192 protein-coding genes, 4 tRNA genes and 1 riboswitch (2 of these 197 only partly in view) are annotated in these 230,686 nt (G+C 70.2%); of the genes, 150 read left to right on the top strand and 46 right to left on the bottom strand.

What is annotated here, in order from left to right; all coding sequences use genetic code 11:
- The 15 genes from CFREN_RS01280 to rfbA all read left to right on the top strand — a co-directional run.
- Positions 1-104, top strand: the 3' portion of a protein-coding gene (locus tag CFREN_RS01280; RefSeq protein ID WP_083291324.1) for a bifunctional uroporphyrinogen-III C-methyltransferase/uroporphyrinogen-III synthase. Its footprint begins 1,648 nt before the window's first position; 104 of the gene's 1,752 nt are visible here — the last part of the coding sequence; the start codon falls outside the window, past its left edge; the stop codon is at positions 102-104.
- A gap of 70 nt (positions 105-174) precedes the next feature.
- Positions 175-1,203, top strand: a complete 1,029-nt coding sequence (gene hemB / locus CFREN_RS01285; protein WP_070520874.1) for a porphobilinogen synthase — start codon at positions 175-177, stop codon at positions 1,201-1,203.
- Positions 1,200-1,796: a hypothetical protein gene (locus tag CFREN_RS01290; protein WP_070520871.1), complete on the top strand. Its 597-nt coding sequence runs from the start codon at positions 1,200-1,202 to the stop codon at positions 1,794-1,796. Before hemB ends, CFREN_RS01290 begins: the two co-directional genes overlap by 4 nt.
- Entirely contained in the window at positions 1,786-2,172 is a 387-nt protein-coding gene (locus CFREN_RS01295) for a hypothetical protein (protein ID WP_070520868.1), read from the top strand. The genes CFREN_RS01290 and CFREN_RS01295 overlap by 11 nt, the downstream gene beginning before the upstream one ends.
- Positions 2,169-4,946 (top strand): heavy metal translocating P-type ATPase, encoded by a 2,778-nt coding sequence (locus CFREN_RS01300; protein WP_083291323.1) that lies wholly within the window; start codon positions 2,169-2,171, stop codon positions 4,944-4,946. The genes CFREN_RS01295 and CFREN_RS01300 overlap by 4 nt, the downstream gene beginning before the upstream one ends.
- A 67-nt stretch (positions 4,947-5,013) precedes the next feature.
- On the top strand, positions 5,014-6,345 hold the full coding sequence (hemL, locus tag CFREN_RS01305; RefSeq protein WP_371327326.1) for a glutamate-1-semialdehyde 2,1-aminomutase: 1,332 nt from the start codon (positions 5,014-5,016) through the stop codon (positions 6,343-6,345).
- A 20-nt stretch (positions 6,346-6,365) separates the two neighbouring features.
- The gene (locus CFREN_RS01310) at positions 6,366-6,986 is read left to right on the top strand and encodes a histidine phosphatase family protein (protein ID WP_070521008.1); all 621 of its coding nucleotides are present in this window, start codon (positions 6,366-6,368) and stop codon (positions 6,984-6,986) included.
- A gap of 91 nt (positions 6,987-7,077) precedes the next feature.
- Positions 7,078-7,692, top strand: coding sequence for a TlpA disulfide reductase family protein (locus CFREN_RS01315; protein WP_070520860.1), 615 nt, complete (start codon positions 7,078-7,080; stop codon positions 7,690-7,692).
- The gene (locus CFREN_RS01320) at positions 7,693-8,460 is read left to right on the top strand and encodes a cytochrome c biogenesis CcdA family protein (protein ID WP_035120029.1); all 768 of its coding nucleotides are present in this window, start codon (positions 7,693-7,695) and stop codon (positions 8,458-8,460) included. It abuts the gene before it with no gap.
- 73 nt (positions 8,461-8,533) lie between these two features.
- Positions 8,534-10,144, top strand: a complete 1,611-nt coding sequence (locus tag CFREN_RS01325; RefSeq protein WP_209654820.1) for a cytochrome c biogenesis protein ResB — start codon at positions 8,534-8,536, stop codon at positions 10,142-10,144.
- 188 nt (positions 10,145-10,332) lie between these two features.
- The gene (ccsB, locus tag CFREN_RS01330; RefSeq protein ID WP_209654266.1) at positions 10,333-11,376 is read left to right on the top strand and encodes a c-type cytochrome biogenesis protein CcsB; all 1,044 of its coding nucleotides are present in this window, start codon (positions 10,333-10,335) and stop codon (positions 11,374-11,376) included.
- Positions 11,376-11,756 carry a hypothetical protein gene (locus CFREN_RS01335; RefSeq protein ID WP_070520851.1) on the top strand — a complete coding sequence of 127 codons (381 nt, stop codon included), beginning with the start codon at positions 11,376-11,378 and terminating at the stop codon, positions 11,754-11,756. Before ccsB ends, CFREN_RS01335 begins: the two co-directional genes overlap by 1 nt.
- 20 nt (positions 11,757-11,776) lie before the next feature.
- Positions 11,777-12,844 (top strand): dTDP-glucose 4,6-dehydratase, encoded by a 1,068-nt coding sequence (locus CFREN_RS01340; protein ID WP_209654264.1) that lies wholly within the window; start codon positions 11,777-11,779, stop codon positions 12,842-12,844.
- 27 nt (positions 12,845-12,871) lie between these two features.
- On the top strand, positions 12,872-13,600 hold the full coding sequence (locus CFREN_RS01345; protein WP_209654262.1) for a dTDP-4-dehydrorhamnose 3,5-epimerase family protein: 729 nt from the start codon (positions 12,872-12,874) through the stop codon (positions 13,598-13,600).
- 7 nt (positions 13,601-13,607) lie between these two features.
- A complete protein-coding gene (gene rfbA / locus CFREN_RS01350; protein WP_070520846.1) occupies positions 13,608-14,483 on the top strand; it encodes a glucose-1-phosphate thymidylyltransferase RfbA in 876 nt (291 codons plus the stop codon).
- 445 nt (positions 14,484-14,928) lie between these two features.
- Here rfbA and CFREN_RS01355 read toward each other — a convergent pair whose 3' ends face one another.
- Positions 14,929-15,372 (bottom strand): hypothetical protein, encoded by a 444-nt coding sequence (locus CFREN_RS01355; RefSeq protein ID WP_224371160.1) that lies wholly within the window; start codon positions 15,370-15,372, stop codon positions 14,929-14,931.
- Between the two features lie 43 nt (positions 15,373-15,415).
- Here CFREN_RS01355 and CFREN_RS01360 point away from each other — a divergent pair, with 43 nt between their 5' ends.
- A complete protein-coding gene (locus CFREN_RS01360) occupies positions 15,416-15,826 on the top strand; it encodes a DUF4229 domain-containing protein (RefSeq protein ID WP_209654260.1) in 411 nt (136 codons plus the stop codon).
- An 80-nt stretch (positions 15,827-15,906) separates the two neighbouring features.
- On the opposite strand, the gene CFREN_RS01365 is transcribed toward CFREN_RS01360, so the two are convergent.
- Positions 15,907-16,812: a 1,4-dihydroxy-2-naphthoate polyprenyltransferase gene (locus tag CFREN_RS01365; protein WP_070520838.1), complete on the bottom strand. Its 906-nt coding sequence runs from the start codon at positions 16,810-16,812 to the stop codon at positions 15,907-15,909.
- Positions 16,809-18,164 (bottom strand): AMP-binding protein, encoded by a 1,356-nt coding sequence (locus CFREN_RS01370; protein ID WP_246580160.1) that lies wholly within the window; start codon positions 18,162-18,164, stop codon positions 16,809-16,811. The genes CFREN_RS01365 and CFREN_RS01370 overlap by 4 nt, the downstream gene beginning before the upstream one ends.
- A gap of 255 nt (positions 18,165-18,419) precedes the next feature.
- On the opposite strand from CFREN_RS01370, the gene CFREN_RS01375 reads away from it, so the two are divergent.
- The gene (locus tag CFREN_RS01375; protein ID WP_070520832.1) at positions 18,420-19,292 is read left to right on the top strand and encodes a S1 family peptidase; all 873 of its coding nucleotides are present in this window, start codon (positions 18,420-18,422) and stop codon (positions 19,290-19,292) included.
- A 177-nt stretch (positions 19,293-19,469) separates the two neighbouring features.
- On the opposite strand, the gene CFREN_RS01380 is transcribed toward CFREN_RS01375, so the two are convergent.
- Positions 19,470-20,432 carry a 1,4-dihydroxy-2-naphthoyl-CoA synthase gene (locus CFREN_RS01380; RefSeq protein ID WP_070520830.1) on the bottom strand — a complete coding sequence of 321 codons (963 nt, stop codon included), beginning with the start codon at positions 20,430-20,432 and terminating at the stop codon, positions 19,470-19,472.
- A gap of 38 nt (positions 20,433-20,470) precedes the next feature.
- On the opposite strand from CFREN_RS01380, the gene CFREN_RS01385 reads away from it, so the two are divergent.
- The 5 genes from CFREN_RS01385 (at position 20,471) to CFREN_RS01405 (ending at position 25,761) form a co-directional block, all read left to right on the top strand.
- On the top strand, positions 20,471-21,592 hold the full coding sequence (locus CFREN_RS01385; RefSeq protein WP_209654257.1) for an o-succinylbenzoate synthase: 1,122 nt from the start codon (positions 20,471-20,473) through the stop codon (positions 21,590-21,592).
- Between the two features lie 108 nt (positions 21,593-21,700).
- Entirely contained in the window at positions 21,701-23,362 is a 1,662-nt protein-coding gene (gene menD / locus CFREN_RS01390) for a 2-succinyl-5-enolpyruvyl-6-hydroxy-3-cyclohexene-1-carboxylic-acid synthase (RefSeq protein ID WP_209654815.1), read from the top strand.
- 24 nt (positions 23,363-23,386) lie between these two features.
- Entirely contained in the window at positions 23,387-23,896 is a 510-nt protein-coding gene (locus CFREN_RS01395) for a DUF3592 domain-containing protein (RefSeq protein WP_246580161.1), read from the top strand.
- Between the two features lie 11 nt (positions 23,897-23,907).
- Positions 23,908-25,062, top strand: a complete 1,155-nt coding sequence (locus CFREN_RS01400) for a glycosyltransferase family 4 protein (RefSeq protein ID WP_070520996.1) — start codon at positions 23,908-23,910, stop codon at positions 25,060-25,062.
- 9 nt (positions 25,063-25,071) lie between these two features.
- Complete coding sequence (locus CFREN_RS01405) at positions 25,072-25,761, top strand: demethylmenaquinone methyltransferase (protein WP_209654256.1); 690 nt, start codon at positions 25,072-25,074, stop codon at positions 25,759-25,761.
- Positions 25,762-25,884: 123 nt separating this feature from the next.
- Here CFREN_RS01405 and CFREN_RS01410 read toward each other — a convergent pair whose 3' ends face one another.
- Positions 25,885-27,165, bottom strand: coding sequence for a geranylgeranyl reductase family protein (locus tag CFREN_RS01410; RefSeq protein ID WP_209654254.1), 1,281 nt, complete (start codon positions 27,163-27,165; stop codon positions 25,885-25,887).
- Positions 27,166-27,387: 222 nt separating this feature from the next.
- Here CFREN_RS01410 and CFREN_RS01415 point away from each other — a divergent pair, with 222 nt between their 5' ends.
- The 15 genes from CFREN_RS01415 to CFREN_RS01485 all read left to right on the top strand — a co-directional run bounded on the left by CFREN_RS01415 (position 27,388) and on the right by CFREN_RS01485 (position 43,582).
- Positions 27,388-28,437, top strand: coding sequence for a polyprenyl synthetase family protein (locus tag CFREN_RS01415; protein ID WP_070520824.1), 1,050 nt, complete (start codon positions 27,388-27,390; stop codon positions 28,435-28,437).
- 220 nt (positions 28,438-28,657) lie between these two features.
- Positions 28,658-28,742, top strand: a tRNA-Tyr gene (locus CFREN_RS01420).
- 328 nt (positions 28,743-29,070) lie between these two features.
- Positions 29,071-29,146 (top strand) — tRNA-Thr (locus CFREN_RS01425).
- A gap of 53 nt (positions 29,147-29,199) precedes the next feature.
- Positions 29,200-29,273, top strand: a tRNA-Met gene (locus tag CFREN_RS01430).
- 76 nt (positions 29,274-29,349) lie between these two features.
- A tRNA-Trp gene (locus CFREN_RS01435) sits at positions 29,350-29,422 on the top strand.
- 39 nt (positions 29,423-29,461) lie between these two features.
- A complete protein-coding gene (secE, locus tag CFREN_RS01440; protein ID WP_070520821.1) occupies positions 29,462-29,773 on the top strand; it encodes a preprotein translocase subunit SecE in 312 nt (103 codons plus the stop codon).
- A 159-nt stretch (positions 29,774-29,932) separates the two neighbouring features.
- Positions 29,933-30,823, top strand: a complete 891-nt coding sequence (gene nusG, locus CFREN_RS01445) for a transcription termination/antitermination protein NusG (RefSeq protein ID WP_070520818.1) — start codon at positions 29,933-29,935, stop codon at positions 30,821-30,823.
- A 236-nt stretch (positions 30,824-31,059) separates the two neighbouring features.
- Complete coding sequence (rplK, locus tag CFREN_RS01450; protein ID WP_070523280.1) at positions 31,060-31,494, top strand: 50S ribosomal protein L11; 435 nt, start codon at positions 31,060-31,062, stop codon at positions 31,492-31,494.
- A gap of 100 nt (positions 31,495-31,594) precedes the next feature.
- Positions 31,595-32,311: a 50S ribosomal protein L1 gene (rplA, locus tag CFREN_RS01455; protein WP_035121382.1), complete on the top strand. Its 717-nt coding sequence runs from the start codon at positions 31,595-31,597 to the stop codon at positions 32,309-32,311.
- A 119-nt stretch (positions 32,312-32,430) separates the two neighbouring features.
- Positions 32,431-33,189: a hypothetical protein gene (locus CFREN_RS01460; protein ID WP_209654253.1), complete on the top strand. Its 759-nt coding sequence runs from the start codon at positions 32,431-32,433 to the stop codon at positions 33,187-33,189.
- Positions 33,190-33,451: 262 nt separating this feature from the next.
- Positions 33,452-33,967, top strand: a complete 516-nt coding sequence (gene rplJ, locus CFREN_RS01465; RefSeq protein ID WP_070523274.1) for a 50S ribosomal protein L10 — start codon at positions 33,452-33,454, stop codon at positions 33,965-33,967.
- A 90-nt stretch (positions 33,968-34,057) separates the two neighbouring features.
- The gene (gene rplL / locus CFREN_RS01470) at positions 34,058-34,444 is read left to right on the top strand and encodes a 50S ribosomal protein L7/L12 (RefSeq protein ID WP_035121373.1); all 387 of its coding nucleotides are present in this window, start codon (positions 34,058-34,060) and stop codon (positions 34,442-34,444) included.
- Positions 34,445-34,583: 139 nt separating this feature from the next.
- Complete coding sequence (pgfA, locus tag CFREN_RS01475) at positions 34,584-35,636, top strand: cell envelope lipid trafficking protein PgfA (protein ID WP_083291652.1); 1,053 nt, start codon at positions 34,584-34,586, stop codon at positions 35,634-35,636.
- 377 nt (positions 35,637-36,013) lie between these two features.
- Entirely contained in the window at positions 36,014-39,502 is a 3,489-nt protein-coding gene (gene rpoB, locus CFREN_RS01480; protein WP_209654251.1) for a DNA-directed RNA polymerase subunit beta, read from the top strand.
- A gap of 114 nt (positions 39,503-39,616) precedes the next feature.
- On the top strand, positions 39,617-43,582 hold the full coding sequence (locus tag CFREN_RS01485; protein ID WP_209654813.1) for a DNA-directed RNA polymerase subunit beta': 3,966 nt from the start codon (positions 39,617-39,619) through the stop codon (positions 43,580-43,582).
- Between the two features lie 115 nt (positions 43,583-43,697).
- On the opposite strand, the gene CFREN_RS01490 is transcribed toward CFREN_RS01485, so the two are convergent.
- From CFREN_RS01490 to thiC, 5 genes are all read right to left on the bottom strand, one after another.
- Entirely contained in the window at positions 43,698-44,525 is an 828-nt protein-coding gene (locus tag CFREN_RS01490; protein ID WP_239252665.1) for a DUF1707 SHOCT-like domain-containing protein, read from the bottom strand.
- Between the two features lie 170 nt (positions 44,526-44,695).
- On the bottom strand, positions 44,696-44,896 hold the full coding sequence (locus tag CFREN_RS01495) for a hypothetical protein (protein ID WP_141743080.1): 201 nt from the start codon (positions 44,894-44,896) through the stop codon (positions 44,696-44,698).
- Positions 44,897-45,130: 234 nt separating this feature from the next.
- A complete protein-coding gene (locus tag CFREN_RS01500) occupies positions 45,131-45,406 on the bottom strand; it encodes a hypothetical protein (RefSeq protein ID WP_070523263.1) in 276 nt (91 codons plus the stop codon).
- 29 nt (positions 45,407-45,435) lie between these two features.
- Positions 45,436-46,704 carry a Na/Pi symporter gene (locus CFREN_RS01505; protein ID WP_209654249.1) on the bottom strand — a complete coding sequence of 423 codons (1,269 nt, stop codon included), beginning with the start codon at positions 46,702-46,704 and terminating at the stop codon, positions 45,436-45,438.
- A gap of 266 nt (positions 46,705-46,970) precedes the next feature.
- Positions 46,971-48,683 (bottom strand): phosphomethylpyrimidine synthase ThiC, encoded by a 1,713-nt coding sequence (gene thiC / locus CFREN_RS01510; protein WP_083291643.1) that lies wholly within the window; start codon positions 48,681-48,683, stop codon positions 46,971-46,973.
- A riboswitch (TPP riboswitch) is annotated at positions 48,676-48,792 on the bottom strand. It overlaps the preceding gene by 8 nt.
- Before the next feature lie 235 nt (positions 48,793-49,027).
- Between thiC and CFREN_RS01515 the strand changes: the two genes are divergently transcribed.
- The 9 genes from CFREN_RS01515 (at position 49,028) to CFREN_RS01555 (ending at position 67,633) form a co-directional block, all read left to right on the top strand.
- Positions 49,028-49,738 (top strand): hypothetical protein, encoded by a 711-nt coding sequence (locus CFREN_RS01515; protein WP_070523261.1) that lies wholly within the window; start codon positions 49,028-49,030, stop codon positions 49,736-49,738.
- Complete coding sequence (locus tag CFREN_RS01520; RefSeq protein WP_209654248.1) at positions 49,738-52,845, top strand: vWA domain-containing protein; 3,108 nt, start codon at positions 49,738-49,740, stop codon at positions 52,843-52,845. The genes CFREN_RS01515 and CFREN_RS01520 overlap by 1 nt, the downstream gene beginning before the upstream one ends.
- 49 nt (positions 52,846-52,894) lie before the next feature.
- A complete protein-coding gene (locus tag CFREN_RS01525; RefSeq protein ID WP_209654247.1) occupies positions 52,895-56,542 on the top strand; it encodes a tubulin-like doman-containing protein in 3,648 nt (1,215 codons plus the stop codon).
- A complete protein-coding gene (locus CFREN_RS01530; protein WP_209654246.1) occupies positions 56,542-59,283 on the top strand; it encodes a hypothetical protein in 2,742 nt (913 codons plus the stop codon). Before CFREN_RS01525 ends, CFREN_RS01530 begins: the two co-directional genes overlap by 1 nt.
- Before the next feature lie 64 nt (positions 59,284-59,347).
- Complete coding sequence (locus tag CFREN_RS01535) at positions 59,348-61,729, top strand: SaeA-related protein (RefSeq protein WP_209654245.1); 2,382 nt, start codon at positions 59,348-59,350, stop codon at positions 61,727-61,729.
- The gene (locus CFREN_RS01540) at positions 61,726-64,278 is read left to right on the top strand and encodes a GAP1-N2 domain-containing protein (RefSeq protein ID WP_209654244.1); all 2,553 of its coding nucleotides are present in this window, start codon (positions 61,726-61,728) and stop codon (positions 64,276-64,278) included. The genes CFREN_RS01535 and CFREN_RS01540 overlap by 4 nt, the downstream gene beginning before the upstream one ends.
- A gap of 9 nt (positions 64,279-64,287) precedes the next feature.
- Positions 64,288-65,874 (top strand): hypothetical protein, encoded by a 1,587-nt coding sequence (locus tag CFREN_RS01545; protein ID WP_209654243.1) that lies wholly within the window; start codon positions 64,288-64,290, stop codon positions 65,872-65,874.
- Positions 65,871-66,887, top strand: coding sequence for a TRAFAC clade GTPase domain-containing protein (locus CFREN_RS01550; protein ID WP_070523243.1), 1,017 nt, complete (start codon positions 65,871-65,873; stop codon positions 66,885-66,887). Before CFREN_RS01545 ends, CFREN_RS01550 begins: the two co-directional genes overlap by 4 nt.
- Positions 66,884-67,633 (top strand): hypothetical protein, encoded by a 750-nt coding sequence (locus tag CFREN_RS01555; RefSeq protein WP_209654241.1) that lies wholly within the window; start codon positions 66,884-66,886, stop codon positions 67,631-67,633. The genes CFREN_RS01550 and CFREN_RS01555 overlap by 4 nt, the downstream gene beginning before the upstream one ends.
- 87 nt (positions 67,634-67,720) lie before the next feature.
- Here the strand turns inward: CFREN_RS01555 and CFREN_RS01560 are convergent, their stop codons facing one another.
- A complete protein-coding gene (locus CFREN_RS01560) occupies positions 67,721-69,562 on the bottom strand; it encodes a hypothetical protein (protein WP_209654239.1) in 1,842 nt (613 codons plus the stop codon).
- A 162-nt stretch (positions 69,563-69,724) separates the two neighbouring features.
- On the opposite strand from CFREN_RS01560, the gene CFREN_RS01565 reads away from it, so the two are divergent.
- The 29 genes from CFREN_RS01565 (at position 69,725) to CFREN_RS01705 (ending at position 91,633) form a co-directional block, all read left to right on the top strand.
- Positions 69,725-70,651, top strand: coding sequence for a LuxR C-terminal-related transcriptional regulator (locus CFREN_RS01565; protein ID WP_209654237.1), 927 nt, complete (start codon positions 69,725-69,727; stop codon positions 70,649-70,651).
- 295 nt (positions 70,652-70,946) lie between these two features.
- Positions 70,947-72,392 (top strand): MFS transporter, encoded by a 1,446-nt coding sequence (locus tag CFREN_RS01570; protein WP_209654234.1) that lies wholly within the window; start codon positions 70,947-70,949, stop codon positions 72,390-72,392.
- A gap of 320 nt (positions 72,393-72,712) precedes the next feature.
- A complete protein-coding gene (rpsL, locus tag CFREN_RS01575) occupies positions 72,713-73,084 on the top strand; it encodes a 30S ribosomal protein S12 (protein ID WP_035121347.1) in 372 nt (123 codons plus the stop codon).
- A 3-nt stretch (positions 73,085-73,087) separates the two neighbouring features.
- Positions 73,088-73,558: a 30S ribosomal protein S7 gene (gene rpsG / locus CFREN_RS01580; RefSeq protein WP_035121345.1), complete on the top strand. Its 471-nt coding sequence runs from the start codon at positions 73,088-73,090 to the stop codon at positions 73,556-73,558.
- 208 nt (positions 73,559-73,766) lie between these two features.
- A complete protein-coding gene (gene fusA, locus CFREN_RS01585; protein ID WP_083291635.1) occupies positions 73,767-75,899 on the top strand; it encodes an elongation factor G in 2,133 nt (710 codons plus the stop codon).
- Positions 75,900-76,320: 421 nt separating this feature from the next.
- Complete coding sequence (tuf, locus tag CFREN_RS01590) at positions 76,321-77,511, top strand: elongation factor Tu (protein WP_070523233.1); 1,191 nt, start codon at positions 76,321-76,323, stop codon at positions 77,509-77,511.
- Positions 77,512-78,316: 805 nt separating this feature from the next.
- Positions 78,317-78,622, top strand: a complete 306-nt coding sequence (gene rpsJ / locus CFREN_RS01595; RefSeq protein ID WP_035121337.1) for a 30S ribosomal protein S10 — start codon at positions 78,317-78,319, stop codon at positions 78,620-78,622.
- A gap of 29 nt (positions 78,623-78,651) precedes the next feature.
- Positions 78,652-79,308, top strand: a complete 657-nt coding sequence (gene rplC / locus CFREN_RS01600) for a 50S ribosomal protein L3 (RefSeq protein ID WP_070523231.1) — start codon at positions 78,652-78,654, stop codon at positions 79,306-79,308.
- Entirely contained in the window at positions 79,305-79,955 is a 651-nt protein-coding gene (gene rplD / locus CFREN_RS01605; protein ID WP_209654232.1) for a 50S ribosomal protein L4, read from the top strand. The genes rplC and rplD overlap by 4 nt, the downstream gene beginning before the upstream one ends.
- Entirely contained in the window at positions 79,955-80,260 is a 306-nt protein-coding gene (rplW, locus tag CFREN_RS01610) for a 50S ribosomal protein L23 (RefSeq protein WP_035121329.1), read from the top strand. The genes rplD and rplW overlap by 1 nt, the downstream gene beginning before the upstream one ends.
- 36 nt (positions 80,261-80,296) lie before the next feature.
- Positions 80,297-81,139 (top strand): 50S ribosomal protein L2, encoded by an 843-nt coding sequence (gene rplB, locus CFREN_RS01615; protein ID WP_070523226.1) that lies wholly within the window; start codon positions 80,297-80,299, stop codon positions 81,137-81,139.
- 14 nt (positions 81,140-81,153) lie between these two features.
- Positions 81,154-81,432, top strand: a complete 279-nt coding sequence (rpsS, locus tag CFREN_RS01620; protein ID WP_005509882.1) for a 30S ribosomal protein S19 — start codon at positions 81,154-81,156, stop codon at positions 81,430-81,432.
- Between the two features lie 3 nt (positions 81,433-81,435).
- Positions 81,436-81,798, top strand: coding sequence for a 50S ribosomal protein L22 (gene rplV / locus CFREN_RS01625; RefSeq protein ID WP_035121321.1), 363 nt, complete (start codon positions 81,436-81,438; stop codon positions 81,796-81,798).
- Positions 81,798-82,541, top strand: coding sequence for a 30S ribosomal protein S3 (gene rpsC, locus CFREN_RS01630; protein WP_035121318.1), 744 nt, complete (start codon positions 81,798-81,800; stop codon positions 82,539-82,541). The genes rplV and rpsC overlap by 1 nt, the downstream gene beginning before the upstream one ends.
- On the top strand, positions 82,542-82,958 hold the full coding sequence (gene rplP / locus CFREN_RS01635) for a 50S ribosomal protein L16 (RefSeq protein ID WP_035121316.1): 417 nt from the start codon (positions 82,542-82,544) through the stop codon (positions 82,956-82,958). It abuts the gene before it with no gap.
- Positions 82,958-83,194, top strand: a complete 237-nt coding sequence (gene rpmC, locus CFREN_RS01640) for a 50S ribosomal protein L29 (RefSeq protein ID WP_035121313.1) — start codon at positions 82,958-82,960, stop codon at positions 83,192-83,194. The genes rplP and rpmC overlap by 1 nt, the downstream gene beginning before the upstream one ends.
- Complete coding sequence (gene rpsQ / locus CFREN_RS01645) at positions 83,191-83,469, top strand: 30S ribosomal protein S17 (protein WP_035121311.1); 279 nt, start codon at positions 83,191-83,193, stop codon at positions 83,467-83,469. The genes rpmC and rpsQ overlap by 4 nt, the downstream gene beginning before the upstream one ends.
- A gap of 155 nt (positions 83,470-83,624) precedes the next feature.
- Positions 83,625-84,269, top strand: a complete 645-nt coding sequence (locus tag CFREN_RS01650; RefSeq protein WP_338127196.1) for a class I SAM-dependent DNA methyltransferase — start codon at positions 83,625-83,627, stop codon at positions 84,267-84,269.
- 285 nt (positions 84,270-84,554) lie between these two features.
- Positions 84,555-84,923 carry a 50S ribosomal protein L14 gene (gene rplN / locus CFREN_RS01655; protein ID WP_035121309.1) on the top strand — a complete coding sequence of 123 codons (369 nt, stop codon included), beginning with the start codon at positions 84,555-84,557 and terminating at the stop codon, positions 84,921-84,923.
- Positions 84,924-85,238 carry a 50S ribosomal protein L24 gene (gene rplX / locus CFREN_RS01660; RefSeq protein ID WP_035121307.1) on the top strand — a complete coding sequence of 105 codons (315 nt, stop codon included), beginning with the start codon at positions 84,924-84,926 and terminating at the stop codon, positions 85,236-85,238.
- Between the two features lie 2 nt (positions 85,239-85,240).
- Positions 85,241-85,810, top strand: a complete 570-nt coding sequence (gene rplE, locus CFREN_RS01665) for a 50S ribosomal protein L5 (protein WP_035121305.1) — start codon at positions 85,241-85,243, stop codon at positions 85,808-85,810.
- 330 nt (positions 85,811-86,140) lie between these two features.
- Complete coding sequence (locus CFREN_RS01670; protein WP_209654230.1) at positions 86,141-87,052, top strand: GDSL-type esterase/lipase family protein; 912 nt, start codon at positions 86,141-86,143, stop codon at positions 87,050-87,052.
- A gap of 358 nt (positions 87,053-87,410) precedes the next feature.
- Positions 87,411-87,809, top strand: a complete 399-nt coding sequence (rpsH, locus tag CFREN_RS01675; protein WP_035121300.1) for a 30S ribosomal protein S8 — start codon at positions 87,411-87,413, stop codon at positions 87,807-87,809.
- Positions 87,810-87,824: 15 nt separating this feature from the next.
- A complete protein-coding gene (rplF, locus tag CFREN_RS01680) occupies positions 87,825-88,361 on the top strand; it encodes a 50S ribosomal protein L6 (protein WP_070523220.1) in 537 nt (178 codons plus the stop codon).
- Positions 88,361-88,759: a 50S ribosomal protein L18 gene (gene rplR, locus CFREN_RS01685; RefSeq protein ID WP_035121295.1), complete on the top strand. Its 399-nt coding sequence runs from the start codon at positions 88,361-88,363 to the stop codon at positions 88,757-88,759. Before rplF ends, rplR begins: the two co-directional genes overlap by 1 nt.
- A gap of 37 nt (positions 88,760-88,796) precedes the next feature.
- Entirely contained in the window at positions 88,797-89,426 is a 630-nt protein-coding gene (rpsE, locus tag CFREN_RS01690; RefSeq protein WP_070523217.1) for a 30S ribosomal protein S5, read from the top strand.
- A gap of 5 nt (positions 89,427-89,431) precedes the next feature.
- Positions 89,432-89,617 (top strand): 50S ribosomal protein L30, encoded by a 186-nt coding sequence (rpmD, locus tag CFREN_RS01695; RefSeq protein ID WP_035121291.1) that lies wholly within the window; start codon positions 89,432-89,434, stop codon positions 89,615-89,617.
- A gap of 7 nt (positions 89,618-89,624) precedes the next feature.
- On the top strand, positions 89,625-90,071 hold the full coding sequence (rplO, locus tag CFREN_RS01700) for a 50S ribosomal protein L15 (RefSeq protein WP_070523214.1): 447 nt from the start codon (positions 89,625-89,627) through the stop codon (positions 90,069-90,071).
- A gap of 302 nt (positions 90,072-90,373) precedes the next feature.
- On the top strand, positions 90,374-91,633 hold the full coding sequence (locus tag CFREN_RS01705) for a SidA/IucD/PvdA family monooxygenase (protein WP_070523211.1): 1,260 nt from the start codon (positions 90,374-90,376) through the stop codon (positions 91,631-91,633).
- A 22-nt stretch (positions 91,634-91,655) separates the two neighbouring features.
- Here CFREN_RS01705 and CFREN_RS01710 read toward each other — a convergent pair whose 3' ends face one another.
- Entirely contained in the window at positions 91,656-92,300 is a 645-nt protein-coding gene (locus CFREN_RS01710; RefSeq protein WP_141743078.1) for a GNAT family N-acetyltransferase, read from the bottom strand.
- Positions 92,301-92,376: 76 nt separating this feature from the next.
- On the opposite strand from CFREN_RS01710, the gene CFREN_RS01715 reads away from it, so the two are divergent.
- Both CFREN_RS01715 and CFREN_RS01720 read left to right on the top strand, forming a co-directional pair.
- On the top strand, positions 92,377-93,393 hold the full coding sequence (locus CFREN_RS01715) for a FecCD family ABC transporter permease (protein ID WP_244979562.1): 1,017 nt from the start codon (positions 92,377-92,379) through the stop codon (positions 93,391-93,393).
- On the top strand, positions 93,390-94,481 hold the full coding sequence (locus CFREN_RS01720) for a FecCD family ABC transporter permease (RefSeq protein ID WP_070523205.1): 1,092 nt from the start codon (positions 93,390-93,392) through the stop codon (positions 94,479-94,481). The genes CFREN_RS01715 and CFREN_RS01720 overlap by 4 nt, the downstream gene beginning before the upstream one ends.
- Before the next feature lie 38 nt (positions 94,482-94,519).
- Here the strand turns inward: CFREN_RS01720 and CFREN_RS01725 are convergent, their stop codons facing one another.
- The 3 genes from CFREN_RS01725 to CFREN_RS01735 are packed head-to-tail and all read right to left on the bottom strand — an operon-like array spanning position 94,520 to position 99,644.
- Complete coding sequence (locus CFREN_RS01725; RefSeq protein ID WP_209654228.1) at positions 94,520-97,549, bottom strand: acyltransferase domain-containing protein; 3,030 nt, start codon at positions 97,547-97,549, stop codon at positions 94,520-94,522.
- Complete coding sequence (locus CFREN_RS01730; RefSeq protein ID WP_209654226.1) at positions 97,546-98,877, bottom strand: beta-ketoacyl [acyl carrier protein] synthase domain-containing protein; 1,332 nt, start codon at positions 98,875-98,877, stop codon at positions 97,546-97,548. The genes CFREN_RS01725 and CFREN_RS01730 overlap by 4 nt, the downstream gene beginning before the upstream one ends.
- A complete protein-coding gene (locus tag CFREN_RS01735; protein ID WP_209654224.1) occupies positions 98,874-99,644 on the bottom strand; it encodes a thioesterase II family protein in 771 nt (256 codons plus the stop codon). Before CFREN_RS01735 ends, CFREN_RS01730 begins: the two co-directional genes overlap by 4 nt.
- A 136-nt stretch (positions 99,645-99,780) precedes the next feature.
- Between CFREN_RS01735 and CFREN_RS01740 the strand changes: the two genes are divergently transcribed.
- Positions 99,781-101,637, top strand: a complete 1,857-nt coding sequence (locus CFREN_RS01740; RefSeq protein ID WP_083291647.1) for an ABC transporter ATP-binding protein — start codon at positions 99,781-99,783, stop codon at positions 101,635-101,637.
- Positions 101,634-103,358, top strand: a complete 1,725-nt coding sequence (locus tag CFREN_RS01745; RefSeq protein WP_209654222.1) for an ABC transporter ATP-binding protein — start codon at positions 101,634-101,636, stop codon at positions 103,356-103,358. The genes CFREN_RS01740 and CFREN_RS01745 overlap by 4 nt, the downstream gene beginning before the upstream one ends.
- A gap of 43 nt (positions 103,359-103,401) precedes the next feature.
- On the opposite strand, the gene CFREN_RS01750 is transcribed toward CFREN_RS01745, so the two are convergent.
- Entirely contained in the window at positions 103,402-104,193 is a 792-nt protein-coding gene (locus CFREN_RS01750; protein ID WP_209654220.1) for an ABC transporter ATP-binding protein, read from the bottom strand.
- A gap of 177 nt (positions 104,194-104,370) precedes the next feature.
- On the opposite strand from CFREN_RS01750, the gene CFREN_RS01755 reads away from it, so the two are divergent.
- The 7 genes from CFREN_RS01755 (at position 104,371) to CFREN_RS01785 (ending at position 122,657) form a co-directional block, all read left to right on the top strand.
- The gene (locus CFREN_RS01755) at positions 104,371-108,915 is read left to right on the top strand and encodes an AMP-binding protein (RefSeq protein WP_209654218.1); all 4,545 of its coding nucleotides are present in this window, start codon (positions 104,371-104,373) and stop codon (positions 108,913-108,915) included.
- A 119-nt stretch (positions 108,916-109,034) separates the two neighbouring features.
- Positions 109,035-109,739, top strand: a complete 705-nt coding sequence (locus tag CFREN_RS01760; RefSeq protein WP_070519156.1) for a phosphopantetheine-binding protein — start codon at positions 109,035-109,037, stop codon at positions 109,737-109,739.
- Positions 109,736-115,612, top strand: coding sequence for a non-ribosomal peptide synthetase (locus CFREN_RS01765; RefSeq protein WP_070519155.1), 5,877 nt, complete (start codon positions 109,736-109,738; stop codon positions 115,610-115,612). Before CFREN_RS01760 ends, CFREN_RS01765 begins: the two co-directional genes overlap by 4 nt.
- The gene (locus CFREN_RS01770; protein WP_070519153.1) at positions 115,609-117,006 is read left to right on the top strand and encodes an MFS transporter; all 1,398 of its coding nucleotides are present in this window, start codon (positions 115,609-115,611) and stop codon (positions 117,004-117,006) included. The genes CFREN_RS01765 and CFREN_RS01770 overlap by 4 nt, the downstream gene beginning before the upstream one ends.
- A 26-nt stretch (positions 117,007-117,032) precedes the next feature.
- Positions 117,033-117,245: an MbtH family protein gene (locus tag CFREN_RS01775; protein ID WP_070519151.1), complete on the top strand. Its 213-nt coding sequence runs from the start codon at positions 117,033-117,035 to the stop codon at positions 117,243-117,245.
- On the top strand, positions 117,238-121,779 hold the full coding sequence (locus tag CFREN_RS01780) for a non-ribosomal peptide synthetase (protein WP_209654216.1): 4,542 nt from the start codon (positions 117,238-117,240) through the stop codon (positions 121,777-121,779). The genes CFREN_RS01775 and CFREN_RS01780 overlap by 8 nt, the downstream gene beginning before the upstream one ends.
- On the top strand, positions 121,779-122,657 hold the full coding sequence (locus CFREN_RS01785; RefSeq protein WP_209654214.1) for an alpha/beta fold hydrolase: 879 nt from the start codon (positions 121,779-121,781) through the stop codon (positions 122,655-122,657). The genes CFREN_RS01780 and CFREN_RS01785 overlap by 1 nt, the downstream gene beginning before the upstream one ends.
- Positions 122,658-122,685: 28 nt before the next feature.
- On the opposite strand, the gene CFREN_RS01790 is transcribed toward CFREN_RS01785, so the two are convergent.
- Entirely contained in the window at positions 122,686-123,672 is a 987-nt protein-coding gene (locus CFREN_RS01790) for an ABC transporter substrate-binding protein (RefSeq protein WP_209654212.1), read from the bottom strand.
- A gap of 395 nt (positions 123,673-124,067) precedes the next feature.
- On the opposite strand from CFREN_RS01790, the gene secY reads away from it, so the two are divergent.
- The 15 genes from secY (at position 124,068) to CFREN_RS01865 (ending at position 139,101) form a co-directional block, all read left to right on the top strand.
- A complete protein-coding gene (gene secY / locus CFREN_RS01795) occupies positions 124,068-125,408 on the top strand; it encodes a preprotein translocase subunit SecY (protein WP_209654210.1) in 1,341 nt (446 codons plus the stop codon).
- On the top strand, positions 125,408-125,959 hold the full coding sequence (locus CFREN_RS01800) for an adenylate kinase (protein ID WP_209654208.1): 552 nt from the start codon (positions 125,408-125,410) through the stop codon (positions 125,957-125,959). The genes secY and CFREN_RS01800 overlap by 1 nt, the downstream gene beginning before the upstream one ends.
- Positions 125,960-126,118: 159 nt before the next feature.
- Complete coding sequence (gene map, locus CFREN_RS01805; protein ID WP_141742905.1) at positions 126,119-126,916, top strand: type I methionyl aminopeptidase; 798 nt, start codon at positions 126,119-126,121, stop codon at positions 126,914-126,916.
- 97 nt (positions 126,917-127,013) lie between these two features.
- On the top strand, positions 127,014-128,423 hold the full coding sequence (locus tag CFREN_RS01810; RefSeq protein WP_070519145.1) for a hypothetical protein: 1,410 nt from the start codon (positions 127,014-127,016) through the stop codon (positions 128,421-128,423).
- A 278-nt stretch (positions 128,424-128,701) separates the two neighbouring features.
- Positions 128,702-129,946 (top strand): dicarboxylate/amino acid:cation symporter, encoded by a 1,245-nt coding sequence (locus tag CFREN_RS01815; RefSeq protein WP_070519143.1) that lies wholly within the window; start codon positions 128,702-128,704, stop codon positions 129,944-129,946.
- A gap of 112 nt (positions 129,947-130,058) precedes the next feature.
- Complete coding sequence (locus tag CFREN_RS01820) at positions 130,059-130,859, top strand: Abi family protein (protein ID WP_209654206.1); 801 nt, start codon at positions 130,059-130,061, stop codon at positions 130,857-130,859.
- Positions 130,860-131,125: 266 nt separating this feature from the next.
- The gene (infA, locus tag CFREN_RS01825; protein WP_070519139.1) at positions 131,126-131,344 is read left to right on the top strand and encodes a translation initiation factor IF-1; all 219 of its coding nucleotides are present in this window, start codon (positions 131,126-131,128) and stop codon (positions 131,342-131,344) included.
- A gap of 245 nt (positions 131,345-131,589) precedes the next feature.
- Complete coding sequence (rpsM, locus tag CFREN_RS01830; RefSeq protein ID WP_035121273.1) at positions 131,590-131,958, top strand: 30S ribosomal protein S13; 369 nt, start codon at positions 131,590-131,592, stop codon at positions 131,956-131,958.
- Positions 131,959-131,961: 3 nt separating this feature from the next.
- Positions 131,962-132,366 carry a 30S ribosomal protein S11 gene (gene rpsK / locus CFREN_RS01835; RefSeq protein ID WP_035121271.1) on the top strand — a complete coding sequence of 135 codons (405 nt, stop codon included), beginning with the start codon at positions 131,962-131,964 and terminating at the stop codon, positions 132,364-132,366.
- A gap of 23 nt (positions 132,367-132,389) precedes the next feature.
- The gene (gene rpsD, locus CFREN_RS01840) at positions 132,390-132,995 is read left to right on the top strand and encodes a 30S ribosomal protein S4 (protein ID WP_035121268.1); all 606 of its coding nucleotides are present in this window, start codon (positions 132,390-132,392) and stop codon (positions 132,993-132,995) included.
- Positions 132,996-133,150: 155 nt separating this feature from the next.
- Positions 133,151-134,167: a DNA-directed RNA polymerase subunit alpha gene (locus CFREN_RS01845; protein ID WP_070519137.1), complete on the top strand. Its 1,017-nt coding sequence runs from the start codon at positions 133,151-133,153 to the stop codon at positions 134,165-134,167.
- A gap of 41 nt (positions 134,168-134,208) precedes the next feature.
- A complete protein-coding gene (gene rplQ / locus CFREN_RS01850) occupies positions 134,209-134,742 on the top strand; it encodes a 50S ribosomal protein L17 (protein ID WP_070519136.1) in 534 nt (177 codons plus the stop codon).
- A gap of 110 nt (positions 134,743-134,852) precedes the next feature.
- Positions 134,853-135,815 (top strand): tRNA pseudouridine(38-40) synthase TruA, encoded by a 963-nt coding sequence (gene truA / locus CFREN_RS01855; RefSeq protein ID WP_224371237.1) that lies wholly within the window; start codon positions 134,853-134,855, stop codon positions 135,813-135,815.
- Between the two features lie 193 nt (positions 135,816-136,008).
- Positions 136,009-138,300 (top strand): DUF6541 family protein, encoded by a 2,292-nt coding sequence (locus CFREN_RS01860; protein ID WP_209654204.1) that lies wholly within the window; start codon positions 136,009-136,011, stop codon positions 138,298-138,300.
- Positions 138,301-138,405: 105 nt separating this feature from the next.
- A complete protein-coding gene (locus CFREN_RS01865) occupies positions 138,406-139,101 on the top strand; it encodes a hypothetical protein (RefSeq protein ID WP_209654202.1) in 696 nt (231 codons plus the stop codon).
- Positions 139,102-139,124: 23 nt separating this feature from the next.
- On the opposite strand, the gene CFREN_RS01870 is transcribed toward CFREN_RS01865, so the two are convergent.
- On the bottom strand, positions 139,125-140,132 hold the full coding sequence (locus tag CFREN_RS01870; RefSeq protein WP_209654201.1) for a hypothetical protein: 1,008 nt from the start codon (positions 140,130-140,132) through the stop codon (positions 139,125-139,127).
- A gap of 153 nt (positions 140,133-140,285) precedes the next feature.
- Here CFREN_RS01870 and eccB point away from each other — a divergent pair, with 153 nt between their 5' ends.
- Complete coding sequence (gene eccB / locus CFREN_RS01875) at positions 140,286-141,581, top strand: type VII secretion protein EccB (RefSeq protein WP_209654199.1); 1,296 nt, start codon at positions 140,286-140,288, stop codon at positions 141,579-141,581.
- Here the strand turns inward: eccB and CFREN_RS01880 are convergent.
- Both CFREN_RS01880 and eccD read right to left on the bottom strand, forming a co-directional pair.
- Positions 141,550-142,782, bottom strand: coding sequence for a S8 family serine peptidase (locus CFREN_RS01880; protein WP_209654197.1), 1,233 nt, complete (start codon positions 142,780-142,782; stop codon positions 141,550-141,552). The two genes, eccB and CFREN_RS01880, sit on opposite strands and share 32 nt — an antisense overlap.
- A 41-nt stretch (positions 142,783-142,823) precedes the next feature.
- Positions 142,824-144,200, bottom strand: coding sequence for a type VII secretion integral membrane protein EccD (gene eccD, locus CFREN_RS01885; protein WP_209654195.1), 1,377 nt, complete (start codon positions 144,198-144,200; stop codon positions 142,824-142,826).
- A 166-nt stretch (positions 144,201-144,366) separates the two neighbouring features.
- Here eccD and eccCa point away from each other — a divergent pair, with 166 nt between their 5' ends.
- From eccCa to CFREN_RS01935, 10 genes are all read left to right on the top strand, one after another.
- The gene (gene eccCa / locus CFREN_RS01890; RefSeq protein ID WP_246580162.1) at positions 144,367-148,302 is read left to right on the top strand and encodes a type VII secretion protein EccCa; all 3,936 of its coding nucleotides are present in this window, start codon (positions 144,367-144,369) and stop codon (positions 148,300-148,302) included.
- Positions 148,286-149,782 (top strand): type VII secretion-associated protein, encoded by a 1,497-nt coding sequence (locus CFREN_RS01895; RefSeq protein ID WP_209654193.1) that lies wholly within the window; start codon positions 148,286-148,288, stop codon positions 149,780-149,782. Before eccCa ends, CFREN_RS01895 begins: the two co-directional genes overlap by 17 nt.
- 225 nt (positions 149,783-150,007) lie before the next feature.
- On the top strand, positions 150,008-150,337 hold the full coding sequence (locus tag CFREN_RS01900; RefSeq protein WP_070521586.1) for a WXG100 family type VII secretion target: 330 nt from the start codon (positions 150,008-150,010) through the stop codon (positions 150,335-150,337).
- 68 nt (positions 150,338-150,405) lie between these two features.
- Positions 150,406-150,696 carry a WXG100 family type VII secretion target gene (locus CFREN_RS01905; RefSeq protein WP_070521583.1) on the top strand — a complete coding sequence of 97 codons (291 nt, stop codon included), beginning with the start codon at positions 150,406-150,408 and terminating at the stop codon, positions 150,694-150,696.
- 325 nt (positions 150,697-151,021) lie between these two features.
- Entirely contained in the window at positions 151,022-151,465 is a 444-nt protein-coding gene (gene rplM / locus CFREN_RS01910) for a 50S ribosomal protein L13 (protein WP_035121424.1), read from the top strand.
- Positions 151,462-152,025 (top strand): 30S ribosomal protein S9, encoded by a 564-nt coding sequence (gene rpsI / locus CFREN_RS01915; protein WP_070521580.1) that lies wholly within the window; start codon positions 151,462-151,464, stop codon positions 152,023-152,025. Before rplM ends, rpsI begins: the two co-directional genes overlap by 4 nt.
- A 277-nt stretch (positions 152,026-152,302) precedes the next feature.
- The gene (gene glmM, locus CFREN_RS01920) at positions 152,303-153,646 is read left to right on the top strand and encodes a phosphoglucosamine mutase (RefSeq protein WP_209654191.1); all 1,344 of its coding nucleotides are present in this window, start codon (positions 152,303-152,305) and stop codon (positions 153,644-153,646) included.
- 238 nt (positions 153,647-153,884) lie between these two features.
- Positions 153,885-154,187 (top strand): hypothetical protein, encoded by a 303-nt coding sequence (locus tag CFREN_RS01925; protein ID WP_141743026.1) that lies wholly within the window; start codon positions 153,885-153,887, stop codon positions 154,185-154,187.
- Positions 154,184-155,434, top strand: a complete 1,251-nt coding sequence (locus CFREN_RS01930; protein ID WP_209654187.1) for a hypothetical protein — start codon at positions 154,184-154,186, stop codon at positions 155,432-155,434. Before CFREN_RS01925 ends, CFREN_RS01930 begins: the two co-directional genes overlap by 4 nt.
- Complete coding sequence (locus CFREN_RS01935) at positions 155,431-155,715, top strand: hypothetical protein (RefSeq protein WP_209654185.1); 285 nt, start codon at positions 155,431-155,433, stop codon at positions 155,713-155,715. Before CFREN_RS01930 ends, CFREN_RS01935 begins: the two co-directional genes overlap by 4 nt.
- Positions 155,716-155,797: 82 nt before the next feature.
- Here the strand turns inward: CFREN_RS01935 and CFREN_RS01940 are convergent, their stop codons facing one another.
- Positions 155,798-156,655: a dienelactone hydrolase family protein gene (locus tag CFREN_RS01940; RefSeq protein WP_070521568.1), complete on the bottom strand. Its 858-nt coding sequence runs from the start codon at positions 156,653-156,655 to the stop codon at positions 155,798-155,800.
- A gap of 116 nt (positions 156,656-156,771) precedes the next feature.
- Between CFREN_RS01940 and glmS the strand changes: the two genes are divergently transcribed.
- Complete coding sequence (glmS, locus tag CFREN_RS01945; RefSeq protein WP_209654183.1) at positions 156,772-158,646, top strand: glutamine--fructose-6-phosphate transaminase (isomerizing); 1,875 nt, start codon at positions 156,772-156,774, stop codon at positions 158,644-158,646.
- Between the two features lie 285 nt (positions 158,647-158,931).
- Entirely contained in the window at positions 158,932-159,846 is a 915-nt protein-coding gene (locus CFREN_RS01950) for a chymotrypsin family serine protease (RefSeq protein ID WP_052054063.1), read from the top strand.
- A 78-nt stretch (positions 159,847-159,924) separates the two neighbouring features.
- Here the strand turns inward: CFREN_RS01950 and CFREN_RS01955 are convergent, their stop codons facing one another.
- Positions 159,925-161,763 carry an acyltransferase family protein gene (locus CFREN_RS01955; protein WP_209654180.1) on the bottom strand — a complete coding sequence of 613 codons (1,839 nt, stop codon included), beginning with the start codon at positions 161,761-161,763 and terminating at the stop codon, positions 159,925-159,927.
- 284 nt (positions 161,764-162,047) lie between these two features.
- On the opposite strand from CFREN_RS01955, the gene CFREN_RS01960 reads away from it, so the two are divergent.
- The 9 genes from CFREN_RS01960 to groL all read left to right on the top strand — a co-directional run bounded on the left by CFREN_RS01960 (position 162,048) and on the right by groL (position 171,664).
- Entirely contained in the window at positions 162,048-163,928 is a 1,881-nt protein-coding gene (locus CFREN_RS01960; RefSeq protein WP_209654178.1) for a bifunctional ADP-dependent NAD(P)H-hydrate dehydratase/NAD(P)H-hydrate epimerase, read from the top strand.
- Between the two features lie 5 nt (positions 163,929-163,933).
- Positions 163,934-165,220: an alanine racemase gene (alr, locus tag CFREN_RS01965; RefSeq protein WP_209654176.1), complete on the top strand. Its 1,287-nt coding sequence runs from the start codon at positions 163,934-163,936 to the stop codon at positions 165,218-165,220.
- Positions 165,207-166,289 carry an alpha/beta fold hydrolase gene (locus CFREN_RS01970; RefSeq protein ID WP_209654174.1) on the top strand — a complete coding sequence of 361 codons (1,083 nt, stop codon included), beginning with the start codon at positions 165,207-165,209 and terminating at the stop codon, positions 166,287-166,289. The genes alr and CFREN_RS01970 overlap by 14 nt, the downstream gene beginning before the upstream one ends.
- Positions 166,290-166,384: 95 nt before the next feature.
- A complete protein-coding gene (gene tsaE / locus CFREN_RS01975; protein WP_209654172.1) occupies positions 166,385-166,903 on the top strand; it encodes a tRNA (adenosine(37)-N6)-threonylcarbamoyltransferase complex ATPase subunit type 1 TsaE in 519 nt (172 codons plus the stop codon).
- Between the two features lie 5 nt (positions 166,904-166,908).
- On the top strand, positions 166,909-167,790 hold the full coding sequence (tsaB, locus tag CFREN_RS01980; protein ID WP_070519337.1) for a tRNA (adenosine(37)-N6)-threonylcarbamoyltransferase complex dimerization subunit type 1 TsaB: 882 nt from the start codon (positions 166,909-166,911) through the stop codon (positions 167,788-167,790).
- A 35-nt stretch (positions 167,791-167,825) separates the two neighbouring features.
- The gene (gene rimI, locus CFREN_RS01985; RefSeq protein WP_425321496.1) at positions 167,826-168,320 is read left to right on the top strand and encodes a ribosomal protein S18-alanine N-acetyltransferase; all 495 of its coding nucleotides are present in this window, start codon (positions 167,826-167,828) and stop codon (positions 168,318-168,320) included.
- A gap of 9 nt (positions 168,321-168,329) precedes the next feature.
- Positions 168,330-169,478: a tRNA (adenosine(37)-N6)-threonylcarbamoyltransferase complex transferase subunit TsaD gene (gene tsaD / locus CFREN_RS01990; protein ID WP_070519317.1), complete on the top strand. Its 1,149-nt coding sequence runs from the start codon at positions 168,330-168,332 to the stop codon at positions 169,476-169,478.
- Positions 169,479-169,745: 267 nt separating this feature from the next.
- The gene (groES, locus tag CFREN_RS01995) at positions 169,746-170,045 is read left to right on the top strand and encodes a co-chaperone GroES (protein ID WP_209654806.1); all 300 of its coding nucleotides are present in this window, start codon (positions 169,746-169,748) and stop codon (positions 170,043-170,045) included.
- Positions 170,046-170,056: 11 nt separating this feature from the next.
- A complete protein-coding gene (groL, locus tag CFREN_RS02000; RefSeq protein WP_070519315.1) occupies positions 170,057-171,664 on the top strand; it encodes a chaperonin GroEL in 1,608 nt (535 codons plus the stop codon).
- Positions 171,665-171,906: 242 nt separating this feature from the next.
- Here the strand turns inward: groL and CFREN_RS02005 are convergent, their stop codons facing one another.
- On the bottom strand, positions 171,907-172,224 hold the full coding sequence (locus tag CFREN_RS02005) for a WhiB family transcriptional regulator (RefSeq protein ID WP_070519313.1): 318 nt from the start codon (positions 172,222-172,224) through the stop codon (positions 171,907-171,909).
- 435 nt (positions 172,225-172,659) lie between these two features.
- On the opposite strand from CFREN_RS02005, the gene shbA reads away from it, so the two are divergent.
- Together shbA and CFREN_RS02015 are read left to right on the top strand one after the other, a co-directional pair.
- Positions 172,660-173,253 (top strand): RNA polymerase sigma factor ShbA, encoded by a 594-nt coding sequence (gene shbA, locus CFREN_RS02010; RefSeq protein ID WP_070519311.1) that lies wholly within the window; start codon positions 172,660-172,662, stop codon positions 173,251-173,253.
- Positions 173,254-173,255: 2 nt separating this feature from the next.
- Positions 173,256-174,266: a hypothetical protein gene (locus tag CFREN_RS02015; protein ID WP_209654170.1), complete on the top strand. Its 1,011-nt coding sequence runs from the start codon at positions 173,256-173,258 to the stop codon at positions 174,264-174,266.
- Between the two features lie 24 nt (positions 174,267-174,290).
- Here CFREN_RS02015 and CFREN_RS02020 read toward each other — a convergent pair whose 3' ends face one another.
- The gene (locus tag CFREN_RS02020; protein ID WP_070519308.1) at positions 174,291-174,644 is read right to left on the bottom strand and encodes a DUF5319 domain-containing protein; all 354 of its coding nucleotides are present in this window, start codon (positions 174,642-174,644) and stop codon (positions 174,291-174,293) included.
- Positions 174,645-174,777: 133 nt separating this feature from the next.
- Here CFREN_RS02020 and guaB point away from each other — a divergent pair, with 133 nt between their 5' ends.
- The 4 genes from guaB to guaA all read left to right on the top strand — a co-directional run bounded on the left by guaB (position 174,778) and on the right by guaA (position 181,125).
- Positions 174,778-176,307 (top strand): IMP dehydrogenase, encoded by a 1,530-nt coding sequence (gene guaB / locus CFREN_RS02025; RefSeq protein WP_035121112.1) that lies wholly within the window; start codon positions 174,778-174,780, stop codon positions 176,305-176,307.
- 80 nt (positions 176,308-176,387) lie between these two features.
- The gene (locus CFREN_RS02030; RefSeq protein ID WP_070519305.1) at positions 176,388-177,524 is read left to right on the top strand and encodes a GuaB3 family IMP dehydrogenase-related protein; all 1,137 of its coding nucleotides are present in this window, start codon (positions 176,388-176,390) and stop codon (positions 177,522-177,524) included.
- A gap of 206 nt (positions 177,525-177,730) precedes the next feature.
- Positions 177,731-179,452 carry an FAD-dependent oxidoreductase gene (locus CFREN_RS02035; RefSeq protein ID WP_070519303.1) on the top strand — a complete coding sequence of 574 codons (1,722 nt, stop codon included), beginning with the start codon at positions 177,731-177,733 and terminating at the stop codon, positions 179,450-179,452.
- Positions 179,453-179,556: 104 nt separating this feature from the next.
- Complete coding sequence (gene guaA / locus CFREN_RS02040; protein WP_070519301.1) at positions 179,557-181,125, top strand: glutamine-hydrolyzing GMP synthase; 1,569 nt, start codon at positions 179,557-179,559, stop codon at positions 181,123-181,125.
- A gap of 34 nt (positions 181,126-181,159) precedes the next feature.
- Here guaA and CFREN_RS02045 read toward each other — a convergent pair whose 3' ends face one another.
- Positions 181,160-181,921 carry a hypothetical protein gene (locus CFREN_RS02045; protein ID WP_244979561.1) on the bottom strand — a complete coding sequence of 254 codons (762 nt, stop codon included), beginning with the start codon at positions 181,919-181,921 and terminating at the stop codon, positions 181,160-181,162.
- Positions 181,922-181,986: 65 nt separating this feature from the next.
- On the opposite strand from CFREN_RS02045, the gene CFREN_RS02050 reads away from it, so the two are divergent.
- From CFREN_RS02050 to CFREN_RS02060, 3 genes are all read left to right on the top strand, one after another.
- On the top strand, positions 181,987-182,298 hold the full coding sequence (locus CFREN_RS02050; RefSeq protein ID WP_198028635.1) for an antibiotic biosynthesis monooxygenase family protein: 312 nt from the start codon (positions 181,987-181,989) through the stop codon (positions 182,296-182,298).
- A 151-nt stretch (positions 182,299-182,449) separates the two neighbouring features.
- Positions 182,450-183,337 (top strand): DnaE2-dependent mutagenesis accessory factor ImuA', encoded by an 888-nt coding sequence (imuA', locus tag CFREN_RS02055; RefSeq protein ID WP_209654169.1) that lies wholly within the window; start codon positions 182,450-182,452, stop codon positions 183,335-183,337.
- A 13-nt stretch (positions 183,338-183,350) separates the two neighbouring features.
- Positions 183,351-185,063 (top strand): Y-family DNA polymerase, encoded by a 1,713-nt coding sequence (locus CFREN_RS02060; protein WP_239253044.1) that lies wholly within the window; start codon positions 183,351-183,353, stop codon positions 185,061-185,063.
- Positions 185,064-185,077: 14 nt separating this feature from the next.
- On the opposite strand, the gene CFREN_RS02065 is transcribed toward CFREN_RS02060, so the two are convergent.
- A complete protein-coding gene (locus CFREN_RS02065; RefSeq protein ID WP_244979560.1) occupies positions 185,078-185,749 on the bottom strand; it encodes an AMIN-like domain-containing (lipo)protein in 672 nt (223 codons plus the stop codon).
- A 149-nt stretch (positions 185,750-185,898) separates the two neighbouring features.
- Between CFREN_RS02065 and CFREN_RS02070 the strand changes: the two genes are divergently transcribed.
- Complete coding sequence (locus CFREN_RS02070; protein WP_070519297.1) at positions 185,899-186,909, top strand: sucrase ferredoxin; 1,011 nt, start codon at positions 185,899-185,901, stop codon at positions 186,907-186,909.
- Between the two features lie 13 nt (positions 186,910-186,922).
- Here the strand turns inward: CFREN_RS02070 and CFREN_RS02075 are convergent, their stop codons facing one another.
- The 3 genes from CFREN_RS02075 to CFREN_RS02085 form a co-directional block, all read right to left on the bottom strand.
- Positions 186,923-187,552: a methionine ABC transporter permease gene (locus CFREN_RS02075; protein WP_070519329.1), complete on the bottom strand. Its 630-nt coding sequence runs from the start codon at positions 187,550-187,552 to the stop codon at positions 186,923-186,925.
- Positions 187,553-187,647: 95 nt separating this feature from the next.
- Positions 187,648-188,715 (bottom strand): methionine ABC transporter ATP-binding protein, encoded by a 1,068-nt coding sequence (locus CFREN_RS02080; protein WP_209654168.1) that lies wholly within the window; start codon positions 188,713-188,715, stop codon positions 187,648-187,650.
- Complete coding sequence (locus tag CFREN_RS02085) at positions 188,705-189,601, bottom strand: MetQ/NlpA family ABC transporter substrate-binding protein (RefSeq protein ID WP_209654167.1); 897 nt, start codon at positions 189,599-189,601, stop codon at positions 188,705-188,707. The genes CFREN_RS02080 and CFREN_RS02085 overlap by 11 nt, the downstream gene beginning before the upstream one ends.
- 304 nt (positions 189,602-189,905) lie before the next feature.
- Between CFREN_RS02085 and CFREN_RS02090 the strand changes: the two genes are divergently transcribed.
- From CFREN_RS02090 to CFREN_RS02115, 6 genes are all read left to right on the top strand, one after another.
- A complete protein-coding gene (locus CFREN_RS02090; RefSeq protein ID WP_246580231.1) occupies positions 189,906-193,304 on the top strand; it encodes an error-prone DNA polymerase in 3,399 nt (1,132 codons plus the stop codon).
- A 165-nt stretch (positions 193,305-193,469) separates the two neighbouring features.
- The gene (locus CFREN_RS02095; RefSeq protein WP_070519293.1) at positions 193,470-195,344 is read left to right on the top strand and encodes an alpha/beta hydrolase family protein; all 1,875 of its coding nucleotides are present in this window, start codon (positions 193,470-193,472) and stop codon (positions 195,342-195,344) included.
- A 327-nt stretch (positions 195,345-195,671) separates the two neighbouring features.
- Positions 195,672-196,343 carry a tRNA (cytidine(34)-2'-O)-methyltransferase gene (locus CFREN_RS02100; protein ID WP_209654803.1) on the top strand — a complete coding sequence of 224 codons (672 nt, stop codon included), beginning with the start codon at positions 195,672-195,674 and terminating at the stop codon, positions 196,341-196,343.
- Between the two features lie 62 nt (positions 196,344-196,405).
- The gene (locus CFREN_RS02105) at positions 196,406-197,035 is read left to right on the top strand and encodes a hypothetical protein (RefSeq protein ID WP_209654165.1); all 630 of its coding nucleotides are present in this window, start codon (positions 196,406-196,408) and stop codon (positions 197,033-197,035) included.
- A gap of 46 nt (positions 197,036-197,081) precedes the next feature.
- The gene (locus tag CFREN_RS02110) at positions 197,082-197,936 is read left to right on the top strand and encodes a bifunctional methylenetetrahydrofolate dehydrogenase/methenyltetrahydrofolate cyclohydrolase (RefSeq protein WP_209654164.1); all 855 of its coding nucleotides are present in this window, start codon (positions 197,082-197,084) and stop codon (positions 197,934-197,936) included.
- 122 nt (positions 197,937-198,058) lie between these two features.
- On the top strand, positions 198,059-198,373 hold the full coding sequence (locus CFREN_RS02115) for a DUF3017 domain-containing protein (RefSeq protein ID WP_052053938.1): 315 nt from the start codon (positions 198,059-198,061) through the stop codon (positions 198,371-198,373).
- Here CFREN_RS02115 and metX read toward each other — a convergent pair.
- Complete coding sequence (gene metX, locus CFREN_RS02120; RefSeq protein WP_209654163.1) at positions 198,370-199,482, bottom strand: homoserine O-acetyltransferase MetX; 1,113 nt, start codon at positions 199,480-199,482, stop codon at positions 198,370-198,372. The genes CFREN_RS02115 and metX overlap by 4 nt on opposite strands.
- 123 nt (positions 199,483-199,605) lie before the next feature.
- Positions 199,606-200,187: a TetR/AcrR family transcriptional regulator gene (locus CFREN_RS02125; protein ID WP_209654162.1), complete on the bottom strand. Its 582-nt coding sequence runs from the start codon at positions 200,185-200,187 to the stop codon at positions 199,606-199,608.
- Between the two features lie 105 nt (positions 200,188-200,292).
- Here CFREN_RS02125 and CFREN_RS02130 point away from each other — a divergent pair, with 105 nt between their 5' ends.
- The gene (locus tag CFREN_RS02130; protein WP_209654161.1) at positions 200,293-200,796 is read left to right on the top strand and encodes a DUF1707 SHOCT-like domain-containing protein; all 504 of its coding nucleotides are present in this window, start codon (positions 200,293-200,295) and stop codon (positions 200,794-200,796) included.
- Between the two features lie 37 nt (positions 200,797-200,833).
- Here the strand turns inward: CFREN_RS02130 and CFREN_RS02135 are convergent, their stop codons facing one another.
- The 3 genes from CFREN_RS02135 to CFREN_RS02145 all read right to left on the bottom strand — a co-directional run bounded on the left by CFREN_RS02135 (position 200,834) and on the right by CFREN_RS02145 (position 206,349).
- Entirely contained in the window at positions 200,834-202,162 is a 1,329-nt protein-coding gene (locus CFREN_RS02135) for an O-acetylhomoserine/O-acetylserine sulfhydrylase (protein ID WP_209654160.1), read from the bottom strand.
- A 263-nt stretch (positions 202,163-202,425) separates the two neighbouring features.
- Positions 202,426-204,648 (bottom strand): NADP-dependent isocitrate dehydrogenase, encoded by a 2,223-nt coding sequence (locus CFREN_RS02140; RefSeq protein WP_035119872.1) that lies wholly within the window; start codon positions 204,646-204,648, stop codon positions 202,426-202,428.
- 309 nt (positions 204,649-204,957) lie between these two features.
- Positions 204,958-206,349, bottom strand: coding sequence for a hypothetical protein (locus CFREN_RS02145; RefSeq protein ID WP_209654159.1), 1,392 nt, complete (start codon positions 206,347-206,349; stop codon positions 204,958-204,960).
- Between the two features lie 208 nt (positions 206,350-206,557).
- Here CFREN_RS02145 and CFREN_RS02150 point away from each other — a divergent pair, with 208 nt between their 5' ends.
- Positions 206,558-207,835, top strand: a complete 1,278-nt coding sequence (locus CFREN_RS02150; RefSeq protein WP_244979558.1) for an MFS transporter — start codon at positions 206,558-206,560, stop codon at positions 207,833-207,835.
- 90 nt (positions 207,836-207,925) lie between these two features.
- Entirely contained in the window at positions 207,926-208,882 is a 957-nt protein-coding gene (locus tag CFREN_RS02155; protein WP_070519283.1) for an exodeoxyribonuclease III, read from the top strand.
- A 19-nt stretch (positions 208,883-208,901) separates the two neighbouring features.
- Here CFREN_RS02155 and CFREN_RS02160 read toward each other — a convergent pair whose 3' ends face one another.
- The 4 genes from CFREN_RS02160 to CFREN_RS02175 form a co-directional block, all read right to left on the bottom strand.
- Entirely contained in the window at positions 208,902-211,610 is a 2,709-nt protein-coding gene (locus CFREN_RS02160) for a DUF6541 family protein (protein ID WP_209654158.1), read from the bottom strand.
- A 117-nt stretch (positions 211,611-211,727) separates the two neighbouring features.
- Positions 211,728-212,636, bottom strand: a complete 909-nt coding sequence (locus CFREN_RS02165) for a flagellar basal body-associated FliL family protein (protein ID WP_209654157.1) — start codon at positions 212,634-212,636, stop codon at positions 211,728-211,730.
- A 172-nt stretch (positions 212,637-212,808) separates the two neighbouring features.
- Positions 212,809-213,534 carry a hypothetical protein gene (locus tag CFREN_RS02170; RefSeq protein WP_209654156.1) on the bottom strand — a complete coding sequence of 242 codons (726 nt, stop codon included), beginning with the start codon at positions 213,532-213,534 and terminating at the stop codon, positions 212,809-212,811.
- A gap of 12 nt (positions 213,535-213,546) precedes the next feature.
- A complete protein-coding gene (locus CFREN_RS02175) occupies positions 213,547-214,440 on the bottom strand; it encodes an N-acetylmuramoyl-L-alanine amidase (protein WP_224371308.1) in 894 nt (297 codons plus the stop codon).
- A gap of 218 nt (positions 214,441-214,658) precedes the next feature.
- On the opposite strand from CFREN_RS02175, the gene CFREN_RS02180 reads away from it, so the two are divergent.
- The 3 genes from CFREN_RS02180 (at position 214,659) to CFREN_RS02190 (ending at position 217,469) form a co-directional block, all read left to right on the top strand.
- On the top strand, positions 214,659-215,120 hold the full coding sequence (locus CFREN_RS02180) for a hypothetical protein (RefSeq protein WP_209654154.1): 462 nt from the start codon (positions 214,659-214,661) through the stop codon (positions 215,118-215,120).
- An 83-nt stretch (positions 215,121-215,203) separates the two neighbouring features.
- Positions 215,204-216,298 (top strand): tryptophan--tRNA ligase, encoded by a 1,095-nt coding sequence (gene trpS / locus CFREN_RS02185; protein WP_209654152.1) that lies wholly within the window; start codon positions 215,204-215,206, stop codon positions 216,296-216,298.
- Positions 216,299-216,443: 145 nt separating this feature from the next.
- Complete coding sequence (locus CFREN_RS02190; protein WP_070519270.1) at positions 216,444-217,469, top strand: YhjD/YihY/BrkB family envelope integrity protein; 1,026 nt, start codon at positions 216,444-216,446, stop codon at positions 217,467-217,469.
- 58 nt (positions 217,470-217,527) lie between these two features.
- Here the strand turns inward: CFREN_RS02190 and CFREN_RS02195 are convergent, their stop codons facing one another.
- A complete protein-coding gene (locus CFREN_RS02195) occupies positions 217,528-218,904 on the bottom strand; it encodes a D-alanyl-D-alanine carboxypeptidase family protein (RefSeq protein ID WP_244979855.1) in 1,377 nt (458 codons plus the stop codon).
- 153 nt (positions 218,905-219,057) lie between these two features.
- Between CFREN_RS02195 and CFREN_RS02200 the strand changes: the two genes are divergently transcribed.
- A complete protein-coding gene (locus tag CFREN_RS02200) occupies positions 219,058-220,236 on the top strand; it encodes an adenosine deaminase (protein WP_070519387.1) in 1,179 nt (392 codons plus the stop codon).
- Between the two features lie 105 nt (positions 220,237-220,341).
- Here CFREN_RS02200 and CFREN_RS02205 read toward each other — a convergent pair whose 3' ends face one another.
- The 3 genes from CFREN_RS02205 to CFREN_RS02215 form a co-directional block, all read right to left on the bottom strand.
- A complete protein-coding gene (locus CFREN_RS02205) occupies positions 220,342-221,601 on the bottom strand; it encodes a SatS C-terminal domain-containing protein (RefSeq protein ID WP_070519386.1) in 1,260 nt (419 codons plus the stop codon).
- Between the two features lie 86 nt (positions 221,602-221,687).
- The gene (locus tag CFREN_RS02210; protein WP_239251503.1) at positions 221,688-222,695 is read right to left on the bottom strand and encodes a C40 family peptidase; all 1,008 of its coding nucleotides are present in this window, start codon (positions 222,693-222,695) and stop codon (positions 221,688-221,690) included.
- Entirely contained in the window at positions 222,692-223,015 is a 324-nt protein-coding gene (locus CFREN_RS02215) for a hypothetical protein (protein WP_209654148.1), read from the bottom strand. The genes CFREN_RS02210 and CFREN_RS02215 overlap by 4 nt, the downstream gene beginning before the upstream one ends.
- A 151-nt stretch (positions 223,016-223,166) precedes the next feature.
- Between CFREN_RS02215 and upp the strand changes: the two genes are divergently transcribed.
- From upp to CFREN_RS02235, 4 genes are all read left to right on the top strand, one after another.
- Positions 223,167-223,802, top strand: coding sequence for a uracil phosphoribosyltransferase (gene upp / locus CFREN_RS02220; protein ID WP_070519384.1), 636 nt, complete (start codon positions 223,167-223,169; stop codon positions 223,800-223,802).
- Positions 223,803-224,043: 241 nt separating this feature from the next.
- The gene (locus tag CFREN_RS02225) at positions 224,044-224,637 is read left to right on the top strand and encodes a hypothetical protein (RefSeq protein ID WP_209654146.1); all 594 of its coding nucleotides are present in this window, start codon (positions 224,044-224,046) and stop codon (positions 224,635-224,637) included.
- A gap of 519 nt (positions 224,638-225,156) precedes the next feature.
- On the top strand, positions 225,157-226,383 hold the full coding sequence (locus CFREN_RS02230; RefSeq protein ID WP_209654144.1) for an amidohydrolase: 1,227 nt from the start codon (positions 225,157-225,159) through the stop codon (positions 226,381-226,383).
- 113 nt (positions 226,384-226,496) lie between these two features.
- On the top strand, positions 226,497-227,906 hold the full coding sequence (locus CFREN_RS02235) for an NAD(P)H-quinone dehydrogenase (RefSeq protein WP_070519381.1): 1,410 nt from the start codon (positions 226,497-226,499) through the stop codon (positions 227,904-227,906).
- Between the two features lie 163 nt (positions 227,907-228,069).
- Here CFREN_RS02235 and CFREN_RS02240 read toward each other — a convergent pair whose 3' ends face one another.
- The 4 genes from CFREN_RS02240 to CFREN_RS02255 all read right to left on the bottom strand — a co-directional run.
- Positions 228,070-228,354 carry a mycoredoxin gene (locus CFREN_RS02240; RefSeq protein WP_070519393.1) on the bottom strand — a complete coding sequence of 95 codons (285 nt, stop codon included), beginning with the start codon at positions 228,352-228,354 and terminating at the stop codon, positions 228,070-228,072.
- Positions 228,355-228,487: 133 nt separating this feature from the next.
- Positions 228,488-229,057 (bottom strand): dihydrofolate reductase, encoded by a 570-nt coding sequence (locus CFREN_RS02245; RefSeq protein WP_209654142.1) that lies wholly within the window; start codon positions 229,055-229,057, stop codon positions 228,488-228,490.
- On the bottom strand, positions 229,057-229,884 hold the full coding sequence (locus CFREN_RS02250) for a thymidylate synthase (RefSeq protein WP_209654140.1): 828 nt from the start codon (positions 229,882-229,884) through the stop codon (positions 229,057-229,059). Before CFREN_RS02250 ends, CFREN_RS02245 begins: the two co-directional genes overlap by 1 nt.
- Positions 229,885-229,939: 55 nt before the next feature.
- Positions 229,940-230,686 carry the 3' portion of a 3'(2'),5'-bisphosphate nucleotidase CysQ gene (locus CFREN_RS02255; protein ID WP_209654138.1) on the bottom strand. The gene runs 12 nt beyond the window's last position, so the window shows 747 of its 759 coding nt (coding positions 13-759); its start codon lies beyond the right edge, outside the window; the stop codon is at positions 229,940-229,942.

Consider the following 230,686-nt stretch of genomic DNA (forward strand, 5'->3'; position numbering starts at 1 on the left):
GGAGCACGGAGGCCAAGGCCCCGCAGGCTGCGCAGGCCCCGCAGGCTGCGGCCGAGTCGCGTGACGACGGCCCGGCGCAGACGGCGGAAACGGCCGCCGAGTAGGCGACGCCGGGGTCGGCCGCGGGCGGGACCCCGGTGCCCGTTTCCCGGCGGTCGGCCGTACCCTGGGGGCATGACGGAATCCGGTATCCCCTCAGCCAACGTTCCCGCCCCGATCCGCAGGCCGCGCCGCCTGCGCTCCACCCCGGTGATGCGGCGGATGACGGCGGAGACGTCGCTTGCGGTCGATGATCTGATCCTGCCCATGTTCGTCGCCGACGGCCTGGACGGGCCCCGCCCGATCTCCTCGCTGCCCGGCGTGGCGCAGCACACGGAGGATTCGCTGGTTCGCGCGGTCGAGGAGGCCGCGGAACTGGGCATCCCCAGCGTCGACCTGTTCGGCGTGCCGCTGGACTCGGACAAGGACGCCGAGGGCGCGTGTTCGTGGCGGGAGGACGGGGTGCTCAACCGGGCGCTGTCGCGCCTGCGCCGCGAGTTCGGCGACGACGTGCTGATCATGGCCGACACCTGCCTCGACGAGTTCACCGATCACGGCCACTGCGGCGTGCTGCGGGAGGACCGCTGGGGCCGCACCGTCGTCGACAACGACGCGACGCTGACCAACTACGCCCGCATGGCCGTCGCCCAGGCCGACGCCGGCGCCCACATCGTGTCGCCGTCCGGAATGATGGACGGCCAGATCGAGGTCATCCGCGCCGCGCTCGACGAGGCCGGTCACGCCGACGTCGCCATCATGGCGTACTCGGCGAAGTACGCCTCCGCTTTCTACGGCCCGTTCCGCGAGGCCGTCGGCAGCTCGCTGCAGGGCGATCGCCGCACCTACCAGCAGGATCCGGCGAACCGTCGCGAGAGCCTGCTGGAAGTCGAGCTCGACGTCGCCGAGGGCGCCGACTTCGTGATGGTCAAGCCCGCGATGGCGTACCTGGACATCGTGCGCGAGGTCGCCGACATGTCGCCGGTGCCCGTCGCCGCCTACCAGGTGTCCGGCGAATACGCGATGATCCACGCGGCCGCCGCCAACGGCTGGATCGACCTGGAGGCCGCGATGATGGAATCCGTCCTGGGCATTCACCGGGCCGGTGCCGAGCAGGTGCTCACCTACTTCGCCGTTGACATCGCCCGGAAGCTCCGGCAGCGATGAGCGAGCGTCCCGCACCGCCGGAGCAGATCGTCGGCGCCTGGCAGGCGTGGTTGGCCACGTGCGTGCTGCAGGTTGCGGCGGCGATGACCACGCTGGCCATCAATCTGCTCAACCCCGGCGCGCTGCTCGACGTCTCGGGTTTCGGAGGCGAGCCGGTCGGGGGTTCGTTCCCCGAGCTCAGCGCCGACGAGAAGATCATGGTGGCCCGCGGATCGGCGATCTTGACCATGCTCCTCACCGTGGTGTTCGCGGGCATATTCGCGTTTTTGACGTTCCGCATGCGCGCCGGCGCCAAGTGGGCCCGCCTCATCCTCGTGGCGGGTTCGGCGTATTTGATCGTGCGCATGCTCACCGTGCTCATGGGCGGCCCGGTCGGCCCGTGGCCGCTGGCCCCGGTTCCGCTTCAGCTCGCGGACGGCGCCCTGACCATCGCGTCGGCCACCGCCGCGGGCGCCGCCGTCGTGCTGGCCTCGGGGCGCAACGCCATGGAGTATTTTGGCGCCGGAGGAAGCGATTCCGGCGATGGTCCGGGATCGGCGTCGGGGAAGGGTCCCCGGCGTGGTCGTGGAAAGGAAGGCGGACATGGCCGCTGACGCAACCGTCGGTCGCCCCGCATGGCTGTTGACGTTGATCGGCGGGGCCATCGCGCAGGCCGTCGTGGCTTTGCTGGTGCTCACGGAGGATCGCTCCGGCGTGCGTGCCGACGTCTCCCGGGACATCGTCATCGTCGGCGTGTTGGGCATCGTCACGGCGATCGTCGTCGCGGTGCTCGCCCCCTCCGCCGGGGAGTCGAAGGTGGTCCGCCGGGTGCTGATGGGCGTCATCGCCCTGGTGGCGTTCGTCTCGCTCGCCGGCAGCATGGCCATGGCCGTGACGCCGTGGACGGCGGTTCCCGCCGGCGTGATGGTCATCGGCCTCGTCCTGCTGTACCGCGACCTCAAGGCCGGCAAAGGCGGCGCGGCGCAATGAGCCCGTCATCGCGGCCCCCGAATTGCACCGCCGCCCCGAGTGAACCCGGCGAGGGCGCCCCGGACCCCAAGGATGGGGCGACCCCGACGTCGGCGGGCCCCGCGGGTGCGGGCCATCGCGGGCGATCCGCGACGGCGGACGCATCGGTGCATGACGCCGAGCACGTCAAGGCGCGGGAACTGCGCGAGACCGACGAACGGGTCAACCGCGCCATCGATGAGGCGAAGGAGGCCGCCGCGTGGTTGCGGTCGTCGCGCCGCCATGACGACGACGAAAGCCTCCACCAGCGGCTGGCCCGCCGCACCGGCACGGGGCTGACGTCCTACGGTCTGGTCCTGGAGGGCCTGGAGTCGGCGCTGGCCGCAGACGAGGCGGAGAAGATCCTCGACGCTTTTCCCGACGTGACGGCCACCGTCGTCTACTCGCCGGGCCGCGCGTGGATCACCGCCCCCGACGACTTGCCCCCGGACACGCTCATCGCCGCGCTCGAGGAACACGGCATCGTCGCCTACCTGACCCGCAATTCGCTGCGCCGCCGGGCCACCCGGTTGGACGCGGCGCCCCGTCGCCGTCCGGCCGTGCCCGCCGCCGCACAGCAGATGGCCGAGGCGAGGATCCGTCGTCGTGAAGAAGCGCTGCTCGCGGAAGGCTCCAACGAGGTCCTGTTCACGGCCCGCGCCCTGGTGACGCGGACGAGGTTCATCGTGTCGCTGCTGCTGAGCATCCCGGTGCTCGTGCTGTCGCTGCACGTGCCGTGGCAATTCGACGGATGGCAGTGGTGGGCCGCCGCCCTGACCACCGTCGTGGCGCTGTGGGGCGGCTGGCCGTTCCACCGCGCGATGCTGGCGTCGATGCGCAGGAGAATGTCCGCGCTCGACGGGGCCAGTGCCGTGGCCATCCTCGCCGCGTGGGCCTGGTCCATCGGGGAGATCGTCTTCGGTGAGGCGGGCCGGATCGGCTTCACGACGTCGCCGACGTGGTTCGCCTTCAACTACGACCGCAATGCGCCCGCGGAGCTTTTCCTCGACGTCGCCTGCGGCGTGACCGTGCTGCTGTTGGCCGGTCGCTTGGCCACCAGATACAACCGCGTGCGCACCGGCGCCGCCATGAGCGTGTTGCGCATCCCCGCCGACCGTCAGGTCACCGTGGTGCGCAAGACGGGCAAGGCCGCCAAACCCGAGCATCGCCGCGTGCCGGTGGCGGAGCTCAACATCGGCGAGGACGTCGTCGTCCCGCCCGGGCAGATCATCCCCGTCGACGGCAGCGTCGTCGGCGGCGCCTCCCGGGTCGACTCCCGGGCCGTCGGGGGAGGGGCCGAGCCGACCGAGGTGAAGGTCAACTCCCGGGTGTGGGCCGGGTCGATGAACCTGGATCAGAAGCTCAAGGTCCGCGTGTCGCGCACCGGTTCCAAGACGCGTGCGGCCGCCATTCAACGGTGGATCCAGACCGCCATCCGCGAAGAGGACGTCGCCCACCAGACCGCAGTGCGCTCCGCGTCGGTGCTCGTGCCGTGGACGATGACGCTGGCGGTGTCGGCGTTCGGCATCTGGTGGCTCGTCTCCGGCGGCCCGGGCGGGGCCTTCGCCGTGGCGCTGGCCATCCTCATCGGCATCGCGCCGGTGGCCCTGGCCATGTCGACGTCGACGGCGCTGCGCATCGGCATTCTCTCCGCCGCCGAACGCGGCCTGCTCATCCGCAACGCCGACGCGTTCCGGTCGCTGGCCGTCGCGGACTCCGTGATGTTCAACCGCGTGGGCACCCTGACCGAGGGGGAGATGCACGTCCTGCAGGTGCAGGCGGCGCAGGGGGAGAACCCCGAACTGATCCTCCGCGTCGCCGGCGCCCTGATGATGGAATCCGACCACCCGGTCTCCGCCGCGATCGTGCGCGCATGCCGCGTCTCCCGGGACTCCGGAACCGGCGGCGGCGACGTCCCCCACTGGATCGAGGTCCACCACGTCGAAATCGACGCCGACGGAGCGTTCATCGGCCAGGCGGAATTGCCGGTGGCCAACTCCGACGGCGAGGTCGAAATGCGCTTCGTCGAGGCCAGCCTGTGGCGCCCCCGCGACATGTCGGCGCTGGACGAGCGCATGGCCGTCGCCGCGATGGGCGGCGGCACGCCCCTGGTGATCAGCTGGCGCGGCAAGATCCGCGGCGTCATCACCGTCGGCGAGGACATCAAACCCGATGCAGTCGAGGCCATCGACGAGCTGGAGGACATGGGCGTCGACACCATCATGATCACCCGCGACCCGTACCCGGTGGCCCGGCGCTTCGCCGACCGCCTGGGCATTTCGCGCGTCTACGCGGGCATCGTCCCCGGACGGAAGGCCGCGGCCGTGCGCGGCGTCCACGCCGGCGGGGAGACCGTGGTGATGGTCGGCGGTTCCGACGTCGCCGAATGCCTCCGCGTCGCCGACGTCGGCGTGCTCATGGAGGCCGACGCGGGCGTCGACGACCTCGAGATCGAGGAGTCGGACGTGGTGTCCCTGCGCTCGCGGGTCGGCTCCATCCCGGAGGCCATCTCCCTGGCGCGCGACGTCACCCGGACCATGTCCGGCAACATCACCTTCGCCTGGGGCTACAACATCGCAGTGCTGGTGTTGTCCGTCGCGGGCGTGCTGCACCCCCTCACCGCATCGGTGCTCATGGTGCTGGTCGGGCTGTGGATCGAATGGCGGTCGCGTCGCCTCAACCGCATCATGGGCCGCGGCGGCAAACGCCCGGCTCTGTCGCGCCGCATGGTCTCCCGCGCAATGGGCCGAAGCTGACGCCGGAGGCGACGCGGGACGGGGCGGGTGCGCCCGATGCGCGGGCGTTTTCCCTACGATGGGCGGCGTGACTACACCCCAGCGGACCTCAAATCAGCAGACGGACAAATCCGCGCGGCTCTTCGCCGACGCACGTGCGGTGACCCCGGGCGGAGTGAATTCCCCCGTGCGCGCATTCGGCTCGGTGGGCGGCACGCCCCGCTTCATCGAGTCGGCGCAGGGGTCGCGTCTTCGGGACGTCGACGGCAACGAATACGTTGACCTCGTGTGCTCCTGGGGCCCCATGCTCATGGGTCACGCCCACCCGGCCGTCGTCGAGGCCGTCCGCGAGGCCGCCGGCCGCGGCCTGTCCTTCGGCGCCCCCACCGCGGGCGAGGCCGAGTTGGCGCAGGAGATCATCGACCGCACCTCCGTGGAGGAGGTCCGCCTGGTCAACTCCGGCACCGAGGCCACCATGTCGGCGGTGCGCCTGGCCCGCGGCTTCACCGGCCGCAGCAAGGTCGTGAAGTTCGACGGCTGCTACCACGGCCACGTCGACGCGCTGCTGGCCTCGGCCGGGTCGGGCGTCGCCACCTTCGGCCTGCCGGATTCCCCGGGCGTCACCGGCGCCTCGGCCGCCGACACCATCGTCGTGCCCTACAACGACGTCGACGCCGTGCGCCGCGCCTTCGCCGAGAACCCGGGCGAGATCGCCTGCATCATCTCCGAGGCCGCCGCCGGCAACATGGGCACCGTCGCGCCGGGCGAGGGCTTCAACGCCGAGCTCAAGCGCATCGCCAACGACGACGGCGCCCTGCTGATCCTCGACGAGGTCATGACGGGCTTCCGCACCTCCGCCAAGGGCTGGTACGGCATCGACGGCGTCGCCGGCGACCTGACCACGTTCGGCAAGGTCGTCTCCGGCGGTCTGCCCGCCGCGGCGTTCGGCGGCCGCCGCGACATCATGGAGCACCTCGCCCCGCAGGGCCCCGTGTACCAGGCAGGCACGCTGTCGGGTAACCCCGTCTCCGTCGCCGCCGGTCTGGCCAGCCTCCGGGCCGCCGACGATGCGGTGTACGCGGCCGTCGCCGCCAACGCCGACCGCATGGCGGGCATCCTGTCGGACGCGCTGACCGCCGAGGGCGTCGCCCACAACATCCAGCGCGCCGCCACGTTCTTCTCCCCGCGTTTCGCGGAAGGGGAGGGCCGCAACTTCGCCGACATGAAGGCCGCGGACACGTTCCGGTACCCGGCGTTCTTCCACGCGCTGCTGGAAAACGGCGTCTACGCCCCGCCGAGCTGCTTCGAGACGTGGTTCGTCTCCTCCGCCCTCACCGACGACGACTTCGAGATCATCGAGTCGGCCGCGCGCGTGGCCGCCGAGGCCGCAGCTGCGGCGACCCCGGAGGCCGGCAAGTGACCGGGTCGGGCACCGGGCGCATGCCCGTCCATTCGCCGCGCACGATCGTCCACCTGGTGCGTCATGGCGAGGTGCACAATCCGTCGCAGATCCTCTACGGCCGACTTCCGGGTTACCGCCTGTCGGACCGGGGTCGCGCGATGGCGGAGGCGACGGCGGAGTCCTTCGCCGGCCACGACGTCGCCTACGTCGCGTGTTCGCCGCTGCAGCGCACCCGCGAGACGTGTGAGCCGGTGACGCGCGTGACGGGCCTGGAGCCGGTCATCGACGCCGACGTGCTGGAGGCGGGCAACACCTTCGAGGGGCTGCACGTCCGCGGTTGGGATTCCGATCTGTGGAACCCGCGCTATTGGCCGCGTCTGCTGCGTCCGAGCGTGCCCAGCTGGGGCGAGCCGTACGAGGAGATCGCCGACCGCATGTACCGTGCCATCGACCGCGCCCGCGAGGCCGCGGAGGGCCGGGAGGCGATCATCGTCACGCACCAGCTGTGCGTCGTCGCCGCCGCGCGTCGCGCCCGTGGCCTGCGGCTGGCCCACAACCCGGCGAACCGCCAGTGCGATCTGTCGTCGGTGACGTCGCTGGTCTACCTCGGCGACACCATCGTCGACGTTCGCTACTCGGAGCCGGCGGGCCACCTCTGACTGACGGCGGCCCCAACAGTGATTCGGTGTCGCGGCGCCGTTATCGTTACATTGCAGTGGACCCCGATCTTCGAAACGGACGGCACCCGACATGCGCCCCCTTTTCCGCACCATCGCCGCCGTGGCGGGCATTGGCCTGGCCATGACGCTGACGGCGTGTTCCGACGACACCGTCGGCCATGATGCCGTGGCCATCGGCGGCACCTTCGAGTTCGTCTCGCCCGGCGGGCAGACGGTCATCGAATACGCCCCGGAGGACCGTGCCCCGGTCGCCGACGTGTACGGGAAGTCCCTCATGGAGGACGACGCGGAGATCCACCTGTCGGATTTCGAGGGTGAGATCGTCGTCCTCAACGCATGGGGCCAGTGGTGCGCGCCGTGCCGTTCCGAGTCGGATGACCTGCAGATCGTCCACGAGAAGATGCAGGACGCCGGCCTGGGCACGATCCTGGGCATCAACGTCCGGGACCACGTCATTTCCGCTCCCCGCGACTTCGTGGAGGACAACGGCCTGACCTACCCGTCGATCTACGACCCGCCGTTCGTCAACGCCGCCGCTCTCGGCGGCATCCCCGCGTCGGTGATTCCGACGACGATCATCCTGGACCGCGAACACCGCCCGGCGATGGTCTTCCTGAAGGAAATCGACGAGTCGGAGTTGTGGGAGGCCGTCGAGAAGGTCGCCGCCGAGGATGGGGCGGCCTAAATGCTCCTCGCCTCCGGAGTCGGCGACGCGTTCGCGGACGCCGCGGCCCAGGGCCCGATCGTCCTGGCCGTGCTGGCTGCGGCCGCCGCGGGTCTGGTGTCCTTCGCCAGCCCGTGCGTGATTCCGCTGGTGCCCGGATACGTGTCGTACCTGACGGGCATTTCGGGTGCCGCCGGCAAGAGCCGTGCCCGGGTGGGCCTGGCGGCGCTGTTGTTCGTCGCCGGTTTCACCGTGATCTTCGTGCTCGGTTCGGCGTCGGTGTTCGGCCTGGTGTCCACGTTGCGCGTGGGGGCCCGGACGCTGACGGTCATCGGCGGCGTGGTCACCATCATCATGGGCCTGGTGTTCATGGGCATGGTGCCGGCGTTGCAGCGCGACACGCGCATGGCGCCGAAGCGGTGGACGACGTGGCTGGGCGCCCCGATGCTCGGCGCGGTGTTCGCGCTGGGGTGGACGCCGTGCCTGGGGCCGACGCTGACGGCCATCATTTCGGTGTCCGCGGGCACCGAGGGGCTGACCGCAGCGCGCGGCGTGGGGCTGATCGTGGCGTATTGCCTGGGCCTGGGCCTGCCGTTCATCCTCGTCGCGCTGGGCTCGGCCCGGGCGATGAAGGGCGTGGAGTGGCTGCGTCGCAATTCCCGCAGGATCCAGATCGCCGGCGGGGTGATGCTCGTTCTGGTGGGCATCGCGTTGGTGACGGGGATCTGGGACATGTTCGTCAATTGGATTCAGGTGGCGTTCATCACCGACACGGTGACGCCGATTTAAGGAGATGGCAGCAGGGATGGCGACAACCACGCAGGGGCAGGGTCGCGCGCGGGGAACCGTCGGCGCCAGGGCGATGCGTCCGGTGCGGGCGGCGTGGCGTTGGCTGACCAGCATGCGCACCGCGCTGATCCTGTTGTTCCTGCTCGCCTTCGCGGCCATTCCGGGCGCGTTGCTGCCGCAGCGTCAGCTGTCGCAGGAGAAGGTCGAGGAGTACCTGGCCAACAACGGCAAGATGGCGGAGATTTTCGACAAGCTGCAGCTTTTCGACGTTTTCTCCTCCTTCTGGTTCACCGCCATTTACGTGCTGCTGTTCGCGTCGTTGGTGGGGTGCATCATCCCGCGTTCCTGGGAGCACTGGCAGGCGATGCGCACGCCGCCGACGCGGGCGCCGAAGAATCTGGCCCGGTTGCCCATGAACGACGTGGGCGACGTCGACAAGCCCCTGCACGAGGTGAAGGCGGACGTCGCCGCGCGCCTGAAGCGGTGGCACGTGACGGAGACCCCGGCAGACGAGGACCGTGCGGGCGCGACGTCGTTTTCCGCCGAGCGCGGGTACCTGCGCGAGTTCGGCAACCTGGTGTTCCACCTGGGGTTGGTCGCGCTGCTGGTCACCATCGCCGCGGGCAAGATGCTGTACTACGAGGGCCAGGTCATCCTGGTCACGGACACCGGCACGGAGATCCAGGACGAGGCCGTCCAGGGTGCGGTGAGCAACCCGTTCTGCAACACGGCCCCGGCGAACTTCGACTCGCTGCGTTCGGGCAACACGTTCGACGGAACGGGCCTGAACCCGTTCTGCGTGCTGGTGGAGGATTTCGTCGCCGACTACCTGCCCAACGGCCAGGCGGAGATGTTCACGTCGAACATCCGCTGGGCCGACGGGGAGCACATGCGCGATCCGGTGGAGACGTGGAACGAGCAGCAGCTGCGGGTCAACCACCCGCTGCGCGTCGACGGCGACCGCGTGTACCTGCAGGGTCATGGTTTCGCGCCGGTGGTCCGCGTGACGTGGCCCAACGGCGAGTCCCGCACGTCGGTGGTGCAGTTCCGCCCGGATGATCCGACGTTCTTCCTGTCGTCGGGCGCCATGCGCTTCGATCCGCCGGCCGGCATGTACCCGGATCTGTACGAGCGCCGTCAGAATCAGATCGCCATCGAGGGTCTGTTCGCCCCGACCGCCGAGTTCACCGGCGACACCGGTCAGTTGCTGACGTCGGTCTACCCGGCGATGAACGACCCGGCCATCGCCGTCGACGTCTACCGCGGCGATGCGGGCCTGGACACCGGTCGCAGCCAGCAGCTGTTTTCGCTGGACCGCGATCTGATGCATTCGGGCCAGTTGGAGAAGATCGACCGCGTGAACCTGAAGGAGGGCGAGGACGTCACCCTCGACGACGGCACGAAGGTGGAGTTCCTCGGCGCCAAGGAGTTCGTCAACCTGCAGGTGTCGCATGACCCGACGCAGGTGTGGGTGCTGTGGTCGTCGATCGTGATGCTCGCCGGTCTGCTGGTGTCGCTGGCGGTGAAGCGCCGCCGCCTGTGGGTGCGCCTGCACCCGGTGTCGGACGGCGTCACCCGCGTGGAGTTCGGCGGTTTGGCCCGCACGGACCGCGCCGGTTGGGGCGACGAGTTCGATTCCTTCGTGCGCGGCGTGCTCGGCCGCCCGGAGCCGGAGGACGAGTAGCCGGTTCGGGCGCGGGCGTCCGGGCGCGGGTGTCCGGGCTCCGCACGGTGACTGCTTGACGACGGTCCGTCGTAAAGTTGGGTGCCCCCGGCCTGCGCAGATGCCCCCGGGGGTTGGGTTTTCGGCCCGATCGGGACTACGGTCATATCCGATCGCACGAACCTCCGGAAAGACAGGAAACGGCCCCGATGCCCGTCAATCAGACCCTGGCGCAGTACTCCGACTGGTCCTACTTCACGGCCTTCGCGCTGTACGCGCTGGCGCTGCTGCTGTTCGTCGCCTACTACGTCCGACGCCTGTCGGCCCTCGAGGCCCGGGCCGAGGCCCGCTCCGAGACGGCCGAGAAGGTCCTCGTCGGATCCGGCGCCGGAGGTGCGACCACCACCGCCGACGCGACCGGCGCCGCGGACTCCGCCGCCGACGGTTACGGCCCCGCCGACAATGACTCGCACGAGGTCGTCGAAAAGTTCCGGAAGGCCGCCTCGATCGGCTCGATGGCAGAGACGGTCCTCTACATCGGCGTCGCCGTGCACCTGGCGTCCGTCGTGCTGCGCGGCCTTTCCGCCGGGCGTTTCCCGTGGGGCAACCTGTACGAGTACATCACGGTGTTCACCCTGTTCGCCATGGTCATCGCGTCGGTGATCCTGCGCCGCAACGAAACCCGCGTCTTCTGGCCCTGGCTGCTCACCCCGGTCGCGGCCCTGATGTTCTACGGCGGCACCTCGCTCTACGCCGAGTCCGCCCCGGTCGTCCCGGCGCTGCAGTCGGTCTGGTTCCCGATCCACGTGTCCACCGTCTCCATCGGCGGCGGCATCTTCCTCGTCTCCGGCATCGCATCGCTGCTGTACCTGTTGCGCATCAAGCAGCCGAAGGGCGCCGAGAAGGGCCGCCTGGGCAAGCTGGCCATGCCGCTGCCGACCGCCAAGACCCTCGACGCCATCGCGTACCGCACCGCCATCTGGGCGTTCCCCCTGTTCGGCCTCGGCGTCGTCTTCGGCGCGATCTGGGCAGAGGTGGCGTGGGGCCGCTTCTGGGGCTGGGACCCGAAGGAGACCGTGTCCTTCGTCACCTGGATCGTCTACGCCGGCTACCTCCACGCCCGCGCGACGTCCGGCTGGCGCAACGCCGCGGCCGCGTGGATCAACATCGTCGGCTTCGCCACCATGGTGTTCAACCTTTTCTTCATCAACATGGTTGTTTCGGGCCTGCACTCCTACGCCGGCCTGAACTGATGCACGCGACGTCGAAGGGCTCCCTGACCCTGGGAGCGTTCCTGTTCCTCATCGGCCTGCTGTTCACCGTGCTCGCCCCCGGCGGGCTCGGCGAGGTGACCATGGTCGCCGGCGTCGCCATGATCCTGGCTGCGTTCGCGCCCCCGGGCGTCATCCGGCGGTTCGGCACGAAGCGGGCGCTGCTCGCCGGGATCGGCCTCATCGTCGTCGGCGCCGTGCTCACCGTCGCCGACTGGTCGGCCCGCACCGCAGGGTGGGTCGAAATCGTCGGCGGCGCGTTCTTCCTGGGCGGCATCCTGGTCATGACGATCTACGCCACCGCGCCGAAAGACTCCACCGGCGCGCCCGCACCGCACCACGACCGGATGGGACGGCCCTGACCGAGGGGTACGGTGGGCGCATGCGCATCCTCGTCACCGGCGGCGCCGGTTTCATCGGCTCGAACTTCGTGTTGCGGACCCTGGCCACCCGCCCGGACGTCGACGTCACCGTCCTCGACTCCTTCACCTACGCCGCCAACCCCGACAGCCTGCGCGAACGCCCCGCAACTCAGGCGTCGGGGGATTCCATGGCCCCCGCGTCCGCGACCTCCGCGACACCGTCGCCCTTCGTGTGCGAGGTGATCGAAGGCGACGTGCGCGACGGGAAACTCGTCGACCGGCTCGTCGCAAAGCACGATGCCGTCGTGCACTTCGCCGCGGAATCGCACAACGACAATTCCCTGCGCGACGCCGACCCGTTCGTCAGCTCCAACGTCGCAGGCACCGTCGCCGTGCTCAAAGCCTGCACGCGCCACGACGTGCGGTTGCACCACATCTCCACCGACGAAGTCTTCGGCGACCTCGCACTCGACGACCCCGCCCGCTTCACCCCGCACACCCCGTACAACCCGTCGAGCCCGTACTCCGCGTCGAAGGCCGCCGCAGACCACTTCGTCCGCGCCTGGGTCCGCAGCTTCGGCCTGGCCGCGACGATCAGCAACTGCTCCAACAACTACGGGCCCCGCCAGCACCCCGAAAAATTCATCCCGCGGCAGATCTGCGGACTGCTGCGCGGCCGGACGCCCCGGCTCTACGGCACCGGCGACAACGTCCGCGACTGGATCCACGTCGACGACCACAACGACGCCGTCTGGGCCATCCTCGACCGAGGCACCGCCGGCGAAACCTACCTCATCGGCGCCGACGGGGAGCGGGCCAACATCGACGTCATCGGCGACGTCCTCGCCGCATTCGGCCGCGACCGCGACGACTTCATCCACGTCACCGACCGGCCCGGCCACGACCGCCGCTACGCCATCGACCCGTCGTCGATGGCCGCGCTGGACTGGGAACCCGCCCACCGCGACTTCGCCGCCGGACTGGCCGCCACCGTCGAGTGGTACCGCGACAACCCCGAATGGTGGGGGAGCGCATACGACGCCGCCGAAGCCGGTTACGCGCGCGTGGAAAAGCAGATCACGCCCTGATCCGGCGCGGGCCCTAGACTCGGGGGCATGACGCAGGGCAACGACGAAACGCACCGCAGGCACTCGACCGCCGACGCGACGGGCGACGCCCGCGCAACCTTCCGGCCCACCGCGATCCCGGGGGTCCACGTCTTCGAGCCGATCATCCACGGCGACGCGCGCGGGTCGTTCCACGAATGGTTCAAGGCCGACGCGTTCATCGACGCCACCGGCCACCCGTTCATCCCGGAACAGGCGAACATGAGCGTCTCCGCCGCCGGAGTCGTCCGCGGCCTGCATTTCGCCGACGTCCCGCCGGGGCAGGCGAAGCTGGTCACCTGCGCCGCCGGCCGGGTGGTCGACGTCATCGTCGACGTCCGCCGCGGGTCCCCGACGTTCGGCGAGCACATCACCGTCGAGCTGGAGCCGGGCACCCGGCGGGTGGTTTACATTCCGGTGGGCGTGGCGCACGGTTTCGTCGCGCTCGACGACGACTCGGTGCTCACCTACCTGACCTCCACCGGATACGACCCCGAGATCGAAAGGGCCGTGTCCATCGCCGATCCGCAATTGGGCGTCGACATCGAGGGAATTCTCGCGGGCGCGGGGGCGGCCGTCGAAAAGCCGATCCTGTCCGACCGCGACGCCGCCGCACCCACCATCGCCGAATTCGAAGCCGCCGGCGGGGCCCTGCCCGACTGGGAAGACTGCCGCGCCATGGAAAACGAACTGCGCGACGAATGGGCCATCGCCAACGAAGACGTCGGGGAGGCGTGACACCGCCATGAAGGGCATCATCCTCGCGGGCGGCACCGGATCGCGGCTGTGGCCCATCACGAAAGCCGTGAGCAAACAGCTCGTGCCCGTCTACGACAAACCGATGATCTACTACCCCCTGTGCACCCTGATGCTGGCCGGGGTGCGGGACATTCTGATCATCACCACGCCCGAGGACGCGCCGCAATTCACGCGCCTGCTCGGCGACGGGTCCGACTTCGGCGTCAACCTGACCTACGCCGAACAGGACGAACCCCGCGGCCTGGCGGAGGCGTTCATCATCGGCGCCGACCACATCGGCGACGAACCCGTGGCGCTGGTGCTCGGCGACAACATCTTCTACGGCGCCGGCCTGGGCACCCAGCTGCGGCGATTCCGCGAGCCCGGGGGAGGGGCGATCTTCGCCTACTGGGTCGCCGACCCCACCGCCTATGGCGTCGTCGACTTCGACGAAACCGGGAAGGCCACCGGGTTGCAGGAAAAGCCCGAGAATCCGCGGTCGAATTTCGCGGTGCCGGGCCTGTACTTCTACGGCCCCGACGTCGTCGACATCGCACGGGGGCTGGAGCCGTCGGCGCGCGGCGAATTGGAGATCACCGACATCAACCGCGCGTACCTCGAGCAGGGCCGACTCACGGTGGAGATCCTGCCGCGCGGCACGGCGTGGCTGGACACCGGGACCGTCGACATGCTCATGGCCGCAGGTGATTTCGTGCGGACCATCGAACAGCGGCAGGGTCTGAAGATCGGCTGCCCCGAGGAGGTCGCCTGGCGGATGGGGTGGCTTTCCGACGACGACCTCGAGCAGCGGGGGCGGGCCCTGGTGAAGTCGGGGTACGGCCAGTATTTGTTGCAGCTGCTCGCGCGCGGCAAAAACGTGTAGCCGGTGGCGGGATGGTTGGCCCGTACGCGACCAGCACGGACCTGACCGGCCCGCACTCGACCTGCGCGGGCTTGGTGTTCTTCGCAGTGGCCCCATCAGTCCCGGGTGCCTCAAATTTCGGGGCGTCGCCCAAAACGACTCATGTGATGTCGGTAAAACCCTAGGTCGGGCGAGAAGGCGGTGAGTCGTTTTGGGCGATTCGTGTGGTTTTACCGCGTAAGGGGCCGGCTGAGGACCGACGGAGGAGGCGGCAGAGAGTCGACGCCTTCGAAAACCGGACCATTCGCGTGGAGTGGAAGGTCAGGGACCGGTTTGGCGCAAAACCGGACCATGCGCCCAGAGTCGAAGGACCGTGATGGGCCAGCGGAGTGTCGGCAAAGACTCGGGGACCTTACAACCGGATCAATCGCCCGGAGTTGAAGGTCAGGAGTGAAGGCCTTGGTCGTCAGGAGTCCGCTTCGTCAGAGGTGGTGCCGTCGTCGGTGGTGTCGTTTCCGTCTGCGCGGGGGCCGTTGGCGCCGGAACCGTCGTCACTGCCGGTGTCGCTGCCTCGTCCGGCGTTGCCCGAGGCCCGGCGACGACGTTCCTCCGCCAGACGCCGCTGCTCACGTTCGGCCTCTTCGGCCCGATCGCGGGCACGCTGTTCGTCGAAACGCTGCTTTTCCAGGCGCCAAAGGAAATCCTCGTCGTCGTCGGGGCCCTTGATGCGCGGCTGCCCCGCCTCCGAGCGCGGGCCCCAACCGATTCCGCCGCGGCGATCACCGCCGAGCGAACCCGGCCCGGCCATGCCGCTGCGGCCCACGCCCTTGCCCCACGTACCGGGCCCGAAAGCGCGCCACACCAGCACGATCACGACGACGATCAGGATCAGAATCAACAAACGGCCCACCTGGCACCTCCTACGTAAACCCAGGATACGTAGAGTGTCATGTGTGAGTGACAATGCGAAGCAGACCCCCGGCGCCGCTGGTGCCCCTGGTGCCGCCGGTGCCGCCGGTGCCGCCGACGCCCCGGCGGCCGGACGTGGGCAGGCTCCCGACGAGAAGGCGCACCGCGCGCAGCGCAACCGGGCGTTCAAGGACGTGTTCTGGTACGGCCTCGCCCGGTTGGTGCTGTTCCTCGTCGTGTTCGCCGTGCTGGTCGGCGTCATCGTGCTGTTCGAGATTCAGATCCCGCTGGCCATCCTCGCCGTCCTGGCGTTGATCGTGGCCATGCCGGCGTCGGTGTTCCTCTTCCCGGCGCTGCGCCTGCGGGCCAACGAAGGCGTGGCGGTGTGGGACGCCAACCGCCGCGCGCACAAGAAGTACGTGCGCGAGCAACTCGCCGAGCGCGAGGCGGAGTAGGCGGAGTAGGCGCAGTAGACGGAGCACATGCCGACGGTGGCCCCGGCCTCCGGCTACGGCAGCCCCCGCCCCGTTCCCGCCTATCCCAGCGCGAGCGCCAGGGCCGTGACCACGGCCCACAGCAGCATGGCCCGGCCCGCCATTCCCAGTACGGGGATGAGGTCCGGGCCCTTCGCGTTTCCGGTGACCGGGCGCGATGCGACGTAGATCAGGGGTGCCGCGACGAGCCCGACGAGCGCCCAGGGGGTGGCGAATGCCAGGGCGACGGTCGCGATCAGCGGCATGGCGGCGAGGGCGACCCATGCCTTGCGGGTGTTGGCGTCGCCGAGGCGCACGGCGAGGGTGACTTTGCCGGCTTCGGTGTCGGAGGGGATGTCGCGGAGGTTGTTGGCCAGGTTCACGGATGCGGAGATCGCGCCGACGGCGATGGCGGCGGTGACGCCGGGCCAGCTGATCCGTCCGGACTGGGTGAATTCGGTGCCGAGCACGGCGACGAGTCCGAAGAACACGAATACGGCGACTTCGCCGAGGCCGCGGTACCCGTAGGGGGTGTCGCCGCCGGTGTAGAACCAGGCTCCGGCGATGCAGGCGACGCCGACGAGGACGAGCCACCAGGCGCTGAGCAGGGCGAGGGCCAGGCCGGCGATGCCGGCGACGCCGAATGCGGCGAAGGCGGCGGTTTTCACGGTTTTCGGGGGGACGAGTCCGGATCCGGTGAGTCGTTGCGGGCCGGAGCGGTCGTCGTCGGTGCCGCGGATGCCGTCGGAGTAGTCGTTGGCGTAGTTGACGCCGACGATCAGCGCCCAGGCGACGATGAGTGCGAGGGCCGCGCGGCCCCACAGGATGTCGGAGTGGTGTGCGGCTGCGCCGACGCCGGCGACGACGGGGGCGAAGGCGTTGGCCCAGGTGTGGGGGCGGGCGCCTTCGAGCCAGTCGGAGAAGGTGGCGGGCCGGTCGGCGGGGGCGGGGGTGGTGCGCGCGGTCATTGGGACATCATCTCCCATCGGGTGGAGAGCTGTTCGGCCAGGTTCGTGCGGTCGAGCTTTCCGCTGGGCAGGGTGGGCAGTTGCTTGACGACGAAGACGGCTCTGGGCACTTGGTGTTTGTCCAGGGCAGGGGCCAGGCGGGTGCGGAGGTTTTCGGAGATGGCGTGGTCGGTGGCGGGGGGTTGGGAGAGGATGTCCCCGGCGAGCGTCACGGCGGCGACGACGGCGTTGCCGAGTTCGGGGTGGGGTACGCCGACGACGGCCGCGTCGGCGATGCCGTCGAGTGCGGTCAGCGCGTCTTCGATGGGGCCGGGCAGGAATTTGAGGCCGCCGGAGACGATGACGTCGTCGATGCGGCCGAGCACCGTGAGCCGGGTCGCCCCGGCCGGGCCGGACCCATCGGGGGAAACCGTGTCGGGGGAACCGATGTCGCGGGAGTCGGTGTCGGGGGAAACCGTGCCGGGGGAACCGGCGTCGGGGGAGGAGGTGATGCGGCCGGCGTCGGAGGTGCGGAAAACGCCGTGGACGTCGTCGGGGCGCTGCGGGGTGCGCGGGGCGGGGGCGGGCCGCAGGTCCGGGGAATCGACGTTGCGGTACCCGCGGGAGACCATCGGGCCGGTGATGACGATGCGGCCGGAGTCTTCTTCGACGGACACTTCCGCGCCGTCGAGGGGCACGCCGTCGTATGCGATGCCGCCGGAGGTTTCGGACGAGCCGTAGCTGGTCACCGCGACGATCCCGGCGGCACGGGCCCGGGCCAGCAGCTCCGGCGCCGTGGCCTGGCCTCCGACCAGCACCCCATCCAGCGTCGCCAGCGCCTCGGTGGCGGCGGGGTCGTCGAGGATCCTCCGCAACTGCAGCGGAACCACCGACGTATAACGGCGACGCCCGGTCATCGCCCCGATGGCGTCGGCCATTGCGCCGGGGCGGAAGCCGTCGTCAAGCCCCATGGCCGCTGGAACCTCGCCGGCCCTGATCGTGCGCAACAGAACCTGCAGCCCCGCGATGTGGGCCGGGGGAGTGGCCAACAACCACTGACCCGGTCCACCCAGACGGGCGTGGGTCGCATCGATCGACGCGCACAGGTTCGCCATGGTGAGCATCGCCCCCTTGGGGGTGCCCGTCGAGCCGGACGTGCAGGCGACGATCACCACGTCGGCGGAGATGGGCTCGCCCGCGGCCTGGGACCGGGCTAGCAGATCCGCCCGGGCCGGATCATCGGCGGGAACCGGCAGCAGGGAGCGCCTCCCGGCCAAGGCATCGGCCAGGGCGGGGACGGCGTCGAGGGCGCGCCGACCCGGCCACATGGGCAACGATTCGAGTCGGTGCGTAACAACTTCCTTGGTGTGCACGATTGTCAGGGTAGGTGTCCGCCCCACCCCCGCGGCGGTCGCCCGCCGGGTGCGGGCCGAGCGTGCGCCCGGGATGAATGGGGTTTCCGCTTTCGGAATCGGTGCGGGACCCTTATGCTCATTGCAGTTTGGATGATTCCGTACCTGGCGTCGGCACCCGTGCCCATGCGGCACCGGTGCGGACGGCACGTCGGCGAAAGCCCCCCATGCGGCCCGACCGGCCGCGACAACCACGAACAACCGAAGGAAACACGCATGCTCCGTCGCGTCACCACGTCCGTCATCGCGGCCGCCGCCCTCGTCGGCGCCGCCGCCGCTCCGGCCAACGCCCTCATCTTCGGCACGAACGAGGGTCCGGAGAACGAGCGTGGCGCGGTCGTCCGCGTGCACATGCTCACCGAGGGCGGCGTCGCCGAGTGCACCGGCACCGCCGTTTCCGAGCAGTGGGTGATCACCGCCCGGCACTGCACCGAGGACCTGGCCACCGATGATCAGGGCCGCATCTCCGGCATGATCACCACCGGCGAGGGCCCCCTGGGCTCCGAGTCCGTGCGCTCCCACCAGGTCAACGCCATCGCCGACGCCTACGACGCCGACAACGTCAACGGCGATGTCGCGCTGATCCACGTCACCGAGCCGATGGACGTCACCCCCGCCGAGATCAACTACGGCGACGTCGTCGGCCAGACCGGCACCGCCTACGGCTGGTCCACCCTGGGCACCGGCGCCACCGGCACCCTGCCGGGCACCGCCATCAACATCGAGGGCAAGGACGTGCACCCGCTGTACGAGCCGAGCCAGGCCTACCTGACCACCTCGAACCGCCCCGCCCAGCTGCAGCAGGGCGACTCCGGCGGACCGCTGTTCGTCGACGGCAAGGTCGCCGGCGTCCTGTCGGTGGGCGTCGGATCCCTGTTCAACCCGGTCGAAATCTCCGCGACCTACATGCACGCCAAGCTGGAGGGCCTGCAGGGTTGGGTCGACGCGACCGTCGCGACCAACCCGGACGCCGAGCCCGGCGAACTGCCCGAGGTTGCCCCCGGCGGCATCGGCCAGCTGATCCCGCAGCTGCCGATCGTGCCCGGCTGGGGCGAGCTCATCGACATCGTCGGCATCGACTGCCTGTAAGTCACAGCCTTCCCGGGCGGAACGGAAAACCCGCCGCAGGCCACGTCATGTGGCCCGCAGCGGGTTTACGCGTTTGCGGGGCGCGCACCGGGCGGCGGGCCGTCGTCACTCGGCAACGGCCCAGCACCCGTCAGCCGGGCGCGGCCCCGTCGGCACCGCCCCGTCAGCAGGGCGCCGTCAGTAGTAGAAGGGGAAGTCGTCCCAATTCGGGTCGCGCTTTTCCAGGAACGCGTTCTTGCCCTCGACGGCCTCGTCGGTCATGTACGCCAGTCGTGTCGCCTCGCCGGCGAAGACCTGCTGGCCCATCAGGCCGTCGTCGGTGAGGTTGAACGCGAACTTCAGCATGCGCTGCGCCGTCGGCGACTTGCCGTTGATCGCCCGGCCCCACTCCACCGCGACGTCCTCCAGGTCGGCGTGGTCGACGACCTCGTTGACCGCGCCCATCCGCTGCATCGTGTCCGCGTCGTAGGGGCGGCCCAGGAAGAAGATCTCCCGCGCGAACTTCTGGCCCACCTGCTTGGCCAGGTACGCCGAGCCGTAGCCGGCGTCGAAGGACCCCACGTCGGCGTCGGTCTGCTTGAAGCGGGCGTGCTCGCGCGACGCCAACGTCAGGTCGGCGACCACGTGCAGCGAGTGGCCGCCGCCGGCCGCCCAGCCGTTGACCACGGCGATGACCACCTTCGGCATCGTGCGGATCAGCCGCTGGACCTCCAGGATGTGCAGCCGGCCGCCCTCGGCCTTCACGCGGGCCTCGTCGACGGAATCGGCGGTGGCGCCGACGACGTCCGAATCGTGCGCCGTGGCGTACTGGTAGCCGGAGCGGCCGCGGATGCGCTGGTCGCCGCCGGAGCAAAACGCCCACCCGCCGTCCTTCGGCGACGGCCCGTTGCCGGTCAGCAGCACCACGCCCACGTCCGGGGTGCGGCGCGCGTGGTCCAGCGCCCGGTACAGCTCGTCGACGGTGTGCGGGCGGAAGGCGTTGCGCACCTCCGGGCGGTCGAAGGCGATGCGGACGATGCCGTTGACGCGGCCCTCGCCGGCGTGGCGGTGGTACGTGATGTCGGTGAGGTCCTCGAATCCGGGCACCGTCTTCCACTCGTCGGGGCGGAAGGGATTGGCGGAAGCGTTCTGGTCGGTCATGGCCCAAGGTTATCGGTTCGGCGTGGCACGATGGGGCCATGTCCCGGCCCGACCCCGCAGAACGTTCCGACTCGCCCGCACCGTCCGACTCGCCCGCGGCACCCGCCGCGCCCGCCGTGCCCGCCGTGCCCGCGTTGGCCGACATGCTCGACCGTGCCCGCGTGGTGGCGTTGCCGCTGCGGACCAGGTTCCGCGGCGTCGACGTGCGCGAGGCGATGCTTTTCGACGCCCCGGGCGGCTGGGTGGAGTGGTCGCCGTTTCCGGAGTACGGCCCGGAGGAGGCGTCGCGGTGGTTGCGGTGCGCGGTGGAGTTGGGGTGGGGTGCGCCGCCGACGCCGGTGGTCGATTCGGTGGAGGTCAACGCCACCATCCCGGCGGTCGACGTGTCGGCCGATGGGGAGGCGGTCGCTCGGCTGCTGGAACGCTACCCGGGATGTGCGACGGTGAAGGTCAAGGTCGCGGAGGCGGGGCAGACGGTGGCCGACGACGTCGCGCGCGTCGATGCGGTGCGCGCGTGGTTTTCCTCTCGGCACGTCGTCCCGAAAGTCCGCGTCGACGCCAACGGGGGATGGACGCCGGCGGAGGCCGTCGACGCCACCGCCGCCCTGACCCGCGGCGGGCCGTTGGATTACGTCGAGCAGCCCTGCCGCACGGTCGGCGAGCTCGCCGAGGTCCGCCGGGAGCTGAGCCGTCGCGGGATCGTCGCGCGGATCGCCGCCGATGAGCTGATCCGCAAGGCCGATGACCCCCTGGCCGTGGTGCGCGCCGGGGCCTGCGACGTCGCCGTGGTCAAGGCCGCGCCGCTCGGCGGGGTGGGGCAGGTCGTCCGCGTCGCCGAGGAAATCGGGCGGCTGGGCGTGCCGGTCACGGTGTCGTCGGCGCTGGAGACCGCCGTCGGCATGGGCGCGGGGTTGCGGGCGGCTGCGGCGTTGCCGGTGCTTTGCGACGCCGACGGAACGCCCGTCCACCCGAATCCCGCGGGGCTGGCCACCGGTTCGCTGTTCGAAGTCGACGTGGCGCGTCGGGACATCGTCGACGGTCGCATCGCCGTGGGGCCGGTCATCCCCGACGCCGCCGTGCTCGACGAGTGCGCCGCGTCGGGAGCACGCCGCGACTGGTGGTTCCGTCGCCTCGAATCCGCGCTGGACGTGCTGCGCTGACGCCGTCGCCGCCCCTCGCGGCGCTCCACTAACCTGGTCACCGTGATGGACGGCAATGGCAATGACGGCAATGCGGCGGCGAACTCCCCGGCGGCTCCCTCCGAGGTGATGGCGGGGCTCATCGTCGACGAGCTGATCCGTTGCGGCACCCGGGAGGCCGTGGTGTGCCCCGGTTCGCGTTCGGCGCCGCTGGCCCGCGCCCTGCTGTCCGCCGAGCGCGCCGGGCGCCTGCGCCTGCACGTCCGCCCCGACGAACGGTCGGCGGGATTCCTGGCGCTGGGCTTGGCCGCGGCGACGGGGACGGTGACGCCGGTGGTGGTGACCTCGGGCACCGCGGTGGCGAACCTGCTGCCCGCGATGGTGGAGGCGACGTATTCGGGAGTGCCGCTGATGGCGCTGACCGCCGACCGTCCGGCGTCGTACCGGGGCACCGGCGCGAATCAGACCATCGTCCAGGACCGGCTGTTCGCCGACGCCAGCGTCTGCGAGGTCGACGTCGACGGCACCACGCCGGTGTCGGACTCGGGCGCGGCGGCGCTGCGGGCGCGGATCGACCGCATCGTGGCGGCGGCGCTGGCCACCGGGCGGGGCGGTGCGGTGCACCTCAACGTCCGGCTGGTCGAACCGCTGGTGCCCGACGAGGAACGCCTCCCGGATCTGCCCGCCGGCCGCGGCGATGGTCCGTGGACCGAGCTGTGCCACCTCAACGGCGGACGGGCGGGACACCGGGCCGTCGCAAAGCTTGACGTGTCCCGGAAAACGCTGGTCATCGCGGGTTCGGGTGCGCCCGACGTGCCGGAGCTGGCGCAGGTGCCGACGATCGCCGAACCCAACGCGCCCGCCCCGGAGACGCCGGTGCACCCGCTGGCGGCGGCGACGTTCGGGCGCGACGACTGCCGACCCGAACAGATCGTGGTGCTCGGGCGGCCGACGCTGCACCGTGGCATCGCGCGACTGCTGGCGGACCCGCGCATCGACGTCACCGTCGTGGCAGACGGCGACGACTACCCGGACGTCAGCGCCAACGCGCGGCGGGTCGTGGCGGGCATCGACGTCGTCGGCGAATGCGGCGACGAATGGCTGGAGATCTGCGAGGCAGCCTCCGAGCTGGCGGCGGCGGCCGTGCGCGACGTCGTGTCCGCCCATGAACCGCTGACCGGCCTGCACGTCGCGGCGGCGGTCGCGGACAGCCTCCGCACCGGCGAGCAGCTGGTGCTCGGTGCGTCGAACCCCGTGCGCGACGCGTCGTGGGCCGGGCTGCCGTTCCCGGGCGTCGACGTCCACGCCGGGCGCGGTGCCGCAGGCATCGACGGCACCGTGGCCACCGCCATCGGCATCGCCCTGGCCCGGGATCGCGCCCATGCCGACGAGATCCGCCCGCCGCGCACCATCGCGCTGATGGGCGACCTGACGTTCCTGCATGACGCGGGCGCGTTGCTCATCGGCCCGGGCGAGCCGCGCCCCGAGTCGCTGACCATCGTCGTGGCAAACGATTCCGGCGGGGGCATCTTCGAAACCCTCGAGGCGGGTGCGCCGGCGTTGCGCGGCAGCTTCGAGCGGATCTTCGGCACGCCGCAGGCGGTGGACATCGCGGCCCTGTGTGATGCCTACGGGGTGGAGCATCAGGAGGTCGCCGACCTGCGGGACCTGCTGGCCGTGCTGCATCCCGACACCGACGTCGACGGCATCCGGGTCGTCGAGGTCGCCACGTCCCGGGCGGGCCGCAGGGAGCTTCACGACGAGCTGGCCCGGAAGGCGGCGCTGGGATAGATGACGGGGCCGGATGCAGGAGGAGTGAAGCGGGAGCGCGGGGCGGCGCGCGGGATTCCCGGCGTGTACACGGGATGGCCGCGGCGACTCCGGCAGCTGATCCTGTTCCTGCTCATCTGCCTGGCGGTCGTGTGCGCGGGAATGGTCTACGGCGCGTGGTCGGACGACCGGGCCATCGAATCGGACACCGGCCGTGCCGTCGCGGCGGTGCGGCACGTCGGCGCGCTGCGCACGGCGGTCGACTTCATCGACGAAACCGGCGAGTTCCGGTCCCCGCCGACGGGCCTGCTGTATCCGGTCGGTCTGGAGGAGGGGCAGCGGGTGCGCGTCGAGTACGACCGCGCCGATCCCGAGCGGGTGCGCGTCGAGGGGCGGCGGTGGACGCTGTCGATCATCCCGGCGCTGAGCATCTTCGTAGTCGGTCTGCTCGTGGCGGCGCCCCCGTGGTGGCTGAGCATCCGCGCCACCCGCCGTTTACGTGAAAATTCCGAAACCGTTACCGGGCCGACACCGCGAGGTGAGGTGGGGATGTGATGGTGGAACGCATGCGAGTTGCGATTGTCGCGGAAAGCTTTCTTCCGAACATCAACGGCGTGACCAATTCCGTCCTCCGGGTCCTGGAGCACCTGGACGATCACGGCCATGAGGCGCTGGTGATCGCCCCGGGGGCCAGGCCCTTCCAGGAGGAGCAGGAGACGTACCGGGGTTTCCGCATCGAGCGGGTGTCCACCGTCATGGTGCCGATGGTCGATTCCCTGCCCATCGGCGTCCCCGAGGCGCGCGTGGCGTCGCTGCTGGCCAAGTTCAAGCCCGACGTCGTCCATTTGGCGTCGCCCTTCGTCCTCGGTGCGGCGGGTGCCTTCACCGCGAAGACGCTGCGCATTCCGGCCGTCGCCGTCTACCAGACCGATGTCGCCGGTTTCGCCAAGAACTACAAGCTGGCGGGGCTGTCGTCGGCGGCGTGGGCCTGGACCCGCGTCATCCACAACGCCTGCGCCCGCACGCTGGCGCCGTCGTCGCCGACCATCGCCGACCTGGAACGCCACCGCATCCGCAACGTGCACAAGTGGGGCCGCGGCGTCGACGCGGTCCGCTTCCACCCGGCGAAGCGGTCCGAGGCGCTGCGCAGGATGTGGAGCCCGGAGGGCAAGCCGATCGTCGGCTACGTCGGCCGCCTGGCCGCGGAGAAGTCCGTCGAGCGTCTCACCGAGCTGTCGAAGCGCGGTGACGTGCAGGTGGTCATCGTCGGCGACGGCCCGGAACGCCCGGATCTGCAGAAGCGCATGCCCGACGCCGTGTTCACCGGCCAGCTCACCGGCGAGGATCTGCCGCAGGCGTTCGCCAGCCTGGACCTGTTCGTCCACACCGGCGATTTCGAGACGTTTTGCCAGGCGGTCCAGGAGGCCCACGCCTCGGGTGTGCCGGCCATCGCCCCGAACGCCGGCGGCCCCCGCGACCTGATCACCCCCGGCGTCAACGGCGACCTGCTCGAGCCGGGGACGTTCGTCCGGGACCTGGGGGCGGCCGTGGACGGGCTCATTTTTCCGGGCGACCCGGAGGGCGCCGAGCGGATGCGGCGGGTGTGCCGCGACACCGTCCGCGAGCGCACGTGGTCTGCGCTGTGCGAGCAGCTCATGGGTCACTACGTGGCGGTGAGCGGCGCCCACCCCGGTTCGCTGCGCCGCCGCAACGCCGCGTAGCCTGGCGGGGTGGCTAGGGCAGATCTGGGCAAGGACCCCCGCGACGTCGCGACGATGTTCGACGGCGTCGGCGAGAACTACGACATCACCAACACGGTGCTCAGCGCCGGCATCGACGCGCATTGGCGTCGCGAGACCGGGCGCCGCCTCGATCTGGCCCCCGGCGAGCTGGTTCTCGACCTCGCCGCGGGCACGGCCGTGTCCACGGTGGAGCTGTCGAAGTCGGGTGCCACGGTCATCGCCTGCGATTTTTCGCGGGGCATGCTCAAGGCCGGCGCCCACCGCGATGTGCCGAAGGTGTGCGGCGACGGCATGAACCTGCCGTTTCCCGACGGGACCTTCGACGCGGTGACCATCAGCTTCGGTCTGCGCAACATCCACGACTTCCGCGCCGGCCTGCGTGAAATGGCCCGCGTGACTCGCCCGGGCGGCCGCCTGACGGTGTGCGAGTTCTCCACGCCGACGGTGCCGGTGTTCAGCCAGCTGTACAAGGAGTACCTGATGCGCGCCCTGCCGGCGGTGGCGAAGGCGGTGTCATCCAACCCGGACGCCTACGTCTACCTGGCCGAGTCGATCCGCGCCTGGCCCGGGCAGGAGGAACTCGGCCGCGAGATCAACCGCAACGGGTGGGCTGAATGCGGTTGGCGGAACATGACCTTCGGCATCGCCGCGCTGCATTCGGCGGTCAAACCGGCGTAGCTTTCCGCTTTACGACGCCCACCTGCTCGGTGGCGCGTCCCCGGGTCGAGTTCGGCGTCGATCCCCCTGGGCGATGCCCCGCCCCCGGTTCGCCGGTGCCGATGCCGCCGATCTCGGCGAGCGTCAACTCCAGGGAGGCCGGGAGTCCACCGCGAGGGACGCCTTGCCCGCCGCGCGCCACACGCGGGCGGTGAGATCCCGGTCCTCCGGCGTGATCAGGTTGCCCATCAGGCGGGCGGCGGCGCCCATGACGGCATCGCCCCAGGGGGCGCCGAGCGTCAGCGGGCCGCCGGCGGGCAGCAGCCACGGCACCGTCAGGCCGGCGGCCAGACGGCGGGCGAGGGAGTATGCCTCGCCGTAATGGTCGCGCAGCATCGCCGGCCACGAATGAGTCAGCCCCGCCGGATCTCCGGCGACGTCGCGCAGCAGGCCCACGACGAGCCGCGCCGACTCCATGCCGTAGTCGATGCCCTCGCCGTTGAGCGGGTTGACCAGGGCCGCGGCATCGCCGAGCAACGCCCAGTTCGGGCCGGCGATGTGGCTGACCGCCCCGCCCATCGGCAGCAGGGCCGACGTCACCGCCTCCGGTTGCCCCAGGCCCCATTCATCGCGGACCTGCCCGGCGTAATGGTGGAGAAGCTTCTTCACGTTGACCTTCGCCGGTCGCGACGACGTCGCCAACGCGCCGCAGCCCAGGTTCACCCGACCGCCGCCGAGCGGGAAAATCCAGCCGTACCCCGGCTGCACCGTGCCGTCTTCGTCGCGAAGCTCCAGGTGGGAGTGGATCCACTCCTCCTCGCGGGTCGTCGTGCAATAGGACCGGGCGGCGACGCCGAACACCGAGTCCCGGTGCCACGTCCGACCCAGCTGCTTGCCGACCGGACTGCGCACGCCATCGGCGACCAAAAGCCAGCGGGTGGCGATGCGTTGCTGCGCGCCGTCGTCAAGCCGAACCGACACGGCCGCCACGCTGCGGCCCGGGCCCCGCTCCACCGACGTGACCGGAGTCCCGTCCAGCAACGTCGCGCCACGAGACACCGCATGGTCGACGACCATCGCATCGAACACCGTCCGGGGCACCGCCGAACCGACCGCGGGAAACGCCCCCTCCGGCCACGGGGCGGTGATGGAACCACCGAAACCGTGGAGCTTCAGGCCGCGGTTGCGGGCGCGGGAGAGCACCTCGTCGGCAAGCCCCAAGCGCTCCAGCTCCGCGATCGCCCGCGGCGTGAGCCCATCTCCGCAGGTCTTGTCGCGCGGAAAGGTCTGGGCGTCGATCAACAACACGTCCAACCCACGGTCCGCCGCATGCGCCGCCGCCGCGGCCCCCGTCGGGCCGGCGCCGACCACCACTACATCGGCGGAGGACGGGATGTGCTGCGGAATCGGCGACTGGGCGGTCATGGTCATCAAGGCTATACGGGCCGCGGGCACGGGAGGGGAGGGGGACGCCGTCGGGCGGGGCCTGATGATTGGGCATGAGCCCCGGTGAATTACGGTATGTTCGGCATATCCACAGGTTCGCCGCGGCCACTCGTCGCGGGCGCGTGCCGCGGTCGGTCGCTTCCGGCGACGCCCGCGCGAACCGATGAACCGACGACGATTCGAATCAAAGGCGGGACCCGAATGCGTAACGGCGCAACCAGCGTTTCCGACGCTCCGAGCATCCAGCGGACCGGCGGCGAGCGCGTCGCCAGCGTCGAACTCGGCGACCCCGAGCTGGAGCGCGTCGTCACCGAGGGCATGCGCGCCAGCGAGGAACTGCTCATCGGCGAGCTCAGCAAGGGCGAGGAATTCCTGGTCGAACGCGTGCGTCACCTGGCCGACGCCGGCGGCAAGCGGTTCCGCCCCATGTTCGCCATGCTCTCCGCGCAGTTCGGCCCCCGCCCCGACGCCGACGACGTGGTCACCGCCGCCACGGTCATCGAGATGACCCACCTGGCGACCCTGTACCACGACGACGTCATGGACGAGGCCGACATGCGCCGCGGCGTCGAGTCCGCCAACTCCCGCTGGGGCAACTCGGTGGCCATCCTCTCCGGCGACTACCTCTTCGCCACCGCCTCCCGCCTGCTGGCGCGCCTGGGGGCGGAGACCGTCGCCCACTTCGCCCGCACCTTCGGGGATCTGGTCACCGGCCAGATGCGCGAATCCATCGGCGCCCCGGAAGGCGCCGACCAGGTGGAGCACTACCTGCAGGTGATCCGGGAGAAGACCGGCGTGCTCATCGCTTCCTCCGGTTATCTCGGCGCGCTGCACGCGGGGGCGGACGAGAAGACCGTCGAGGCCCTGTCCCGCTACGGTGGCCTGGTCGGCCTGGTTTTCCAGATCGTCGACGACATCATCGACATCTCCTCCGATTCGGAGCAGTCCGGCAAGACCCCGGGCACCGATCTGCGCGAGGGCGTGTTCACCCTGCCGGTGCTCTACGCGCTGCGCGAGGAGGGCCCGGTCGGCGACCGGCTGCGCGAAATCCTCGTCGGCCCCGTCACCGACGACGACCTGGTGGCGGAGGCCCTCGACCTGCTCGGCCGTTCCGCCGGACCGGAGCAGGCGCTGGCGCTCGTCCGCGAGCTCATGGAGGAGGCGGAGGCCGTCATCGCCGATCTGCCCGAGATCCCGGCGAAGGACGCCCTGCGCCACGTCGCCGACTACACCATCGCCCGCGTCGGGTAGCTCTTCCGCACCCGGTTCGCGACGGCGGACACGTGAAAGCCGGCCCCCGCTGTCCCGGGGGCCGGCTTCGTCGTAGTTGCCGTCGCGGCCATCGCGGCCACCGTCGTCCGATGCGCCCCGTCAGCGGCCGTTTTGCCGATGACGAACGTCGCCGCCGCCAGCGGATTTGGTGCCCCGGGGAAGTTCTGGGTAGCATTCCTTTCGCACCCATGAGGTGCACGCCAGATTGCCCGAGCGGCCAAAGGGAGCGGATTGTAAATCCGTCGGCATTGCCTTCGTTGGTTCGAATCCATCATCTGGCACCACACGGAACCGGGGCCCGGATCGCGACAGTGATCCGGGCCCCGGTTCTTTCGCGTGCGCACCCGGGCCCTGCTTTGCGACGTCGGGGACGTGCGTCGTCGTCACGCGAGAAAGGCCGGGAGGCGACGCGCGGAAAGGTGCCGACGAGACTCGGGGAAAGGGAACGCGGAAGCGGCCTGAATGTGCCGCCGCTATGCGCGAAAATCAGCCTCGATTCGTGGTCTGGCCTGCTGATTTGTGTATGCTGTCGAGGTCGGGTTAATCTTTCTCTCGGCTTCGCAGGGAGCGCCCGAGGGTCCACAAGGCCGCAAGCGCGAACCTAGTTGCCATGCCCCCTTAGCTCAGTCGGCAGAGCGTTTCCATGGTAAGGAAAAGGTCGACAGTTCGATTCTGTCAGGGGGCTCCATTCTTTTGTTCGGCAGTAGCCACCACGGCAGCGTCGGGCGAGTGAGAATGCGGGGCGATGTAGCTCAGATGGTGAGAGCGCACGACTCATAATCGTGAGGTCGGGGGTTCGATCCCCCCCATCGCTACTGGTGACCACGTTCACCATCCCCGGCTAGCCCGCGTGCTAGGGTGGGACACCGTTGCACGGATTCCGTGCGACGAAGGGGCGTAGCTCAATTGGCAGAGCAGCGGTCTCCAAAACCGCAGGTTGCAGGTTCAAGTCCTGTCGCCCCTGCAAATACCCCTTAAGCCGGAAACCCCCTCGAGGAGAGACGTGGCCGAGGAAAAGAGCACCACCGCAGCAGCGCGCCCCACGGGCAAGCGCCAGGTTTCAGGTGCCACCCCCACCGTGGCCAGGGACAGCCGCCCGGTCAAGCGCAACGACGAAGAGCGCCTGGGCACCCGCAACCCCGTGACCTTCGTCAAGCAGGTCATCGCGGAAATGCGCAAGGTCATCTGGCCCACCGGCAAGCAGATGGTCGTCTCCACCATCGTCGTCCTGCTGTTCCTGGTGTTCATGGTCGCCCTGGTGTGGGGCGTCGACACCCTCGCCGGCATGGGCATTCAGGCGATCTTCAGCGGGTAAGGTATACTCGCCGACAACGATGTTTCATCCCGCCACCGCACCAAGCGGTAGGCGGGATTATCTTTTGCATTGTCCGCCGCGGCAACGGCCGAGCTGCCCCGCGGCGACGCACACGGACACGGCGCACTCGCTGCGCACAGACTGGAAGGGTCGCACCGAATGAACGACGGTCAGAACATCTTCTCCGACGCCGAAGGCCAGACCGGCCCCATCGGCGACGCGATCATCGACGCCGCGAAGGAGGCCGCCGAGGCCGACTCCGGCGACGCCGCCACCGCCGCGGCCGAGGGCGCGGGCCAGGACGCCGCGGAGGGCCTCGAGGCGGCCGGCGCCGTCGACGCCGCCGAAGGCGCCGAGGGTGGCGACGACGCCGCCGAGGCGCAGGAAGTCGACCCGGAGGCCGAGTACCGTCAGCGCCTGCGCGAGTTCCAGCGCGAGCTCAAGCGCCGCAAGGGCGACTGGTACATCATCCAGTGCTACTCGGGCTACGAGAACAAGGTGAAGGCCAACCTGGAGATGCGCGCCCAGACCCTGGGCGTCGAGGAGCAGATCCACGAGGTCATCGTCCCCATCGAGGAGGTGCAGGAGCGCAAGGACGGCAAGCTCAAGACCGTCAAGCGCAAGCTGCTGCCCGGCTACGTGCTCGTCCGCATGTCCCTCGACGACCCGTCGTGGTCCGTCGTCCGCGATACGCCGGGCGTGACGTCCTTCGTCGGCTCCGAGGGGCACCCGACCCAGGTGAAGATCCGCGAGGTCGCCAAGTTCCTCATGCCGAAGGAAACCGTCACCGCCGACGCCGCCGAGGGCGCCCAGGCCGGCGACGCCGCCGAGCTGTCCGTCGCCGCCGCCCCCAAGGCCGAGGACGACAAGGTCGCCATCGACTACGAGGTCGGCGAGTCCGTCACCATCCTGTCCGGCCCGTTCGCCTCCGTGGCCGCCACCATCTCCGAGATCGACCCCGCCACGGGCCGCATCAAGGCGCTGGTGTCCATCTTCGGCCGCGAGACCCCGGTCGAGCTCGGCCTGGACGAGGTCGAGAAGCTCACGTAGCACGCCCCCCGGTCCGCCGCGGGGCCGCCCGGGCCTGCTCCGCGCCCGCCCCGCGCCCGCCGCGATTTTGGCGGCGGGCCGTAGCCGGGTAACGTCATCCGTCGCGCGCCAACCGGCGCGCGACGAATTTTTTTCATCCCCGGTGGCTGGCCGTGCGCGGTCGGCATCCGGACGGGTGGCCGCAGGCCCCGGCATCATGGCGGCGGCGAGCCCGGTAACAAGGAAGAAGGTCCCCGATGCCCCCGAAGAAGAAGCTCCAGGCGATCATCAAGCTGCAGATCCAGGCCGGCCAGGCCAACCCGGCCCCGCCGGTCGGCCCGGCCCTGGGCGCCCACGGCGTCAACATCATGGAGTTCTGCAAGGCGTACAACGCCGCCACGGAGAACCAGCGCGGCAACGTCGTCCCGGTCGAGATCAGCGTCTACGAGGACCGCTCGTTCGACTTCACGCTGAAGACCCCGCCGGCCGCGAAGCTGCTGCTGAAGGCCGCCGGCCTGCAGAAGGGCTCCGGCGTCCCGCACACCGACAAGGTGGGCACCGTGACCATGGACCAGTGCCGCGAGATCGCCGAGCAGAAGAAGCCGGACCTCAACGCCAACGACATCGAGGCCGGTGCGAAGATCATCGCCGGCACCGCCCGCTCCATGGGCATCGTCGTCGAGGGCAAGTAATCCCCCCCGCGCCGCCCCGCACCCCGGGGTGGCGTCCATTGACCGTGGCAGGGCCCGCTTCGGCCCGCACCACAACTCCAACGAGAAGATTGGAATCACCATGAGCAAGCAGTCCAAGGCCTACAAGGCCGCCGCCGAGAAGATCGACGCCGGTCGTCTGTACTCGCCGATCGAGGCCACCAAGCTGGTCAAGGAGACCTCCTCGCAGAAGTACGACGCTTCCGTGGACGTCGCCATCCGCCTGGGCGTCGACCCGCGCAAGGCCGACCAGCTGGTCCGCGGCACCGTCTCCCTGCCGAACGGCACGGGCAAGACCGTCCGCGTCGCCGTTTTCGCCGCCGGCGAGAACGCCACCAAGGCGGAGGAGGCCGGAGCCGACTTCGTGGGCACCGACGAGCTGATCGAGAAGATCCAGGGCGGCTGGACCGACTTCGACGTCGCCATCGCCACCCCGGACCAGATGGCCAAGGTCGGTCGCGTCGCGCGCGTCCTGGGCCCCCGCGGCCTGATGCCGAACCCGAAGACCGGCACCGTGACCACCGACGTGGCCAAGGCCATCACCGAGGTCAAGGGCGGCAAGATCTCCTTCCGCGTGGACAAGGCGTCGAACCTGCACGCCCTGATCGGCAAGGCCTCCTTCACCGCCGAGCAGTTGGCCGAGAACTACGGCGCCCTGCTCGACGAGCTGCTGCGCCTGAAGCCGTCCGCGGCCAAGGGCAAGTACCTGAAGAAGATCACCCTGTCCTCCACCAACGGCCCGGGCATCCCGGTCGACTCCTCCGTGGTGAAGAACTACACGGGCGCCGAGGAGGCGTAAGTCTCCTGCGGGGGTGATGCCCCGCTTCGGCTCCGGACCCGGCCCGCGCTTTTTCGCGCGGGCCGGGTTTTTGCGTCATTCCGGCCCCCGCGGCCCCGTCGGGCGCATATGTTTTTCCCATGCACACTAGTTCCGGCCGACCCGGGGGTCAGCCCCGAGGGGATCGAGAGGAGAGCGGGGCCCGCGAGGCGTCCGCGCTTCGGGCGATCCTTCGGTTGGCGGAGCTTGACGACGGTTCGGGGTTCGTGCTCGAGGAGCTGGAAGCTACTCTCGCCGGACTCGACGACGATGTCCGGGATCTGCCGTCGGTTCGCGTGGCGGCCGAGCCTTTTCTCGCGGAAGTGCGGTTGGGCCTCGGCGACGACGGTCCGGTGGCGACGCTGCTGGAGGAGTCGGTCGACAGGGCCCTGGCGGGTGATGCGGCGTCGCGGGTGGTCGTGCTCCGGGTGCTGAGGGCACTGGTCCGGATGGACGCGGTGGAGTTGCGCGACGTCGTCAAGCATCTGCACAAACGGGTGGACGGAGCCGACCGGGTGCTGGCCACCGGGCTGCAGCTCGCCGTGGCGGTGCTCGACGCGGTCGGGCCGGGCGCTCACCCCCTGGCGTTTCCCCGGCTGCCGGGACGGTTCGCCGACCGGGTGCTCATGGCCGGCGACCCCGAGTTGCTGTGCTTTTTCGCCGACGTCGAAATCGCCGTCCACGGTCGCGAAAAGGACGACCGGCGCATCGCGGAGGAATTGACCCGGGCAGCGGAACTGAACCGTGAGTCGGGGCGACAAGCGACGGGCGGGGCGGGTGCCACGTCGGGGCCCGGCTGCGGGGGAGACCGCAAGACCGGTCGCGCCGACGATTTTGGAGATGCGGACCCCGGCGTGTAAGGTTCCGCAATGAAGTTTGACCGGCTCCTTCGGGAAGTCGGAGACTCAAGTTTCACCGAAGACCGCCGGTTTCCTGGTTTCCAGGATGAAGGTTCAGCGCACACGCTGACGGCCCGCGCAGGATGACTTGGAGTCGTGAAACCGCGTCGGCATCGCCGCGCCTCTTTTCACGCCCCGGCCGTTTTGCGCCCGGGGCGTTCGTCGTTTCGCACCGAATCCGGCGTCGAACCCACGACACATCAGGAAGGAGGCGAGAGTACCCATGGCAGTCAACGCCGTTAAGCAGGCGGCCGTCGCGGCCCTCAAGCAGGACGTCGACGAGTCGAACGCCATCGTTCTCACCGAGTACCGCGGCATGTCCGTCGCGGAGATCACCGAGCTGCGTCGCGCCCTCGGCGCCGACGTGAAGTACTCCGTCGCCAAGAACACCATGATCAAGCTCGCCGCCGCCGAGGCGGGCGTCGAGGGTCTTGACGAGCACCTCAACGGACCGACCGCCGTCGCCTTCATCAAGGGCGAGGCCGTGGACGCGGCCAAGGCGATCAAGAAGTTCGCCGAGGACAACAAGAACCTCGTGATCAAGGGCGGCTACATGGATGGCGCGGCCATGGACGCCGCGCAGTTCCAGGCCCTCGCGGACATGGACAACCGCGAGACCACTCTGGCCAAGCTGGCCGGTGCCTTCAATGGCGTTCTGGCGAACGTCGCCGGCCTGCTCGATGCCCCCACCTCCTCGGTCGCCCGCCTCGCCGCGGCGCTCGAGGAGAAGAAGCAGTAGAGCACCGGCACCACAGACCCCACACCGCGTGCCCCGACCGGGCCCGCACCCCGCGGTTCACGCCGCACTTGACTTCACAGGAGACACATCATGGCTAAGTACACCACCGAGGAGCTGCTCGAGGCGTTCAAGGAGATGACCCTCGTTGAGCTGACCGAGTTCAAGAAGGCGTTCGAGGAGGAGTTCGACGTCACCGCCGCCGCTCCGGTCGCCGTGGCCGCCGCCGGTGCCGGCGACGCCGGTGCCGCCGCCGCCGAGGAGAAGGACGAGTTCGACGTCGTGCTCGAGGACGCCGGCGCCAAGAAGATCGGCGTCATCAAGGCCGTCCGCGAGCTCGTCTCCGGCCTGGGCCTGAAGGAGGCCAAGGAGATGGTCGAGGGCGCCCCGAAGGCGATCCTCGAGGGTGCGTCCAAGGACGACGCCGAGGCCGCCAAGGCCAAGCTCGAGGAGGCCGGCGCCAAGGTTTCCCTCAAGTAAGGAACCTGCGCCGCGGCATCCCCGCGCCAGCTTTTTCGCCGGACCCCGCCCGCATGCCAATCGCATGCCGGCGGGGTCCGGTCATTTTGCATGGGGTATTCGTGCGGTGGGGAAGTGACGGCTGAGTAGGATGGTGCGCATGCTTCCCCGTTCGCGCATCATTGCCGTCCTGATCATCGGTCTCGGCGCGGCGATGATCGCCGCCGGCGCTTTCCTGCCCCGCCTGATCTCCGATGATCCGAAGATCCCCCTGGATCTGCCGGACACCACATACACCCTGCGGGCGGAGGATGCGGTCTCCACGAAGCTGTCGCCGGACGGCGGCAGGGAAGACGCCGTCGGCCCGGTTCGGCGTCAGTTCCATGGCGAGCTGATCCAGCCCGCCGACGAGCAGCGGGTGTCGGTGCGCCTGGGCGCCGCGACGACCCGCGAGCTGCCGCCCGAGGTGATGGGCACCGACCCGATCCTCGAACTCGTCGACGCCTCGATCTGGACGTTCACCATCGACCGTCTCGGTGGCGAATTCCTGGGTCCGGCGATGCTCACCGACCAGATGGCCGGCGTGCCCATCGAGGTGCCCGTCGAGGGGTACTGGGTGAAGTTCCCGGCCGGCGCCGGCGAGGAAACCTACCCGGTGTTCGACGATTTCCTGCGCCGCACCGTGCCCGCCGAGTACGCGGGCACCGAGGACATCGGCGGCAACGAGGTCATGCGCTACCGCCAGACCATCGAACCGACGAACCTGGCCGCGCTGTACCGGTCGAACATGTCGCAGATCTTCGCCGACGACAAGACGGGCTTCCTCATGTACCAGGGCACCCGCGACTGGCTGGTCGAACCGGACAGCGGCATGGTCGTGGGCATCCACGAGGACCTGGACTTGCGCTGGGAGACCCGCGAGGGGGAGCGGCTGCGCACGCTGCTGCGCTTCGTCGGCGGCGTCGATGAACAGGCCTCGGCCCGACTGCTGCAGCAGGCGCTCGACGTCGCCGACACGACGCCCGTGCGCCCGTGGTCGATTGCGCTTCTGGTGATCGGTGCTATCTTGGCGTTCGGCGGAACCGTCGGCGCCTTCCGGCCCGACGAACGCACCCGCGAAAACGACCGGAAACGGCGCGGCGGTGCAGCGGGCGAAAAGACCCGCGAACGGAAATGGACCCTCGAGGCCGGCGATCCAGCGCCCCGGCCCTGATCCGATCCGGCCGCTCACCCCGCCTCCGATCCGGCGGCCCCGGGTCCCGTCGAATACACCTCGCCGACATCGAACGCTCACCGTCCGGATGTCGGCCGGACACGCGCACGCAATATCCGGTGGACTTGCGGCCTGTGATGGTATAGGCTGAGTCGTTGCGCTGGAATTAGGTGTGTCGTAGTGTCCCCACTTGACGTGCCGTCTGGAACCACGGTGGCGTCGCAAAGCCCATGAACTGGTGTTTTGCCACCCCCGCCCCGTTCCCGACGAGCATCGTCCGCAAGGCTCTGCCCGCCACCGTGTGATTCCTGCAAACCAAACGCTTAAAACCAAGCGGAAGGGCGCGCCACCGGTTGCCGGCGCCCCACCCGCGTGAGGTGCTGGAAGGACCCATCTTGGCAGTCTCCCGCCAGACCAAGGCAGTGGCCGGTATTCCCGGAGCTTCGAAGAGGTACTCTTTCGCGAAGATCAGCGAGCCGATTCCGGTTCCGGGTCTTCTCGATCTGCAGCGTGAGTCGTTCGCATGGCTCATCGGCACGCCCGAGTGGCGCGCCCGCCGCCAGGAGGAACTCGGCGAAGGGGCTCAGGTCACCAGTGGACTCGAGGACATCCTGGACGAGCTGTCCCCGATCGAGGACTACTCGCAGAAGATGTCCCTCACCCTGTCCGACCCCTGGTTCGACTCCGTGAAGAACACGGTGGACGAATGCAAGGACAAGGACATCAACTACTCGGCGCCGCTGTACGTCACGGCCGAGTTCACCAACCGCGAGACCGGCGAAATCAAGTCGCAGACGGTCTTCATCGGCGACTTCCCGATGATGTCCGACAAGGGCACGTTCATCGTCAACGGCACCGAGCGCGTCGTCGTGTCGCAGCTCGTGCGATCCCCGGGCGTCTACTTCGACGAGACCATCGACAAGTCGACCGAGCGCCCCCTCCACTCCGTGAAGATCATCCCGTCGCGCGGCGCGTGGCTGGAGTTCGACGTCGACAAGCGGGACACCGTCGGCGTCCGCATCGACCGCAAGCGCCGCCAGCCGGTCACCGTGCTGCTCAAGGCCTTCGGCTGGACCACGGAAGAGATCAAGGAGCGCTTCGGCTTCTCCGAGATCATGATGTCGACCCTCGAGAAGGACGGCGTCGCCAACACCGACGAAGCCCTCCTGGAGATCTACCGCAAGCAGCGCCCGGGCGAGCCCCCGACGCGCGAGTCCGCGCTGGCCCTGCTGGAGAACAACTTCTTCAAGCCGAAGCGCTACGACCTGGCCAAGGTCGGCCGCTACAAGGTCAACCGCAAGCTGGGACTCGGCGGCGACGGCGTCGGCGAGATGGTCCTCACCGAGCAGGACATCGCCACCACCATCGAGTACCTCGTGCGCCTGCACGACGGCGAGAAGACCATGACCTCCCCGGACGGCCGCGAGGTCCCGGTCGAGGTCGACGACATCGACCACTTCGGCAACCGTCGCCTGCGCACCGTGGGCGAGCTCATCCAGAACCAGGTCCGCGTCGGCCTGTCGCGCATGGAGCGGGTCGTCCGCGAGCGCATGACCACCCAGGACGTCGAGTCGATCCAGCCGACCACCCTGATCAACGTCCGTCCGGTCTCCGCGGCCATCCGCGAGTTCTTCGGCACGTCGCAGCTGTCGCAGTTCATGGACCAGAACAACTCGCTGTCGGGTCTGACCCACAAGCGCCGCCTGTCCGCGCTGGGTCCCGGCGGCCTGTCGCGCGAGCGCGCCGGCCTGGAGGTCCGCGACGTCCACCCGTCGCACTACGGCCGCATGTGCCCGATCGAGACCCCGGAAGGCCCGAACATCGGCCTGATCGGTTCGCTGTCGGTCTACGCCCGCGTGAACCCGTTCGGTTTCATCGAGACCCCGTACCGTCGCGTCGTCGACGGCAAGCTGACCACCGACGTCGACTACCTGACCGCCGACGAGGAGGACCGCTACGTCGTCGCCCAGGCGAACACGCCCGTCGACGCCGACGGCCAGTTCGTCAACGACACGCTGCCGGTCCGCAAGAGGGGCGGCGACGTCGAGGTCGTCCGCGCCACCGAGGTCGACTACATGGACGTGTCACCGCGCCAGATGGTGTCGGTCGCCACCGCCATGATTCCGTTCCTCGAGCATGACGACGCCAACCGTGCCCTCATGGGCGCGAACATGCAGCGTCAGGCCGTGCCGCTGCTGCGCGCCGAGGCCCCGTTCGTGGGCACCGGCATGGAGCAGCGCGCCGCCTACGACGCCGGTGACCTGATCATCGCCCCGTGCGACGGCGTGGTCGAGACCGTGTCCGCCGACTTCATCACCGTCATGGACGATGAGGGCCAGCGTCACACGTTCATCCTGCGCAAGTTCGAGCGCACCAACCAGGGCACCAGCTACAACCAGAAGCCGCTCGTCGACGAGGGCGACCGCGTCGAGGCCGGCCAGGTCATCGCCGACGGCCCGGGCACCGACAACGGCGAGATGGCGCTGGGCAAGAACCTGCTCGTGGCGTTCATGCCGTGGGAAGGCCACAACTACGAGGACGCGATCATCCTCAACCAGCGCATGGTGGAGGAGGACATCCTCACCTCGATCCACATCGAGGAGCACGAGATCGATGCCCGCGACACCAAGCTGGGCCCGGAGGAGATCACCCGCGAGATCCCGAACGTCGGCGAGGACATGCTCAAGGACCTCGACGACCGCGGCATCGTCCGCATCGGCGCCGACGTCCGCGACGGCGACATCCTCGTCGGCAAGGTCACCCCGAAGGGCGAGACCGAGCTGACCCCGGAGGAGCGCCTGCTGCGCGCCATCTTCGGCGAGAAGGCCCGCGAGGTGCGCGACACCTCGATGCGCGTGCCGCACGGCGAGTCCGGCAAGGTCATCGGCGTCCGCGTGTTCTCCCGCGAGGACGACGACGATCTGGCCCCGGGCGTCAACGAGATGATCCGCGTCTACGTCGCCCAGAAGCGCAAGATCCAGGACGGCGACAAGATGGCCGGCCGCCACGGCAACAAGGGCGTCATCGGCAAGATCCTGCCGCAGGAGGACATGCCCTTCCTGCCGGACGGCACGCCGGTCGACATCCTGCTGAACACCCACGGCGTGCCCCGCCGAATGAACATCGGCCAGGTCCTCGAGGTGCACCTCGGCTGGCTGGCGAAGGCCGGCTGGACCATCGAAGGCGACCCGGAATGGGCCAAGCGTCTGCCGAAGGAGCTGTACGACGTTCCGGCGGACTCCCTCGTGGCGACCCCGGTGTTCGACGGCGCGGAGAACGAGGAGCTCGCCGGCCTGCTGGCGTCGTCCCGTCCGGACCGCGACGGCGACGTCCTGGTCAACGCCGACGGCAAGGCGCAGCTGATCGACGGCCGCTCCGGTGAGCCGTTCCCGTTCCCGGTGTCGGTGGGCTACATGTACATGCTCAAGCTGCACCACCTGGTGGACGAGAAGATCCACGCGCGTTCCACGGGCCCGTACTCGATGATCACGCAGCAGCCGCTGGGCGGTAAGGCCCAGTTCGGTGGCCAGCGCTTCGGCGAGATGGAGGTGTGGGCCATGCAGGCGTATGGCGCCGCCTACACCCTGCAGGAGCTGCTGACCATCAAGTCCGACGACGTCGTCGGCCGCGTGAAGGTCTACGAGGCGATCGTGAAGGGCGAGAACATCCCGGATCCGGGTATCCCGGAGTCGTTCAAGGTGCTCCTGAAGGAGCTTCAGTCGCTGTGCCTCAACGTCGAGGTGCTGTCCGCCGACGGCGTCCCGGTGGAGCTGAGCTCCACCGACGACGACGAGCTGGACCACGCCACGGCCTCTCTGGGCATCAACCTGTCGCGCGACGAGCGTTCCGACGTCGATACCGCCTAACCGCGGCATTCGGCGCGGGCGCGCCCCGCTCGCACGAAACAACCCAATTCAAGTACGCACATTCACGCACACTCACGAAACCCCGTGACCACGTCCGGGGGAAAGGGACAACAGGTGCTCGACGTCAACAACTTCGACGAGCTTCGGATCGGGCTCGCCACCGCAGACGACATTCGCCGCTGGTCGCGCGGCGAGGTCAAGAAGCCCGAGACCATCAACTACCGCACCCTCAAGCCGGAGAAGGACGGTCTGTTCTGCGAGCGGATCTTCGGCCCGACCCGTGACTGGGAGTGCGCCTGCGGCAAGTACAAGCGCGTCCGCTTCAAGGGCATCATCTGCGAGCGCTGCGGCGTCGAGGTGACCAAGTCGAAGGTTCGCCGTGAGCGCATGGGCCACATCGAGCTGGCCGCGCCGGTCACGCACATCTGGTACTTCAAGGGCGTTCCGTCGCGCCTGGGCTACCTGCTGGACCTGGCGCCGAAGGATCTCGAGAAGATCATCTACTTCGCGGCGAACATCATCACCTCCGTCGACGAGGAGGCCCGCCACAACGACCAGACCACCCTCGAGGCGGACATGCTGGTCGACAAGAAGATGGTCGAGGACGACCGCGACCAGGAGCTGGCCGAGCGTGCCCAGATGCTGGAGGAGGACCTCGCCGAGCTCGAGGCCGCCGGCGCGAAGGCCGACGCCCGCAAGAAGGTGCAGAACGCCGCCGAGCGCGAGATGAAGCACATCCGCGAGCGCGCCCAGCGCGAGCTGGACCGCCTCGACGAGATCTGGAACACCTTCATCAAGCTCGAGCCGAAGCAGATGGTCATCGACGAGGGCATCTACAACGAGCTCGTCGACCGCTACGAGGATTACTTCACCGGCGGCATGGGCGCCGAAGCGATCCAGACGCTGATCCGCAACTTCGACCTCGCCGCCGAGGCGGAGTCGCTGCGCGAGATCATCCGCGACGGCAAGGGCCAGAAGAAGCTCCGCGCCCTCAAGCGCCTGAAGGTCGTCGCCGCGTTCCTGCAGTCGGGCAACGACCCGGCCGCCATGGTCCTCGACTGCGTCCCGGTGATTCCGCCGGAGCTGCGCCCGATGGTGCAGCTCGACGGTGGCCGTTTCGCCACCTCGGACCTCAACGACCTCTACCGTCGCGTCATCAACCGCAACAACCGCCTCAAGCGCATGATCGACCTCGGCGCGCCCGAGATCATCGTGAACAACGAGAAGCGCATGCTGCAGGAGTCGGTCGACGCGCTGTTCGACAACGGTCGCCGCGGACGCCCGGTCACCGGTCCGGGCAGCCGTCCGCTGAAGTCGCTGTCCGACCTGCTCAAGGGCAAGCAGGGCCGCTTCCGCCAGAACCTGCTGGGCAAGCGAGTCGACTACTCGGGCCGTTCGGTCATCATCGTCGGCCCGCAGCTGAAGCTGCACCAGTGCGGTCTGCCGAAGCTGATGGCACTCGAGCTGTTCAAGCCCTTCGTCATGAAGGAGCTGGTGGCCAAGGAGTACGCGCAGAACATCAAGTCGGCCAAGCGCATGGTCGAGCGTCAGCGCCCGGAGGTCTGGGACGTCCTCGAAGACGTCATCACCGGCCACCCGGTGCTGCTCAACCGTGCCCCCACCCTGCACCGCCTGGGCATCCAGGCCTTCGAGCCCGTGCTCGTCGAGGGCAAGGCCATTCAGCTGCATCCGCTGGCCTGTGAGGCGTTCAACGCCGACTTCGACGGTGACCAGATGGCCGTGCACCTCCCGCTGTCCGCGGAGGCGCAGGCCGAGGCCCGCATCCTCATGCTGTCCTCGAACAACATCCTGTCGCCGGCATCCGGCAAGCCGCTGGCCATGCCGCGACTGGACATGGTCACCGGTCTGTACTTCCTGACGCTGGAGAAGCCCGAGCAGCCGGGCGCCCACGCCGACGCCACCGAGGATCAGCCGGAGCAGGGCATCTACGCTTCCCCGGCCGAGGCCATCATGGCGTACGACCGGGGCGCGATCGGCCTGCAGACACCGATCAAGGTGCGCATCTCGCACCTGCGTCCGCCGGCCGACGTCGAGGCCGAGCACTTCCCCGACGGTTGGGAGAAGGGCCAGATCTGGACCACCAAGACCACCCTGGGCCGGGTCATGTTCAACGAGCTGTTGCCGTGGAACTACCCGTACGTCGAGGGCGTCATGGCCAAGAAGCCGCAGGCGGCGATCATCAACGACCTCGCGTCGAAGTACCCGATGATCACCGTCGCGCAGACCGTCGACAAGCTCAAGGACGCCGGTTTCTACTGGGCGACCCGCTCCGGCGTCACCATTGCCATGTCGGACGTTCTGGTTCTGCCGAACAAGAAGGAGATCCTGGACTCCTACGAGCAGAAGGCCGACACGATCGAGAAGAAGTTCCGCCGCGGCAAGCTCTCCGCGGCCGAGCGCCACGAGTCGCTGGTCAATCTGTGGAAGGCCGCGACCGCGGAGGTCGGCGAGAAGGTCGAGGGCCTGTACCCCGACGACAACCCGATCCCGATGATCGTGAAGTCCGGCGCCGCCGGCAACATGGGCCAGATCCACTCCCTGGCCGGCATGAAGGGCATGGTCACCAACCCGCGAGGCGAGTACATCACCCGCCCGATCAAGACCTCGTTCCGTGAGGGTCTGTCGGTTCTGGAGTACTTCAACAACTCGCACGGTTCCCGCAAGGGCCTCGCCGACACCGCCCTGCGCACCGCCGACTCGGGTTACCTGACCCGTCGTCTGGTGGACGTCGCGCAGGACGTCATCGTCCGCGAGGAGGACTGCGGCACCACCGCCGGCGTCGACGTCACCATCGGCGAGCACGTGCTCGGCGCCGACGGCAAGCCGACCGGCGAGCTGCGCCGCGCCCAGTACGTCGAGACCTCGGCGATCGCCCGCTACCTGGCGGCCCCGGTCGTCGACGCCGGCGGCAACGAGATCCTGCCGACCGGCACCGACCTGCGCGACGAGGAGATCACCGATCTGCTGTCCCGCGGCATCGACACCGTCAAGGTCCGCTCGGTCCTGACCTGCAACACGCCGACCGGCGTCTGCGCCACCTGCTACGGCCGTTCCATGGCCACCGGCAAGATGGTCGACATCGGCGAGGCCGTGGGCATCGTGGCCGCGCAGTCCATCGGTGAGCCGGGCACCCAGCTGACCATGCGCACGTTCCACCAGGGCGGCGTCGGCGGCGACATCACCGGCGGTCTGCCCCGAGTCCAGGAGCTGTTCGAGGCCCGCGTGCCGAAGAACCGCGCCCCGCTGGCCACGGCCACCGGTCGCGTGCGCCTGGAGGAGGACGACCACTTCTTCACGCTGACCATCGTCCCGGACGACGGTTCCGACGAGGTCGTCTTCGACAAGCTGTCGAAGCGCCAGGGTCTCGCCGAGATCACCGTCGACGGCCGCCGCCGCGCCATCCGCGACGGCGACACGATCGAGATGGGCATGCAGCTGATGAAGGGTGCCGCGGACCCGCACGAGGTTCTGCGCATCCGCGGTCGCCGCGGCGTGCAGCACCACCTGATCGAGGAAGTCCAGTCGGTCTACCGCGACCAGGGCGTGGCCATCCACGACAAGCACATCGAGGTCATCGTCCGTCAGATGCTGCGCCGCGTCACCGTCATCGACTCCGGTTCGACCGAGTTCCTGCCGGGTTCGCTGGTGGAGCACTCGGAGGCCGTGGCCGCGTCGCGTCAGGCGGTCGCCGAGGGCGGCAAGGCCATCCAGATGCGCCTGGAGATCATGGGCATCACGAAGGCCTCGCTGGCCACGGATTCGTGGCTGTCGGCCGCCTCCTTCCAGGAGACGACTAAGGTGCTGACCGATGCCGCGATCAACAAGCGCTCCGACAAGCTGATCGGCTTGAAGGAGAACGTGATCATCGGCAAGCTGATCCCGGCCGGCACGGGCATTTCCCGTTACCGCAACATCGCGGTGGAGCCGACCAAGGAGGCCGCCCGTCAGGCCGCCGCCCTGTTCGGTTCGCTGGGCGAGGGCTTCTACGGTGCGGAGGACACCTACGCCGAGCCGACCGGTCGCGCCGTCCCGCTGGACGACATTCCGTACGACCAGTAAGCGGCTGCTTCACGACGACGAACCCCCGCCTCCCGGCGAAAATGCCGGGGATCGGGGGTTTCGTCGTCGCATGGGCCGGGAGACGCGGGGCCGGCGTAAGCGCAGCGCCCGTCGCTTACTCGAGTTCGAGTCCGCCCCGGCGGGGGACGCGGCGCACCTCGACGCCGCCCATGATGGCGACGCCGGTGATCCGGACGCTCGGCGCGTCGGGTGGCAGATCGTGGCCGGCGATGACGACGTCGCGGGAGCGGGAGCTGTCGAAACCGCCCATGATGCCGGTTCCCTCGACGCTGACCCGCATGTCTTCGGGGACGATGACGTCGATGCCGCCCATGATGGCGACGGCCACGATTTCCGTGTGCCGGGATTCGAAGCGGGCGCGGCGCAGGTCGATGTCGATGCCGCCCATCACGGCCATGGAGACGTGGGTGGGAGGGCAGAGCCAGTCTCCGTTGCGGTCCGCGCCGAACATGACCGCGGCACTGAAGGCGGAGCCGCCCTTTTCGCCGGTGACGTGCTGCTTGGACACTGCGGCGAGGTCGCGTGACGACGGCCCGGCGACGTCGTGGAATGGCCCACGGGCGGGAGCGGCCGCGGGGCGGTACGGGGAGACGGCGCCGGCCGATGCGGAATCGGTGGTGCCGTCGATGATGGCGCGGGGATCGGCGACGAGGTCGGTCAGTGGGCCGGTGAGTTCGTCGCGGGTGCGGGCCGCCCAGACGCGGCTGGTGCGTTCGTCGAATTCCGTGACGTCGATCTGGCCGCGGCCGAGCGCTTCGGAAAGTTCATCGGCGACTCGACGTCGTTCGTCGTCGGTGGCCCGCAGCGGGGGTACGGCGCCGTCGTGGGCGGCGTGCGGAGTCGCGGTGTGCTCCATGCCGGTGGCGTCGTCGTCACGCGGGTCGTCGTCTGCGCGGGTGTCGTCGGTGCCGTTCGCATCCATGTCGCCAGTGTAGGTTCGACTCGGCGGATTTGCGGGGCGAGCGGGGAGGGAAGAATCCGGAGTAGGGCTCGGGCGGGGCGGGAATGTCCCGGAGTTGGGCTCCGGAGTGCGGAGAGCGGGGCGGGCCGGATCGCGCGGCGCTGGGCCGGGGAGTTCCCGGCCCAGCGGCGTCAGGCGGCGCGCAGCTCGGCGCGTTCGGAGAACTCGGCGCGCAGCGTACGGCCGAATTCCCACCAGGAGCACTTTGCCCGCGACCAATCGTCGGGGAGCACCTGGAGCTGGGCGACGAACAGGGCGTGGCGCTGCTCGTCGGTGAGATCGGTCGGCGAGGCGCCGGACGGCTCGGAATTGTTGTAGTAGACGTCGAACATGGCGGTCACCTCTTGGTTTCAGATAGCGCATGCGATCGCGGCATGCGATGGCGGTCACACCCGGTTATCCGGGTTAGCCGTCAAAGTTACACCGACCAAAAGGTAAACGCAAGGTTAATTCGCAGTAAACGCCCATCCGCGTGTCGCGGATGGGCGTTGCATTGCTCGGGTTTCGGTCCCCCGGCGGGGATGTGCCCGCCCGCCGAATGGTGCGGCGGGCGGAGGATCGCCGCGCTACCGGTCGGCCTTGAGGGCCTTCTGCGTCTCGCGCTCTTCGCGGATGACGTCGCGAAGAATCTTGATGATGCTGCGCCAGCTGCCCTCGAACGTCGAGATGTCGTCCGGCAGCGCCTGAATCAGCTCGTGGCGCTGCTCGGCGCGGCGCTCGGCGAGCTCGGCGCGGATGGCGTGGATGCTGCTTTCGGCGTCCGCGAGCATCTTCTCCAGCTCGTCGATCGACGCGGTGTCGATGTCGGGGTGTTCCTCGTTCCGGATGGGGGCGTTCGTCATGGTGTGCTCCTGATGCGTGGTCGGCGGAATTAGGTGAACAGGACCTTGATGAGGATGGTCAGGGCCGGGATGATGATGAAGACCGTCAGCACCCAGGCGACCGCCAGGATCTTGCGCTCGGCCGCGACCCGGGCCAGCGTCTCGGCGCCGATCAGGGGGAGGCTGCGCAGGAACGGCAGCCCGTAGATGATGAGGATGCCGAAGATGTTGAACAGAGTGTGGACCAGGGCGATGGTCAGGGCCAGCTTCGCGCCGTCGCCGGTGACGGCCATCGCGGCGATGAGCGCGGTGACGGTGGTGCCGACGTTCGCGCCCAGCGTCAGCGGGTAGATCTGGCGCGTGGTCAGGGCGCCGGAGCCGGCGAAGGGAACCATCACCGACGTGGTGACCGACGACGACTGGACGGCGACGGTGACCGCCAGGCCCGCGCCCATGGCGGTGAGGGGGTGGCCGCCGACGGACTTCTCCAGGATGGTCTTGGCCTTGCCGACCATGATCAGCTGCAGGATCTTGCCCAGCCAGGAGACGGCGAAGAAGATCATGGCCACGCCGAGCAGGATGGTCACGGTGCCGGCGATGACGTCGGATCCCGGCAGCATGCCGGTCAGGCCGTCGAGCCCGATGACGTCGACGACCGGGTCCGTCAACGTGCCGACGAGATCCGCCTGGCCAGGGTCCGGCAGAACGGTGCCGAAGAGCTGGTCGGAAACCCAGGAGGCGCTCTTCTGGATCGGGTGGAAGAAGATCTCCAGCGGCAGCAGGACGATCACCGCGAAGAGGTTGAAGAAGTCGTGGACCGTCGAAGCGGCGAAGGCGCGTCGGAACTCGTCCTTGTGGCCGGCGTGGCCGAAGGAGGCGAGCGTGTTCGTCACCGAGGTGCCGATGTTGGCGCCCATGATCATGGGCACCGCGACCTCGAGGGGCAACGCACCCGCGCCGACGGCGGTGACCACCAGCGTCGTCGTGGTCGACGACGACTGGATGATCGCGGTGGCCAGCACGCCGACGAACAGCGCGATGAACGGATTGGTGGCGAAGTCGAACAGTCCCTCGGCGGCGTCCTTGCCCAGGCCCTTGAATCCGTCGCCGATGACGCCGATGGCGACGATCAGCATGTACAAGGTGCCGATGGCAAGTAGCGTAAGAACCCACTTCGGCAAGCGCTGCAGCCCCTCGGGGACCTCGCTGGCGGCGACGTCCTCGCCGTGATCGGCGGTCATCGTCGCGGTGGCGCCTGCGGAAAGGGTGTCGTCGGCCGGAACCTGGGCGTCGTCGCCCGGGTGTCGGGAAGTCGTCATCGTTTCTCTATTCCTGGTCTCGCGGGTGTCCCCGGTGGTTTCGGGGGAAAGCGTGCGGGTCCGTGCGTCGCCCTGGTCGTGCCCGGGCACACGTGGCCGAGAGTATCGCGCGACAAGGTATACCAATGACGGCAAATAGTTGAACGGCAGGTTAACAAACACGGTTCTCCGGGGTGATGTGCGTCCCATCGGCACGAAGAAGCGGCGGAAGCCGTGATGGCTTCCGCCGCTGAGGATTTCGGCGTCGCCGGCGCCCCGCCGTTCGCCTACTCCGACGTCAGGGGCAGGTAGACGCGACCGCCGGCCGCCTCGAACTCCTCGGCCTTCGCGGCCATGCCGGCCTCGATCGCCTCGACCGTCTCCAGTCCGTGCTCCTTGGCGTAGTCGCGGACGTCCTGCGAAATTCGCATCGAGCAGAACTTCGGCCCGCACATCGAGCAGAAGTGCGCCGTCTTCGCGGGCTCCGCAGGCAGCGTCTCGTCGTGGTACTCCAACGCGGTGTCCGGATCGAGGGCCAACGCGAACTGGTCATGCCAACGGAACTCGAAACGCGCCTTCGACAGGGCGTCGTCGCGCTCCTGGGCGCGCGGCAATCCCTTGGCCAGGTCCGCGGAGTGCGCGGCGATCTTGTAGGTGATGACACCGACCTTGACGTCGTCGCGGTTGGGCAGGCCCAGGTGCTCCTTCGGGGTGACGTAGCAGAGCATGGCCGTGCCGGCCTGGGCGATCATCGCCGCGCCGATGGCGGAGGTGATGTGGTCGTACCCCGGCGCGATGTCCGTGGCCAGGGGGCCCAGCGTGTAGAACGGGGCCTCTTCGCACAGCTCCTCCTCGAGCCGGACGTTCTCGGCGATCTTGTGCATGGGCACGTGGCCCGGTCCCTCGATCATCACCTGCACGCCCCGAGCCTTGGCGATCTTCGTCAGCTCGCCGAGGGTCCGCAGCTCCGCGAACTGGGCCTCGTCATTGGCATCGGCGATGGAACCGGGGCGCAGGCCGTCGCCAAGCGAGAACGTGATGTCGTACTTCGCGAAAATGTCGCACAACTCGGCGAAGTTCTCGTACAGGAACGACTCGCGGTGATGCGCCAGGCACCACGCCGCCATGATCGACCCGCCGCGCGACACGATGCCCGTGACGCGGTTGGCGGCCAGCGGAACGTACCGCAGCAGCACGCCGGCGTGGACGGTCATGTAGTCGACGCCCTGCTCCGCCTGCTCGATCACCGTGTCGCGGTAGATCTCCCAGGTCAGCTTCGCCGGATCGCCCTTGACCTTCTCCAACGCCTGGTAAATCGGCACCGTGCCCACCGGCACGGGGGAGTTGCGCAGGATCCACTCGCGGGTCTCGTGGATGTCGGCGCCCGTCGACAGGTCCATGATCGTGTCGGCGCCCCAGCGGGTCGCCCACACCATCTTCTCGACCTCCTCCGCGATCGACGACGTGACCACCGAGTTGCCGATGTTCGCGTTGACCTTCACCGCGAACTTCTTGCCGATGATCATCGGCTCCAGCTCCGGGTGATTCTTGTTGGCGCAGATCACCGCGCGGCCCGCCGCGACCTCGGAGCGCACCAGCTCGGGGTCGACGTCCTCGCGGGCGGCGATGAACGCCATCTCCGGGGTGACGATCCCCGCGCGGGCCCACGCCAGCTGCGTCGACGCCTTCAGTTCGGGGCTTTCCGACGACGCCGGCGCGGGAGGCGGAGTCGGCCACGAGTCCCGGGTCTTCGGCAGACCGCCGTGCAGATCCGGATCGGCGTCGGTCTCGGTGTACGGGCCCGACGTGTCGTAGGCGTCGAAATGCGTGCCGTCGGTGAGGTTGATCCGGCGGGCCGGAATGCGGAGGACGACATCTTCGGAACCGAACGGCGAACCGTCGAACACGACGTCGTCGTAAATCTTCTCGGAGCGATAGATCGGGCCGGTGGTGACCTGGTCCCGCGCCTCGTCCATGGGGCTGGTGGCGTTTTTCGCCATCGCGATCCTTTCCTACGCCGGCATTACCCGGACAGGTTCGAACGGTCGGCATCCGCATTCCCGATGCCCTCTCAGCGCCGGTTCGGTGGGCGCTCCCGTGGGGATTATTCGGTTGTGACGGTCGAGCGTACCCGATGAAATTCGAGGGGCGGCGCGACGATCGGCTCGCCGCGGGCCCCGTGGGGAGGGGGTGAAACGGGGGTGGCGGCCGGGAATCGGCCGGAACAAACCGGGGGCTTGCCGCATCGGAAAAGTCGGGGGAAAGAGTTGCGGCCGAAGATATTGAGGCCTTACATAGTCCAGAGAACAACTGACATTCGTGCGTCAATAGGAGCAGTGGAACAGTGGGCACACCCTTCGGGAATTCGGAAACGCCCCGGTCAGGTGGGTTCGGCGGAGCGTCGAATCCCGGATTCGGTGGCCCACCCTCCGGCTCGGGAGGAGGATTCGGCACCCCCGGCGGGGGTGGCTCCGGTTTCGGTGCGACCCCCGGCGGGGGTGGCTCCGGTTTCGGCGCGGCGCCTTCCGGCGGTGGCGGCGGGGGCTTCGGCACCGCACCTTCGGGTGGCGGCGGCGGGGGCTTCGGCTCGGAATCCGGTTCGAGCTTCGGCGGCGGCGATGGATTCGGTTCCGGCGGGGGCGGTTTCGGCACCGGCGGCGCGTCCGGGGGAGCGGGCTTCGACCCCTCCGGCGCAGGTCCCGCCGACGGGGCCGCGACCACCTACCGGTCCGGCCCGTGGCCGTGGGTCATCGCGGCGACCGTGACCGCGGTGATCGGCCTGGTCCTCGGCATCGTCGCGTTCTTCACCGCCGAGCCGACCGACGGCGCTTATTCCGCGCTCGCGTTCGGCGGTTGGGCGTTGGCCGGGATCGTCACGTTCATCTTGCTGGGCGTGCACCTCACGGAGGACACGAAACGGCAGGCGTCCGGACCGTACATCGGCAACGCCGGACAAATCGCCCTGTACCGCGCGGCGGCGGGCATCGGCCTGGTGGCCGTGATCGTCACCGCGATCGAAATCGCCCTCTGGGCGTCGAAGCTGGGAGTGGCCTGATGCTCGACAACGCAACCACGATGGCGGGCCGCATCGCCCGCCGATTCACCGGCCGCCGCGTCATCGGCGCCGTCGGCGTCGCGGCGCTGGCCATGGTCGCCGGTTCCGCCGGCGCGCTCGCGCAGGGGCTCGGTTCCGGACAAGGCGGCGGCGATCGCGCCCTCAGCGAGTTCGCCGGCTGCATCGCCGGCTCGAAGTCCGGTGACATCCTCCTGGTCATGGACGAATCCGGCTCGCTTGCCGGCACCGACGCCATCACCGCCACGGACCCCGACGCCAAGCGCGTCGACGCCGCCCAGGCCTTCGTGAAGAAGATGGCCGACTACGCCGATGCCACCGGCAGCGACATCAACGTCCGTCTCGCCGGTTTCGGCGGAGACTACAACGCGGCCACGGACTGGACGGCCCTCGAGTCCGACGATGACGGCACCAACGTCGACGACGACATCGAGGCCTTCGCCGACCGCGCCAACGAGAACTGGACCGATTACTCCGCCGGCCTGACCGGCGCGGCCGCGGCATTCCGGGACAGCGAAAGCCCGTGCCGCACGGTTTTGTTCTTCAGCGACGGCAAGCCGACCGCCGAGGGCACCGCGGACGACTCGGCCATCATGGACCAGGTGTGCCACGCCGACGGTCCCGTCGGACGGCTGCGCGCGAGCGGAATCCAGGTCTTCACCATCGGACTGTCCAACGGCGACGACGACCCCGCTGAGCACCTGCGCCGGATCTCCGAGGGCACCGACTGCTCCGCCCTCGCCCCCAACGGCGCGTACATCCCCGCCGCCGACGCGTCCGCGCTGACCGCCGCGTTCGAAAGGATGGCCCCCTCGTTGGGCCTGGGCTACGACGAATCCCGCGACATCGACGAGTCGGTCGAGTTCACGCTCGACGATTCCGTGACCCCGGTGCAGCTCAGCGTCACGCCCACCGGCCCCGGCCTCGACGACATCGGTGCCCTCATTCCGGTGCTGACCCCGCCGGGCGGAGAACCCATCGACCTGACCGGGGACGTGTCCGACATCGCCGGCAACCCGATCACCGTCACCGAGGGCAACGAAGACGCGAAGGGCTCCGTGAAGGTGGACATGGAGCGCGGCGGCGACGAATGGGCCGGCAACTGGACCTTCGGCTACCGGGTCGAGGGCGGACAGTCCGACGACGCCGGCTACGAGTTCAAGTTGGACATCATCCCGGGGCTGAGCATCGTGGTCGCCGATTCCCAGCCCAACGTGCCCCTGGCCAAGTCCGACGACGACGTCATCGGCGTCTCCATCGTGGGGCCCGACGGCGACCAGCGCCGGTTCGACGGCGACGCTCGGTTCACCGCCCGCATCGAGCCGTCCAACGGCGACGCCCCCATCACCCTCGTCGACAACGAGGACATCCGGTCCGGATCCTTGGACGTTCCGCTGGACAAGGTCAACGGCGCGGTCGCCGGCAACCTGCGGATGGAGCTGGCGGTCACCACCGCCGGCGACGAGGGCCGGCCGGGAACGCAGCTCAAGCCCCTGCACTTCTCCAAGGACATTTCCGTCGCACCCGCGACCATGCCCAAGCTGCCCGGTTCGGTGAACCTGGACGTGCACGGCACCGACGGCACCGCGACCATGCAGGTCGCCGGTCCGGGCACCGTGTGGGTCGACCCGGGTTCCTTCACCGTCGGCGACGCCACCGTCGAGTACACGGCCGATCACGACGAGTCGAACCCGCTGGAGCTCGAGCGCGGCGAAACCGGGGAAATCGTCCTGACCGCCACCACGGGCACCGCCATCGACCGGGCCATCGCCGACGCGTGGATTCCGGTTACGGCGGTCGACGCGGAATCGGGACAGCAGGACACCGTCGACGTCCGCGTGGAGGGCGCTCTCACCGCCCCCATCGACAAGGCGACCTTCGGCGTCGCCCTGGTCCTCGCGCTCCTGCTGGCGCTGCTCATTCCGCTGGGCGTCCTGTACCTGATGAAGTACCTCACCGGACGGATCCCGTCGAGCCCCGGCATTCATGCGGTCCGCGTCCCCGTCACCCTCGACGGCACGACCGTGGTGCGCACGGACAAGGGCGGTGAATTCGACCTGACCTACGAGGAGGTCATCGCCGCACCCCGCGTCACGTCGAGCGGCCGCTCCGTGACGCTGGCGGGGGAGCAGGTCGTCGTGAAGACCGGCCTGAACCCCTTCGAACCTCCGAAGGCCGTGGCCGAAAGCCCCAACTCGATTTCCGATGCGGGCGAGCGTTCGGGTGGCTCCGCGCAGCTGCCGCTGGCGGTCCACGACCGCTGGTTCGCGATCGCGCAGACTCCGGCACCGTCGACGGGAATGCAGGACCCGATGGGGCAGCTGGGACAGATGCCGGGTGCCCCGGGCAAGGACGCGCCGATTCGGGCGTCGCTCATCGTGGCCGCCGACGAGGGCATCACCCGCGAGCGGCTCGCCGCCATCGTCGACGACATTCGTCGCAATGGCGCCGACCGGCTCGGCCGGCTGAGGGAAACCATGAGCACGGAGGGGTCCGCCGACGGCGGTCCCGCAGAGTCGCCGACGACCGACAAGGAATCGAAGCGGGCCAAGGGCAAGCGCGGACGTCGCGCGGCGGGCGCCGGTGACGGGCGGAATCAGTCGCCGCAGCCGCAGCCGTCCCCGCAGAACGACTTCCCCTCCGACTTCGGTTCGGGAGATTCCTTCGGCGGCGGGTCCGCGGGGTCCGGATTCGGTTCGAATTCCGGATTCGGCGCCGGCCCGGGATCGACCCCGGACGCGAACCGGGATTCCGGCTTCGGCCAGGGCTCCGGTTTCGGTTCGGGCGGGGGCTCGGGCTTCGGCGGCAACGCCGGCTCCGGCTTCGGCACCGGCGGAGGCTCCGGCTTCGGTGGCAACCCCGGCTCCGGCTTCGGCGCCGGCGGGGACTCCGGCTTCGGTGCGAACCCCGGCTCCAGCTCCGGATTCGACGGGAGCTCCGGCTTCGGTGCGAACCGCGGCTCCGGATTCGGATGGCCGAACCAGGGAGGCTTTGGCCAGGGCCCCGACTCCGGCTCAGGAAGCGGCCGCGCCGAATGGGGGGTGCCGGACGACGGTGCCGGGAACCCCCCGGGCGATCTCGACCGATAATCGAAGAACTGACGACTAACCCCGATACACCCCGGAAAGAGACTCGATCGTGGAGAAATTTCTCGTTGTCGGATGCGGAGGCTCCGGCGCCGTAACGCAGGCCTACATCATCGACCAGCTGAAGGCCTACCTGCGCCAGGTCGATCCCGAGCGCACGGAGCTGCCCGCCGCGTGGCAGTTCGTCAGCGTCGATGCGCCGTTGACGGCCGAGCCCGGCCCGGCCGGGTTGGCCAACGTCCCGCAGGCGGGCGGTCAGTACGTCAGCGTGGGCAACAGCCTCCATTACAACCAGTTCGAGCAGGGGCTTTCCCAGCAGCTCGCCCGCACCGGTTCGCTCGGCGAGATCGCCACGTGGGCGACGCGGGAACCGGAGAACCTCAACCTCCCCATCGACCGAGGCGCCGGCCAGCGCCGCGCGCTCGGCCGCATGCTCACCATCCAGAACCTGGAGAAGATCCACGACGGGCTGCGTTCGGCGATGGACCGCCTGAACCGGATGGAGACCAACGCCGAGCTCAACGAGCTCAATTACAAGATCACCGGTCGGCGTTCCGACGTCACCGACAGCGAGCCGATCGCCCTGGTCATCGGTTCCATGGCGGGCGGTTCCGGTGCGTCGATGGTGTTCGACGTCGCCCGCCTGATCTCGACGCTGCCCGGCAACATGCCGTCGCGCACCGCGATCTTCATGATGAGCCCCGAAGTCTTCGAGTCGCTTTCCGAAGACGACCGTCGCGGCATGTGGCCGAACTCGCTGGCCATGTTCGGCGAGGCCGTCGCCGCGCAGACCGGCGCCGCGGTCGCCCACGATCGGGCGATCTTCAAGGCGATGGGTCTGTCGGTCACCCCGAAGAACGCCTCCTTCGCCCGCCTGTTCCCGATCGGCGCGCGCATGGGCGGCAACCGTTCGAAGTTCGGCGACGGTTCGCCCGCCGCCATCTACCGCGGTCTCGGCCGCGCCCTGGCCGCGCTGATGACGTCGCGCAAGGCGCTCGGCTCGTTCACCCAGTACACCCTGGGCAACTCCGGCGCGATCGAGGGCAGCCGTTCGATCCTCGGATGGGGATCGCCCACCAAGGTCAGCTGGAACGACATCCCGTGGGGCTCGATGGGATACGCGCAGCTGTCCATGGGCCGCGACCGGTACGCCGAGTACGCGGCGCAGCGGCTCGCCCGGTCGTCGTTCGAGCGCCTGCTGGAGGGCCATCTGAGCCCCGACGACCCGTCGACCGGCAAGGAGCAGCTGGACAAGCGCCTGCGCGAACGGTTGCCGGATTTCCTCGCCGCATGCCACCTGCCGGGTGCCATGGCCGGCCAGCTGCGCGCCGCAGACGTGTACCCGTGGCTGGGATCCGTGTTCGGGGGAAGCTTCTCGGCGCCGGCCGCCAACGAGGCGGTCCGCAACATCCGGCAGACGCTGCCCGCCGGCGACGGAATGAAGTCGCGGGAATGGGCCGACCTCGTCCGCGGGCGCCTCGAGCAGTGCCGCAGCGGCGTCGACGAGATGTTGTCCGCCAACGCCTACGCGGCGGTCCACGAATTCGCGGACTTCTTCGCCGATCGCGTCATCGCCGAGATCGAAGGGGATCTGTCCCGGTACGGCGTGCCCTTCGTGGAGGAGATCGTCGACCGGCTCATGGAGATGCTCCAGGAGCCGCTGATCCCGATGATCAAGAGCTTCGCGCAGTCGGCCGCCGGAATGGATCCGATGGCGCCGTCGCCGCAGTTGGAGACCCTGCTGCAGCCGCTCAACGGCCGCGGAACGGTGAACAACTCGGCGCAGATCGCCGACAACATCGCCGCCAGCTACACCACGCAGCTGACGCAGTACCACATCGTGCAGGTGGCCGGCCTGCTCGCCGAGGTGCTCGACGATTTCCGCGGCTCGGTTCTGCTGCGCCTGAAGCGCTCGCTCGTCAGCGTCCACAAGGACCTCGACCACGACAACCAGCGCAAGGACGTCAGCCTCAATCTGGCCGACGTCGCCACCTCCGACCCGGTCGCGTGGCCGCGCGACGGCGAGGAAAAGATCGACGATCGTTTCCGCAGCTCCGCCAACGAAATCCTGATCACGGAGACCGACAAGTTCCCGGCGGACTACGAGGCGCACATGCTGGGCACGATGCGCGCGACGGTTCCGGATCTGCGCACCTTCCCCGAGGCCGTGTCCGTGGCCACCCGCGAGATCATCATGGGCGAATGGGATACGCAGGGCGGCATCAAAGCGCCGAACGACACCTTGTGCCCGGCCACCGGCCCGGAGTCGGGTCCCGGCAACCGCGCGGGGTGGGTGTCCAAGCACCTGACCCGCCCGCCGTACGGCCGTGGCGAGAAGCGCGATTCGCGTGCGGCGTCCTTCGACCCGCGCCTGCGTCCGGCGGACCTCATCGAGCGCACGCGCCTGTGGATCGCCCGGCCGGCGAAGCCGTTCAGCGATTTCATCGGCGTCGATCTGCGTTCGTACCTGACCCGGGACGCCGCCTCGAACGACGCGGAGTACCACGGTCGGCTCAATCGCCTGCACGACGCCTTCTACAAGGCTCTGCACCAGGCCCGGCCTCTGGCCGCGGTGTCGTCGGAGATGCTCAACCGGGTCTACGGCGTCGGCCGCGAGCAGTACCACTTCAACTTCTCGGAGATTCCGCTCGACGGCCTGGAGGCCGGCTCCCGCCTGTCGGAGATCATCCAGAACGACACGACCCGCGACGACGCGACGGTCACGACCTTCGAGTCGGCGTTCACCACGGATAACCGGGTGTTCAGCATCGACGTCTTCGGGTCGTACCCGAACTACTCGCCGGTGGTGTTCTCGTCGCTGTTCCCGCACATCGCGGAGGATTGGAACGGCCGCGGCGGCAATTCGGAGAGCTTCTGGGAGCTGCGCCGCGCCCGCCCGCTGCCGGCGGCGCTGCCGCTGACCGACGATGAGCGTCGTGCGATGGTCGCGGGGTGGCACATCGGCGTGCTGACGGGGCGGATCTACATTTCGGGTCTGGGCACCGCGTCGGCGGCGGCGCACATCTTCGATGATGCGCAGGAAGAGTGGGTGCCGTTCCCGCAGAAGCTGCTGACGCCGCCGACGAAGTTCCGTGGCAACGAGGATTGGATGCCCGCGGTCATCGAGTCGGTTCTCCTGGCCTACGCGGACGTGCAGACCGCGCCGCCGGGTGGTCGCATCGGCGATTCGCTTCGTCCGTACCGCCTGCTCCGGGAGCTTTACGACGACGGTGCGGAAGGCCCCACGACCGGAGCGGTGGATCACTCCGTGGTCAAGGTGCTGGCGGAGTGGCTCGCCACGGGCAAGGACCCGCAGAGCGACACGGGCACCTCGCCCCACGGTTCGACTTTGGCCGAGCGCAAGGCCAAGGCGGAGGAGGTGCTGCGGACCGCCCGCGCGAAGGCGGCGAACTTCCTGTCGGCCACCGGCCGGGCGGCGCTGCCCGGGGCCCGTCCCACCGACCGCCCCTGGTCGTACGTGGTGGATCGACGCATCGCGGCCGAGATGCCGCTGTACCGTGACCTGGCCGACGACGTCGACTACATGGCCGCGGACCTGCTCAAGCGTCTCGAGGAGGCCGCGGTGGTCGCCGAGAATTGGGGCCGTGAGCCGGTCGCGTCGCCTCAGCCGCTGATCACCGGTGCCGACGACCCGACTCTGACGTCGCGGCCGGAGGGCTTCGGCGGGGGTCTGATCTGATGCGGGACCTCATCATCTTCCTCGGCCACGGCGCCGGCCCGAACGCGATCCGCTCGAATCTCGTGGACCTGGCGAGCCTGGGGCTGGTGACCCGCTTCCATTGGATCGACACCGCGTCGTCGGGCAACGAGATCGAGGTCATCGAACACGACGAGGCCGACGGCGTGAGCATCGGCATGCAGCGGATCAGCGATGCGCTGCGCGTCGACGGTGGCCGCCGTGTTCTCCTCGTCGCGCTCGACGAACCCGATGACCGGGGATCGACCATCGACGTCGACGCCGTAATGAGGTGGACGAACGCCGTCGACGGGATCCTGTCGTCGTCAAGCGAACGCGTCCACCTGGTGCTGCCCCGCCTGCCCCTGCCGCGAACCGCACCGGCGCGCCTGGTCGGCTGGACCACCCTGGTGCTGGCCCCCGAAGACTCCGATTCGCCCTCCGACGCGAAGGACCCGCAGCACCGCGCCGACGGCCCCGACGCGCTGGCCCGCTACGCGGCGCCGGCCGTGGCGGGACTGACCGGGCTGTGGACCGGCTCCACCGCAACCCCCGTCCTCGACGGCCCGCGTGGCGCGATGGCCTCCGGCGAGGGCGGCGTCGTGCGACTGACGCGCGTCTACCACCGCCGCATCGACACCACCGAGATGGAGGCCGGCATCCGCCGCCGCACCCTCGACGTCACCGAGCGCGTGCCCCAGCCCGTGCGCGAAGGCAACCGGCGCGTCATCATCGCCGACGACGACGCCGAAATCACCGGCAAGATGACCGCCGGCTTCTCCCGCGCCGCCGAGCCGTTCCTGCTCAACAAGATGCAGCCGTACCAGAACGCCACCGCGTCGCAGGTCGGGGCCTGGGAGACGCTGAAGCGGTTCTTCTCGTTCTTCTTCAAGGCGGTCATCGGCACTCCCGGCGACTGGTTGGCCGCGGGCTCCGCGACCGTCCAGCGCGGTTTCGCCCGCATGGTGCAAAACACCCTGTACGGGCAGGATTCCGCCATCGAGGTCGTCTGCGGCCGGCACTCCGGCGCGCGCCGCGGCGGATCCATCGACGAGGTGAGCGCGGCGAGCAGCCACCTCCGCGAGCGGCTCGACCGGGCCGACGCCCAGATCCGCATCGGTGAACCGCCGACGCTGACCCGGATGTGGCGCGCCTACGCCAACACCTGCCTGACCCTCGTCGACGGCGGCGAGCGCGAGCAGGATCTGCTTGCCGCGCCCCGCGATCACTACGGCAACGGCGTCGTCGTCGAGCGGCCCGGACTGGCCGTGCCCGATGCCGCCGACCGATTCGACGGCGAACACCCCACGCTGCGGTCCATGCTCGGAGATTCCCTCGGCGCCACGACCATCGCCCCGTTCGACCCGCACGGGGCGGCGGCCTACGCCAACGCCCTGGACTACGTCGCGAACAAGACCACCGACCGGTCGGTGCTCAACCTGCAGGCCCGCTTCGACGAGTGGCGTCGCCGCCATTCGACCAGCTTCGCGTGGCGCATCGGCGACATGCTGTCCGGATTCCTGGAAGAGGCCCGCTCGCGTGCCGCCGGCTGCGGCGAGCAACTGCGGGGATTCCAGGAGGAGCTCGAGGCGCTCGGCGCCGACGATGGCGAGGCGAGCCGCCGGCTGGCGCGCCGCCTGCGGATCCTCATGGCCGTGTGGGCGGTGCTGTCCCTGTGCGTCGGCTACCTGGTCTTCGCGCACTACGAGCCCCGGGTCCGGATCCCGGTCCTGGAGCCGTCCCTCGCGTGGAACTGGGGCCTGCTCGTGTTTCTGCTGGTGACGGTGGTCATCCTGGGCATACAGATGCTCGTGTTCGCGAAGGCCCAGCGGGGCATCTTCGATCGGATCACCAGGCGCGCCCTTCTCGCGGAAAACGAGCGCATCGCCGCGGAGAACCTGGCCATGGCGATCGGCGACGTCGAGAAGTGCGCCCGTTCCTACTCTCAGCACCAGTCGTGGAGCGCGATCCTCGGTCGGGCGCTGTCGAGCCCGTTCGGGTCCGCGATCGGCGCGGACGCTCCGCTGCGGATCCCGCACGCCGGGCTGCCCCGGTCCACGGTCATCGCCGAGGCGGTCATCGACGATCGCCGGGCCCAGGAGGCCGTCCAGCGTCTGCGCGACCGGGTGTTCCCGGCCTCGTGGGCGCAGGATTCGCTGAACAACCTCATCGCCGCCGCACGCGTCGAGGTCCAGGCCAGCGGGGTCATGATCCCCGACGACTACGAGCTGTACGGGGCCATGGGCCGCGGATCGAAATCGCCGCTCGACCGCATCGCGCAGGTGGCGGTCGACGCGGAGCTGGATCGCAGCCATGAGGCCGATGAAGCGTGGGCGGAGGCCCTGGAGCGACTGTCGTCGTCCGGCGGCGCCGACGATCTCGTGCGCACGCTGCGCATGTGGGAGGACGGCAGGGAACGGGAGATTCCCGGCGACCGGCTTTTCGACGGCCTCGACGCGGGCTCCAGCATCGGATTCTCCGGTTCGGCCATGACTGCCGTGGGCCACAACCAGGGCGGCACCGAGATCGATGCCGAGGTCAGTTCGGTGCATCGCGAACCGTCGTCGGCCAACGACGGCGTGAAGACGCTGTCCAAGTCCGTCACGGTCGTGCAGTACGGCAGGACCGCGCAGGGCGACTGGATCACGTCCGGGGAGGCCCCGGCGACGTCGAAGGCGCCGGAGGGGGATCGAGGCCCGGGCGAGCATCGGCTGCCGTCGATCTTCGGCAACGACATCGTGTGATGAACGAGTTCGATGAGCGCGAGCGGGGCAGTCGCCCGGTGAACGCCGACAGTGGAGGAAGCAAGTGAGCGAAAAGTCCGGGAACGACGACAAGTCCCGTGCTATTTCGGAAGTGCCCGAGTACATCCTCCGGGCGATCGTCCGCATGGGCGAGCCCTCCGTCCAGGCGATCGAGCGGATCCTGCCGGCGCAGCACAAGAAGCTGGCGCCGGAGATCCACGAGCGGTTGGTGGGAGACAAGCGTCGGGAAGCCGGGGACGCCCCCGCGGCGGCCGCCGCACCGACCCAGCCGGACGACTCCGGTCAGGCGGCGCCGTCTTCGGGGTGGATGCAGGACAAGCCTCCCGCCTGGTCCACCCCGTCCGAGTCGCGCCCGTCCGGGGCCAACCCCGCCTGGGAATCCGCCCCACCGCAGGTTCCTCCGACGGGCGGCGCCCCCGCGTCGGCTGCGCCGTCGGGGCCGGGCCCCGTGCACCCCGGGCCCGAATCGACTCCGGCCGCACCCGCCGCGCCCGGGGCTCCCGGGGCTTCCGCTGCGTCCCGGGCTCCTGCGGCACCCGCGGCAGACGCCCGTCCCGCTCCGACGGCCGAGGAACGGCAGGAGCCCGCGGAACCGGAGGTGACGGTCAACCCGCTCGTCGCGGGATTCGAGCGGTACCTCGAAGGTGGCGCCGGAGTGGAATCCGTCATGAATCCGGGTGACCGCCTGGATCTGGACAACACCGTCTTCGACCAGTACGAATTCGGAGAATCCTCGAAGGTCGGCGCCGAAGGCATCAAGGTGCGGCACCGGGGCAGGGGAGACGCCGCGAAGATCGAGGTGACGTGGAAGCGTCCCTCCTGGGTGAACGACGGCGACATCGTCGTCTACCGCGTGATCGCCTCGGACCGGATCGTGGCGCCCTCACCGGAAGCCGGGGATCTCGTGCTGTGCACGGTGGGCCACGGCTTCGAGGAGCCGGTGCCCTCTCGCATCGCATTCCGCCACTACCAGGTGTGGGTCAACGTCGGCGAGGACCACGGCAGCGCCCTGCGGTCCCAGCCCCGGCTCGTCGGCGAGGACATCTGCGTTCTCCCGGTCCCCGGCGTCGACATCACGGTGTCGGCGGGCGTCGTCGAGGGCAAGTGGGATTTCCTCGACGGCTATTCGGAGATTCGCGTGTTCGCGAGCCCGGCGGACTCCCCGGAACCCGTGGACTCGCCCGCCAATCAGCTGTTCGAGGGCGTGACCAAGAAGGGGTTCGAACACAAGTCGCCCATCCGCGGTGACCGCATGCGCTTCGCCATCACCCCCGCCGTCGAGTTCCGGGGAACCAAGGAAGTGTGCACCCGCCCCGACGTCCACGAGATCTTCATCACCGCGGAATTGGAGAAGGTCAGCCTGGAAATGGCCCGGGGCGTCAACGTCGGCGGCGACGAGCGCATCCACATCACGTTCTTCTCTCCGGCCGCGGGACAGGTGAAGATCTACCTGAGCCCCAGCGCCCCTTCTCCGGGCCTGTCGTTCCAGGCCGTGCCCGTCGAGGCATTGGGGCGCGATCAGGCGTTGGCCGAGGGCCGCGTCGTCGCCGACGAGCAGAACCCGGAAGGCGAACAGATCGACGTCCAGCCGATGTGGCCTGCCGAATGGGACGAAGTCCACATCACGCCGGTGACCATCGTCGACGACATGGCCGTCGTCGGCGACACCGAAGTGCTGCAGCGGGTCCGGCCGATCGAGCACGCGAAGCTGGTAGAGCGCACCGACAGCCAGCTGGTCACCTTCGAATGGCCGGCCGGAGCGTCCATGGTGAAGATCGAAACGGCTCCGACCGGTTCGACGGCGCCCGAGGACCGGACGGCGCACACGGAGTACGACGAAAAGCGGTACCGCCGCGATGGCGGAGTCCGCCTCCACCTCAACTCCTACGGCGAAAACGTCCTGCTGACCCCGCGCAGCATGTACGCGGGCAGGGAAACCAGCGCCACCCCCACCGTGCTGGCGTACCGGGGGCTGCGCCAGTACCGGTACAGCCTGTCCAACGAGCATGGCGGCATCGTCCTTCGGCTGTGGTGCGAGGGCGGCGACGACCGCAACCCGCCGACCTTCACGCTCGTGCATCACCCGGTCCGATTCCCGCTGTCGCTGGAGGACGCCATGGAGCAGGGCGCCGGGGAGTGCCGCGTGGCGCAGATCCTGCCGGGGCAGACGACGACGTTCGGCGAACCCTCCCGGCTCATCCGGCCCGATCGTCTGCCCGACCAGAACGACCGGACGGAGAGCGCGACCTGGTTCCTGCCTCCCGAGGAGATCATGCGCATGCGGCCGGGCCAGTGGTTCCGCCTGTTCATCGTGGACTCCGGGATGCCCGGCGGCGGCCACGACCCCGATGGTCCGCGGCGCATCGTCACCGATGTCGGCAACCCCATGCCCTTCGTCCATCCGAGCATGTGGGGCGCACGATGAGCGCGGTCGAGCTGCTGACGTACGCGTCGTTCGCGGTGCCCGGCGGACGGGGCGGTTGGGGCGTCGGGCAACGTGGCCGGGGCCTGACGGATGAAGAGGTGCGCAAGCTCACCGAGCAGGTGCCGACCCGCATAGACGGGACGACGCCGGTGCCCCAGTACCCTTCGGCCGACGACATCAGCGGGTTGCAGCGGCGCATGGCGTGGACCCGCGCCCCGTGGCCGGGCGATGATCGGGTGTTCTGGTTTTCGTCCCCGGCCGGCGAGGACGCCACGGGACGGGCGGGCAACGTGTTCACGCAGGTTCACGTGTTCCGTGGCGGCGTCGGGGAATTCCCGGTGCTGTGGCCCAGCGACCTGATGTTTTCCCCGGCCCTCCGGTTCCCGTTCGGTGCCAGGGAGGTCAATTCGACCACCGTGCCGGAGGGCGTTCCGCCGCTCGGCCCGCTCGCGGTTCCCGGCAAGCTGTGGCCGTGGATCTTCGCGGATTGCGAGGTCGATCGTCGTGCCGTGCTCGGCGCGATTCTCGACGGGTGCGCGGACGGTCGCCTCGTGGCGGTGGCGTGTCCTCCCGAGGATGCGGCGATGTGGGTTGCGGCGGTGTGCCAGGCGCAGTCGCCCGCGACCGCCCGCGATTTCTCGTGGTCGACGTTCGAGCGGGCCCGTTCCCTGGGCACCGCCCGGTCTCGCGGCGTGTCGCTTGCGTGCATTCCGTTGGAGGACGCGGCCGAGGCCGCCGAGGTGCCCGACGTCATCGTCGTCTCCACCGAGGAGACTCCGGAGATGGGGGTGTACGGCGGCGCCTCGACGATGGTCGGCGGGACGCCGCTGACGGTGTCGGAGTGGTCGACGCTGTTGTCGTTCATGTTCCTGATGCCCGACGAGGCCATGCATTTCTCCCACTTGCTGCGTTCGGGGGAGGTGCCGGTCGCCGTCGGCGGTGATCCCGCCTGGCAGTTGGCCGCCGTGGCGGTGACGAACGAGGAGTTGAGGTCGGCTGCGCGGGACCCGTTGCTCGGTCTGCTGTCCCGGCCCGGGGATGCCCCGGAGAACATGGACGAGGTGTTTCCCGTCGGCGTCGCCGATGCCCTCGCCGATGAGTTGCTCGCCGACGACGGGGCGGGGCCCGAGTCGCTGTCGGTGCTCGCGACGCTGGCTTCGGCCGGGCTTTTCGACGATCCCGACCGCCGGGAGGAAGCGTTCGCGTTCCTGGAGCGGCGTGGGCTCGGAGCCGCGGTCGTCCGCGGCGATGAGAGCGTGCTGGCCACGTCGATCGGGACGGACAATCCGTTGGTGAGCGTGCTGCGGGAGATCACGGCGACGGATGGGGCGTTGCATGAGGCGATCGCCGGAGGCATCGGCTTGCCCGTGGCGGCGGCAGAGTGGTTGGGCGTGCCGCAGGTGGCGGAGCGTTTCCTGGCCACGATGCGCGGCACCGCCCCAGACGAGTTCAAGGCTCCCGTGTGGGAGGGAGACCTCATCGGTGCGTGGGTGCTGGGCGCGATGTCGGATGTGGGCGGGCCCGCGGGCGACGTGTTCGGCGATGCCTCGGGTGCCGGCGATTGGCAGGCGGGGGATTGGTCCGCGCCGTCGTCCATGCCGTCGCCGGAGATGACGGTGTTCGGGCTCAACTCCCTGGTGGAATCCCTGGGAGACCGGGCCACCGGTTTGACGCCGGTGGTGGAGCGGGAGCTGTCCCGCATGTCGGAGCCGGAGCGGCGGCTGTTGGCCGAGGGCCCCTGGCGCCCGGAGCTGGAGAAGGCAGTTACCGAGCGGGGAAACCGCACCACCACCGGTGAGTCCGAGGCATGGGGTCGCAACCCCGGGTGGGAAGCGGACGATGCGCAGACTGCGGCCATCCGGCCGGATCAGGCCCCGGTGCATCGACAGGACGAGGGGCAACGAGGCGAGGAACACGCCTCGGCCCGGACACCGCGTCAGCCGCGGAGGCATGAACTGGTCCCCGCCTTCGTCCGGTACTTCGACCCCCGCCAGATCGCGGAGATCGAGAATTACGCGGGACCGGAGCTCGGCGAGAAGATTGGGCACGTGTTCGGCCTGAGGTCGAAACCGCCGGCCTGGTCCACTCTCGGTGAGGTCCTGCTCACCGCTCAGCGGGATGAACTTCCGGACATGGATCGGATCCGGCGCGTCGTGCTGGCGTCGGCGTTGTCGGAATCCCTGTTGCGCAAGTGGTATTCCGACACCCGGAATCTGCCGTGGTGGCTGCTCGACGACATGCGTGACGACGAACTGCGCGACGTGCTCGACATGGCGGTCGACATGGTGCGGCGCAGCGAAAGGTTCCGCGCGGGTGCCGTCGGCGAACTCAACGGCGACGACCCGCCGCCGGAGGCCCGCAAGCTGGTGGCGGAAGCCAAGGCCGTGCTCGACGGGGACCTTGCGGTACGGCACTCGACGCGGGGAAGAACCCCGCGCGACATCCCGGCGGGCGACGGGTTCGACGGTGGCCGCAGGCACCGGGACGGCGTGCCCGGAAACGGCCAACTTTTCGGCAAACTCCGTCGACGTTCCGATGACCACAGGTAGGAGAAGAACATGTCAGTGAATTCCCTCGGAGAGGGCCAGGAGTTTCGCATGTCGGCCCGCGGCATGTTCCAGGTCCAGGCCCATTCGCTTGGTTCCCGGGAGCCCGTGCGGCTGGAGCTGCGCGGCGACGCCGACGCCAACCGCGTGGACGACTCGACCCTGAAGGTCATAGGGGCCGGTTCGTCGTCGCAGGTCGTGCTCAGGCCGGTCGCGGGCGGCGATTTCGGCCCGGGGCGGTCGGCGCAGGTCATCGTCACCCGCGGTCGCCCCGGAACGGATTCGGCGCAGAGCATCGAGTTTCCTCGCGTCACCCTCGACGGTCGTTCCGAGGTCGTCGTCGGCCTGATTCGGGCGGAGGGCGATGATCTGCTGCTGCGTGCGGAGGGCCTCGTCGCCGAAGGCCGGTTGGACGGCCCGGCGGCCACGGTGCGCGCCGCCGTGCGTTCCGCACTCGACGCGGCGTCGGTGCACCCGGCCGAAGGGATGGCCATCCGCGTTCACGTCGACAGGTCGGCGTCGATGTCCGCGCCGTCGGTGCTGGCCCGCCTCGCTCCCGCCGTCGACGTCATCGTCGGCGCGGCCAGCGTCATTCCCGGCACGCCGCGCGTGACGGTCGTCGCGGACGGCGAAACCCGTGTCCTCGACTCCGTCGCCGACCTCGCGGGAGAGGTCCGGCAGCTCGTGCAGTCCGGGGCCGCCCGCATCGGCGGCGGCGAAACGGTGTCGGACGGCATGGATGACCTGACGTTCGTCATCTCCGACGCGGTGCCCGCCGCCGTGGCCGACGGAGACTCGAATGCCGTGTCGCTGTTGCTGCGGGGTGCGTCCCGCCACGGTTCCTCCACCGTCGTCGCCGTCGACGATCGTTTGATCGATGCCCTGGAATCGGGCCGGTCGGATGCCATCCGCAGCTCCGTGGAATCCGTGGTCATGGCCATGCGCCGGATCAACGACGGATCCCGAGGCGCCGCCGCGCCGGCTGCACCCGCTGCCTCCGAGCCCCCGCAGGCCCCGGCCCGGGACGCCGATCCCTTCGGCGGAACGCCCACGTTCGCGGACTCGTCTCCGTTCGGGCAGGCTCCGGCTTTCGGGGAATCGCAGTCCTTCGGCGAGGCCCCGCGGTTCGGCTCGCCCGAGGGCTTCGGCTCCGACTCCTCGTGGGGGAACCCTCCGACCTTCGGGGATGCGCCGGCTTCCGCACCCGCCTCCGACGGCACCGCGGAATCCGCCCCGGCGACAGACGACATCGTGGATGCCGACGCGCCCACCACCCACTTCGCCGCACCGACCGGAACCACGCCGACCGGAACCACGCCGACCGGAACCACGCCGACCGGCAACCGTCCGAGCGGAACCGGGTGGACCGGGACGTGGGCCGCGCAATCCCCGTCGACGGAAGCGGAATCGGCCGACACCGGTCGGGACACCCCCGGCCGCCACGCGCGGGACGCCGAAGCGGAAGACGATGGACGTCGTCAAGCACCCGTGTGGCCGACCAGCCCCACCACCCCGACGCAGCGTCCCGGAAACGACATCCGACCCCCCATGTTCGGCGCACCCGCCGACGACCGCTCCGACGAGGATGACCGCCGATGACCGTCCCCCAACTCCCGGCCACCCCCACCCGGTGCCCGTACACGTTCCGTCCCCTGCGCGACCCGCAGGCGACCCGCAGCGAGTACGTCGACCGTGAACTGCCCGCCGGATGGGCGGACTCCGGCACGCTGTGCATCGCGCTGGCCGGCGCCCGCGCCTCCGGCAAGAGCCTGTACATCGCCGTCCTGGTGAAGATGCTCGACCAGCTGGCCCAAAGCCACCGCAAGGTCATCCGCGGCGCCGACGAATCGACCCGCGAGCGATACCGGGACAACTACGAAAAGCCCCTCTTCGAGGAAATGGGCCTCATGCCGCCCACGCCGCGCATGGCCGCAGAAGACGCCTACCAGCGCGACCCCCTGATCTTCGACCTGGGCACCTGGGACGTCGGGCAGGGGCCGCGGAAGTTCTTCCTGGTCATCCGCGACGTCGCCGGCGAGGACCTCGAAGTGCTGCCCGACGACCCGGACTCGCTCGGCTTCTTCCGCGAGGCCGACGAGATCATCTTCCTCTTCGACCCGCTGAAGGTCCCGCAGATCCGCAATTACCTGTCGGGCCTGGTCCCGGATCAGACGCTCGGCGGCGACCCCGTAGACGTCCTGCAGAACCTCCTCGACCTGCTCGGCCAGGCCCGCCCGCGACTGGCGGTGACCCTGTCCAAGTTCGACACCCTGCAGGAACTCGAACGCGTCCCCGACAGCGAGTGGGGCCGGATCATGGGCAACTATGGGGCGGCGTACCGCAGGGACACGGGGCTGCGCTTCGACAACAACGATTCCCTCTACCTCGACGCGGAAATCCGCAGCATGTTGCTCAAGCTCGATGCCGGCCGACTCGTGCTCACCCTCGAGGACAGGTACCGGCCCGCCAACGGGTACGGTTTCCGATACTTTGCGACGTCCGCCCTGGGCGCGGCGCCCCAGGGGCAGCATCTCCACCGCAGCGGCATCGCGCCGTTCCGTTGCCTGGATCCGGTGCTGTGGCTGCTCACGGACAGGGGGCTGTTCCGATGAACGGGAACGGAAACTTCGGAGGGCCCGGCTTCGGCCAGAGCGGGTTCGGCCAGGGCGGTTTCGGCGGAGGATCCGACCAGTCCGGGTTCGGCCACGGCGGCGGTTTCGGCGGATCCGGCCAAGCGGGCGGCTTCGGAAGCGGATTCGGCGGGACGGGCGGATTCGGTGCAGGCGGAGGACAGCCGGCGACCCCGGACCGCTCCGGCTTCGGCGGGGGCTTCGCGCCCGGCGGCGACGACTACCGATTCGGCGGGCCCGCGCCGGGCGGCCACACCGGGCCCACGGGGCACAAGGCCCCGTTCGGGCAGCGGATGGCGTCGATGAAGTTCTTCAACGCTCCCGTCACGATCCTCATCGCCTTCGCGATGCAGCTGGTCACCGCGGGCGTGGTCATCTGGCGTCTGGTCGAGCGGTGGCAACTGCCCGAGCGACCCACCACCGGCGTCGGTCTGTTGGAAGGGTACGAGGATCGGATCGCCTCGGCGATCGGGGCGAACGACTCGTTCCGGCCCGAGAACATCCTGGAGACCACCATCTTCTGGGGGATCATCCTGGTGGTGCTGCTGCTGATGGCGTTCTTCACCGTGAAGGGGGAGAACTGGGCGCGCATCGTGCTCACGCTGCTGTGCATCGCCGGAGTGCTCCTCCTGGCCGTGTCCGGCTTCGCCATCGCCGGCCTGGCCTGCGTGATCACGCTGCCCCTGTTGTGGGTGCCGGTCAACAAATCATGGTTCGGTCAGGTGTGACCGGACGGAGTTGACCGACGCGGCCGACCCCGGTCGGCGGGCATCGACCCCGCCGACCGGGGTCAGCTGCTCGGCACGGGCGGCCGGTCAGCGCGGCAGCTGGTCGATCGTCTCGTTGGCTTCGCGAACGAGCAACTGAGCGCCGAGGCCGGCGAAAATGTCCCGGGCCTTGGTCACGCCGGCCCGCGCCTCGGTCAGTTCCGACTCCGACGCACCCGGGACGCGCGCGAGCGTCCGCCCCTTTTCCAGCAGAAGACGGGCGTACCCCACTCGGGCGCGGTCGTCGTCGAGTTCGCCCGGGGTGACCTTGTCCAGGAGCGTGTCGTAGCACTTGACCGCGACCTCCGGTCGGCCGGCGAAGTTCCAGGAACGTCCCAGGTGCAGGAGCGACTCCGACAACAGGGCGGTGTCCTCCAGCTCCTCCGCCCGCTGGCTCAACCGCTGAAAATCTTCGTGGGCGCCCCTGAAGTCCCGCAGCTTCGCCTTGCACAGGGCGGCCTCGAGCAGGCACCGCACCGCGGCGTGCTCGTCGCCGACCTGGCTCCAATTGTCCGCTACACGCTCGAGCAGCCTCATCCGCAGCGTGGTCGCGTCGCCGACGTCGCGGAGCAGGTGGGCGAATCGTTCGCCGTAGCGGGCGCGGTCTCCGGTGTCGGGGAGCCTGCACACCGCGTTGGCGCCGGCGAGGGCGGACGCCCGGATGTCCTTCTGATCCCCGGAAATGACCGCCGCGCGGGTGCGGCCCACCAACGCCGCGCCCTGCTGCGCGGACGTCGCGTGAACGGTCTTCGAGCGGGAATCCAGCACGAATTGGAAAGCGTCCCGGGCCGTCGCCGCATCGCCGGCCCGCAGGGCCTCGTCGCCGGTGGTCAGCGCGGACGTCCACACGGCGCGGGAACGCTCGGCCAGCTCGTCGCGCGTCGTCCCCTGGACTTTCAGATCGCCGATGGCGCACACCGCGTTGGCGGCCACCGTGATGTCGGAGGCGAAGGCGCTCGCATCGAAGCGGCCGGCGCCACCCATGCCGACGAGCAGGGGCGCGGCACGGCGGATCTGGTCGTCGTTCGGCCCATCGGCCTGGCCGGCGGAGTTGAGCAGCAGCCGGAGCAGAGCGTCCGCGCCGTCCTTCTTGGCATCGGACACCCCCGCGGATTCGACGCGGACGAGCGCCTTGCCCCAATCCACGCGAGAGCCGGTGCCGCCCTCGTCGGTGCCGGCGACCTCGCCGTCCACGACGTCGCCTCGACCCGAGGGGGCGTCGGCCCCGCCGTTCGTGCCCAGGGTTGCCAGGGCGCGGTTCATCAGACGGTCGGCCAGTCCGCGCCGCCTCCTCGGGGCGTCGTTCGGGACGGTGCCGACGTTGGCGTTTGCACCGCTGCTCGAGCCGCCCCCGCCGCTCGCCTCCGCGCCTTCGCCGGCACCCGCGCCGACCCCGGTGGCCGAGGTGCGGCCGCTGCGCCGTTCCCGCAGCTCCCGGGCAGTCGCCCCGTCCCCGGCCGCGTCGAAGGCCAGTGCCGCAGTGGTCAGATCCTTGCGGGCCTCGGCGTAGTTGCCCGCGGAGATGCGCAGGTCGGCCACTTTGGCGAAGGCCCTGCCACGCATGAGGGGGTCGTCGACAAGCAAGGACATCACGGCCACCGCATACAGCGACTCGATGGCCTTCACCGGCTGGTCCGTCGCCGCGTACTGGTCGGCGAGCCCCTCATGGGCCCGGGCGAGCGCCAGAGCGTCGGCGGGATCGCCCGGCAAGCGGGGGCCGGGGCGGAGCTTCGCGATGATCTCGCGGTACTTCGTCGTCGACGCCCGAGATCCATCGGGCCCGTCGATGGCGTCCCGGGCGGCGGCGAGCATTTCCTCGGCCGTCGGAGAGACCTGAACCTCCGGGGACTGCTGCTGCGGGGCCCCCTTCGAAGCGTTTCGGTAGATCACACCCCGAGCTTAACGGGCGTTCGATGCCCGGGTTTCCCGGGGAGCGGCGCAGGTGGGGACGCCGCAGTGTCTATGATGTTTCGGAAAGAAACTGATGTGGAGGCCGACGGGCGTGCGACGGGCGCGGTCGGGCCGCGACTGGACCGAGGGAGGGCGACGCCGATGCCGCACAACCGGCCGCGCGACCGCGACCTGGCCAAGCAGCTCGTTCGCGAACTGCGCAGGGAGGCGGATCTGCCCGTCGTTTTCCTCGGCATCGGCGGTCAGGCCGGCGTGACCATCGACGAAGGCGTCGGTCTGCGTCGCGACGGCGTCCGCGGAGTCAACGTCGTGCCGGGTGAGGGGCTCGGCGGCCGCGTCCTGCGGGATCGGCGCCCCGCAGTCGTCGCCGACTACGGAACCTCCCGCACCATCACCGACAGTTACCTGGACCAGGTGCGCAGCGAGGGGCTCGGCCCCGTCATGGCGGTGCCCGTCCTCTCCGGCATCGGCGAAACCCGGATGCTTCTCTATGGGGCGCATCGCGAGCGGTTCGAATTCGGGGATCGCATCCGCTCCGTGGCCATGCGCTTGGCGACGAAGGCCGGCACCGAGCTGCGCATCCGGGATGAAGTCGACCGGCGCATCGCCATGGCGCAGCGCGGCACCGCCGGGATCCGCGAGGCGGGGGAGGGGCCGGGGTCGTCGGATCTGGAGCGACTGCGCGAGTTGCACGCCGACCTGCGGGCGATCGCCGCGACCACGGCCGACGCCGATGCGCGCGACCGGCTTCTGGCCGCCTCCGGCGGGCTCGCCGCGATGTTGTTTCCGGATGCCGGGGGCGACGGGACGCGCTCGGGCGATGCCGGGGGCGCGGAAACGGGGGTGGCGAGAGGTGGGCCGCATCCCGATGCACCGAAGCTGACGGCGCGCGAGCTCGACGTGCTGTCGCAGGTCGCGCTGGGCTGCACGAACGCCGAGGCGGCGGCGCGGTTGTCGCTGAGCATGGAGACCGTCAAGGCGTATCTGCGCAACACGAGCGCGAAGCTCGGCGTGAAGGGGCGCCATGCGGCGGTGAGCCGTGCCCGCGTCCTCGGCTTGATTCCCTGAGCGGGGCGTCATGGCGGCCCGTTGTGGAGGCCCGTTCGGCAAAGATTTTCGCGAAGTTTCGAACGGGGTCGGATGGCCGTCGAATGGTGTCCGTCACTGCATCGTGGCTGGTCGGGGCTCTTCTTGCCGGTGGAAAGTATCTGAATCGTGAATTAAATCGCTAGCCGCGATTAATCGTTGATTCCATAACACCCTCTTTCGGGTATGTGAGACGTGGGTCACGCCCGCATATGTTCTGCGTCACATTGTTGAACGGGTGGTCCCCGGCGGGCCGCCCCCGAGACAGGAGACGCCCATGACCAACTCCATCGCGACGGATCGCGCATCCGTCGGCGTGACCGCACCGGCGCCCCACGTGCCGGCCGACGACGCAGCCAAAGGACCCTCCCTGCGCAGGGTCGCCACCGCGAGCCTCGTCGGCACGACCATCGAGTTCTACGACTTCTTCATCTACGGCACCGCCGCGGCGCTGGTGTTCCCCACCGTGTTCTTCCCGAGCATGACCCCGATGCTGTCGACCGTGGCCTCCTTCGCCACCTTCGGCGTCGCGTTCCTCGCCCGCCCGCTGGGCTCCGTCGTCTTCGGGCACTTCGGCGACATCCTCGGCCGCAAGCGCACCCTGGTGTGGACGCTGCTGATGATGGGCATCGCGACCCTGTGCATCGGCCTGCTGCCGGGCTACGAAACCGGCGTCTTCGGTCTCTTCGAATCCGGCATCGGCGTGTGGGGTCCGATCCTCCTGGTGCTCATGCGCTTCCTGCAGGGCATGGCCGTCGGCGGCGAATGGGCCGGCGCGACGTTGCTCACGGCGGAATACGCGCCGCCGGGCAAGCGCGGCGCGTACGCGATGTTCCCGCAGCTCGGCGCCGCGGTCGCCTTCTTCCTGTCGTCCGGCACCTTCGTGCTCGTCTTCCTCGCCATCGGCGAAACGTCCGACGCCTTCATCGAATGGGCATGGCGCATTCCGTTCCTGCTGTCCATCGTGATGGTCTTCGTCGGCCTGTACGTTCGCCTGGCCATCCAGGAGACCCCGTCGTTCAAGAAGGAGCAGGAACGCCGTGCCCGGGAGCGGGCCGCCGGCGTGCGCCGCACCCTGCCGTTCATGGACACCCTGCGGCACCAGTGGCGTGAGGCCGTGACCGGCGGCGTCGCGCTGGCTTCCCTGTTCTCGCTGTTCTACATGGGCACCTCGTACCTGACCTCCTACGGCACCGCCCAGCTGGGCCTGGCCCGCCGTGACATTCTGCTGGTCGGCATGGTCGCCGCCGTCGTCTTCGGCGGTGCCATCGCGGCCTCGGCGGCGATCTCCGACCGCATCGGCCGCACCAAGGTGATCCTGACTTCGACGGTGCTCGCGGTCCTGTGGACGCCGGTGCTGTTCTGGGTCCTGGACTTCGGCACCATCTGGCACTTCGGCATCGGCCTGACCGTGACCATGGTCGTCTTCGGCATCTCCTACGGTCCGGCCGGCGCGATGCTCCCCGAGATGTTCCGCGTCGACCTGCGCTACACCGGCGCCGGCCTGGCCTACAACATCGCCGCGATCCTCGGCGGCGCCATCCCGCCGCTCATCGCCGCCCCGCTCGCCGAGGCCTACGGCGGCTTCGCGGTCGGCATCTTCCTCGCGGCCATCTCCCTGACCTCCTGCATCGCGGTGACCCGGATCCGCTCCAACCACGAGGACGACATCGACGAGCACAACCAGCTCGTCCGCGAATCCGACGCCCTCGCCAAGCCGTAGTCCCGCGACCCGGCATCGCCCCCGCCTCGGGTGCAATCGGCTCGACCCGTGAACCGGCCCCGGGCCCGGGGAGGGGCCGTCGTAAAGCGAAAGCGGCTTTGCGACGGCCCCTCTTCCGTTTCATTACCTGGGTTTTTTGGCGATCGTCGCAGGTTGCACTACTGTCGGTGGACAGTCCCAAGATGTAATTGGGAGTTGACGACATCACCCGGTAGGCCAGCGAGAGCGGCTGACTGGGTTTCGCACGTTTAAAAACCGATCCTCCACCAGCGGCCGGACGGACGCCGCAGTGCGATCGGAACGAAAAAGAAAGAGGCTTCATGCCCACTATCCAGCAGCTGGTCCGCAAGGGCCGCCACGACAAGAAGTCGGCCACGTCGACGGCCGCCCTGAAGGGCTCGCCGCAGCGCCGTGGCGTGTGCACCCGCGTGTACACCACCACCCCGAAGAAGCCGAACTCGGCGCTCCGCAAGGTCGCCCGTGTTCGCCTGACCTCCGGCATCGAGGTCTCCGCCTACATTCCGGGCGAGGGCCACAACCTGCAGGAGCACTCCATGGTGCTCGTCCGCGGTGGCCGAGTGAAGGACCTCCCGGGCGTCCGCTACAAGATCGTCCGCGGCTCCCTCGACACCCAGGGCGTCAAGGACCGCAAGCAGGCCCGTTCCCGCTACGGCGCGAAGAAGGAGAAGTAAGACATGCCTCGTAAGGGTCCCGCCCCCAAGCGTCCCGTCGTCAACGACCCGGTGTACGGCTCGCCGCTGGTCACCCAGCTCATCAACAAGGTGCTGCAGGACGGCAAGAAGTCGACCGCCGAGCGCATCGTCTACGGTGCCCTCGAGGTCTGCCGCGAGAAGACCGGCACCGATCCCGTGCTGACCCTCAAGCGCGCCATCGAGAACGTCAAGCCCGCCCTCGAGGTCCGCTCCCGCCGCGTCGGCGGCGCCACCTACCAGGTTCCGGTCGAGGTCCGTCCCGGCCGCGGCAACACCCTGGCCCTGCGTTGGCTGCTCATGTTCTCGCGCCAGCGCCGCGAGAACACCATGATGGAGCGTCTCGCCAACGAGATCCTCGACGCCTCCAACGGCCTCGGCGCGTCCGTCAAGCGCCGCGAGGACACCCACAAGATGGCCGAGGCCAACCGCGCCTTCGCCCACTACCGCTGGTAGTGACCGCGAGCGCCGGACCAGGCCCCCAGGGGCCGGCTCCGGCGCCGGCGACCCGGGGGCCTTTGGGGTCCCGGGGGGAATCACGGCGAGCCACCGGGCCGAATCGGTGGCAAGATAGATCGAGCAACCCGACCGCTGGCGGTCGAGGCGAAGACGTCGACAACGTCCTGAGCCCCCGCCACACGATTTGAAACGAGTGGGGAATCAAGTGGCAGAAGGCGCACTTCCCGTCAAGAAGGACCTGAAGAAGGTCCGCAACATCGGCATCATGGCTCACATCGACGCCGGTAAGACCACCACGACCGAGCGCATCCTGTACTACACGGGCATCAACCGCAAGGTCGGCGAGACGCACGACGGTGGCGCTACCACCGACTGGATGGAGCAGGAGAAGGAGCGCGGCATCACCATTACGTCCGCCGCGGTCACCTGCTTCTGGAACGACAACCAGATCAACATCATCGACACCCCGGGCCACGTCGACTTCACCGTCGAGGTCGAGCGCTCCCTGCGCGTGCTCGATGGCGCCGTCGCCGTCTTCGACGGCAAGGAGGGCGTCGAGCCCCAGTCGGAGCAGGTCTGGCGTCAGGCCCAGAAGTACGACGTCCCCCGCATCTGCTTCGTCAACAAGATGGACAAGCTGGGCGCGGACTTCGAGTACACCGTCGGCACCATCGTCGACCGCCTCGGCGCCAAGCCGCTGGTCATGCAGCTGCCGATCGGCGCGGAGGATGACTTCGACGGCGTCGTCGACCTGCTGCAGATGAAGGCCCTGACCTGGCGCGGCAAGACCGAGATCGGCACCGAGGCCACCGTCGAGGAGATCCCGGCCGACCTGGTCGACAAGGCCAACGAGTACCGCGAGAAGCTGCTCGAGGCCGTCGCCGAGTCCGACGAAGAGCTCATGGACAAGTACTTCGGCGGCGAAGAGCTGACCATGGACGAGATCAAGGGCGCCATCCGCAAGATGGTCATCAACTCCGAGATCTACCCGGTCTACTGCGGCACCGCCTACAAGAACAAGGGCATCCAGCCGCTGCTCGACGCTGTCGTCGACTTCCTGCCGACCCCGCTCGACGTGGGCGAGGTCCACGGCCACAAGGTCGGCGACGAGACCGTCGACATGGTCCGCAAGCCCTCCGCCGACGAGCCGTTCTCCGCGCTGGCGTTCAAGATCGCCGCGCACCCGTTCTTCGGCAAGCTGACCTTCGTCCGCGTCTACTCGGGCCGCGTGGAACCGGGCGCCCAGGTGCTCAACTCCACCAAGGAGAAGAAGGAGCGCGTCGGCAAGCTCTTCCAGATGCACGCCAACAAGGAGAACCCGGTCGACGAGGCCGTGGCCGGCAACATCTACGCGTTCATCGGCCTGAAGGACACCACCACCGGTGACACCCTCTGCGCCCAGGACGCCCCGATCGTGCTCGAGTCCATGAGCTTCCCGGACCCGGTCATCTCCGTGGCCATCGAGCCGAAGTCGAAGGCCGACCAGGAGAAGCTGGGCACCGCGATCCAGCGCCTGGCCGAAGAGGACCCGACCTTCACCGTCCGCCTGGACGAGGAGACCGGCCAGACCGTCATCGGCGGCATGGGCGAGCTCCACCTCGACGTCCTGGTCGACCGCATGAAGCGCGAGTTCAAGGTCGAGGCCAACATCGGCAATCCGCAGGTCGCGTACCGCGAGACCATCCGCAAGCCGGTCGAGAAGTACGAGTACACCCACAAGAAGCAGACCGGTGGTTCCGGTCAGTTCGCGAAGGTCATCGTGTCGCTGGAGCCCTACGCCCCGGCGCCCGAGGAGCTGGAGGAGGGCGAGTCGGCGACCTACAAGTTCGACAACGCCGTCACCGGCGGCCGCGTGCCGAAGGAGTACATCCCCTCCGTCGACGCCGGCATCCAGGACGCGATGCAGTACGGCACCCTGGCCGGCTTCCCGCTGGTCAACATCAAGGCCACCCTGCTCGACGGTCAGTACCACGAGGTCGACTCCTCCGAGATGGCCTTCAAGATCGCCGGCTCCATGGCCCTGAAGGAGGCCGTGCAGAAGGCGAAGCCGGTCCTGCTCGAGCCGATGATGGCCGTCGAGGTCATCACCCCCGAGGAGTACATGGGCGAGGTCATCGGCGACATCAACGCCCGCCGCGGCCAGGTCAACTCCATGGAGGACCGCACCGGCGTCAAGGCCGTCAAGGCCCTGGTCCCGCTGTCGGAGATGTTCGGCTACGTCGGCGACCTGCGCTCCAAGACGCAGGGTCGCGCCAACTACTCGATGATCTTCGACTCCTACGCCGAGGTTCCGTCCTCCGTCGCGCAGGAGATCATCGCCGAGCGCACCGGCAACTAAGCCGGAGCCGGGTCCCGTCCGGACGACGTCCGCGGCGGGGTCCGGGCCCGTCGGCCGTTATCCGCACCGATTGCGGAAGCGTCCGGCGGAGCCGAAACTCCCTCCGATCCACCGTGTCGGGGATCGGGGGAGGGTAACGGCCCGCACTTTTCACCGCTGACCCGGCCTTCGTCGCCGGCGCCGGAGGTGGTGCGCGGTGCCGGCCGTTACCCCGTAATCGATCCGGGGGAGCCGAGTTTGATATGGGCCCGGCATTCCCATTAGGATCGTGTAACTGGCACAGTGAAAATGCACTGTCCGCCCCCTTCTTTACTCCCGCACAAGGTCGTCTTTCGTCGGCTTGTGCAGTGGCGTGGGGGTGGGCGACCACAATCTGTGGCTACGAAAGTCGTGGCCACCATGACGTCCAGGAGGACTAACAGTGGCGAAGGCGAAGTTCGAGCGTACGAAGCCGCACGTCAACATCGGCACCATCGGTCACGTCGACCATGGCAAGACCACCACCACGGCTGCCATCACCAAGGTGCTGGCCGACAAGTACCCGGACCTGAACGAGTCCTTCGCCTACGACGCCATCGACAAGGCGCCGGAGGAGAAGGAGCGCGGCATCACCATCAACGTGTCCCACGTTGAGTACCAGACGGAGAAGCGCCACTACGCGCACGTCGATGCCCCGGGTCACGCGGACTACATCAAGAACATGATCACCGGCGCCGCCCAGATGGACGGTGCGATCCTCGTCGTGGCCGCCACCGACGGCCCGATGCCGCAGACCCGTGAGCACGTCCTCCTGGCCCGCCAGGTCGGCGTCCCCTACATCCTCGTCGCCCTGAACAAGTGCGACATGGTCGACGATGAGGAGATCATCGAGCTCGTGGAGATGGAGGTGCGTGAGCTTCTCGCCGAGCAGGACTACGACGAGGAGGCTCCGATCGTCCACATCTCCGCTCTGGGCGCCCTGAACGGCGAGGAGAAGTGGGTCGACTCCATCCTCGAGCTGATGGAGGCCGTCGACGAGAAGGTGCCGGACCCGGTCCGCGAGACCGACAAGCCGTTCCTGATGCCGGTCGAGGACATCTTCACCATCACCGGCCGCGGCACCGTCGCCACCGGTCGCGTCGAGCGCGGCACCCTGAACGTGAACGACGAGGTCGAGATCCTGGGCATCAAGGAGAAGTCCCAGAAGACCACCGTCACGGGCATCGAGATGTTCCGCAAGCTGCTGGACTACACCGAGGCCGGCGACAACTGCGGTCTGCTGCTCCGCGGCATCAAGCGCGAGGACATCGAGCGCGGCCAGATCATCGCCAAGCCGGGCGCGTACACCCCGCACACCGAGTTCGAGGGCTCCGTCTACATCCTGTCCAAGGATGAGGGCGGCCGTCACACCCCGTTCTTCGACAACTACCGTCCGCAGTTCTACTTCCGCACCACCGACGTCACCGGCGTCGTGAAGCTGCCGGAGGGCACCGAGATGGTCATGCCGGGCGACAACGTCGACATGTCCGTCACCCTGATCCAGCCGGTCGCGATGGACGAGGGCCTGCGCTTCGCCATCCGCGAGGGTGGCCGCACCGTCGGCGCCGGCCGCGTCACCAAGATCAACAAGTAAGTCTTGTTGCTCATGCGGAACGATGCCGCCGATCTGATCGTCTGATCCGACCGACGCATCGCCCGCGGCCTTGAGAAGGGCCCCGCTCCCACGTTCGGGAGCGGGGCCCTTTTCGCATGTCCGAGTCGGCCGGGCTCGTCGTGCGCGAATCCGGGGTGGGGGTTGTTCGGTCCGGCGTGCGGTCGTCGTCAAGCATTTGCTTTACGACGGCCAGCCGTTGACGCCGGCCCGACACGCAGATGAACGGCGGTGCGATCCAGTGATGTTGCGCACATATCCGGAAGGGATTTGGGGGATGCCCCCGCAACGTGCTTTAATACACGGGTTGCTTTAACACGGCGTCATCGCCGCACACTCGCCAGGCCCGAGGGAACCGGCGCAGTTGCGGAGAGGCGTCGCTGGTGAAGTGAGCATGGCCACGAGAGCCGACGTCGGGACACCGGCGAAGGCGACGTGCCCCGCAGTCGTCAAGAGGGCGACACGCCCGACCGCGGGGACCGGTGCTGGCATGGCAAATACACAGCGGCAGTAGGCGAAAGGCACCCACGCTTTCACGGGGGAGCCTCTCCTTCAACTGGGACATCGGTCGACGACCGTGCGCGAACGCGCGGGAAATCACCGTCCTCTCGGAATGCATCGGCGCTGTGCTGCGCCATGCCCGACGACGGTGACCACAAGACGACACAAGCGATACCCGGAATCGACACTCTGGCGCTGGCCATGACCAGCTGGGCACACCGGCGCAGAGAAGACAATGACAGGGTCGACGCCCCTCGAGGGCGCGCCGACCGAGGAGAGGACAAGCGTGGCGGGACAAAAGATCCGCATCAGGCTGAAGGCCTACGACCACGAGGCGATCGACGCGTCTGCGCGCCGCATCGTCGAGACGGTGACCCGTACGGGCGCCCGAGTGGTCGGCCCCGTGCCGTTGCCCACCGAAAAGAACGTGTACTGCGTCATCCGCTCGCCGCACAAGTACAAGGACTCGCGCGAGCACTTCGAGATGCGCACCCATAAGCGCCTGATCGACATTCTCGACCCGACCCCGAAGACCGTCGACGCTCTCATGCGCATCGACCTTCCGGCGTCCGTCGACGTCAACATTCAGTGAGCCTGGACTACGGCAGCGGAGACTAGATAATGAGTGAAAACGAGATCAAGGGCATCCTGGGCACCAAGCTCGGCATGACCCAGGTCTTCGACGAGGACAACCGGGTCGTCCCGGTGACCGTCGTCGAGGCCGGGCCGTGCGTCGTGACCCAGGTGCGCACGAAGGACGTGGACGGCTACGACGCCGTCCAGATCGCCTACGGCGAGATCGACCCCCGTAAGGCCAACAAGCCGCAGGTCGGCCACTTCAAGAAGGCCGGCGTGACCCCGCGTCGCCACACCGTGGAGATCCGCACCCCGGACGCCTCCTCGTACGAGGTCGGCCAGGAGGTCGGCGTGGACGTGTTCGGCGACATCGAGTACGTCGACGTCACCGGCACCTCCAAGGGCAAGGGCTTCGCCGGCGCCATGAAGCGCCACGGCTTCGCCGGCCAGGGCGCGGGCCACGGCAACCAGGCCTCGCACCGCCGAGTCGGCGGCATCGGCGCCTGCTCCACGCCCGCGCGCGTGTTCAAGGGCAAGCGCATGGCCGGCCGCATGGGCAACGACCGGGTCACGACCCAGAACCTGAAGATCCAGAAGATCGACGCCGACGCCAACCTGCTCCTCATCAAGGGTGCGGTTCCGGGCGTCCGCGGCGGCCTCCTGGTTGTCAAGACCGCTGTGAAGGGTGGTGCTCACGCATGACGAACCTCAAGCTTGACGTCCACACCGCCGACGGTGGCGTGAACGGCTCCGTGGAACTCCCGGCCGAGATCTTCGACGCCGAGGTGTCGACCGCCCTGATGCACCAGGTCGTCGTCGCCCAGCGCGCCGCGGCTCGCCAGGGCACCCACAAGACCAAGACCCGCGCCGAGGTGCGTGGCGGCGGCCGCAAGCCGTGGCGCCAGAAGGGCACCGGCCGCGCCCGCCAGGGCTCGATCCGTGCTCCGCACTGGACCGGCGGCGGCGTCGTCCACGGCCCGGTGCCGCGCGAGTACTCGCAGCGCACCCCCAAGAAGATGAAGGCGGCCGCCCTCCGCGGCGCCCTGACCGACCGAGTCCGCCACGACCGCATCCACGTGGTCGAGGAGCTCGTCGCCGGCCAGACCCCGTCGACCAAGTCGGCGCGCACCTTCATCGAGCGTCTGACCGACCGCAAGTCCGTGCTGGTCGTCCTCCCGCGCGAGGACGTCACCGCGTGGAAGTCCGTCAACAACCTGCCGAACGTCCACACCCTGACGCAGGACCAGCTCAACACCTACGACGTGCTGAAGGCCGATGACGTCGTGTTCGCCGTCCAGGCGCTCAACGAGTTCATCGCCCGCAACACCGGTGCGGAGGAGGAGAAGTAATGGCCACCATCGCGGATCCCCGTGACATCATCATCGCCCCGGTCGTGTCGGAGAAGTCCTACGGACTGATGGAGCAGAACGTCTACACGTTCCTGGTCCGTCCCGACGCCAACAAGACCCAGATCAAGATCGCGGTCCAGGAGATCTTCGGCGTGAAGGTCGCCAGCGTGAACACCGCCAACCGTGAGGGCAAGCGCAAGCGCTCCCGCACCGGTTACGGTCAGCGCAAGGCCACCAAGCGCGCTTACGTGACTCTCGCGGCCGGCAGCGATCCCATCGACATCTTCGGCGGTTCGGCCGCCTAAGGCTGGTCGACGAGGAAGTTAAGGAAGAGCAAAAGTATGGCTATTCGCAAGTACAAGCCGACTACGCCGGGTCGCCGCCAGAGCTCCGTCTCCGAGTTCAGCGAGATCACTCGCTCGACTCCCGAGAAGTCTCTGCTGCGCCCGCTGTCGAAGACCGGTGGCCGCAACGTGCACGGCCACATCACCACCCGTCACAAGGGCGGTGGCCACAAGCGTCAGTACCGCGTCATCGATTTCCGCCGCAACGACAAGGACGGCGTGCCGGCCAAGGTCGCTCACATCGAGTACGACCCGAACCGCACCGCCAACATCGCGTTGCTGCACTACGTCGACGGCGAGAAGCGCTACATCATCGCGCCGAAGAACCTGAAGCAGGGTGCGGTCGTCGAGTCCGGCGCCAACGCCGACATCAAGGTCGGCAACAACCTGCCGCTGCGCAACATCCCGACGGGTACGACCATCCACTGCGTCGAGCTCAAGCCGGGCGCCGGCGCCCAGCTGGCCCGCTCGGCCGGCGCCTCCATCCAGCTGCTGGGCAAGGAAGGCAAGTACGCCGTCCTGCGCATGCCGTCTTCGGAGATCCGCCGCGTCGACGCGCGCTGCCGCGCCACCGTGGGTGAGGTCGGCAACGCAGACCAGATCAACATCCGCTGGGGCAAGGCCGGCCGCATGCGCTGGAAGGGCTGGCGCCCGACCGTGCGCGGTGTCGTGATGAACCCGGTCGACCACCCGCACGGTGGTGGCGAGGGCAAGACCTCGGGTGGCCGCCACCCGGTGTCGCCGTGGGGCCAGAAGGAAGGCCGCACCCGCAAGCCCAACCGCCCGAGCGATCACCTGATCGTCCGTCGCCGTCGCAGCAACAAGAACAAGAAGCGCTAAGGAGGTAACAGAGAATGCCACGCAGCCTCAAGAAGGGCCCGTTCGTCGATGAGCACCTCCTTGCGAAGGTGGACGCTCAGAACGAGAAGGGCACCAAGCAGGTCATTAAGACCTGGTCTCGCCGCTCCACGATTCTCCCCGACTTCATCGGCCACACCTTCGCCGTCCACGACGGTCGCAAGCATGTGCCGGTGTTCGTGGACGACTCGATGGTCGGCCACAAGCTGGGCGAGTTCGCCCCCACCAAGACCTTCAAGGGTCACGTCAAGGACGACAAGAAGGGACGTCGATAAGCCATGAGCAACGACATCACCTCCGCCCGCGCCACCGCGCGCTTCGTCCGCGTCACCCCGATGAAGGCCCGTCGCGTGCTGGAGACGGTTCGCGGCAAGTCGGTCTCCGAGGCCCTCTCCATCCTGGAGTACGCCCCGCAGTCCGCGTCGCAGCCGATCGCGAAGCTGGTCGCCTCCGCGGCGGCCAACGCCGAGAACAACTTCGGCCTGGACCCCCGCACCCTCGTCATCGCCCAGGCCTGGGCCGATGAGGGACCGACCATGAAGCGCTTCCGCCCCCGTGCGCAGGGCCGTGCTTTCCACGTCCGCAAGCGCACGAGCCACATCACCGTGGTCGTCGAGAGCCAGAAGGGAAGTGCTCAGTAGTGGGACAGAAGATCCACCCCCACGGCCTCCGGCTGGGAATCTCCAGCGACTGGAAGTCCCGCTGGTACGCCGACAAGCAGTACGCCGACTACCTCGCCGAGGACATCAAGATCCGTGATCTGCTGTCCACCGGCCTGGAGCGCGCCGGCATCTCCGACGTCGTCATCGAGCGCACCCGTGACCGCGTTCGCGTCGACATCCACACCGCCCGACCGGGCATCGTCATCGGTCGTCGCGGCTCGGAGGCCGACCGCATCCGCGGTGAGCTGGAGAAGCTCACCGGCAAGCAGGTCCAGCTGAACATCCTCGAGGTCAAGAACATCGATGCGGATGCCAAGCTGGTCGCCCAGTCCATCGCCGAGCAGCTGACCAACCGCGTGGCGTTCCGCCGCGCGATGCGCAAGGCCATCCAGTCCTCCATGCGCCAGCCGCAGGTCAAGGGCATCAAGGTCGTGTGCTCCGGTCGTCTGGGCGGTGCCGAGATGGGCCGCACCGAGCGCTACCACGAGGGTCGCGTTCCGCTGCACACCCTGCGCGCGGAGATCGACTACGGCACCCACGAGGCCCACACCACCTTCGGACGCATCGGCGTCAAGGTGTGGATCTACAAGGGTGACGTCATCGGTGGCCGTCGCGAGTCCGAGATGAACGCCGGTCGTGACGGTCAGCGTCGCGACCGCCGTGAGCGCCCGCGTCGTGGTGGCCAGCGCCGCCAGCGGGCCTCCGAGAAGAAGGAGGGCTAAATGCTCATCCCGAAGCGCGTCAAGTACCGCCGCCAGCACCGTCCGACCCGTTCCGGCGTCGCCAAGGGCGGCACCCAGGTGACGTTCGGCGACTACGGCCTGCAGGCCCTGGAGCCGGCGTACATCACGAACCGCCAGATCGAGGCCGCCCGTATCGCCATCAACCGCCACGTCAAGCGTGGTGGCAAGGTGTGGATCCAGATTTTCCCGGACCGTCCGCTGACCCAGAAGCCGCTCGGCGTGCGCATGGGTTCCGGTAAGGGCCCCGTGGAGAAGTGGGTCGCCAACGTCAAGCCGGGCCGCATCATGTTCGAGATGTCCTACCCGGACGAGAAGACCGCGGTCGAGGCGCTCAAGCGCGCCGGCGCGAAGCTTCCCTGCAAGACCCGAGTCGTCCGGAAGGAGGATCAGTACTGATGTCTAACGGCATTCCCGCCCACGAGCTCCGCTCGCTGGATAACGATGGCCTGGTCGCCAAGCTCAAGGAGTCCAAGGAGGAGCTGTTCAACCTCCGATTCCAGATGGCGACCGGTCAGCTGACCAACAACCGTCGACTGAGCGCCGTCCGCAAGGACATCGCCCGCATCTACACCGTGATGCGCGAGCGCGAGCTCGGCCTTTCCGCCGCCCCCACCGATGGTGATGCGGCATGAGCGAGGAGAACATGAACCAGACCGAGTCCGGCGCCCGCAAGGTCCGCTCCGGTTACGTCGTGTCCGACAAGATGCAGAAGACCATCGTCGTCGAGCTCGAGGACCGCAAGCAGCACGCCCTGTACGGCAAGATCATGCGCACCAACTCCAAGGTGAAGGCCCACGATGAGAACGAGGAAGCCGGCGTCGGCGACCGCGTTCGCATCGAGGAGTGCCGTCCGCTGTCGAAGGACAAGCACTTCCGCCTGATCGAGATCATCGAGAAGGCCCGCTAAGCGGCTTTTCGCGAAGTCTCTTTCGCTTTACGACGCCCCCGTCATCCCGGTTCGCCGGGGAGGCGGGGGCGTCGTCGTTTCCGGATCGCCGGAGTGGCCCGCCGGGTGAACGGGGTTGTCGCCGATCCGGGGTGAAGTGCGCAATACTTGATGTCATGAACATGCACCGCACCTGGTCCGAGATCGTCGCCGCCGACCCCGACCATTCGCGGCGTTATGCGCAGAGGTGGGAGAGTTTCGTGGCGCAGGGCCGCGACATCGAGGGGGAGGCCCGGTTGGTCGATGCGATGGCGCCGCGCGCCGCCCGGATCCTCGACGCCGGGTGCGGGCAGGGGCGGCTGGGCGGTTACCTGGCGACGCGTGGTCACAGGGTGTTGGGCGTGGACATCGACCCGTATCTGATTTCCGTCGCCCGCGACATCCAGCCCGGAGGCACGTGGAAGGTCGGGGACTTGGCCCGGCTGGGCGAGGTGCTCGCCGACTTTGACGCCGACCCGGCCGCGGACGAGGCGGGGGAGCACCCGACGGGGGACTTCGACGTCATCGCCGCCGCCGGCAACGTGCTGACCTTCATCGACCCCGCCGACCGGGGTGCGGTGCTGGAGGGTTTCCGCGACGCGCTCGCAGGCGGCGGTCGCGCGGTCATGGGCTTCGGTGCTGGACGCGGCTGGACGTTCGACGAATTCGAGGCCGACGCCTTCGAGGCGGGACTGCACGTCACCCACAGGTTCTCCACGTGGAATCTGCATGCCTTCGACGAGCGGGCGAATTTTCTCGTCGCGATCGCCGAACGGGCCTGACTTCGTTCGCGGCCCTGCGGCAGGGGCGCGCCGGACGCCAGTCGATCGTGGCCCTCGGCACGTGGTCCGGGTGCCGGGGGAGCCGAGGGCGATTTGGGGGCTCACCGGTGGGTATGCCATAATTCACGGGTTGCGAGTGGTGGAGTGCGTCCACGCGGCGACGGTTTCCGGTTCATCCGGGCCCGTGCCGCGGCAGTGACCCCGCCGGCTCGCAGCCGAATCAGACCGCGTGCGCCCGGGACGGAAATCCGGCGCACACAGCAATCCAGGTCAAGGAGAACCGTAGTGATTCAGCAGGAATCGCGTCTGCGGGTCGCCGACAACACCGGTGCCAGGGAGATCCTGTGCATCCGCGTGCTCGGCGGCTCCACCCGACGCTTCGCCGGCATCGGCGATGTCATCGTGGCCACCGTGAAGGAGGCCGCCCCGGGCGGCAACGTCAAGTCCGGTGACATCGTTCGCGCCGTCGTCGTTCGCGCCAAGAAGGAGACCCGTCGTCCGGACGGCTCCTACATCTCGTTCGACGAGAACGCCGCCGTCCTGATCAAGGCCGACAACGAGCCCCGCGGCACCCGCATCTTCGGCCCGGTCGCGCGTGAGCTTCGCGACAAGAAGTTCATGAAGATCGTGTCGCTCGCACCGGAGGTGATTTAAGTGAAGATCCGCAAGGGCGATACCGTCCTGGTCATCTCGGGTCCGGACAAGGGCGCGCAGGGTGAGGTCATCGAGGCCTACCCGGCTCGCGACAAGGTCCTGGTCTCGGGCGTCAACAAGATCAAGAAGCACGTCGCGAACTCCGCCCCGGAGCGCGGCGCCTCGTCCGGTGGCATCGTCACCCAGGAGGCCCCGATCCACGTGTCGAACGTCATGCTCGTCGACGAAGACGGCACCCCGACTCGCGTCGGCTACCGCTTCGATGAGAACGGCAAGAAGGTTCGCATCTCCCGTCGCACCGGGAAGGACATCTAAGCATGAGCGAGAACTACACCCCCCGCCTCAAGGCGCGCTACCGCGCCGAGATCCGCGAGAACCTGCAGAAGGAATTCTCCTTCGACAACGTCATGCAGATTCCGGGCATCACCAAGGTCGTCGTCAACATGGGCGTCGGCGAGGCCGCCCGCGACTCCAAGCAGATCAACGGTGCGCTCAACGACCTGACCCTCATCACGGGCCAGAAGCCGGAGCTGCGCCGCGCCAAGAAGTCGATCGCCAACTTCAAGCTGCGTGAGGGCATGCCCATCGGCGCCCGCGTCACGCTGCGCGGCGACCGCATGTGGGAGTTCCTGGACCGTCTGCTGACCGTGGCCCTGCCGCGAATCCGCGACTTCCGCGGTCTGTCCGACAAGCAGTTCGACGGCCACGGCAACTACACCTTCGGTCTCTCGGAGCAGTCCATGTTCTACGAGATCGACATCGACAAGATGGACCGCCCCCGCGGCATGGACATCACCGTCGTGACCACCGCCACGAACAACGACGAGGGTCGCGCCCTGCTGCGCGAGCTCGGCTTCCCGTTCAAGACCGGCCAGCAGAAGGACTAGTATCCGGCTGCACTGCCGCCGGCTCGGTGGCTTCGTGACCCCCGCGTCCCGATGAGGGAGGCGGGGGCTTCGCGTTTCGGGTGAAGCCGCATAATGTGATGTGCGACACGTTGGCCGCCGTCGAAAAGCGATCGCGGACGGTTCAATGTCTCCCTCGGCGCCGGATTCGTCGCCTTTTTTCATCCCGTCAACCTGCGACTTGTAACAAAAAGGTCACGAACGTCGGCCGAAGAGGTAACATCCGTGACCCTGGGCATCGGATGAACATGCGGTAAGAACCGCAGGCCCACGACTTGACACCGCTCTCAAGAAACGGCACGGTTTCCACTCATGAAGAAGTCTCTCTCCACCAAGGTCCGCTCCGCGGCCATCGCCGCCGTCACGGTTCTGGGCCTCGGCCTGGGCGCCGCCGGCGCCACCGCCCAGCCCGCCCTGCCCGCCATCCCGGAGATCCCGGCCATTCCGGGCGTCCCGAACCTGAACCCGGCGCCGCCCACCGGCCCGAAGCAGGTCGTCACCTTCGGCGACTCCTTCACCGCCAACGCCGGCAAGTCCGGCCCGCGCGGCCTCGAGCCGGGTCAGATGCCGGTCGTGGCCAACTGCGCCACCGACAAGGAGAACTGGCCGAAGATCGCCGCCAAGAACACCGGCAAGTCCCTCGGCGACTGGTCCTGCAACGGGATGGGCGGCGCCCCCGTCGTCCAGCTGGTCGGTTACGTCGAGGCCGCCATCATGCATGGCGACCTGGGGCCGGGCACCGAGGACGTCGTCTTCATGTACGGCGGCATGGACGCCCTGCAGTGGGTCGACGTCGCCGGCAAGATGCAGAACATCGGCGAGCTGAACAACACCCTGTACCAGCAGGAGCTCACCCACGTCGCCAACCGCATCCGCGAGGTTGCCCCGGGCGCCACGATCCACCTGGCCTCCTACCCGGAGTACGCCACCAACGACGAGCTGTGCCTGGCCAACCTGCCGGGGCAGACCATCCCGATCCCGGCTCCGGGCGGCACGCAGATCCAGGAGGCGTTCCGCGACTCCATCGCCAACGCCGCTCGCAACATCGGCGCCAACTTCATCGACGTCTACCAGCAGTCGATCGGTCACGGCACCTGCAACCCGGTCGACCGTGATCGCTGGGTCGCCGGCTTCATGGACCCGAACATGGGCCCGATGACCAACCACCCGACCATCGACGGCCAGTACGCGATGGCCGACATCATCGCCCCGCACCTCCGCTAGACTCGGACTTCTTCGCGAGCGCCCCGCCCGGCGCCGACCACCAGGTCGGTTCGGGCGGGGCCTTCGCGTTCCCCGGAGGCGATTTGGGCCGCGGGCCCGCGTACTGGTAGGTTCGAACGGTCCGCTCCATGGACGCGCACCCCGCCATGCCCTCGGCACGGCGGTGCGGCCGGAGCAGGATTGCCAAGCAAATACTTTGCTGAAGGCCCCCCGCCCCGAATTACAGCGTCCCGCGCGTATCGGGTGGCGAGCCAACCGGGCTACTGAACCCGGCTGGCGCCAGTTGCCCCGAAAATCGCGTGGATCACGTGATGGGGTGGGAAGGAACCGCAGCGAGAAAGGAACGCGGTCACTCAACATGACCATGACTGATCCCATCGCCGACATGCTGTCGCGCGTGCGCAACGCCAACAACGCGTACCACGACACCGTCACGATGCCGTCGTCCAAGCTCAAGGCGAACATCGCCGGAATCCTCAAGCAGGAGGGCTACATCGAGGACTACAGCGTCGAGGACGCCAAGGTCGGCAAGACCCTGACCCTGAACCTCAAGTACGGCCCGTCCCGTGAGCGTTCGATCGCCGGCGTCCGCCGCGTGTCGAAGCCGGGTCTGCGCGTGTACGCGAAGTCCACCAACCTGCCGAAGGTCCTCGGCGGCCTGGGCGTGGCCATCATCTCCACGTCCCAGGGCCTGCTGACCGACCGTCAGGCCACCGAGAAGAAGGTGGGCGGGGAAGTCCTCGCCTACGTCTGGTAAGGGGGATATCGAACAATGTCGCGTATCGGCAACAGCCCCGTCGTCGTCCCGAGCGGCGTCACCGCCACCATCGACGGCCAGAACGTCACCGTCAAGGGCCCGAAGGGCGAGCTGACCACCACCATCCCGGAGCCCATCACGGCGTCCCAGGAAGATGGCCAGATCGTCGTCGCCCGTCCGGACGACCACCGCAAGAACCGCTCTCTCCACGGCCTGTCCCGCTCGCTGATCGACAACATGGTCATCGGCGTCACGCAAGGCTACACCATCAAGATGGAGATCTTCGGCGTGGGCTACCGCGTCCAGAAGAAGGGCAAGGACCTCGAGTTCGCCCTGGGCTTCTCCCACCCGGTCCTCATCGAGGCCCCCGAAGGCGTGACCTTCGACGTGGACGGCAACACCAAGCTGTCCATCACGGGCATCGACAAGCAGCAGATCGGACAGATCGCCGCCAACATCCGTCGTCTGCGGAAGGACGACCCCTACAAGGGCAAGGGCATCCGCTACGAGGGCGAGCAGATCCGTCGCAAGGTCGGAAAGACGGGTAAGTAATGAGCAACAAGAACGAAAAGCGCCTCCCGGTCGGCAAGGACATCTCGACGCGTCGCCGCGTCGCCCGCGCCCGCCGCCACGCGCGCCTGCGCAAGAACATCCGCGGCACCGCCGAGACCCCGCGTCTCGTGGTCCACCGCTCCTCGCGCCACATGACCGCCCAGATCATCGACGACACCGTCGGCCGCACCCTGGCCTCCGCGTCGACCCTGGACGCGGACATCCGGGCGATCGAAGGCGACAAGAAGGCCCGCAGCGCCAAGGTCGGCGAGGTCCTCGCCGCCCGCGCCAAGGACGCCGGCATCGACTCGGTCGTCTTCGACCGCGGCGGTTACCAGTACCACGGCCGCGTGGCCGCGCTGGCCGACGCCGCCCGCGAAGGTGGCCTGAAGTTCTAATGATGCAGACCAACAAGTTCTACGGAAGGAACGCGTGATGCCGGGACGTGAACGGCGTGACGGCGGACGTGGCTCCGCCGACAACCAGAACAACAACAACCGCCGCGACGGCGGTCGCGGTGGCCGCGACAACCGTCGCCAGCAGGACGAGCGCAACCAGTACATGGAGCGCGTCGTCACCATCAACCGCGTGTCCAAGGTCGTGAAGGGCGGTCGTCGCTTCAGCTTCACCGCCCTCGTGATCGTGGGCGACGGCGAGGGCAACGTCGGCGTCGGTTACGGCAAGGCCAAGGAGGTGCCGGCCGCGATCCAGAAGGGCGCCGAGGAGGCTCGCAAGAACTTCTTCCGCGTGCCGATGATCGCCGGCACCATCACCCACCCGGTGCAGGGCGAGGCCGCCGCCGGCGTCGTCATGCTCCGTCCGGCCGCCCCGGGTACCGGCGTCATCGCCGGTGGCGCGGTCCGCCCGGTGCTCGAGTGCGCCGGCATCCAGGACGTGCTGTCGAAGTCCCTGGGCTCCGACAACGCCATCAACGTCGTCCACGCCACCGTGGACGCCCTCAAGCAGCTGGTGCGCCCCGAAGAGGTCGCCGCTCGTCGCGGCAAGACCCTCGAAGAGGTCGCCCCGGCCGGTATGCTGCGCGCCCGCGCGGGACAGGGAGCGTGATTGACATGGCTCTGAAGATCACCCAGCTCCGCGGCACCGCGGGAACCAAGCAGAACCAGAAGGACTCGCTGCGCACCCTCGGCCTGAAGCGCCGGCACCAGTCCGTCGTCCGTCCGGATACCCCGGAGGTCCGCGGCCTGATCAACGCCGTGCGTCACATGGTCGAGGTCGAAGAAGTGGCGGGGGAGTAGGTAAATCATGACTGATCCCATCAAGCTCCACGACCTGGCTCCGGCCCCGGGCGCCAAGAAGGACAAGAACCGCGTCGGCCGCGGTGAGGCGTCCAAGGGCAAGACCGCCGGTCGCGGCACCAAGGGCACCAAGGCCCGCAAGCAGGTCCCGGCGGCGTTCGAGGGCGGCCAGATGCCGCTGCACATGCGCCTGCCGAAGCTGAAGGGCTTCAAGAACCCGGCGAAGGTGACCTTCCAGGTCGTCAACGTCTCGGATCTGGCCCGCCTCTTCCCGGAGGGCGGCGACGTCACCGTCGCCGACCTGGTCGCCAAGGGCGCCGTGCGCGCCAAGCAGCCGGTGAAGATCCTGGGCAACGGTGACATCGACGTCAAGGTCAACGTCACCGCCGACAAGTTCTCGGGCTCCGCGAAGTCCAAGATCGAGGCCGCCGGCGGTTCCGTCACCGAGGCGTAACGGCCTTGGTTCCGGGTCACCCCGCGTGACCCTGGGCGACGGCGGGTGGTTCGGCTCCGGTCGACCACCCGCTTTTTCGCGCCCCTCCCGGTTCGTCCGGGAGGGGCGCTTCGGCGTTATCGGGCGCGGCGGTCGTGCGCAACGGTGCTTGCCGGTTCGTGCAGCCGGGGTAGCGCGCGTGCGGGGCGGCGGCGGTGGTGCGCGGGTGGATCGGGATGCGTTGGATCCGGTAGAGGAATCAGGTAAGGGCAGGCTATCGTAAGCGAGTCTGGGTTGGTTTCACTATTGCGGAAGGTTACTCAATGTACGATTTGCTCATCGTCGGTGCGGGCCCCAAGGCAGCCGCCATCGGGGCACGGTGCGCGGCACTGACGTCGCTCGGCCGGCCGGCGCCGACGGTGGTCGCCGCCGATCCCCTCGGAGTCGGCGGATACTGGATGCCGGACGGGGGATGGACCGACGGTCTGCAGCGGTTGGGGACCGCCCCCGAAAAGGATCTCGGGTTCCCCTACACGTCCGCCGACGCCGAGCTCGACGAAGCGCTCTTCTCCTTCTCCTGGTGCGCCCACCTGCGCCACCGCGGGACGTACGACAGCTGGATTGATCGCGGGCGACCCGCCCCCACCCACAGGGAGTGGGCGGAGTACCTCCGCTGGGGCGTCGCCCGCAGCGGAATGCCGGTCATCCGCGAACGGGTTACGGAGCTGGAGGCGGATGGGGCGGGCTGGCTCGCGTCGCTCACCGACGGTTCCCGCACCCGCGTCATCCGGTCCCGGTCGGTCATGATCACGGGTCCCGGGCCCGCCACCCGCCGCATCACCCAACATCCCGCCGTGTGGTCCCTGGCCCGTTTCTGGTCCGGCGGCGCGGCGGAACTCCGGGGCCGCAGAATAGTCATCCTCGGGGCCGGCGAATCCGCCGCCGCCGCCGTGGCCGAGAGCGTCCGGGCGGACGCCGCCGAAATCACCATCGTGGCCCCGGGTCCCACGGTGTTCAGCCGCGGCGAAAGCTACCTCGAAAACCGCGTGTACACGCATCCCGACGAATGGGGCGGCCTCGCCGAGGCGGACCGCCACGCCGTCATCGCGCGCACCGACCGCGGCGTGTTCTCCAAGGAGAACCAAGGCGTCGCGGCGTTGTTCGGGGGCCTCCGGTTCGCCCGCGGTGCGGCGGTGTCCGTGCTGGAGCGCGACGGCGGGGTCATCCCCGTCGACGCCCGCGGCGCGACGCTGTCCGGTGCCGCGGACATCGTCGTCGACGCCCGGGGCGGCGACGCCACCTGGTTCCTCGGGCTCCTCGGCGCCGACGCCGCCGCCGCGCTCCCCTCTCGCCGGGAAAGGGACCTCGAGCGGCGCATCGATTGGAACTGCCGGGTCGAGGACATGTCCCCGCCGCTGTTCCTGCCCACGCTCGCCGCATTCCGGCAGGGCCCGGGCCTGGCGAACCTGAGTTGCCTCGGAACGCTGGCGGGCCGGGTTGTCGACGGGGTCGATGTCCTGGCGGGCGATCGCGGAGGGGCGGGGGATCGTCCCGCGGCGACCGTCGGCACGCACGGAGGCTGAGCCGCGGCGGCGCGGGCCGGGGTCAGCGCCCGGGGCTCCAGTCGGCTCGATGGACGGCCGACAGGCGAATCGTCCGGTCCGGGCGGACCTCGATTATCGTCCCCCCGGTCACGCCCGCTTTCGCGAGCGCCCGGTGGATGCGCGCGTTCCGGTGGTCCGGATCCGCCACGATGGTGTCGCAGAAGGGATCCGCATCGAACAGGGCCTCGATGAGATCCCGGAAGAACGAGGGGAAGACGCCCTTGCCCGTGAGCGACTCCTCCCCGATGGCGATGTGCACGCCGAGGTCATGGGGCGTGGACGGGTACACGGCCCCGACTTCGTCGCGGTGCGCCCGGTAGATCTCGACGTACCCGATGTCCCGTCCCCCGTACGACAAGATGCACGGTACGGAATACGTCCCGCCCAGACGCGCGATCGCGTCGGCCCGCCACCGCCCCGGGGGCCAGGGCTGTTCCCAGGTGTCGGCGAGATGCGGCTTGCGCATCCACGCCGAAATCCGTTCGGGATCGTTGCTGTCGGGGTCGACGGGGCGCAGGTCCATGTCTCCGACGCGCGGGGGCACCGGAGGCCCGTCGGGCAGCACGGACTCGGGGCCGAGGTCGGTTCGCAGCCGGGGCAGCCCAGCTGCTTCCTGCGTCGCCGACGTGGCGGGGGTCTGGTTCACGGGGGGGGGACTCCTGTTCCCGGGGAGAATCGTAGATGGACTATGGTAAAGCTAGCCTATTCAAGGATGGTGACGCTTGATAGATGCAAGTGCGGGGGGAAAGAATCGGCTCCTTTCGACGACGCCGCGCCGGATCGCGGCGTACCCGCTGATGATGCTGCTGTCCGCGGCGGCCGTCGCCGCGAGTCTCGCGCTCGGGACCGCGCGACTGCCCCTGCCGGACGTGTGGGCGGCCATCCACGATTTCGACCCGGAAAACCCCGCCCACGTCATCGTGCGGGAAACGAGGCTCCCGCGGACCCTCGTCGCCGCGATGGGCGGGGCCGGGTTCGCGGTGGCGGGCGTGGCCATGCAGGCGCTCATCCGCAACCCCCTCGCGGACCCCGGGCTCCTCGGCGTCAACGCCGGCGCCTCCTGCGCGGTGGCTGCCGCCGCGGTCCTGGGCATCTCCGCACCGGGGGACCAGGTCCGCTGGGCCCTCGCCGGCGCCTTCGCCGTATCCGCGCTGGTGATGTGGCTGGGTACGCTGACGCCCATCCGGCTGCTGTTGGTCGGGGTCGCGGTGACCTCCATCCTCACCGGCCTGACGACGGCCGCGACGCTCGTCGAACCCCGGGCATTCGACTTGATGCGCGGCTGGGCCACCGGTTCGGTGGACGGCCGCGGACTGGACGTCGTCGCGGCCGCCGGGCCCATCGTCGGCGCGGGAATACTCGTCGCGTTCGGCTGCGCCCGGGCCCTGGCCGCGATGCAGCTTGGCGATGAATCCGCGGCGTCCCTGGGAATCGGAATCCCCGGAATCCGTCTGCTCGTCGTGGCCGCGGTGGCGTGCATGGCCGGCGGCGCGACCGCTGCGGCGGGGCCGATCGCTTTCGCGGGGCTCCTCGCCGCACACATCGCGAGGCTCCTGGTCGGGCCGGATCCGCGCCGCATGATGGGCGTCGCGCTGTTCGCCGGCGCCGCGCTCCTCATCGTCGCCGACGTCGTCGGCAGGTTCATCGTGCAACCCGCCGAAATGCCCGCCGGGCTGGTGGTCGCGTTCCTCGGCGGACCGCTGCTGATCGCCCTCGTGCGGCGGAAGGGGATGAAATGACGGCAAGCACCGTGCCGGGGCGGGCGACCTGGACGGTGGGTTGGCGCGGCCGACCGGTGCGATTCGAGCGCCGCGCCGTCGTCGTGGCCGCCGTCGCGCTCGCCGGGCTCGCCGTGCTGGCGCTGTTCAGCATGGGCGTCGGCCCCGCATCCGCGGACCCGCCGACAGTATTGAAGGCGCTGTTCGCGGCCACCGGCGACCCGGCCACCGCCGGCGCCCTGAAATGGCGGACGCCCCGCATCGCCGTGGCGATCGTGGGCGGCGCCCTGCTGGCGCTGGGCGGCGCGCTCTTCCAGGTGCTCACCCGCAATCCCCTCGGCAGCCCGGACATCATCGGCTTCAACACGGGCGCATACACCGGCGCGCTGCTGGCCACGATGCTCCTGCCGCCCAGCCGCGGCAGAAACATCGGCGTCGGCGGCGTCAGCGTGCACGTCGGCGACTACGTCCCGGCGCTCGGCGCGTGCCTGGGCGGACTCGCCACAGCCGCCCTGGTCCTCGCACTGTCCGGCGCCCGCGCCCGGGGTGCCGACCACCGGCTCATCGTCGTCGGCATCGCGACGAGTGCCACCCTCACGGCCGTCAACGCCTACATCATCATGAAGACGGACATCAACTACGCGTCCGCGATGACGTCATGGAGCTTCGGATCGCTCAACGGGCTCCGCGCTCCCGACGCCGCCCCGCTGATCCTCGCGCTGCTCGCCATCGCCGTGGCGGTCCCCTGGGCGGCGCAGGCGGGGAAGGCGATGATGTGCGACGACGACGTGGCGACGGCAATCGGGGAACCCGTGCGCCGCACCCGCGTGGCCTTCCTCGTCATCGGGGTCACGGCCACCGCCGTGGTCACCGCGGTCATCGGCCCCGTCATGTTCGTCGCGCTCGCCGCTCCCCACATCGCCCGCGGGCTGACCCGCTCCGCCGGACTCGCGCTCGTCCCCACCGCGATCATCGGGAGCCTGCTGCTGCTCGGCGCCGACACCATCGCCCGCGCCGGGAGCATTGAAATCCCCGCGGGCGTGGTCACCATGATCATCGGCGGCGCCTACTTCTTCAGGTTGCTCCTGGGCGCCCGCGGGCGACGCTGAGGCCGCCGGGCCGCGGGAACGCGGGGCCGGGGGCCGCGTCAGCGGCGCACCCGGAGGTCCGCGATCGTCGCGGTCGACAGCAGTTCCGAGACCGGGACGTCGACGCCGACGTCGGCCAGCTTCCGCTGCAACTCGATGGCCTGCAGGGACGTGAGACCGAGCAACACCAGGGCCTTCCCTGGGTCGACCTGGTCCGCGTCGGGGTACCCCAGCACCGAGGCGCACAGCCCGCGGACGTCCGCGGCGGCGTCGTCGCCCGGCCCCGCGGGAGCGGTGGCGGGTGGGGTGGCGGAGCCGGTGGTTGCGGTGGTGGCGCACGCGGTCGGGGAGACGACGGCGGAGGCCACGTCCCCGTCGAGGTAAGCCGGCGCCCCCAGCGCGTCGTAGACGCGCCGGAGCATGCCCCAATCGGCCGCCGCGACGACCCCGACCCCGGGCCGCATGCGAATCGCCGCGGACACCGCCGTGACCGGGTCGAAAGGCAGCAGCCCGGTGCCCCCGTCGGCGGCACGGACCGCGTCGAAGCCCGGGGCGTCGTTCGAACCGGGCCACAATCCCCATCGGACGACGCGCCACTCCGGCCGATTGGCGCAATGGGCTTCGGCCGCGGCGACGGCGGCGGCGTAGGCCGTCGTATCCGGGTGCGCCAGCGTCGCCGCAATCGACGAACTCACCACGACCCGGCACCCCTCGGACAGCGGCAACCGGGCCAGGAGCCGATCGACGGCCGCCGACCGCAACCACGCGGCGTCGGAAAGCGAATCCGGGGAATCCAGCGACGGGTACGCCGACGCCGCGTGGATCACCGCCGTCGCCGGCCGCCCCACGGCGATGGGGGAAGGATCCGCCGAGATCGCGCCACCGCGGCTTTCCTCTCCGCCCACGTCGCGGTCCTCGCCCTCGTGCAGATCCACGCGCACGACGTCCATCGGGATCCCGGCGGCCCGTGCCGCGGCGGCGAGGTCGCGCGGGATGCGCGACGGCTCCCGCGTCAGCAACGTGATCCGGCCCGCCCCCAGGGCGATGAGGGCCCGGACCACGTGCCGCGCGACCTGGCCGCGGCCACCCGTGACGACGACGTGATCGAGGGCCCCGGCGCCGGCGGGGGACTCCCCGGCGTCGGGCGGACGAAGGCGCGGGACGAAAGTGCCGGAGTCGCGGACGGCGAGCGCCGCTTCACCGCGGGCGTTCAATGCCGCGACCGCCGCGGAGATGCACTCCGGCGTCATGTCGGGCCCCGGGAGGTCGATGTGCCGGAACCTGTACCCGCGCCGCGCCGCGAAGGCCCGCGCCAACGGCACGCACGCCGACTGCGCCGGCGAGGCCTCCGTCCCGTCCACCGCGTGCGCGCCGTACGTGAGGAAGACGAGCCGGGAGCCGCGCGGCGCGGCGGGCACCTCGTCGAGCGCCTTCCCCGTGGCCCGAATCGCGGTGGCGACGTCCCGGCCGCCGATGTCCGGCGACGGCGTACCGCACATGATTGTCGACGGCGCATCGTCCGCGGTGGCCCCGGCTTCCGGCAGGCCCTGTCTCCGCGCGGCATCGGCCAACCCCGTGGCCCACTCCGGCGCGGAACCCGCCTGAAACGGCGACGGCCGCTCCTGGCCCAGGTGCGGCAGCCGCACCCACCTCTCCTCCAGAATGACGGGCGGCGCCGGCTCGGCGGCGTCCGGGGCCGTGGGGGAAGCGGGGCCGACCCCGGCGCCGGGTGCCCCGGAATCCCCGGGGGAAAACCAAATCCGCGTTTCCGCGAAGGGCGACGCCGGGAAGTCCGGCGGGAATCCCACGTCGGCGCCGGGCCCGGCCGCCGAAACCGGTGCCAGCCCATTGGCCAACGCCGTCCGCCACCCCTGCGCCCACGTTTCGGGCCCGGCCGGGCCCGCACCGTCCGCGGTCGGGATGATCAACGGAGCCGAACCCGGCCGCGCGTGCCGCACGGTCTCGTCGATCGAACGCCCGATGGTTGCGAGCGCCGACATTTCCACGAACGCGACGTCGCCGTTTCCGGACGCCGCCTCGACGGCGTCGGCGAAGCGGACCGGGTTGCGCACGTTCGCGTACCAGAATTCCGCCTGGTCGCCGCCGGGCGGAATCGGGGCGCCGCACAATGCCGGGCTGACGCACTCCATGCGCCCCTCCCGGAATCCCGTCTCGCCCAGCTCCGCGTGGAGCCGCGAGATGAACGGCCCGCGGATCGGCGCCACCGCCGGCGTGTGCGCCGCGTACCCGACCGGCAGGAGCCGCGCGAATCCCCCGGACCGCGCGACCTCGTCGATGACGCCGGTCACCGCGTCCCGGGTACCGCCGACGCAGCACAGCGACGGGGCGTTGTGCACGGCGAGCTCCGCGTCGCCCGCCCACCCCGCGATGGCGGCGCGGCACCTCCGTTCGTCCCAGCCCACCACCGCCATGGCCTGTCGAGGCAGCGCGGCGACCAGCCCGGAGCGCGCCGCGACCACCGCGCAGGCGTCGGCGGGGGACGTCATCCCGGCGAACACCGCGGCGGCGATTTCGCCCTGCGAATGCCCGATGGCTGCGTCGACCGGCAGCCCGGCGCTTTCCCACAGGGCGGCGACGGCCATCATCTGCGTGAACAGCGCGGGCTGAACCGTGGTTTCGTCGACGTCGGCGGACGCGCGAGGATCCAGGAGATAGTCCCGGACGTCGATGCCGTGGTCGACCGCGAAGCGGCCGATGTACTCGTCCGCCACCTCGCGGACCACCGCGAACTCCCCGTGGAGGGGCGCGAGCAGGCCCGGGCGCTGTTGGCCCTGGCCGGGGAACACCGCCACCGTCTTCGGCCGCCGCGAAGGAACCGTGGCCGCCGCCACCCGCGGATGCGGGCGCCCCTCCGCGATATGGGCCAGCGCCGAGCGGAGCTCAGCCCCGCCCGAAGCGGACACCACCGCCCGATGCGGGGCGCGGGGGCGGGTGGCGGAAAGAGCATGCGCGACCTGCGCGGGCGTCGTCTCCGGACGCCTGCCGAGGTAGGAAAACAGCTGACGCGCCTCGGCGCGGAGCGACTCGGCCGTGCGCGCTTCGAGGACGATTGCGTCGGTGACGTTCATGACCGCCCCTCTTCCGGAAAGCCCACCAGGGCGTGGGTGACGGTGCCGCTGATTCCCAACGCGGAGATGCCGGCCGTGCGCCAGCCGCCCCGCGCCGGCCACGGTTCTTCCCCCGCGAGCGCCAGACCGGAACCGGCCCAGTCGATGGCGTCCGACGGTTCCCCCTCGAGGAGATGGCGCGGGATACTGCCCTCGCGGGCCCCGGCCATAAGGGCGCAGAGGCCGAGGCCGGAAGCCGCCGCCTGGGCGTGGCCCAGATGGCTTTTCGCCGAACGGATCGGGATGCGGCGCCCGTCCGCCGCGGCGGCGGCCCCGTACGTCGCCCCCAACGCGGCCAGCTCCACGGGATCCCCCGCCCGCGTGCCGGTGCCGTGGGCCTCGACGACGTCGACGTCGTCGTACCCCAAGCCGGAAATATCGAGGCAGCGCCGGATGGCCTCTTCGTGGGCGTCGCGATCGGGGACGTGCATCGGCGAACGGCCGCCGCCGTGCGTCGACGCGGAGGCATGGACGACCGCGATGGGGGTCCTGCCGCCGCCGCGGGCGGAACCGGCCGTCTCCAGGAGAAAAGCCGCGGACCCCTCGGACCAGACGACGCCCCGATCCTCTTTGCCGAAGGGGCGGCAACGCCCGTTCGCGGCGAGGGCGCCGAGCCGGGAGAACTCCACGAGCATGCCGGGGGAGCACAGCACGCTGACGCCGCCGGCGATCATCGTCGGCGCGGCGCCCGACCGGATCATGGCCGCCGCGTGGTCGATCGCCGTGAGCGCGCCGGCGCATCCCGCGTCGATGGTCACCGACGGGCCGCGAATGTCGAGCGCGTTGCTGATGCGCCCCGAAATGGTGCTCGCGGAGACTCCGACGAGCAGATCGCCGTGATACTCGCCCGGAACGCCGAAGCGGGGGCCGTAATCGTCGTGAAGCGCGGCGAATGCCACGCCCGCGTCCCGCAGCCTGTGGTCGCCCGGCCGCAGACCGGCGGCTTGGAAGGCGCGGAAAGCGCAGCGGACGGCGACGCGCTGGTGGGGGTCGATGAGGGCGGCCTCCCGCGGCGATACGCCGAACGCGGCGGGGTCCCACATCGTCGCCCCGGGGATCAGGCCGCAGGAATCCGGGATTCGCCCCCACCCCGGCGCATCCCCGAGACGGAGCAATCCTTCGACGTCCCAGCCGCGATCGCGTGGCAGCGGGCCGAGCGCGTCCGCGTCCCCGGACAGCGTCCCCCACAGCGTCGCCAACGAGGTGGCCCCGCCCGGGGCCTCGAGGGCGACGCCGGTGATCACGATTGCCCCGTCGTCGGCGAGGAGATCCTTCGGTGCGGCGATCATGGGACGGGCACCGCCACGGGGGTGCACGCGCGTCCGAGGAATTCGGCGACCGCCGGCAGCTGCGTGGACAAATAGAAGTGCCCGCCGCGGAAGAGCGACACCGAGCAGTCGGCCGTCGTGTGCGCGCGCCATCCCCAGAGCCGGGTGAAGGGGACGATCGGATCGGAGTCACCGCCCAGAACCGAGATCGGGCACGAAACCGCGGCGTCTTTCCCGCATCCGTAGGAGTCGGTCATGGCGTAATCGGCTCGGAGGGCCCCGATCGCCAGGGAGACGAGGTCCGGGTCGGCGAGGATCGCGTCGTCGGTTCCCGCCAGGCCCACCAACCGGTCGATGATCCCCCGGTCGGTCACGGGGTGCCGGGGCTCCGCCGCGACCGCGTGCGGCGGAACGGCCGCCGAAACGACGAGGTGCGCGACCGGCAATCCCTCGCGCCCGCAGCTCCGGGCGAGCTCGAAGGCGACCAGTGCCCCCATGCTGTGGCCGAAAATCACGAGTTCACGCGTATCGGCGGCCGGTTGCGCGGCCAACTCGCGGGCGACGGCGTCGGCGATGTCCGTGATTGACCGCGCCGGCGTCCGCCCGATCCGGTCCTGGCGCCCCGGGTACTGGACCACCGAGGGGGTGCACCAGGGCGCGCAAAGGTCGGACAGCTCCCGCTGCGACGACGCCCCGGCGCCGGCGTGGGGGCAGAGAATCAGGTGCGGCCCCGCGTGGCTGCGGGAAACCGAGAACCTGCGCAACCAATGGTCCTGCGTTGTGTGCAATGTCAGACTCCGACGTCGTTATCGAGGTGATGGGGCGGAATGAGGGCGCGAAACCGCGCGCAAAAAACAAACTAAGGCTAGCATTACCAATGTTGTAATGTCGGGCCTTTTTGGCGGGATCTCGGAAGGATGGTTCATGGAGACGGCGGAAACGGCGCGGGACGTGCCGGTGGACGGGGGGACGCGCTCCGGAGGACCCCCGGAAGCGGCGCCGGGGCACCGCGAACCCGGGCGTGAGGGACCCGGGCGCGACGAACCGGCCGGGTCGGTTGCGGCCGGATCCCTCGCGGAACTCACCGAACCGGTGGCGGGGCAACTTCGGGTGGCCGCCGCGTTGCAGGTCGTGGCGTCCGTCGCCGCAGTGGCGCCGTTGGCGCTCATCGGCGTGATCGGGACGCGCCTCGTCGAAGGGCGGACCGTGGGGGCCGGGATTGTGGCGGCGGTCATCACCGCGCTCGCGGTGAGGGCGCTCGCCGAAGCCGCCGCGCTCGCCGTGTCCCATTCGGCCGACGCACGTCTGCAGCACCATCTGCGGTGGCGGATCGTCACGGCGCTGTCGCGGGCGCCCTTGCGCTGGTTCAGCGCGACACCCTCGGGCACGGTGCGGCGCGCGGTGACGGACGACGTCGATGAACTGCACTTCCTCGTCGCGCACGCGCGCATCGAGCAAGTCGCGGGAGTGGTGACGCCCTTGGCGGGGCTCGCCTGGTGCGCCGTCCTCGACTGGAGGCTGGCGCTCGTCGCGGCTATCCCGCTCGTGGCCTACGGTGCTGCGTCCGCGGTGGCCATGCGGGGGGCGGCGGGGAAAATGGAGCGGATCGCGGAGACACTCGGCACGATGAGCGCGGCCATCGCCGATTTCGTCCACGGCATCGCCGTCGTGAAGATCTTCGGCACCCAGAAGACCGCCCACGAGCGGTTCGTGGAGGCCAGCCGGGAGTACCGGGCCACCTACGGGGCCTGGGCGCGGAGCCTCACGATGGGATCCGCGGTGGCCGGCGTCATGCTCTCGGCCCCCGTGATCCTGCTGATGATGATGGCGTTCGGGCTGTGGTTCATCGGGGCCGGGTGGGTGGGGCCGGTCGAGGTCATCACCGCGGCGCTGATCGCGATGGTGATTCCGTCGACCGTCGTGTCCCTGGGGTTCAGCGCCCAATATCGCAGGCAGGCCGAGGCGGCGGCGCAGCGCATAGCCGACATCCTCCGCGTCGAGGCCCTGCCGGAGGCCCGGGAACCCGCCCGGATCGCCGACGGATCCATCGAGATCGATCGCGTGACGTACCGGTACGGGGATGGCGCGGCGGTCCTCCGGGACGTGACCCTGTCCGTTCCCGACGGCGCGAAAGTGGCCCTCGTCGGTCCCTCGGGAGCCGGGAAGTCGACGCTGGCGACGCTCGTCGCGCGTTTCGACGACCCGTCGTCGGGCGCAATCCGGATCGGGGGCGCCGATGTCCGGGACATTCCGCCCGCGCAGCTCAACGACACCGTCGCCTTCGTGCTGCAGGACACCGAGCTGGTCAGCATGTCCATCGCGGACAACATCCGCCTCGGGCGCCCGGGGGCGACGATCGACGAGATCCGCGAAGCGGCGCGCCGGGCGCAGGTCCACGACGACATCATGGCGCTTCCCGACGGTTACGCGACGCCCGTCGACTCCGACGCATCGCTGTCCGGGGGACAGCGACAGAGAATCGCCATCGCCAGGGCGCTGCTGAAGAATGCGCCGGTGGTCATCCTCGACGAGGCCACCGCTTTCGCCGACCCCAACTCGGAGGCGCAAATCCAGCGTGCTTTGAGCGCCCTTGCGGCGGACTCCACGGTGCTGGTCATCGCTCACCGCCTCCACACCATCGCCCATTGCGACCGGATCGCCGTGCTCGACCGCGGGAAGGTCGCGGAGTGCGGCACGCATGACGAGCTGCTGGAGCTCGGCGGACTGTACGCCGATCTGTGGGGGCGGCTCAACGCGGACGAAAGGGGCGGGAAGGAATGATCCGCGCACTGTTGTCCATCGTCGACGATGGGCGCCGCCCACGCGTCGTCGCCCAACTCCTGGTCGCCGTGGTGTACGGGGCGTTGTCGGGGGCGGCGATGGCCCTGCTGGTCCCGTTGGCCCGTGCGCTCGTCGACGATCCCCCCGCCGCGACGGGGTGGCTCGTGGCCCTGGCAGTGCTGGTCGCGGTCGCCGCGGCGCTGCATTTCTTCCAGGCCCTGGCGATGAACGCGATGGCCCTGGAAGTCGTCGGCGGCATGCATGAACGCGCGGCAGATGCCCTGGTCGACGTCCCGTTGTCGTGGTGCACCCGCGAGCGTGCGGCGTCGGTGTCGGACGCGCTCATCACGGGCACGACCGCGGTGGGGATGTCCGTCGCCCATCTGCTGAGCCCGGTGGTGTCCACGTTCTCCGGCGGAATTGTCCTGGTCATCGCCGTCGGCGCGCTCGACGTGTCGCTGGCGGCGGCGCTCCTGGCCGGGGCGCTGATCCTCTGGGGGATGAACCGTTGGGCGGGAAAGGTCGTCGAGCGGGGGGAGCGCGACGTCCACGCCCGGCGCATCGCCGTGCAGGGCGCCGTGGTCGACTTCGCCCGGCACCAGGCCGTGCTGCGGGCCTCCGGGGTCGACGCGGCGTCGTACGCGCCGATCGCCGGGGCGCTTGACGACGAACGGGTGACGAACCGGAGGGTCGGGGCGAAAACGACGGTGGCCTCGATGCTCGGCGGCGCGGGGGTCCAGGCCGTCTTGTCAGCGGTCATCGTCATGGCGGTGTACGGCGGAATCGGCGGTGCCACGGATGCGGCGACCACGTTGGCCGTCATCGCCTTGGCCGCGCGGTTCACCGGCCCGCTGACCGAGCTGGCCGGTTTGTCCAGCGCCCTGCGGGTGACCGCGACCCGGATCGGCCGCATCTCCGAAATCACCGGGGCACCGTCGCTTCCCCGTCCCGTGGAAGGGGCTGAGCCGGACGGGGCCGGGACCGTCGTATTCAAGGACGTGGTCTTCGGGTACGAGGGGGAGGGGCCCGTGCTGAACGGCCTTTCCTTCTCGGTCGCGCCGGGCGAGGTGGTGGGGCTCATCGGCCCGTCGGGCTGCGGCAAGAGCACCGTGCTGAAACTCATCGCCCGCTTCATGGACGTCGGTTCCGGGTCGGTCACGGTGTCCGGGCATGACGTCCGGGAGTACCGGGCCACCGACCTGATGGGCCAGCTGTCGGTGGTGTTCCAGGACGTGCACCTGTTCGACGGCACGTTGTGGGACAACATCGCGGTCGGGCGCCCGGACGCGGGACGGGACGAAATTCTGGCCGCGGCCCGCGCTGCGGGCGTCGGGGAAATCGCGGCGCGCCACGACGACGGATTCGATCTCCGGGTCGGGGAAGGCGGCAAACGGCTGTCCGGCGGCGAACGGCAGCGCATCTCCCTTGCGCGGGCGTTGCTGAAGGACGCCCCGATCGTCCTCCTCGACGAGGCCACCTCCTCCCTGGACGCCCACAACGAGCACCACGTGTTGCGGGGCATCGGCGAACTGGCCCGCACCAGGACCGTCATCATGGTCGCCCACCGGCCGTCGGCCCTGCGGCACTGCGACCGGTTCATCGTCCTGGGGCCCGACGGGAGCGTCGAGGCGACGGGCGACGAGGCGACCCTGGTCGAGGTCAGCGACACCTACCGGAGCTTCCGGGAGGCGGGAAACGCGGCGGCGGCCTGGGAACTCTGAGCCGGGACGCCGCCTCGGCGCCGGGCCCGGTTCGGGCGCCGGGTCACCGGCTCCGGCCGAGGGGCACGATCAGGGGGCGGTCGCTCACCGGGTCCTCGAGCAGGACCGCGTCGAGGCCGAATACGTCCCGGAGCAGGTCCACGGTGAAGACCTCCCCGGGCCGCCCGGCGGCCACGACCGCGCCGTCGCGCATGACCACGGTTTCATCCGCGTAGCGCGCGGCGAGAAGAAGATCGTGGAGGACCACCCCGACCGTCTTCCCGTGATCGCGGTGCAAGTCCCGGATGAGCTCCAGGACCTCGATGCAGGTGGCCAAATCGAGGTACGTGGTGGGCTCGTCGAGCAACAGCACCTCGGTGTCCTGCGCCAGGGCCATGGCGATCCAGGCGCGTTGGCGCTGCCCGCCCGACAGGGCGTCGACCTCCTCGTCTGCGAAGCCGTCCATCCGGGTCAGGGCCAGGGCCCGCGCCACCGCCCGTTCGTCATCCCCGTCCCAGGGCCGCGTCAGGGACCTGTGGGGGTGCCTGCCGAGCGCGACGAGATCGGAGACCAGCAGGCCGTCGGGGGCGGACGGCGCTTGCGGGAGCAGCCCCAGTTTCCGGGCGACCGCCTTGGTCGGCAGCCGGTGGATGTCCCTGCCGTCGAGGATCACGGTTCCGCCGCGGAGCGGGACGAGCCTGGCGCACGATTTGAGCAACGTGGATTTCCCGCATCCGTTGGGGCCGACGACGACGGTCAGCTTCCCGGCCGGCAGCGTGACGCTGACGTCGCGGAGCACCTCGTGATTTCCGTATCCGACGCGAAGGCGGTCGGCGTGCAGGGGTGGGGGATGCACCGGTTTCTCCCGTCTCGGCCGACGCGGCCGCAGTATGGGCCAACGGCCCGATTCGGTCGGCGCGGGCGCGATTCGGGGCGCCCGATCCGCCCGCGCCGCAAGTTCGGATTTAAAGCTACCGCGTTGGACCTAAGTATGTATGCTTAGCCTAGGCTAACGCAACTTAGGAGGCGGATGGTGGCGGAATCGGCGCGCGCCGACCGGTTGGCGGCGCTCCGGCGACGCCGGGCGGCGCAGGTGGCGGGGGTGGGCGAACGTGGCCCGGGCGCATCGGAATCCGATGCGCGGGTGATTCTCACCCGGGCTCAGCGCCGGCTGTGGGAGGCCGCCCGGACGGATCCCACCGGCGGGGCTTTCACGGTCGGGATGAGTTACCGGTTCCGGGATTCCGTCCCCGTCGGCAGGCTCATCGCGGCGCTGGACCGGGTGGCGGCGGCGCACCCCGCCCTACGTTCGACGCTGACGACCCCCGGTGCGGGACCATCGCCGGAAGAGGCCGCGTCGGCCGCGGCCCCGCGGGTCATCGTGCATGACCGGCCCCCGGCGCCGCCGCGCGTCGTCGACGAGTCGGACCACGCCGACGCGGCCGCCGAAGCAATGGAAATGCGGTGGGACCTGCACCGCGAGGCCCCGGTGCGGTTCATCGTCGGTGTCGCCGGCGCGGACGCCGCCCGGTTGGCGATCGTCGCCCACCATCTGTGGTGGGACGACGCGTGCTGGGCGATACTCGCCCGCGACGTCGACGCCGCCCTGCGCGGGGAACACGTGCCGCCGAGGTCCCTCGCCGCGCCGGAACCGACGCGCCCGGCGCCATCTGCCGGGGACGGGCGGGGAGCCTCGGCATGCCTGCCCACCGGGCTCGTCGCGAAACCCGGATGGGGGGCAGCGCCGGCGCAATCCATCGAAACGCCGATTGCCCCGAAAACCGGTCGCCGAGTCATGGAGCGGTGCCGCGAACTCGGGGTGCGCCCGGCGGCCGTGGTGTTGGCGGCGCTCGCGGAGGCGATGCCCTCGCCGGAAGCCGGCGTCACCGTGGCGATGCCCGTCCTGCTGCGCCACGGCGACCCGGCCGAGGGCGCCCCGATCACGTACCGGGGAAACAGCGTGCTCATCGACGTGCCGCCGGGATGGACCGGCGATGACGCGGTGCACTCCGCCGCCGGCCACCTGGCGGACGCCCTCGACGACGCCGAACTGGACATCGCCGACGTCCTGCAACGGCATCGCACGACGATGCCGGACGTCAGCCTCGTATTCGAGGAAACTCGGGCGCCCGGGCCGTGCGGCTCGACCGGTGCGCCCCTGCGCAACGGGATCATCGGCGAGCCCCTCTCGGTGCGGGCGAACACCGCGGGCGGAGCGCTGGAAGTGTCGGTCGACCATCAACCCGGGCGGGTGCCGCCCGGGGTGGCGCACGCATTCGCCGGTCGCCTGGCCCGGGCAATCCGCGCCTTCGCGGAGCCGGACGGGCCCGCGGAGCCGGACGGGCCCGCGGCGGGCACCACCACCGGCGACGCTGCGGCGGTGGAGGGGACGGACGCGGGAGGATCCGCCGAGTCCCCGGTCGAACTCATCGCCGAGTGGTTCCGCGACACCCCGGGCGCATGCGCGGTGCGCGAGGGCGACCGCTCCTGGACCTACGGTGAACTGGAGACCGAGGTGAGGTCGCTCGCCGGCGAATTGGCCCGGCGGAACCCGCGGCGGGCCCCGATCGCCTATGCCCTGGGCCGGGGGTACCGGGCGATCACGGTTCTCCTGGCCTGCCTGAGGGCGGGTATCCCGGTGACCGAAATCAGCCCCAGGGTGCCGGCCGCCCGCCTCGCCGCCATGCTGGTCTCCGCCGACGTGCACGCGGTCGTGCACGGCGACGACTGCCCGGACGCCGTAAGGCGGGCATGCGGCGACAGGATCGGGTTGTGGGACTTCGGGGACCTCGCCGACCCCGCCGCGACCGTCGCCGCCGGCGCGTCCCGCGCGGCGGTGGAACCGCCGACGCGCGGGGTCCCGGACGTCGCGCCGGACGGCGACGACGTCGCCTGCGTCGTCTTCACCTCCGGGACGACGGGGCTGCCCAAACCCGTCGACGTCACCCACCGGGGCCTGGCCCGCCACGCCGAATGGGCGCTGCGCGGACGGCGCCGCCGCGGCGGCATCCGTCTCCTGCACGCGGCCCCGCCGGGCTTCGACGCATCCATAGGGGAAGTGGTCATGACGTTGGCCGCCGGCGGGGAACTCCTCTGCGCCCCCGCCGGGACGGAATTCGATGCCCGGCGCATGCTCGATCATGTCGCGGCGTACGGGGCGACGTTCGTCCACGGGGTCCCCGCCGTCGTCGAGCAGCTCGTCCTTGAGGCGGAGTCCCGGCCGACGGACGCGTTGGGATCGGTCGAATGGGTGCTCTGCGGCGGCGACCGGTTCCCCGGCCCGCTGCGGAACCGGATGCACGGGATCATGCCGCGGTGCTCGGTCGCGAACTGCTACGGGCCGACGGAGACGACGCTCGCCGCGACGATGGGGATCCTCGCCGCCGACCCCGTGAATCCGGTGGTGCACGTCGGCGAACCCCGCCCGGATCTGACCGCGGAAATCCTCGACGAGAAGCTGCGCCCGGTGCCCGACGGGCGAATCGGGGAGCTGTACTTGTCCGGCGACGGATTGGCGCGCGGGTACCGGGGCATGGCGGCGGAAACGGCGGCGCGGTTCGTGGCGGCCCCCGGCGGGCGGCGCCGCTACCGGACCGGGGACCTGGCGTCCCGGACGCCGGAGGGGCTGGTGTGCCACGGACGGATCGACGATCAGGTGAAAGTCCGCGGCGTACGGTTCGAACCGGGCGACGTGGAGGCCGCGCTGCTCGCCCATCCCGGAGTCCATGCCGCGGCGGTGACCGTCCGGGACGGGGTCGTCAGGGGTTTCGCGGTCACCGACGGCGGGCACGGCAACCGTCCCGACCTGGTGGCCCACGCCGCCCGGCTGCTGCCGGAGGCGATGGTCCCGGCGGTCGTCGAGGCGCTTGGGCACCTGCCCCTCAACCGCAACGGCAAAGTCGACCGGGATGCGCTGGCGCGGCGGCCCCTGTCGTCGCGGGAATCCGGGGACGGCGGGGCCCGCGCTGCGTCGGCGGCTACGCCCGGAACCCCGGCCCCGCTCGACGACGGTGGTCCGGCGGATCGGATCGCGGCCATGATGGCCGAGTGCCTCGGGGCCGACGACGTGGGCGTCGACGATTCCTTCTTCGCCCTCGGCGGGCACTCGCTGATGGTCCTCCGGCTGACCCACCGGCTCCGGGAACTCGGGCTGCACGTGACCATGCGGGACGTCATCGACAACCCGACGGCCCGGGCGTTGGCTCGGCTCTCGGGCGACGGCCCCACGGGATCGGGCGCGGTGGCCCGCGTCGGGGACGACGCCCGGTACGGTGCCGGAGACGACGCCCCGGACGGCCCCGCCGACCACCCGCTGACCCCGGCGCAGCATCGCATGTGGGTGATCGACCGGGTCACGGACGACGGATACCGGATCGTGGTGCCGATGGTGCTTCGGGGACCACGCGACGATGCCGCGCTGATCGGCGCCGTCGCCGACGTCGTCGCGGCCCATGAGGGGCTGCGCACCACCTACCCCGTCGTCGACGGACACCCCGTGCAACGAATCCACCCGGACGGGCCGACGCTGGCGTGGACGAACCTCCCCGCCGGGGAAGTGCCGGGCCACGTGGCGCAGATGCTGGCCAGGCGCTGGAACGTGGCGGAGGAGATTCCGGTGCATTTCGAATGCGTGGCCGTGGGCGCGGAACGGGCGGTGCTCGTCGTCGCGGTCCACCACATCGCCGCGGACCACTCGTCCCTGGAAACCCTCTTCGACCACCTTGCGGCGGCGTACGAGGCGCGTTTGGGGAACAGCCGCTGGTCGCCCGGCCCGATTGCGCAGCCCCGGGACATCGGGGCCCGCGCCCGCCGGAGCCGATCGGGTCCCGGGGCGGCGGCGCTGGGGCGGTGGTGGGCGGCGGAGCTCGAAGGCTACGTCGATCTGCCCGAACCGACCGCCGCGCACCCCGGCGCCTCGCCTCGTGCGGGCGTCGTCCGGGCGGCCATCGGCGGGGAGGCGTTCGCCTCCGCCGCCCGCCGCGCCGCCGACGAGGGAATCACGCCCTTCGCGGGCTTCCTCGCCGAGGTGGCGCGCGTCCTGGCCGCCCACACGGGCCGCGACGATCTGATCGTCGGGGTGCCCGCCGCGATCCCGGACGCCGCCGCAGCCGAATCGGTGGCCCTCGGCGTCGATTTGGTGCCCGTGCGGCTGAACCGCGCTGACGCCGGCGGCGCCGACGCCCGCAGGGCCGCGTTCGTCGCGCTGGCCGACGCAATCGGGCACGCCGAGTTGCCGTTCGACGACATCGTCCGCGCGGTCGGGGCGCGGCGCGCCGCCACCACGCGGCCGCTCGTCCGCCACCTGGCCCAGGGGCGCAATCAGCGCCGGCCGCGGATGACGGACCGCCTCGAGTGGGCCATCGCACCGACCCGGCCCGCCGACGCGCCGTACGACACCACCTGGGACTTGGAGATCCGCGACGACGGGGACGCGTTCATCGAGCTCGTCTACGACCGCCGGTACGTCGGCGACGACGTCGCGCGGTCCATGCACCGGGATGTGCTCGAGGCGTTCACGGCGGCCGGATCCCGGTCGGGCGAACCCGGGGCGAACGTGCCGTGCCCGACCGGATCGTGATCCGGCGGCCCGGCCCGCGTGCGATCGCCGCCGACACGCGGCCCACCGAAACACGGCCCCGATACACGACCTCACCATACGACCCACCGAAACGCGACCAACCGAAACAGGAGAAGAAGTTGACCACCGACGGGACGACGATGACCGGCGACGACGGAAACGCGACCGCGGGCGGACGCGCCGCGGACGAGCGGCGGCCGCCGGCCGTCGTGGAAGAGAGCTTGCGCCGCTGCGCCGGGGTGCGCGACGCGTACGCCGCGTACGTGCCGACGCACGGGGGCGACGTCGTCGTCGCCTGGGCCGCCACGGACGACGGCGATGCCGCGCGAGCGGCGCACGACCGGATCGCGGGCCCGGGCGAACTGGAGCCGCGCCACATTCCCGCGGTGATCGTCCCCGTGGCGGCGATCCCCCGGGACGGGGCCGGCGCCGTGGTGGCCGGGGATTTGCCGGAACCCGCCGGCACGCCTACCGGGACCATCGATCCGCCGGCCGGCGACGCGGAAACCCGGGTCGCCGAGGCCGCGGGGGCCGCCACCGGCGTGCGATTCATCGGGCGGAACGACAACCTTTTCGCGTTGGGGCTCGACAGCGTGCGGGCCATCTCCATGGCCGCTGCACTGGGCCGAGACGGGATCGCGGTGACCCCGCGCCGGATCCTGGAGGATCCCACGGTCGCCGGAATCGCCGCCTGCGCGGGGGAACCGGAACGTGCGGCGACGCCGGCATCGGACACCGCGGTATCCGGTCTGGACGAGGACCAGCTGGCCGCGCTGTTGGCGGACGACCGGGACGCCGGGGATCCGTCGGAAAGCCCCCGATGAGCCGGGGCGGAGGCGAGCCGGCGGCGCTCGTCGTATGCGTGACCCCGGGGCCCGGGCAACGGGATATCGACCCCTCGGGGTGGCTGCCGGATCTCCGGCGGCTGAGCACCGCGTGGCTGACCGGTTCCGCGGACGCGGTGTCGGGGTGGGCGTCGGTCGACGCGGGACGACCGCAGCCGGGTGCCGCGGACGTGCTCCTGGTCGTCGGCGCCACCCCCGCCGCGGTGTGGGCCGAGACGAGCCGGCTTCTGCCGGGGATGCCGCCCCACCCGGACGGGAGGTTGGTCCGGCGCGACCCCGGCACCGGTCCCCGGGACGTCGCCCGATTGCCGGTTTCCGACGGCACCCGGGCGGACGCCCTGCGGAAACGCCTCGCGCGCGCGGCGCGCGGCGACGCCCCCGCGCAGAGTCCCGCGGTGGACTCCGTCGAGGCAACGGACGGCGCGGAACCGTCATGGGCGACGGTCGTCGACTCCCAGTGGGGACTCGACGGCGTCCCCGGGACGGTGCTGCACGCGACGTTCGGCCCCGCGGCGGGGGTGCCGATGGCCATCCGGAGGGACACCCACCACCAGTGGGTCATCGACTACGCCACCCGGTATTTCACCGCCGAACAAGCGCTGCAGTGGGTGGAGCCGCTGATGACAGGGAACGAATGCCGTCCGTCGGCCCGGGGGATGGCGGAGCAGGTCCGGGAGGCCCTCCAATCGGAGGAGGGCCGCATCCTGCTCGCCGACGACGACGCCCGCCTGACCCCGGCGGAGGTGGACCGGGCCACCGCCTCCCTGGCCGCGCGGTTGCGCGCCGAGGGGGTCCGGCCGGGCGACCCGGTCCTGGTCCACGTGCGGCGCGGGGCCGGCGCCGTCATCGCGTGCATCGCGCTGCTGCGCGCCGGCGCGGTCTACGTGCCGGTCGACGCCGCGTTGCCGCCGCGGCGCGCGAACCTCATCCGGCGGCTGAGCGGCGCACGGGTCATCGTCGGCGAACCGATCGGGGATGCGGAACCGGTGGACGCCGGGGCGCCCGCCGGGGGCGGGCCGCGGGACACCCCCGTCATCCCCCTCGATCCGGAGGAGTGGGATGCGCGGGACGGGCGGGCCGAAACAGCCGCGCCAACCCGGCCCGGCGACGGCGGCTGGCACCGGTGGAGACCGGACGAATGCCCGTACCTCCTGTTCACGTCCGGGTCGACCGGCGCGCCGAAGGGCGTGGCGATGTCGTACCGCTGCATCGACGCCCTGGTCGCCCGGCACCGCGAACGCCCCCGCAGGCTGCCGCGCCCGCGGGTCGCGCAGTTCGCGTCGACGGGGTTCGACGTGTCCTACCAGGAGATCATGTGCACCCTCGCGGAAGGCGGCGAAATCCGGGTTGTCCCGGAACCCGTGCGCCGGGATGCCGCGGCGCTGTGCGCGTGGATCATCGCCAACCGGGTGGACACGCTCTACAGCCCGGCGGTGATGCTGCGGGAACTCGCCGCCGCCGCGACCGCGGAGGGGAGTTCCCCGTTCACCCTCCGGAGGCTCATCCACGCGGGCGAGCCGCTGCTCGCCAACGACGATCTGACCGCGATGCTCCGCGCGCTCCCGGGAATCGTGGTGCACAACCAGTACGGGCCCACCGAAACGCACGTGGTCACGGAGAACGTGCTGGACGCCGCCCGGATCGAACCCGGGCCGGTCGGGCTCGGCCGCGCCCTCGGCGAGGGCTGGGTGACCGTGCTCGACGAGCGGCTGCGCCCGGTCGCGCCGGGTGAGATGGGGGAGCTGCACGTCCGGTCGCCCCACCACGCACTCGGGTATTGGGGCGACGCCGTCCGCACGGCGCTGGCGTTCATCCCCGATCCGGCGGTCCCCGGCGGACGCCTGTACCGCACGGGCGACCTGGTGCGGGCGGACGCGGACGGGGCGATCACGTTCGTCGGCCGGGCCGACGACCAGGTGAAGATCCGGGGCCACCGCGTCGAACCGGGCGAGGTCAGCGCCGCCATCGACGGTATCCCGGGCGTGCGCCAGGTGGTGACGGTCGCGTGCGGCGGGGCCCCGGGCGAGGACGCGTGGCTGCGCGCCCGGGTGGAGGCGGCGCCGACGGTGACGGAGGAATCGATCCGCGCCCACCTCGTCGACCGGCTGCCCGGGTACGCCGTACCGCGCGAGATCGTCGTCGCCGGCTCCCTGCCGCGCACGGACAGCGGAAAACTCAGCCGCACCGCGGACGTCGGGCACCGGATCCCCGGCCGGCGGCCCGGCGCGGGTGCGCCGGGCGCGGTCGACGAGTCGCCGGTGCGCGCCGCCTGGGCCGAGGCTCTGGACTGCGATCCGCGGGATCCCCGGGATTTCGTGTCGTTGGGCGGGGATTCCCTGACCGCGATGCGGCTGGCGCGTCGCCTCCGGCTCATCACGGGCTGGGAGGTGGGCGTCGCCGACGTGTTGGGCGGCACCGCCGACGAGTTGGCGCGACTGCTGGACGGCGAGCGCGGCGGAGCCAGCGGGTGCGGCGGGTGCGGAGACACCGCCGAATCGTTCCCGATTCTCCCTGCCCAGGGGGATCCCCACGCCCCGTTCGCGCTGCTGGATCAGCAGCAGGCCTACCTCATCGGCCGGGACGGAGATCTCGGTGGCGGCGAAGTGTCGTGCCACCTGTACCTGGAGTACACCGGCCGACGGTCCGACGTGGACGTCCCGCGCCTGATCCGGGCGCTGCATCAGGTGCTGGCGCGGCACCCGATGTGCGCCGCGGCCATCGACCCCGGGACGGGCATGCAGAGGCTGACGCCCGGGGCGCCGCACCTCGAGGTGCCGATCGTCGACGCCGGCGACGCGGCGGCCGAGGCCGCGCGGATCCGCCGGCGGATGGCCGTGTCGGTCCGCGATCCGCTCCGGCCCCCGCTGCTGGAGGTCGTCGTGGTCCGGGACGATTCCGAGGTGCGGACGTGCGTGGACGTCGACGCGCTCATCGCCGACGCCCGCAGCATCCACCTCCTCCTCGGGGAATGGGACGAGGCCTACGCGACCGGCCGCATCGCGGGGCCACCGCCGCGGACCACGTTCCGCGACTACGTGGAGTCCCATCGGCGGTGGCTCGACGGGGCGGGGGAGGAGGCCCGCGCCGCCGACCGCGCCTACTGGTCGACGGCCGTGGCCGATCTTCCCCCGCCACCCCAGTTGCCCCGGGAATCGGGCGCCGGCGACGCGGGGATGTTCCGGCACCGGCGGCACGACCTCCCCGCCGACATGTGGGCACGGGTGGCGCGGCATGCGCGGGAGCGGGGGCTGACGCCGTCGACGGTGCTGCTGGCCGCCTACTCCTGCGCGTTGGCGAACTGGTCCGCCCACCGCCGGTTCACGCTGAACGTCCCCCGTTTCGGGCGGGCCGGCGAGGCCCCCGATCTCGACGCGATCGTCGGCGAATTCGCCTCGTTCACGCTGCTCGACGCGGACCTCCGGGACGACGCCTCCTTCCACGCCATCGCGCGGCGCCTCCAGCGGAGGCTGCACCGCGATCTGTCGCACACCTCCGTCTCGGGCATGGAGGTCGTCCGCGAGTTGTTCCGCCAGCGGGGCACGTCGGATGAACCCGTCGCCCCGGTGGTGTTCACCAGCGAGCTCGGCATCGGCGGCGATCTGTCGTCGCTCGCCGGCGGCGCCATGTCCCAGGAATGGGCGATCAGCCAGACCCCGCAGGTCGCTCTCGATCTCCAGGTCGCCGACCACGGGGAGTCGGTCGCCCTCCGCTTCGACGTCCTCGACGCGGCCATCCCGGACGACGTCGTCGACGGAATCTGGGGGAACCTGCTGGATCAGGTCCATCGGCTTGCCGACGCCGCGGCGTGGCTGTCCCCGCCCGCCCCCGCGGCGCGGGCCCGTGCGCTCCGCGACCGCGGGGACGCGGGCCCGCCGGAGCGGTGCGCCGAACCCCTCACCGCCTGGATCGACCGGCGTGCCGACGGGGACGACCCGTGGTGCATCGCCGGCGACGGCGCCGTCACCTACCGGCAACTGGCGGGCCGGGTGTCCGCGGGGATCCGGGGGCTGGCCGGGAGGGGCGTCGCGGACGGGGCCCCTGTCGCCGTCGCGGTGGCCGATCGGTGCGAGGCGGTGATCGCCTCGCTGACGGTGAGCCACGGCGGTTGGTGCGTCGTCCCGCTGGATCCGTCGTCGCCGCCGGCGCGAATCCGGGAACTCGTCGACCTGGCCGGGGCGACGCTGCTCATCACCGACCGGGGCGATTGCGCCGACGCCGCACCGGTCGTCGTCACGCCGCGGGAAATCGCCCGCGCCGGCGGCGCCCCCGCCGCGGCGACCCCGGCGACGCGGTCGGCGGGCGAATGCGCCGCGATCCTCTTCACCGGCGGATCGACGGGGCGCCCCAAAGGCGTCCGGGTGCCGCGGGAAGGCCTCGAGGCCTGCGTGGCCGCCACCGTCGCGATGTGCGGCCTCCGCGCCGGCGACCGTTCGCTGCTGCTCGCGCAGCCCCACCACGACATGTCCATCCTGGACGTGTACGTGATGGGCGCAGTCGGCGGCGCCGTCATCGCCCCGGCCGATCCGGACGGGGCCGAATGGGCGACCCTGGCCGAGCGGCACGGCGCGACCGTCGTCTGCGCGGTGCCGGCGGCCGTCGACCTGCTGACCGAAGGGGCGCGGGCCACCGGGGCCGCGCTCGCCGACTTGAGGATCGTGCTCACCGGCGGCGATTGGGTGGCGCCGGAGCTCGTCCGCCGGGTCCGCGACCACGCGCCCGACGCCCGAATCTGGAGCATCGGCGGGCCGACGGAGACCACCGGGTGGAACATCGCCCACCGCATCACCGGGGACATCACCCCGCCCGGATGGACGAGCGTGCCCTACGGTCGCCCCCTGCCCGGGGCGCACTACCGCATCGTCGACGAACGGGGGCACGACCGCCCCGCCGGAGTCGAGGGCGAACTCACCGTCACCGGCCCCGGCGTGATGCTCGGGTACCTCGGGCAACCCGGGGGTTCCGGGTTTTCCGCGGACTCCGCGAACTCCGCGAACTCCGTGGACTCCATGGAACGCGCGTGGGAGTGGGCGTCGCGCACCTACGCCACTGGCGACCGTGGGGCCTGGCGACCGCCGGGGCTCGTCGAATTCCGCGGACGCGCAGACCGGCAAGTGGAAATCCGCGGCCACCGCGTCGAACCCGCCGAAACCGAGGCCCGCATGCGCGAAATCCCCGGGGTGTCCGCCGCCGCGGTCGTGCCGCTTCCCGGCGGGTCCGGCGTCCGCGGACTGGGCGCCGCCTACGCGGGGTCCGCCCGCGAACACGACGTGCTGGATGCGCTGCGGGAGGTATTGCCGCCGTATTCGGTGCCCGGGCACCTGCTCCGGGTGGACGCCGTGCCCGTGACCCCCAGCGGGAAGACCGATCGCCGCATGGTGCACCGCCTGCTCGTCGAACGCGCCGTCGCGGCGCACGCCACGGCATCATCCGCCCCCGCGGGCCCCGGATCGGCGCATGCGGGCCCCGGCGCCGACCCCCTCGCGCTGCTCATCGCCGACATCTGGGCGGAATCATCCCGGGTGGACGCCATGGATCCCCAGGTCCCCTTCCTGCGGGCCGGCGGTGATTCGTTGGGCGCGCTGCGCGCGGTCACCGCCATGCGGGAGATCTTCGACCCCGGAATCCCGGTGACGATCCGGACCCTGCTGCACGGAGCCACCGCCGCGGACTGCGCGGCGGCGCTGCGCGCGACCCCCGATGGCCCCGAGTTCGAGTCGCTGGCCTCCGACTACATGGGGGCCGGCGCGGACGCCACCGGCCCCGACCCGAACCCGGGCACCGCCCCGAACACCGGGATGGACCCCGACACGGAAACCGACACGGACACCACGAAGGAAGCACAATTCGCATGACCCACGGAAAAACCACCGACCGCATGAGCAACCGGGCAATCGCCGACCCCGCCGACCCCGCCCGCACCGGGACGACCGCCGACGAACGTCCCGCCCCCTGGTGGCTGCTGGGGCTCAGCCTCGCGTTGCTCACGTTCTTCACCGACGACTACATCATCGCCGGCATCCTGCCCGAGGTCGCCGACGGGCTGTCCGTCCCGGAAGCCGCCGCCGGCCAGCTCGTCACCGCCTTTTCGTTGACCATGGCCGTCGGCACGCCCATCGCCGCCGTCCTGCTGGCCCGGATGTCCCGCCGGATCCTGTTCCCGGCGGCATTGGCGGTGTTCGTCCTGGCGAACCTCGGCATGACTGTGACCACGGCGTTCGCGGTGGCGATGGTGCTCCGCGTCATTTCCGCGGCCGCCGCCGCGGCCGTCCTCCCGGCCATTTTCGCCGCCGCCGCGGACCTGTCCCCGGACTCGGCGCGGGGCCGCTACCTGGCGGTGCTGTCGATGGCGGTGTCGGGCGCCGTGGCCTTCGGCGTGCCGCTCGGCGTGTGGATCGCGTCGGCCCTGAGCTGGCAGGCGACGTTCGCGGCGATGGCCGGGCTCGGGGCGGTGAGCGCCGCCGTCGTCGCCGTCACCTTCCCCGGGGCGCCCGTCCAGCCGCCGACCCCGATCCGGAAGCAGCTGGCGGTCCTCGCGCAATGGCGCATCTCGCTCGCACTCGTCGGCGGTGCCCTGTCCATCATGGGCGCGCTGACCCTCGTGACCTACGTCGCCCCGTTCCTGTCGGAAACGCTCGGCCGCGACGACATGCGGCCCCTGGCGTTCCTGGTGTTCGGCGTGGCCGCCACGCTGGGCACCGTCGCCGGCGGGTGGTCCACGGACGCGAAAGGCCCCGATCGGACCATCGTCACGGGGCTGAGCATCTACATCGCCGTGATGGCGGCGTTCTTCGTCGCATGGTGGGCCCGGCCGGTGGGGCTCGGGTGGTTCCTTCCGCTCGTCGTCGCCTGGGGAGTGTTCACCTACTGGTCGTCGTCCGCGATCCAGGTGCGCCTCCACCAGCTCGCCGGCCCCTACACCACGCAGGCGCTGGCGATGAACAGCTCGCTGGGGGCGGTCGGCGTGGCCGCCGGCGCGGGCCTCGGCGGCGTCCTCGTGGCCGCCGCGCCGCTCGGCGCCCTGCCCATCGCCGGCGCCGCGCTGTCCCTCGCCGGTCTCTTCGTGCTCCTGCGGGCGTTCGCCGGCGTCCCCGAACCGGTCGCCGGCGAAACGGACGCGGACGAAACAAGCGCGGACGAGACCAGCGGCGACGAGTCCAGCGGCGACGAGACGAGCGCGGACGGTGAGCCACCGAACCGGCGAGCACGCGACCCACACGTGCCCGACCGGCAAGCGACGAACGAGTAAGTGACCGACGAGAAAGAAGTGACGGAATGAATCCTTTCGATGATCCCGAGGGCCGCTTCATCGTGGTCGTCAACGACCGGGGCGAATACTCGCTCTGGCCGACGTTCGCCGAGGTTCCCGACGGGTGGCGGGCGCGCAGCGGTGAGCTGAGCCGAGCTGAGGCGCTGACTTTCGTCGAGCGCGCGTGGACCGACCCGCCGGGCTCCGGCCGGCGCCCCGAAGGCGGGGACGATGACTGACGCCCCCGAAATCCTCCGGCTGAGCCCGCTCCAAGTGGGGCTCGTCGCCTGGCACGACATCTTCGGCGGGGAAGAGGGGTACACCGTCGCCGCCGCGATGGACGTCGCCGGGCCGCTCGATCGCGGCGCCCTGAAGGAGGCGTGCGCGACGGTCGTCGGCAGGCACCCCCAGCTCTGCGCCCGGTTCCGGCGCCCGGAGGGGGCGGGCGCGGTCATGGCCGTCCCGCCGAAGCCCACCCTGACGTGGGCGGAACGGGAGGCCACTCCGGAGGACCTCGCGGCGGTCACCGACGAGTGCTGCCGCGGCGACTGGGATCTGGCGGGCGGGCGGACCCACCGGTTCGCCCTCATCACGGTCGGCCCCGACCGGCACCGCCTCGTCCTCGGGTTCCACCATGCAGTCATCGACGCCTGGTCGTTGGGCATCGTCGCGGAGGAGATCGCCACCGCCTACGGCTTCGGCGCCCCGGCATTGCCGCCGGCCCCCGCCCTGCGGGATTACGCGGCCTGGTTGGCCACCCAATCCGGGGAAGAAGACGCGGCATGGTGGCGCGATTATTTGGCGGGCCTCCCCGGCCCCACGGCGGTCGCCCGGGGCTCGGCCGAGGTTGTGGCGGAAACCGACGCCGACGCCGCCGACGCCGCCTCCCCGGCGCCGCGGACGACCGTGCGCGACCTGACCGACGCCGAAGGCTCCGACCTGGAGGCTGCGGCCCGGCGGCTGGGCATCACCCCGGCCGCGCTCGCCATCACCGCCTGGGGCCTCGTCGTCTCCCGGATGATCGGGGAGTCCGATTTTGTCCTCGGGGTCTCCATCGCGGGGCGGCCCGCGTCGGTCGCGGGGATCGACCGGCTCGTCGGTGCGCTCACGACGACGGTGCCCCTGCGGATCCGGCTGATCCCGGGGGAAGCCATCGGCGACGCGTGCCGCCGGGTGCACGCCGACCTCGCCGCCGTCGCGGAGCACGGCGCCCTGCCCCCGCACCTCATCGAGGAGGCGGCCGGGATCGCGGACCTGTTCGATGTGGCGGTCATCATGCACAACGTCCCCCGGCTCGACGGGCAGGCCGTGGAGCTTCCCGACGGCACCTCGTGGTCCGCGGTGGATCGCGACACCTACTCGCATTACCCGCTGGTATGCGCACCCGGCTCCGTCGGCGGCCGGTGGTACGTCGCCCTCGACGACGATCGCGGGCGACTGCCCGGGGCGTTCGACCCCGACGACGTGATCGAGCAGGTCCGGGAGGCGATCGCGTCGATCTGCGCCGACCCCGCGGGCGACTACCGCGGCCGGGGAGCCGTCCGCGAGGTCGTCGTCGCGGGCGGCGCGCAGGACGCGCACGACGCCGGCGACCCGGAACCCGGGAGGGCCGGGGGAATCGACGCGGCCGTGTGGGCCCGGGCGGCGGAAACCCCCGATGCCCTGGCGTTGTGGGCCGATGGCCGCTGGTGGACGTACTCGGAACTGGTGCGGTGGGCGCAGGGGATGGCCACCCTCCTGCGGGAGAAGGGCATCGGGCCGGGGGACCGGGTGGCGATCCGCCTGCCCCGCCGCGCCGAATACATCGGGAGCCTGTTGGCCGTGCTGCGGGCGGGCGCCGTCGCGGTCCCCGTCGACCCGGCGGCGCCGAGCGAGCGGAGCCGACTCATCCTCCAGCGCGGCGGGGTGCGGGCCGTGATCGGGGATGGCGCCGAGGGCCGGGACGACGGAGCCCGCGATGGAGCCGAAGCCGGGGTACGGCGGATTGTCCCCGTGGCCGTATCCGACGTCGAACCGGACGAGACGGTGGGCGAGCCGAGGAACCGGGCCGCCCACGACGACCCGGCCTACGTGGTGTTCACGTCCGGTTCGACCGGGGTGCCGAAGGGGGTCGTCGCCACGCACGGCGGCATCCTCGCACTGCACCGGAACCATGCCCTGCGGATCTACGGGTCCGTGGAGCCCCGGCACGGCCGGCTCCGCGTGGCGCACGTCTGGTCTTTCGCCTTCGACGCCGCATGGCAACCGCAGCTGGCGCTTCTCTCCGGGCACGAGCTCGTGCTTCTCGACGAGGAGACGCGCCGCGACCCGGACCGCGTGGTCTCCATCCTGAGGGACCTGGAGGTCGACATGATCGACACGTCGCCCTCCATGCTGAAGCCGCTGCGCCGGGCCGGGCTCCTCGAACGCGGGGGCCTGCAGATCCTCGCGCTCGGCAGCGAGGACATTTCCCCCGACGTGTGGGACGACCTGGCCGCGTGCGAATCCGTCGCCGTGCACAACTTCTACGGCCCGACTGAAACGACGGTCGAGGTGACCTCGGCGCGCGTGACCCCGGGCAGCCGGCCGATGATCGGCGAACCCGCGATCGGCACGCGCGCCTACGTCCTCGGCGCGGATTTCTCCTCCGTCCCCGCCGGCTGGCCGGGGGAGCTCTACGTCGGCGGGCCGCAGGTCGCCCACGGGTACATGGGCGACGCGCCCTTGACCGCCGCGCATTTCGTCGCCGAACCGGGGCACCCGGGGCGGCGGATGTACCGCACGGGCGACATCGTCAGGCTGACCGACGGCGAGGGCGGCCTCACCTACCTGGGGCGCGCCGACCGGCAGGTCAAGGTCCGCGGTCACCGCATCGAACTCGGGGAAATCGAGGCCGGGCTGCGCAGGTGCGGCGGCGTCGAGGATGCCGCGGTGACCACGGTGGACGACGCACTCGGCACGCGCGTCGTCGCGGTCGTGGTCGGCGACGCCGAGCCCGGGGAAATCCGCGACCGGGCGCGGAAAATACTGCCCCGGTACCTGGTGCCGGACAGGATCCTCGTCGTCGACGCCATCCCCCTCGACGCCAACGGGAAGACGCGGATCCGCGAGTTGGCCGCGGAACCCGGCGACGACGATCCCGGTCGGCGGGAACCCGTGACCGTGGCACAGCGCATCGTCGCCGACGCGATCCGCTCGCTGTGCGGCATCGAATCGGTGGGGCTGGACGACGAACTGCGTGCGATGGGAATCGACAGCATCTCGGTCGCCTCCCTCATCGCGGAGCTCCGCCGCCGCGGCGCGGCCATCACCATCCGCGAAGCATGGGAAGCTTCGACGGTCGAGGACCTCGCCCGACGTTTGTCCGGGCGATTCACCTCGGAGAACGGTGACCGCGGGGAACCCGGCGACGTGTCGACGGCCGTCGCCGGCCCCCTCCCCGCGACCGCCGTCGACGGCCCGATGCTGCGGTGGATCCGCCGACGCGGCGAGTGGAAGAGTTACGCGCTCCTGCTCCCGCTGCGCATTACGGATTCGGTGACGCCGGAGCGGGTGCGCGGCGCCCTGGTCGCGGTGGCGCGGGCCCATCCCGCGCTGGCGTCGCGCTGGATCCCCCGCGACGACGGGACATGGGAGGTGATCCCCTGCTCCCCGCGCGTCGCCGTGTCAGTTCATCCGGAGCTCGCCGGGGAGAACATCGGCGATGCGGCGCGGAAGGCTCTCGCGGACCTCGACCCGGGAGAGGGCGTGCTCCTGTCCGCCGCGGTGCCGGCTGAGCCCGATGCCGCGACCGTCGTCGTCTGCATCCATCATCTCGCCTGCGATTCCTTTTCCTTGCGGGTGATCCTCGAGGATCTGCGGACCGTGTGGGATCAGCCCGGCGAAACCCCGCCCGAGGAGCCGGCGACCCCGTTCGAATGGGAGGAGTGGCGCCGGTTCCCCGTGCCCGGGGCCGACGAGTACTGGGAATCGGTCCTGGGGCGTCTGACCACGCTGCCCCGCGACGCGGCACCGGCGACCTACGGCGAAACGAGGACGAAGGGAACGATAGTCCCCATCACCGCAGATCAGGCCCGGGTATGCGGCGAAAACGTCGTCCTCGCCGCCTACGCCTGCGCGTGGGCCGAGACGATGGGGGACACGGAGCCGGCGCCCGTGTCGGTGATCCTCGAGGAGCACGGCCGGCGCGCGACGCGATCGCCGATTGACGAAAGGCCCCCGGTCGACGAAAGACCCCCGATGGACGGACGTTCGTCCCCCGGGCCGCGGTCTCGCGGCCAGGTGCCGGACGTCGGCCGCACGGTCGGTTGGTTGAGCACCCTCTTCCCGCACGTCATCGGCGGGCAGGAGCCGCCGACGCCGGCCGAGCTGCAATCGCCGGGCACGGTGGCCAACTGGTTGGGCGCCGTGGCGCGCGCCAGGGACGCCGTCGGCGACTACGGGCCCGCGGCCTGGACGAAAGGCGCGCTCGCGGACGACGGCGGCTGGGCCCCGGCGGACTCGCTCGTCGTGTTCCTCGGCCACACTTCCAGCGCCCTGGGCGGCGGAGGGACCGTATCGGCGTCGACCGCCCCCGCCACCGCGGCGGCGCTGCCGACGGAGACCGCGCCGGGCATGGTCTGCCCGCACGCCGTCGAGCTCAGCGTGGGCGTCGACGTCCGCGCCGATGGCGCGGCGTTGTCGACCGTGTGGCGATGGCAGCCCACGATCGCCGATGACGTGGCGGAAGAACTGCGAAATGCGTTCCATCGCGCGGTCGCGCTGCTGTCCGGGGATTCGGGGGGCGGAGCCTGATGCACGTCGGCATGCACGTCGACGTCCCCGGCGGAGCCCTGCACGTCGCCGTCGACGGGGAGGGCCCGCCCGTCGTCATGCTGATGGGCGCCGGGGCGCCCGGGCGGGTGTGGCAGGCCCATCACGCCCCGGCCCTCCGGGCGCTCGGGTACTCGACGTGGGTCGTGGACTGGCGCGGCACGGGGCGAAGCTCGCCGTGGGCCGCCGGATATTCCTGGGCCGACTGCGTGGACGACGTCGACGCGGTGCTCGGGGAAATCGGGCCCGGGCCGGCCGCGATCGTGGGTACGTCGATGGGCGCCCGCGTCGCCGTCCACCTCGCCGAGCGCAGGCCCGACGACGTGGCGGCGCTGGTGCTGCTGGCGTTGGGCGATGAGCCCGGCCCTGCCGGGGAACTGTACGCTCGGGCCGTCGCCCGGTACTCCGGGGAAGCCGGGCATGCGGGGCAGGCAGGGCATGCCGGACGCGACCGCGACGTGTGGGCCGCGATCCAGGCTCTCGCGCTGTCGCCGGCGACGCTGCGGGATCCGGTCCGGGGCCGCGATTTCGTCGACATGCTGACGATTTCGGAACCCCCGCGCGGTGCCTCCGCCCATTTCGGTTCGGCCATCGGCGCGGAACCCGTGGCGCGGGCCGCGGCACGGGTTCGGTGCCCCGCGCATGTGGTGGCCTTCGCCGACGACATCATCGCCCCGGTGGGCGCGGTGTCGCGGCTGGCCGCGGCATTTCCGCGGGGGACGCTCCGCACAGTGCCCGACGCCGGCCATCTCGGCTATCTCGAACAAGAGGAGGCCACGGCGGCGGTTATCGCGGACGCCCTCGCCGGGACGTTCCCGGTGCGGGGCCCGGCCCATCGGGAAGCGGCTGCCCGGGGATGACCCCGGGGCCGGGGCGGGCGCCGGGAACTCAGGATTCGATTTCCGACATGAAGGTGTCCCACACCTGGGGCAGGCCTTCGACGGTCGTCGGGTCCTCGCCGGCGGCGATGGCCGCGAGGTCGACCGCGGTGCCGAAGAACGAGAACGGCGTCGCGACGAACCAGAGTTCGCCGAGCGTCCGGATCCTCGTGCCCGTGAGGGATGACGCGGTGGGCAACTCGAACAGGGCGTCGGCGGTGTAGTACGTGCCCTCCGGGGCAACGATGAGGTCGGCGTCCTGCTCCGGGATCAGTTCGGGGGACAGGTCGACCCAGGCGGTGCCGGCGTCGCGCTTTTGGAACTCCGGGCGGTCGAAACCGGCGTCGGCGATGAGCGTCGAGCTCGGTGCGCCCGGCGGCATGGTGAAGTTCATGGTGCCGAAGGTGTTGCCGAGCAGCGACAGGGTGCGGCCGTCGGACTTCTTCCCGGCCTCGTCGAGGCGCTTCTGGATGGCCGCGATTTGCCTGGCGACGCGCTCCTCGTCGGCGCCGAGCAACTCCCCGTTCCTCTCCGTCAGTTCCCTCCAGTCGCCCGTGATGGGGAGCACGACGGTCGGGGCGATCTCCGACAGCTTGTCGAACTGCAGGCCGGTGGGGCCCTCGGGGCCGGTGCCCAGGAGCATGTCGGGTTCCAGCGCGTCGACTTCCTCCAGCGGCGGCAGTTCGACGGTCCCGACCTCGCGGAGCTCGACCCCGGCGCCCCTGAGGATCGCGTCGGCTCCTACGTCGGATGCCGAGGTGTAGACGATGGCGGGCCGCAGGCCCGCGGCGAGTGCGGCGATGCCGGCGTTTTCGTCGAAAGCGACGAGCATGGCCGGCTCGGTCGGGACGGTCGCCTCGCCCACTTCGTGGGTCACCGTGCGGGTGGTGCTCGAATCGGTTGCGCCTGTGGTTTCCGTCTCCGCGGAGCAACCTGCGAAAAAGAGGGCGGTGGCGGCGCCGCATGCCATGGCGAGGCGGGCGACTTTTCGGTTCATGAAGTTTTCCTTGATGTCGGTTGAACGGTGGCGGGCTGAAAGAACGGAACTCGGCCGGTGAGGTAAGCGTCACCTTAATTAAATGTGAAAGGCATTGCTAAGGTGGGGGTGGCGGGCCCGCCGCGCCACCCCCGCGTCACCGCCGCGCCACCGCCGGGTCTCCGGGTGCGGCCCCGCCCGGCGGCTCTGAGGTCGCCCTTACCGGAGATCCCACCATGAGGGGGCCGCGGCCCGCCCGTACTGCTAGACTCACAGAGTCCAATAACGTCCACTATCAGCACACCCGCGCGCGCGGACGCCCCGGTACCACCCGGGGCGGCTCCGCCCCGGCGCCCCGACCACCGCAAACGCCCACCGGCGCGCGGCGGGGGTCGTCGTAAAGCGGGTTCAGGAGGATGCACGTGCCTTCCGGTTTCCTGGCGGCCCTGCGTGACCCCGACCTGCGGAAGAAGATCCTGTTCACACTGGGCATGATCATTCTGTACCGCATCGGCGCGCAGATCCCCACCCCGGGCGTCGACTACCAGACGGTGGCGGCACGCCTTGAGCAGATCACGCAGGACCAGTCCAGCGTGTACTCGCTCATCAACTTGTTCTCGGGCGGCGCCCTGCTGCAGATGGCCATCTTCGGCATCGGCATCATGCCGTACATCACCGCGTCCATCATCGTGCAGCTGTTGACGGTGGTGATCCCGCACTTCGAGCAGCTGAAGAAGGAAGGCCAATCCGGCCAGGCCAAGATGACGCAGTACACGCGCTATCTGACGGTCGCCCTGGCGCTGCTGCAGTCGTCCGGCATTGTGGCCATGGCCGACCGCGGCGCTCTGCTCGGCGGCAACCAGTCGCTGCTGGTCGAGGGGGCGGGCCTGTTTGACATGGTCGTCATGGTCCTGGTGCTCACCTCGGGTGCGGTGCTGGTGATGTGGTTCGGTGAGCTCATCACCGACCGCGGCGTCGGCAACGGCATGTCCCTGCTCATCTTCGCCGGCATCGCCGCGCAGATGCCCGCCGAGGGCGCCAACATCCTGCAGTCCGCCGGCGGCCTGGTGTTCGCCACGGTGATGGCCGCGGTGCTGGTGCTCGTCGTCGGCGTCATCTTCATCGAGCAGGGTCAGCGCCGCATTCCGGTGCAGTACGCCAAGCGGATGGTCGGTCGCCGCCAGTACGGCGGGTCGTCGACGTACCTGCCGCTGAAGGTCAACCAGGCCGGCGTCATCCCGGTCATCTTCGCCTCGTCGCTGATTTACGTGCCGGTGCTGATCACGCAGATCGTGCAGTCCGGGCAGGACAATCCGTCGCAGGACAACTGGTGGCAGCGCAACGTCATCCAGTACCTGCTGTCCCCGTCGAGCTGGCAGTACATCGTGCTGTTCTTCGCCATGATCGTGTTCTTCTCGTACTTCTACACCTCGGTGCAGTACGACCCGAACGATCAGGCGGAGAACATGAAGAAGTACGGCGGCTTCATCCCGGGCTTCCGCCCCGGCCGCCCGACCGCCGAGTACCTCGGCTACGTCATCACCCGCCTGCTGGCGGTCGGCTCCCTGTACCTGGCGCTCATCGCGGTGCTGCCGAACTTCATGCTCGATCTGGGCATCGGCGGCTCCCAGGGCGGCATGTCCGGCGGTATGTTCGGTGGTACGGCTCTGCTGATTCTCGTGTCCGTCGCGCTGACCACCGTGAAGCAGATCGAAAGCCAGCTCATGCAACGCAACTATGAAGGGTTCCTGAAGTAATGCGACTCGTTCTCCTTGGTCCCCCCGGTGCCGGCAAGGGCACCCAGGCCGCCATTCTCTCCGAGAAGCTCGGCGTCCCCCACATTTCCACCGGCGATCTGTTCCGCGCGAACATTGGCGAGGGCACGCCGCTGGGCCTCGAGGCGAAGTCCTACATGGACGCCGGCAACCTGGTTCCCGACGACGTGACCGTCCGCATGGTCGAGTCCCGTCTGGCGGAGGACGACGCGAAGGCCGGTTTCCTGCTCGACGGTTTCCCCCGCACGGTTCCGCAGGCCGATGAGCTGGAGCGCATCCTGAAGGGTCTGGGCCTGAAGCTCGACGGCGTCGTGCAGTTCGACGTGTCGGAGGATGTCGTGGTGGAGCGCATGCTCGCCCGCGGTCGCGCCGACGACACCGAGGAGGTCATCCGCAACCGGATGCAGGTCTACGCCCGCGAGACCGCGCCGCTGCTGGACCACTACTCGGACATGGTCATCAGGATCAAGGCCGAGGCTTCGGTGGAGGAGATCAACGCGGCGACGATGGCCGAGCTGGACAAGCTGAAGTAGGTCCCTTCCGGCGGTGCCGGGGCCCGGCGTCCCGGTGCTGCTTGACGACGACCCGGCGTGCGCGATGTGTCGCGTGCGCCGGTTTTTCATGCCCGGGTGGCGCCGTGGCGTGGGCGTGGGCGTGGTTTGTCGCGGGGCGGGGTAGTCTGGCCGATCGTGATCAGAATTCGACGCAAGCGCCCCTCCGTCCCCGCGAAGTCGCCCGCCGAGCTCGACGCCATGCAGGCCGCCGGCGAGATCGTCGGTCGCGCGTTGACGGCGGTGCGGGATGCGGCGGCGCCGGGCGTGACGACGCAGGATCTCAACGACATCGCCCACGAGGTCATCACGTCGGCGGGCGCGGTGCCGTCGTTTCTCGGGTACGAGGGTTTTCCGGCGTCGGTGTGCGCGTCGGTCAACGAGGTCATCGTCCACGGCATTCCCTCCCGTGAGCGGGTGCTGCGGGAGGGGGATCTCGTGTCGATCGATTGCGGTGCGGTCCTCGACGGCTGGCACGGCGATTCGGCGTTGACGTTCGGCGTCGGCACGCTGGCCGAGGACTGGGAGAAGCTCAACATCGCCACGTCCGAGGTTCTGGAGGCCGGCATCGCGGCGATGGTCCCCGGTGCGCGTCTGACCGACATCTCCCATGCGCTGGAGCGGGCGACGCGCGCGGCGGAGCGGCGTCACGGCATCGAATTGGGCATCGTCGACGGTTACGGGGGCCACGGCATCGGCCGTGAAATGCACATGGACCCGTTCCTCGCCAACGAGGGCAAGCCGGGCAAGGGCCCGGTCATCCAGGAGGGGTCGGTGCTCGCCATCGAGCCGATGCTCATCCTCGGCGGCGAGTGGGGATCGGACGAGCTCGACGACGGGTGGACCGTGGTCACCGCCGACGGTCAGCCGGCGTCGCACTGGGAGCACACCGTGGCGGCGACGGCCGAGGGCCCGCGCATTCTCACCCCGCGGCCGTAGCCGCCGGATCGCCGCGCCCGTAGCCCCGGACTCACAGGGGCAGCGGTGAAGGGTGCTCACCGGGTCTTTTCCCGGTTTTCGGGATAGGATGTCCCCCATGTCCGATTCTTTCTGGGAGTTGGCGATCGTCGCGTCGGACGCTCCCGCGGCGGCGATCCGACACCGGGGCAAGGTCACGCCGCTGGGCACCGGAAACCTGCCGGAGCTCATCGCGAAGGCCGCCGAACGCACCCCCACGACGGAACCCGCCACGCTCGTCCTCGTCCATCCGCGGTCGATGACCGTCGAGGTCATCGGCGGCTGGTTCGCGATGCTGTCCGAACTCGGCGTGCATTCCGGCACCGTGCGCACCGTCGCCGACACCGAAGTGCTGGCCACCGCCCGCTTCGGGGAAGGCGACTCCCGCGAGGTCATCGTCGGCGACGTATTCTCCGGCGAGGTCTACGGCCGCAGGGGAGCGACCGCGGGCTCCCATGAGCCGCTGGCCGTCGCCATGCCGCGGATGGTCACCGAGGCCGGCGCCCTGAAGACGTGGCCCGTGCTGGTCGGCAACGAATCCGGGTTCCAGCGGTACATGCCGCAGCTCGAGGGCAGCCACATCCGACCGGCGGCGTGCACCACCGAGATGCTCGCCGTCGGTGCCCTGGACCCGGATCGGCTGCGCACGATGATGGGCATGGAATCCCGTCGTCGCGCCGAACGGCGGGCGGCGCGGCAGGACGCGGCCCCCGCCCGGTCGAAGATCCCCTGGTGGTGGTCGCTTCGGCGGCCGGTCTTCGCGGCGCTGGCGGTCCTCGTCGCCGTGGTCGGCGTGATCGTCGCCTTCGACGGCTTCGAGGGGTCCGATCCCGACGCCACGGTCGATGAGGTCCTCGGCCCCGCGGCAGGCGGGGGCGCCGCGGGAGACGACGACTCCGGCCGTGATCCGGCGACGGTGCCCGCCGCCGCCGGCCCGGAGACCCGGTCGGCACCCGAGCCCGTCGCACAGGGAGCGGACATTCCCTCGGCCGTCGGGTACTACTTCGACCTCTTCGACCCGGTGCCGCTGTTTTCCTCGCTGAACAACTGCTTCGACGGCGAAGGGCGCAAGTACGAGAAGCTCTCGCTCTACTGCGCCGGACGCGGCCGGGAGCTCAACGACTTCGCGGCGGCCAACGGCCTGCCGGAGCTCGCCCGGCCCGACGCCCACGTGTCCATCCACTTCGACACCCGCAACACGCTGCCCGGTCCGGTCTCCCATCACCACGAGTGCCTCATCGACTACCAATATCCCCGCGACGACGCGGTCGACGGTGCCTGGGTGGAGGTCAGCGAACCCTGCGACCCCGACGATGAACGCTACGAGGGCCCGTGGCCCGAGGACGAGCAGGCCGACATCACCATCCACGACGTCCGGTACGTGTACGAAACCGATGAGGGCGAGCACCACCCGGTCATCAGGATCTACGGGTTGAAGGACCTCGCCGCCGTCGACGCGATCCTCGAGCACCTCGGCGTGGTGAAGTAACCCGGCGGACGCGTATCCGAACGGCCGTCGCAAAGCACCGCGGGACCCTGCTTTGCGACGCCGACCGCCGACCCCGCCACCCCGCATCGGAACCCGGAGAACCCGCATTCGCACACGGCGAAAAGGGTGACCGGTGCACGGGACCGCCGAATACCTGAAGTAACCTCAGGTACGTTGACCACGCTCGAGTGCGGCCCACGCGCCCACGCCCGAGCGCCGCCACCGCAGCCGCCGTGCGCCCGCATGCGCGGCCCCCGACCCCCATCGATCGAGGTCCGATGAACTTCACCCGCATATTCAACTCGCTGCTGTTCAAGATCATCGTGGCGATCGTGCTCGGCATCGGCTGCAGCTTCTTCTTCCCCGAATGGCTGGCCCGGGTGTTCGTCACCTTCAACTCGCTGTTCAGCGGCTTCCTCGGGTTCTTCGTGCCGGTGCTCATCTTCTCCCTGATCACCCCCGCGATCGCCTCCCTCGGCCGCGGCGCCGGCAAATGGCTCGGCGTCACCGTCGGCATCGCCTACGCCTCCACCGTCATCTCCGGCCTCATCGCCTACGCCGTCGCCAACGGCCTGTACTCGTGGCTCCTCGCCGACCAGGAACTCTTCGAGGCCGCCGACGTCGAAGCCGGTGGCCTCGCGCCGTACTTCACCATCGAGATGGAACCGCCGTTCGCCGTGATGTCGGCGCTGCTGCTGGCGTTCACCGTCGGCATCGCCATGACCGCCGTGAAGTCCGACACCCTGCAGGCCGGCGCCGAGGAGCTGCGCGCGGTGATCATGAAGGTCATCGAGAAGTTCGTCATCCCGCTGCTGCCGCTGTTCATCTTCGGCATGTTCCTGTCGATGGGCATGAACGGCAACCTCACCGAGACCCTGTCGGCGTTCCTGAAGGTCATCGTGCTCGCGACGATCATGACGTGGGTGGTGCTGCTGGTCCAGTACCTGCTCGCCGGCGCCTACGCGGGCGTCAACCCCTTCCGCGCGCTGAAGAACATGCTGCCCGCCTACTTCACCGCCCTGGGCACCTCGTCGTCGGCGGCCACCATCCCGGTGACCCTGAAGTCGACCCGCGCCAACGGAGTCAGCGAGTCCGTCGCCGGCTTCGTCGTCCCCCTGTGCGCCACCGTGCACCTGTCGGGTTCGATGATGAAGATCGGCCTGTTCGCCTTCGCCGTCATGTACCTCACCGGCGCGGAGCTGACCCTGGGCATGGCGCTCGGGTTCGTCCTCATGCTGGGCATCATGATGGTCGCCGCCCCCGGCGTGCCCGGCGGCGCCATCATGGCGGCCGTCGGCTTGCTGCAGTCCCAGCTCGGATTCGACGAGTCGCAGATCGCCCTGATGATCGCCGCATACATCGCCATCGACTCGTTCGGCACCGCCTGCAACGTCACCGGCGACGGCGCGATCGCGCTGACCGTCAACAAGATGGCCAGCGGCGACGTCGGCGGCGAGAAGTACGACGCCGCCCTGACCGGCACCGGCGGCGCAGGGGTCGAGGCGCGCTCCGGGCGCGATTAGCTTCGGAAAGCCGCAGACGCCGTCCGCCCGCTGCGTGGGCGCAAGTCTTGCCACGCGGCCGGGGACGGACTAGCGTGGGCGTCGCAGCGACCCCGAGGGAAACTGGCCTGCGGTGATTGGACCGCAGAGCGAAGACCCTCGGGGCATTTTTCTTCGGCAGAAGGGGAACTCGGTGGGGATGGGGCCGGAGTTGTTGGGGGCGGAGAAGTTCGGTTCGTTCGTCGACGAGTGTGGCGGGAACCAAGCTCAAGCCGCGAAACTCGCCGTATTCAATTTTCGGCTTGCCGGTGCTTATCTGCCTGCGCTGGCGGCGATGGAGTTGGCGCTGCGCAATCGAATCGCGTCTGCGCTGGCCGAGGAATTCGGGCCCGACTGGCCCGAACGCCTCGCGGCGGGCGACATCGTGTCTTCATTGCGGTCCAGGCGAAAGTTGAACTTGCTCGATGAGCATGCGGACATGTTCCGGGAAGCCCGAGACCACCTTCGGCGGAAGGACCGTCCCGCAGAGGCCCCCGACATCATCGGGGCCACGAGCATGGGGATATGGGTCGGTTTGACGGGGCAAGGTGCTCCCCATCGAGCGAAATACTATGAGTCTCAGCTGTGGACGCCCGTGATCCGAAAGGCTCTCCCCGCGCTCGATGCCGCGTACGGCGGTCGGGTTCGAGGTGGCAGGTATACGTTGAGGGAGAGCCTCCACCACGACCTGAATCGGCTCCTCGATTTCCGCAATCGCGTGGCCCATCACGAGCGAATCACGCACCTCGATCACGAGGTGATCGTCGAACGACTCGCGCGTGTGATGACCGCCCTCGTCGAGATCATTCCCGTCTGCCTCGATGACCTGATTCCGATTCCCGATGAATGGTCGAAAAGGCGGATCAACGTCCTGCAGGGCGGTGCCCGGTGTTGACGAGCCGGTTGCTTCGGGCTGAGTCGCCGGTACCGGGGGAGGGCTGGGCCGGCCCACCGGAGCGGACCCCGGGGCGGGATGGCGGCGGGAGGGACCGGGCAGACCGTGGGACGTGACCAACCTCATTTTGAATAACCGCAGCTCGCCGGTAAGGTAGACCGCTGGCGAGGGACACGTGTGCCCGAGCCGCGCTGCGGCATTGCCGCGCAACGTAGCAAAGACATCAGCCAACGGGCCCATCACGGGGTCCGAGAAACGTGGAGGACATGGCTAAGGAAGGCGCAATCGAGGTTGAGGGCCGCGTCATCGAGCCCCTGCCGAACGCGATGTTCCGAGTGGAGCTGGACAACGGGCACAAGGTGCTCGCCCACATCAGTGGCAAGATGCGCCAGCACTACATCCGCATTCTCCCGGAGGACCGGGTCGTCGTGGAGCTCTCCCCGTACGACCTGGAACGCGGCCGAATCGTCTACCGCTACAAGTAAGACAGCATCCTCCACCGTCCTAGCGGGACGCGGCGTTCACCCAGGTGAGCGCGGGGAAGTGTCCGCAACCCCGGCATGAGCCGGGCGCGCGCACTCCCATGTCCCGTCAGTTCACCTCCGGCTACGGTGGCCGGAGCCCCGCGCTTTTCAGCCCGCCCACCCGGCGTCCGACCGGGCCACGGCGGGGTCTCGGGCGGGGACGGCAGTGGAGCAAACCACCGCACCAACCGGAAGGAAATTGCCTCATGGCACGCCTTGCTGGAGTTGACCTGCCGCGCAACAAGCGCATGCAGGTCGCTCTCACCTACATCTACGGCATCGGCCCCGCCCGTGCCTCCGAGCTGCTGGAGAAGACCGGCATCTCCCCGGATCTGCGCACCGACGATCTGACGGACGAGCAGGTCTCGTCCCTGCGCGACGTCATCGAAGCCACCTGGAAGGTGGAGGGCGACCTCCGCCGCGAGGTTCAGGCCGACATTCGCCGCAAGATCGAGATCGGCTGCTACCAGGGCCTGCGCCACCGTCGTGGCCTGCCCGTCCGTGGCCAGCGCACCAAGACCAACGCTCGTACCCGCAAGGGTCCGAAGAAGACGATCGCCGGGAAGAAGAAGTAAAACATGGCAGCTCCGAAGTCCGCCCGCGGCCGCCGTACCGGCCGTCGCGTCGCGAAGAAGAACGTGGCCCAGGGCCACGCCTACATCAAGTCCACCTTCAACAACACCATCGTGTCCATCACGGACCCGAAGGGCGCCGTCATCTCGTGGGCCTCGTCGGGCCACGTCGGGTTCAAGGGCTCCCGCAAGTCCACCCCGTTCGCCGCTCAGATGGCCGCCGAGAACGCTGCGCGCAAGGCGCAGGAACAGGGCATGAAGAAGGTCGACGTGTTCGTCAAGGGCCCGGGTTCGGGCCGTGAAACCGCCATCCGTTCCCTCCAGGCCGCCGGCCTCGAGGTCAGCTCGATCTCCGACGTGACCCCGCAGCCGCACAACGGCTGCCGTCCGCCGAAGCGTCGTCGCGTCTAAGAGAAGGGAAAGAGGAGAACAAAATGGCCCGTTATACCGGACCCGCAACCCGCAAGTCCCGTCGTCTCCGCGTCGACCTCGTCGGCGGAGACATGTCCTTCGAGCGTCGCCCCTACCCGCCCGGGCAGGCCGGCCGCGCCCGCATCAAGGAGTCGGAGTACCTGCTCCAGCTGCAGGAGAAGCAGAAGGCCCGCTTCACCTACGGCGTCATGGAGAAGCAGTTCCGCCGTTACTACGCCGAGGCGAACCGTCGCGCCGGCAAGACCGGCGACAACCTCGTCATCCTGCTCGAGTCGCGCCTGGACAACGTCATCTACCGCGCCGGCCTCGCGCGCACCCGCCGCCAGGCCCGTCAGCTGGTGTCGCACGGCCACTTCACCGTCAACGGCAAGAAGATCAACGTGCCGTCGTTCCAGGTGACGCAGTACGACATCATCGACGTGCGCCCGAAGTCGCGCAAGATGCTGTGGTTCGAGGAGGCCCAGGAGGGTCTGGTCGACGCCGTCGTCCCGGCCTGGCTCCAGGTCGTCCCCGAGACGCTGCGCATCCTCGTGCACCAGCTGCCCGAGCGCGCCCAGATCGACATCCCGCTGCAGGAGCAGCTCATCGTCGAGTTCTACTCGAAGTAAGGCTTCGTGCGGGCGCCTCCCGGGCGTCCGCCGGACCCCTTCGACCCGGCTTTGCGACGACGACGCCGGGCGTCGTCACGCGAAACGCCGGGGACCCAACGCATCCCCATTCCCTAGGCGTCAAATAGCGGTCGCCACCAGGAGGATCACAGATCATGCTCATTTCCCAGCGCCCCACGCTCACCGAGGATTACATCGATTCCTCGCGCTCCCGGTTCGTCATCGAGCCGCTGGAGCCGGGTTTCGGCTACACCCTCGGCAATTCGCTTCGTCGCACCCTGCTGTCGTCCATTCCGGGCGCGGCGGTGACGAGCATCCGCATTGACGGCGTGCTGCACGAGTTCACCACCATCCCGGGCGTGAAGGAGGATGTCTCCGACATCATCCTGAACATCAAGGGCCTGGTGCTGAGCTCCGACTTCGACGAGCCGGCCACCGTGTACCTGCGTCGCGAGGGCGGCGGAGCCGTCACCGCGGCCGACATCGAGTGCCCGGCGGGCGTGGAGATCCACAACCCGGATCACCACATCGCCACGCTCAACGAGTCGGGTCGTCTGGACATCGAGATGGTCGTCGAGCGCGGTCGCGGCTACGTTCCCGCCCAGCCGAACTCCGGCGGCGAGATCGGCCGCATCCCGGTCGACCAGATCTACTCCCCGGTTCTGAAGGTCAGCTACAAGGTCGAGGCGACCCGCGTCGAGCAGCGCACCGACTTCGACAAGCTGATCATCGACGTGGAGACGAAGAACTCCATCACCGCCCGCGACGCCATGGCGTCGGCCGGCAAGACCCTGGTGGAGCTCTTCGGCCTGGCCCGCGAGCTCAACGAGGCCGCCGAGGGCATCGAGATCGGCCCGTCCCCGCAGCAGAGCGAGGACATCGCCGCCTACTCCATGCCCATCGAGGACCTGGACTTCTCCATGCGCTCCTACAACTGCCTGAAGCGCGAGGAGATCCACACGGTCGGCGAGCTCGCCGCCCGCACGGAGTCGGACCTGCTGGACATCCGCAACTTCGGCGACAAGTCCATCAACGAGGTCAAGGTCAAGCTCTCCGAGCTGGGCCTGTCCCTGAAGGACTCGCCGAACGACTTCGACCCGGGCGCCATCGAGGGCTACGACGCCGCCACCGGGGAATGGACCGAGGATGCGGAGGTCGGCTACGACGAGTAGCCCCTCAAGCGCACGCGACTTAAAAACACGAGGAGAATCCCATGCCCAAGCCCAAGAAGGGCGCCCGTCTCGGCGGCTCCGCTTCCCACCAGAAGAAGATTCTGGCCAACCTGGCGAAGCAGCTGTTCGAGCACGGCCAGATCAAGACCACCGACACCAAGGCCAAGCTGCTGCGCCCCTACGCGGAGAAGCTGATCACCAAGGCCAAGGGCGGCACCCTGGCGGACCGCCGCAACGCCGCGAAGCTGCTGAACGACAACTACGTCGTCCAGTACCTCTTCGACGAGCTGGCGCCGAAGTTCGCCGACCGCGAGGGCGGCTACACCCGCATCATCAAGCTGGGTAACCGCAAGGGCGACAACGCCCCGATCTCGCTGATCTCGCTGGTCACCGAGGAGACCGTCACCACCGAGGCGAACCGCGCGACCCGCGTCGCCGCGTCCAAGCAGGCCGAGGAGGCCAAGACCGAGGACGCCGCCGAGGAGGCTCCGGAGGTCGAGGCCGAGGAGTCCACCGACGCCGAGGCCGAGGCCGAGGCCACCGAGGCCGCCGCCGAGGAGGCCGACGAGAAGTAAACCCCCGCGGTTGACCTTTTCCGCCGAGCGCCCCGCCGCCCGTTGATTCGGGTGGCGGGGCGCTCGTCGTTTTTGCGTTGCGGCCGGTCGGCGGGGGATCATTGCCAATCGTGAACGACAGTGACGCGAATCTTCCCGATCGGGCCCCCGAGCTGGTGCGCCTGCGCCTGGACGTCGCCTACGACGGCACGGATTTCCATGGCTGGGCGGCGCAGGGCGGGCCCTCCGGGGCGTCGCTGCGAACGGTGCAGGGCACCATCGAGGACGCCCTGTCGAAGGTGTTGCGCCAGGACGCGCAGCTGACGGTGGCCGGCCGCACGGATGCGGGAGTGCATGCGTTGGCGCAGGTGGCGCACGTCGACGTCACCCGGGAGTCGTTGGACACCCGGTCCATCGGGGGCGATCCGGCCCGGTTGGTGCGGCGGCTGGCGCGGCTGTTGCCCGATGACGTGTCGATCCGGGCGTGTTCGTTCGCCCCGGAGGGCTTCGACGCGAGGTTTTCGGCTTTGCGACGTCACTACGTGTATCGCATCACGACCGCCGACTCGGGCCCGCTGCCGACGCGGGCGCGGGATACGGCGACGTGGAACCGCAAGGTCGACCTGGAGGTTCTGAACGAGTCGGCGCAAGTGCTCGTGGGCCTGAACGACTTCGCCGCGTTTTGCCGGCACCGGCCGAATGCGACGACCATCCGTGACCTGCAGTCCTTCGAATGGCGCGACGTGTCCACGGACGCCGAGCCGGAGCTGTACGAGGCCCGCGTGACCGCCGACGCCTTCTGCTGGTCGATGGTGCGTTCGCTCGTCGGAGCGTGTCTGGCCACGGCGGAGGGCCGACGCCCGAAGGGCTTCACCGAAGGGCTCCTCGACGAACGCGAAAGGTCGCCCCTGGTGCCGGTCGCCCCGGCGAAGGGGCTGGCGTTGGCCGGCGTCGACTACCCGGACGACGACGAGCTCGCCGCCCGCGCCACGAAGACCCGCGACATCCGCGTGCTGCCCGGCGAAGAACACCGCGCGGTGGGGAAGGGCTGCCCGGACACGAACCCATGGTTCGACGGGATGCCCGACCGTTAAACTGACCCGAGTCGGGGCATGACCGCGGGTGCGCCCGCGGAGCATCGGGCCCGCCGTCGTCGCTAGTCGCCGTCGGTGGCCCCACGACCGCTTCGCCGCCGCACCCGCGTTGCCCGCCCCACGTGCTTCACCCGCGTTCTTTCTCTTTCGACTCTCGTCACTTCGACTCTCTGCCCCCCGGAGGCGCTTCACCGTGATTTGGCCCACCATCGTGTTGGTCCTGCTGCTCGTCGTCCCGGGCGCGATCCTGGGCGGGGCCTCGGGACTGCGCTCGGGCTGGGCGCTTGCCCTCGGCCCCGCCCTCACCTTCGCCGTCACCGGCCTGGCCGGCTGGCTCTACGGCGCGATCGACGTCGGCTTCTCCACGCTGACCGCCGCGCTGGCGTGGGCGGCGATGATCGTCGTCGCCCTGATCTGGCGCCGTGTGTGGCAGAAACGGGCGGACGCGCAAGGGTCGGCGTCGTCAAGCGATGAACCCGGCGTCCTGCGCCGCGCCGTCATCGCGCTGCCCGCGGTGACCGGCGTAGCCGTGGCGTTCGTGACGCTGGCCTGGGCCTCCCTGTCCCGACTCGCCCGCGCACCGGGCGGCATCGAATCCATCCAGCAGTCGTGGGACGTCCACTGGCACGCCGCGGTGATCAAATACGCGCTGGATACCGGCATGGTGTCGTCGACGCGGATGGGCGAGATCCAGAACCTCGAAACCGGCGGCGAGATGTACTACCCGGCCGCCTGGCACGCCTTCGGCGCCGTCGTGGCCGAAGTCACGGGCCTGAGCGTCCCCGCGACGACGAACATCCTGGGGCTCGTCGCCCCCGCCCTGCTGCTGCCGGCGGGTGCCGCGGCGCTGGGCTGGCGGATGGTCGACCGCCGCAGCTGGACCGCCTCCATCGCCGCCGGCCTGGCCGCGGTGCTCACCACCGCGCTGCCCGTCATGGCACCCATCGGCGTCTACGTTGGCGCCTGGCCCTACCTGCTGGGCATCGCGCTGACGGGCGCGACCTTCGCCGTGCTCGCGTCGGCCCCGCATGCCCCGATCCGGATGTTCGCCGGAGCGCTGGCGCTCATCGGCATCGGGCAGCTCCACCCTTCGGCCGTACCGTCGACTGTGTTGCTGCTGGGGTCCTGGTGGCTGTTCGGCCGCGTGTGGCGGCCGGTGCGCCCCGAGCTCGGCGCATGGAAGTCCCGGTTGCGCGACGTCGGCCTGCTGGCGGCACCCGGCATCCTCGCCGCGGCGTTCCTGCTGCCGCAGTGGCTGTCGGCCTCGCAGCAGGCCGAGGACGTCCGCGCCGAATCCGCCACCGTCGACGTCGACCGCGCCGAGGCCTGGTACCGGGCGGCGGCGATGCTCACCCGCCACGCGGAGGACTACGGATCGATCAAGCCCGTCATCATCGTCGGGCTCATCGGCCTGGTCGTGCTCGCGGTGCTGCTGCGCCGGTTCTGGCCGGCGGTGTCGTGGCTCGTGTCGGTGGTGTTCACCGCCCACGCGATCAACACCTTCGGCGGGGTCATCGGCGACGTGCTGGACGCGTACACCGGCCTGCACTACTCGACGCCCCACCGCCTGGTCCTGCAGACCGCACTGCTGATCACCGCGGCGGGCGGCGCCGGCGTGGCCCTCATCATCGCGACGGTCGGCGAGTGGGCGGGCCGTCGTAAAGCGGCCCCCGCGCAGATCGACGCCGCCGAACCCGACGCCACCTTCGCCGACCGGATCACGCGGACGGCCCCGACCCCGGTGCCGGTGGCCGGCCTGCTCGTCGCGGCCGCACTCGTCGCGGGTTTCGTGCCGTGGGCGATCCACCGCATGGCGCCGATCAACGACCACGCGTACCTGCAGATCCGGGACAACCGCCTGACCAGCGACCGCGACCTGCGCGCCTTCGACTGGCTCGCCGAACAGCCCGAAGCCCACGAACACCGGGTGTTCACCAACCCCAACGAGGGGTCGGCGTGGATGTACATGCGCAACGACATCCCGACGGTGTTCCGCCACTTCGTGTGGCCCGACGCCGACAAGACCACGGCGACGTCGATGATCTACTGGCACACCGACAAGATCGGCTGGGGCGAGCCGTGGAACCCGGTCGCCGCCAACCAGGTGGACCTGGCGCTGAAGAAACTCGACGTGGGCTTCATTTACGTGTCGCCGCCGTACTTCTGGGGCGACCAGAAGATCAACATGCGCATGCAGGAGGGCGCCTGGTGGTCGCGGGGCCTGACGCCGGTGTACCGCGACGAGGAGATCACCATCTACGCGGTCAATGCGGTGATCGCACCGGAGCGCATCGCCGAGATGCGCGAGGACTCGCCGATGCCCATGCCGCCGATGACCACCCGCGGCGAGGCGGGCGTGGCCGAGCCGGGCGACCCCGATTACGACGACCCGCACGCGTGGGTGCCGGACTTCTCCGTCGCCTACCGCGGCGAGGGGTCGGTGTTCACCGAGGACGAGGAGCAGCTGACGGTGCGCCCGAAGTAGGCCGCGCACTCCCGCCCCGCGGCGTCCGTGACGTGCGTCACGGGGTGGCGGAAAGGGCGGGAAAAGACTGGGTTCACCGGTGTCGACCACGTAGGGTGTGGGGTCATGCGCAAGTTCTCCATGTTCGCCGCCGTCGCCGCCACGACTCTGCTGGTGGTCGGCTGCGGCACCGACGACGTCGACTCCGAGTCCGAGACCATCGCCGACACCTCGGCGCGGCCGTCGTCCACGGCCAGCGAGCTCGCGGAGCGCCCGGAGACGACCGAGGCCGGCGGCCCGACCATCGCCGATGTCGCGGATGACCGCTTCATGCCGCCGGGCGCCGACAACGCGCGCGTGTTCCGTCTCGCCGACGGGGCGACGGAATGCTTCGCCAATTCGCTCGGCGGGGACCCGTACCTGACGTGCCGCGCGAACTTCGCCGACCCGCCGATGGTCGAAAGCTACGAGGGGGGCCGGGTTCCGGCCAACGCGGTGACGTGGTCGCCGGGTGCGGCGCCGACGTTCGCGCACATGAACTTCCCGGACAACGGTTTCGCCCCGGAGACCCTGCACCCCTATGAGCGGGTGTCGATGTTCGGTTTCACCTGCACGGCGTACGGGGCGGCGACGGTGGAGTGCTCGGGTCCGGGCGGCAGCGCCTCCCTCGACGCCGGTTCCGTCACGGGTGCGGCCATTCCGGAGCTTCCGGAGGAGCCGGCGCCCGCCCCCGAGGACGATCCCGCCCCGGAGGGGCCGGCGCTGCCCGACGTCGAGCTTCCCGGCCTGGGCGACGTTCTCGGCCCGCGCGCAGGCGAGTAGGGACCGCTTTACGACGACGCCCGTCACGCCCGCGCCGCGAGGATCGGCAGGGGCCGTACGGGCGTTTCGTCGTCTCCGACGGTGAGATGCCAGGCGTGCTCGCCGATGGTCAGGCTCGGCGTCGGCACCGAATCCGGGGTCGGCGGGGAGGGGATCGGGCCGTCGTGAAGCACGATCGTCGCGGTGGTCGCCGCCCCGTCCACCCGTGCCCCGCGGTCGAGGACGACGACGTCGAGGGTCGGGTCGCCCGCCGCGGTGGTCAGCACCGCCCCATGGTCGAGGAGGGGCGCGAAGTGCCGCGGGCGATGGGTGCGGATGCCCAGGCGCGCGCCCGTGATCAGCGTGGGCACCAACAGGTCCGCCAGGCGGGCGGGATCCGCGGCGACGTCGAGGCGTTCGATGGACGGCAGCGCCATCACCAGCGGCGCCCCGTCGCGGGTGGTGCCGACCAGCTGCGCCGGGGCGGCGGGGACGTCGACGTCGTGGGCGGGGGTGAACCACAGGTGCGGGCGGCGGACGTGGTTGCGGCCCGGGGCGCGGGCCAGCAGGCGTTGGGCCTCGGTCGCGGCGTCGCGGTCGAACTCGGCGTCGGACAGCGGCCGCGCCCGCAGGCCCAGCAACCCCAGCCGGTGGATGAAGAAATCCAGCCGCGGCCGGTCGTGTTCGGGCGGGCCGCCGACGAGGACCGACGTCCACCGGGCCTCCGGCACCCCCAGCTGATCGGCGAAGCCCCGGTAGCGGTGCCCGGCTTCACCCGTTGGGCGGGCGGTGGAGCGGTGCACCGACACGACGTCGACGGGCACGGGGCATTCGGCGACTGCGTCGACCAGCGCCGACATCGGCAGGACGTCCGTCGTCGCGGCGACGACGCGGGCACCGGCGGTCGGAGCGGGATGAGGCCCCCGCCACCGATCGCGCAGGGCCCGGCCGCGCACCGGGGCGTGCGTCCCGGCGACGATCAGCGTCGCGCCCCCGACCAGCAGCGGAGCCGCGTTGGCCCCGACGAATTCCGTGATTTCCGACCATGCCATGTGCCCACCCCGGCCCGTTCGCCCCTCGTCGATGCGGTGCACCCCCGCACCGCGGGCCGCCCGGTCGGCGGCCGTCGACGGGCAGCCTAGCGTCGGCTGGCCTAGGCTGCCGGGCGAAGACCATGGGTGCCGACGATTCGGGGGGAACGTCACATGCCTCGCACTCCGACCACGCCCGCGCAGATCAGCGGGCACCGTTTTCTCGTCCGCAGGGTGGAGCACGCCCTGGTGCGGGCCGACGCCCGGATGCTCCACGATCCGCTGCGCACCCGGGGGCGTGCGGTGGCGGCCGGTGCGGCGCTGCTGGTGCTGGTGCTGGCGGGCACGGTGATTCTCGGCCTGATCCGCCCCCGCGATGGTGCGGCCGACGCCGATCTGCTGCTCGTGCGGGATACGGGCGCGTTGCACGTGCGCATCGACGACCGCGTCCATCCCGTGGCGAATTTGGCGTCGGCGCGGTTGGTGCTGGGACAGCCGGCGGAGGCCGTGCGGGTGGGCCCCGACGCTCTTGCGGGGATTGCGGCGGGGCACCCAGTGGGCATTCCCGCGGCACCGGACATCGCGGCGGGCGACCCCGCGTCCGCGCCGCCGTCGGTGGGGGTGTGCGAGGAGGCGGCGCCCGGCCTGCACGAGCCGGTCCTGGTGCGTTCGACGGTGGTTCGGATGGGGGAGCTGCCCGCCGGCGGGGCGTCGGCGCTGGTCACCGATGGTGAGGCGACGTGGCTGGTCCACGATGGCCGGCGGGCGCGCATCGATGTCGGCGACCCGGTGCTGTCCCGGGCCCTCGGGTTGGCGGCGGCGCCGGTGCGTCCGGTCGGCGCGCATCTGCTCGCAGCCATTCCGGAGCGCGGCCCCGTGACGGTCCCGCACGTTCCGGGCCAGGGAGATCCGTCCGGTTTTCCCGCCCCGTTCGACGTGGTGGGAACGGTGGTCGCGGTGGGGCAGCGTCGGGTGGTGGTGCGCGACGACGGTGCCGTGGACGTCGCCCCGGTCGTCGCGGACGTGCTCGCGGCGGGCGGAGGGACGCGGACGGCCACCGAGGTCGAGCTCGCCGGGATCCCCGTGGCCGCCGGCATCGATGCCGGCGGTCTGCCCGGGGAGATCCCCGACTGGGCGCCGGCGGAGGGCTGGTTGTGCGTCGACGCCGACGCGGAGACGACCACCGTGACCCACGGGCGGGCGCCGCACGACGTCGTCCCGTACCCGGGCGCCGACGGGACCGGACCCGGCGTAGACGGCTTTTCGTCGCCGCTGCGGTCGACGACGGCGGTGGACACCGGAGGCGGCGTGCATTTGGTTTCGGCGGGCGGGACCCGGCACCTGGTGGAAAACCGCGGCGCGCTGGCTGCGCTGGGCTATCCGTCGACGGTCGCGGTGCCGTGGCGGGTGCTCGCGACATTCCGAGAGGGGCCCGAGCTCACGAAGACCGCCGCATTGGCCGCGATCTGACCGCATTCCCGGCGGCACCGCCGGTTGTCCCGTCCCGGCCGACTGCGCCGTCGCGGATGGCTCCGCCGGACCATGCCGCACGGGCCACCACCGCGATGACGGCCATGGTCCCGAGGGCGGCGATACGGTGCGAGGGCACGTGATCGACTGCCGGGGGCGGCGTCGGCGCTGATGCGGCACCCGTCGTCGCATCGCCCTCGTCGGCGCGGATGCCGCGGTCGATGCCGGTGCGGGCCACCGCCGCCACGGGATCGACGACGCCCGCGCCGACGCCCACGGTGGTCGCGGCGGGCGACGCGGTGTCGGCGATGATCCGGCGCACCTGCGTCGGCGACAGCGACGGGTCACGCGAAAGGATCAACGCCGCCGTGCCCGACACCAGGGGCGCCGCGAAACTGGTGCCCGCGATCGGCGACGTGCGCGACTCCGTGACGTGCAGGTCGGCGATGGTTTCTCCGTCCGGGGAAGGGCCGACGACGGGGCCGCCGGGTGCGGCGACGTCGACCCAGTCCGCGGTGAGCGCGTACCCGGCCGGGGCGTGGTCGGCGTCCGGCTCCGGGAAGACGTCGACGGCCGTGACGGCGATGACCTCCTCGAGGATCGCCGGCCAGGCCACCGCGCCGTCCGGGCAATCTCCGCCGGCGTTGCCCGCCGCCGCGACGACGACCGCCCCGGCTTCCTCGGCGCGTTGCACGGCGGCCGTGACCTCCGGCGCGCCGGGCGGGACGGTGCCGGCAGGCGCGCACGAGGTCAACGAAATGTTGATCACCCGCGCCCCGCCCCGCACCGCGGAATCGATGGCGTCGGACAACGACAGCAGCGTGCCCGCATCGCCGGTGGTGTGGCGGATGGACAACACCGCCGCGCCGGGTGCGACGCCGGCGAAGGAATCCCCGCCCGGACGACCGGCCGCCAACCCGGCGACGAACGTGCCGTGGGCGTCGCAGTCGTGGAATGCGTCGGCGGTGCCCGTCACGTCGCCGCCGTCGATGACACCGCCTAACCGCGGGTGATCGGCCACCCCGGTGTCGATGATCGCGATGGTGACGCCCGCCCCGTCGGACACCTCCCACGCGTCGCGGAACCGCAGCGCCCGCTCGGCGACGGTCGGCTCGGCCACGATCGCCGGCGACGACGCCCCGGTGCCCGTGCAGCGGGCCTGGGCCGAGACGTCGGAGGGGAGAAGACAGGCCGTCGTCACGCAGAGAAGACCCGCAGACCAGGCGACGGCGCCCCGGAGCCTCACCGGATCAGCCCCGCGGCGAGATCCGGAATACCGGCGACCACCGCCGCCAACGGCAGGGACACCGTGATGGCCACGGCCTCGATGAGCTCCAGAACCCGCCGCATCGTCGGGGTGACCCGACTCGACGGCACCGCCGTCACGGCCGTCGCCGCCAGCAACGGCGCGCACACGAGCAACGCCACCGGCCACCGCCCCGCGTCCCACTGCGACACCGCGACCCCGATGAGCAGCGACGCACCCGCGCAGGCCAGGGCGGCGGAGGGAATGATCCGGGCATGACCGCGCGACTGGATCAGGCACAGCACCGTCACCGCGGCGAGCAACCCCAGCGCCCAGCCGCCGGGGGAGCCCACCGCGATCGGGGCGGCCGCCGCGACGAGGACGATTGACGCGCCGGCGACCGTCCCATCGAGGAAGCGGCCCGCGCGTGACGCGATGACGTCGACGGGATCATCGGGGTCGGGATCATCCGGAAACGGTTCGCCAGCGGCGGGAATGCGCGGCACCCGCACCCCGGCCGCCGCCACGCACATGCCGGGGGCCGCGGCCAGGACGATGACGACCAACGCAATGGTCAGGGCGGCGGCGGGCCCGGCCTCGGCGAACCACCGCAGGGCGGCGGCGAAACCGGCGGCGCCCAGGGCCAGCGTCAACCCGGCCGCGCCGACGGCGGTCAACGCTGCCGCGATGTCGCGCCGGGCGGGCCGGAGCATCAGCAGCGCCAGCGACGACACCGCCGCCCCGGGGACGAGCCCGGCGGTGAAACGCCAATCGACCCCGGCATCGGCGGCGCGGATGCCGGTCAGGGCGGCACCGCCGAGGGCGGCGCAGACCAGGGTCTGACAGGCGAGGAACGACACGGCGGCGGCGCCCCCGCCCCGGCGCATGGCGATGCGCAGACCACCCGCCGCGGACAGGGCGAGGGCCCCGGCGACCCCGGCGCCGAGGACCGCGTCGTGAGGGGACATCGCCAGCACGCCGATCACCGCGACGACGGTGGCCGCCGCGGCGATCACCGGCCCCACCGCGGCATCGACGACCCCCGTCCCGGGTGCGTCGTCGGCGAGCACGTCGGCGACGTCGATGACCATCGGCGGCGGCGCCGGCCCCGGATCATCCACGACCACGAGCCTGTCGCCGTCGCGGACCCCCGCCTCGGCGAGTCCGGTTTCGGAATCGGCGATGGACCCGTCCGGCAGCCGCACCCGCCATGACGCGCCCGGCGCGGCCGTGGCCCCGAAGGCGTCGATCAATTCCGGCAGCACCGTGGCCACCGGCGCGTCCGCGGGGACGAGCAGGTCCGCGCGTCGCGTCGGCCCGTCGCCGGGCATGAAGTCGATTCGCAGCCGCAGCATCGACGACGTCAGTGTCATGGTTTTCCCCCGCCCGCGGTGGCGCGCACCACCGCATGTCGTTGCACCCGTTCCCCCGTTGGCCGGGCGCGTCCTCTCAGGGTGGCTTATGCTCTGCGTCGCGTCCAGCCGAACGGCCGGCGTACTCGGGGGAGGGGTTTCGACGATGGGGGATGCGCGTTCGCGCGTGACGACGACCGACGGCACCGCCGCAGCGGCGGCGGGGCCGGTGGCGGCGGTGGCGACGGCGCCGGATTCGGAGGGCATGGTGTCGGGGCGCGCCCCGCGGGTGCCGGGGCCGGTGCCGCGGCCGGGGGACATTAGGCCCGATGCGCCGCCGGAGGCTCCGGAGCCGAAGCCCGTGCCGTTGATGCGGGCGCTGTTGCCTGTGGTGATGCTCGTCGCGGTGGTGGGCATGGTCGCCGTGATGGTGGTGTCGGGATCTGCTCGTAACCCGATCACCTTCATGTTTCCGCTGCTCATGGTGGTGTCGACGTTGGGCATGATGGCCGGCGGCGCATCGGCGGCGGCGGACGTGGGGCCGGCCCGGCGCGACTACCAGCGGCACCTGGCCAGCGTGCGGCGGGCGGTGGCCGATGCGGTGGGGATGCAGCGGGCCAGCCTGGTCCACGTTCACCCGGATCCGGCGGATGCGTGGACGCTGGCGGGGACGTGGCGGATGTGGGAGCGGTCGCCGGAGGACGGTGATTTCGGTGCGGTGCGCATCGGCACCGGGCCACATGCCCCGGCGACGCCGGTGACCCCGCCGACGGTGACCGCCCCGGAGAAACTCGACCCCGTGTCCGCGGTGGCGTTGCGGCACGTGGTGCGTTCGGCGCGGTCGGTGCCGGATCTCCCGGTCGCCGTCGACGTCGGGGTGTTTCCCCTCATCGCGGTGGGCGGTGACGGGGACGAATCGGTGGCGTTGGTGCGGGCGATGGTCGCCCAGTTGGCGGCGGCGCATCATCCGGAGGATCTGGCCATCGCGGTCGTCGGCGTCGGCCCGGAGTGGGAGTGTGTGAAGTGGCTGCCGCACAACGCCCATCCGCACCGGGCGGATGCGTCGGGGCCGGCGAGGTTGCGGGCGTCGACGGTGCCGGGCCTCGTCGAACTCCTCGCCGACGTCGAGGCGCCATTGGTCGTGGTCGTCGCCGATGGCCGGGACCTGGATCGGGAACCGGCGCAGCTGGAGGGGCTGCTCGGCGCCGAAACCGCGGGGGAGAGCACCGTGTGCGTCATCGCCGCGCCGGTTCCGGGCCCGGCCACGGCGGCGAGTCCGACGATGGACATGGCCGTGGCCTCGGGGTTGGCGCTGACGGTCGTCGATGGGCGGGTGCGGGCGACGACCGCGGCCGGCGAGGAGGACATCGCCGCCGCCGACGCCCTCGGCCCCGGTGCGGCGGAGGCGCTGGCCCGGCGTCTGGCCCGGCACGCCCCCACCCGGGTCGGCGGCGATGACCGGGCGCATCGCGACCCCGTGTTGGCGGAGCTGGACCTTGCGCCGCCGCCTGCCGACCTGGTGTTCCGGGAGCGGCTGGGGCGGGAGCGTCTGCGCATTCCCGTGGGGGTCGGCGCCGACGGGTCGGTGCTGCACCTGGACCTGAAGGAATCGGCGGAGGGCGGCGTCGGCCCGCATGGCCTGTGCATCGGAGCCACGGGTTCGGGTAAGTCGGAGTTTTTGAAATCCGCGGTCCTCGCGTTGGCGGCCACGCATGGTCCCGATCAGCTCAATCTGGTGCTCGTCGACTTCAAGGGCGGTGCGACGTTCCTCGGGTTGGAGGGGTTGCCGCACGTGTCGGCGGTGATCACGAACCTGGCCGACGAGCTGATCCTCGTGGACCGCATGCAGGACGCCATCCGCGGCGAAATGACCCGCCGACAGGAGCTGCTGCGCGCCTCGGGCAATTTTCCGGGCGTGGCGGAGTACGAGGCCGCGCGCCGGGCGGGACGTACGGATTTGGCGCCGCTGCCGGCGTTGGTGATCGTCGTCGACGAGTTTTCGGAGTTGCTGGGGCACCGTCCGGAGTTCGCCGAGTTGTTCGTCGCGGTGGGCCGTTTGGGCCGGTCGCTGCACATGCATCTGCTGCTGGCGAGCCAGCGGTTGGAGGAGGGGCGGTTGCGCGGCCTCGACAGTCACCTGTCCTACCGGGTGGGGTTGAAGACTTTCTCGGCCGCCGAGTCCCGCAGCGTCCTCGGCGTCCCGGACGCCCATCATCTGCCGGCGACGCCGGGCGCGGGTTTCCTCAAGACCGACGCCGGCGCCCCGGTGCGTTTCCATTCGGCGTACGTGTCGGGGCCGGTGCCCGCCGATTCCGCGGGCGGGCGGCATGGTGCCGGCGTCGCCTCGGCCGGGCGGGTGGCGGCGTTCACCGCCGCAGGCGGGCAGGTCGTCGAGGAGGGTTCGCCGCGTGACGACGCATACCAATCGGCGTCGGAGGCAGAGCCGTCGCGCACCGTTTTGGAGGCCACCGTCGCCGCGATGGCCGGGCACCGGCACTCGGCCCATCGGGTGTGGTTGCCGCCGCTGCCTGCGCGGACGGCGTTGGCCGATGCGGTGGATTCGACGCTGCCGGCGCTGACCGCGTCGATCGGGCTCGTCGACCGGCCGCTGGAGCAGCGGCAGGATCCGTTCACCGTGGACCTGTCGGGGCCGGGCGGGCATGCGGCGATCGTCGGAGCGCCGAGGTCGGGCAAGTCGACGGCGGTGCGCACGTTGGTGGCGTCGCTGGCGCTGACGACGCGGCCGACGCAGTTGCACGTCCATGTCATCGATTACGGTGCGGGCGGCTTGGCGGACCTCGCGGGGCTGCCGCACGTGGCGTCGGTGACGCACCGCGGCGACGTCGACAAGCTCAACCGCGTCGTGTCGGCGGTGTCGGCCGAGGTGGCCGCGCGCGAGGAACGGCACCGCGCGCGGGGCTGGCACACCATCGCCGACGCCCGGACCGGCGGTGAACCGGACGTGCTGCTGGTCATCGACGGCTGGCCGGCGCTGCGGCAGGAGCATCAGGCGTTGGGGGATCTGGTGCAGTCGATCCTGTCGGACGGGTTGGCCGTCGGCGTGCACGTCGCGGTGACCGCGCACCGGTGGACGGAGTTGCGCCCGGCGGTGCGCGATCTGCTGGGCACACGCATCGAACTGCGGCAAGCCGAGGCCATCGACTCGGTCATCGACCGCAAGGCCGCCAAACTCGTGCCGGATGCGCCGGGGCGCGGGCTGTCGCCGGACGGGTGCGGCGTGCTCGTCGCCGATTCCGGGTCCTCGGACATCGCCGAGGTGGCCGCCGTGTGCCGGGCCCGCGGGGATGAGCGGGTACCTGCCCTGAAGATGCTGCCCGCGCGCGTGGAATGGGCCGAGATCGCCCCGGCCGTGGCGGGTGGGGCGGTGGCCGTGGGCCTGGATGAAAGTGCCCTGGCGCCGGTGCTTTTCGACGCCGACCGGGATCGCCACCTGCTGATCTTCGGTTCGGCGGGGTCGGGGCGCACCACCGCGCTGCGGACGATGATCGCCGGCTTGCTGCACACCCGGCCGCGGTTGAAGTTCCTGGTCATCGACTATCGGCGGGGCCTGATCGACGCGGTGCCCGCCGATCGGCTGGCCGGGTACGCGGGCTCGCCGGCGGTGGCCGAACCGATGGTCGTGGAATTGGCCGAGGCGCTGCGTGGGCGGCTGCCGGGGCCGGACGTCACCCCGGAGCGCCTGCGGGCACGGGATTGGTGGACGGGGCCCGACATCGCGGTCGTCGTCGACGATTACGACCTCGTGTCCGGTTCGCGAGGATCGCCGTTGACGGTGCTCGGAGAGTTCATCCCGCATGCCGCCGACATCGGCCTGCACATGGTGTTGGCCCGCCGCACCGGTGCGGCCACGCGGTCGTTGCATGATCCGGTGCTCGGCGCGGCGAAGGACCAGGGGGCGACGGGCCTGGTGCTCGACGGTTCCCGCGACGACGGTCCGTTGATGGGCGTGGCCCTGCGTCAACGGCCGCCCGGTCGGGGTACGTGGGTCGAGCACGGCAAACCGCCGCGCGTGGTGCAGGTGGCCCTGCCGCCGGAGCCCGGAGGGGCACACCCCGGCGGCGATCGAAACGAGGAGGTGACGCCCGATGGCGGCGACGACTGACCGCGCACCCGGCCCGGCGGTGCTCCACGCATGGGGCCCGGCCGCCTGCGGTCCCGAGGGCGATGCGGCGTTGATCGACGGGTTCGGGGCGGTCCCGCAGGTCGTCATCACCCCGTCGTACTGGGGCGGGCGCAGGCGCGAGCTTTTCGCCGGGGAGCTGGTGCGCCGCGGCGCCGATCCCCGGATCGGGGATCTGGCCACGGAATTGATGGGCCTGGAGCATCCGGCCGTCGGCCACAGTTTCCTCGTGGAGGTCGAGCCCGGCCGCATCTGCGTGTCCCGCCTCGACTTCGACGCGGGATTGGCCGACGGCCGGTTGTCGTTTCGCGGCGGCGACGCGCTCGAGATCATCCGCGATCTGGTCGCCGAGTTGCTCGCCGACGCCGACGGGGCCGACGGCGCCGACGGCGGCGACCGGGTCCCGGATGACGGTGACGTCGAATTCATCGTCGCGTCCGGCGACGACCGGCTCATCGCCGACATGCGCCGCCGGGGTTGGCTGGCGTTTCCGGTTCCGGTGGAGCTCCTCGGCGGCGCACTGTCCCGCGCGGATGCGGGTGCCGCGGCCGGCCGTCGTCACGCGCTCCACTCCGATGTCGAACGGGCCGGGGCGGAACCGGCGGGTGCGGAACCGGCCGTGGTCGAACCATCCGGGACCGAAGAGGAGCGGCGAGACGGGTCCGACCGGGAGCTGCGGCACGGGACATCCGGTGCGATGGAACCGGAGGCGCGGTCGGGAGGTCTGGACATCGCGGCGCTGCGTCGCCGGGCCCGGGCACAGGAGTCCGCGCGGCGCAGGCCCCGGAGCCGGCTGCATGCGGCGCCGGCGGTGGCCGTGGGCGCGGTGGCGTGTCTGGTCGCGGCGGCGGTGATCGTCCTCATCCTCGACGGCCCCGTTGGCGGGGCATTGCAGGATGAGGCCATGGTCGCCGCGGCCGCCGATGCGGGAGGGGGCCGCGGGCCGGACGACGTGGTCGATTCCGGGGATTCCGGACCGGACAACCCGCCGGCCCGCCCCGGATCCGGCGGCGGCTCAACCGTGCCGGACGGGCCCGAGGTAGCCGCCGCCCATGAATTGGAGGGCAAGGGCGTGCGCGTCGAACTGCCCGATCGGTGGCGCATCGATGAACGGGCCACCGCCGACGCGCTGGTCCTCGTCGACGGGGGACCGATGCGGATTCTGGTCACCGCCGGCGAAGTCGCCTGGGGCATGGACGCCGACGGGCTCGCCGCGGGCCTGACCGCCCACGCGGCGGGCGATCCCACGATGGATCGCGTCCGGCGGGAGGCCATCGAGGGCCTCGACGTCGTCGTCCACGAGGAACGCCCCGACGCGGGATCCGTGGTGCTGTGGCAGCACCGGCTCGTCGACGGATGGCAGGTGTCGGTCGGCTGCCAATTCCGGGGAGCGACCATTCCACAGCTCCGTCCCGTGTGCGGCCAGGCGCTGCGCACCGCCGCCGTGGTCCGGGCCGAGTGACCGGACTGCGGAAGCGGGCTGCGGAGCAGGAGGTGATCGGACTGCGGATCAGAAGTTGACGGGCCTGCCGCGACTGCGGTGACGGGGGTGGGGCAGGGGGAGGGGCGGAAAAAAGATGGAACCGATCGGGCGCGGGGCGCGTCCAATCATGTGGCGGCCGGGGACGGGATCCCGGCCGACCGGGAACACGAGATACATCGAGCATCCAACATGAGGGGGAATGACATGACCGGCGGGATCTTCACCACCGAGTCCAGCACGATGACCACGACGGCGGGCGACGTCGACGGGGTGAACCAGGAAGTGTCCGGAGAGCTGGCGCGGCTGCGCGGCGTCGTCGACGGATTGGCGGGGGATTGGAAGGGCCAGGCCAAGCTGGCCTTCGACGACGTCATGGTCCGGTGGGACGAGGCCGCGGCCAAGCTGTCGGGCGCGCTTTCCGACATCGCCCAGAACATCCGCGACAACGCCGCCAGCTTCGACGAGGGCGAGGAGACCGGCGCGGCGGACTTCAACCGCGTCGGCGCCGCCGGCGGCGGCCTGCTGAACCTGTAAGGGCCATGAACGCACGGCCGCAAACGCACGGCCGGACATCGCACGACAATCACACAGAGGGGGACCACATGACCGACACCATCCGCTACCAGTTCGGCTCCATCGCCACCGGCGCCGCCGACATCCGCACCACGTCCGGGCACATCCAGACCCTGCTCGGCGACCTGAAGACCCGCATCGCGCCGATGACCGCGACGTGGGAGGGCGAGTCCGCCATCGCCTACGAAGACGCCCAGCGCGCGTGGGACGAGTCCGCCGAGGAGCTCAACCAGATCCTCGAGACCATCGCCCGCACCGTCGAAGAGGGCAACGACCGCATGTCCGACATCAACCGACGCGCCGCCGCCAGCTGGGGCTGACCGGCGCACCAGACCACTTCCATCGATTGCACCGAACACACCGGCCCCGGCGCGCGCCGGGCGGTGCTTGACGACGGCCGATGCACCCTCCCCTCACCGGGGCAGGGCGCATCGGCCGTCGCGTTTTGGTCTGGGCGGCCCGCACCGGTAGGCTGAAACGCCTGTGTGCACCACTCTTCCCGCACGCACGACGACGCACGCCCGCAGGCGGGTCGTCGTCAAGCAAAAACGGGAAGCGACACCCCCGGGTCTCCACCGGCCGCCGGGGGCAGGGTACGCGGTGCGCGCCGGCCGGCAGAATCACACGGACCCGTAAGGAGTCATGTTGCCTACTTTCCACCCCAAGGACGGTGACATCGAGCGCAAGTGGTACGTCATCGACGCCACTGACGTCGTGCTCGGTCGCCTCGCCACCCACGCCGCCGACCTGCTGCGCGGCAAGGGCAAGCCCTACTTCGCCCCCAACGTCGACTGCGGCGACCACGTCATCGTGATCAACGCCGACAAGGTCCACATCTCCTCCAACAAGCGGGACCGCGAGATGCGCTACCGCCACTCCGGCTTCCCGGGCGGCCTGAAGTCGATGACCCTCGGCCGCTCCCTCGAGGTGCACCCCGAGCGCGTCATCGCCGAGGCCATCGAGGGCATGATGCCGCACAACAAGCTGTCGCGTCAGTCCATCAAGAAGCTTCACGTCTACGCCGGTGCGGAGCACCCCTTCGCCGGCCAGAAGCCCGAGAACTACGAGATCAAGGCGGTGGCGCAGTGACCAACCCCCAGGACACCAACGAGGCCCAGGTCGACAACACCGAGGCCACCTACGACGACGTTCAGGCTGCCGCCGAGGCCGCCACCGAGGACTTCACCTCCACCATCGGCGACTCGCTCGTCGATGAGACCGCCGAGGTCGAGGACGTCGTCGTCGCCGAGCCCGCCGCCCTGGATCGCCCGATCCAGACCGTCGGTCGCCGCAAGCGCGCCGTCGCCCGCGTCAACCTGACCGCCGGCACCGGCAAGATCACCTGCAACGGCCGCGACATCGAGGACTACTTCCCGAACAAGCTGCACCAGCAGGAGATCAAGGACCCGCTGGTCCTGCTCGAGCGCGAGAACCAGTTCGACATCGCCGCCAACATCAACGGCGGCGGCCCGTCCGGCCAGGCCGGCGCCCTGCGTCTGGCCATCGCCCGCGCCCTCAACGAGTACAACCCGGAGGAGCGCGGCCAGCTGAAGAAGGCCGGCTTCCTCACCCGCGACGCCCGCGCCGTCGAGCGCAAGAAGGCCGGTCTGCACAAGGCCCGCCGCGCGCCGCAGTACTCGAAGCGCTAAACCGAAGCGTTCGCTTCCGCGGTGCCGCCGGTTCGCCGGTGGCCCGCAACGCAGCGGGAGGCCACGGTGCCGCATGGCGCCGGGCAGCGCCCGCCCGCGCTTTTCACGAAACGCCCCATCCCGGGTTCGACCCGAGGTGGGGCGTTTTCGTCGCATCACCCGGGTTTGCGCCGGGTTGGCGTCGACGACGTGTCCGACGGGTGGCACAATGTCGGGATACGGAAAACGGCCCCGCGACCCGGCGGCCGGCACCCGACGATCAGGAGTTGCATCTGACATGGCCCGTCTTTTCGGCACCGACGGTGTCCGCGGACTCGCGAACGAGACCCTCACCGCGCCTTTGGCGATGAAACTGGGGGCCGCGGCCGCCACCGTCCTGACGCGCGGGGCGAACCCGGGCAAGCGTCGTCCGACCGCGATCATCGGCCGTGACCCGCGGGTGTCCGGCGAGATGCTCGCCGCGGCGATGGCGGCGGGCATGGCATCGAAGGGGGTCGACGTGCTGCGCGTGGGCGTGCTGCCGACGCCGGCGGTGGCGTTCCTGACGGACGACTACGGCGCCGACATGGGCGTGATGATCTCCGCGTCGCACAACCCGATGCCCGACAACGGCATCAAGTTCTTCGCGGCCGGCGGCACGAAGCTCGACGACACGGTGGAGAAGGAGATCGAGCACGCGCTGCTGAACCTTGAGGACGGCGGCCCGACGGGCACCGGCGTCGGCCGCGTCATCGAGGAGGCCACCGACGGCCTGGACCGCTACCTGTTCCACTTGGCCAAGGCGGTTCCGGCGAAGATCGACGGCATTCGCGTGGTGGTCGACTGCGCCAACGGCGCCGCCTCCGAGGCCGCCCCGCTGGCGTATGCGGCCGCGGGCGCGGATGTGGTGGCCATCCACAATTCGCCGAATTCGTACAACATCAACGACGGTTGCGGTTCGACGCACATCGACGTGCTGCAGAAGGCGGTGCTGGAGCACGGCGCCGACCTGGGGCTGGCCCATGACGGTGACGCGGACCGGTGCCTGGCGGTCGATTCCGAGGGCAACGTCGTCGACGGCGACCAGATCATGGCGGTGTTGGCGGTGGCCATGAAGGAGCAGGGTCTGCTGCACCACAACACGTTGGTGGCCACGGTGATGTCGAATCTGGGCCTGAAGCTGGCGATGCGGGGCAACGGCATCGAGATGCGCACCACGAAGGTCGGCGACCGGTATGTGCTGGCGGATCTCAACGCGGGCGGGTACTCGCTGGGCGGCGAGCAGTCGGGCCATCTGGTCATCCCGGATTTCGCGACGACGGGCGACGGCACGCTGACGGGCCTGTACCTGATGGCGCGGATGGCGAAGACGGGCAAGTCGCTGGCGGAGTTGGCGTCGGTGATGAAGGTGCTGCCGCAGACCCTGATCAACGTGCCGGTGGCGGACAAGGCGGCCATCTCCGATGCTCCGGCGGTGAAGGAGGCCATCGCCCGCGCGGAGGAGCAGCTCGGCGACACGGGTCGCGTGCTGTTGCGTGCGTCGGGCACGGAGGAGCTGTTCCGCGTCATGGTGGAGGCCCCGGATGCCGAGACCGCGCGTCGCATCGCCGGTGAGCTCGCGGCGGTGGTTGCGGCGGTGTAGCTTTCCCCTTTCCTTTTTGCTTGACGACGTCCCGCGTGTTGGCGGGGCGTCGTCACGCTTTTCTTGGTGGGCCGGTGACGAGAGCGGGGCGCCACCCCCGGACCGGGGCGGCGGGCAAATCGGATGGAACCGATGGGCGTCGGGACGCGTCTAAACGGGGTGTCAGGGAAAGTTCTTCCGCGGATGATGCGGCAACAGAAGGGGGAAGACCGTGATTGCGGGCGGGGATGACATGCGGATGTCGGGGGACGAGGTGGCGCGTGTGGCCGCCGACGTTTCCGGGCGGGCGGTCGACGGTGACGGACGGTGGGCCGCGGTGCCCGGGTTCGCGCCGATTGCCGCGGGGGCGGCGTTCGTCGATCGGGGCGTGCGCCTGGAGATCGCCGTGGAGGCGATGCGCGGGCGTGGCCGCCGGGCGCACGGGACGTTGGGGGAGTACGCGCCCGCGGTGGCCGGGCAGTTCGGCGCGTTGGCCGACGTCGATGGTGCGGTCCGTGATGCGGTCGGCCGGATCGACGTGACGGGAGGGGATTCGGCGTGAACGGGGAGTTCATCAGCACCGGAGTGGCGGGATTGGGGGCCGTGCTCGGCGCGGCCGACGCGTGCGCGGTGCCCTATGGCGCGCCGCCGGTGGCTCCGGCGGCGGTGCCCGAGGCGTCGCTGGCTGCGGCGGCCGTTGACGGATTGGACCCGGGTGCGTTTGCGGCGGTGGCCGAAGGCGTGAACCTGGGGTGCGCCGAGGCGGCGGGCAACGGGGCGGTGGGTTTCGCGGGCCTGGGCGGCGCGGCCGCCGACGCGATGGCCGGTGCCGTCGCCGGGGCCGACGCCGCATGCCTCGGGCAGTGGGCCTCGGCTGCGGGGGCGGGGTTCGGCATGCTGTGCGCGGGAGGGGCGGCTGCGACGGTAGCGGCGGCGGCCGATGCGTCGATGTGCGGTGCGATCGATGCGGCCGGGGCGGTGATCGGCGGGTGCGAGGCGACGGCCGGACTGCCGGGTGCGGGTCCGGCGGTGGCGCAGGTGGCCGCCCAGGTGTCGGGTGCGTTGGTCGGCTGCCTCAACGGGATCATCGCCGCCCGCGACGTCTGCGTCGGCGAGATCCTCGACTGCGCCATCGCCGACGTCGAGGCATGCGTCGCGGAATCGGACGCGGCGTCCGTGCCGGAGTGCCCCGACGTCGTCGTCGACCGTGAACCGGTCGCGCCGACCGTTCCCGCTGCGTCGACGGTGCCCGCTGTTTCTGCCGGGCCGTCCGCGTCCGTGGAGGCGGTGGCCGGTGCGGCGGGTGCGATCGCCGCGCAGATCACCGGCGCGGTCGTCGGCGGCATCTCGGTGGCGGTGAACGCGGGAGGGATGCTCGACCTGTGCCTGCCCGCGGAGTGCGTCGAGCCCGGAGCGAACCCGGAACCGGCGGAATGCGTCGAGCCCGAGCGCGAGCCCGAACCGGTGGAATGCGTCGAACCCGAGCCGGAGTTGGAGCCGGTCGAGTGCGTCGAACCCGAACCCGAGCCTGAGCCGGCGCCGGAGCCGGAACCCGAGCCCGAGCCCGAGCCCGAGCCCTGGGAGCCGCCGCCACCGGCCGGAAAGCTGGAGCACATGTACGGCGGTGGCGGTGAGCAGGCACCCGACCCCGCACCGGAACCGGCGCCGGAGCAGGTGCCGGAGCCGACTGCGCCGACGGCACCGGTGCAGGCTCCCGCCGACCCCTCGCCTGCGGACCCCGCGCCCGAGGAACCGGCCGCCGCCGCTGCCGGCACGGTGCATGCGCCGTCGGCGGGAGGGTGGGCGTGATGGATGCACCGGCGGGCATGGACCCGCTGCAGTGGGCCCGGTACGACGCCGCCATGCAGCGTTACCGCGACACCGTCGCCGCCCACCGGGCGACGTTCGAATCCGAATTACGCAGGGCGAAAGACGCGCTGGCGGAACTCAATCGACGACACCGATCGAATGGCACCGCCTCCGCGACGGACGGACGCCACCCCGGAGTCGTGGGGAAAGCCGATGCGCAACCCCGCCGGGTGCGGGCGGCGGGCGGTCCGGTGCAGTCGATCCTCAACAAGGGCGGCTGACGGAAACCGGCGGGCGTCGCAAAGCAACGACGAAAAGAAAACCGCCGCCCGGAAAAACCGGACGGCGGCGCAAACAAAAACGCTAGGAACGGGGCTCGCCCGGCAGCGGCACGTACTCGGTCTCCGGCAACTGATCGCGCAACCACTCCATGCTGCGGTTGGTGACGCCCTTCATCTTCAGGTCCGGCTCGGTGAAGGCGGAGTACTTCTTCTCCCCGCCGACCGTGGCCAGAATGTACCCGGTCAGGGCGGCGCGTGTGATCTCCTGCTGCTTCACGCTCGACTTGGAAAAGCCCAGCAGACGGCGAGACAGGGGAGTTTCGGAGAAATCGGCCTGCTCGGCGCCGTCGACCTCGCGGAAAATGACGTCACCGGCCCAATTCGCGGCCAGACGCTTCGGGTTGCCCCGATCCAGCCACTGATTCTCGCCGGGGCCGAGCACCAGACCCGGGCAATGCACGTTCGTCGCCGCCGCCTCCGCCGACGGAGACGTGTCCGCCGGGAACACGCACGACACGGACCGAATGTTCTCGCGGCCCGCCGCAGCCAGCACCGCCGCGCCCGCACCCATGCCGTGGCCGGCCAGGCCCAGCTTCGCCGGAGACACCCGCACCTCGCCCTCGCCCAAGAGGACGCCGCCGAGGATCTGCAACGCCGACTCCAGGTCATTGGCCAGGCCCCGGTGATCCGCCACGAACCCGGTCTCGGTGTTCGGCGCGGCCACCGCGATGCCCCACGACGCCAGATGACGCAAGGTCGCGTGGTAATCGTCGACCGGCGAACGCCAGTCATGACCGAAGGCGATGCCGGGGACGCCCTTGCCCTTCGCCGGCGTGTACACCACGCCGGGCAACCCGACGTAGGCGAGATCGCCGACGAGGACGCGGTGCGGACCGCGCTTCGACAGATTGGAGACGAGGGTCTTCAGGTTCTCAGCCACGTGGCCAGCATATCGGCAATGGACGGGCCCATGTGCGGCGGCGTCGGAAACGCCGACCGGAATTTCCCTCTTTTTCGATGAGGGCAACGGGGCCGGGCACGGTTATTCTGTACGGCATGTGCGGAATCGTTGGATACGTGGGACGGCAGCCGGCGCTCGACATCGCGGTCGAGGCGCTGCGACGGATGGAATACCGGGGCTACGACTCGGCGGGAATCGCCGTCCTCGACGGTGCCGGCGGCGTCAACGTGGAGAAGAAGGCCGGCAAGCTCGCCAACCTGGAAAACGAGCTCGACGCCGCCGGGCGCGACCGTTTCGCCGGTGAGGCCTGCATCGGCCACACCCGGTGGGCCACGCACGGCCGCCCGACCGACGCCAACGCGCACCCGCACGTCTCCTACGACGGCAAGGTCGCCATCGTCCACAACGGCATCATCGAAAACTTCGCCCCGCTGCGCGCCGAACTGGAGGCCGCCGGCGTCGAGCTGAAGTCCGACACCGACTCCGAGGTCGCCTGCCACCTGCTGGCCCGCGCCTACAACGGCGAGGACGAGTCCGGCACCGCCGGTGATTTCGAGGCCTCCGCCCTGGCGGTGCTGAACCGCCTCGAGGGCGCGTTCACCCTGCTGTTCACCCACGCCGACCACGCGGACCGCATCATCGCGGCCCGCCGCTCCACCCCGCTGATCGTGGGCGTGGGCGGCGACGGCATGTACCTCGGCTCCGACGTGGCGGCGTTCATCGCCCACACCAAGGAGGCCGTGGAACTGGGCCAGGACAACGTCGTGGTCATCACCGCCGACGACTACAGGATCATGGGTTTCGACGGCACGGAGCAGTCCGGCCGCCCGTTCACCATCGACTGGGACCTCGCCGCCGCGGAGAAGGGCGGCTACGACTCCTTCATGATCAAGGAGATCCACGAGCAGCCCGGCGCCGTCCGCGACACCCTGGCCGGCCACCTGGTCGACGGCCGCGTCGTCCTCGACGAGCAGCGCATGACGGACCAGGATCTGCGGGACATCGAGAAGGTCTTCGTCGTCGCCTGCGGCACGGCGTACCACTCGGGCCTGCTGGCCAAGTACGCCATCGAGCATTGGGTGCGCATCCCGGTGGAGATCGAGGTCGCCTCGGAGTTCCGCTACCGTGACCCGGTCCTGGACCGGCAGACGCTGGTGGTGGCCATCTCGCAGTCCGGCGAGACCGCCGACACGCTGGAGGCCGTGCGCCACGCGAAGTCGCAGGGCGCCCGCGTGCTGGCGGTGTGCAACACCAACGGCGCGCAGATCCCCCGCGAGTCCGACGCGGTGCTGTACACCCACGCCGGCCCGGAGATCGGCGTCGCCGCCACGAAGTCCTTCCTGGCGCAGGTCGCCGCGAACTACATCGTCGGCCTGGCGCTGGCGCAGGCCCGCGGCACGAAGTACCCCGACGAGGTCACCCGCGAGTACCGCGAGCTGGAGTCCATCCCGGACAAGATCGCGCAGGTCGTGGCGATGCAGGAGCAGATCTACGACATCGCCCGCGAGCTCGGCGCGATTCCGACGATGCTGTTCCTGGGCCGTCACGTCGGCTTCCCGGTGGCCCTGGAGGGTGCGCTGAAGCTGAAGGAGCTGGCGTACATCCACGCCGAGGGCTTCCCGGCCGGCGAGCTGAAGCACGGCCCGATCGCCCTGATCGAGGAGGATCTGCCGGTGGTCGTGGTGGTGCCGTCGCCGAAGGGCCGTGCGGTGCTGCACTCGAAGATCGTGTCGAACATCCAGGAGATCCGCGCCCGCGGCGCCAAGACGATCGTGATCGCGGAGAAGGGCGACGAGAAGGTCCGCCCGTTCGCGAATTACCTCATCGAGATCCCGGAGTCGTCGACGCTGCTGCAGCCGCTGCTGTCGACGATCCCGCTGCAGTTCCTGGCCGCGGAGATCGCGCGCCAGTGCGGCAACGAGGACATCGACAAGCCCCGTAACCTGGCGAAGTCGGTGACGGTGGAGTAGTTTTCCGCCCGGCGTCCGGTGCCCAGCGCCCGGCGTCCGGTTCCGGCTCGACTCGACTTCGAAGGAAAAGTTCACGTGAATGGCAACCATGGTTTCGGCGGGGGCCCGCGGAATTACGGCGGAGGGTTCAACGGAGGATTCAACGGGTCCTTCGGCGACGGGAACCGTAGTGGTTTCGGGGGCGGCGCAGGGGGCAACTCCTTCGGCGCACCGGGACCGGCCAGCGGGTTCGGGGGCGCTCCGGGGCCCGGTTTCCAGGGCTTTCCGACGCCGCCCCCGGCGCCGATGCCCGGGCCCCCGCAGAAGAACGGGGGAGGCAAGAAGGTCGCGATCGGAGCCGCCGCGGCCGCCGTCGTGGTGGCGTTGGTGGGGGCCGCGGCCCTGGCCTTTTCCGCCGGGGATGATTCGGCGAACGCCGACGGTGACCCCGGGGTCGATCAGGCGGGCGTGACCACGGAGGCCGTGCCCGACGGGGACGCGGGTTCGGGCAGCGGCGACGCGGAGGACTCGGCGAACATCGACTCGGAGGACGGGGCGGACATTCCCGAGTCCGACATCCCGGACGCGGACGACGATTCCGCGATCTTCCACGACAGTGAGGAATGGCAATTCCTGTCGATGCCGGGGGCCGTCGTTCCGGGCGGCATCATCGTCAACGACACCGATGAGTCGAGTTGCTCGGTGGGGTACGTCGTGTCGACGGACAATCGGGACTTCGTGTTGACCGCGGGGCATTGCGGTGAGGAGGACGACCAGTTCTCCATCGTGGACGAAGACGGGTCATCGACGTACATCGGTTCGATGGTCGAGTCGGAGTTTCTGACGGCCGGCGGCGCGGATTACGGGTTGATCGACATCACCCGCGCGCGACCGCATGTCCAGACGTTCCCGTTCGACGCGCCGTTGAAGGGATGGCGCGACGTGTCGTGGCTGGAGGAGAACAAGCCGAGGATTTGCCGGCTGGGTTTCCGCACCGGTTTGTCGTGCGGCGAGTATCTGGGCGTCGACGACAACGGGATCCTCAGTTTCCGCGGCATCGCCGACCACGGTGATTCGGGCGGCCCGGTGTTCGCCCAGACGGACGACGGCTTCTACGCGGTCGGGCTGCAGTCCTACGGGCAGCCCGCCGACGCCACGCGGGTGTCGGCGATGACGATCGCCGAGCCCATGAACTTGTGGGGGCTGACGCTGTACGCGTGACGGTCGGCGTCGCCGTCGCGGCGATGCCGGTCGGCCGCGCCGTGCCTCGGCCCGTGTCGGGGCCGGTGCTTTACGACGTCAGCACGTGGACGGCACCCCGTCCTCCCGGTTGACCCACTGTTGGAGCGCATCGTGCACGGCATCGGCGTAGGCGGTGGCGCCGGTGAGGGTCGGGTGGATGAGGTCGTCGCGAAGCAGCGTCGTGTCGGCCGTCGCCGCCTGGCACCACTCGGCGCCGTAGACGTTGTCGTACTTCTTGGCGAAGTCGATGACCTGCTGCTTGGCTTCCGGCATGTACCAGCGGTCGCCGTAGGGCATGACCAGGATGATGACGCGGTCCTCGCCGAGGAGGTCGACGATGTCCTCGAATTCGCCCTCGCGGGCCGCGCCGTTGGTGCCGAAGCCGAGGACCACGAACTGGTCCAGGGTGCCGGCGGCCTCCATGTTGGAGATGATCGTCGGCAGGGCCTCGTAGTGGCGCGACACCGCACCGTCGACGTAGATGCCGGGGAACTCCTCTTCCAGCGCCATGGAGCTGGCCAGCATCACGGAGTCGCCGATGGCGGTGATGCGGTCGCCCGTCGGCATCTTCCGCGTCGGCAGTTTCGGTGCGGCGGCCTGGGCGGCTTCCTGACGTTGGGCGAGGGCCTCGAGATCGGCCTCCAGGTTCTCGCCCGGACGCGCGCCACCGGTGACGGCGGCGGGCAGACCCATCAGCGCCACGGCGACGAGCACGACCGTCGCGCCGGCGAAGATCGTGCGGGGAGTGCCCGGGCCGGGGACCTCGTCGCGGCGGGCGCGGCGACGGGCGGCGCGCCACCGGCGGAACGGTTCGACGACGCCGTTGCGGCGGATCGGATCCTCCACGAGCGTCCACGACATCGCGGCCAGAAGGAAGGACAGCACGATGACCGCGGCGCCGCGGGCCAGCGGCATGTCGTCGAGCTCCTTCGGCAGGTACACCGTCACCGGCAGGTGCCACAGGTAGATGCCGTAGGAACGCTCGCCGATCCACCGCATCGGCGCGATGCCCAGCACCCGCGACACGAGCGTGCGCTGGTCGAGGATCGAGTAAATCGCGGCCATCGTCGCAAAGCTCAGGACCACCAGGCCGCCGCCGAAGAGGAACGGCGAATCATCGGGCATCACCGCGACGAGGACCACGATGACGGCGATGCCGACGAGTCCCGACGCTTCCGCGGGGAAGCGTTTGATCTCCGCCGTGCCGTTCCTGCGCACCAGCAGGATCGCCAGCAGCGCGCCGAGCAGCAGACCGCCGGCGCGGGTGTCGGTGCCCTCGTAGATGCGGGTGGCGTCGGCTCCGACGTTGGACAGGTGGGCCATCCAGGCGAAGCTCGCCGCGGCCAGCGCCAACGTCGCCCCGCCGATGAACCATCTCGCCTTTCGCCGCCGCCCGAACAACGCGAACAGCAGCGCCAGCACCAGCGGCCAGACGAGGTAGAACTGCTCCTCGATGGACAGCGACCACATGTGGTCCAACGGGCCGGTCGACTCGAACTGGTCGAAATACGACTGCCCCTGGGCGATGACGTACCAGTTGTTGACGTACAGCAGCGAACTGATCGATTCGCCGACGCGGTCGCCGAGTTCCCCCGGCGTCGACAGCGCCGTGACCAGGAACACCGCCGCCACCGTGACCACCACGGCGGGCACGAGCCGCCGGAATCTGCGCAACCAGAAGGTGCTCAACCGGAAGGAATCGTGCCGGTACTTCGCGCGCAGCAGATTGGTGCTGATGAGGTAGCCCGACAGCGTGAAGAACACGGCCACGCCCAGCAGACCGCCCGGCGCCCACGAGGCGTCGAGGTGGTAGAACAGCACGGCCATCACGGCGATGGTCCGAAGGCCATCGAGCGCCGGGACGTAGGTGGTGCGGGAATCCACGGGTTTGGGCATGTGGCGAGGGCTCTCCTGGGGACGGACGAGGGACGGGGCACGGGGCCCGGAGCACGGCGCGGCGGGGCGCGCCCGACCGATGGCCACCGCGCGATTGCAACATAGTCCCCTCCACCGCCGCGTCGGCGTTAGTCGCCGTCGGGCTTTCGCCGAATTTGGGGGTGGTGCATCTCGTCGGGCCCCGCTTGGCGACGGTCGGCGCCTGGATCCGCGACAGCCGGGTGGCGTCGTCGTCGCCGTGGTCGCCTCGGGCGTGAATCCGCGGCCGGACGTAGTCTCGGGTCATGGAAGCCGTCTTCACCGTCGACCAGATCCGCCGTGCCGAAGGGCCCCTGTTGAGGGCGCAGGATGAACCGGATGAATTGATGAGGCACGCGGCCAAGGCCGTCGCCGACGCGGCGAAGGTGATGCTCTCCGCCCCGAAACCGTATTTCCTGGGCCGCTACGCCACGCGCGTTCTGTTGCTGGTCGGCTCGGGCGGCAACGGCGGCGACGCCCTGTACGCGGGGTCGCTGTTGGCCGCCGAGGGCATCGGCGTCGACGCGGTGCTGCTGGGCGACGCCCCGCACGAGCGCGCGCTGGCCACGTTCCGCCGCCGCGGTGGGGCGGTGCTGGTCGACGGGTTGCCGGATTTCCCTGCGGGCCTGCGTGGCGACGGCAACCCCGAGCCGCTGGATCCCGCGCACCCGGAGTCGGCGCGTCCGTGGGGGTATTGCCTGGTCATCGACGGCATCGTGGGGCTCGGGGGCACGGGGGCGCTGCGGGAGAAGGCGGCGCGGATCGTGCGGGTGGCGGCGAAGAACCACGCCCGTTTCCTGTCCATCGACGTCCCCTCGGGCGTGGCCGCGGATACGGGGGAGACCGTGCCGGGGGCGTCGATCCCGGACCCGCAGTGGGAGCCGGGGGATCCGGATGAGCCGTCGCCGCGCACGCTGGAATTGCCGGGCCACGTCACCGCCGATGTGACGGTGACGTTCGGCGGTCTGCGTTTCGCCCATGCGCTGTCGGACCAGTGCGGCGAGGTCGTGGTGGCGGACATCGCGCTCGACGGCGACGGCCCCGAGTTGCATCTGCTGCCGCGGGAGAAGTGGCCGGCGGGTGCGGAGGCCGGCCGCAGTCTGCATGGCCAGTTGCATCGGGATCTCGCCCGCGACGCCGCCGAGAGCACCACGGAGACGTGGACGTATTACCGGTCGCTGGCGGTGCCGCCGCGCAATGCCTTCACGTGGCCGACGCTGTACGACGTCGATCCGGGTGACGTGTGGACCTCGGTCGGCGATCATCCGCGCCCGCCCCGCCCGGGTTTTCCGCGTGATCTGGAGCCGGGTGCCGAGGATGACAAGTACTCCGGCGGGGTCGTCGGCATCTGCGCGGGCGGTGACAGGTATCCGGGTGCGGGCGTGCTGGCGACCACGGCGGCGGTGCGGGCGACGTCCGCGATGGTCCGCTACGTCGGTGCCGTGTCGGCGGAGGTGGTGCGCGCGCTGCCGGAGGTGGTCGCGCATGCTTCGCTTGACGACGCCGGCCGGGTCGACGCGTGGGTGGTCGGTTCGGGCCGCGGCACCGATGATGCGGCGGCTGCGGAGTTGGCTGAGTTGTTGAGCCGTGACGAGCCCCTGCTCGTCGACGCCGACGCCATCACCCTGCTGGCGCGGCACCCGGAACTGAGGGAGAAGCTCGTGGCCCGCGAGGGGGAGACGTTGTTGACTCCGCACGCCGGGGAGTTCCGCCGTCTGTCCGATGCGATGGCGGAAGCGGGAGCCGAGGCGCTGCCCGATCCCGCCGACCATCCGATCGGCGCCGCGAAGGCGATGGCCGTCGCCCTGGATTGTGCGGTGCTGCTCAAGGGCCGGCGCACCGTCGTGGCGATGCCGGCCGGGCACGGCCACCGCACGGGCACGGTGCGCATCATCGACGCGGGCACGTCGTGGGCGGCGACGCCCGGCAGCGGTGACGTGCTGTCCGGTCTGGTCGGGGCGTGGATGGCCAAGGACGGCATGGCGGGGATCGCGCCGGCGGTCACCGTCCACGCCCGGGCGGCCGAAGTCGCGGCCCGCACGCCGGCCGGGTATGCGCCGACGTCGGCGTCGCTCATCGCCGGGGCCATCCGGGAGGCCACTGCGGCACTGGCGGCGGAGACCGCGTGGCCGTCGGTGGCACAATGACCGACATGAACGCCGCACGAGGAGCGAACGCATCCGACGATCGGACACCATCCGGGAATCGGAATCCGTCGGACGAAGGGGCCGGCCCCGGGGAGACCGTCCCGTCCCCGGCCGATCCCACGTTTCCCGGGTTGCTCGTGCAGACGGTGGATCTTGCGGCGGTGCGCCACAACATCGGGACCATCAAGAAGGCGTCGGGCGCCCGGCGCCTGATGGCCGTGGTGAAGGCCGACGGTTACTCGCAGGGGGCCACCGAGGTCGCGGGCGCCGCGGTGCGGGCCGGCGCCGACCAACTCGGCGTGGCCACGCTCCAGGAGGCGCTGGACCTGCGCGAGTCGCTGGAGCTGCGCGGCACGTCGGCGATGATCCTGGCGTGGCTGTGGCACCCCGATGAGGCGCTGGAGCTGGAGGCGGCCGTGGCGTCGGGCATTCACCTGGGCGTGGCGTCGGAGGAGCACCTGGCCGCGGTCATCGCCGCCGGTCGCCGCGCCAACGTCCGCCCGACGGTCACCGCCATGGCGGACACGGGGCTCAACCGCTCGGGCATCTCCGTCGTCGACGGCGCCTTCGAACGCGTCGCCGCCCGGTTCGGCGACGCCCACGCCCGCGGCGAAATCGACTGCACCGGCGTTTTCTCGCACCTGGCCTGCGCCGACGAGCCCGACAACCCCGCAAACGACATGCAGGCGGGGAGGTTCCGCGAGGCGGCGGCCATTCTGGAGAAGGCGGGCGTCGTCAAGCAACTCAACCACCTGTCCAACTCGCCGGGAGCGCTGACCCGCCCCGACCTGTCCTTCGACATGGTCCGCCCCGGCCTGTCCGTCTATGGCCTGGAACCGGTCGCCGGCCGCGCCCACGGACTGCGCCCGGTGATGCGGTGGGAGGCGCGCATCCCCGTGATCAAGGACGTCCCCGCCGGCGAGGCCGTCAGCTACGGGCGCACGTGGGTCGCCGAACGCGACACCCGGACGGCGATCATCCCATGCGGCTACGCCGACGGCATGCCGCGCTCGGCGTCGGGCAAGTTCGACGTCAGCATCAACGGGGTGCGCTACCCGCAGGTCGGGCGCGTGTGCATGGACCAGTTCGTCGTCGACCTCGGTCCCGACGCCCCGGTGCGGCCCGGCGACGTCGCCGTCATCGTGGGCACGCGCGAGGGCGAGCCGACCGCCGACGAACTCGCCGCGGCGGCGGGCACCATCAACTACGAGATTCTGACGGCGCCGCGCGGCCGCACGCGCAGGCGGCACGTCGGGGTCGGCGAATCGGGGGCGGACCATGGCCGGACGTAGTCGTGGCGCGGTCGGGGCGGGGCGGTCCGGCGGGCGGGGCGGCATTCCCGGGTGGGGGATCGTCGCCGGCGCCGGTGCGCTGGCCACCGCGGCCGGCGCGGGCGTCATCGGCTGGCGCGAGCACTGGCTCGCCCGCAACGCCGCGACCGTCCCGCCCGAGCTGCTGACGCTGGGCGATGCCACCTGGTCGGGGACGGTGACCTCGTCGGACGGCCTCGACCTGTGCGTCGTCGAGCGCGGATTCCAGACCGCCCCGGTGACCATCGTGTTCACCCACGGGTACTGCCAGCGCAAGGATTCGTGGTGCCTGCTGTCGCATCAGTTCCGCAAGAGCTTCGGCGATGATGTGCGGTTGCTGTTCTGGGATCAGCGCGGCCACGGCGATTCCGGCGACCCAGAGGCCGAGGCCTGCACCATCGGCCACACGGCCGATGATTTGGCGTGCATCATCCGCGAGCGCGTCCCGGCCGGGCGCATTTTCCTGGTCGGGCATTCGATGGGCGGCATGACCGTGATGTCCTTCGCCCGCCGACACCCGGAGTTGATGGAGCGGGTGTCGGGAGTGGCGCTGCTGGCCACGGCGTCGGCGGGGCTGTCCAAGGGCGGCATTCCGCAGATGATGCTCGGGCCCGTCGGCCAGGCGCTGACGAAGACCGCGAAGTCGTTGCCCCAGTTGGCCAACCAGGTCCGGCAGTTGGCGACGGTGGGGGAGATGCCCCTCATCCGCGGCGCTTCCTTCGGGGATCAGCGGACGCCGCGTGCGATCGTGAAACTCAACGAGAAGATGATCGACGATACGCACGCCACGACGATCTTCAATTTCTTCGGCGCGTTGCAGCTTCACGACGAGTCGGAGGGCGTCGCCGCGTTGGAGGGCCATCCCGGCGTGGTCATCGCCGGCGACAAGGATCGGATGATCCCGTACGAGCGGGCGGTGGACATCATCGAGGGCTGGCCCGGCGCCCGCCTGGTGAGGGTGCCCGGCGCCGGCCACATGGTGCAGCTGGAGCAGCCGAAGCTGGTCGGCGGGGCCATCGAGACCCTCGTCCGCGAGAACTGGCCGGTGTAGGAGGCGGCCGGTGGACGAACCGGCCGACGCAGACGAAAACCGGCCGGTGCGCGGCCCCGGTGGGGGCGATCCGGGGCCCGCATTACGATGTCCCCATGACTTCCCGCCCCAGCACTTTCCAGGAATCCGGTGCACGGACATTGCCGACGGCCGAGGACATGCGGGCCTTCGGCGAGGAACTCGGGGCCACGTTGGTCGCCGGTGATCTGGTCATCCTCGATGGTCCGCTGGGCGCGGGCAAGACCACGCTGACCCAGGGCATCGCCGCGGGCATGAACGTTCGCGGGCGGGTGACCAGCCCGACGTTCACCATCGCCCGTCACCACCGCAGCCTGGGCGGCGGACCGGATCTGGTCCACGTCGACGCCTACCGGCTGTTCGGCGAGGAAGGACCGGACACAGGGGAGGCCGGTGGCGCCTCGTCCGTCGGGGGCCTCGACGCCCTCGACGCCCTGGACTCCCTCGACCTGGACACGGATCTGGAGTCCTGCGTCGTCGTCGCCGAATGGGGCGCCGGCCTGGTCGAGCAACTGTCCGACTCCCTGCTGCTGGTGAGCATCGACCGTTCCTCGGCGGATGACGTCCGGGAAGTGACGTGGCGGCGGGTATCGTGACGGACATGTTCGTACTCGCCGTCGACACGTCCACGCCGCAGGTCACCGCCGGTCTCGTCCACGTCGCCGAGCTGCCCGGCGAGCGTGCGGCCAACGGTCGCCGGTCGCCGATGCTCGAGGAATTGTCGGCGGCCGGTCACGTCGACGCGCGCGCCCACAATGAGGTGCTCACGCCGCTGATCCGGACGTGCCTGGCCGACGCCGGGCTCGGGGGTGGCGCCGCCCGCGCGGTCGGGGCCGTCGTCGTCGGCTGCGGCCCCGGCCCCTTCACCGGCCTTCGGGTGGGCATGGCCACCGCGGCGTCGTTCGCCGATGCGTGGGAGGTGCCGGCCCACGGCGCATGTTCGCTCGACGCGCTGGCCCATCCGGGCGGGGAAGCCCTGCCCGGCGACGTCATGGTGGTCACCGACGCCCGTCGCCGGGAGGTCTACGTCGCCGCCTACCGCGATGGTCGACGGGTGTGGGGGCCGGCTGTGATGGCTGCGGCGGCCTGCGCCGATGCCGTGCTGGAGGACGTCCCCGATTTCGTGCCCGGGCAGTTCGTCGGCGACGCGGACAAGTGCGCCGACGTCCGGGCGGGCTTCGCCGACACCGACGTCGCCGCGGTGGTCGCGGATTCCCGCATCACCGGCGCATATCCGACGCCCGCCGGACTCGTCGCCGCCGCCGTCGCCGAGTTGGAATACCACCACGACGAAGACGGTCCGGACGCCGACGGCGACGGCGAACCCGACCACACGCCGTTTTCCGCCACCGCCGCTCTCGCGGGGCCGGCCGCCGCATTGGTGCCGCTGTACCTCCGACGCCCCGACGCGACTCCGCCGAAACCCGTGCCCAAGTCCCCTGCGATTCCGGACGTGGACGTCGCGAAGCGGGACGGCGCGTGATCGGCGCGGGACCCGGCCCGAACCCGGATCAGCTGTTGGCCGCCGCCACCTTCGGGCGGCTGGCTCCCGGGGCGGCGTCGGGATGCGCCGCGCTGGAAGCCCAGATCTTCGCCGGCGACGACCCGTGGCCCGAGTCCGCCTTCGCCGCCGAACTGGCCAGCCCCGCCAACCTCTACCTCGGTTGGGTCATCCCCGACGGCGGTGCCGCGAAGGGCGTCGACCGGGTGCTCGCCTACGGCGGAATCACCAGGCTGGGGCCGGAGTCGGCGCCCGAGTACGAGATCCACACCATCGCCGTCGACTCCGTCCTGCGCGGCCGCGGCGTGGGCCGGGAACTGCTGGAACATCTGCTGTCCGTCGCCGACGCCGCGCCGGGGCCGGTGTTCCTGGAAGTGCGCACAGACAACGAACCGGCGGTCGGCCTGTACACCGCGCACGGGTTCGAAACCATCGGGGTGCGCAAGCGCTACTACCGCCAGTCCGGCGCCGACGCGTACACGATGCGTCGGCCGGCGGCGGGCGGGTCGTAGAATTCGGGCATGACCTCCAGCGCCGCCGCCCAGCACAGCCGCACGATCCTCGCCGTCGAAAGCTCCTGCGACGAAACGGGCGCCGCCGTCATGCGCGTCACCTGGTCGGATGACCTTCCCGCGGAGCAGGAGGGTTCGGCCGACCGTCCGCGGATCGAGGTCCTCTCCGATGTCGTGGCGTCGTCGATGGAGCAGCACGCCCGCTTCGGCGGCGTCGTGCCCGAGATCGCCTCGCGCGCGCACTTGGAGGCCCTGCAGCCGGTGGTCCGCGAGGCTTTGCGACGTGCGGGGGAGGCGCTCGGCCCCGACTCCGGGGAGGGGCGTTTCATCCCCGATTGCGTCGCCGCCACGGTGGGGCCCGGATTGGCGGGGGCGCTGCTGGTCGGGTCGGCCGGCGCGAAGGCGTACGCGGCGGCGTGGGACGTGCCGTTCTACGGGGTCAACCATCTGGGCGGCCACGTTGCCGTCGGCGCCCTCGATGGCGCGGACCTGACCAATGCCGTGGCGCTGCTGGTCTCCGGCGGGCACACGCAGCTGCTGCACGTGCGCGGTGCCGGGCGTCCGATGACGGAATTGGGATCGACCCTCGACGACGCCGCCGGCGAGGCCTACGACAAGGTCTCGAGGCTGCTCGGCCTGGGCTACCCCGGCGGACCCGTCATCGACCGCCTGGCCAAGGACGGCGACCCCGCGGCGGTGAAGTTCCCCCGCGGGATGATGCGGCCGCAGGATTCCCGGCACGACTTTTCGTTCTCCGGCCTGAAGACCGCCGTCGCCCGATACGTCGAAGCCGCCGAACGCGAGGGCCGCGTCATCGACATGGCCGACACCTGCGCGTCGTTCCAGGAGGCGGTGTGCGACGTGCTGACGTTCAAGGCCGTCCGCGCCGCGAAGGACGTCGGCGCGACGACCCTGCTGCTGGGCGGGGGAGTGGCCGCCAACTCCCGACTGCGCGAACTCGCCGCCGAGCGGTGCGCCGAAGCGGGCCTGACGCTGCACGTGCCGCCGATGCGCCTGTGCACCGACAACGGGGTGATGATCGGCGCCATCGCCGCCCACCTCATCGCCGCCGGCGCCGAACCGTCCGGCTACGGGTGCGCCACCGACCCGTCGATGCCGGTGGAGGAGCTCATCGCGCTTCCCGGCGGGGCGTCGTAAAGCAAACCCCGCACGCCCCGCCCGCCTCGGCGGGGCGCGGCCGCCCGCACCGGCCGCGACCGTACGCGCGGCCCGCACCCTCCAAGGTTGAGTGCTGGCACTCGCGGGGGTAGAGTGCCAGCAAGGTTGTTTGACACACAGTTGTTCACCCGCGACGACGGCTGTGCACGGCAGACCAACCGGCACAAGAACATCAACCAGGCGCCCGCCGCCCGCACCCGACGAAAAAGGGCCGCGACGGGTGCCCCGCTCATGGAGGAATTCATCGTGGCGAACGTCAACATCAAGCCGCTCGAGGACCGCGTCCTGGTCCAGATCAACGAAGCCGAGACCACCACCGCGTCCGGCCTGGTCATCCCCGACTCCGCGAAGGAGAAGCCGCAGGAGGCCACCGTCATCGCCGTGGGCCCCGGCCGCTGGGCGGACGACGACGACCGCATCCCGATGGACGTCAAGGAGGGTGACGTCGTCATCTTCTCCAAGTACGGCGGCACCGAGCTGAAGTACCAGGGCGAGGAGTACCTGCTCCTGTCCCAGCGCGACATCCTCGCCGTCATCGAGAATTAGGGCGGACCCACATGGCCAAGCTCATTGCATTCAACGAAGAGGCCCGCGACGGCCTCAAGCGGGGCGTGGACACGCTGGCCGACGCCGTCAAGGTGACCCTGGGCCCCAAGGGCCGCAACGTGGTGCTGGACAAGGCGTTCGGCGGTCCGCTGGTGACCAACGACGGCGTGACCATCGCCCGCGACATCGACGTCGAGGACCCGTTCGAAAACGTCGGCGCCCAGCTGGTCAAGTCGGTGGCCGTCAAGACCAACGACATCGCCGGCGACGGCACCACCACCGCGACGCTGCTCGCCCAGGCGCTCGTCCACGAGGGCCTGCGCAACGTCGCGGCCGGCGCCAACCCCGTCGCCCTCAACCGCGGCATCGCCGCCGCCGCCGACAAGACCGTCGAGCTGCTGAAGTCCAAGGCCACCCCGGTCACCGACTCCGCGTCCATCGCGCAGGTGGCCACCGTGTCCTCGCGTGACGAGGAGATCGGCGACCTGGTCGCCGGCGCCATGGACAAGGTCGGCAAGGACGGCGTGGTCTCCGTCGAGGAGTCGCAGACCATCGCCACCGACCTGCTGGTCACCGAGGGCGTGTCCTTCAACAAGGGCTTCCTGTCCCCGTACTTCATCACCGACGTCGACGCGCAGCAGGCCGTCCTCGAGGACGCGCAGATCCTGCTCGTCCGCGAGAAGATCACGTCGCTGCCGGAGTTCCTGCCGCTGCTGGAGAAGATCGCCGAGTCGGGCAAGCCGACCCTGATCATGGCCGAGGACATCGAGGGCGAGGCCCTGTCCGCGCTGGTCATCAACGCGATGCGCAAGACCCTCAAGGTCGCGGCCGTGAAGGCCCCGTACTTCGGCGACCGCCGCAAGGAGTTCATGGAGGACCTCGCCGTCGTCACCGACGGCACCGTGGTCACCGCAGACACCGGCATGCAGCTGAAGGACACCGGCCTGGAGGTCATGGGCCGCGCCCGCCGCATCACCATCACCAAGGACGAGACCGTCATCGTCGACGGCGCCGGCACCGCCGAGGCCGTCGAGGAGCGCCGCCAGCACCTGCGCAACGAAATCGAGCGCACCGATTCCACGTGGGATCGCGAAAAGCTCGAGGAGCGCCTGGCGAAGCTGTCCGGCGGCGTGGCCGTCATCCGCGTCGGCGCCGCCACCGAAACCGAGGTCAACGAGCGCAAGCTGCGCGTCGAAGACGCCATCAACGCCGCGCGTGCCGCGGTGCAGGAGGGCGTCATCGCCGGCGGTGGTTCCGTGCTCGTGCAGATCTCCCGCGAGCTGGAGGGCTACGCCGACGAGTTCACCGGCGACGAAGCCGTCGGCGTCCGCGCCCTGGCCCGCGCCCTGACCAAGCCGGCTTTCTGGATCGCCGTCAACGCAGGCGTCGACGGCTCCGTGGTGGTCCACCACATCGGCGAACTGCCGAACGGCGAGGGCTACAACGCCGCCACCGGCGAGTACGGCGACCTCATCGCCGCCGGCGTCATCGACCCCGTGAAGGTCACCCACTCCGCGGTGGTCAACGCCGCGTCGGTGGCCCGCATGCTGCTCACCACGGAGGCCTCCGTGGTGGACAAGCCCGAGGAGGAGCCGGAGGGACACGGTCACGCGCACTAGTCGCGCGTGGGCGCCCCCTTCGCCCTGCGACGCCCCATTCGGCCGATTGGCCGGGTGGGGCGTCGTTTTTCGTTTCGGTGCCGCAGCGTGATGTTTCGGTGCTGCGGTGCGGCCCGGGTGCGAGGCGTGACCCGGGTGGGATGCCCGCCCCGTGGTCGTCGCAAAGCCAACGAAGCCGGGCCGGCCCGAACCCGGGCCGAAAGAAAAACCGCCGCGACCCTGCACGGGCGGCGGCGGTGGCGTCACACCAGGACGGTCTCGCGAACCTTGTCGCGTCGGCGACGCGGGCGGTTGCGGAGGATCTCCGACCGCTCGGCCTCGCTCATGCCGCCCCAGATGCCGTACGGCTCACCGACCGACAGCGCATGGGTGCGGCACTGCTCCAGCACCGGGCACGCCTGGCAAATGGACTTGGCGCGCATCTCGCGCATTGCCCGGGCGCGGCCGCGCTCACCTTCGGGATGGAAGAACACCGAGGAATCCGCGCCACGGCAGGAACCGTGGAGCTGCCAGTCCCACAGGTCCGCATTCGGTCCGGGGAGGTGATCGATGTGAGTCATGGCCGGGAATCTCCTAGATAAAAGACACTCGTGTATCGCATCAAACGCGGATCGGTCCGCCGGGGCGGCCCGCGTGCGTCGTCCTCGGGTCGGGGACGGTCACGGCGGCCAGTGTGGGCCCGCATGGTGAACCGTTGGTTACGTCCGGGGAACCAATCGGCAGAATCGGGGCACAGTTTCGGAGAACTTCTCGGGCAGGCGGGATCTGAGGGGTTCCGGCAGTGGCGCGGCTCACGGGGCCGGCGCCGCCGCCCGCGGCTGCGAATACCTCTATTTGCGGTGTTGTACGATCAATGCACATTGGCGACGAACGTCAACGTCGGACGATTCGGTTCGCGGGCCGCGTCCCCGCGACGGCCACCGCGCCGCCGATCACCGCGATGGCCCGTCCCGGCGGCGGAAACCCCGGCCGACGGCGGATAGGGAAGGAATGGCATGGCCGACGATGACATGGTCCGCGATTGGGTGCGGCGTGCCATCGACGGCGACGGAGCCGCATTCGACTCCCTGATGCGCCACATCCACCCGCCCATCGTCCGCTACTGCCGCGCGCGCATGGGCCAGGACGGTGCGGTGTCCGCCGACGACGTCGCGCAGGAGACCATGCTCGCCGTGGCCAAGTCCCTCGACCGGTACACCGATCGCGGACGGCCGTTCATGGCGTACGTATACGGAGTCGCCTCCCACAAGGTCGCCGACGCCCACCGCGCCGGCGCCAGGGACCTGTCCCACCCCAGCGACACGCTGCCGGATACCCCCGTGACGGGGAGCGGGCCGGAAGAAGCCGTGCTCCTGGAAGATGCCGGTAACGAAGTCCGCGACCTTCTCGATTCACTGAGTGACAAGGCCCGCGACATCATCATCCTGAGGGTGTTCGAGGGGCTGCCGGCGGAGGAAGTCGCGCAGCTCGTCGGAAGCACCCCCGGCGCGGTCCGGGTCGCACAGCACCGCGCGTTGGCGAAGCTCCGCGCGGTGGTCGAGGAAAAGGCGTCGCGCGAACGAACCGGGGAAACCCGGAAGGCGCGATGACCGTGAACGGACGGAAGGACGAGGAGACGGCGATGGGCGATCACCGTGACCCCCGGGGCACCCGGCGGGGTCATGCGGTGTCTGGCGTGGAGCATATGCCCACCCAGCAGGAGTTGGCGGCGGACGATCGATTCCTCGACGCCCTCGCCGCCGGTCGACGCGACGTGTGCGGAGCCGGCGTCTACGGCACCGATTCCTACCTCGCGTCCCTGATCGCCGACGCCCGCATCGCCGCCGATGCCGAGCTGCCGCCGTTTCCGGACATCGACCCCGCCGTGGCCATGCCCGCGCGCGACGTCGTGGACGTCGAGGTCGTGGCGACCGAAGACGACGTCGAGGCAGACGCCGCAGTCGAGGACGACGCCGCCGGGGACGGATCCGGCACCGCCGACGATGCGTCGGGCACCGTCGTCGAGGGGCCCGCCGCCTGGTGGCGGCCGTCACGCATCGGCAGCGCCCTGATCGGCGCGGCCGCGTCTCTGGTGCTGGTCGCCGGAGGTCTTTCCGCCGTCCACTCCGCCACCCCGGGCAGCTCCCTGTGGCCGGCGCGGGTGACCCTGTTCGGGGACCGCTCCGTGGAGTTGGAACTGGCGTCGACTCTGGACGAGGCCGACGCCGCGGGCAAGGCCGGCGATGCCGAACGCGCCCGCGAATTGCTGGAGCATGCCGAGCGGCTGCTGGCGGAGGTAGAGGAAAACGACCGCCCCGCGTTGGAATCGCAGATGCGTGAGACGGTCGAGCGCGTCCGCACCGTCACCCGAGCCCCGGAGACGGTGACCAACGAGCGCACCACCACCCACCGGGAAACGCGGACGCTGGAACCGGGGGTGGTCACCCACACCGAGGTGCGCACCGAGACCGTGACGGAGACGGTGACGTCGACCGTCGGCCAGGGGTCGTCGGGCGCGCCGGAAGAGACCGTCGGCCCGCCGTTGGTCAATGAACAGCCGACGCTGCCGACGGCCGACCCCGAGACGGTGCGTTCGGCGCTGCCGCAGATGCCGGGTGAATGACCGCGCCGGGGCGCGGCTGCGGGACTAGCGGTCGCGGCGCCCGTCGACGTAGCCCGCGCAGTAGTCCCACGGCGCGTATCGCGACGGATCCGGGTCGTACTGCGGTTCGTGGACGGGGGACTGCTCGCCCTTGAGCAGCAGCACGTAGTGCGTTTCCAGGACGTCCCAGTTGTAGTAGTGCGGCTCGTTGCAGTCCTCGCACATCATGGACACGCCCCACAGGCCCCTGGGGGCGAGGTCGGCGCGGAACGTGCGCACGGCTTCGAGGTCCTCCTCGACCTCGCGGCGCTCCTGGGCGGTCAGCGGAACGAAGGGTTCGTCCGGTTCGAGCAGGTGCGACGGGTCGTCGGGATCGCCCTCGAAAGGGTCACGCGGCATGGACGACCAAAAATCACGATTCACACCGCCCACCGTAGCCGGGGCCGGGGCCAAGTTACTACCCGCCCGAGATTGGGATTACCCTGTTGGGTAATCCGAACTTTCGGCGGCGCGACCAGGAGGACGACAATCCATGACGAACCCCACCGGAATCAGCTTGGGTGGCGATGACGCGGGCAAGATCCCGCTCGTCGGTCTCACCTTCGACGATGTTCTGCTCATCCCGGATGCCTCGGACGTGATCCCGTCCGGAGTGGACACGTCCACTCAGCTGACCCGCGAGCTGCGCCTCAACGTGCCGATCGTGTCGGCGGCGATGGACACGGTGACCGAGTCCCGCATGGCCATCGCGATGGCCCGCCAGGGCGGCATGGGCATCCTGCACCGCAATCTGTCGGTGGAGGATCAGGCGCAGCAGGTCGAGATCGTCAAGCGTTCCGAGGCCGGCATGGTGTCCAACCCGGTGACGTGCTCGCCGGACGAGACGATCGGGGAGGTCGACCAGAAGTGCGCCCGTTTCCGCATTTCGGGTCTGCCGGTCGTCGATGACGAGGGCAAGCTGGTCGGCATCTGCACCAACCGCGACATGCGGTTCGAGACCGATCCGTCGCGTCCGGTCCGCGAGGTCATGACGCCGATGCCGCTGGTCGTGGCGGAGCAGGGCGTTTCGGGCGACGCCGCCCTGAACCTGCTGCGCTCCCACAAGGTGGAGAAGCTGCCGATCGTCGACGGCGAGGGCAAGCTGACCGGTCTGATCACGGTGAAGGACTTCGTCAAGCAGGACCAGTACCCGAATTCCTCCAAGGACGGTTCGGGTCGTCTCTTGGTCGGCGCGGGCATCGGCACCGGCGAGGATTCGTGGAAGCGCGCGCATGCGCTTGCCGACGCCGGCGTGGACGCGCTCGTCGTGGACACCGCCCACGCCCACAACTCCGGCGTGCTGGAGATGGTGTCGCGCGTGAAGAAGGAGTTCGGCGACCGCGTGCAGGTCATCGGCGGCAACCTGGCCACCCGGGCCGCGGCGGAGGCCATGATCGAGGCGGGCGCCGACGCCATCAAGGTCGGCATCGGCCCGGGCTCGATCTGCACCACCCGCGTCGTCGCGGGCGTGGGCGCCCCGCAGATCACCGCGATCATGGAGGCGGCCGTGCCGGCGAAGAAGGCGGGCGTGCCGATCATCGCCGACGGCGGCATGCAGTTCTCGGGCGACATCGCCAAGGCGCTGGCCGCCGGCGCGTCGACGGTCATGCTGGGTTCGCTGCTGGCGGGCACGGCCGAGGCGCCGGGTGAGACCGTCGTGGTCAACGGCAAGCAGTACAAGATGTACCGCGGCATGGGCTCGCTGGGCGCCATGCAGGGGCGTGGCCTGACGGGCGAGAAGCGTTCGTTTTCCAAGGACCGTTACTTCCAGGCCGACGTGCTGTCGGAGGAGAAGCTGGTGCCGGAGGGCATCGAGGGTCGCGTGCCCTTCCGCGGTCACCTCGATGCGATCGTCCACCAGCTCGTCGGCGGTCTGCGCGCCGCGATGGGCTACACGGGGTCGGCGACCATCGAGCAGCTCAACGAGGCCAAGTTCGTGCAGATCACGGCGGCCGGCCTGCGCGAGTCCCACCCGCACGACATCCAGATGACGGTCGAGGCGCCGAACTACTACCAGCGCTAGTTTCCCGCTGTATCGCCGCGCCCCGGGCCCTCCCGTGGTGGGGCGGCCGCGGGCACAACGCCTAAAGAAGGAATTCCACATTGCGTGACATGGTCGAAATCGGCATGGGCCGCGAGGCCCGCCGCACCTATGAGCTCGAGGACGTCGCCATCGTGCCGTCCCGCCGCACCCGTTCGTCGAAGGACGTGGACACGCGGTGGAACATCGACGCCTACGAGTTCGGCTTCCCGCTTATGATGCACCCGACCGATTCGATCTCCGGCCCGGAGTCGGCGGCGGAGTTCGCCCGCCTGGGTGGCCTGGCGGTGCTGAACGCGGAGGGCATTTGGGCCCGCCACGAGGACGGTGCCGCGGCGATCGCGAAGGTCGTCGAGGCCGCGTCGGGTGCGGAGTGGACGCCCGAGTCCGCGAACAAGGTGCTGCAGGAGCTGCATGCGGCGCCGATCGACGAGGAACTGCTGGTCCGCCGGATCACCGAGCTGCGCGAGACCGGCGCCATCACGGCCGTGCGAGTCAGCCCGCAGCGGTGCCGTGAACTGACCCCGATCCTGGTGAAGGCGGGCATCGACCTGCTGGTCGTCCAGGGCACCCTGATTTCCGCGGAGCACGTCACCTCCGACGGCGAGCCGCTGAACCTGAAGGACTTCATCGGCTCGCTCGACGTGCCGGTCATCGTGGGCGGCGTGGTGGACTACCGCACGGCGCTGCACATGATGCGCACGGGCGCGGCCGGCGTCATCGTCGGCCCGGGCACCACGACGACGCCGTCGGCTCTGGGCATCGACGTGCCCATGGCCACGGCCATCGCCGACGCCGCCGCGGCCCGCCGCGACTACCTGGACGAGACCGGCGGCCGCTACGTCCACGTCATCGCCGACGGCGGCATCGAAACCGCGGGTTGCATCGCCAAGGCCATCGCCTGCGGCGCCGATGCGGTTGCGCTGTCGCACCTGCTGGCCGACGCTGCGGAGGCGCCGGGCAAGGGCTGGCACTGGCCGTCGGCCGCCGCGCACCCGAAGTACCCGCGCGGTTTCGTCGACAACGTCCACCTGGCCCCGGAGAGCGCCGAGCACCCGTCGATGGAGGAGCTGCTCTTCGGCCCGGCCGCCGATCCGTTCGGCACCCGCAACCTGGTCGGCGGCATCAAGCGGGCCATGGCCAAGTGCGGCTTCACGGACGTGAAGTCCTTCCAGCGCGTGGACCTGGCCATCCACTAGTTTTTCGCGCGGTCGGACACCGCGTTTCATGGAGGGCGGCGCCCGGGTTTGTCCCGGGCGCCGCTTTCGCGTCGCGGGCGCGAGTCTCCGGAAAAACGGTTCCGGCAACCGGGTTGATTGCTACCGTTGCCAAAAAGAGGCGGTGCGCCACCAGCCCGGCCGCCGCCCGGAACGTCCGCCCCGCGGGGCGGGGAGGGAAGAGTGACATGGGTGCGCGACGCGACTATGACGTGTTGGTGATCGGCTCGGGCTTCGGAGGCTCGGTGGCCGCGCTGCGGCTGACCGAGAAGGGATACCGCGTCGGCGTGATCGAGGCGGGCCGCCGGTTCGAGGACCATGAGTTCGCCAAGACCAGCTGGCGGCTGCACAAGTACCTGTGGGCCCCGCAGTTCGGCCTGTTCGGCGTGCAGCGGGTCCACCTGCTCAAGGACGTGATGATCCTCGCCGGCGCCGGCGTCGGCGGCGGGTCGCTGAACTACGCCAACACGCTGTACAAGCCGCCGTCGCCGTTCTTCCGGGATCCGCAGTGGGCGGACATCACCGACTGGGAGAAGGAGCTGACCCCGTACTACGAGCAGGCCCGCAAGATGCTCGGCGTGGTCACCAACCCGTCGGTCACCCCCGCCGACCGCGTCATGCGGGAAGTCGCCGAGGACATGGGCGTCGGCGACACGTTCGTGCCGACGCCCGTCGGCGTGTTCTTCGGCGAAAAGACCGGCGGCGAGGGCGCTCCGGGCGAACTCGTGCCCGACCCGTACTTCGGCGGTGCCGGCCCCGAGCGCCGCGCGTGCACCGAATGCGGCGAGTGCATGACCGGCTGCCGCCACAACGCCAAGAACACCCTGCTGAAGAACTACCTCCACCTGGCGGAGGCGGCCGGGGCGCACATCATCCCGCGCACCACCGTCCGCGAGCTCCACCCGCGGGCCGACGGCTCGTGGGACGTCGTCACCGAGCGCACGGGCGCCTGGGTGAACAAGCGCCGCCGCACGTACACCGCGGACCAGGTCATCGTCGCCGCCGGTTCCTGGGGCAGCCAGAACCTGCTGCACCGCCAGCGCAGCGACGGACACCTGCCCAACATGTCGTCGCGCCTGGGCTACCTGACCCGCACCAACTCCGAGGCCATCGTCGGCGCCATGCGCCCGACCCTCGACCCGAACGCCGACTACTCGGAGGGCGTGGCCATCACGTCGTCGTTCTTCCCGGAGCCCAACACCCACATCGAGCCGGTGCGCTACGGCAAGGGGTCCAACGCCATCGCCCTGCTGCAGACCCTCATGACCGACGGCGGCGCCGGCGGGCCGCGCTGGTGGAAGCTGATCAAGGAGCTCGCCGCCGACCCGAAGGTCATTTTCCAGCTGTTCAACCTGCGCAAGTGGTCGCAGCGCACCGTGATCTCGCTGGTGATGCAGAACTCGAACAACAGCCTGACCACCCACCTGAACAAGTGGGGGCCGCTGCGCCTGCTGTCGTCGCGTCAGGGCGAGGGCGAACCCAACCCGTCGTGGATCCCCGCGGGCAACGAAGCCACCCGCCGCGTCGCCGAGAAGATCGGCGGCATCGCCGGCGGCACATGGGGCGAGATCTTCAACATTCCGCTCACCGCCCACTTCATCGGCGGTGCGCCGATCTCGGCTTCCCCGGAGCGCGGCGTCGTCGACCCGTACAACCGCGTGTGGGGATACCCGACGCTGCACATCACCGACGGCACGTCCATGCCCGCCAACCCGGGCGTCAACCCGTCGCTGTCCATCACCGCGATCGCCGAGCGCGCCACCGCCCTGTGGCCGAACAAGGGCGAGGCCGACCCCCGCCCGTCGCAGGACGAGGCCTACCGCGACGTCGCGCCCGTGGCCCCGGTCGCCCCGACCGTGCCCGCCGACGCCCCGGCCGCCCTCAATTTGGGCATGCCCGTCCGCAGGTGACGGTGGACGGGCGACGCGGCGGGCGTCGTAAAGCATGAAGCCGACGCGAAGCCGGGGGCGGAGCCGAAAAGGGCCCGCCCCCGCACGTGCGCTAAAATCGCGGTGTGTCTGAACAGGTAAACCACCCCGTACTCGTCGTCGACTTCGGCGCGCAGTATGCGCAGCTCATCGCCCGCCGCGTTCGCGAGGCCAACATCTACTCCGAAGTCGTGCCGCACACCGCCACGATCGAGGAGATCCGCGCCAAGAGCCCGCGTGCGCTGGTGCTTTCCGGCGGCCCGTCCAGCGTCTACGCCGAAGATGCCCCGGCCCTGGATCCGCAGCTGCTCGAGCTGGGCATTCCGGTGTTCGGCATCTGCTACGGCTTCCAGGCCATGACCCGCGCGCTGGGCGGCACCGTCGCCGCCACCGGCGACCGCGAATACGGCCGCACCACCATGACCGTGGCGGGCGAGGACGTGCTCCACGCCGGCGCCCCGGAAACCCACGAGGTGTGGATGAGCCACGGCGACGCCGTGACCGAGGCCCCCGAGGGCTTCACCGTCACCGCGTCGACCAAGGGCGCGCCGGTGGCCGCGTTCGAGTGCCTCGAGCGGAAGATGGCCGGCGTGCAGTACCACCCGGAGGTCAACCACTCGCCGTACGGCCAGCAGGCGTTGGAGCGCTTCCTCACCGAGATCGCGGGGCTCGAGCAGAACTGGACCGCCGCGAACATCGCCGAGGAGCTCATCGACGCCGTGCGCGAGCAGGTCGGCGACGGTCGGGCGATTTGCGGCCTGTCCGGCGGCGTCGACTCCGCCGTCGCCGCCGCGCTGGTGCAGCGCGCCATCGGCGACCGCCTCACCTGCGTGTTCGTCGATCACGGTCTGCTGCGCCAGGGAGAGCGCGAGCAGGTGGAGACGGACTTCGTCGCCGCCACCGGCGCGAAGCTGATCACCGTCGACGACTCGGCGGTCTTCCTCGACGCGCTGGCCGGCATCACCGACCCGGAGACCAAGCGCAAGACCATCGGCCGCGAGTTCATCCGCTCCTTCGAACGCGCCGTCGCCCGGGCCCTGGAGGGCGCGCCGGAGGGCGAGACCGTGGACTTCCTGGTCCAGGGCACCCTGTACCCGGACGTCGTCGAATCCGGCGGCGGCTCCGGCACCGCGAACATCAAGAGCCACCACAACGTCGGCGGCCTGCCCGATGACGTCGAGTTCACGCTCGTCGAGCCGCTGCGCCTGCTGTTCAAGGACGAGGTCCGCGCCGTGGGCCGCGAGCTGGGGCTGCCGGAGGCCATCGTCGGCCGCCAGCCGTTCCCGGGCCCGGGCCTGGGCATCCGCATCATCGGTGCCGTCGACGAGGAGCGCCTGGACACCCTGCGCCGCGCCGACGCCATTGCCCGCGAGGAGATGACCGCCGCCGGCCTGGACGACGTCGTCTGGCAGTGCCCGGTGGTGCTGCTCGCCGACGTCCGTTCCGTGGGCGTGCAGGGTGATGGCCGCACCTACGGCCACCCGATCGTGCTGCGCCCGGTGACGTCTGAGGACGCGATGACCGCCGACTGGACGCGCGTGCCTTACGACGTGCTCGAGCGGATCTCCACCCGCATCACCAACGAGGTGGCGGAGGTCAACCGAGTGGTCCTGGACATCACGTCCAAGCCGCCGGGAACCATCGAGTGGGAGTAAGCCCGGTGGTCGGGTCGCCGTCGAGCATGGCTTCCTAGCCGGCGAGGGCCGTGTCCGTGAGTTGAGCGAACTCGCGGGCGCGGCCCTTTTCCGTCAGTGCGGAGGTGTTCTTCGCGATGGTGATGCGCCCATCGGCCTCCAGGGTGCGGAGAGCGGCGTGCACGGCATCGTCGTCAAGCATGGCGAAGTAGGACAGGTGGTCGGTGAAGAAGACGTAACCGTCGCGTAGACGTGCGACGAAGAGGACCGCGAGGATGCGGGCCTCTGGTGAGTCGGCGGGGTAGGGGCAGCGCTGTGCGAAGTTGTCGGGAAGTTGTGCGGCCGCCGGGAGGAATCCGAATTGCTGCGGCAGGATTGCGCAGGTAGCGGTGATGGCCGAAAGTGCGATGACCACGACAGTCGCGACGGAGCTTGAGGGGATGTGCTCGGTGACAGCAGCAATAATCCATGCGCCTGGGAACATCAGCAGCATGCTTATGCCGCCAGTCCAGGAAATGTCGTTCGGCGACTCGCGCATCGGCTCGGCGAAACGGGATGGCCTGGTTTTTTCGTCGGGTGTTTTCGCGTGGCGCGCGAAGACGCTGATGCCGATGAGCGCCAGCAAAAGCGCCGTCACGCTCCACCAGCCGATGGCGCCGATGATCCGGGCCTGGAGCAGCGCGAGCAGTGCGATGAGCGCAGTGGCGGCGCCAATCACCGTTCCCAGCCGCACGGGGTCGTTGATGAATGCCGTCGTGCGTTCGGCGGCGTCCCGGTAAGACGCCGAAGAGTGCAGGCGTTGGTTGCGCTCGGTCATGCTTCTTCACTGTAGTAACGCGGGGACCATGGATTGCCCGGTGCCGGATGGCTAGGGTTATGCCCATGAGCATCGTCAAGATCAACGCCATTTCCGTTCCCGAAGGCGCCGGCGAGGAGCTGGAGCGTCGCTTTTCCGCCAACTCCTCGAAGATGGCCGACGTCCCGGGCTTCATCGGTTTCCAGCTGCTGCGTCCGACCGCGGGGGAGAGCCGCTACTTCGTCTTCACCGAGTGGGAGAACGAGGAGGCCTACCAGGGCTGGCGCGGTGGCCGTGCTTTCAAGGCCTCGCACGAGGGCGAGGAGCGCAAGCCGGTGTCGTCGTCGGCTGAGCTGCTGGAGTTCGACGTCGTCCTGGACGTGCCCGGCTCCGCGTAGCCGTTCTTGGGGCGGGACGACGACCCGCCCGCCCCGCCTGTTCCGCCGACCTTTTCGGTCGGCGGTTTTCGCGTTTTTCGGGGCCGTCGGTCGGGTGACCGGGACTGTTGACGACGTTCCGGGCATGCGCATACACTTTCGAACGTAGTAAATGTGTTCGATCGTCGGGGAGGTCGTCATGTCCGCGTTGCGCGCCGTGCCGGACCTGTCCGGGTTGAATCGCGAGGACACCGTCGCCGCGTTGCGGAAATCCATGGCGGGGTTGGGGGCCGTCGTGCCCGAGCCTGCCAGTGGTCGCGGCGGCGACGGGGGTCGCGGTTCCCATGTCGTGGTCGGCGATGGTGGAGTCGGCGATGGTGGCGGTGTTGTTCCTGCAGCTGGAGATGGGTATTCCGTCGCTGATGGGCGCGTTCCCGTTCCCGCCGGACTTGCGGGGCTTCTCGACGGCGGCCTGCTCAAGGGTGCCGTCAGTTCCATTGACGCCGCCGGTGCGGTGGTGGCGGGGATTCTCGCCGAAGTCACCGCCGTCGGCGGGCATGTCGCGCTCGTCGGCCTGCCGGATTTCGCGCCGCTGAGCATCGTCGAACACGGTGGCGATCTCTCCCGGGTTCTCGACGTGCCGGAACCCGGCGAATCGCCCCTCGAGGTGGTGGCGCTCTTGGCCGATGGCGTCGACGTGGTCGTCGTCAAGCTGGAGCGCATGCCCCCGCCCTCGGCCGCGCGTCCCGTCATGGCCCGGCTGCGGGGGTCGGGGTGCGCGCTGCTGTACGTCGGCGAGGGATGGCCGGGATCGAAGGTGTCGGTGGCGTCGCGGGTGACGGCGATCCACGGGCTCGGCGCGGGGCACGGGCGCATCCGCGGGGTCGAGTTCCACGTCACGGCGCGCGGGGCGGGGCGGCCCGAACGTGGCGTGCGCTGGACCATCGGCGACTGCCCGACGTCGGAGGCTGCGGCGACGGAGGCGACGGCGCTCGACGTGCGGGAAGGCTCCGGCGCGGCCGGCGGCGTGGTCCCGTTGCCGCTGCGGAAGGCCGAATGAGGGGCGGGCGACGGTGACGCGGATCCTGGGCATGTGGCTGCCCGATTGGCCGATTCAGGCGGCGCGGTTTTCCGGCGCGACGGGCGGGGCCGGGCCGCAGGCGCCCATCGCGGTGCTGTCCGACGCGACCGTGGCGGCCTGCTCCGATGCGGCGCGGCGGGCGGGCGTGCGGCGTGGCCAGGGGCGTCGGCATGCGCAGGCGGCATGTCCCGACCTGATCGTCGTCGACGCTGACCCGGCGCGCGACGCCCGCGAGTTCGAGCCGGTGCTCGACCGCATCGGCGACGTCGCCGCGGGAGTGGAGGCGCTGCGGCCCGGACTGGTGGTCCTCGGCGTCGACGGCCCGGCGAAGTATCACGGCGGCGAGGCGAAGACGGTGGAGATGCTCCTCGACGCCGCCGCGCTCGCCGGGGCGGATTGCCTCGTCGGCATCGCCGATGACGTGACCACCGCGGTGCTCGCCGCGAGGCGGGGCGTGCAGCTGCCCGTCGGCGGTGGCCCGGCGTTTTTGCGCGGGGTGTCGTTGGCGGAGGTCGCGGCGGAAACGGCCCTGGATTTCCCGGCGGCGCTGGGGCGGGCCTGGGTGGATCTGGGTTTGCGGACGCTTGGCGACGTCGCCGACCTTCCCGCCCGCGACGTGGCGGGCCGGTTCGGGACGGAGGGCGCGAGATGGCGGAAGGTCGCCGCCGGGGAGCTGGAGCGGCGGGTGGCGCCCCGGACGCCGCCGCGGGACCTGGCGATCGTGCATCGCCCGGAGGAGACGCTGACGCGCGTCGACGCCGCCGCGTTCATCGCCCGCGCGCTGGCGGCGAAGCTGCATCATCGGCTGCGCGAGCACGGGTTGGCGTGTCATCGGCTCGCGGTGACCGCGGAGTTCACCGACGGCGCCGAACTGCGCCGCGTGTGGCGTTGCGCCGGTCCGCTCGACGAAGCGGCCACCGCCGACCGCGTGCGCTGGCAGCTCGACGGGTGGTTGACCGGGCGCGCCATCGCCGCAGCGGAGGCCGCGGCGGGGACCACCGCGCAGACGGCGGTGGAGGGGGAGGGCGACTCCGCCGGCCCGGTCGACGTCGTCGATGACGCCATCGACGACGATGCCCCCGACGCCCGCGGCATCGCGGCGTTGACGTTGGAGCCGCTGGAGGTCATCGTCGCCGGCGTCGAACGCGATGCGCTGTGGGGCGGGGCCGATGCGGCGTCGGAACGGGCGGGCAGGGCCGCCGCCCGAGTCCAGGGTCTGCTCGGCCCGGAGGCGGTGCGCCGACCCGTCGACGTCGGCGGCCGCGGCCCGTCCGAACGCGTGGCCATGGTCCCGGTGGGGGAGGAGGCCCCTCCCGTCACGGGGCGGTGGCCCGGGGCGCTGCCCGCGCCGAACCCGGCGGTCACGCCGGGCGGGTCGGCGTCCCCTCAGTCACCGTCGGCGCGTCACCCCGCGTCGAAGGTCGGGTTGCACGACGCCGCCGGCGACACCATCGCCGTCACCGGGCGGGGCACCCTCACCGGCGTGCCCGCCGTGTTGCGCTGGGGCGGCCGCGACCACGAGGTCACCGCATGGGCCGGGCCATGGCCCGTCGACGAACGCTGGTGGACCCCCGACGACGCCCGCCGCGCCGCCCGCATGCACGTCGCCGTGGACGCCCCCGCCGGGGCGGGTGGGCGCGGGCCGCAGGCGTTCCTGCTCATCGGCCACGCGGGAAAGTGGCGCATCGAAGGCAGATACGGCTGAGGGAAACGGTGAACTTAACGGGCCTCGATGTCGATGATCAGCCGCGTCGGATTCTGGGCCTTGAACACCTTGAACCCGGGGCGCTCGCCGTCGATGCCCACCACGTACTGCGTGGCGCCCTCGAAGGTGCCGAAACCGCGGACCTCCGTGATCGCCGACGTGCCCTCCGGCTTGACCGGGCCATTCGGGTAATCCTCCACGTTGAAGTCGAAGGGATAGCCCGTGCCGCGCACGTCGACGGACAACTTGTGGGCGCCGCTGACGCTGATCGGGTTGCCGCTGCCCTGCTGGGTCGGCATGTCCTCGTACCGCACCCAGTACCCCGGCTCGCCGTCGCCGATGAACTCGATGACGATGCGGTCGAAACCATCGTGCGAGCCGATGCGGACATCCTTGATGCCCAGGTAGGAACCGTCCGCGGGGGCCGCCTCCGCCGGGGCGTCCGAGTAGTCGACGTCGGGGGCGGGGTCGGCCTCCAGCGTCGCCGGCGCCCCTCCGCCGCCGTCGGCGCCCGAGGACGTGGGCGTGCCCTCCGAGCGCATCGACACCGCCGAATCGACGTCCGGCTCCGCCCCGGACGAGCAGGCGGCGAGGCCGAGGACGAGGGAGCCCGCGGCGATCACCGCCGCCACGGAGCGGGCGGTGGCGCGGTTCGAACGGGTCGAGGTGCGGGGGCCGAGCATCATGCTTTCGACCGTAGGACGGCTTTTTTTGAATGGCAATTAGCCCGAAGCGCAAAACCCCAGGTCGCTGGGTACAGAGTGAAAAGTGTTGTCAAACGGTGACCGGACGGGGGAGGCAACCGTGACCCCGGACACCTTGTTAGGCTTAACTCATGACGGAAACCGTGTGCTCTGACCTGGGACATGAGCCGCTGCCGGGTACGGCGAAAGGCGGCGTCCTGTTCATCGCGCTCGAGCATCAGTATGGGTGGAGCCACGACATCCTCGATGGCGGGGTGTTCGGCGAGGAGCTGACCGCCCGCATCAAGGATTGGCTCGCCGAGCGCGGCGGTTCGCTGCAGTTGATCCGCAAGCCGGGGCGTCTCGGCCAGATCCCCTGTGACGGCGTGACCATGTACGTGGCGCATTGCCCGCCGCGGATCGACGCGCCGGACGGGGCCGGGGCGGGGGAGGGCGCCGCGTTTTCGGCGCCGCGCCTGGAGGTCCGCACGGTCTGCGACGTCGAGGAGATGCTGTCGCTGGACGTTCGGCTGGGGCGGCCGACGGAGGGGGCTCGCGTCGTCGACGAGCCGTTGTTGCTGGTGTGCACGCACGGCAAGCGCGACCGGTGCTGTGCGGTGAAGGGGCGGCCGATCGCCCAGGCGCTCAACAACGTCCACCCGGATGCGGTGTGGGAGACGTCGCATTCCAAGGGGCACCGGTTTGCGCCGGCGTTGGTGCTGTTGCCGTGGAATTACTCGTACGGGCGGCTGTCGGCGGTCGAGACGAAGCAGATGCTTGACGACGCCTCGTCGGGAATCCTCCACGCCGGAGGGTGCCGCGGCCGCGGGGTGTGGGATGCCCGCGGGCAGGTCGCGGAACTCGCGGCGCGCGGGGAGGTCGATGAGTGGGCGATCGACGCCGTGGCCGCGGTGGACGTCGCCGACGTGGTCGACGCGGTGTTGGACGAGGGCGCCGGGCATTCGCCGGAGACGCTCGAGCGGCTGCGCGGGGTGCTGGTGCATGCGCCGGCCGCCGATGCCGCCGCCGTCGTGGAGTTCGACGACGGCCGCACCGTCGGCGTGGCTCTCGAGCAGACGGTCACCGAGGGCGTGGTGTCCTCCTGCGGCGACGCGCCCGGCCCGAAGAAGGGCTGGCGGGCGCTGGCCGCGGCGGAGATCTAGCGGGTCATGGCGCCTAGCGGCGCATGACCTTCTTCGCCAGGAAATTGCCCAGCAGCTGGGCGGCCTGGACGATGAGGATGATCACCAGGGTGGTCACCAGCGTCACGTTCCAGTCGAAGGCGCGGTAGCCGTAGACGATGGCGAAGTCGCCCAGGCCACCGCCGCCGATGTAGCCGGCCATGGCCGACATGTCGACGACCGCGATGAACGCGAAGGTGTAGCCCAGGATCAGCGGGCCGAGGGCCTCGGGGACGATGACCGTGCGGATGATCCGCCACGGCCCCGCGCCCATCGCCCGGGCGGCCTCGATGACGCCGGGGTCGATGGCCATGAGGTTCTGCTCGACCAGGCGGGCGACGGCGAAGGACGCGGCGATGGTCATGACGAAGATCGCCGCCCCGGTGCCGATGGTCTTGCCCACCACGAGTTTGGTCAGCGGGCCGACGGCCGTGACCAGGATGATGAACGGGATCGGCCGCACGAAGTTCACGGCCAGGTTCAGCAGGGTGTGCAGCGGGCCGGACGGCAGCACGCCGGACGACCGGGAGACGTACAGCAGCACGCCCAGCACCAGTCCGACGAGGCCGCCGATGACCATGGTCACGCAGACCATCCACAGCGTTTCGCCGAAGGCGTCCCACATGCGGGGGCCCAGCAGCTCCCAGTCGGTGTCGCGGGCGAGGATCTCGGTGGCCGTCGACGTGGCCGCCGCGGCGGTCGCGGTTGCGGTGGTGACGCTCATCGGATGACCTCGCTTTCGGTGAATTCGTCGAGCCGTGCGACGACGCGCTCGGCCGCCGCGGCCACGTCATCGGGGGCCGCGTCGCCCGTCGCGCTGAGGCGCAGCGTCAGACGGCCGAACGACCGGGCCTGCACGTTGGTCACGGACCCGTGCGCCACGGTGGCGTCGAGCCCTTCGGCGCGGGCGATGTCGAGGACCCGGCCCAGGGGCACGGCGTCATCCACTCTGACGGTGACCAGCGCGGCGGCGGGGCCGTCGTCAAGCGAACCCAACGCCGAATCGAGCTCCCGGCCCTTCGGACGGTCCCGCAGCGCCGTGGAGGCGAAACGCCGGCCGACGTCGGTGGTCGGGTTGGCGAACAGATCATGGACCGTGGCGTGCTCGACGACGCGACCGTTTTCCATCACCGCGACACGGTCGGCGATGGCGCGCACCACCGACATCTCATGGGTGATCAGCACGATGGTGACGCCGAACGTGCGGTTGACCTCGCGCAGCAGCTCCAGGACATCCGCGGTGGTCTCCGGGTCGAGGGCCGAGGTGGCCTCGTCGGCCAGCAGCAGCGACGGGTTCGTGGCCAGCGCGCGGGCGATGCCGACGCGTTGTTTCTGCCCGCCGGACAGTTGCTCCGGGTAGGAATCGCCGCGGTCGCCGAGGCCCACGAACTCGAGGAGCTCGGCGACGCGGCGCTTGCGTTCGGCACGTTCCACGCCCGCCAACTCCAGCGGGTAGGCGACGTTGCCGGCCACCGTGCGGGAGGTGAAGAGATTGAACTGCTGGAAGATCATGCCGATGTCCCGGCGGACCTCCCGCAGCTTCTTCTCCTTCATCCCCGCGATGTCGACTCCGTCGAGGAGCACCTCGCCCGAGGTCGGGTTCTCCAGCCCGTTGATCAGGCGGATCAGCGTCGACTTGCCGGCACCGGAGTAGCCGATGACGCCGAGCACCCCGCCCGGTTCGACGGACAGGGTGACGTCGTCGACGGCGCTGGTGGCGTTGGCGCCGGAGCCGAAGACCTTGGAAACTCCGCGCAGTTCGACGCGGGTGCCGGGCTTACTCGGCATCGGGGTTCTCGCGGGCTTCCTGTTCGGCGTCGTCGAGGATCTTCTCCAGGTCTTCGACGGGGCGCTGCACCGGGATGGAGGTGCCGCGGGAGTCGCGGGCCACGGCCTCGGTGACCTCCGGGCCGTGCCAGATCTCGGCGAGCTTCTTCAGCTGCTCATTGTCCTTGTTGGCCTGGGTGGTGGCGAAGACGTTGATGTACGGCTCGGCGGCCTTGTCGTTCGGGTCGTCCTTGAAGATCGCCGAGTTCGGGTCGATGTCGGCGCGGTCGAGGAAGGTGTTGTTGATGACGGCCGGGGTGCCCTCGCCGTAGGCGGCGGGGGTCTGGGCGGCGTCGATCGGGGTGACGGTGACGCGGGACTTCTCCGTGTCGATGTCCAGAGGGGACGGGTTGGCGGAGTCGCCCTTGAGGGCGATGAGGCCGGCCTTCTCCAGCACGCTCAGGGCGCGGCCCTGGTTGGTGGAGTCGTTGGGGATGACGACCTCGGTGCCGTCCTTGATGTCGTCGACGGAGTCGCCGTCCTTCCAGTACAGACCCAGCGGGACGATCTCGGTCGAGGCGATCGGGGTGAGGTCGGCGCCGGAGCCGACGTTGTACTGCGCCAGGTACTTGATGTGCTGGAACAGGTTGACGTCGAGGTCGCCTTCGGCGAGGGCGGTGTTGACCGGCGGGTACTCCGTGAAGGGCACGATCTCCATGTCGATGCCGGCTTCCTCGACCTGCTTTTCGAAGACCTGCCAGGCCTCCTTTTCGAAGTCGGTGGTGCCGATGCGGATGGTGTCGCCTTCGGCGAGGGGTGCCGCGGGGTCGTCGTTGCCGCAGGCGACCAGGCCGGTGGCCGCGAAGGCCAGGGCGACGGCGCCGGCTGCGAAACGTCGCAATGCCATGTGTCTCTCCTTGCAGTGGGGTCCGTCGCACTGTTCGCGAATAGACCAAGCTGTCTTGTTGTGGGATTAGCGTAGCACCCTGGGCGGATCAGCTAAAAAGCGCCGTCGGCGGTGGTGGGTGCGGGTGCGGTGGGGTGCGCGGTCGCGGGCGGTGCGTGACGACGGTCTGCGGGGGTGCGGGCAAGCCCCGGACCAGGAATGTTCGAATGCGTGTTCGCGCCAATCCGTGGTCGGGGCTAGCGTGTGGGCCATGAGCGTGTGGAGGGGTTTCGCGGGCGGCGTCGGTGATGGGGTCAATGATGGGATCGGTGGTGGAGTCGGCGACGGGGCCGGTGGTGCCGCCGGTGCCGGTGCGGGCTCTCGTGCCGGGGGGCCTTTGAGCTGGTCGAGAATCGAACGGATCTTGTCCGGGAGATCGGTGGGGACGTTGACTCCCGGGTACGGCTTCAACGGGCATCGTCGGGGCGGAGGCCGGGGAAGTGGTGTCGTCGGCGGGGGTGGCCGCGTCGATGGTCCCGCGAATGTCTGGGCGAATGTCCGATCGAATGGCGCATCGGATGGCGTCGGCGGCGATGTGTCCGTCGGCGTCGTCGGCCTAGTCGGCGGCGTCGACCTGCATTGCCGGACCAGCTACTCCTTCCTGCACGGGGCGTCCGACCCGGCCGATTTGGTGGACGAAGCGGTGCGGTTGGGGCTGCGGGCGCTGGGCATCGCCGATCGTGACGGGCTCTACGGGGTCGCCCGGTTCGCGGAGGCCGCGGCGGAGGCGGGACTGGACACGATCATCGGGGCGGAGCTGTCGCTGCCGCGGGCGCCGTTGACGGTGCTGGCGCGCGGGCCGGAGGGGTACCGGCGGCTCAGCCGCGTCATCAACGACGCCCTCATGTCCGGCGGGAAGAAGGGGGTGGCCCGCTACCCGGCGCTGCCGGAATTGGCGCAGGCCGCCGACGGGTACTGGCAGGTGCTCGCCGACGTCGCCTGGCTGCCGCATCTCGGGGAGCTGGTCGCGGCGTTCGGCCCGGACGACGTGGCGGTGGACCATCACGTCGACCCGACCCCGGGCGCCGCCGACGACCAGCGCGATCTCGCCGCCGCGGCGGCCGAACACGGACTTCGGCAGGTGGCCGGCGCCGCGGCGACGGCGGCGACTCCGGCGGATGCGCGGGTGGCCGGGGCGAAGCATGCGCTGGCGCAGCGCGAATCCCTCGACGACCATGAACCGAAGCTGCCGCCGACCGGGGGATCGTGGCTGCGGTCCAGCGCCGAGTTGGAGGCCATCTTCGGGCACCTGCCCGGCGTGCTGGACGCCACGGCGCAGGTGGCGGCGGAATGCGCGTTCACGCTGGACCTCATCGCGCCGAACCTGCCGGCCTGGGACGTTCCCGAAGGCCACGACGAGTCTTCATGGTTGGCCCACATCGCCCGCGCCGGGGCGTTGCGACGCTACGGGCCGGCCGAGGGGCTGGACGCCGACGCGACCGGAGCATCCGACGAGGGCGGGGGAGGTGCGCCGACCGTCGTCACGCAAGCCTGGAAGCAGCTGGAACGCGAACTCGACGTGATCGGGGAACTGGGCTTTCCGGGGTATTTCCTCATCGTCCACGACATCTGCGAATTCTGCCGACGCGAGAACATCCTGGCGCAGGGACGCGGCTCGGCGGCGAACTCGGTGGTGTGCTTCGCCCTGGGCATCACCAACGTCGACCCCATTGCGGCGGGGCTGCTGTTCGAACGGTTCCTGTCGCCCGAACGCGACGGCCCGCCCGACATCGACCTGGACATCGAATCCGGGCGGCGCGAGGAGGTCATCCAGTACGTCTACCGGCGCTACGGCCGCGACAACGCCGCGCAGGTGGCCAACGTGATCACCTACCGGCGACGCGGGGCGCTGCGCGACGCCGCCCGGGCACTGGGGCACGCGCCGGGCGTCGTCGACGCGTGGGTCAACGGGACCGCGCAGCCGCCCGAGCAGGTCACCGCACTCGCCGAACGGTTGCTCGGGCAACCCCGACACCTGGGCATCCACTCCGGCGGCATGGTCATCTGCGACCGGCCCATCGCCGACGTCGTGCCCGTGGAATGGGCGCGGATGGAAAACCGGTCCGTGGTGCAGTGGGACAAGGACGACTGCGCGGCCGCCGGACTGGTGAAGTTCGACCTGCTGGGGCTGGGCATGCTCGAGGCGATCCACCACTGCATCGACCTGGTCGCCGAACACCGAGGGCGGACCGTGCGGCTGTGGGAGATCGACGTGGCCGAAAAAGCCGTCTACGACATGCTGTCGCGTGCCGACGCCGTCGGAGTGTTCCAGGTCGAATCGCGCGCGCAGCTGGCCACGCTGCCCAGGCTGCGGCCGCGGGAATTCTTCGACCTGGTCGTCGAGGTGGCGCTGATCCGCCCCGGCCCCATCCAGGGCGGCAGCGTCCACCCGTACATCCGGCGACGCAACGGGCTCGAACCGGTGACCTACGACCACCCGGTGCTGGAAAAATCGCTGGGCAAAACCCTGGGCATCCCCCTGTTCCAGGAACAGCTCATGCAGATCGCCGTCGACGCCGCCGGGTTCACCGGGGCGGAAGCCGACTCGCTGCGCCGGGCGATGGGCGCCAAACGCTCCGTGGAGCGGATGGAGGCGCTGCGCACCCGGTTCCTCGACGGGCTGCGACGGACCAACGGCATCGTCGGCGACGTCGCGGACCGGCTGTGGAACAAGATCGTCGCCTTCGCCGCCTACGGGTTCCCCGAATCGCACGCCCAGTCCTTCGCGTCGCTGGTGTACTTCTCGGCGTGGTTCAAATACCACTACCCGGCGGAGTTCTGCGTCGCCTTGCTGCGGGCGCAGCCGATGGGCTTCTACTCGCCGCAGTCGCTGGTCGCCGACGCCCGCCGCCACGGAGTCGGGTGCGACGGCCCGGACGTCAACGTCTCCGGCGTCGAGGCGGACTGCCCGGGCGGGCGGATCCGGCTGGGTCTGGGGTCGGTGGCGGGGCTTGGCGACGACGCCGCCCGACGCATCGTCGACGCCCGGGACCGCTGCGGCGCGGAGGCCGACGAGGCCGGCCTTTTCCGTGGCGGACCTTTTCGCGACGTCGCCGACCTGGCGCGACGAGCGTCGCTCGACGTCTCCCACGTGGAGGCCCTGGCCCGGGCGGGGGCGCTGGAATGCCTGGGGATGGACCGTCGTCAAGCACTGTGGGCCGCCGGCATCGCGGCGACCGAACACGAGGGCATGCTGCCCGGATTGACCGTCGCCTCCGCCCCCGCGCTGCCCGGCATGACCGAATTCGAACTGGCGGCGGCCGACCTGGCGGGCACCGGCGTCACCCCGGGGGAGTACCCGGTGGCGCGACTGCGCGGGGAACTCGACGCGATCGGAGTGACCCCCGCGGCGCAGCTGGGCGCGGTGGAGGATTCGTCGCGGGTGCTGGTGGCGGGCATCGTGACCCACCGGCAACGCCCCGGAACCGCCGGCGGCGTGATCTTCCTGGGCATGGAAGACGAAACCGGGCTGATGAACGTCCTGTGCACCCCGGGACTGTGGCAGCGGTTCCGGACCATCGCCACCGTCGAACGGGCGCTGGTGGTGCGCGGCATCGCCCAAAACGCCTCCGGCGCGGTGACCATCGTCGCCGACAAACTCACCCCGCTGCGCGAGGTCGTCGCCGCCCCCGTCATCGCCGGGCGCAGCCGGGACTTCCGATGATCGGGGGAAGGGGCACAGCACGTGACCGGACGATCGGGGAAAGGGGCGCAGCACGTGATCCGATGATCGAGGGAAAGCTGACGGCGTTGCTAGTCAGTCGCACCGCCGCAGTGATCCGGGGGCGCGCCGTCGTCGCGGGCCCCGCCTTTCCTATGATCGTCGGGTATGCGGCACACCTATGCATCCTCCCTCGCGCCCGACGGCAGCGCGATCGCGTACATCGTGCGCGAACGCGGCTACCCCAAGGCCGTGCAGGTGGCGCTGACCGACGACGGTCTCGGCGACGAACGCCCCGTGAAACTCCCCGTCGACGGCCCCGTGACCCGCGTGCTGCACTCGCCCGACGCCCGCTGGATCGCCTGCGAAGTCTCCCCGCTGGGCACCGAACGCCTGGAAACGTGGCTCGTGTCCACCGACCCCGCCATCCCCGGGGCCAAACGACTGCAACTGTCCGGCGACGCGAAGACCATGTTGGTCGAATGGGATCGCGACAAACTCGCCATGGACGCCGTCGACGCCGACGGCATCACCGAAGGCCGCCTCGTCGACCCCGAAACCGGCGACTACGCCGTCCTCGACCGCCGCACCGACTCGCTGCTGGTCTCCGCGGAATCCGGCCACGCCCTCATGCGGGTCGGCCCCCGCGGCAGCCGCGAACTGCTGCTGGTCAAGCCCGACGGGACGTGGCTGCCGCTGCTGCGCCCCGAACCCGGCGCCATGACCGACGCCGGCACCATCCTGCGCGACGAATCCGCGACCGCCGACGGCCGCGTCACCGTCATCGCGTGTTCGGATCATTCCTCGGATCGTCGCCGCGTGCTGCGCATCGTCGTCGACGGCCGCGACGTCACCGCCGAAGAGTGGATCGGCAACCCGGATTCGGACGTCGACGAGTTCGTCATCAGCGAAGACCTCACCACCGCCGCCGTGCTGTGGAACACCTCCGGCGTCTCCCTGTTGGACCTGCTCACCCTTGGCGACGACCAGAAAGTGCTGGTCCGACGGTCGGTGGAGCTGCCGGGCATGGTCGCTTCCGGCCTGTCCATCACCGACGACGGCGAGCTGCTGTCCCTGACCGTCGAAGGCCCGAATCTGCCGCCGACGGTGGAGATCCTGCGCACGTCGACCGGCAAGATCGAGCCGATCAACGTCGACCGCACGCGCCGCATCGCCGAGCGCGCCCAGGAAAACTACATCCCGGAGCTGGTGCACTTCACCGCCCGCGACGGCCTGGAACTGTCGGGTTGGCTCTACCACGGGGAAGGCGAGGACGCCGCGGGCCCGCAGCCGGTGTACATCCACCTGCACGGTGGCCCGGAGCTGCAGTCCAGGCCGGTCAACCATGACATCCTCACCACGCTGGTGGACTCCGGCGTCACCGTTTTCACCCCGAACATCCGCGGTTCGTCGGGCGCCGGGCGATCGGTGCTCCACGCCGACGACCGCTACGGGCGGTTCGCCGCCATCGACGACGTCGCCGACACCGCCCGTTTCCTCGTCGACACCGGCATCGGCGACCCGGAGCGGTTGGCGCTGGGCGGCCGCAGCTACGGCGGGTTCCTGTCGCTGCTCGTCGCGTCGCGGTACCCGGATCTGTTCCGGTGCATCGTCGATGCGTGCGGCATGACCAGCTTCGAAAGCTACTACGGGTCCACCGAGCCGTGGCTGGCTGCGGCCGCGTACCCGAAGTACGGATACCCGTTCCAGGACGCCGAGCTGCTGCGGCAGGTGTCGCCGCTGAACCGGGCGGCGGGCATCGTCACTCCGGTGCTGTTCATCCACGGCGAATGGGACACGAACGTGCCGGAGCGCGAGTCGCTGCAGATGCGCGATGCGCTCGGCGCCCGCGGCGTTCCCACCGAGTACCTGCGGGTTCCGGGGGAGGGGCACAAGTTCGCCAAGCCGAAGAGCCGCCGCCTCATCGCCGCGGCGCTGCTGGACTTTTTGGGCGACCATGGCTTGGTGACCACTCCGAACCTGGCTCCGCTCGATTCCCGCATCGCCGAAATGAAGGCCGGTGCCCCGGGGGTCGAAGACTAGGTGTCGTGTCCCGCCGACGCCCCGGGGGTCGAAGACTAGGTGTCGTGTCCCGCCGGCGCCCCGGGGGTCGAAGACTAGGTGTCGTGTCCCGCGGAAGTCGTTCGCAACCTACCGGGACACGGCAGTTAGTCGACAAATGCAGCCACGGAATTTCTCGTCCTGGTCTTTTATCGGCGTTCACTCGGTGTGAGGCTGCATTTGTCGTATTCAGGTCCTTCTCGGCGTCCCCATCGGGCCGCCATCCGCCGGGTCGGCGGCGACCGGCGATCCAGGTGCCGCGTACGCTGTTCCACCGTGACCGACACCCCCAGCGCAGGCGCCCCCGGGATCGGTGCGACCGAAGCCAACGCGTCAACGCCCGACGCCGATGCCCCTGCTTCGTCTCCGTATTGCCACGTTCTCTTCGCCAGCCCGCAGATTCCGCCGAACACGGGCAACGCGATCCGCATGTGCGCGGGCACGGGGGCGGCGCTCCATCTGGCGGAGCCGCTGGGATTCAACTTCGAGGAGCGCCACGTCCGCCGCGCCGGTCTCGACTACCACGATCTGGCCGAGGTTCACGTCCACCCTTCGTTGGACGTTGCGCTGACGCAGCTGGTGGGGCCGGTTTCTCTGCTTGCCGACGGTGAGGGGCCGTCCGCCGGTGGCGCTCGGAACGACGGCGACGGACTGCCTGAAGGGGACGCGCGGAACGCGGGTGACGGGCTGCCCGACGGTGCGGACCGGGAATCCGGGGCCGTTGGCGCGCGTCCGCGGGTGTTCGCGTTCACGGCGCACGCGGAGAAGTGGCACGTTGACGTGGACTACCGCCCGGGTGACGTGCTGCTGTTCGGCCCCGAGCCGACGGGTCTGTCCGACGAGGCGCTGGCCGACCCGAGGGTGACGGATCTGATTCGCATCCCGATGATCCCGGGGCGGCGCAGCATGAACCTGTCCAACGCGGCGGCGGTGGCGGCGTACGAGGCGTGGCGGCAGATGGGGTTCCCCGGCGGGCATTAGTACCCCGGCGGGCGGTAGAAGCGCGGGTGACATCGGTGGGGATGTCACGCATACTTTCCCCCATGAACGACAATGAAACGGAAGACGTCCCTCCCGTCCTGCCGCGTAGGCGAGACCCCGGTTTCATGTGGGTGATCGGCTCGTCGTTCGTGTGGCTTCCCCTGCTGGCCTTCATATTCCGCGGCGCGTTGGTCGGGGTGTTGGGATGGTTCACGCTCATCCTGATCCTCTTTTGGGTTCCGGCGTTCGTGGTCCTCAATGGGGTGCTGACGGCGGTGTGGGCGGCGCGGTGGTACGGGGGCGCGGCCCGCAGCAAGGCGGCCCGGACGTGCACTGGTCTTTGGTGGTTTTTCGCCGCGCTGGTCGTGGTGACCCCGGGGGATTTCACCGACGTGGACGATCAAGGGAATCCGCTGGGCGATCTCATGGAGCGGCTGGTGCCCGTGTTCGGCGGGCAGGCGGACTCGGACTCGGCGATTGCGGCTTTCTTCTCGTTCGTCGCCGTCGTTTGGTTGGCGGTGACGGTTTGGGTCGTGGTGCAGCAGAGTTCGCGTGTGCCCGGCCCCGGCTCCATCCCGGGCGCTGGCCCCGGCCCCAACCCAGGCGCCGGCCCCGGCTCCAACCCGGGCGCGGGCCCCGGCCCCAACCCTGGTCCGGCGCCCGGTCCCGGCTCACCGCCGCCGGTGGTTTAGGGCTCCGCGTTCGGCCGCGGGGGCGGCTTTTGCCATACTGGGAGCCATGACGGCGACGAAGCTTGACGGCAAGATGTACCGCGACGAGATCTTCGAGGATCTGGCCACGCGGGTGACGAAGTTGAAGGAAGCCGGCGTGACGCCGGGCTTGGCGACGGTCCTGGTCGGCGATGATCCGGGCAGCCATTCCTACGTGAAGATGAAGCACCGCGATTGCGAGCAGATCGGCATTTCCTCGATTCGCCGCGATCTGCCGGCGGAGACGACGCAGGAGGAGTTGGAGGCGGTCATCGCCGAGCTCAACGCCGACGATGCCTGCACGGGGTACATCGTGCAGTTGCCGTTGCCGAAGCACTTGGACGAGAACCGTATTTTGGGGCTCATCGATCCGGAGAAGGATGCCGATGGTCTGCATCCGGTGAATTTGGGCAAGTTGGTGCTCAATGAGCCGGCGCCGTTGCCGTGTACGCCGAATGGTTGCATTCATTTGCTGCGTCGTTTCGGCGTGGAGTTGGCGGGCGCGAAGGTGTGCGTCATCGGTCGCGGTGTGACGGTCGGTCGGCCGATTGGTTTGATGCTGACGCGCCGCAGCGAGAATTCCACGGTGACGCTGTGTCACACGGGGACGAAGGATCTGGCGGCGGAGACGCGGCAGGCGGATGTGGTCATCGCGGCGGCGGGCAAGGCGCACATGCTGACGGCGGACATGGTCAAGCCGGGTGCGGCGGTGCTTGATGTGGGGGTGTCGCGTTTGGACGGCAAGTTGGCCGGCGACGTGCATCCGGATGTGTGGGAGGTTGCGGGCGCGGTGTCTCCGAATCCGGGTGGCGTTGGTCCGCTCACGCGTGCGTTCCTGGTGCGCAATGTGGTCGAGCGCGCCGAGCGCTTGGCGGGTCTGTAGGGGTTGGCTTGACGACGCCGCCGCGCCCCCGTCGTTCGCCGCACCTTCCGGAAGGGGGCGCGGGGCGTTTCGGCGGGCGTGAAATCGCGGAGCGGGCGAGTCGTGATGATTTGCCCGATCCGATGGTGAATCCTCATTCGCCGGAGGGGCCTGCGCGGGGGGAGGCGTGGCCGGAGCGCGTCCGGTGGTTGTTGTACGGGGGCCTGTTTTTCGGCCTCGGCGCTGCGGCGGTGTTTCTCGGGCTGGAGCGGTGGCGGCGGGCGACGTTCATGCTCGGGGTGACCATGATGTATTTGGGCGTCATCCGTCAGTTTTTGCCCGATTCGCTGTTGGGTGTGTTCAGCGTCCGGTCGATGAAGTTCGACCTGTGGTTCTGTCTCCTCGTCGGTGGCGGCATGGTGTTTTTGGCCAGCTCGGTCGACGCGTTGGGGAGCTAGACCGGGGCGGCGAGGAACTTCCGGACGATGCCGTCGACGCGTTCGAATTCGGTGAGGAAGCCGTCGTGGCCGACGGCCGATTCGATGGTTTCCAGGCCCATGCAGTTGCCGAGGTTTCGGGCCAGGTGTTCCTGCTGGTGGAACGGGTACAGGATGTCGGTGTCCACGCCGGCGACCATGGTGGGCACCGTCGAGGAGGCCAGGGCGTCGTTCATGCCGCCGCGGCCCCGGCCGATGTCATGGCGGTTGAGGGTGTCGGTGAGCACCACGTAGGAGCCGGCGTCGAAGCGTGCAGCGAGTTTGTCCGCCTGGTGGTCCAGGTAGCTTTCCACCTGGAAGCGGTCGGTGGTGCGCATCGGGCCGAGGGGGTTTTCGCCGGGTTGGGCGGCGGCGCCGAAGCGGTCGTCGAGTTCCAGTTCGCCGCGGTAGGTCAGGTGGGCGACGCGGCGGGCGAAGCCGAGGCCGTGGACGGGGCGTTCGCCGGTGCCGTAGTAGTCGCCGCCGTGCCAGGCGGGATCGTTTTCGATGAACTGGATCTGCGCGGACTGAATGCCGATCTGCCAGGCGCTGGCGCGGGCGCCGACGCACAGGACCAGGGCGCGGCCGACTTCGTCGGGGTGCATCAGCGACCACTCCAGGGTGCGGGCGCCGCCCAGTGAGCCGCCGATGACCGCCACGACCGATTCGATGCCGAGCTTCTTCAGGGCCATGCGTTCGACGGTGACGGTGTCGCGCACCGAAATGGCCGGGAAGCGCGAACCCCATGCGCCGCCGTCCGGGTGCTCCGACGACGGTCCGGTGGTGCCTCGGCAGCCGCCGATGACGTTGGTGCAGATGATGCAGTACTCGTCGGTGTCCAATGCCCGGCCGGAACCGATCATGCCGTTCCACCAGCCCGGCGTCGGGTGGTCGTCGTCGCACGGACCCGAGGCGTGGGCGTCGCCGGTCAGGGCGTGCTGCAGCAGGATGACGTTCGATGCGTCGGCGTTGAGGCGTCCCCACCGCTCGAAGGCGACGGTGACGTCCGGGATGGTGGCGCCGGCCTCCGTGGTGACGTCGCCGATCTGGACGTACCCGGGCCGACCTTCGGGCGGGAGAGTGATGTTCATCGAAATCAAGACTACTTGGTCTAGTAGTTCCCGGGAAACCGCATCGCGGTCGGGTGCGCCGGTCGACGACGCGGCCCTCGGGTCGGACGGACGCCCATCACGGGGGCGGTCACGGTCGACGAATCAACGATCTTCGGCGGAGAAGCTCCCGGCGGGCATCCGCGCGAGCTGACGATCGATGAGATCGCGGCCCCGCTGCGCCGTCATTCGCGTCGGTTCGGTGAGGCGGGCCACGGCGATGCCGTCGAGCATCGAGAGCAGCAGCGCCGCCTCCTCCCGATCGCCCACGGCGGCGGCGAGATCGTCTTCCACGAGCTGCCACGATTCCCGGTACCCGGGGGCCGCCGGGCCGTCGGTGGCGGCTAATCCGGCGAAGGCCAGCCAGGCCGCGGTCGCCGCCCGCGTGTGGTCCGAATCGTCGGCGCAGCCGGCCAGCAGGTGGCAGGCAGCGCGGAGGCGTTCGGTGGGAGAGTCGATGGTCGCGAGCGTCGCCTCGAGGGTTTTCCGGAATGATGCGGCGGTGTGTTCGTAGGCGGCGACGATGAGCTGGTCGCGTGTGGAGAAGTGGTGCTGCACCGCGCCGGGCGACAATTCCGCCGCCGAGGCGACCTTGCGTACGGTGGCATGCTCCGCGCCCCGGGTGGCGAGCAGGGCGGTCGTGGCGTCGAGGATCAGCTCTCGGGTAGTTGCGGAGTTCCTGGTCATTCTTTCACCGTAGATCGCGATCGCGAAAAAATACATTCGTATTGACGTGGCGGCGTCGGGGATGCACAATGACCCCAAACCATACGACTGTATTGAAGGGGTGTCATGAACGAATCGTCTCGCAGGGATGTCCAGCCCGCCGATGAATCGCCGAGGTTGTCCGACGCGGATCGGTCGGCTGCGATGGAGGCTTTGGCCGATCATCTCGCCGCCGGGCGTTTGGACGTCGACGAGTTCGATGCCCGCTCGGCGCTCGTCGTCGCGGCGATCTGTGACGTCGATCTGGTGCCGGCGTTTCGGGGGCTCGGAGGGCCTCCCGCCGAAACGGCGCCCGACCCCGAAATGGCGCGCATTCGCACCCGCGGGCGTCTCGTCGAGGGGCTCGACTGGTTTGGCGTGGCCCTTGCCGTCGTTCTCGGCGTGCTGTTCATGGTCACGGGCTGGGCCCCGCCGGCGGTCGCCATGGTGTCCATCGTGGTGTGTTCCATCGGTGGACGCATCGTCCTCGACTTCGGCGAGGACTCCGAATATGAGGCTCTGAAGAAGGCCGACCGCCGCCGGCGCATCGAACGCATCGAAGGCGCCGACGATCGGCCGGCCGGCGAGTGAGACGGGGGTTCGGCGCCGACCCGAGCCCCGTCGCCGGCTACTTGCCGATGGCCGCGAACGCGCCCTCGAGGTCGGCGATGATGTCGTCGACGTTTTCGATGCCCACGGCCAGCCGGACGGTCGCCTGCGAAATGCCGGCGCGGGCGAGACCGTGCTCGTCGGACTGCGAGTGGGTGGTGGTGGCCGGGTGGACGACCAGCGAGCGGACGTCGCCGATGTTGGCCACGTTGGAGTGCAGCTTCAGGGCGTCGATGAACGTCCACGCCTCGTCCTTGCCGGCGTCGGCGAGATCGAAGGATAGCACGCCGCCGGCGCCGGCCAGGCCCAGCTTCTCCTTCGTCGCGTGCCAGGGCGACGACTTCAGTCCGGCGTAGTTGACCTTGGCCACGCTCGCGCGGCCCTCGAGGTACTCGGCGACCTTCTGGGCGTTGGAGTTGTGGCGCTCGATGCGCAGCGCCAGGGTGTCCAGGCCCTGCGCCAGCACCCACGCGTTGAACGGGGCGGGGGCGGCGCCGGTGTCGCGGAGGATGCCGGCGCGGGCGCGCAGCGCGAACGCCGGGGCGCCCAGGTCGGCGAACTTCAGGCCGTGGTAGGCCTCGTCGGCCTCGGTGAAGTTGGGGTGGACGTCGCCGCGGCCCTCGCGGGTCTGCGTCCAGTCGAACTTGCCGCCGTCGACGAGGATGCCGCCGAGGGCCGAACCGTTGCCGGTCAGGTACTTGGTGGTCGACGACACCACGATGTCGGCGCCGAGCTCCAGGGGGCGCAGCAGCGCCGGGGTGGCCACGGTGTTGTCGACGATGAGCGGCACGTTGTTGCGGTGCGCGACCTCGGCGACGGTGGCGACGTCGAGGATGTCGGCCAGGGGGTTGGCGATGGTCTCGGCGTAGAAGCCGACGGTGTTGTCCTGCACGGCGGCCTGCCACGACTCCGGGTCGTCCGGGTTTTCCACGAACGTCGCGTCGATGCCCAGGCGCGGCAGCGTCACCTTGAACAGGGTCTCCGTGCCGCCGTACAGGCGCGGCGAGGTGACGATGTGGTCGCCCGCGCGCGCCAGCGTGAGAATCGCGGCGGTCTCCGCGGCCTGGCCGGACGAGAACAGCACGCCGGCCACGCCGCCCTCGAGGCTGGCCAGGCGCTGCTCGACGGCGTCGACCGTGGGGTTGGTCAGGCGGGTGTAAATCGGACCGGGGTCGGAGAGGTTGAACCGGTTCGCGGCGTGCTCGGCGGAGTCGAACACGTAGGAGGTGGTGTTGTAAATCGGCAGGTTGCGCGAGCTGGTCTGCGCGTCGGGGGACTGGCCGACGTGGATGGCGCGGGTTTCCAGCGCCCAGTCGGCGGCACCGGAATTGTCGTAGCGGGTGGTCATGGCTTTCGTCCTTTCGTCGTCGTGCCGCACATCGCGTGCGCGGAACACTCCCGCCACCGTAATGAACCGAGCTGTCTAGTGCAAAATAATGGTGAAATCCGCCGGTCGCGGGACAGTGAACCATGCGGTACGCCATGTCCCGGGGATCGGGCCGCTGACCGGGGGACGGGACGTCGTCAAGCAGTGCCCCTGCTTTGCGACGACGCCCACGAAAAAACGCCCCGCCTCCCGGAAGGGGAAGCGGGGCGTCCGATCAGCCGGACCTACTTGCGCAGGCCGTCGATGATCTCGTTGAACTCGGCGGACGGACGCATGATGGCGGTGGTCTTCTCGTCGTCCGGCAGGAAGTAGCCGCCCAGATCGGCCGGCTCACCCTGAGCATCGAGCAGGGTCTGCGCGATGGACTCCTCCTTGGCGGCGAGCGCCTCGGCCACCGGGGCGAAAACCTCCTTCAGCTCGGCGCTGTCGTCCTGCGCCGCCAGCTCCTGCGCCCAGTACAGCGCCAGGTAGAAGTGCGAGCCGCGGTTGTCGATCTCGCCGGCCTTGCGGGACGGGGACTTGCCGTTCTCCAGCAGCGTGGAAGTCGCGCGATCCAGGGCGTCGGCCAGGACGCCGGCGCGCGGGTCGTCGTCATGCGAACCGGCGTAGCGCAGCGACTCGGCCAGGGCCAGGAACTCGCCCAGCGAATCCCAGCGGAGGTGGTTCTCCTCCTGCACCTGCTGGACGTGCTTCGGGGCGGAGCCGCCGGCACCGGTCTCGAACAGGCCGCCGCCCGCCATCAGCGGGACGACCGACAGCATCTTCGCCGACGTGCCCAGCTCCATGATCGGGAACAGGTCGGTCAGGTAGTCGCGCAGCACGTTGCCCGTGACGGAAATGGTGTTCTTGCCCTCGCGGATGCGCTCCACGGACAGCTTCGTCGCTGCCACCGGGTCCATGATGCGGATGTCCAGGCCCTCGGTGTCGTGATCCTTCAGGTACTCCTTGACCTTCGTGATCAGGTTCGCATCGTGGGCGCGGGACGGGTCCAGCCAGAAGACGGCCGGGTCGCCGGTGGCGCGGGCGCGGTTGACGGCCAACTTCACCCAGTCGCGGATCGGGGCGTCCTTGGTCTGGCAGGAACGCCAGATGTCGCCGCGGGCGACGTGGTGCTCGATGAGCACGTCGCCGGCCGAGTTGAGCACCTGCAGCACGCCGTTCTCCGGCATCTGGAAGGTCTTGTCGTGCGAGCCGTACTCCTCGGCCTTCTGGGCCATCAGGCCGACGTTCGGGACCGTGCCCATCGTGGTCGGGTCGTAGGCGCCGTTGGCGCGGCAGTCGTCGATGACCGCCTGGTAGACGCCGGCGTAGGAGGAGTCCGGGATCACCGCGAGGGTGTCCTTCTCCTCTCCGTCCGGGCCCCAGCCCTTGCCGCCGTTGCGGATCAGCGCCGGCATGGAGGCGTCGATGATGACGTCCGACGGCACGTGCAGGTTGGTGATGCCCTTGTCCGAGTTGACCATGTACAGCGCCGGGCCGTCGGCCAGGTCGCGCTCGATGGCGGCCTTGACGGCGGAGGCGGTGCCGACGTCGAGCTTGTGCAGGCCGTCGAGGATGGCGCCGATGCCGTAGTCCGGGGTGAGGTTCACGGAAGCCAGCTTGGCCTCGAACTTCGGGTACACCGACGGGAAGAAGGCCTTGATGACCTCGCCGAAGATCAGCGGGTCGGAGACCTTCATCATGGTGGCCTTCAGGTGCACGGAGAACAGGACGCCCTCGCGCTTGGCCTTCTTGATCTGCGACTTCAAAAACGACGACAGGATCTGCGCATTGATGCCCGTGCCGTCGATGATCTCGCCCTTCAGGACCGGCATGTCCTTCTTCAGCACGATCTCGTGGCCGTCGTCGGTCTCCAGGACGTAGGTCAGCTTGTCGTCCTGCTCCATGATCACGGACTTCTCGTTGTGGCGGAAGTCGTTGGAGGCCATGGTGGCGACGTTGGTCTTGGAGTCCGCCGACCACTCGCCCATGCGGTGCGGGTGCTTGCGGGCGTAGTTCTTCACGGCCTCCGGGGCGCGGCGGTCGGAGTTGCCCTCGCGCAGCACCGGGTTGACGGCGGAACCCTTGACCTTGTCGAACTTGGCGCGGTCGGCGCGCTCCTCCTCGGTCTCCGGCTGCGACAGGTACTTCGGAATGTCGTAGCCCTTCTCCTGCAGCTCGGCGACGGCGCGCTTGATCTGCGGAATGGAGGCCGAAATATTCGGCAGCTTGATGATGTTGGCCCCGGGCTCCTTCACCAGCTCGCCGAGGGCGGACAGCTCATCGTCGATTCGCTGGTCCTCGGAGAGACGCTCCGGGAACTGGGCGATGATGCGACCGGCGAGGGAGATGTCGCGGGTCTCGACGTTGATGCCGGCCTGTGCGGCGAACGCCTCGACGATGGGCTTCAGCGAGTAGGTCGCGAGAAGAGGAGCCTCGTCGGTGCGGGTCCAGATGATCGTGGCCATGTGGTGAGTTCTCCTATTTGGTGCAGGATCCGTGAATGTCTGTGAACTGTTGGAGACCACGATACCCACTTCGCCGTTTTGCTTCAGATGCGTGAAATGACGCTCTACCTGCGGTGTGATCCACGTAACGCTTGATTGTGTTGCAAGTCACCGATATTTCGCGGATATTTGCGGTGCGATGGCGGATGCGTCCAATCCGTCAATTACTAATTTAAGACACAAAACTACCCCCGCGCTGGGGAGGGCGGCGGGATGCCGTCCACCCCGACGCGGGGGCTTCATGCCGTCGGGCGAGTGGCCGACGAGGTGTCAGGCGCGGGAGTCGTCCGAGGCGTCCGCGCCGCCGTCCGAACCGGGGCCGTCTGAACCGGGGAAGGACGGGCGGTCGCCGAAGGGCTGGCCGTACTGGGATTGGCCGAACTGCGGGGACTGCTGCTGAGCACCGGCGCCGAACTGGGGCTGCCCGAACTGCGACTGGCCGTACGGGGACTGTCCGAACTGGGGCTGCTGGCTCTGCTGGGCCTGCTGATCCGAGCCGTACCGGGGCTGATCGAACTGCGGGGACTGCTGCGCCCCGTACGGGGACTGGCCGAACTGCGGGGACTGCTGCTGCGCACCGGCGCCGAACTGGGGCTGCTGGTTCGGCTGGTCCTGCTGCTGGGCGCCGTACTGGCCGTACTGGGGCCGGGGCGCCGCCGGCATGGCCGGAGCCGCGTACGTGCCGCCCAGCCACGCGCGGGTGTCGGCGAGGAAGGTCAGCACCGCCGCGGCGATCCAGGCCAGCATCAAGATGACCTGGCTGGTGGTGGAAACGACCCCGTCGACCTCCAGGGTGATGTCGAGGACGATGTAACTGAGGTACAGGGCGGCCAAGCCGATGGAGGCTCCGGCGAGCGGGATGACCGCCGTCGAGTCGTTGCCGCGCAGCACCTTCGGGATGAGGAGCACGGCCACGGCGAGCGACAGGATGTGGCCGGTCCCCGCCCCCATGGTCGGGAAGCCGTCGAGCAACATGAGCAGCATCTCGACCAGGGTGATGAGCAGACAGAACGCGGCGATGCCGCCGAGCGTGAACATGAGGGCCTTGGCGGCGCCCGGCACGGCGTCCATCAGCTGTGCGACGCTGCCCTGCGGGGAGGGCGCGCCCTGCTGCCGGGGCTGCGCCGGAGCCTGGGCCATGGCGGGGGCGGGGCCGTCGGCGGCACGGCCGTACGGCTGCGCGGGCATGGCCGGCTGCCCGTGGGGTGCGGAGGAGTCGGCTTCGGCCGCGTGGGTGTCACCGGCGGCGTCCTCGTCGGAGTGGTCCTGCGGGCTCGGCTGGGCGGCGGGGATGACCGTGGTGGCCTGATCGTCGTGCGAACCCTGGCCGCGGGAACCCTGACCGGGGGAGCCCTGGGCGGGCGCGGCGGTGGGCGCCTGCTGCTCGTCGGGGAAGGAGCCGGTGGTGGCCAGCGCGCGGAGTTCGGGGATGCCCATCCGCGGGGCGGATTCGTCGGCCAGTCGGGCGTCGTACTTCGCGCGGACCCGGTCGTCGCCGAGCACGGCCAGCGCCACGGAGTTTTCCTGGGCTCGCGCGTCATGGGAGGGGACCTCGTCGCGCTTGAGGCCCTCGAGAGTCTCGAGGATGCTCGCCCTGAGGTCGGACGTGGAGGAGTTCTTGTCGAGGCCGAGGCTCTCGTAGAAGTCGTAATGCGCGTTCACGCGGGTCCTTTCCGGGGTTTTTCGTCGACCGCCGGGGCACGGTGCTCCGGAGGCATTGCACGATTTTTCACGATAACCAACCCGCAGGGCATCCGCTATGATGACCGACTTCTTCCGGGTGGACCCATAACCTGCGGCTTCGTCGCCCGGACCAGCACTTTGACCGTATCGGTCACCCACGTTCGAGCACCCGCACCCGGGAGGATCATTGCCCAAGATCGTTCATCGACAGTCATTCTCGTCACACCGGCGGCCCGTGCCCCGCCAGGACGACGTGTCCGACGCGCGCCGCAATTGGGTCATCGCGGCCCTGTCGGTGGGTGCCTTCGGCATCGGCGTCACCGAATTCGTCGCCATGGGTTTGCTGCCGTACATCGCCGCGGACTTCGGACGCAGCGAGGCGGAGTCCGGGGCGGTCATCTCCATGTACGCCCTCGGCGTCGTCGTCGGCGCCCCGCTGATCACGGTGCTGACCGGGTCCGTGCCGCGACGCAGAATGCTCCTGCTGCTGATGGCGGCCTTCACCATCGGCAACGGCGCGACCGTGTGGGCGGGGTCGCTGGGGTCCTTCGGTGCGGTCATGGCCTCCCGCTTCATCGCCGGCATTCCCCACGGCGCGTACTTCTCGGTCGCCGCCCTCGTCGCGGCGTCGCTGGCCGCGCCGGGCAAACGCGGCCGCGCCGTCGCCCTGTCCGGGATGGGCCTGTCCGTGGCCACCGTCGCCGGCGTTCCCGCAGCGCAGGCGCTGGGCCAGCATTACGGCTGGCGGTCCGCGTTCGTGCTCGTCGCCGCCATCGGCGTCGCGGCGCTGGTGTCGCTGTGGTTCGCGGTGCCGCACATGAACCGCATGCCCGCCACCCGTCCGCTGGAGGAACTCGGCGCCCTGGCGACCCCGCAGGTGTGGTTCACCGTCGCCATCGGCACGGTGGGTTTCGGCGGCATGTTCGCCGTGTACACGTACATCACGTGGACCATGACGGAGGTCGGCGGTCTGGCAGAGACGCTCATGTGGCTGGTGCTCATGGCCTACGGCGTGGGCATGGTCGCGGGCACGTACCTCGGCGGCTGGGTAAGCGACCGGGTGGGCGACATGGGCCTGCTGTGGACGCTCATCGCGATGGCGGTCGCCCTGGTCGCGTTTTTCTTCACGGCGCCGCTGGGCTGGCCGGCGGTGATCAACTTCGGCGTGATCGGCATGCTCGGTTCGACGCTGGTGCCCAACCTGCAGACCCGCCTGATGGACGTCGCCGGTCGCGCCCAGACTCTCGCCGCCGCGTTGAATCAGGCGGCCCTCAACATGGCCAATGCGGGTGGTGCGGCCATCGGCGGCGCCGTCATCGCCGCGGGCTTCGGCTACCGGGCCCCGGCGTTGGCGGGTGCGGCCATGGCCGTCGCCGCGATTCTGGTGTGGGCCCCGGCGGCGTGGCTGCGGGCCCGGTCCCGACGGTCCGGGGCGGACCGGGACAAGGCCGTCCTGCAGGCCTGACCCCGGACCCGCCTCCCGGCGCCGTTGGCCGCTGCGGCGGGACGCGGGCCGTCGTCACGCGGATCCGGGCTGGGAAGTAGGCTGCCGGGCATGCCGCTCACCATCGCAACCATCAACGTCAACGGCATCCGCGCAGCCGTGAAGAAGCGCCACGAGGACAACCCGGGCATGCTGCCCTGGCTGGAGGACACCTCCGCCGACGTGGTGTTGCTGCAGGAGGTCCGCGCCACCGACGATCAGGCCCGTGCGGCTCTGGCCCCGGCCCTGGAAGCGGGATGGCACTGGATCGGCGCGGAAAACGAGCTGGCCAAGGGGCGCGCGGGGGTGGGCATCCTGTCGCGGGCGGAGCTTGACGACGTCCGCGTGGGGTTCGGTTCCGACGAGTTCGACCGGATGGGCCGCTACGTGTCGGGCGTGTTGCGTGCCGGGGATTCCGGAATCGCCGAGGACGTGCTCATCGCCAGCCTCTACCTGCCGTCGGGATCGGCGAAGACGGAGAAGCAGGACGAGAAGTACCGGTTCCTCGACGCGTTTTCCGGCCACCTCGCCGAGCTGGGGGCGGCGGGCCGGGAGGGCGCGCACGCCGTCATCGGCGGCGACTGGAACATCTGCCACCGCGAGCAGGACCTGAAGAATTGGCGCACCAACCGCACCAAGTCCGGGTTCCTGCCGCAGGAGCGGGCGTGGATGGACTCCGTTTTCGGCACCTTCCCCGACGAGGCGCCGCAGGACACCCGACTCAACGCGTCGGCCCGCGAACTCGCCGCCGGCGTCTTCACCGACGGGTCGGAGTGGACCCCGCCCGCGGTCAACGCCGACCCCGACTGGTTCGACGTCACCCGCCGCCTGCACCCCGACGCCGACGGCCCGTGGTCGTGGTGGACCTACCGCGGCCAGGCGTTCGACACCGACGCGGGATGGCGCATCGACTACCAGGCCGCGACGAAGCCGATGCTCGACCGCGCCGTGTCGTCCGTCGTGGACAAGCCGTCGGCCTACGACCGGCGGTGGACCGACCACGCGCCGGTCATCGTCGAATACCGCTAGGCCCGCGCCCTGGGTCGGGTCAGGACTGCCGGAGCATCGAGGCGATGCCGTCGGCGATGCCGCGGGCGTACCGGACCCGCCACTCGCGGGTCTCCAGGGCCTTGGCCTCGGCTGGGTCGTCGATGTTGCCCGCGGAGACGATCACCTCCGGGGTCCCGAACGACGACGGCGTGCCGAACGCGGGGGACAGGCCGTCGACGACGTCGCCGGGCCGCCCCTCCTCGTCGTACCGGTTGCCCGGGGAGAACCGGTGGAACACGAGGGCGTCGCGGATGCCCGCCGCCAGGTCCGCGGTGCCGGGGTCGGCGAAACCGTCCGCTCCCTCGTACAGGCCGGTCACCCGAGTTCCGGAGAACCCCGGGCCCTCCTCGTCGACCACGACGTTGATCACCGCGTCGAATGATCCTGCGGCGTCGGCATCGGCGGCGTCCTTGCCATCGACATCGGCGTGGGCATCTGCATCGGAGAGGTCACCGTCGGGCAGCTCGACGACGGTCGCCCCGCGGCCGCGCAGTTCCGCCACCGTAGCGTCGGCCAGTGCCTCCGCGACGTCGCCGATGTCCGCGCGCACGCCGATCACCGCACCCGACAACGGAGAGACGGCTTCCCCCTCGGGGGCGACGATCGGCTGTCGGCGCGGCAGCCTGGCGGGATCCGGGTGCGCCGGCGGGTGCGGCGACGACGTCAGCACCTCCTCGAGCTCGGTGCCGGGAAACATCGCGTCGACGGCGAAAATCGTCGTCGGGCCATCCCGGTACACCGGGGTCAACCCGTCGGTCCACCACGCCCACGATCGGCTGGCCAACGCCGCACCGCCGGCCATGCCGGCCGAAGGCGGGGACACGAACACGTACCGGATGCCGAGCTTGCGCAGCGCGACATCGACGTCGTTGACGGCATTCGGATCGCCCGGAACACCGGTGCCGGCGAGGTCGAGGTCGTCGAGCGCTTCCCTGCTCATCACGGAATTTTCGTCCGGCCACGGGAAATGGGTGAACAGCGACGGCAGTCCGTTCAGCGCGTACATCCAGCCCGACCCCTCTGCGGGGTTGACCAGGACATGGCCCTCCATCGCGTGGGGCCGCCGCGCCAACCACTCCATCGCGCGCCGGTCCGCGTCCGAAACGTACGTGCTCCCGCGGCTGGCCGTCATGGTCAGTCGGGCATCGTCACCGGTCGCCCACGACACCGGGACGAGCACCAGCGACGCCACCGCCGCCGCCACCGTCGCCGCGGCGGTCGCACGTCGGGTGGGCGACCGTTCCGCCACCCCCGGCGCACCTTCCCATGGGGCCGACGACGCGGACGAGGGGCCGTCGTCACGCCACCGCCCGCGACGCACCGACGACCATGCCCGAAGAACCAGCTCCGCCACCCACGCGACCGCGACGCCGATGCACACCAGACGCAGCACACCCATCGGCGCCTGCAGGCGATAGGCCATGTCATAGAAGAACGTGCCCAACACGCGCAGCCACTCGCCCAACGGATCCGCCCATCGGGCCTGCGCATTGTCCGCGACCACGCCCAGGACCACGAGCCCTAACACCGGCCACGGCGTCCACGGCCGACGGCGCAACAGCAGAACGACCGCACCCACCAGGGTCAGGACCACCGCCGGCGGGTACCAGCCGATCGCCTGCGTGTGATTCGACTGGCCCGTCACCGTCCACCACGCCGACTGGGCGCGATCGATGCCGACCTGCCCGTGATACTCGGCGACGGAATCACCCGAACCCGCCGCCGACACCAGAACCGGCGCCAGCAACACCGCCACGATCGCGGCCGTGACGAGCAGGCGCACCAGAGAACCCGCGCGCGGGCGGGTCAGCCACCACAACAGGACAAAGACCGCCAGGGCCACCGCAGCCGCCGGATGCGCCAGGAACACCCCCGCCAGTGCGGGAACCGCCGCCACCGTGCGGCCCGTGATCAACAGCGCCAGCGACGCCGGAATAGTCGCGACGGCCAACAGGTACGGCAGCGACCCCGTGACCATCAGCGCCCCGGTGATCTCCGGCAACGCGATCGACGCCACCGCAGCCGCCGGGGCGGCCACCACCGCCCACCGGGGGCCCGCCACGACCCACGTCACAAACGCGGCCCCCGCGGGCAACAGCACCATCGGGGCCACCGCACCGAATACGTTGGCCTGGAGGATCGGGTCACCCGGCAGCAGGGAGCCCAGCGCGTGCCAGGCCGCGGGGTAGAACATCTCCGCGGCGGTCTCGCGGTTCATCAGCTCGCCCGCCCGCGTCGGCGATGCGATGCCTTCGTCGGCCACCCAACGCAGAAAGTTGTTGTGCCACTGCAGGTCCCACGCCTGGCGGAGGTTCGACCCGCCGTCCGGCAAATCCCGCAGCGGCAGCAGGTACCTCACCGAACCGACCACCGTCACCGCGGCTGCCGTCACCGCAGTGGCCCACTCGGCGGCCGTCGGACGCATGGGGGAGCGGCCCAAGGACGGCCGGGGGTGCGCATCGGCGCCCGGAATGAACCGTCGCGCCAGATACGCGATCGCCGTCGCACCCGCCCACACGGCCAGAAACATCGGCCAACCCCAGCCGATGCCCAGCGCACCGGCCGCCCACGCCCCGAAGCCCGCGACTCCCACGGTGATCGGACCCGCTGCGGCGAGAGCGGGCATGGGGCGCAGGCCCGCGGCCATGCCGGTGACCCCGCCCGGCGCGATCAAAAGCAGGGCGGTCACGACGGCTGCCAGGAGCACGGAACCTCACTCGGACAAGGGGAATGCGGGGCACGGGGCGGGGATGGAACGGAGCGCGGAATCGGCGTCGGATGCCGCGCGCCCTCCCCCCCCCCTCCCGGGGCGCGTCCCGGAAAATCACAGGTAGACGTACACGGTATCCAAGTCGCTCTTGCACTCGAAGAGGGCGTCGCCGTCTCCGTCGGTGGTTTCCTCGCACGTGAAGTCGACGTCCTTCTCGAGGAGATCGTCGTAGGCGGTGATCGAAACGGGCGCATCGTCGAGGCTATGGCCGACCAGGTCGGACGCGACCTCCTCGGCGGTGAGGCAGGTGGTCAGGGAGCTGGCGGCTCCGACCCACTTGACGCCCGTGGGCGCCTCGCAGGAGTGGGAGACGTCGAGCCCGGTGCCGAAGTACCCGGGAGGAGCGGAAAACTCGCCGTCGTCGGCGGGCGTGGAGGGGGTCGTGGGCACCTCCGTGGAGGGCTCCCGCGGGGTGGAGGTCGGGGTGCTGGTAGCGGAGCTGGTCGTCGAGGTCGTGCTTTCCGACGTCGTGTCCGTCCCACTGGCGACGGGCTCCTCGTCGTCGCCGCCGAGGAAGAAAATCAGGCCGCCGACGATGGCGATCAGCGCCACCAGGGCAACGATGATGCCGACGATGAGGCCGGTGTTGCCCTTGCCCCCGTTCTGGTCGGGGCCTCCAGGACCGCCGGGCGCACCGGGCGCACCGTACGCGCCGTAGACCCCCTGCTGCTGTCCCGGCCCCGACGCGTAGGGGCTGCTCTCCCATGCCAGGGTCCGGTCGTCACCCTGTTGACCGGGCTCGCCGTAGGGCTGTTGGTAGGGGCCGGGCTGGCCCTGCGGGCCGTAGGGCTGCTGGTAGGGGTTGGGCTGGCCCTGCTGGCCGTAGGGCTGCTGGTAGGGGTCGGACGGGCCCTGCTGACCGTAGGGGCCGGAACCGCCTGCTCCGGAATACGGTCCGCCCTGACCCCAGGGCTGATCCCCGAAGCCGTCGCCTCCGCCGTCGTTCGGTCGGTTCGAGTTCATTGTCCGTCCCTCCGATGAATTTGGCCATCGGCGGCTGTCGCCGTCGTCGGCCGACCCAAAAATTTATACCCAGACCATATATCGGGTACGCACGGGTGGCACGGAATTGTCTCCGGGCGTCCGGTCGGCGGCGACGACCCGGCCCGGCGGCGAATTCAGCCCGGCGGCGAACTCAGTACGGATAGACGTACACGACGGCGTTGCGGCCGCCCTCGCACTTGAACACCGGATCCCGTTCGGAATCCCTGGCGCGGCGGCAGGACATCGAGATGTTCTCCTGGGTCGCCGCACTGTATGCGGTGACCGTCAGCGGGGCGTCGGAGATGTCTGCGTAGGCGAGTTTGAGTGCGATGTTCTCGGCGAAACCGCAGGTGGTGGTCGAGTGGCCGGTGCCGACCCAGCTGGTGCCGATAACGTCGTCGCACGCACGGTAGGTGTTCAGGCCCACTCCGTATTGTCCGGGGCCGGCGATGTACCTGTCCGAGCCGCCGCTGCCGCCGGCGTCGCCGGATCCGTCGGTGCTGGAGGCCGGCGTGGTCGTCCGGGTGCGCGTTTCGGTGACGGTCGCGGTTTCCGTCCGGGTGCGCGTCGACGGAGAGGCGTCTTCGGGAGTTCGATCGGTGGCCGGGAGGGAGTCGTCGACCATCGTGGTCTCGCGGGCCTCGACGTCGGCGTCGTCGTCGCGCATGAACAGGACGACGCCGACGCCGGCGACGATCACCAGCGCCGCAATGGCCCCGATGAGGCCGATGAGCAGGCCCCGGTTACCGCCCCCGCCGTCGTGCGGTCGCTGCGGCGGCGGGGAGGGCTGAAAGGGGTGCTCCGGCGGCTGGTGGGGCCGCCAGTCGGAGGGGCGATCGAAATCCCTCTCGTCGAACGGGTCGAATTGCGAATCCATGGTGTGGGTCTCCTAGCGTCCGATCGTGGCGGTGATTCCCCGGATCACGGCCCGCGCCATTTCCGCGCGGCCGTCCTCCGACGCCAGCAGGACGATGTCCGCGGAGTCCCGCATGTTCCCGAACTCGACGAGCACCTTCGGCTTGGTCGACAGGTTCAGCCCGGTGAGATCGCTGCGGTGGTCGATGCCGTCGACGCCGAGGTAGTTCGACGGGGCGAACCCGCCGGCGAGGAATCCGTCCCGGATGTTGGCGGCGAGCACCGCGGACCCTGCGGCGTCGTTGCCGGGCAGTGGGTCGGCGACGGTGATGACGTGGAAACCCCGGTTTCCCTCGCCGGACCCGTCGGCATGCAGGCTGACGACGACATCGGCGGGGGAGGCGTTTTCCTTCTCGGCGCGCAGGTCGATGCAATCGGCGACCCCGGAGTCGTCCTCGCGGGAGAGCAGGACGGTGGCGCCGAGGGCTTCGAGTCGATCCTTGATTTCCAGGGCCATCAGCCAGTTGAAGGTGTGCTCCGGCCACCCGTCGTCGGCGGTGGTGCCGGATACCTGGCAGGGCTTGGTTCCGCCGCGGCCGTCCGGGACTTGCGGGTTGTCGGCGGGCATCACCGCGGCGTGCCCCGGGTCGAGGTAGATGGTGCGGCCCGTGAGGTCTCCGTCGTCCGGGGCCGGCGTCGATTCGGGCGACGTCGGCGCGGTCGACGTGGATGCGCCCGACTTGCCCGACGATCCCCGTGTGGGGTTGGGCGCGTCGCGGCCCTGCGCGATGGACGTGCTTGGCGACGCGTGCGCGTCGGCATCGCCGCGAGCATCCCCGCCGACGTCGCCGATGGTGCATCCGGCCATCAGCATCGCGGTGGCCGCGATGACGAGGCCCTGCCCGGAACAGCGGGAAAATGTGTTCACGTCCACCACATTAATAAGGGGCGACCGAACCGCGGCGACTCCGAACGGGTTTCCGGCGAATACGGGGGGAGGTTTCGGAACGGCGCGGTCGTTTGTGCAAGACTCGGGGGACGTGACAATCGGGACTCCGTACCCGTGGCGGGGCCTTTTTCGGCCCTGCGGCAGCGGGTGCCCGGAAGTGACCCGGGTTCGCCGGGAGCTGCGGAAAGGGGAACGGCATGGATGATCGCAACTATGGGCCCGCAGACGGGAACATGGACTTGAGCGGGCGGCACTTCGGTGACGGCCCGCCGCGCGACGACGCCCCGGGCACCGCCGACGACTTCGATCTCGCGGCGTTCACCCGCAGCCTCGACGGTGACGCCGCCGGTTTCGGCGTGTGGAGCATCATCGCCGGTGGCGTCCTCGTCGCCTTGACGGTCCTCGCCTTCGTCTACGGCTGGCCGCTGTGGACCGTGATCCCGTGCATCCTCGGTCTCGTCGTCTTGGGCGTCGTCGGCGTGCTGCGTCGCCCGCCGGTCGCCCCGCTGGAGCTGACCGCCGTCGAGCGTGAGCGGGTGCGCCGCGTCCTCGACGAGCACGGCGCCCGGGCCGCCGTCGCCCTGGTCCGCGCCCTGTACCCGGGCGAGTCGAGCGTCGCGGCGACGAAGACCGTCCGGCTGCTGCTCGAGCGCAGCTGACCCGGGCCGCGCGGCGCGGCACCCGACGCCCCGTCCGACGCCCGACGCGAAACGGCCCGCCGGGGCGAACTAGACTGCCGGTCATGGCAACTGAGCAGGATCCGACCACCACCACCGATTCGACCGCCGCCCCGGCGCCCGCCCCGGCCGCCGGCGCCCCGGAACGCCGCCAGCGCGTGCTGTCCGGCATCCAGCCGACGGCGGACTCGTACCACCTGGGCAATTACCTGGGTGCGGTCAAGCAGTGGATCGGCCTGCAGGACGACTTCGACGCCTACTACTTCATTCCGGACCTGCACGCGATCACGGTGCAGCAGGATCCCAAGGAGCTGCGCCAGCGCACCATCGCCGGTGCGGCGCAGCTCATCGCGCTGGGCATCGACCCGGCGAAGTCGGTGCTGTTCGTGCAGTCGCACGTCCCGGAGCATGCCGAGCTGAGCTGGGTGCTCACGTGCCTGACCGGTTTCGGCGAGGCGTCGCGGATGACGCAGTTCAAGGACAAGTCCGCCAAGCAGGGTTCGGACCACACGTCGGCGGGCCTGTTCGCCTACCCGATGTTGATGGCGGCCGACATTCTGCTCTACCGCCCGCAGCTGGTGCCGGTGGGCGAGGATCAGCGTCAGCATCTGGAGTTGGCGCGCACGCTCGCGCAGCGTTTCAATTCGCGATACAAGAAGACGTTCGTCGTTCCGGAGGCGCACATTCTGGAGGGGTCGGCGAAGATCTACGATCTGCAGGATCCGACGTCGAAGATGAGCAAGTCGGGCTCGAACCCGAAGGGCATCGTCAATCTGCTCGATGATCCGAAGGTGTCGGCCAAGCGCATCCGGTCGGCGGTGACGGACAACGACGGCGAGATCCGCTTCGACCGCGAGAACAAGCCGGGCGTGTCCAATCTGCTGGTCATCCAGTCGAGCCTGACGGGCGTGCCCATCGACGACATCGTGTCCGGGTACCAGACGTCGGGTGCGGGCTATGGCCAGCTCAAGAGCGATACGGCGGAGGCGCTGGAGGCCTTCACCACTCCGCTGCGGGCCCGGTACGACGAGCTGATGGCCGATCGCGGCGAGCTGGAGCGCATCCTCGCCGATGGTGCGGTCCGCGCGCGCGACGTCGCGTCGCGCACGTTGGAGCAGGTGTACGAGCGGGTCGGTTTCCTCCGTTCGTCCGTTCGGTAACGGCTTCGTTTCATTCCGGCTGCTTTACGACGCTCACCGCGTCGTCATCGGTGCATGCCGGTAAGCTGACCGAGACACGTTCGCCCGGGTGGCGCGGTCGGACACCGGCCACCGTCTCCCTCAACGACGAAAGCAGGTTCGACCGGTGGCAACATCGACGCGCCCAGACCCGAAGAAGACGGATCGCTACGGCATCGAGCGGGTGACGGACGACGACCCCGGTTTCGTCGACAAGATGCGCATGAAGTACGAGTGGTTCGACCACATCATGCGCATGCAGGAGCGGTACTCGCAGGAGGGCGGCAACCACTTCGCCGCCGGCGTCACGTATTTCTCAGTCCTGTCGGTCTTCCCGCTGTTGATGCTGGTGTTCGCCATCATCGGTTTCGTGCTGCGCGGCAACGACGAGATGATGCAGCAGATCGAGGACGCCATCACCGACAATCTCAGCGGTGAGATGGGCGAGACGGTGTCGGCGATCATCGACAGCGCGGTCAGCCAGGCCGGCGGCGTGTTCACCATCGGTTTCGTCACCGCCCTGTGGTCGGGCCTGAGCTGGATGGGCAACCTGCGCATGGGCGTCACCGCCCTGTGGAAGCGTCCGATCCTCGCCGAGAATTTCGTGCTGGGCAAGCTGCGCGATTTGGTTCGCCTGCTGGGCATGATGCTGATGATCGGCCTGACCTTCGCCATCACGGCGATCGGTTCCTCCGGCCTGACGGCGACGCTGGTGGAGCGCGTGGGCTTGGACGAGGTTCCGGGCATCGGCACCTTGACGACGGTCGTCGCGATCCTCATCGGCCTGGTGGCCAACTGGGTCCTGTTCTTCTGGATGCTCGCCACGCTGCCGCGAGGCAAGGTTCCCCTGCGCCCCGCCGCCCAGGGCGCGGTCATCGGCGCCATCGGCCTCGAGGTGGTCAAGCAGCTGGGTTCGTTGTTCTTCTCCAACGCGCTGTCCAACCCCGCCGGCGCGGTCTTCGGCCCGATCATCGGTTTGATGGTCGTGTTCTACCTGATCTGGCGCATCACCTTGTACGCCTCGGCGTGGACGGCCACCACCGAGGAGGCGATGGCGATGGAGACGCCGGATCTGCCGCCGCCGGCCGTGATCCACGTCCGCCCGGAGGCTTCCCGCGAGCCCCGCGGACTGGCCAGGCTCCTGCGGCTGTAACGGCCCCGCGAACGTCGACGACGCCGCCCCGAATCGGGGCGGCGTCGTCGTCTGTGGATCAGCGTCGGCGGGTGCGCACAGCCCATGTGCCGATGCCGATGAGCAGCAACCCCGCGACGCCCGCCACGATGGCGACGTCACCGGTGGACGGACCGCCGTCACCATCGTCGTCGGGGGCGCCGAGGACCTCGTCCTCCATGTCCTCCGGCCCGAGGCCATCGGCGCCGTCGCCGTCGGCGGGAACTTCCAAGTCGCCGATCGCCGAGCCGCGCTTCGTCGCAAAGCCCGCTTCCAACAGTGCCGCGGACTGCTGCCAGGCCCGGTGCCCCTCCTCGACCGTCGTGTCCAACACGACGGTGCCCAGACGGCGGCCGTCGCGGGCGGCGAAACCCACGAACGTGTGGCGGGCGTCGTCGGTGAACCCGGTCTTGCCGCCCATCGCGCCCTCGAAACCCGAGGCGATGAGCTGATTGTCGTTGGACATGGTGAAGCCCTCGATGCCGGCCTCCTCGTCGCCCGGCATCTCGGTCAACGCCGTCGCGCTGAGCCGCTCGTAGGTGGGGTCGTTGAACGCCGCCCGGTAGAACAGCGCCATGTCGAACGCGGAGGTGACCTGGCCGGGGCCGTCGAGACCCGTGAAATCGGCGATGCGGGTGTCGCTCGCGCCAAGCTCGCGGGCCTTCCGGTTGACCTTGCGCAGCGTCTCCTCGCGGCCGCCCAACGCACCCGACAGCGCGGAGGCGGCGTCGTTGCCCGAGCTCATCAGCAGCCCCAGGAGCAGCTTTTCGACGTCGTACTCGACGCCTTCGAGGATCCCGGCGCGCGAGCCCTCGATCGCGGCGTCCTCGTGGCGGGCCGTGACCGTGCGATCCAACGGCAACTCCTCGATGACGACGAGCGCCAGCAGCACCTTCGCGATGGACGCCGGACGGTACCGGCCATGCGGGTCCTTCGCCGCGATGACGTCGCCGGTGCCCGAGTCGAAAACGATCCACGACGACGCCGCCACCTCCTCGGGAACGTCGAAACCGCGGGCGGCGACGACGGCGCAATCGGACATGCGCGGACCGCCCGCCGGCGTCTCCGGCACGGGCAGGGGATCCGGGGAGGGCATGCCGGGGGCGGGAACCTCGGAGGAATCGACCGCCGGCGGGGGAGTGGTCCGGTACGGGCACTTCCCCGTGTCGCGGCGCCCCGGCGCGGGGCCGGGGGACTCCTCTTCCTCCGAGGTCTCCGGCGGCCCGGCGTCGCCGGAGGGCGCGGGGGCGGTCGTTTCCGCGGTGGCGCCCGGCGCGGCGAACGGGATCGGCTCGGCCGTCGGCGACGCGAGCGCGGCGGGCGGCCCGGCGATCGGGGCGGATCCAAACATCAGCGACGCGGCGACCGCGAGGGCCGTGCCCCGCGGGACCCTGCCCATGGCGCGGAGGGAATTCATGGTGTCCACGACCGATCACGCTAGTCTGCCCGGATAACCCCGTCGGTTTACGGGGGCCGGTGTTTTCGTCCGGCCCGTGCCGGAAAGGGCCGAGGTTTTCGGCGGCCGTGCAGGAATGGAAGAGCGGCGCAAATTTTTATACGGTGAGCAGTCATGCACAACTCCCCCGAGATGCCCCTCGATCCGCTGCAGGTCGAGGCGAATGTCGTCGCGGATCTGCCGAAGGTCGTGCTCCACGATCATCTCACCGGCGGAATGCGCCCCTCCACCCTCATCGAGCTCGCCGCGCAGGCGGGTTACGACGGCCTGCCCTCGGATGATCCGGAGGAGGTCGCCCGCTGGTTCGTGGAGGCCGGCACCGCGGGCAGCCTGCCCGGTCACCTCGAGGCCTTCGCCCACACCACCGCCGTCACGCAGACCGCCGAGTCCCTGACCCGCGTCGCCCGCGAGGCGGTCGAGGACCTCGCCGGCGACCGAGTGGTCTACGCGGAGCTGCGCATCGCCCCCGAGCTGCACGTCGACGGGGGCCTGTCCATGCAGGAGGTCGTCGACGCCGTCGTCGAGGGCCTGAGTCAGGGTGAGCGGGCCGCCGGCGAAGCCGGGCACGACATCACCGCGCGCCTGATCCTGTCGGCCATGCGCGACCGCGACCGCACGGTGGAGGTCGCCCAGCTGCTCGTGGACAACCTGCCCGACAACACCGACCACGACTACGTCGTCGCCTTCGACCTGGCGGGCCCGGAGGAGGGCAACTCCCCGGGCCGGCACGCCGAGGCGTTCGCCCTGCTGCGCGACAACCTTGCGCCGGTGACCATCCACGCCGGCGAGGGCGCGGGCCTGGAATCCGTGCGCGCCGCGGTCGTCGCCGGCGCCAACCGCATCGGCCACGGCCCCCGCGTTTTCGAGGACCTCTCCGCGAGCATGGACGGCATCGAGCTGCAGCGCCTGTCCGGCCACATTCGCGACCGGCGCATTCCGCTCGAGCTGTGCCCGACGTCCAATGTGCAGACGGGCATCGTCGACGCGATCGCGGATCACCCGTTCCCGCTTCTCGACGACCTCGGCTTCACGTGCACGGTCAACACCGGAAGCCGCCTGCTGTCCGGCACGACCATGACCCGCGAGATGATGATCCTCGTCGAGGTCTTCGACTACGGCTACACCGAGCTGTTCCAGTTGACCTGCAACGCCATCGAGAGCGCCTTCGCGGATCTGCCGACCCGCGAGCGGATTCTGGACACGCTGATTTACCCGCCGTACCTGGAGCTCACCGACCAGGACGGCGACGGCGAGATCGACCCCTGCGAGGACGAGCAGCCGACCATCGGCTAGGTTCCCGCGGAGCAGAGACCAGTTTCTGCGGCGGAGATGCGACGAGGGCCGCCATCCGGTTGATCCGGGTGGCGGCGCTCGTCGACGTTCGTCAGAGCCCGAGTGTCAGAGCTTGGTGGTGAAGCGGGCGGTGAGGCCCTTCTCCAGCCGCGCCCAGCCGTCGGCCTCGTCGTCGTACGGCGGCACCGGCTCGGACTGTTCGCCGGTGTCGAGCAGGTAGTTGAGCAGCCACTGCAGCTGCTGGTTGCCGGCCAGGACCTCGTTGACGGCGTCGTCGCCGGCCCAGTCGGCGGAGTCGGCGAGCAGCTCGTAGGCGCGGCCGAGCTGCTCCGTGTCCACGCTGGCCGGGCCCGCCTTGATGTCCTCGATCAGGCCGGTGAAGGAGTACTCGTTGTCCGGGTGGACCACGGCGTCGAGTTCGCCGGCGTTGGCGGCGGTCATGATGTCGTCCCACGTGCTCAGGGTGGCCAGGTCGTGGTCGTCGTTTTCCAGAAGCCAGCGCACGAGGGTGCGCGGTTGCGGGAAGGTGTTGATGGAACCGTTGCGGCCCAGGAACACCGGGGCGCCGTTGAGGTAGCAGCGCAGGGTGTACAGGGTGCGGCCGCCGATGGCGATGCGCACCGGGTCGATGCCCGCCTGCGCCCACACCGACGAGTCGTACGGGTCGGCCTCCTTCGCGGCAGCGGCGGCGGCCTCCTTTTCCTTCAGGCGGGCCTCCTTCGCCTCGGCGCGGCGGGCCTCGATGGTCTTCTCCGCCTCCTCCAGGTCTGCTTCCGCGGTTTTCACCGCGTCGACGTCGATGTCGCCGGCGGCTTTCCGTCCCTTTTCGAAGAGCTCGTCGAGCGCGTCGATGCAGCCGTCCCAGTTGAGCAGGATCACGCGACCGATGGCGGACCACTGCGCGGCGCCGGCGCCGTGGAAGTGATCGGCGCCGTTGGCGGTCGACGCCAAGATCGAGTTCGACGCGAACATGCGGTTGATCGGCGTGAGGTCGGTGATCGCGCCGATGGAGCGGGTGATGGTGAACGCCCGGTCGACGGTGGAGACGTGGTCGTAGTCGGCCTTGCCCGCCAGCGCCTCCGGCAGACCCACGAGGTCGTGGCGGTCGCGGGGATCGGCGATGACCGACGCGGGCAGCTCGCCTTCGAAGCGGCGCCACGACGGGTGGGACGTCATGTCGTGGTCGGCGCCGGAGCGCAGGAACGCGAGCAGCTCGGCGCGGGACGAGAACATCAGGGCGTCGTCGCCGTTGCCCAGCAGGGACTGCCATTCGGCGTTGCCCTCCCGCCAGCTCGGCGCCCACAGCGTGTACGCCGTGCCTTCGGTCAGCTCCAGCTCAATGGCGACGATGCCCTGCCTGGCCATGGTCCGTCCTAACGTCGTGTCATCGGTGATCGGTGCACCCGGAAGGATACCCGGCGGGGTGCCTCGACATGTCACGGCACGGTGGATCAGCCGGTGGGTCGCCAGAAACCCTTGAATCCCATATCCATGTTGGTCGTTCGGATCGGGTTGACCTGCACGGGATCGCCGGCTTCCACCATCTTCCCGTCGCCGACCACCATGGCCACGTGTCCGTCCCAGACGACCAGGTCGCCGGGCAGCAGCTCCGAGGCATCGACCGGCCGTCCGACGGTCTGCTCGGCGGCGGTGCGGGGAATGTCGACCCCGGCTTGCCCGTACGCCCACTTGGTCAGTCCGGAGCAGTCGAGTCCGACGCCCGGGGTGTTGCCGCCCCATTGGTACGGGGTGCCCACCGCGGACAGGGCGTGCTCCACCGCGGCCTTCGCCTGGGGAGTCGGCGCACCATCGCCGGCCCCCGGTACGGCCCCAGACACGGCACTCGATCCGGCCCCCGCTGCGGTGTCCGTCGCGGATGCCGGCACCATCGCGGCGGCGGGCACCGTCGGGGCGTCGGGAATGTCGACGTCGGACGCCGCGATGGATTCCAACGTGGCGGTCGGGTCGGCGAGTTCGCCGTCCAGCCGCGTCAGGCGGTCGCCCGCCCGCATCAACGCCTCGATGGCGTTGCCCTGCATTCCGGCCATCGACGCCAGGGGAGCGGCCGGCCCGGCGCCCGCCGCAGCCGCCGCGGACCCGGCGCATTCGAGCAGGAACTCGGAGGCGATCACCGCCAGGTCCAACGCGGCGGCCGCGATGAGCCCCAGGCCCTCGGCTGCGGCGGCGTCGATGCCCGTGGCGTGCCCGTCGAGCGTCCCGGCACCCGCGGCGGCCCTGCGCAGGCTGGCCGCAGCGGCCTCGCCGCCCTCGCCGGCCCACTGCCCGGCGACGGCGTCGGCGACCGTCCACCAGTCATCGACGAGATGGGGCGCGGCCGCGGGAACCGCCGCGGCGAGATCGGAGACGACGGGCACGGCCGACATCAGCAGCCGGGGAACATCCTGCATGGGCGACGCCAGGGCAGACGGTGCCAGAGCGGAGAACGTCGGCGGGATCACGCCATCACCTCACCGTCGCGACCGAACCGGGCCGACGACGACGCCTCGGCATCGCCCACCTCCCCGGCCATCCAATCCAACGCACCGGCGGCCCCGTCGGCGTAGCGGCCCAGCGCCGCGACACGCCCCTCCTGCGCCCGCGCGGCGGCGTCCAGGGCGGTGAAAAACCGCACGACGCCCGAATCCGGGGCGATCGCGGCCCCGTCGGCGTCGTCAAGCAGGGACACCCCGCCCACCTGCGGCGCGGATGCGGGAACCAACCCGCGCAACCGCCGCGCGGACTCGGCAAGAACGTCGGGGACGACGGAAAGCTGGGACATCGGGGAAGAAAAAACGGATGACGAACTCGGCATGATGCTCCTCGGATCGTGGATGCGTGTCAGCCCTTTAGACGCGCCCCGACGCCGAACGGTTCCAACGAAAATTCCGCCGCCCCCTGCCCGCCGCCCCCGCCGTTGTATTTTTGGAGGCATGGACATCACCGTCGTCGACCACCCGCTCGCCGCGTCGCGCCTCACCATCATGCGCGACGCCCGCACCGACAACTCCGGATTCCGGGCCGCCCTCGCCGACCTCGGCGCGATGCTCATCTACGAGGCCAGCCGCGACCTCGACGTCGAGGAATTCGACGTGGAAACGCCCGTGACCACCGCCCGCGGCCACCGCCTGCGCAAACCCCCGATCATCGTGCCGGTCATCCGCGCCGGCCTCGGCATGATCGACCCGGCCCTGTCGATGATCCCGGACGCGCAGGTCGGCTTCATCGGTCTGGCCCGCGACGAGGAAACCCACGAACCCGTGCCCTACCTCGAGGCGCTGCCGCACGACCTGTCCGGGCAGCCGGTGTTCCTCGTCGACCCGATGCTGGCCACCGGCGGCTCCCTGCTCCACGCGCTGCGGCTGCTCGTCGAACGCGGCGCCGACGACATCACCGCCGTATGCATGGTGTCGGCGCAGGAAGGCGTCGACGTGCTGGAAAAGTCCGGCTACCCCGTGCGGCTGATCACCGCGACCATCGACCCCGATCTCAACGACGACAAGTACATCGTGCCCGGCCTCGGCGACGCAGGCGATCGCCTGTACGGGCCGCGCAACATCGACTTGTAGGGCGCTTTACGACGCCCGCCCCCACGTCGTCGCGCCCTGGTTTTGGCGAACCTTGTCGTTTTCCGTGATGAGCAGACCGTCGGGGCTCATCTGGTACTTCCAGCCGCCGTTGCGGGCGACGATGCGATCACCCTCGTCGACGATGATCGGGGCCTCGAGCGAGCCCGTTTCGCCGGCGTCGCCGCGGTAGTACTTCGAACCGCCGGGGGTGCGGCACGCGGCGGCGTGGGTGCCGTCGGCGGTGGCCAGGACGGCGAAGGCCTCGTCACCGGCGTGGCAGCGGGCGCGCGTGCCGATCCAGCCGCGTTCGTCGACGTCGCTGCGGCCGGTGCCGAGATCGGGCCGCGGCTCCGAGGTGGGGGAGGAGGACGTCGTCGAGGAGGTGGTCGACGGCGTCCGCGACTCGGAGCTGGAGGTGCTCGAGCCGGTGGAGCTGCGGGTGCTGCTGGAGGTGGAGGTGCTCGAGCTGCTGCTGGAGGTGCTCGCGCTGGTCGAGCTGCGGGTGTTGCTGGAGGTGCTCGCGCTGGTCGAGCTGCGGGTGCTGCTGGAGGTGCTCGCGCTGGTCGAGCTGCGGGGGCTGGAGCTCGTGGAGGTGTTGGAGCTGCGGCTCGTCGACGATTCCGGACGCTCGGAGGTGGCCGACGTGTCGGACGTCTCCGTCGGGGCCGGGGCCGGGGTGGGCATCTCCGGCTCGTCGTCGCCCATGGCCAAGTACAAACCCAGCGCGACCGCGACGACGAACATGAGTGCCGTAGCAGTCACGCCGATGGCGATGGCCAGGGTTTTCGTCGTCGTGGTGCCGCGCTTGCCGGAGGAGCTCATGCGCTCATTCTGACACCATCACGGCGCGAATGTGAAAGATGGGGCGGAAGTTGCCGTTTGGGCGCATGTGGCCCGGCCGGCGTCGTATTGTCCGGCGTCAAAACCTCGGACATGGCGGTTAGTCGACAAATGCAGCCACGGTTTTTCTCGTCCTGGGCTTTTACCGACGTTTACTCGGCGTGAGGCTGCATTTGTCGGATTCGCGGCATTCTCCGCGCGCTCCTCCCGGCGGTTTCTCACCCTGCCTCCATTCACCGGGGCGCACTCCTCCGGGGCACGCTCCTCCGGGGCGCACTCCTCCCGGCGGTTTCTCACCCCGCCTCCATCCGCCGGGCCGCACCCGGCGGCGCGGGCGGACGAGGTGCAGGCAAGCGTCGTCAAGCACAAGCCGAACCGTCACGCGGCCAACCTCGCGAGCAGCGCCAACGCCACCGCGGGCACGGTGACGGCGACGAAGGTCCGCGGGCCGCGTCCCACCCGGGCGGACCCACCCCGCAAAGCCGGAAACCGGGTGCGCCTACACTCGTAAATCGTGATCGAGGACTTCATTCGGGAATGGTGGACGCGCAACGAAGGCCAGGTGCTCGCCTGGCGCCGGCACTTGCATGCCCACCCCGAGCTGTCCCACATGGAGCACGGCACCACCAAGTTCGTCGCCGACAAGCTGCGGGCCGCGGGGCTGGAACCGGTGATGTTCCCCAACACCGGCCTCATGGTCGACATCGGCGACGCCGACGACCATTCCGGCGCCGCCGGGGAGCGCATCGGTCGACTGGCCTTCCGCGGCGACATGGACGCCCTGCCCATCACGGAGGCAACCGGTCTGTCGTACGCCAGCGTCAACGAAGGCGTCATGCACGCCTGCGGCCATGACTTCCACACCGTGATCACCCTGGCCACGGCCATCGCCATGGCCGAATACCAGCGCGAGCACCCGCTGCCGGTGCCGCTGCGCTTCATCTTCCAGCCCGCCGAAGAGGTCATGGTCGGCGGCGCCCCCGACGTCATCGAATTCGGCGCCCTCGACGGCGTCGAGCGCATCTTCGCCGTCCACTGCGAGCCGAAGCTGCGGGTCGGGCAGGTCGGCGTGCGCGTCGGGGCGATCACGTCGGCGTCGGACACCCTCGACATTCGCGTCGAGGGCCCGGGCGGCCACACGTCCCGCCCGCACCTGACCGCCGACGTGGTCTACGCGCTGGGCAAGCTGATCACCGATTTGCCCGGCTTGCTCAGCCGACGCGTCGATCCGCGCACCGGCACCGTCCTGGTCTTCGGTTCCGTCAACGCCGGCTACGCGGCCAACGCCATCCCCGCGGAAGGTCGGCTGCAGGGCACGATCCGCACCGCCGACATCAAGACGTGGCGCGCCATCGACCCGCTGTTACGCGAACTGATCGCCGAGGTGCTCGCCCCGACGGGCGTCACCCATCGCCTCGACTACGAGCGCGGCGTGCCTCCGGTGCTTAACGACGACTACTGCACCGCCCTGGTCGCCGAAACGGTCCGGCGCGTCGACGAGAACGCCGTCATCGAGGCGCCGCAGTCTTCGGGCGGCGAGGATTTCGGCTGGTACCTCGAGCACGTGCCCGGCGCCATGGCCCGACTGGGTTGTTGGTCGGGGCGCGGCGAGAAGCACGATCTGCACCGCGACGACCTCATCGTCGACGAGCGCTGCCTCGGCGTCGGCGTCCGGCTCTTCGGCGGCATCGTCGCCCGCTACGAAGACGGCGACTCCGACCGCACCGCCGGCATCAGGTGACCGGGTGGCGGTGCATCGGCCGTCGCACCGTGCCGGCGGGGAATGCCCGACCGGCGAAATCCCGCGCCTCCACTACACTGGTGCGGGCACTGCAACGCAATTTTGGAGGACCCGTGACCAAGAGGATCGTGATCATCGGCGGTGGCCCCGCCGGCTATGAGGCCGCGCTCGTCGGCGCCAAGTACGGTGCCGAGGTCACCGTGGTGGAAGACGCCGGAATGGGCGGTTCCTCCGTCCTGTACGACTGCGTCCCCTCCAAGGCGTTCATCGCCGCCACCGGCGTGCGCACCGACATGCGCCGCGCCGACGACATGGGTCTGCGCCCCGATTTCTCGTCCCGCAAGATCGATTTCACCGCCGTCAACGACCGCGTGCGCCACCTGGCGGAGTCGCAGTCGGAGGACGTCCGCGCGCAGATGGAGCGCGAGGGCATCCGCATGCTGCAGGGCCGCGGTCGCCTGGACGACTATGAGCCGGGCCGCATCACCCACTACGTCACCGTCGAGCTGCTCGAGGGCGGCGAGGAGACCATCGAGTGCGATCTGGTGCTCGTGGCCACCGGCGCTTCCCCGCGCATCCTGCCGGGCGCGCTGCCGGACGGCGAGCGGATTTTGACGTGGCGACAGGTCTACGACCTCGAGGAGATGCCGGAGCACCTCGTCGTGGTCGGTTCCGGCGTCACCGGCGCGGAGTTCGTGTCCGCGTTCACCGAGCTCGGCGTGAAGGTGACCATGGTGGCCTCCCGCGACCGGATCCTGCCGCACGAGGACGCCGACGCGGCCGACGCGCTGGAGGAGGTGCTGCTCGAGCGCGGCGTCGACGTGGTGAAGAACGCCCGTTGCGACCTGGTCGAGCGCACCGACGACGGCGGCGTCCGCGTGGTCACCTCCGACGGCCGGGAGGTCATCGGATCCCACGCCCTGATCACCGTCGGTTCCATTCCGAACACCTCCGACCTGGGCTTGGAGGCCGTGGGCGTGGACATGACCCAGTCGGGCCACATCAAGGTCGACCGGGTCTCCCGCACCTCCGTGCCGGGCATCTACGCCGCCGGCGACTGCACCGACCTGTTCCCGCTGGCGTCGGTTGCGGCCATGCAGGGCCGCATCGCCATGTACCACGCGTTGGGCGAGGGGGTGTCGCCGATCCGCCTGCGCACCGTGGCCTCGGCCGTGTTCACCCGCCCGGAAATCGCCACCGTCGGCGTTTCCCAGGCGCAGATCGAGTCGGGCGAGGTCTCCGCCCGCGTCGAGGTGTTCCCGCTGGCCGGCAACCCGCGCGCGAAGATGCGTTCGCTGCGCCGCGGCTTCGTCAAGCTGTTCTGCCGCAAGAACTCCGGCATGATCATCGGCGGCGTCGTCGTCGCGCCGACGGCCTCTGAGCTCATCCTGCCCATCGCGGTGTGCGTGTCCAACCAGCTCACCGTCGCCGACCTGGCCAGCTCCTTCTCGGTGTACCCGTCGCTGTCGGGCTCCATCACCGAGGCCGCGCGCCAGCTCATGGCGCACGACGACCTGGACTAGGACCTCGCGCCTTCGGCCCGCGTACGGGCCCCGTGGGGAAACGACGAAAGCCGCCCGGTTGAACCGGGCGGCTTCGTTCATTGTGGTCGCCGCACGCCTCGATGTCGTTGCGGGGACCTCGACGTGGTTGCCGCGGCCTCGAAAGGTGCCGGGGGGAGTGAACCTACTTCGCCGTCAGCTCGGCGTACTTGGCCTCCACGGCGGAGACGTCCGGGTTGGTGGCGTGAGTGCCGTCGGAGTACAGCACGGTGGGCACGACGCGGTTGCCGTCGTTGACCGACTCGACCCACGACGACAAATCCTCGTGCTTCTCCACGTCCCACGCCTCGAACGGCACGCCGCGCTCCTTCAGGCCGACGATCAGCGCCTGACAAAACGGGCACCAGCTGGTGGCGTAGATGGTCACGGCTTCGGTGGTCTTCGGCAGGGGCGTCTTTTCGTTGCTCATGTTCATGTCAACGCCGGCCGCGGTGGCGATTGTTCCGTTCGGTGGCGTGAGGTGGCGAACATCACTGTCCGCGCGGGCCCGCAGTGTCGTGTGTCTCCTTGGCGACGCGGTGCCCGCGCTACTCGGAGGCCGCTCAGAAATCGTCGTCGGAACGTGGCCGCCACGTGGTGAAGCGAAAACGCGGGCCGTTCGACGACACGGTCCATTCGCCTTTTCGCACCGGCGTCCACCCGAGCAGCTCGGGTGCCCGCACCGGGGTGTCGATCTCGTAGACGCCGTCGACCTCGGTGACCTCGCACTCGTCGGCGAGGCGCAGGGCGTCGCGGTAGACGCGGCCCCCGCCGATGATCCACGCCACGGGCACGTCGCCGAGCAGATCCAGGGCGGCGTCGAGCGAGTGGGCCAACTCCGCGCCGGGGACGTCCTCCGGCGTCAGCGACCGCGACAGCACCACGTTGCGGCGGCCCGGCAGCGGACGGAACCGCTCCGGCAGCGAATCCCACGTGCGGCGGCCCATGATCACCGGCGCGCCCATCGTCGTGGCCTTGAAATGCGCCAGATCCTCCGGGATGTGCCACGGCATCGTCGCCCCGTCGCCGATCACGCCGTCGGAGGTCTGCGCCCACATCATGCGGATGGACGCCGGGCGGCCGGGACGCCGGCCGTCGTCAAGCGAATCCCGCTCCGTGCCGAACTCGGACATCAGACCGACACCTTGCCCCGGATCGGCGGATGCGGGTCGTAGCCGACCACCTCGACGTCGTCGAAGTCGTAGTCGAACAGCGACTCCGCCTTGCGCAGCTTCAGGGTCGGATAGGGGCGCGCGTCGCGGGACACCTGCAGCTCGCACTGCTCGACGTGGTTGTCGTAGATGTGGCAATCGCCGCCGGTCCAGATGAACTCGCCGACCTCCAGGCCCGCCTGCTGGGCGAACATGTGCGTCAGCAGCGCATAGGACGCGATGTTGAACGGCACGCCCAGGAACATGTCCGCGCTGCGCTGGTACAGCTGGCAGCTCAACTTGCCGCCGGCGACGTAGAACTGGAACAGCAGGTGGCACGGCGGCAGCGCCATGTTCTCCAGCTCGCCGACGTTCCACGCCGACACGATGTTGCGGCGGGAATTCGGGTCAGTCTTCAGCGTCTCCAGCGCGCGGGAAATCTGGTCGACGTGCCGGCCGTCCGGCGTCGGCCACGACCGCCACTGCACCCCGTACACGGGGCCCAGGTCGCCGTCGTCGCCGGCCCACTCGTCCCAGATGGTCACGCCGCGATCCTGCAGCCACTTGACGTTGGAATCGCCCCGCAGGAACCACAGCAACTCGTAGATGATCGACTTGAGGTGGACCTTCTTCGTCGTCAGCAGGGGGAAGCCCTCGGACAGGTCGTAGCGGATCTGCCGGGCGAACAGCGACCGCGTGCCGGTGCCCGTGCGGTCGGCCTTCGGGGTGCCGTCGGCGAGGATCTCGCGGAGGAGATCCTCGTACGGGGTCTTCACGGACTGGTCGGACGGGGACGTGATCGCGCTCATGCGGCCAAGGGTACCGGCCCGCCGAAAGCGGGTCAGCGGGGCGGTAGGAGGGCGGCTAGAAGTCGCCGTGCTCCTTCTTGTACTCGGCGACGGCGGCGAGGATGTCGTCCGCGATTTCCGGGCGGCAGAAGAGCATGTCCGGCATGAAGGTGTCGACCTGGTTGTACACCGGCTCCGAACCGTCGAGGCGGGACACGTGCAGGCCGGCGGACTTGCACACGCCGACCGGGGCGGCGGAGTCCCACTCGTACTGGCCCCCGGCGTGGATGTAGGCGTCGACGTCGCCGAGCAGCACGTGCATGGCCTTGGCGCCGGCGGACCCCATGTGGACCAGCTCGCGGTCGAGCTTGTCGGCGACGAATGCGGCGACGGCCGGCGGGCGGGTGCGGGAGACCACGATCTTGCCGGACATCGGGCCGGTGACGGCCTTGACTTCGCCGGTGTGGAAGACCTGGCCGAGGTCCGGCAGGCCGACGGCGGCGTGGACGGGCTTGCCGTCTTCGATGAGCGCGATGTGCACGGCCCAGTCCTGCCGGCCGCCGGCGAATTCGCGGGTGCCGTCGAGCGGGTCGATGATCCAGACGCGGGAGTTGTCGAGGCGATCGCGGTTGTCGGCGGCCTCTTCGGACAGGACGGCGTCGTCGGGGCGGTGCTGCTGGAGAACGCGGGCGATCCATTCCTGCGACAGGGCGTCGCCGGCGTCGCCGAGGACGCGGCCGCGCAGCAGTCCGACGTTGCGGACGCCCTTGAGGATTTCGCCCGTGCCCAGGGCCAGTCGGAGGGTCAGGATGTCGTCGTCGAC

It is taken from the genome of Corynebacterium freneyi, assembly GCF_030408835.1.
Classification (GTDB): Bacteria; Actinomycetota; Actinomycetes; order Mycobacteriales; family Mycobacteriaceae; genus Corynebacterium; species Corynebacterium freneyi.

Bases quoted from the DNA above. Each gene is read 5' to 3' on its own strand.
- CFREN_RS02250 (WP_209654140.1), bottom strand. From the start codon at position 229,884: ATGAGCGCGATCACGTCCCCGTCCGACCAGTCCGTGAAGACCCCGTAC.
- rplC (WP_070523231.1), top strand. From the start codon at position 78,652: ATGAGTGAAAACGAGATCAAGGGCATCCTGGGCACCAAGCTCGGCATG.
- rplL (WP_035121373.1), top strand. From the start codon at position 34,058: ATGGCTAAGTACACCACCGAGGAGCTGCTCGAGGCGTTCAAGGAGATG.
- rplB (WP_070523226.1), top strand. From the start codon at position 80,297: ATGGCTATTCGCAAGTACAAGCCGACTACGCCGGGTCGCCGCCAGAGC.
- CFREN_RS01900 (WP_070521586.1), top strand. From the start codon at position 150,008: ATGACCGGCGGGATCTTCACCACCGAGTCCAGCACGATGACCACGACG.
- CFREN_RS01720 (WP_070523205.1), top strand. From the start codon at position 93,390: ATGACGGCAAGCACCGTGCCGGGGCGGGCGACCTGGACGGTGGGTTGG.
- eccD (WP_209654195.1), bottom strand. From the start codon at position 144,200: ATGACACTGACGTCGTCGATGCTGCGGCTGCGAATCGACTTCATGCCC.
- pgfA (WP_083291652.1), top strand. From the start codon at position 34,584: ATGCTTCCCCGTTCGCGCATCATTGCCGTCCTGATCATCGGTCTCGGC.
- CFREN_RS01345 (WP_209654262.1), top strand. From the start codon at position 12,872: ATGACGCAGGGCAACGACGAAACGCACCGCAGGCACTCGACCGCCGAC.
- trpS (WP_209654152.1), top strand. From the start codon at position 215,204: ATGGCAACTGAGCAGGATCCGACCACCACCACCGATTCGACCGCCGCC.
- CFREN_RS02045 (WP_244979561.1), bottom strand. From the start codon at position 181,921: ATGACCGAGCGCAACCAACGCCTGCACTCTTCGGCGTCTTACCGGGAC.
- alr (WP_209654176.1), top strand. From the start codon at position 163,934: ATGAACGCCGCACGAGGAGCGAACGCATCCGACGATCGGACACCATCC.
- CFREN_RS01905 (WP_070521583.1), top strand. From the start codon at position 150,406: ATGACCGACACCATCCGCTACCAGTTCGGCTCCATCGCCACCGGCGCC.
- CFREN_RS01955 (WP_209654180.1), bottom strand. From the start codon at position 161,763: ATGCCCAAACCCGTGGATTCCCGCACCACCTACGTCCCGGCGCTCGAT.
- guaB (WP_035121112.1), top strand. From the start codon at position 174,778: ATGACGAACCCCACCGGAATCAGCTTGGGTGGCGATGACGCGGGCAAG.
- menD (WP_209654815.1), top strand. From the start codon at position 21,701: ATGGCGGGGCTCATCGTCGACGAGCTGATCCGTTGCGGCACCCGGGAG.
- CFREN_RS01810 (WP_070519145.1), top strand. From the start codon at position 127,014: ATGTCCGATTCTTTCTGGGAGTTGGCGATCGTCGCGTCGGACGCTCCC.
- CFREN_RS02200 (WP_070519387.1), top strand. From the start codon at position 219,058: ATGCACAACTCCCCCGAGATGCCCCTCGATCCGCTGCAGGTCGAGGCG.
- tsaD (WP_070519317.1), top strand. From the start codon at position 168,330: ATGACCTCCAGCGCCGCCGCCCAGCACAGCCGCACGATCCTCGCCGTC.
- CFREN_RS01865 (WP_209654202.1), top strand. From the start codon at position 138,406: ATGCGCAAGTTCTCCATGTTCGCCGCCGTCGCCGCCACGACTCTGCTG.
- rplF (WP_070523220.1), top strand. From the start codon at position 87,825: ATGTCGCGTATCGGCAACAGCCCCGTCGTCGTCCCGAGCGGCGTCACC.
- rpsQ (WP_035121311.1), top strand. From the start codon at position 83,191: ATGAGCGAGGAGAACATGAACCAGACCGAGTCCGGCGCCCGCAAGGTC.
- CFREN_RS01315 (WP_070520860.1), top strand. From the start codon at position 7,078: ATGCGCCCCCTTTTCCGCACCATCGCCGCCGTGGCGGGCATTGGCCTG.
- CFREN_RS01340 (WP_209654264.1), top strand. From the start codon at position 11,777: ATGCGCATCCTCGTCACCGGCGGCGCCGGTTTCATCGGCTCGAACTTC.
- CFREN_RS01895 (WP_209654193.1), top strand. From the start codon at position 148,286: ATGGCGGCGACGACTGACCGCGCACCCGGCCCGGCGGTGCTCCACGCA.
- CFREN_RS01785 (WP_209654214.1), top strand. From the start codon at position 121,779: ATGCACGTCGGCATGCACGTCGACGTCCCCGGCGGAGCCCTGCACGTC.
- CFREN_RS02075 (WP_070519329.1), bottom strand. From the start codon at position 187,552: ATGTGGGACGCCTTCGGCGAAACGCTGTGGATGGTCTGCGTGACCATG.
- rpsM (WP_035121273.1), top strand. From the start codon at position 131,590: ATGGCACGCCTTGCTGGAGTTGACCTGCCGCGCAACAAGCGCATGCAG.
- CFREN_RS02115 (WP_052053938.1), top strand. From the start codon at position 198,059: ATGGTGAATCCTCATTCGCCGGAGGGGCCTGCGCGGGGGGAGGCGTGG.
- CFREN_RS01870 (WP_209654201.1), bottom strand. From the start codon at position 140,132: ATGGCATGGTCGGAAATCACGGAATTCGTCGGGGCCAACGCGGCTCCG.
- CFREN_RS02080 (WP_209654168.1), bottom strand. From the start codon at position 188,715: ATGCCGAGTAAGCCCGGCACCCGCGTCGAACTGCGCGGAGTTTCCAAG.
- CFREN_RS02215 (WP_209654148.1), bottom strand. From the start codon at position 223,015: ATGTCCCAGCTTTCCGTCGTCCCCGACGTTCTTGCCGAGTCCGCGCGG.
- CFREN_RS01960 (WP_209654178.1), top strand. From the start codon at position 162,048: ATGGAAGCCGTCTTCACCGTCGACCAGATCCGCCGTGCCGAAGGGCCC.
- CFREN_RS02095 (WP_070519293.1), top strand. From the start codon at position 193,470: ATGCGGCACACCTATGCATCCTCCCTCGCGCCCGACGGCAGCGCGATC.
- rpsG (WP_035121345.1), top strand. From the start codon at position 73,088: ATGCCTCGTAAGGGTCCCGCCCCCAAGCGTCCCGTCGTCAACGACCCG.
- rpsL (WP_035121347.1), top strand. From the start codon at position 72,713: ATGCCCACTATCCAGCAGCTGGTCCGCAAGGGCCGCCACGACAAGAAG.
- CFREN_RS01365 (WP_070520838.1), bottom strand. From the start codon at position 16,812: ATGACCGCGCGCACCACCCCCGCCCCCGCCGACCGGCCCGCCACCTTC.
- CFREN_RS02050 (WP_198028635.1), top strand. From the start codon at position 181,987: ATGAGCATCGTCAAGATCAACGCCATTTCCGTTCCCGAAGGCGCCGGC.
- CFREN_RS01815 (WP_070519143.1), top strand. From the start codon at position 128,702: ATGAACTTCACCCGCATATTCAACTCGCTGCTGTTCAAGATCATCGTG.
- rplO (WP_070523214.1), top strand. From the start codon at position 89,625: ATGACTGATCCCATCAAGCTCCACGACCTGGCTCCGGCCCCGGGCGCC.
- CFREN_RS01490 (WP_239252665.1), bottom strand. From the start codon at position 44,525: ATGGATGCGAACGGCACCGACGACACCCGCGCAGACGACGACCCGCGT.
- CFREN_RS01780 (WP_209654216.1), top strand. From the start codon at position 117,238: ATGACTGACGCCCCCGAAATCCTCCGGCTGAGCCCGCTCCAAGTGGGG.
- CFREN_RS01460 (WP_209654253.1), top strand. From the start codon at position 32,431: ATGCACACTAGTTCCGGCCGACCCGGGGGTCAGCCCCGAGGGGATCGA.
- rplK (WP_070523280.1), top strand. From the start codon at position 31,060: ATGCCCCCGAAGAAGAAGCTCCAGGCGATCATCAAGCTGCAGATCCAG.
- CFREN_RS01375 (WP_070520832.1), top strand. From the start codon at position 18,420: ATGCTCCGTCGCGTCACCACGTCCGTCATCGCGGCCGCCGCCCTCGTC.
- rplQ (WP_070519136.1), top strand. From the start codon at position 134,209: ATGCCCAAGCCCAAGAAGGGCGCCCGTCTCGGCGGCTCCGCTTCCCAC.
- CFREN_RS01775 (WP_070519151.1), top strand. From the start codon at position 117,033: ATGAATCCTTTCGATGATCCCGAGGGCCGCTTCATCGTGGTCGTCAAC.
- groL (WP_070519315.1), top strand. From the start codon at position 170,057: ATGGCCAAGCTCATTGCATTCAACGAAGAGGCCCGCGACGGCCTCAAG.
- CFREN_RS02245 (WP_209654142.1), bottom strand. From the start codon at position 229,057: ATGTCCGAGTTCGGCACGGAGCGGGATTCGCTTGACGACGGCCGGCGT.
- tsaB (WP_070519337.1), top strand. From the start codon at position 166,909: ATGTTCGTACTCGCCGTCGACACGTCCACGCCGCAGGTCACCGCCGGT.
- CFREN_RS01540 (WP_209654244.1), top strand. From the start codon at position 61,726: ATGAGCGCGGTCGAGCTGCTGACGTACGCGTCGTTCGCGGTGCCCGGC.
- CFREN_RS02165 (WP_209654157.1), bottom strand. From the start codon at position 212,636: ATGAACTCGAACCGACCGAACGACGGCGGAGGCGACGGCTTCGGGGAT.
- CFREN_RS02105 (WP_209654165.1), top strand. From the start codon at position 196,406: ATGAACGACAATGAAACGGAAGACGTCCCTCCCGTCCTGCCGCGTAGG.
- CFREN_RS01335 (WP_070520851.1), top strand. From the start codon at position 11,376: ATGCACGCGACGTCGAAGGGCTCCCTGACCCTGGGAGCGTTCCTGTTC.
- CFREN_RS02065 (WP_244979560.1), bottom strand. From the start codon at position 185,749: ATGATGCTCGGCCCCCGCACCTCGACCCGTTCGAACCGCGCCACCGCC.
- CFREN_RS01705 (WP_070523211.1), top strand. From the start codon at position 90,374: ATGTACGATTTGCTCATCGTCGGTGCGGGCCCCAAGGCAGCCGCCATC.
- rplV (WP_035121321.1), top strand. From the start codon at position 81,436: ATGAGCAACGACATCACCTCCGCCCGCGCCACCGCGCGCTTCGTCCGC.
- CFREN_RS01950 (WP_052054063.1), top strand. From the start codon at position 158,932: ATGCCCGGGCCCCCGCAGAAGAACGGGGGAGGCAAGAAGGTCGCGATC.
- CFREN_RS01970 (WP_209654174.1), top strand. From the start codon at position 165,207: ATGGCCGGACGTAGTCGTGGCGCGGTCGGGGCGGGGCGGTCCGGCGGG.
- rfbA (WP_070520846.1), top strand. From the start codon at position 13,608: ATGAAGGGCATCATCCTCGCGGGCGGCACCGGATCGCGGCTGTGGCCC.
- CFREN_RS02035 (WP_070519303.1), top strand. From the start codon at position 177,731: ATGGGTGCGCGACGCGACTATGACGTGTTGGTGATCGGCTCGGGCTTC.
- thiC (WP_083291643.1), bottom strand. From the start codon at position 48,683: ATGGCGAAAAACGCCACCAGCCCCATGGACGAGGCGCGGGACCAGGTC.
- rplP (WP_035121316.1), top strand. From the start codon at position 82,542: ATGCTCATCCCGAAGCGCGTCAAGTACCGCCGCCAGCACCGTCCGACC.
- nusG (WP_070520818.1), top strand. From the start codon at position 29,933: ATGAACGACGGTCAGAACATCTTCTCCGACGCCGAAGGCCAGACCGGC.
- CFREN_RS02085 (WP_209654167.1), bottom strand. From the start codon at position 189,601: ATGGCATTGCGACGTTTCGCAGCCGGCGCCGTCGCCCTGGCCTTCGCG.
- ccsB (WP_209654266.1), top strand. From the start codon at position 10,333: ATGCCCGTCAATCAGACCCTGGCGCAGTACTCCGACTGGTCCTACTTC.
- CFREN_RS01790 (WP_209654212.1), bottom strand. From the start codon at position 123,672: ATGAACCGAAAAGTCGCCCGCCTCGCCATGGCATGCGGCGCCGCCACC.
- CFREN_RS02195 (WP_244979855.1), bottom strand. From the start codon at position 218,904: ATGAATTCCCTCCGCGCCATGGGCAGGGTCCCGCGGGGCACGGCCCTC.
- rpsH (WP_035121300.1), top strand. From the start codon at position 87,411: ATGACCATGACTGATCCCATCGCCGACATGCTGTCGCGCGTGCGCAAC.
- CFREN_RS01725 (WP_209654228.1), bottom strand. From the start codon at position 97,549: ATGAACGTCACCGACGCAATCGTCCTCGAAGCGCGCACGGCCGAGTCG.
- CFREN_RS01550 (WP_070523243.1), top strand. From the start codon at position 65,871: ATGACCGTCCCCCAACTCCCGGCCACCCCCACCCGGTGCCCGTACACG.
- CFREN_RS01570 (WP_209654234.1), top strand. From the start codon at position 70,947: ATGACCAACTCCATCGCGACGGATCGCGCATCCGTCGGCGTGACCGCA.
- CFREN_RS01505 (WP_209654249.1), bottom strand. From the start codon at position 46,704: ATGACGACTTCCCGACACCCGGGCGACGACGCCCAGGTTCCGGCCGAC.
- rpsS (WP_005509882.1), top strand. From the start codon at position 81,154: ATGCCACGCAGCCTCAAGAAGGGCCCGTTCGTCGATGAGCACCTCCTT.
- rplW (WP_035121329.1), top strand. From the start codon at position 79,955: ATGGCCACCATCGCGGATCCCCGTGACATCATCATCGCCCCGGTCGTG.
- CFREN_RS02005 (WP_070519313.1), bottom strand. From the start codon at position 172,224: ATGACTCACATCGATCACCTCCCCGGACCGAATGCGGACCTGTGGGAC.
- rpmC (WP_035121313.1), top strand. From the start codon at position 82,958: ATGTCTAACGGCATTCCCGCCCACGAGCTCCGCTCGCTGGATAACGAT.
- rplA (WP_035121382.1), top strand. From the start codon at position 31,595: ATGAGCAAGCAGTCCAAGGCCTACAAGGCCGCCGCCGAGAAGATCGAC.
- CFREN_RS02155 (WP_070519283.1), top strand. From the start codon at position 207,926: ATGCCGCTCACCATCGCAACCATCAACGTCAACGGCATCCGCGCAGCC.
- CFREN_RS01770 (WP_070519153.1), top strand. From the start codon at position 115,609: ATGACCCACGGAAAAACCACCGACCGCATGAGCAACCGGGCAATCGCC.
- imuA' (WP_209654169.1), top strand. From the start codon at position 182,450: ATGTGTTCGATCGTCGGGGAGGTCGTCATGTCCGCGTTGCGCGCCGTG.
- rpmD (WP_035121291.1), top strand. From the start codon at position 89,432: ATGGCTCTGAAGATCACCCAGCTCCGCGGCACCGCGGGAACCAAGCAG.
- CFREN_RS01290 (WP_070520871.1), top strand. From the start codon at position 1,200: ATGAGCGAGCGTCCCGCACCGCCGGAGCAGATCGTCGGCGCCTGGCAG.
- CFREN_RS01495 (WP_141743080.1), bottom strand. From the start codon at position 44,896: ATGTTCGACGTCTACTACAACAATTCCGAGCCGTCCGGCGCCTCGCCG.
- CFREN_RS01400 (WP_070520996.1), top strand. From the start codon at position 23,908: ATGCGAGTTGCGATTGTCGCGGAAAGCTTTCTTCCGAACATCAACGGC.
- CFREN_RS01925 (WP_141743026.1), top strand. From the start codon at position 153,885: ATGTCGGGGGACGAGGTGGCGCGTGTGGCCGCCGACGTTTCCGGGCGG.
- glmM (WP_209654191.1), top strand. From the start codon at position 152,303: ATGGCCCGTCTTTTCGGCACCGACGGTGTCCGCGGACTCGCGAACGAG.
- CFREN_RS02125 (WP_209654162.1), bottom strand. From the start codon at position 200,187: ATGACCAGGAACTCCGCAACTACCCGAGAGCTGATCCTCGACGCCACG.
- CFREN_RS01300 (WP_083291323.1), top strand. From the start codon at position 2,169: ATGAGCCCGTCATCGCGGCCCCCGAATTGCACCGCCGCCCCGAGTGAA.
- CFREN_RS02020 (WP_070519308.1), bottom strand. From the start codon at position 174,644: ATGCCGCGTGACCCTTTCGAGGGCGATCCCGACGACCCGTCGCACCTG.
- glmS (WP_209654183.1), top strand. From the start codon at position 156,772: ATGTGCGGAATCGTTGGATACGTGGGACGGCAGCCGGCGCTCGACATC.
- CFREN_RS01385 (WP_209654257.1), top strand. From the start codon at position 20,471: ATGTCCCGGCCCGACCCCGCAGAACGTTCCGACTCGCCCGCACCGTCC.
- CFREN_RS02180 (WP_209654154.1), top strand. From the start codon at position 214,659: ATGGATGATCGCAACTATGGGCCCGCAGACGGGAACATGGACTTGAGC.
- CFREN_RS02110 (WP_209654164.1), top strand. From the start codon at position 197,082: ATGACGGCGACGAAGCTTGACGGCAAGATGTACCGCGACGAGATCTTC.
- rplJ (WP_070523274.1), top strand. From the start codon at position 33,452: ATGGCAGTCAACGCCGTTAAGCAGGCGGCCGTCGCGGCCCTCAAGCAG.
- CFREN_RS01320 (WP_035120029.1), top strand. From the start codon at position 7,693: ATGCTCCTCGCCTCCGGAGTCGGCGACGCGTTCGCGGACGCCGCGGCC.
- CFREN_RS01730 (WP_209654226.1), bottom strand. From the start codon at position 98,877: ATGATCGCCGCACCGAAGGATCTCCTCGCCGACGACGGGGCAATCGTG.
- CFREN_RS01650 (WP_338127196.1), top strand. From the start codon at position 83,625: ATGAACATGCACCGCACCTGGTCCGAGATCGTCGCCGCCGACCCCGAC.
- metX (WP_209654163.1), bottom strand. From the start codon at position 199,482: ATGAACATCACTCTCCCGCCCGAAGGTCGGCCCGGGTACGTCCAGATC.
- CFREN_RS01845 (WP_070519137.1), top strand. From the start codon at position 133,151: ATGCTCATTTCCCAGCGCCCCACGCTCACCGAGGATTACATCGATTCC.
- CFREN_RS01530 (WP_209654246.1), top strand. From the start codon at position 56,542: ATGCGGGACCTCATCATCTTCCTCGGCCACGGCGCCGGCCCGAACGCG.
- rplD (WP_209654232.1), top strand. From the start codon at position 79,305: ATGACGAACCTCAAGCTTGACGTCCACACCGCCGACGGTGGCGTGAAC.
- shbA (WP_070519311.1), top strand. From the start codon at position 172,660: ATGGCCGACGATGACATGGTCCGCGATTGGGTGCGGCGTGCCATCGAC.
- rplE (WP_035121305.1), top strand. From the start codon at position 85,241: ATGAGCGAGAACTACACCCCCCGCCTCAAGGCGCGCTACCGCGCCGAG.
- rpsK (WP_035121271.1), top strand. From the start codon at position 131,962: ATGGCAGCTCCGAAGTCCGCCCGCGGCCGCCGTACCGGCCGTCGCGTC.
- CFREN_RS02130 (WP_209654161.1), top strand. From the start codon at position 200,293: ATGAACGAATCGTCTCGCAGGGATGTCCAGCCCGCCGATGAATCGCCG.
- CFREN_RS01740 (WP_083291647.1), top strand. From the start codon at position 99,781: ATGGAGACGGCGGAAACGGCGCGGGACGTGCCGGTGGACGGGGGGACG.
- CFREN_RS02205 (WP_070519386.1), bottom strand. From the start codon at position 221,601: ATGGCCAGGCAGGGCATCGTCGCCATTGAGCTGGAGCTGACCGAAGGC.
- CFREN_RS01745 (WP_209654222.1), top strand. From the start codon at position 101,634: ATGATCCGCGCACTGTTGTCCATCGTCGACGATGGGCGCCGCCCACGC.
- CFREN_RS01325 (WP_209654820.1), top strand. From the start codon at position 8,534: ATGCGTCCGGTGCGGGCGGCGTGGCGTTGGCTGACCAGCATGCGCACC.
- CFREN_RS01565 (WP_209654237.1), top strand. From the start codon at position 69,725: ATGCCGCACAACCGGCCGCGCGACCGCGACCTGGCCAAGCAGCTCGTT.
- CFREN_RS01415 (WP_070520824.1), top strand. From the start codon at position 27,388: ATGCGTAACGGCGCAACCAGCGTTTCCGACGCTCCGAGCATCCAGCGG.
- CFREN_RS01410 (WP_209654254.1), bottom strand. From the start codon at position 27,165: ATGACCGCCCAGTCGCCGATTCCGCAGCACATCCCGTCCTCCGCCGAT.
- CFREN_RS01500 (WP_070523263.1), bottom strand. From the start codon at position 45,406: ATGACGAACGCCCCCATCCGGAACGAGGAACACCCCGACATCGACACC.
- CFREN_RS01555 (WP_209654241.1), top strand. From the start codon at position 66,884: ATGAACGGGAACGGAAACTTCGGAGGGCCCGGCTTCGGCCAGAGCGGG.
- rpsE (WP_070523217.1), top strand. From the start codon at position 88,797: ATGCCGGGACGTGAACGGCGTGACGGCGGACGTGGCTCCGCCGACAAC.
- CFREN_RS02135 (WP_209654160.1), bottom strand. From the start codon at position 202,162: ATGACCACCCGCTACGACAATTCCGGTGCCGCCGACTGGGCGCTGGAA.
- CFREN_RS02140 (WP_035119872.1), bottom strand. From the start codon at position 204,648: ATGGCCACGATCATCTGGACCCGCACCGACGAGGCTCCTCTTCTCGCG.
- infA (WP_070519139.1), top strand. From the start codon at position 131,126: ATGGCTAAGGAAGGCGCAATCGAGGTTGAGGGCCGCGTCATCGAGCCC.
- upp (WP_070519384.1), top strand. From the start codon at position 223,167: ATGGACATCACCGTCGTCGACCACCCGCTCGCCGCGTCGCGCCTCACC.
- tsaE (WP_209654172.1), top strand. From the start codon at position 166,385: ATGACTTCCCGCCCCAGCACTTTCCAGGAATCCGGTGCACGGACATTG.
- eccB (WP_209654199.1), top strand. From the start codon at position 140,286: ATGCCTCGCACTCCGACCACGCCCGCGCAGATCAGCGGGCACCGTTTT.
- CFREN_RS01670 (WP_209654230.1), top strand. From the start codon at position 86,141: ATGAAGAAGTCTCTCTCCACCAAGGTCCGCTCCGCGGCCATCGCCGCC.
- CFREN_RS01545 (WP_209654243.1), top strand. From the start codon at position 64,288: ATGTCAGTGAATTCCCTCGGAGAGGGCCAGGAGTTTCGCATGTCGGCC.
- CFREN_RS02070 (WP_070519297.1), top strand. From the start codon at position 185,899: ATGACGGAAACCGTGTGCTCTGACCTGGGACATGAGCCGCTGCCGGGT.
- CFREN_RS01295 (WP_070520868.1), top strand. From the start codon at position 1,786: ATGGCCGCTGACGCAACCGTCGGTCGCCCCGCATGGCTGTTGACGTTG.
- secY (WP_209654210.1), top strand. From the start codon at position 124,068: ATGCACGTGCCTTCCGGTTTCCTGGCGGCCCTGCGTGACCCCGACCTG.
- rpsD (WP_035121268.1), top strand. From the start codon at position 132,390: ATGGCCCGTTATACCGGACCCGCAACCCGCAAGTCCCGTCGTCTCCGC.
- CFREN_RS01310 (WP_070521008.1), top strand. From the start codon at position 6,366: ATGCCCGTCCATTCGCCGCGCACGATCGTCCACCTGGTGCGTCATGGC.
- hemB (WP_070520874.1), top strand. From the start codon at position 175: ATGACGGAATCCGGTATCCCCTCAGCCAACGTTCCCGCCCCGATCCGC.
- CFREN_RS02240 (WP_070519393.1), bottom strand. From the start codon at position 228,354: ATGAGCAACGAAAAGACGCCCCTGCCGAAGACCACCGAAGCCGTGACC.
- CFREN_RS01380 (WP_070520830.1), bottom strand. From the start codon at position 20,432: ATGACCGACCAGAACGCTTCCGCCAATCCCTTCCGCCCCGACGAGTGG.
- CFREN_RS01765 (WP_070519155.1), top strand. From the start codon at position 109,736: ATGAGCCGGGGCGGAGGCGAGCCGGCGGCGCTCGTCGTATGCGTGACC.
- rplR (WP_035121295.1), top strand. From the start codon at position 88,361: ATGAGCAACAAGAACGAAAAGCGCCTCCCGGTCGGCAAGGACATCTCG.
- CFREN_RS01800 (WP_209654208.1), top strand. From the start codon at position 125,408: ATGCGACTCGTTCTCCTTGGTCCCCCCGGTGCCGGCAAGGGCACCCAG.
- CFREN_RS02170 (WP_209654156.1), bottom strand. From the start codon at position 213,534: ATGGATTCGCAATTCGACCCGTTCGACGAGAGGGATTTCGATCGCCCC.
- CFREN_RS01520 (WP_209654248.1), top strand. From the start codon at position 49,738: ATGCTCGACAACGCAACCACGATGGCGGGCCGCATCGCCCGCCGATTC.